Source organism: Pseudomonas sp. CCNWLW23, assembly GCF_037095675.1.
Taxonomy (GTDB): Bacteria; Pseudomonadota; Gammaproteobacteria; order Pseudomonadales; family Pseudomonadaceae; genus Aquipseudomonas; species Aquipseudomonas atacamensis.
In genome coordinates this window covers 1-212382 of the sequence record NZ_JBAWKM010000009.1, presented here as the reverse complement: position 1 = coordinate 212382, position 212382 = coordinate 1, and the positions used below count along the sequence as shown (strand labels likewise).

204 protein-coding genes and 2 tRNA genes are annotated in these 212382 nt (G+C 60.2%); 80 read left to right on the top strand and 126 right to left on the bottom strand.

What is annotated here, in order from left to right; all coding sequences use genetic code 11:
- Positions 1-209: 209 nt before the first annotated feature.
- The 3 genes from ccoM to V8J63_RS14295 form a co-directional block, all read right to left on the bottom strand.
- Positions 210-323 carry a cytochrome c oxidase subunit CcoM gene (gene ccoM, locus V8J63_RS14305; RefSeq protein WP_016771346.1) on the bottom strand — a complete coding sequence of 38 codons (114 nt, stop codon included), beginning with the start codon at positions 321-323 and terminating at the stop codon, positions 210-212.
- Between the two features lie 159 nt (positions 324-482).
- Positions 483-644 carry a hypothetical protein gene (locus tag V8J63_RS14300; protein WP_016771347.1) on the bottom strand — a complete coding sequence of 54 codons (162 nt, stop codon included), beginning with the start codon at positions 642-644 and terminating at the stop codon, positions 483-485.
- Positions 645-738: 94 nt separating this feature from the next.
- The gene (locus V8J63_RS14295; RefSeq protein WP_024011931.1) at positions 739-1080 is read right to left on the bottom strand and encodes a hypothetical protein; all 342 of its coding nucleotides are present in this window, start codon (positions 1078-1080) and stop codon (positions 739-741) included.
- A gap of 252 nt (positions 1081-1332) precedes the next feature.
- Here V8J63_RS14295 and rapA point away from each other — a divergent pair, with 252 nt between their 5' ends.
- Entirely contained in the window at positions 1333-4179 is a 2847-nt protein-coding gene (gene rapA / locus V8J63_RS14290; protein WP_122751984.1) for an RNA polymerase-associated protein RapA, read from the top strand.
- 186 nt (positions 4180-4365) lie between these two features.
- Here the strand turns inward: rapA and V8J63_RS14285 are convergent, their stop codons facing one another.
- Entirely contained in the window at positions 4366-5715 is a 1350-nt protein-coding gene (locus tag V8J63_RS14285) for a spinster family MFS transporter (protein WP_073475856.1), read from the bottom strand.
- A gap of 301 nt (positions 5716-6016) precedes the next feature.
- Between V8J63_RS14285 and V8J63_RS14280 the strand changes: the two genes are divergently transcribed.
- Both V8J63_RS14280 and V8J63_RS14275 read left to right on the top strand, forming a co-directional pair.
- On the top strand, positions 6017-6385 hold the full coding sequence (locus V8J63_RS14280) for a YkgJ family cysteine cluster protein (RefSeq protein WP_110600010.1): 369 nt from the start codon (positions 6017-6019) through the stop codon (positions 6383-6385).
- Between the two features lie 150 nt (positions 6386-6535).
- Positions 6536-8818, top strand: coding sequence for a putative bifunctional diguanylate cyclase/phosphodiesterase (locus V8J63_RS14275; protein ID WP_313869962.1), 2283 nt, complete (start codon positions 6536-6538; stop codon positions 8816-8818).
- Here V8J63_RS14275 and V8J63_RS14270 read toward each other — a convergent pair.
- Positions 8709-9605, bottom strand: a complete 897-nt coding sequence (locus tag V8J63_RS14270; RefSeq protein ID WP_336464217.1) for an NAD(P)-dependent oxidoreductase — start codon at positions 9603-9605, stop codon at positions 8709-8711. The two genes, V8J63_RS14275 and V8J63_RS14270, sit on opposite strands and share 110 nt — an antisense overlap.
- A 196-nt stretch (positions 9606-9801) precedes the next feature.
- On the opposite strand from V8J63_RS14270, the gene V8J63_RS14265 reads away from it, so the two are divergent.
- On the top strand, positions 9802-12000 hold the full coding sequence (locus V8J63_RS14265; protein ID WP_076566290.1) for a hypothetical protein: 2199 nt from the start codon (positions 9802-9804) through the stop codon (positions 11998-12000).
- Between the two features lie 282 nt (positions 12001-12282).
- Here the strand turns inward: V8J63_RS14265 and V8J63_RS14260 are convergent, their stop codons facing one another.
- Positions 12283-12588: a DUF2288 domain-containing protein gene (locus V8J63_RS14260; RefSeq protein WP_016771353.1), complete on the bottom strand. Its 306-nt coding sequence runs from the start codon at positions 12586-12588 to the stop codon at positions 12283-12285.
- Positions 12589-12939: 351 nt separating this feature from the next.
- Between V8J63_RS14260 and V8J63_RS14255 the strand changes: the two genes are divergently transcribed.
- From V8J63_RS14255 to V8J63_RS14215, 9 genes are all read left to right on the top strand, one after another.
- Complete coding sequence (locus V8J63_RS14255; protein WP_016771354.1) at positions 12940-14067, top strand: branched-chain amino acid ABC transporter substrate-binding protein; 1128 nt, start codon at positions 12940-12942, stop codon at positions 14065-14067.
- A 229-nt stretch (positions 14068-14296) separates the two neighbouring features.
- The gene (livH, locus tag V8J63_RS14250) at positions 14297-15220 is read left to right on the top strand and encodes a high-affinity branched-chain amino acid ABC transporter permease LivH (RefSeq protein WP_016771355.1); all 924 of its coding nucleotides are present in this window, start codon (positions 14297-14299) and stop codon (positions 15218-15220) included.
- Complete coding sequence (locus V8J63_RS14245) at positions 15217-16473, top strand: high-affinity branched-chain amino acid ABC transporter permease LivM (RefSeq protein WP_016771356.1); 1257 nt, start codon at positions 15217-15219, stop codon at positions 16471-16473. Before livH ends, V8J63_RS14245 begins: the two co-directional genes overlap by 4 nt.
- Complete coding sequence (livG, locus tag V8J63_RS14240; RefSeq protein ID WP_016771357.1) at positions 16470-17237, top strand: high-affinity branched-chain amino acid ABC transporter ATP-binding protein LivG; 768 nt, start codon at positions 16470-16472, stop codon at positions 17235-17237. The genes V8J63_RS14245 and livG overlap by 4 nt, the downstream gene beginning before the upstream one ends.
- Positions 17238-17939: an ABC transporter ATP-binding protein gene (locus V8J63_RS14235; RefSeq protein WP_003222380.1), complete on the top strand. Its 702-nt coding sequence runs from the start codon at positions 17238-17240 to the stop codon at positions 17937-17939.
- Positions 17940-18231: 292 nt separating this feature from the next.
- Complete coding sequence (locus V8J63_RS14230) at positions 18232-18537, top strand: BufA1 family periplasmic bufferin-type metallophore (RefSeq protein WP_016771358.1); 306 nt, start codon at positions 18232-18234, stop codon at positions 18535-18537.
- A gap of 25 nt (positions 18538-18562) precedes the next feature.
- Positions 18563-19450 carry an MNIO family bufferin maturase gene (gene bufB, locus V8J63_RS14225; protein WP_336464216.1) on the top strand — a complete coding sequence of 296 codons (888 nt, stop codon included), beginning with the start codon at positions 18563-18565 and terminating at the stop codon, positions 19448-19450.
- Entirely contained in the window at positions 19447-20205 is a 759-nt protein-coding gene (locus V8J63_RS14220) for an HvfC/BufC N-terminal domain-containing protein (protein ID WP_130902000.1), read from the top strand. The genes bufB and V8J63_RS14220 overlap by 4 nt, the downstream gene beginning before the upstream one ends.
- Complete coding sequence (locus V8J63_RS14215) at positions 20202-20678, top strand: DoxX family protein (protein ID WP_336464215.1); 477 nt, start codon at positions 20202-20204, stop codon at positions 20676-20678. Before V8J63_RS14220 ends, V8J63_RS14215 begins: the two co-directional genes overlap by 4 nt.
- A 110-nt stretch (positions 20679-20788) precedes the next feature.
- On the opposite strand, the gene V8J63_RS14210 is transcribed toward V8J63_RS14215, so the two are convergent.
- A complete protein-coding gene (locus tag V8J63_RS14210; RefSeq protein ID WP_336464214.1) occupies positions 20789-21703 on the bottom strand; it encodes a LysR family transcriptional regulator in 915 nt (304 codons plus the stop codon).
- A 104-nt stretch (positions 21704-21807) separates the two neighbouring features.
- Here V8J63_RS14210 and V8J63_RS14205 point away from each other — a divergent pair, with 104 nt between their 5' ends.
- From V8J63_RS14205 to V8J63_RS14195, 3 genes are all read left to right on the top strand, one after another.
- Entirely contained in the window at positions 21808-22407 is a 600-nt protein-coding gene (locus V8J63_RS14205) for a short chain dehydrogenase (protein ID WP_336464213.1), read from the top strand.
- A 60-nt stretch (positions 22408-22467) separates the two neighbouring features.
- A complete protein-coding gene (locus tag V8J63_RS14200) occupies positions 22468-23121 on the top strand; it encodes a COG3650 family protein (protein WP_130887081.1) in 654 nt (217 codons plus the stop codon).
- A 96-nt stretch (positions 23122-23217) separates the two neighbouring features.
- Positions 23218-24831 (top strand): NAD(P)/FAD-dependent oxidoreductase, encoded by a 1614-nt coding sequence (locus tag V8J63_RS14195; protein WP_130902005.1) that lies wholly within the window; start codon positions 23218-23220, stop codon positions 24829-24831.
- Positions 24832-24966: 135 nt separating this feature from the next.
- Here V8J63_RS14195 and V8J63_RS14190 read toward each other — a convergent pair whose 3' ends face one another.
- A complete protein-coding gene (locus V8J63_RS14190; protein ID WP_073475880.1) occupies positions 24967-26061 on the bottom strand; it encodes a PLP-dependent cysteine synthase family protein in 1095 nt (364 codons plus the stop codon).
- A gap of 251 nt (positions 26062-26312) precedes the next feature.
- On the opposite strand from V8J63_RS14190, the gene nhaA reads away from it, so the two are divergent.
- Genes nhaA through V8J63_RS14165 form a run of 5 tightly spaced genes read left to right on the top strand, consistent with a single transcriptional unit; the run spans position 26313 to position 28768 of the window.
- Complete coding sequence (gene nhaA / locus V8J63_RS14185; RefSeq protein ID WP_041478038.1) at positions 26313-27497, top strand: Na+/H+ antiporter NhaA; 1185 nt, start codon at positions 26313-26315, stop codon at positions 27495-27497.
- Positions 27498-27515: 18 nt separating this feature from the next.
- A complete protein-coding gene (locus V8J63_RS14180) occupies positions 27516-27989 on the top strand; it encodes a colicin E3/pyocin S6 family cytotoxin (protein WP_232245396.1) in 474 nt (157 codons plus the stop codon).
- Between the two features lie 7 nt (positions 27990-27996).
- Positions 27997-28248, top strand: a complete 252-nt coding sequence (locus tag V8J63_RS14175) for a colicin E3-like toxin immunity protein (RefSeq protein WP_125925248.1) — start codon at positions 27997-27999, stop codon at positions 28246-28248.
- A complete protein-coding gene (locus V8J63_RS14170; protein ID WP_130887083.1) occupies positions 28249-28494 on the top strand; it encodes a colicin E3-like toxin immunity protein in 246 nt (81 codons plus the stop codon). It abuts the gene before it with no gap.
- Between the two features lie 22 nt (positions 28495-28516).
- Entirely contained in the window at positions 28517-28768 is a 252-nt protein-coding gene (locus V8J63_RS14165; RefSeq protein ID WP_336464212.1) for a pyocin S6 family toxin immunity protein, read from the top strand.
- Between the two features lie 72 nt (positions 28769-28840).
- Here the strand turns inward: V8J63_RS14165 and V8J63_RS14160 are convergent, their stop codons facing one another.
- The 6 genes from V8J63_RS14160 to dinG form a co-directional block, all read right to left on the bottom strand.
- Positions 28841-29305: a glycine zipper 2TM domain-containing protein gene (locus V8J63_RS14160; protein ID WP_016771369.1), complete on the bottom strand. Its 465-nt coding sequence runs from the start codon at positions 29303-29305 to the stop codon at positions 28841-28843.
- A gap of 180 nt (positions 29306-29485) precedes the next feature.
- Positions 29486-30133 carry a pyridoxamine 5'-phosphate oxidase gene (gene pdxH, locus V8J63_RS14155; protein WP_073475891.1) on the bottom strand — a complete coding sequence of 216 codons (648 nt, stop codon included), beginning with the start codon at positions 30131-30133 and terminating at the stop codon, positions 29486-29488.
- Positions 30134-30157: 24 nt separating this feature from the next.
- Positions 30158-31261: an OmpA family protein gene (locus V8J63_RS14150; RefSeq protein ID WP_130887084.1), complete on the bottom strand. Its 1104-nt coding sequence runs from the start codon at positions 31259-31261 to the stop codon at positions 30158-30160.
- A gap of 113 nt (positions 31262-31374) precedes the next feature.
- Positions 31375-32520 (bottom strand): serine hydrolase domain-containing protein, encoded by a 1146-nt coding sequence (locus V8J63_RS14145; protein ID WP_130887085.1) that lies wholly within the window; start codon positions 32518-32520, stop codon positions 31375-31377.
- Between the two features lie 210 nt (positions 32521-32730).
- A complete protein-coding gene (locus V8J63_RS14140) occupies positions 32731-35199 on the bottom strand; it encodes a beta-galactosidase (RefSeq protein WP_130887086.1) in 2469 nt (822 codons plus the stop codon).
- Positions 35200-35294: 95 nt separating this feature from the next.
- Positions 35295-37439, bottom strand: a complete 2145-nt coding sequence (gene dinG, locus V8J63_RS14135; RefSeq protein WP_336464211.1) for an ATP-dependent DNA helicase DinG — start codon at positions 37437-37439, stop codon at positions 35295-35297.
- A gap of 97 nt (positions 37440-37536) precedes the next feature.
- On the opposite strand from dinG, the gene V8J63_RS14130 reads away from it, so the two are divergent.
- Entirely contained in the window at positions 37537-38001 is a 465-nt protein-coding gene (locus V8J63_RS14130; protein ID WP_125925241.1) for a CopD family protein, read from the top strand.
- 200 nt (positions 38002-38201) lie between these two features.
- Here the strand turns inward: V8J63_RS14130 and V8J63_RS14125 are convergent, their stop codons facing one another.
- The 4 genes from V8J63_RS14125 to V8J63_RS14110 form a co-directional block, all read right to left on the bottom strand.
- Positions 38202-38960 carry a collagen-like triple helix repeat-containing protein gene (locus V8J63_RS14125; protein WP_016771374.1) on the bottom strand — a complete coding sequence of 253 codons (759 nt, stop codon included), beginning with the start codon at positions 38958-38960 and terminating at the stop codon, positions 38202-38204.
- Positions 38953-39234: a DUF1145 domain-containing protein gene (locus V8J63_RS14120; protein ID WP_016771375.1), complete on the bottom strand. Its 282-nt coding sequence runs from the start codon at positions 39232-39234 to the stop codon at positions 38953-38955. The genes V8J63_RS14125 and V8J63_RS14120 overlap by 8 nt, the downstream gene beginning before the upstream one ends.
- 160 nt (positions 39235-39394) lie before the next feature.
- Positions 39395-40117, bottom strand: a complete 723-nt coding sequence (locus V8J63_RS14115; RefSeq protein WP_123442987.1) for an OmpA family protein — start codon at positions 40115-40117, stop codon at positions 39395-39397.
- Positions 40118-40207: 90 nt separating this feature from the next.
- A complete protein-coding gene (locus V8J63_RS14110) occupies positions 40208-40903 on the bottom strand; it encodes an OmpA family protein (protein WP_016770616.1) in 696 nt (231 codons plus the stop codon).
- 199 nt (positions 40904-41102) lie between these two features.
- On the opposite strand from V8J63_RS14110, the gene V8J63_RS14105 reads away from it, so the two are divergent.
- The 4 genes from V8J63_RS14105 (at position 41103) to V8J63_RS14090 (ending at position 42892) form a co-directional block, all read left to right on the top strand.
- Positions 41103-41600, top strand: coding sequence for a DUF6231 family protein (locus V8J63_RS14105; RefSeq protein ID WP_125925238.1), 498 nt, complete (start codon positions 41103-41105; stop codon positions 41598-41600).
- A 4-nt stretch (positions 41601-41604) separates the two neighbouring features.
- A complete protein-coding gene (locus V8J63_RS14100; protein WP_125925237.1) occupies positions 41605-42081 on the top strand; it encodes a YchJ family protein in 477 nt (158 codons plus the stop codon).
- A 116-nt stretch (positions 42082-42197) separates the two neighbouring features.
- Positions 42198-42683 (top strand): LEA type 2 family protein, encoded by a 486-nt coding sequence (locus tag V8J63_RS14095; RefSeq protein ID WP_125925236.1) that lies wholly within the window; start codon positions 42198-42200, stop codon positions 42681-42683.
- A 5-nt stretch (positions 42684-42688) separates the two neighbouring features.
- Positions 42689-42892, top strand: coding sequence for an SEC-C metal-binding domain-containing protein (locus tag V8J63_RS14090; protein WP_003198420.1), 204 nt, complete (start codon positions 42689-42691; stop codon positions 42890-42892).
- A 145-nt stretch (positions 42893-43037) separates the two neighbouring features.
- On the opposite strand, the gene V8J63_RS14085 is transcribed toward V8J63_RS14090, so the two are convergent.
- Positions 43038-43595, bottom strand: coding sequence for a cysteine hydrolase family protein (locus tag V8J63_RS14085; protein ID WP_125925235.1), 558 nt, complete (start codon positions 43593-43595; stop codon positions 43038-43040).
- A gap of 201 nt (positions 43596-43796) precedes the next feature.
- Here V8J63_RS14085 and V8J63_RS14080 point away from each other — a divergent pair, with 201 nt between their 5' ends.
- From V8J63_RS14080 to pdeM, 10 genes are all read left to right on the top strand, one after another.
- Positions 43797-46247 carry a penicillin acylase family protein gene (locus tag V8J63_RS14080; protein ID WP_336464210.1) on the top strand — a complete coding sequence of 817 codons (2451 nt, stop codon included), beginning with the start codon at positions 43797-43799 and terminating at the stop codon, positions 46245-46247.
- A 413-nt stretch (positions 46248-46660) separates the two neighbouring features.
- Positions 46661-47695 carry a ligase-associated DNA damage response exonuclease gene (locus V8J63_RS14075; RefSeq protein ID WP_130887089.1) on the top strand — a complete coding sequence of 345 codons (1035 nt, stop codon included), beginning with the start codon at positions 46661-46663 and terminating at the stop codon, positions 47693-47695.
- Positions 47692-49380, top strand: coding sequence for an ATP-dependent DNA ligase (locus V8J63_RS14070; protein WP_336464209.1), 1689 nt, complete (start codon positions 47692-47694; stop codon positions 49378-49380). The genes V8J63_RS14075 and V8J63_RS14070 overlap by 4 nt, the downstream gene beginning before the upstream one ends.
- A gap of 371 nt (positions 49381-49751) precedes the next feature.
- Entirely contained in the window at positions 49752-50534 is a 783-nt protein-coding gene (locus tag V8J63_RS14065) for a transporter substrate-binding domain-containing protein (protein ID WP_024011901.1), read from the top strand.
- A gap of 56 nt (positions 50535-50590) precedes the next feature.
- A complete protein-coding gene (locus tag V8J63_RS14060; protein WP_016771383.1) occupies positions 50591-51319 on the top strand; it encodes an ABC transporter permease in 729 nt (242 codons plus the stop codon).
- Positions 51316-52026, top strand: coding sequence for an ABC transporter permease (locus V8J63_RS14055; protein ID WP_125925231.1), 711 nt, complete (start codon positions 51316-51318; stop codon positions 52024-52026). The genes V8J63_RS14060 and V8J63_RS14055 overlap by 4 nt, the downstream gene beginning before the upstream one ends.
- Positions 52027-52053: 27 nt before the next feature.
- The gene (locus tag V8J63_RS14050; protein ID WP_125925230.1) at positions 52054-53172 is read left to right on the top strand and encodes a succinylglutamate desuccinylase/aspartoacylase family protein; all 1119 of its coding nucleotides are present in this window, start codon (positions 52054-52056) and stop codon (positions 53170-53172) included.
- 12 nt (positions 53173-53184) lie between these two features.
- Positions 53185-53949 carry an ABC transporter ATP-binding protein gene (locus tag V8J63_RS14045; RefSeq protein ID WP_041478066.1) on the top strand — a complete coding sequence of 255 codons (765 nt, stop codon included), beginning with the start codon at positions 53185-53187 and terminating at the stop codon, positions 53947-53949.
- A gap of 193 nt (positions 53950-54142) precedes the next feature.
- Positions 54143-56632, top strand: coding sequence for a ligase-associated DNA damage response DEXH box helicase (locus V8J63_RS14040; RefSeq protein WP_336464208.1), 2490 nt, complete (start codon positions 54143-54145; stop codon positions 56630-56632).
- On the top strand, positions 56629-57282 hold the full coding sequence (gene pdeM / locus V8J63_RS14035; protein ID WP_374190753.1) for a ligase-associated DNA damage response endonuclease PdeM: 654 nt from the start codon (positions 56629-56631) through the stop codon (positions 57280-57282). The genes V8J63_RS14040 and pdeM overlap by 4 nt, the downstream gene beginning before the upstream one ends.
- 44 nt (positions 57283-57326) lie before the next feature.
- Here the strand turns inward: pdeM and V8J63_RS14030 are convergent, their stop codons facing one another.
- Positions 57327-57536, bottom strand: coding sequence for a hypothetical protein (locus V8J63_RS14030; RefSeq protein WP_016771389.1), 210 nt, complete (start codon positions 57534-57536; stop codon positions 57327-57329).
- Positions 57537-57643: 107 nt separating this feature from the next.
- Positions 57644-58210 carry a dCTP deaminase gene (gene dcd / locus V8J63_RS14025; protein WP_007940589.1) on the bottom strand — a complete coding sequence of 189 codons (567 nt, stop codon included), beginning with the start codon at positions 58208-58210 and terminating at the stop codon, positions 57644-57646.
- A 355-nt stretch (positions 58211-58565) separates the two neighbouring features.
- Between dcd and V8J63_RS14020 the strand changes: the two genes are divergently transcribed.
- Together V8J63_RS14020 and V8J63_RS14015 are read left to right on the top strand one after the other, a co-directional pair.
- Entirely contained in the window at positions 58566-58775 is a 210-nt protein-coding gene (locus V8J63_RS14020) for a cold-shock protein (protein ID WP_002554837.1), read from the top strand.
- Positions 58776-58905: 130 nt separating this feature from the next.
- Positions 58906-60360: a toxin-antitoxin system YwqK family antitoxin gene (locus V8J63_RS14015; protein WP_225927669.1), complete on the top strand. Its 1455-nt coding sequence runs from the start codon at positions 58906-58908 to the stop codon at positions 60358-60360.
- A 50-nt stretch (positions 60361-60410) separates the two neighbouring features.
- Here the strand turns inward: V8J63_RS14015 and V8J63_RS14010 are convergent, their stop codons facing one another.
- On the bottom strand, positions 60411-61418 hold the full coding sequence (locus V8J63_RS14010; RefSeq protein WP_024011896.1) for a DUF481 domain-containing protein: 1008 nt from the start codon (positions 61416-61418) through the stop codon (positions 60411-60413).
- A gap of 165 nt (positions 61419-61583) precedes the next feature.
- Between V8J63_RS14010 and V8J63_RS14005 the strand changes: the two genes are divergently transcribed.
- The 4 genes from V8J63_RS14005 to V8J63_RS13990 all read left to right on the top strand — a co-directional run bounded on the left by V8J63_RS14005 (position 61584) and on the right by V8J63_RS13990 (position 66356).
- A complete protein-coding gene (locus V8J63_RS14005) occupies positions 61584-61937 on the top strand; it encodes an MGMT family protein (RefSeq protein WP_016771391.1) in 354 nt (117 codons plus the stop codon).
- 43 nt (positions 61938-61980) lie between these two features.
- Positions 61981-63540 carry an AmpG family muropeptide MFS transporter gene (locus tag V8J63_RS14000; protein WP_024011895.1) on the top strand — a complete coding sequence of 520 codons (1560 nt, stop codon included), beginning with the start codon at positions 61981-61983 and terminating at the stop codon, positions 63538-63540.
- Positions 63541-63669: 129 nt separating this feature from the next.
- Positions 63670-65385 (top strand): proline--tRNA ligase, encoded by a 1716-nt coding sequence (locus V8J63_RS13995; protein WP_125925228.1) that lies wholly within the window; start codon positions 63670-63672, stop codon positions 65383-65385.
- 17 nt (positions 65386-65402) lie between these two features.
- Positions 65403-66356, top strand: a complete 954-nt coding sequence (locus tag V8J63_RS13990) for a hypothetical protein (protein WP_073475925.1) — start codon at positions 65403-65405, stop codon at positions 66354-66356.
- Between the two features lie 100 nt (positions 66357-66456).
- Here the strand turns inward: V8J63_RS13990 and dinB are convergent, their stop codons facing one another.
- The gene (gene dinB / locus V8J63_RS13985; RefSeq protein WP_336464206.1) at positions 66457-67518 is read right to left on the bottom strand and encodes a DNA polymerase IV; all 1062 of its coding nucleotides are present in this window, start codon (positions 67516-67518) and stop codon (positions 66457-66459) included.
- A gap of 279 nt (positions 67519-67797) precedes the next feature.
- Between dinB and V8J63_RS13980 the strand changes: the two genes are divergently transcribed.
- The 4 genes from V8J63_RS13980 (at position 67798) to V8J63_RS13965 (ending at position 72382) form a co-directional block, all read left to right on the top strand.
- Positions 67798-67874, top strand: a tRNA-Met gene (locus V8J63_RS13980).
- A 217-nt stretch (positions 67875-68091) separates the two neighbouring features.
- A tRNA-Met gene (locus tag V8J63_RS13975) sits at positions 68092-68168 on the top strand.
- A 279-nt stretch (positions 68169-68447) separates the two neighbouring features.
- Positions 68448-71087 (top strand): bifunctional lysylphosphatidylglycerol flippase/synthetase MprF, encoded by a 2640-nt coding sequence (mprF, locus tag V8J63_RS13970; protein WP_125918034.1) that lies wholly within the window; start codon positions 68448-68450, stop codon positions 71085-71087.
- Positions 71087-72382: a virulence factor family protein gene (locus V8J63_RS13965; protein WP_125925227.1), complete on the top strand. Its 1296-nt coding sequence runs from the start codon at positions 71087-71089 to the stop codon at positions 72380-72382. Before mprF ends, V8J63_RS13965 begins: the two co-directional genes overlap by 1 nt.
- A gap of 186 nt (positions 72383-72568) precedes the next feature.
- Here the strand turns inward: V8J63_RS13965 and V8J63_RS13960 are convergent, their stop codons facing one another.
- From V8J63_RS13960 to V8J63_RS13950, 3 genes are read right to left on the bottom strand one after another with little or no spacing between them, the layout of a single operon-like run.
- Complete coding sequence (locus tag V8J63_RS13960) at positions 72569-73252, bottom strand: serine/threonine protein phosphatase (protein WP_125925226.1); 684 nt, start codon at positions 73250-73252, stop codon at positions 72569-72571.
- On the bottom strand, positions 73249-73947 hold the full coding sequence (locus V8J63_RS13955) for a hypothetical protein (protein WP_123442998.1): 699 nt from the start codon (positions 73945-73947) through the stop codon (positions 73249-73251). The genes V8J63_RS13960 and V8J63_RS13955 overlap by 4 nt, the downstream gene beginning before the upstream one ends.
- A gap of 1 nt (position 73948) precedes the next feature.
- Complete coding sequence (locus V8J63_RS13950; protein ID WP_123442999.1) at positions 73949-74716, bottom strand: MarR family transcriptional regulator; 768 nt, start codon at positions 74714-74716, stop codon at positions 73949-73951.
- Between the two features lie 474 nt (positions 74717-75190).
- On the opposite strand from V8J63_RS13950, the gene V8J63_RS13945 reads away from it, so the two are divergent.
- On the top strand, positions 75191-75517 hold the full coding sequence (locus V8J63_RS13945; protein WP_024011889.1) for a DUF3077 domain-containing protein: 327 nt from the start codon (positions 75191-75193) through the stop codon (positions 75515-75517).
- Between the two features lie 195 nt (positions 75518-75712).
- Here V8J63_RS13945 and V8J63_RS13940 read toward each other — a convergent pair whose 3' ends face one another.
- A complete protein-coding gene (locus tag V8J63_RS13940) occupies positions 75713-77554 on the bottom strand; it encodes a potassium transporter Kup (protein WP_371699263.1) in 1842 nt (613 codons plus the stop codon).
- Positions 77555-77903: 349 nt separating this feature from the next.
- Between V8J63_RS13940 and rimO the strand changes: the two genes are divergently transcribed.
- The 6 genes from rimO (at position 77904) to tsaA (ending at position 83182) form a co-directional block, all read left to right on the top strand.
- A complete protein-coding gene (rimO, locus tag V8J63_RS13935; RefSeq protein ID WP_024011887.1) occupies positions 77904-79241 on the top strand; it encodes a 30S ribosomal protein S12 methylthiotransferase RimO in 1338 nt (445 codons plus the stop codon).
- Between the two features lie 218 nt (positions 79242-79459).
- Positions 79460-79933 carry a GNAT family N-acetyltransferase gene (locus V8J63_RS13930; RefSeq protein WP_110645929.1) on the top strand — a complete coding sequence of 158 codons (474 nt, stop codon included), beginning with the start codon at positions 79460-79462 and terminating at the stop codon, positions 79931-79933.
- Between the two features lie 191 nt (positions 79934-80124).
- A complete protein-coding gene (locus V8J63_RS13925) occupies positions 80125-80835 on the top strand; it encodes an rRNA pseudouridine synthase (RefSeq protein WP_024011885.1) in 711 nt (236 codons plus the stop codon).
- A 70-nt stretch (positions 80836-80905) separates the two neighbouring features.
- Positions 80906-81373 (top strand): DUF1456 family protein, encoded by a 468-nt coding sequence (locus V8J63_RS13920; protein WP_016771408.1) that lies wholly within the window; start codon positions 80906-80908, stop codon positions 81371-81373.
- Positions 81374-81546: 173 nt separating this feature from the next.
- Positions 81547-82317, top strand: coding sequence for an SDR family oxidoreductase (locus tag V8J63_RS13915; RefSeq protein ID WP_336464205.1), 771 nt, complete (start codon positions 81547-81549; stop codon positions 82315-82317).
- A gap of 166 nt (positions 82318-82483) precedes the next feature.
- Positions 82484-83182 carry a tRNA (N6-threonylcarbamoyladenosine(37)-N6)-methyltransferase TrmO gene (tsaA, locus tag V8J63_RS13910; RefSeq protein WP_130902019.1) on the top strand — a complete coding sequence of 233 codons (699 nt, stop codon included), beginning with the start codon at positions 82484-82486 and terminating at the stop codon, positions 83180-83182.
- 173 nt (positions 83183-83355) lie between these two features.
- Here tsaA and fpr read toward each other — a convergent pair whose 3' ends face one another.
- Positions 83356-84135: a ferredoxin-NADP reductase gene (gene fpr / locus V8J63_RS13905; RefSeq protein WP_007908723.1), complete on the bottom strand. Its 780-nt coding sequence runs from the start codon at positions 84133-84135 to the stop codon at positions 83356-83358.
- A 132-nt stretch (positions 84136-84267) separates the two neighbouring features.
- Here fpr and V8J63_RS13900 point away from each other — a divergent pair, with 132 nt between their 5' ends.
- Positions 84268-85194, top strand: a complete 927-nt coding sequence (locus V8J63_RS13900) for a LysR family transcriptional regulator (RefSeq protein WP_024011881.1) — start codon at positions 84268-84270, stop codon at positions 85192-85194.
- Here the strand turns inward: V8J63_RS13900 and V8J63_RS13895 are convergent.
- From V8J63_RS13895 to V8J63_RS13885, 3 genes are all read right to left on the bottom strand, one after another.
- Positions 85191-85553, bottom strand: a complete 363-nt coding sequence (locus V8J63_RS13895; protein WP_016771411.1) for a diacylglycerol kinase — start codon at positions 85551-85553, stop codon at positions 85191-85193. The two genes, V8J63_RS13900 and V8J63_RS13895, sit on opposite strands and share 4 nt — an antisense overlap.
- A 73-nt stretch (positions 85554-85626) precedes the next feature.
- Complete coding sequence (gene erdR, locus V8J63_RS13890) at positions 85627-86277, bottom strand: response regulator transcription factor ErdR (protein WP_016771412.1); 651 nt, start codon at positions 86275-86277, stop codon at positions 85627-85629.
- Between the two features lie 223 nt (positions 86278-86500).
- Complete coding sequence (locus V8J63_RS13885; protein ID WP_125925221.1) at positions 86501-87247, bottom strand: tRNA-uridine aminocarboxypropyltransferase; 747 nt, start codon at positions 87245-87247, stop codon at positions 86501-86503.
- A gap of 189 nt (positions 87248-87436) precedes the next feature.
- On the opposite strand from V8J63_RS13885, the gene V8J63_RS13880 reads away from it, so the two are divergent.
- On the top strand, positions 87437-87862 hold the full coding sequence (locus V8J63_RS13880; protein WP_007908738.1) for a PA3611 family quorum-sensing-regulated virulence factor: 426 nt from the start codon (positions 87437-87439) through the stop codon (positions 87860-87862).
- Here the strand turns inward: V8J63_RS13880 and V8J63_RS13875 are convergent, their stop codons facing one another.
- The gene (locus V8J63_RS13875; RefSeq protein WP_016770569.1) at positions 87863-88060 is read right to left on the bottom strand and encodes a hypothetical protein; all 198 of its coding nucleotides are present in this window, start codon (positions 88058-88060) and stop codon (positions 87863-87865) included.
- Between the two features lie 341 nt (positions 88061-88401).
- Between V8J63_RS13875 and V8J63_RS13870 the strand changes: the two genes are divergently transcribed.
- On the top strand, positions 88402-89517 hold the full coding sequence (locus V8J63_RS13870; protein ID WP_125925220.1) for a TIGR00730 family Rossman fold protein: 1116 nt from the start codon (positions 88402-88404) through the stop codon (positions 89515-89517).
- A 58-nt stretch (positions 89518-89575) separates the two neighbouring features.
- Here V8J63_RS13870 and recX read toward each other — a convergent pair whose 3' ends face one another.
- From recX to V8J63_RS13685, 37 genes are all read right to left on the bottom strand, one after another.
- A complete protein-coding gene (gene recX / locus V8J63_RS13865; RefSeq protein ID WP_024011877.1) occupies positions 89576-90046 on the bottom strand; it encodes a recombination regulator RecX in 471 nt (156 codons plus the stop codon).
- 8 nt (positions 90047-90054) lie between these two features.
- A complete protein-coding gene (gene recA / locus V8J63_RS13860; RefSeq protein WP_024011876.1) occupies positions 90055-91113 on the bottom strand; it encodes a recombinase RecA in 1059 nt (352 codons plus the stop codon).
- Positions 91114-91196: 83 nt separating this feature from the next.
- Positions 91197-91697: a CinA family protein gene (locus V8J63_RS13855; RefSeq protein WP_038861108.1), complete on the bottom strand. Its 501-nt coding sequence runs from the start codon at positions 91695-91697 to the stop codon at positions 91197-91199.
- Between the two features lie 67 nt (positions 91698-91764).
- Positions 91765-92283, bottom strand: a complete 519-nt coding sequence (locus V8J63_RS13850) for a lysis system i-spanin subunit Rz (protein WP_336464204.1) — start codon at positions 92281-92283, stop codon at positions 91765-91767.
- Complete coding sequence (locus tag V8J63_RS13845) at positions 92262-92828, bottom strand: glycoside hydrolase family 19 protein (protein WP_336464203.1); 567 nt, start codon at positions 92826-92828, stop codon at positions 92262-92264. The genes V8J63_RS13850 and V8J63_RS13845 overlap by 22 nt, the downstream gene beginning before the upstream one ends.
- Before the next feature lie 137 nt (positions 92829-92965).
- Positions 92966-94126 carry a tail fiber protein gene (locus tag V8J63_RS13840; protein ID WP_130887810.1) on the bottom strand — a complete coding sequence of 387 codons (1161 nt, stop codon included), beginning with the start codon at positions 94124-94126 and terminating at the stop codon, positions 92966-92968.
- 11 nt (positions 94127-94137) lie between these two features.
- Positions 94138-94737: a YmfQ family protein gene (locus tag V8J63_RS13835; protein WP_130887809.1), complete on the bottom strand. Its 600-nt coding sequence runs from the start codon at positions 94735-94737 to the stop codon at positions 94138-94140.
- Positions 94725-95768 carry a baseplate J/gp47 family protein gene (locus V8J63_RS13830; protein ID WP_336464202.1) on the bottom strand — a complete coding sequence of 348 codons (1044 nt, stop codon included), beginning with the start codon at positions 95766-95768 and terminating at the stop codon, positions 94725-94727. Before V8J63_RS13830 ends, V8J63_RS13835 begins: the two co-directional genes overlap by 13 nt.
- Entirely contained in the window at positions 95758-96156 is a 399-nt protein-coding gene (locus V8J63_RS13825; RefSeq protein ID WP_016771422.1) for a phage GP46 family protein, read from the bottom strand. Before V8J63_RS13825 ends, V8J63_RS13830 begins: the two co-directional genes overlap by 11 nt.
- On the bottom strand, positions 96156-96665 hold the full coding sequence (locus V8J63_RS13820; protein WP_197891661.1) for a phage baseplate assembly protein V: 510 nt from the start codon (positions 96663-96665) through the stop codon (positions 96156-96158). Before V8J63_RS13820 ends, V8J63_RS13825 begins: the two co-directional genes overlap by 1 nt.
- A 151-nt stretch (positions 96666-96816) precedes the next feature.
- On the bottom strand, positions 96817-97866 hold the full coding sequence (locus V8J63_RS13815; protein WP_336464201.1) for a phage baseplate assembly protein: 1050 nt from the start codon (positions 97864-97866) through the stop codon (positions 96817-96819).
- A 4-nt stretch (positions 97867-97870) separates the two neighbouring features.
- Entirely contained in the window at positions 97871-99106 is a 1236-nt protein-coding gene (locus V8J63_RS13810) for a DNA circularization protein (RefSeq protein ID WP_336464200.1), read from the bottom strand.
- Positions 99103-100869 carry a phage tail protein gene (locus V8J63_RS13805; RefSeq protein ID WP_130902028.1) on the bottom strand — a complete coding sequence of 589 codons (1767 nt, stop codon included), beginning with the start codon at positions 100867-100869 and terminating at the stop codon, positions 99103-99105. The genes V8J63_RS13810 and V8J63_RS13805 overlap by 4 nt, the downstream gene beginning before the upstream one ends.
- 130 nt (positions 100870-100999) lie before the next feature.
- The gene (locus V8J63_RS13800) at positions 101000-101296 is read right to left on the bottom strand and encodes a phage tail assembly protein (protein ID WP_122691730.1); all 297 of its coding nucleotides are present in this window, start codon (positions 101294-101296) and stop codon (positions 101000-101002) included.
- Positions 101293-101640, bottom strand: coding sequence for a phage tail tube protein (locus tag V8J63_RS13795; RefSeq protein ID WP_007908779.1), 348 nt, complete (start codon positions 101638-101640; stop codon positions 101293-101295). Before V8J63_RS13795 ends, V8J63_RS13800 begins: the two co-directional genes overlap by 4 nt.
- Before the next feature lie 67 nt (positions 101641-101707).
- Positions 101708-103204 carry a phage tail sheath subtilisin-like domain-containing protein gene (locus V8J63_RS13790; protein WP_336464199.1) on the bottom strand — a complete coding sequence of 499 codons (1497 nt, stop codon included), beginning with the start codon at positions 103202-103204 and terminating at the stop codon, positions 101708-101710.
- Positions 103204-103386 carry a DUF2635 domain-containing protein gene (locus tag V8J63_RS13785; RefSeq protein WP_016771429.1) on the bottom strand — a complete coding sequence of 61 codons (183 nt, stop codon included), beginning with the start codon at positions 103384-103386 and terminating at the stop codon, positions 103204-103206. Before V8J63_RS13785 ends, V8J63_RS13790 begins: the two co-directional genes overlap by 1 nt.
- Positions 103383-103967 (bottom strand): phage tail terminator protein, encoded by a 585-nt coding sequence (locus tag V8J63_RS13780; protein ID WP_336464198.1) that lies wholly within the window; start codon positions 103965-103967, stop codon positions 103383-103385. The genes V8J63_RS13785 and V8J63_RS13780 overlap by 4 nt, the downstream gene beginning before the upstream one ends.
- Before the next feature lie 157 nt (positions 103968-104124).
- Positions 104125-105147, bottom strand: a complete 1023-nt coding sequence (locus V8J63_RS13775) for a phage late control D family protein (RefSeq protein ID WP_130887801.1) — start codon at positions 105145-105147, stop codon at positions 104125-104127.
- 9 nt (positions 105148-105156) lie between these two features.
- Positions 105157-105369 carry a tail protein X gene (locus tag V8J63_RS13770; protein ID WP_016771432.1) on the bottom strand — a complete coding sequence of 71 codons (213 nt, stop codon included), beginning with the start codon at positions 105367-105369 and terminating at the stop codon, positions 105157-105159.
- The gene (locus tag V8J63_RS13765; protein ID WP_130887800.1) at positions 105362-105745 is read right to left on the bottom strand and encodes a phage tail protein; all 384 of its coding nucleotides are present in this window, start codon (positions 105743-105745) and stop codon (positions 105362-105364) included. The genes V8J63_RS13770 and V8J63_RS13765 overlap by 8 nt, the downstream gene beginning before the upstream one ends.
- The gene (locus V8J63_RS13760) at positions 105745-108006 is read right to left on the bottom strand and encodes a phage tail tape measure protein (protein WP_130926906.1); all 2262 of its coding nucleotides are present in this window, start codon (positions 108004-108006) and stop codon (positions 105745-105747) included. The genes V8J63_RS13765 and V8J63_RS13760 overlap by 1 nt, the downstream gene beginning before the upstream one ends.
- A 128-nt stretch (positions 108007-108134) precedes the next feature.
- Positions 108135-108716, bottom strand: coding sequence for a phage tail assembly protein (locus V8J63_RS13755; RefSeq protein WP_024011850.1), 582 nt, complete (start codon positions 108714-108716; stop codon positions 108135-108137).
- Positions 108717-108868: 152 nt separating this feature from the next.
- A complete protein-coding gene (locus tag V8J63_RS13750) occupies positions 108869-109375 on the bottom strand; it encodes a phage major tail tube protein (protein WP_039762530.1) in 507 nt (168 codons plus the stop codon).
- Positions 109375-110541, bottom strand: coding sequence for a phage tail protein (locus V8J63_RS13745; RefSeq protein ID WP_336464197.1), 1167 nt, complete (start codon positions 110539-110541; stop codon positions 109375-109377). The genes V8J63_RS13750 and V8J63_RS13745 overlap by 1 nt, the downstream gene beginning before the upstream one ends.
- A gap of 2 nt (positions 110542-110543) precedes the next feature.
- Entirely contained in the window at positions 110544-110729 is a 186-nt protein-coding gene (locus V8J63_RS13740) for a hypothetical protein (RefSeq protein ID WP_039762525.1), read from the bottom strand.
- A gap of 100 nt (positions 110730-110829) precedes the next feature.
- A complete protein-coding gene (locus V8J63_RS13735) occupies positions 110830-111372 on the bottom strand; it encodes a DUF4376 domain-containing protein (protein ID WP_336464196.1) in 543 nt (180 codons plus the stop codon).
- A gap of 9 nt (positions 111373-111381) precedes the next feature.
- On the bottom strand, positions 111382-113259 hold the full coding sequence (locus V8J63_RS13730) for a phage tail-collar fiber domain-containing protein (RefSeq protein ID WP_336464195.1): 1878 nt from the start codon (positions 113257-113259) through the stop codon (positions 111382-111384).
- Positions 113260-113895: a phage tail protein I gene (locus V8J63_RS13725; RefSeq protein ID WP_130926907.1), complete on the bottom strand. Its 636-nt coding sequence runs from the start codon at positions 113893-113895 to the stop codon at positions 113260-113262.
- Positions 113892-114887 (bottom strand): baseplate J/gp47 family protein, encoded by a 996-nt coding sequence (locus V8J63_RS13720; protein ID WP_130926908.1) that lies wholly within the window; start codon positions 114885-114887, stop codon positions 113892-113894. Before V8J63_RS13720 ends, V8J63_RS13725 begins: the two co-directional genes overlap by 4 nt.
- Positions 114884-115216, bottom strand: coding sequence for a phage baseplate protein (locus V8J63_RS13715; protein WP_130926909.1), 333 nt, complete (start codon positions 115214-115216; stop codon positions 114884-114886). Before V8J63_RS13715 ends, V8J63_RS13720 begins: the two co-directional genes overlap by 4 nt.
- Before the next feature lie 14 nt (positions 115217-115230).
- Complete coding sequence (locus tag V8J63_RS13710; RefSeq protein ID WP_336464194.1) at positions 115231-115839, bottom strand: phage baseplate assembly protein V; 609 nt, start codon at positions 115837-115839, stop codon at positions 115231-115233.
- Positions 115840-115842: 3 nt separating this feature from the next.
- On the bottom strand, positions 115843-116364 hold the full coding sequence (locus V8J63_RS13705) for a hypothetical protein (protein ID WP_110600120.1): 522 nt from the start codon (positions 116362-116364) through the stop codon (positions 115843-115845).
- 71 nt (positions 116365-116435) lie between these two features.
- Positions 116436-116774: a phage holin family protein gene (locus tag V8J63_RS13700; protein WP_016771446.1), complete on the bottom strand. Its 339-nt coding sequence runs from the start codon at positions 116772-116774 to the stop codon at positions 116436-116438.
- Between the two features lie 139 nt (positions 116775-116913).
- Positions 116914-117186, bottom strand: a complete 273-nt coding sequence (locus V8J63_RS13695; protein WP_232245514.1) for a tail fiber assembly protein — start codon at positions 117184-117186, stop codon at positions 116914-116916.
- Between the two features lie 263 nt (positions 117187-117449).
- Positions 117450-117866 carry a tail fiber assembly protein gene (locus V8J63_RS13690; RefSeq protein WP_016771447.1) on the bottom strand — a complete coding sequence of 139 codons (417 nt, stop codon included), beginning with the start codon at positions 117864-117866 and terminating at the stop codon, positions 117450-117452.
- A 518-nt stretch (positions 117867-118384) separates the two neighbouring features.
- The gene (locus V8J63_RS13685; RefSeq protein ID WP_110600122.1) at positions 118385-119128 is read right to left on the bottom strand and encodes a LexA family transcriptional regulator; all 744 of its coding nucleotides are present in this window, start codon (positions 119126-119128) and stop codon (positions 118385-118387) included.
- Between the two features lie 202 nt (positions 119129-119330).
- Between V8J63_RS13685 and mutS the strand changes: the two genes are divergently transcribed.
- Both mutS and fdxA read left to right on the top strand, forming a co-directional pair.
- The gene (mutS, locus tag V8J63_RS13680) at positions 119331-121913 is read left to right on the top strand and encodes a DNA mismatch repair protein MutS (RefSeq protein ID WP_056783236.1); all 2583 of its coding nucleotides are present in this window, start codon (positions 119331-119333) and stop codon (positions 121911-121913) included.
- Positions 121914-122076: 163 nt separating this feature from the next.
- Positions 122077-122400, top strand: coding sequence for a ferredoxin FdxA (gene fdxA / locus V8J63_RS13675; RefSeq protein ID WP_016771449.1), 324 nt, complete (start codon positions 122077-122079; stop codon positions 122398-122400).
- A 533-nt stretch (positions 122401-122933) separates the two neighbouring features.
- Here fdxA and rpoS read toward each other — a convergent pair.
- From rpoS to V8J63_RS13635, 8 genes are all read right to left on the bottom strand, one after another.
- The gene (rpoS, locus tag V8J63_RS13670) at positions 122934-123941 is read right to left on the bottom strand and encodes an RNA polymerase sigma factor RpoS (protein ID WP_016771451.1); all 1008 of its coding nucleotides are present in this window, start codon (positions 123939-123941) and stop codon (positions 122934-122936) included.
- A gap of 106 nt (positions 123942-124047) precedes the next feature.
- Complete coding sequence (locus V8J63_RS13665; protein ID WP_016771452.1) at positions 124048-124917, bottom strand: peptidoglycan DD-metalloendopeptidase family protein; 870 nt, start codon at positions 124915-124917, stop codon at positions 124048-124050.
- A gap of 211 nt (positions 124918-125128) precedes the next feature.
- Entirely contained in the window at positions 125129-125764 is a 636-nt protein-coding gene (locus V8J63_RS13660) for a protein-L-isoaspartate(D-aspartate) O-methyltransferase (RefSeq protein WP_160768345.1), read from the bottom strand.
- Between the two features lie 38 nt (positions 125765-125802).
- Complete coding sequence (surE, locus tag V8J63_RS13655; RefSeq protein WP_024011837.1) at positions 125803-126552, bottom strand: 5'/3'-nucleotidase SurE; 750 nt, start codon at positions 126550-126552, stop codon at positions 125803-125805.
- The gene (gene truD, locus V8J63_RS13650; RefSeq protein ID WP_125925198.1) at positions 126540-127598 is read right to left on the bottom strand and encodes a tRNA pseudouridine(13) synthase TruD; all 1059 of its coding nucleotides are present in this window, start codon (positions 127596-127598) and stop codon (positions 126540-126542) included. The genes surE and truD overlap by 13 nt, the downstream gene beginning before the upstream one ends.
- Complete coding sequence (gene ispF / locus V8J63_RS13645; RefSeq protein ID WP_016771456.1) at positions 127595-128068, bottom strand: 2-C-methyl-D-erythritol 2,4-cyclodiphosphate synthase; 474 nt, start codon at positions 128066-128068, stop codon at positions 127595-127597. The genes truD and ispF overlap by 4 nt, the downstream gene beginning before the upstream one ends.
- Before the next feature lie 43 nt (positions 128069-128111).
- Entirely contained in the window at positions 128112-128957 is an 846-nt protein-coding gene (fghA, locus tag V8J63_RS13640; protein ID WP_336464193.1) for an S-formylglutathione hydrolase, read from the bottom strand.
- A gap of 96 nt (positions 128958-129053) precedes the next feature.
- Positions 129054-130166, bottom strand: a complete 1113-nt coding sequence (locus tag V8J63_RS13635; RefSeq protein ID WP_123443045.1) for an S-(hydroxymethyl)glutathione dehydrogenase/class III alcohol dehydrogenase — start codon at positions 130164-130166, stop codon at positions 129054-129056.
- A 116-nt stretch (positions 130167-130282) separates the two neighbouring features.
- Between V8J63_RS13635 and V8J63_RS13630 the strand changes: the two genes are divergently transcribed.
- Positions 130283-131179: a LysR substrate-binding domain-containing protein gene (locus tag V8J63_RS13630; RefSeq protein WP_056783227.1), complete on the top strand. Its 897-nt coding sequence runs from the start codon at positions 130283-130285 to the stop codon at positions 131177-131179.
- Between the two features lie 132 nt (positions 131180-131311).
- Here V8J63_RS13630 and ispD read toward each other — a convergent pair whose 3' ends face one another.
- The 23 genes from ispD to rpsB form a co-directional block, all read right to left on the bottom strand.
- Positions 131312-132019, bottom strand: coding sequence for a 2-C-methyl-D-erythritol 4-phosphate cytidylyltransferase (ispD, locus tag V8J63_RS13625; protein WP_336464192.1), 708 nt, complete (start codon positions 132017-132019; stop codon positions 131312-131314).
- Positions 132016-132294, bottom strand: coding sequence for a cell division protein FtsB (ftsB, locus tag V8J63_RS13620; RefSeq protein ID WP_016771460.1), 279 nt, complete (start codon positions 132292-132294; stop codon positions 132016-132018). Before ftsB ends, ispD begins: the two co-directional genes overlap by 4 nt.
- 169 nt (positions 132295-132463) lie before the next feature.
- Positions 132464-133753 carry a phosphopyruvate hydratase gene (gene eno, locus V8J63_RS13615; protein ID WP_041478121.1) on the bottom strand — a complete coding sequence of 430 codons (1290 nt, stop codon included), beginning with the start codon at positions 133751-133753 and terminating at the stop codon, positions 132464-132466.
- 155 nt (positions 133754-133908) lie between these two features.
- Positions 133909-134754 (bottom strand): 3-deoxy-8-phosphooctulonate synthase, encoded by an 846-nt coding sequence (gene kdsA / locus V8J63_RS13610; protein ID WP_016985082.1) that lies wholly within the window; start codon positions 134752-134754, stop codon positions 133909-133911.
- A gap of 4 nt (positions 134755-134758) precedes the next feature.
- Complete coding sequence (locus tag V8J63_RS13605) at positions 134759-136390, bottom strand: CTP synthase (protein ID WP_016771462.1); 1632 nt, start codon at positions 136388-136390, stop codon at positions 134759-134761.
- A gap of 274 nt (positions 136391-136664) precedes the next feature.
- Entirely contained in the window at positions 136665-137993 is a 1329-nt protein-coding gene (gene tilS, locus V8J63_RS13600; RefSeq protein WP_336464191.1) for a tRNA lysidine(34) synthetase TilS, read from the bottom strand.
- 132 nt (positions 137994-138125) lie between these two features.
- Entirely contained in the window at positions 138126-139073 is a 948-nt protein-coding gene (locus V8J63_RS13595) for an acetyl-CoA carboxylase carboxyltransferase subunit alpha (RefSeq protein ID WP_016771465.1), read from the bottom strand.
- A gap of 139 nt (positions 139074-139212) precedes the next feature.
- Positions 139213-142734, bottom strand: a complete 3522-nt coding sequence (dnaE, locus tag V8J63_RS13590; RefSeq protein WP_336464190.1) for a DNA polymerase III subunit alpha — start codon at positions 142732-142734, stop codon at positions 139213-139215.
- A gap of 76 nt (positions 142735-142810) precedes the next feature.
- The gene (rnhB, locus tag V8J63_RS13585) at positions 142811-143437 is read right to left on the bottom strand and encodes a ribonuclease HII (protein WP_016771466.1); all 627 of its coding nucleotides are present in this window, start codon (positions 143435-143437) and stop codon (positions 142811-142813) included.
- An 11-nt stretch (positions 143438-143448) separates the two neighbouring features.
- Positions 143449-144579 carry a lipid-A-disaccharide synthase gene (lpxB, locus tag V8J63_RS13580; protein ID WP_076566127.1) on the bottom strand — a complete coding sequence of 377 codons (1131 nt, stop codon included), beginning with the start codon at positions 144577-144579 and terminating at the stop codon, positions 143449-143451.
- A 2-nt stretch (positions 144580-144581) separates the two neighbouring features.
- Positions 144582-145358 (bottom strand): acyl-ACP--UDP-N-acetylglucosamine O-acyltransferase, encoded by a 777-nt coding sequence (lpxA, locus tag V8J63_RS13575; protein ID WP_016771468.1) that lies wholly within the window; start codon positions 145356-145358, stop codon positions 144582-144584.
- Positions 145355-145795 carry a 3-hydroxyacyl-ACP dehydratase FabZ gene (fabZ, locus tag V8J63_RS13570; protein ID WP_016771469.1) on the bottom strand — a complete coding sequence of 147 codons (441 nt, stop codon included), beginning with the start codon at positions 145793-145795 and terminating at the stop codon, positions 145355-145357. The genes lpxA and fabZ overlap by 4 nt, the downstream gene beginning before the upstream one ends.
- 106 nt (positions 145796-145901) lie before the next feature.
- The gene (lpxD, locus tag V8J63_RS13565) at positions 145902-146957 is read right to left on the bottom strand and encodes a UDP-3-O-(3-hydroxymyristoyl)glucosamine N-acyltransferase (RefSeq protein ID WP_016771470.1); all 1056 of its coding nucleotides are present in this window, start codon (positions 146955-146957) and stop codon (positions 145902-145904) included.
- Between the two features lie 3 nt (positions 146958-146960).
- The gene (locus V8J63_RS13560; RefSeq protein ID WP_003222140.1) at positions 146961-147464 is read right to left on the bottom strand and encodes an OmpH family outer membrane protein; all 504 of its coding nucleotides are present in this window, start codon (positions 147462-147464) and stop codon (positions 146961-146963) included.
- A 45-nt stretch (positions 147465-147509) separates the two neighbouring features.
- A complete protein-coding gene (gene bamA / locus V8J63_RS13555) occupies positions 147510-149885 on the bottom strand; it encodes an outer membrane protein assembly factor BamA (RefSeq protein WP_130887786.1) in 2376 nt (791 codons plus the stop codon).
- A gap of 74 nt (positions 149886-149959) precedes the next feature.
- Positions 149960-151312, bottom strand: coding sequence for a sigma E protease regulator RseP (gene rseP, locus V8J63_RS13550; RefSeq protein ID WP_110600137.1), 1353 nt, complete (start codon positions 151310-151312; stop codon positions 149960-149962).
- A 55-nt stretch (positions 151313-151367) separates the two neighbouring features.
- On the bottom strand, positions 151368-152558 hold the full coding sequence (gene ispC, locus V8J63_RS13545; protein ID WP_130902040.1) for a 1-deoxy-D-xylulose-5-phosphate reductoisomerase: 1191 nt from the start codon (positions 152556-152558) through the stop codon (positions 151368-151370).
- Entirely contained in the window at positions 152555-153361 is an 807-nt protein-coding gene (locus tag V8J63_RS13540) for a phosphatidate cytidylyltransferase (RefSeq protein ID WP_016771474.1), read from the bottom strand. Before V8J63_RS13540 ends, ispC begins: the two co-directional genes overlap by 4 nt.
- Positions 153361-154116, bottom strand: a complete 756-nt coding sequence (gene uppS, locus V8J63_RS13535; protein ID WP_016771475.1) for a polyprenyl diphosphate synthase — start codon at positions 154114-154116, stop codon at positions 153361-153363. The genes V8J63_RS13540 and uppS overlap by 1 nt, the downstream gene beginning before the upstream one ends.
- A gap of 14 nt (positions 154117-154130) precedes the next feature.
- Complete coding sequence (gene frr / locus V8J63_RS13530; protein ID WP_007954771.1) at positions 154131-154688, bottom strand: ribosome recycling factor; 558 nt, start codon at positions 154686-154688, stop codon at positions 154131-154133.
- Positions 154685-155428, bottom strand: a complete 744-nt coding sequence (gene pyrH, locus V8J63_RS13525) for a UMP kinase (protein WP_003222124.1) — start codon at positions 155426-155428, stop codon at positions 154685-154687. Before pyrH ends, frr begins: the two co-directional genes overlap by 4 nt.
- A gap of 208 nt (positions 155429-155636) precedes the next feature.
- The gene (gene tsf, locus V8J63_RS13520) at positions 155637-156500 is read right to left on the bottom strand and encodes a translation elongation factor Ts (protein ID WP_016771476.1); all 864 of its coding nucleotides are present in this window, start codon (positions 156498-156500) and stop codon (positions 155637-155639) included.
- A gap of 191 nt (positions 156501-156691) precedes the next feature.
- Positions 156692-157429 (bottom strand): 30S ribosomal protein S2, encoded by a 738-nt coding sequence (gene rpsB, locus V8J63_RS13515; RefSeq protein ID WP_003222119.1) that lies wholly within the window; start codon positions 157427-157429, stop codon positions 156692-156694.
- A gap of 373 nt (positions 157430-157802) precedes the next feature.
- Between rpsB and map the strand changes: the two genes are divergently transcribed.
- The 4 genes from map (at position 157803) to V8J63_RS13495 (ending at position 163694) form a co-directional block, all read left to right on the top strand.
- Positions 157803-158585 (top strand): type I methionyl aminopeptidase, encoded by a 783-nt coding sequence (map, locus tag V8J63_RS13510; RefSeq protein WP_024011828.1) that lies wholly within the window; start codon positions 157803-157805, stop codon positions 158583-158585.
- A gap of 40 nt (positions 158586-158625) precedes the next feature.
- The gene (locus V8J63_RS13505) at positions 158626-161328 is read left to right on the top strand and encodes a [protein-PII] uridylyltransferase (RefSeq protein WP_016771478.1); all 2703 of its coding nucleotides are present in this window, start codon (positions 158626-158628) and stop codon (positions 161326-161328) included.
- A gap of 222 nt (positions 161329-161550) precedes the next feature.
- Positions 161551-162750, top strand: coding sequence for a succinyldiaminopimelate transaminase (gene dapC / locus V8J63_RS13500; protein WP_125925188.1), 1200 nt, complete (start codon positions 161551-161553; stop codon positions 162748-162750).
- Positions 162751-162938: 188 nt separating this feature from the next.
- A complete protein-coding gene (locus V8J63_RS13495) occupies positions 162939-163694 on the top strand; it encodes a M12 family metallopeptidase (RefSeq protein WP_125917998.1) in 756 nt (251 codons plus the stop codon).
- Positions 163695-163718: 24 nt separating this feature from the next.
- On the opposite strand, the gene V8J63_RS13490 is transcribed toward V8J63_RS13495, so the two are convergent.
- Entirely contained in the window at positions 163719-165353 is a 1635-nt protein-coding gene (locus tag V8J63_RS13490) for a Na+/H+ antiporter (RefSeq protein WP_130927475.1), read from the bottom strand.
- Positions 165354-165644: 291 nt separating this feature from the next.
- Here V8J63_RS13490 and V8J63_RS13480 point away from each other — a divergent pair, with 291 nt between their 5' ends.
- From V8J63_RS13480 to V8J63_RS13465, 4 genes are all read left to right on the top strand, one after another.
- Entirely contained in the window at positions 165645-166007 is a 363-nt protein-coding gene (locus tag V8J63_RS13480; protein WP_038860603.1) for an ArsC family reductase, read from the top strand.
- 31 nt (positions 166008-166038) lie between these two features.
- Positions 166039-167073, top strand: coding sequence for a 2,3,4,5-tetrahydropyridine-2,6-dicarboxylate N-succinyltransferase (gene dapD / locus V8J63_RS13475; RefSeq protein WP_041478134.1), 1035 nt, complete (start codon positions 166039-166041; stop codon positions 167071-167073).
- 126 nt (positions 167074-167199) lie between these two features.
- A complete protein-coding gene (locus V8J63_RS13470; protein ID WP_123443056.1) occupies positions 167200-168405 on the top strand; it encodes an aminotransferase class V-fold PLP-dependent enzyme in 1206 nt (401 codons plus the stop codon).
- Complete coding sequence (locus V8J63_RS13465) at positions 168402-168806, top strand: SufE family protein (protein WP_207808997.1); 405 nt, start codon at positions 168402-168404, stop codon at positions 168804-168806. The genes V8J63_RS13470 and V8J63_RS13465 overlap by 4 nt, the downstream gene beginning before the upstream one ends.
- Before the next feature lie 89 nt (positions 168807-168895).
- On the opposite strand, the gene tcdA is transcribed toward V8J63_RS13465, so the two are convergent.
- A complete protein-coding gene (tcdA, locus tag V8J63_RS13460) occupies positions 168896-169714 on the bottom strand; it encodes a tRNA cyclic N6-threonylcarbamoyladenosine(37) synthase TcdA (RefSeq protein WP_264364595.1) in 819 nt (272 codons plus the stop codon).
- A 214-nt stretch (positions 169715-169928) separates the two neighbouring features.
- On the opposite strand from tcdA, the gene V8J63_RS13455 reads away from it, so the two are divergent.
- The 4 genes from V8J63_RS13455 (at position 169929) to V8J63_RS13440 (ending at position 175144) form a co-directional block, all read left to right on the top strand.
- Positions 169929-172520, top strand: a complete 2592-nt coding sequence (locus V8J63_RS13455) for a glycosyltransferase (protein ID WP_056783195.1) — start codon at positions 169929-169931, stop codon at positions 172518-172520.
- 210 nt (positions 172521-172730) lie between these two features.
- The gene (gene dapE, locus V8J63_RS13450) at positions 172731-173882 is read left to right on the top strand and encodes a succinyl-diaminopimelate desuccinylase (protein ID WP_016771486.1); all 1152 of its coding nucleotides are present in this window, start codon (positions 172731-172733) and stop codon (positions 173880-173882) included.
- Positions 173882-174691, top strand: a complete 810-nt coding sequence (locus tag V8J63_RS13445; RefSeq protein ID WP_016771487.1) for a putative RNA methyltransferase — start codon at positions 173882-173884, stop codon at positions 174689-174691. The genes dapE and V8J63_RS13445 overlap by 1 nt, the downstream gene beginning before the upstream one ends.
- A 75-nt stretch (positions 174692-174766) precedes the next feature.
- Positions 174767-175144 carry a hypothetical protein gene (locus V8J63_RS13440; RefSeq protein WP_016771488.1) on the top strand — a complete coding sequence of 126 codons (378 nt, stop codon included), beginning with the start codon at positions 174767-174769 and terminating at the stop codon, positions 175142-175144.
- A 138-nt stretch (positions 175145-175282) separates the two neighbouring features.
- Here the strand turns inward: V8J63_RS13440 and V8J63_RS13435 are convergent, their stop codons facing one another.
- Positions 175283-175492, bottom strand: a complete 210-nt coding sequence (locus tag V8J63_RS13435; RefSeq protein ID WP_016771489.1) for a cold-shock protein — start codon at positions 175490-175492, stop codon at positions 175283-175285.
- A gap of 236 nt (positions 175493-175728) precedes the next feature.
- On the opposite strand from V8J63_RS13435, the gene plsB reads away from it, so the two are divergent.
- From plsB to V8J63_RS13420, 3 genes are all read left to right on the top strand, one after another.
- Positions 175729-178230 (top strand): glycerol-3-phosphate 1-O-acyltransferase PlsB, encoded by a 2502-nt coding sequence (gene plsB / locus V8J63_RS13430; protein WP_110600147.1) that lies wholly within the window; start codon positions 175729-175731, stop codon positions 178228-178230.
- A 119-nt stretch (positions 178231-178349) separates the two neighbouring features.
- Complete coding sequence (locus V8J63_RS13425) at positions 178350-178748, top strand: YbaY family lipoprotein (protein ID WP_336464189.1); 399 nt, start codon at positions 178350-178352, stop codon at positions 178746-178748.
- Between the two features lie 27 nt (positions 178749-178775).
- Positions 178776-179465, top strand: a complete 690-nt coding sequence (locus V8J63_RS13420; RefSeq protein WP_336464188.1) for a DUF4197 domain-containing protein — start codon at positions 178776-178778, stop codon at positions 179463-179465.
- A 791-nt stretch (positions 179466-180256) separates the two neighbouring features.
- Here V8J63_RS13420 and V8J63_RS13415 read toward each other — a convergent pair.
- Complete coding sequence (locus V8J63_RS13415; RefSeq protein WP_336464187.1) at positions 180257-183325, bottom strand: efflux RND transporter permease subunit; 3069 nt, start codon at positions 183323-183325, stop codon at positions 180257-180259.
- A gap of 6 nt (positions 183326-183331) precedes the next feature.
- Complete coding sequence (locus V8J63_RS13410; RefSeq protein ID WP_130887772.1) at positions 183332-184432, bottom strand: efflux RND transporter periplasmic adaptor subunit; 1101 nt, start codon at positions 184430-184432, stop codon at positions 183332-183334.
- Between the two features lie 94 nt (positions 184433-184526).
- Between V8J63_RS13410 and V8J63_RS13405 the strand changes: the two genes are divergently transcribed.
- A complete protein-coding gene (locus V8J63_RS13405; protein ID WP_024011757.1) occupies positions 184527-185162 on the top strand; it encodes a TetR/AcrR family transcriptional regulator in 636 nt (211 codons plus the stop codon).
- 107 nt (positions 185163-185269) lie between these two features.
- On the opposite strand, the gene V8J63_RS13400 is transcribed toward V8J63_RS13405, so the two are convergent.
- Positions 185270-186052 (bottom strand): class I SAM-dependent methyltransferase, encoded by a 783-nt coding sequence (locus V8J63_RS13400; protein ID WP_123443106.1) that lies wholly within the window; start codon positions 186050-186052, stop codon positions 185270-185272.
- 92 nt (positions 186053-186144) lie between these two features.
- Between V8J63_RS13400 and V8J63_RS13395 the strand changes: the two genes are divergently transcribed.
- A complete protein-coding gene (locus V8J63_RS13395; protein ID WP_016770666.1) occupies positions 186145-186765 on the top strand; it encodes a hypothetical protein in 621 nt (206 codons plus the stop codon).
- 3 nt (positions 186766-186768) lie between these two features.
- On the opposite strand, the gene V8J63_RS13390 is transcribed toward V8J63_RS13395, so the two are convergent.
- From V8J63_RS13390 to ppc, 7 genes are all read right to left on the bottom strand, one after another.
- Entirely contained in the window at positions 186769-187461 is a 693-nt protein-coding gene (locus V8J63_RS13390) for an extensin-like domain-containing protein (RefSeq protein WP_336464186.1), read from the bottom strand.
- A 2-nt stretch (positions 187462-187463) separates the two neighbouring features.
- Complete coding sequence (locus V8J63_RS13385; protein ID WP_130887769.1) at positions 187464-188300, bottom strand: isocitrate lyase/PEP mutase family protein; 837 nt, start codon at positions 188298-188300, stop codon at positions 187464-187466.
- A 29-nt stretch (positions 188301-188329) separates the two neighbouring features.
- Positions 188330-189190 carry a DUF72 domain-containing protein gene (locus tag V8J63_RS13380; protein WP_039762423.1) on the bottom strand — a complete coding sequence of 287 codons (861 nt, stop codon included), beginning with the start codon at positions 189188-189190 and terminating at the stop codon, positions 188330-188332.
- On the bottom strand, positions 189190-189498 hold the full coding sequence (locus V8J63_RS13375; protein ID WP_042606956.1) for a hypothetical protein: 309 nt from the start codon (positions 189496-189498) through the stop codon (positions 189190-189192). Before V8J63_RS13375 ends, V8J63_RS13380 begins: the two co-directional genes overlap by 1 nt.
- A 258-nt stretch (positions 189499-189756) precedes the next feature.
- Positions 189757-190431 (bottom strand): tRNA (adenosine(37)-N6)-threonylcarbamoyltransferase complex dimerization subunit type 1 TsaB, encoded by a 675-nt coding sequence (gene tsaB, locus V8J63_RS13370; RefSeq protein WP_125918686.1) that lies wholly within the window; start codon positions 190429-190431, stop codon positions 189757-189759.
- Between the two features lie 95 nt (positions 190432-190526).
- Complete coding sequence (adk, locus tag V8J63_RS13365; protein ID WP_024011750.1) at positions 190527-191177, bottom strand: adenylate kinase; 651 nt, start codon at positions 191175-191177, stop codon at positions 190527-190529.
- Between the two features lie 300 nt (positions 191178-191477).
- The gene (ppc, locus tag V8J63_RS13360; RefSeq protein WP_336464185.1) at positions 191478-194108 is read right to left on the bottom strand and encodes a phosphoenolpyruvate carboxylase; all 2631 of its coding nucleotides are present in this window, start codon (positions 194106-194108) and stop codon (positions 191478-191480) included.
- A gap of 213 nt (positions 194109-194321) precedes the next feature.
- On the opposite strand from ppc, the gene V8J63_RS13355 reads away from it, so the two are divergent.
- The 3 genes from V8J63_RS13355 (at position 194322) to V8J63_RS13345 (ending at position 196282) form a co-directional block, all read left to right on the top strand.
- A complete protein-coding gene (locus tag V8J63_RS13355; RefSeq protein WP_016771500.1) occupies positions 194322-194666 on the top strand; it encodes a hypothetical protein in 345 nt (114 codons plus the stop codon).
- A gap of 367 nt (positions 194667-195033) precedes the next feature.
- Positions 195034-195438: a DUF4398 domain-containing protein gene (locus V8J63_RS13350; RefSeq protein WP_024011747.1), complete on the top strand. Its 405-nt coding sequence runs from the start codon at positions 195034-195036 to the stop codon at positions 195436-195438.
- 55 nt (positions 195439-195493) lie between these two features.
- Positions 195494-196282 (top strand): OmpA family protein, encoded by a 789-nt coding sequence (locus V8J63_RS13345; RefSeq protein WP_024011746.1) that lies wholly within the window; start codon positions 195494-195496, stop codon positions 196280-196282.
- Positions 196283-196518: 236 nt separating this feature from the next.
- Here the strand turns inward: V8J63_RS13345 and V8J63_RS13340 are convergent, their stop codons facing one another.
- The 13 genes from V8J63_RS13340 to V8J63_RS13280 form a co-directional block, all read right to left on the bottom strand.
- On the bottom strand, positions 196519-196848 hold the full coding sequence (locus V8J63_RS13340; RefSeq protein ID WP_125927847.1) for a hypothetical protein: 330 nt from the start codon (positions 196846-196848) through the stop codon (positions 196519-196521).
- Positions 196845-197750 carry an alpha/beta hydrolase gene (locus tag V8J63_RS13335; protein ID WP_336464184.1) on the bottom strand — a complete coding sequence of 302 codons (906 nt, stop codon included), beginning with the start codon at positions 197748-197750 and terminating at the stop codon, positions 196845-196847. The genes V8J63_RS13340 and V8J63_RS13335 overlap by 4 nt, the downstream gene beginning before the upstream one ends.
- Before the next feature lie 152 nt (positions 197751-197902).
- Entirely contained in the window at positions 197903-199153 is a 1251-nt protein-coding gene (locus V8J63_RS13330) for a flavohemoglobin expression-modulating QEGLA motif protein (protein WP_166554750.1), read from the bottom strand.
- A gap of 221 nt (positions 199154-199374) precedes the next feature.
- Entirely contained in the window at positions 199375-200088 is a 714-nt protein-coding gene (locus V8J63_RS13325) for a TetR/AcrR family transcriptional regulator (RefSeq protein WP_016771505.1), read from the bottom strand.
- Between the two features lie 105 nt (positions 200089-200193).
- Positions 200194-201696 carry a lysine--tRNA ligase gene (gene lysS, locus V8J63_RS13320; RefSeq protein WP_024011743.1) on the bottom strand — a complete coding sequence of 501 codons (1503 nt, stop codon included), beginning with the start codon at positions 201694-201696 and terminating at the stop codon, positions 200194-200196.
- Positions 201697-201775: 79 nt separating this feature from the next.
- Positions 201776-202871 (bottom strand): peptide chain release factor 2 gene (gene prfB, locus V8J63_RS13315; protein ID WP_099758102.1). Its coding sequence is split into 2 segments (ribosomal slippage): positions 201776-202798 and positions 202800-202871, totalling 1095 coding nucleotides; the frame shifts between segments, so codons are not numbered across the junction.
- A gap of 307 nt (positions 202872-203178) precedes the next feature.
- The gene (locus tag V8J63_RS13310) at positions 203179-204180 is read right to left on the bottom strand and encodes a response regulator (protein ID WP_016771507.1); all 1002 of its coding nucleotides are present in this window, start codon (positions 204178-204180) and stop codon (positions 203179-203181) included.
- Positions 204181-204228: 48 nt separating this feature from the next.
- On the bottom strand, positions 204229-205239 hold the full coding sequence (locus V8J63_RS13305) for a chemotaxis response regulator protein-glutamate methylesterase (protein ID WP_122505651.1): 1011 nt from the start codon (positions 205237-205239) through the stop codon (positions 204229-204231).
- On the bottom strand, positions 205236-207506 hold the full coding sequence (locus V8J63_RS13300) for a hybrid sensor histidine kinase/response regulator (RefSeq protein WP_336464183.1): 2271 nt from the start codon (positions 207504-207506) through the stop codon (positions 205236-205238). Before V8J63_RS13300 ends, V8J63_RS13305 begins: the two co-directional genes overlap by 4 nt.
- Positions 207503-208186, bottom strand: coding sequence for a chemotaxis protein CheW (locus tag V8J63_RS13295; RefSeq protein ID WP_336464182.1), 684 nt, complete (start codon positions 208184-208186; stop codon positions 207503-207505). The genes V8J63_RS13300 and V8J63_RS13295 overlap by 4 nt, the downstream gene beginning before the upstream one ends.
- A complete protein-coding gene (locus V8J63_RS13290) occupies positions 208183-209454 on the bottom strand; it encodes a CheR family methyltransferase (RefSeq protein ID WP_336464181.1) in 1272 nt (423 codons plus the stop codon). Before V8J63_RS13290 ends, V8J63_RS13295 begins: the two co-directional genes overlap by 4 nt.
- A complete protein-coding gene (locus tag V8J63_RS13285) occupies positions 209451-209987 on the bottom strand; it encodes a chemotaxis protein CheW (protein ID WP_016771511.1) in 537 nt (178 codons plus the stop codon). The genes V8J63_RS13290 and V8J63_RS13285 overlap by 4 nt, the downstream gene beginning before the upstream one ends.
- Positions 209987-211609 carry a methyl-accepting chemotaxis protein gene (locus V8J63_RS13280; RefSeq protein ID WP_133334930.1) on the bottom strand — a complete coding sequence of 541 codons (1623 nt, stop codon included), beginning with the start codon at positions 211607-211609 and terminating at the stop codon, positions 209987-209989. The genes V8J63_RS13285 and V8J63_RS13280 overlap by 1 nt, the downstream gene beginning before the upstream one ends.
- A 438-nt stretch (positions 211610-212047) precedes the next feature.
- On the opposite strand from V8J63_RS13280, the gene V8J63_RS13275 reads away from it, so the two are divergent.
- On the top strand, positions 212048-212382 hold a 335-nt coding region (locus V8J63_RS13275), incomplete at its 3' end, for an Hcp family type VI secretion system effector (RefSeq protein WP_336464180.1).

Below are 212382 nucleotides of genomic sequence, written 5' to 3'. Positions count from 1 at the left end.
AACGCAGGAGCTAGCGTTTTGGTTACTTTTTGGCGTCTGAAAAAGTGACTCGCCGTAAGGGCGAAACCGCCAGCCGCCACACCCGAAGCAACGGATATTCACCCAAAACCCCAACAGCCTGGTCGGCCAAAAGGCCGCCAAGGCACAAAAAAAAGGGGCAACCGAAGTCGCCCCAAAATGCCTTGCGTGCCCATCAAATCCAGAAGAACTCACTTGCGCCGCTTATGCGCATCCTTCCAGATAAAAAATCCAAACCCTGCAAAAAACAGCACCATGAGCCCCACCGTGAGAACCCCGGCAAACACCACGTTATCGAAAAACATGACTGACCTCCCGGCCCTGCTTTGCTTTGCTTTGCTTTGTTGCGATGGACTCAAATTAACAAACACACAGGCGCACATATTGACCAGGATCAATATCCGCAACGTTGGGAAATAAAGGAGGGGAAATAACTGATCTGCATCAACCAATGCAGCGGGAGATCAACGCTTTTTCGGCTTGTTCTTCGACTTTTTCTTGGCTTTTCCCAACGGCATCGCCTGCTCGAAAGCCTGGCGCACTTCGTTCAGGCGCTTTTCGTTGAGGTCATGCACACGCTTGGCGCGTTCAGTGCTGAGGTCGATCAGTTTGTCGTCTTGGCTCATGGCGTCCGGCACATCGCAGAAGAGATCACAGCTGCCGTCACCGGCAGGATTGCGCCAATCATGCCGCTTGGCGCAGGCGCTGACCAGTCACTGCTCAAATCTCGATATCGACCCACAAGCCCTGACGCGGCTGATCGTCTATCAACGGCACCACCGGCACGGTGTTGTCGGCGTTCAACTCGGTACCCGGCACGGCCAGATGCTCTTCAGGATCCTCATCCGCCTCACGGCGTCGGCGGTCACGTTCCTGCTGACGACGCTGTTCTTCGCGCGCCAGCAGACGATCCTCTTCCGGATCACGCTTCTGCAGATCGATCGTGCTTTCGTTGGAGCTTTCCTGCACCGGCACCACTGGCGGGATGTCCGGCCGCTGGCGGATCGGATCCTGCTGGGAAGTGATCGGCACGGCGCTCAAGGGGAGCATCGGTGGCAACATATAAAGGTCTCCTGTCTGCAGGCTATCGGCTGGGGTGCAGGCGCCTTGAGCCGCCTGTCGCAAACTTGTGATGCGCTTGGCACCTGTTGGAGCTGCCGAAGGCTGCGATCTCTTATGGGACAACGCAAAATCGAAGTGTTCCCACAGATCAAAAGATCGCAGCCTGCGGCAGCTCCTACCCCAGTATTTCTTTGGCCTCAGGGTCGCATTCCGTTAAGATAGCCCGCTTTTTCAAGGTGGGAGTCAGGCAGCATGGCGCAGCAGTATCAACCGGGGCAACGCTGGATCAGTGACAGCGAAGCAGAGCTTGGTTTAGGCACCGTTCTGGCACAGGACGGCCGCTTGCTGACCGTGCTTTACCCGGCCACTGGCGAAACCCGCCAGTACGCGCTACGGAATGCGCCCCTGACCCGCGTGCGGTTCTCGCCGGGCGACTCCATCACCCATTTCGAAGGCTGGAAGATGACCGTGCAGCAGGTCGACGACGTCGACGGGCTGATGGTCTACCACGGTCTCAACGGGCAGAACGAGGTCGTCACGCTGCCGGAAACCCAGCTGTCGAACTTCATTCAGTTCCGTCTGGCCAGCGACCGCCTGTTCGCCGGACAGATCGACCCGCTGCCGTGGTTCTCCCTGCGCTACAACACCCTTGAACACACCAGCCGCCAGTTGCAGTCCTCGCTGTGGGGCCTGGGTGGCGTGCGCGCGCAACCGATCGCGCACCAGCTGCACATCGCCCGCGAAGTCGCCGACCGTATCGCCCCGCGCGTATTGCTGGCGGACGAAGTAGGTCTGGGTAAAACCATCGAAGCCGGTCTGGTCATCCATCGCCAACTGCTCTCGGGCCGCGCCAACCGCGTGCTGATCCTGGTCCCGGAAAACCTCCAGCATCAGTGGCTGGTGGAGATGCGCCGCCGCTTCAATCTGCAGGTCGCGCTGTTCGACGAAGAACGCTTTATCGAAAGCGATGCCACCAACCCGTTCGAAGACACGCAACTGGCGCTGGTCGCGCTGGAGTGGCTGGTCGACGACGAGAAGGCGCAGGACGCCTTGTTCGCTGCCGGTTGGGACTTGATGGTGGTCGACGAAGCGCACCACCTGGTCTGGCACGAAGACAAGGCCAGCGCGGAATACTCGCTGGTCGAGCAACTGGCCGAAGTGATTCCCGGCGTGCTGCTGCTCACCGCCACCCCGGAACAACTCGGTCAGGACAGCCACTTCGCCCGTCTGCGCCTGCTCGACCCGAACCGTTTCCACGACCTGGCCGCGTTCCGCGCCGAGAGCGATAACTATCGCCCGGTCGCCGAAGCGGTGCAGGAACTGCTCGACAAGGGCCGTCTCTCCGCCGAAGCGCACAAGACCATTCACGGTTTCCTCGGCAACGAAGGCGAAGCCCTGCTCACCGCCGTCAACGATGGCGATACTGAAGCCAGCGCCCGCCTCGTGCGTGAACTGCTCGATCGCCACGGCACCGGCCGCGTGCTGTTCCGCAACACCCGCGCCGCTGTGCAGGGTTTCCCGGAGCGCAAACTGCATCCGTATCCACTGCCGTGCCCCGACGAATACCTCGAACTGCCGCTGGGCGAACACGCCGAGCTGTACCCGGAAGTCAGCTTCCAGGCGCAGCCGGAAGCCAGTGAAGAAGAGCGCTGGTGGAAATTCGATCCGCGCGTCGAGTGGCTGATCGATCAGCTGAAAATGCTCAAGCGCACCAAAGTGCTGGTGATCTGCGCCCACGCCGAAACCGCGATGGACCTGGAAGACGCGTTGCGCGTGCGTTCCGGCATCCCGGCCACGGTGTTCCACGAAGGCATGAACATCCTCGAGCGTGATCGCGCCGCCGCCTACTTCGCTGATGAAGAGTTCGGCGCGCAAGTGCTGATCTGCTCGGAAATCGGCAGTGAAGGTCGCAACTTCCAGTTCGCTCACCACCTGGTGCTGTTCGATCTGCCGTCGCACCCGGACCTGCTCGAGCAGCGCATCGGCCGTCTCGACCGGATCGGCCAGAAGCACATCATCGAACTGCACGTGCCGTACCTGGAAACCAGCCCGCAAGAGCGCCTGTTCCAGTGGTACCACGAAGCGCTCAACGCCTTCCTCAATACCTGCCCGACCGGCAACGCCTTGCAGCATCAGTTCGGCCCGCGCCTACTGCCGCTGCTCGAAGAAGCCGATGACGGCGAGTGGCAAGCGCTGATCGACGAAGCACGGGCCGAGCGTGAGCGTCTCGAAGCCGAGCTGCACACCGGCCGCGACCGTTTGCTGGAATTGAATTCCGGCGGCGCTGGCGAAGGTGAAGCGCTGGTAGAAGCGATCCTCGAGCAGGACGACCAGTTCGCCCTGCCGATCTACATGGAAACCCTGTTCGACGCCTTCGGCATCGACAGCGAAGACCATTCGGAAAACGCTCTGATCCTCAAGCCGAGCGAGAAGATGCTCGACGCCAGTTTCCCGCTGGGCGACGACGAAGGCGTGACCATCACCTACGACCGCAATCAGGCGCTGTCGCGCGAAGACATGCAGTTCATCACCTGGGAACACCCTATGGTGCAGGGCGGCATGGATCTGGTGCTGTCCGGCTCGATGGGCAACACCGCCGTCGCGCTGATCAAGAACAAGGCGTTGAAGCCGGGCACCGTGTTGCTCGAATTGCTGTACGTCAGCGAAGTGGTCGCACCGCGCTCGCTGCAACTGGGTCGCTACCTGCCACCGGCGGCGCTGCGTTGCCTGCTCGATGCCAACGGCAACGACCTGTCGCCACGGGTGTCGTTCGAAACCCTCAACGATCAGCTGGAAAGCGTGCCACGGGCCAGCGCCAACAAGTTCATCCAGGCCCAGCGCGATCAGCTGACGCCACGGATCAACGCCGGCGAAGAAAAGATCACCCCGCGTCACGCCGAGCGTGTGGCCGAAGCGCGCCGTCGTCTGGCCGCCGACACCGACGAAGAACTGGCGCGCCTGACCGCGTTGCAAGCGGTCAACCCGACCGTGCGCGACAGCGAATTGGAGGCGTTGCGCACTCAGCGTGAGCAGGGTCTGGCGATGCTCGACAAAGCGGCGCTGCGCCTGGAAGCGATTCGGGTGCTGGTAGCGGGCTAACCGCCCCGCTCCACCGCTGAAAACCAAGAGGCCCGCAGTGATGCGGGCCTTGTTGTTTGTCTGATGTTTATCCGGTGATGCTGATGGCCCCTTCGCTGGCAAGCCAGCTCCCACAGGTTCCGGGTTGTTTTACAGATTATGTGTACGACTCGGTCACTGTGGGAGCTGGCTTGCCAGCGATTGCGGTCAGGCAGTCGCCGCAGAAATTTCTGGCTCAACCACCGCCACCAACCCCTCCTTCATCCGCTGCGCATCGCGAACAAAACACCGCGATGCCAGAAACAGAAAGACCATCGTCAGGAACAGCGCCACCGGGATCAGGTACATCGCGTCATGCAGGCCGACAGCCTTGAACGCTTCGGTCATCTGCTCAGCCCCCGCCGCCAGCATCGCCGTATGCGCGAAGTGATCCGACAGACCACCCACGACCACTGGCCCCAACCCGCCGCCGAGCAGATACAGACCGGCGAAGAACAACGCCATCGCCGTCGCCCGCAGGCGCGGTTCGACGACGTCCTGAATCGCCGTGTACACGCAGGTATAGAAGTTGTAGGCGAATAGCCAGCCGACACTGAACACCGCGACGAACACACCGATCTCGATGCGCCCGGCATGCAGCGCCCAGGCTGTGCACAACGTCGAAATGATCAGACTGAACGCGGCAAACAGCAGCCGCCCACTGGCGAAGCGCTGGTGGATCTTGTCGGCGATCCAGCCGCCAAGGGTCAGCCCGACCAGTCCGGTGACGCCGACGATCACGCCGGTGGCCACCGCCGCCTCCTGCAACGGCATGAGGAAATAGCGCTGCAGCATCGGCACCAGAAACGAGTTGCAGGCATAGGTCGCGAAGTTGAAGCACAGCCCGGCCATCACCAGCCACAGGAAGGTCGGCACGGCGAGGACGCGGCGGATCGGTTTGTCGACTTTCTCTTGCGAGACCTGCACGGTTTCCGCTGCGCCGCGTTTCGGCTCTTTGATGAAGAACATGAACACCGCGAGGATCAGCCCCGGCACGGCGGCGATGAAGAACGGCGCACGCCAGCTGTCGAACGCCTTGACCATCGCGCCGATGGTGAAGAACGCCAGCAGCAGCCCCAGCGGCAGGCCAAGCATGAAAATACCCATCGCCCGCGCCCGACGGTGCGCCGGAAACAGATCGCCGATCAGCGAGTTGGCCGCTGGTGCGTAACTGGCTTCGCCGATGCCGATGCCCATGCGCACGATGAGGAAACTCCAGAAACTGCCGACCATGCCGTTGACCGCAGTCAGCGCACTCCAGGTCGCCAGGCCCCAGCCCATCAGTTTGCTGCGTGAACCGGTGTCGGCCATGCGCCCGAGTGGCAGGCCGGCAATCGCGTAAACGATGGTGAACGCAGTGCCGATGATGCCCAGCTGAAAGTCGCTGAGGTGCCACTCCATGCGGATCGGTTCGATGATGATCGCCGGGATGGTGCGGTCGAAGAAATTGAACAGGTTGGCGAGGAACAGCAGGAACAGAATGCGCCAGGCATTCGCCGCTTGGGTCGAGTTCTGCATGGGTCCGTCTCTTTATTGTTATGAGGGCTTCACTGCCAGCGCGTCGAGCCCGGAACCTGCAATCTAGTCAGCCGCGCGGGGGCTGTCTGTCATCATTCGTCAGCCTGATATCGACCCATCGCACTGTAACGAAACGTAAGCCCTTGATAAGTCTGGAATCCCCCGCCGTACGGGGCTTTCGCGGCAAAATCCGGCGACAAAAAAATAGTTTCGCGCCCCCCTTCCCAACGGCATGGCAAAGTCTAGAATGGCCGCCGGATCCGTCCGGATCTTCCGATCAACCCCTTTGATACCCCCGCCCATGTCCGAAGCCAGTCCGTGTCTGAATTGCGGTGCCTGCTGTTCCCATTTTCGCGTGTCTTTTTTCTGGGGTGAGTGCGCATCCTCTGGCGGGACGGTGCCCGATGAACTGGTCGCGCAGATCACCCCGAGCCGGGTGGCAATGATCGGCACCGATCGCAAACCGGCGCGTTGCATGTCGCTGGCGGGTGAGGTCGGCAGCGCTGTGGCCTGCACGATCTATGACAAGCGCTCGAGCACCTGCCGCGAGTTCGAGGCGTCGTGGGAGAACGGAGAGCACAATCCCGACTGCGACAAGGCCCGCGCCGCCCACGGCCTGCCACCCTTGCCGCCACACTGGAACGACCTGCCGCTGGAGCGCATTGCCTGAGCCTTAGCGCGAATCGCTATGAGGCTAATGGCAAAATCATTACCACCAATGTGCCACTACGGCTTGCAGCCGGAAAACCGCCTCTATACTGCTTTCATTCGCCTGCGTTGATTGACGCACGGGCCAGATGAATCCGAGACGGGGCATGCTATGGAGTGGCTTGGTTTGCAGTTTGTTGCCGAGCTGCCGGCGAGCGGGCAGATTCTCCTTGATTGCAGTCACAACCCTCTGCTGGTGATGGTGGCCTATCTGGTCGCCTGCGCGGCGAGCTTCGCCACCCTGGACATGGCAGAGCGTCTGGTGCATGCCGAAGACCCTGGGTCGCGGCGAATCTGGCGCTGGATCGGCGCGACCTGCCTGGCCGGCGGCATCTGGGCCATGCACTTCATCGGCATGCTGGCCTTCCAGACCCCCATCGATATTCAGTACGACCTCGGCATTACCCTCTTGTCGTTGCTGATCGCCCTGCTCGCCTCTTGGCTGGCCATGCATACCCTCAGTGAGGTGCAGCCGAGCGCGTTGCATTGCCTCAAGACCGCATGTGTCATCGGTTTGGGCATCGCCGGCATGCATTACGTCGGCATGGCCGCGATGAAGTCGAGCGCCACCGCCTACTATCAGCCAGGGCTGTTCGCGCTGTCGGTGCTGATTGCCATCGGCGCCAGTTTCGCCGCGCTGTGGGTGGCGCGCTATCTCAGCGAAGGCAGCGGCGTCGCGCATCAATTGCTCAAGTACAGCGCGGCGCTGATTCTCGGCGCCGGCATCATCAGCATGCACTTCACCGGCATGGCTGCGCTGGATCTGGTGCTTCCCGAAGGCGCTCTGGCAGCCAGCGGCGGCGACACCGGCCATCTGCAACTGGGCCTGACCGTAGCGCTGATCATCCTGTTGATCCTCGGCAGTGCGATCAGCGCCGCCCTCGCCGACAAAAAGCTGCAGAACAAGGAAAACGACCTGCGCCGGCTCAACGCCCTGCTCAGCCAACTCGATCAGGCGCGCATGTCTTTGCAGCAAGCGGCCAATTACGACGCGCTGACCAATCTGATCAACCGCCGTGGTTTCAATCAGATGTTCGCCGAAAAACTCAGCCAGAAAACCAGCGAGGGCGGCATGCTCGCGGTGATGTTTCTCGACATCGACCACTTCAAGCGCATCAACGACAGCCTCGGCCATGACGCCGGTGACGCGCTGCTCAAAGTCATCGCCCAGCACATCAAGAGCTCGGTGCGCAGCCATGAAGACGTGGTCGCGCGATTCGGCGGCGACGAGTTTTGCATCCTCATCAGCCTGCGTGACCGCGAAGAGGCGCGTGGTATGGCGCAGCGCATCATGCACAAGATGAAAGAGCCGATCGAACTGGCCGGCCGGCGCATGGTGATGACCACCAGCATCGGCATCAGCCTGTTCCCCGAAGACGGCACCACTTGCGAAGAGCTGCTCAAGCACGCCGACCTGGCCTTGTACCAATCCAAGGGCGCCGGGCGCAACGGTCTGCACTTCTTCAATTCCAGCCTGAAGACCCGCGCCAGTTTCGAGCTGCAACTGGAAGAGGAACTGCGCAGTGCGCTACGGCAAGACCACGCGCTGATGCTCTACTACCAGCCGATATTCGAAGTGAAAACCGGACGCGTAACCAAGCTCGAAGCGCTGATTCGCTGGCAGCATCCGGTTCACGGTTTGCTTACACCGGATCGCTTCATCGGTATCGCCGAGAACAACGGTTTGATTGCCGAACTGGACAACTGGGTGCTGCGCCGCGCCTGCAAGGATCTCGGCGAGCTGTCGCGGCATGGTTGTGCCGAATTGAAAATCGCCTGGAACTGCTCGCCGCTGAATCTGGCGCGCGAAGAGCTGGCCGAGGAGATCGAACACGCCTTGCACACAGCAGGTGTGGCCCCGGAACGCCTGGAACTGGAGGTCACCGAAAACGCCTTGATGGGCAATATCGCCGACACTTTGGTGCTGCTGCGGCAGATCCGCGCCCTCGGTGTGTCGCTGTCGATCGATGATTTCGGCACCGGCTATTCGTCGCTGGCCTACCTCAAGCGTCTGCCGCTGAACACCCTGAAGATCGACCGCTCGTTCATCCTCGACATCCCCACCGCCACGGCGGACATGGAGATCGTCCAGGCGATCATCGTCATGGCTCACACCCTGCATCTGCAGGTGGTCACCGAGGGCGTCGAGAGCCTGGAGCAATACGAGTTTCTCGAGCGTTCGGGCTGCGATTTCATTCAGGGTTATCTGCTCAGCCGCCCGGTGCCGCTGGACGAATTACGCGCGGTGCTCGATGAAATCAACCAGCGCAAACCCGTCCTCGGGGTCAATCCGTTGAGTCTGGCGCGCGATACATTTGCACCAGCGTCGCTGGATCCTTCGCTAAAAAGCCTTGCGCCCCATGCAGGCGCATCAATTGTGCGGCCAATCCGCTGATTGGCGTCGCCGAGCCCTGCTCGCGGGAAAATTTCACCGCCGTGTCGAGATCCTTGAGCAGCGTGCGCACGTGCCACTTGATCGGTTCGAAACGGCTCTCGGCCATTTGCGGGGCAAGGATTTGCAAGGGCTTGGAATCGGCAAAGCCACCGGCCAGCGCCTCGGCGATCAGACTGGCATCGACCCCCGCCTGCTCGGCCAGCGCCACCACTTCGGCAATCACCAGTGCATTGCACGCGACGATCATCTGGTTACAGGCCTTGGTCACCTGGCCGGCACCGACGCCGCCCATATGCGTGACGCGCTGACCGAGGCTGAGCAGCACCGGGCGCACGCGCTCAAGATCTGCCGCTGCACCACCGACCATGATCGCCAGACTGCCAGCCTCGGCGCCGACCACACCGCCGGACACCGGGGAGTCAAGCCAGCCCATGCCGCTTTCCTCGGCCAGCGCTGCGGCCATCTCGCGAGTCGCGGTCGGTTCAAGACTGGAGAAATCCACCAATAGCTGGCCGTTTTTCGCACCTTCGGCAACACCGCCAGCGCCAAACACCACTTCACGCACCACGGCAGTGTCGGCCAGACACAGCATGACGATGTCGGCGTGTGCGCACAGTTCGGCAGGGCTCGATACCTGGCGGGCGCCGGCCGCAACCAGCGGTGCACACTTGTCCGGGTTGCGGTTCCACACCGTCAGCGGATAACCCGCGGCCAGCAGACGCCGGCACATGGGCAGGCCCATCAGGCCGATTCCGGCAAACCCCAACGAAGGTAGCGTTGACATCATTTCGCCTCTTTTCAATTAAAGATCACCGAATCATGGCCGATTCATCAACGATCAGGAAAGGATTCCGCCCGGCGATCAGACGAGCCAGCACTACGACGCCCGGGCCGTATTCGCGCACACAAGACGCGAGATCTTATTCCGTGAGGTTCGCCGGCACTGTTCGGCGGGCCAACCCAGTCCAGGTAAATGGCGCACCATGACCTCTAAAAACAACCCCGCCAGTGCAACAGCCGATCTGACCCTGAGCCCCGCCGCGAACAGCGCGTCATTATCCAGACCGACGCCGCCTTCGCGTCCGCTGTCGACGCAGCAATATCTGTACTTCACCGAAACCAACACTGACCGCATCCTCGATAACCTCGACGGCCTGCGCGATTCGGTGTTCCCGCGCCCGGCGCATCAGGAAGGCGACAACGAGCAGCACAACGATCAGGAATTTCCCTCGGTGTGCCTGATCGGCCTCGGTCGCTGCGGCTCCAACATCGCCCTCGACGTGGCGGAGCTGGTGTACAACGCGCGCAAGTTCTACCTCAACGAATTCAACAACGAAGACCGCCCGACCGACCGGCGTCTGGCCGACAAGGGCTACAGCCCGGCGCAGTGGATCAAGAACAACCTGCGCATCGGCACCAGCAAATCGACCAAACCGGTGTTTCTGGTCGAACCGCTGGTGATGCTTGGCGACCTCGACAAGGACATCGCCGGGCGCATCCGTTTCTCGCGTAAGGGCGAGAAAAGCGGCTTCCTGCGCGACTACAGCAAAATGAAGATCATGGACTTGTCCGAAGTCCACGCCGGTGGCGCCGGTAATGCGCCGATCCTCGGCCAGTACCTAGCGAAGATCATCCTCAACAAAGACACCCAGCGCTTCTCCAGCCCCGACTGGAAAATGATCCACTCGTACCTGATCGACAGCTGCGGGATCAAGGCCAACCAGTCGCGCCTGTATTTCTCGATCTTCAGTGCCGGCGGCGGTACCGGTTCGGGCATGGCCTCGGAGTTCGGTCTGGCCCAGCAGCACTCGTACATGAACAAGACCTTCGACACCAAGCCGATGGACGAGCATGACGGCAAGAGCGGTCATTCGTTTGTGTTCGAGCCGATCTTCACCAGCGGCATCTGCGTGCTGCCGAACATTTCCGACCACCGCAGCGAAATGTCCGAGGCGCTGCACATCAACGCCGGGCGCCTGCTGTGCAAATACCTGTCGGAGGAATGGGATTTCTCCTACAACTTCGCCAACGAAGACAGCAGCGAAGCCAGCGTGATGGGGCGTATCCGCCCGTGGAATGCGATGATGCTGATCTCCAACGACATCATGCGTTACGCCGAAGAAAGCGATGACGGCAATATCCAGAACATTGATGTCAATGCCATGGAGAAGCACGCCAACCAGTACATCTCGCAGCAGATCTTCAATATTCTGACGGCGCAGGCAGTCACCACCGACTACGACCAGAACTACTTCCGCCGTGCCGGCATCGACATCGGCGAAACCATCCGCCTGGACGCCAACGACCTGTTCATGAGTCTGGCCGGGCCGGTGGCGATTGCCTACGCCGAATCGGTAGTCCCGGAAACCCCGCCGCCGAGCAGCGACAAGTTCAAGGTCTTCGACAAAGAGCCGCAGCGCCTGAACATCGACGACCTGTTCTTCCGTTCGATCGACCTGCCGCACTTCAACAAGGTCACTCAGGCCATCGAAGGCATCAGCCTGCTGCCGATCGAATCCAAGCGTTATCGCGCTTCGCTGGAGCAGTACAAGAATTCCGGCTACGACGCCGCCGCGCTGCACGATTTGCACTTCTTCAAGAATTGCTCGTCGGTGGTGTCGATCGTCTCGCTGCCGAAAGACTACAAACTGTCGTACATGGACCTGAACCGGTTGAAGACCCACCTCAACAGCCTGTTCCCCAACACCACCCTCAAGCGCTATGCGCTGGTAATCGGCGCTTCGGCCAACCTGTCGCTGACCACCCTGATCGCCAAGAGCCCATGCCTGTCGGACGATTTCCTGACCTTGATCGTGGCGTTCATCAAGCGCTGCTTCGCGAAGAACCCGTACCGTTTCGACGAGACGCTGGATAACTCGATTCTCGACTTCATCATTCAGGAAGACTTCGACGAAGAGCGGATCGACGACCTGCTCAACGAATTCGAAAACCCGGCGAAGATCCTCGATACCAACTGGTACGCGATCAAACCGATGTACGAAAAGAAATACCGTGAGTTGATCAACGACAAGGACAAGTTCGTCTCGATCAATGACATTCGCCTGTCGCGTGATTGCGTGAAGAAGTCGATCAAGTACCTGCGCGAGATCTACCGCCACCGGATTGGCAAGACCAAGGTGATTTCGCTGAATAACCATACCGGGAAGACTTACTCGGTCTGATCCAGCACCGAGTCGCGCCATTCGCGAGCAGGCTCGCTCCCACAGGAAAGTGCACTCCAATGTGGGAGCGAGCCTGCTCGCGAAGGCGCCCTCAACCTCACCGACAAATTCAGCTTACGAACATCCAGAAACAATTAAGCGACCCTCAGGCCGCTCCATAAACTGTTCCCGTTACGTTTACGTCACCGTGAGGCGTGGCATTTCTCCACGGCAAGGTGCCATCACGCTACTCCGCTACACACTTGCGGTGCGGCAATCGAGGCACCAAAAGAGTGCGGGCAATTACACGGCCGCCCTTTCCTGGATCAGAATCCACGGCGAAACCACCACGGCCCACAGCTGCGGATCACGTTCGAAAATATCCAGTGCCCGCGTTTCAGACAGCTTGGCGACCTTGTCGTCGGCCAGCCAGGCCGCGACTTTCTCGCCTTCATCCGAGGCCACGGCCTCGGCGGCGGCGATCAAATCCAGGTCAGGGTCGACCCACAATAGGGCACCCTTGGCGAAGAACGGCTCCAGCTCTTTCCAGGTAATAGATGCCGTTTCACCAAGCAGCTTGGCATAGAGGGTGCTAGGTTCTTGATTCATGGGAGCTGTCCGGAAAAGAAATCGACGCGAATGATAACGTCGGTGGTCCGGCAGAAAAACCCGGTTGCAAATCGCTGCACCGAACGAAAAGAGCAGGAACGCCAGGGAATGCTGCCTTTTGGGATATATGCCCCCGATTGCCCCGCCGCAATTCTGTCTCTTTCATTCAAAAATGCGACACCCCCAAGTTTTGCCCCGTGGCGCCCGCTTCCCAGTTGATCAAGCGGCGCTCTACACTGTACCGGTACAGTTGCCGGGGCATTTTCCGGAGGGTATCGCAAAGATATCTGACCCGGTTCTGCTGCTACGGCGCCAGAACTCTAAAAAATACAACAGTAAGAGTGGAGCACTATGACTAAGGCTACTAAGCAGATTTCCAAACTGTTTGCCGCTATGGTTCTGGCCGGGGTTGCCAGCCATTCGTTCGCAGCTGACACCATCAAAATCGGTATCGCCGGTCCTAAAACCGGTCCAGTAGCCCAGTACGGCGACATGCAGTTCAGTGGCGCGAAAATGGCCATCGAGCAGATCAACGCCAAGGGCGGCGTCGACGGCAAGAAACTCGAAGCCGTTGAATACGACGATGCCTGCGATCCGAAACAAGCGGTAGCGGTAGCGAACAAGGTCGTCAACGACGGCGTCAAGTTCGTGGTCGGTCACCTGTGCTCCAGCTCCACTCAGCCAGCTTCGGACATCTACGAAGACGAAGGCGTGATCATGATCACCCCGGCTGCCACCAGCCCGGACATCACCGCCCGTGGCTACAAAATGATCTTCCGCACCATCGGTCTCGACAGCGCCCAGGGCCCTGCCGCCGGCAACTACATCGCCGATCACGTGAAACCGAAAGTGGTTGGCGTGCTGCACGACAAACAGCAGTACGGTGAAGGCATCGCCACCGCGGTGAAATCGACCCTCGAGAAGAAAGGCACCAAGGTTGCCGTCTTCGAAGGCGTCAACGCTGGCGACAAGGACTTCTCCGCCATCATCGCCAAGCTCAAGCAAGCCGGCGTCGACTTCGTCTACTACGGCGGCTACCACCCGGAGCTGGGCCTGATCCTGCGTCAGGCTCAGGAAAAAGGCCTGAAAGCCCGCTTCATGGGTCCGGAAGGCGTGGGTAACGACTCGATCACCCAGATCGCCAAGGACGCGTCCGAAGGCCTGCTGGTGACCCTGCCGAAATCCTTCGATCAGGATCCGGCCAACGTTGCCCTGGCTGACGCGTTCAAAGCCAAGAAGGAAGATCCGAGCGGTCCGTTCGTGTTCCCGTCCTACTCGGCGGTGACCGTGATTGCCGAAGGCATCAAGGCGGCCAAGTCCGAAGACGCTACCAAAGTGGCTGAAGCCATCCACGCCGGTTCGTTCAAGACCCCGACCGGCGACCTGAGCTTCGACGACAAGGGCGACCTGAAGGACTTCAAATTTGTCGTGTACGAGTGGCACAACGGCAAACCTAAAACCGAAGTTTCGCCTCAGTAAGGCCTTGCCCGACTGACTGCCAATAAAGCCCACGGCGTGCCGTGGGCTTTGTTTTGCGAATGTATGGGCCGCGCTGGCGTGATCCGCCAGTCGGCCCACCTGAAAATCTCAAAACCGTCATCAGCGGTTCGCTGGCAAAACCCGGATTCGAAGTGGATAGAGATCCACGGGGCCGGGCGGGAAAATGACTCCACCAGTGAAATGCGTACAGGTTTTTAGGAGCGCTGTAATGCCTGACCTCTATCACTTCTTCCAACAGCTGGTTAACGGCCTCAACGTTGGCAGCATGTATGCCCTGATCGCCATCGGCTACACGATGGTCTACGGCATCATTGGAATGATCAACTTCGCCCACGGCGAGGTGTACATGATCGGTTCCTACGTGGCCTTCATCGCCATCGCCGGGCTGACCATGATGGGACTCGACAGTGTCCCGCTGTTGATGACCGCGGCGTTCATCGCCAGCATCGTCGTCACCAGTTCCTACGGTTACAGCATCGAACGGATCGCCTACCGCCCCCTGCGCGGCAGCAACCGTCTGATCCCGCTGATTTCTGCCATCGGTATGTCGATCTTCCTGCAGAACACCGTTCTGCTGGCGCAAGACTCCAAGGACAAAGCTATCCCCAACCTGATCCCGGGCAACTTCGCCTTCGGTCCGGGTGGCGCACAAGAAGTGCTGATTTCCTACATGCAGATCGTGGTGTTTGTGGTGACCCTGATCGCCATGCTCGGCCTGACCCTGTTCATCTCCCGTTCCCGTCTGGGCCGCGCCTGCCGCGCCTGTGCCGAGGACATCAAGATGGCCAACCTGCTCGGCATCAATACCAACAACATCATCGCCCTGACCTTCGTCATCGGTGCTGCGCTGGCCGCCGTTGCCGCAGTGCTGCTGAGCATGCAATACGGCGTGATCAACCCCAACGCTGGTTTCCTCGTCGGCCTCAAGGCCTTCACCGCTGCGGTACTGGGCGGCATCGGCAGCATCCCCGGGGCAATGCTCGGCGGCCTGGTGCTCGGTGTAGCGGAAGCGTTCGGTGCCGATATCTTCGGCGACCAGTACAAGGACGTCGTTGCGTTCGGCCTGCTGGTTCTGGTGCTGTTGTTCCGTCCGACCGGCATTCTGGGCCGTCCGGAGGTTGAGAAAGTATGACTAGGAATCTTAAACAGGCACTGTTCAGTGCCTTGCTGGTGTGGGCGGTGGCCTACCCGGTACTGGGTCTGAAACTGACCATCGTCGGCATCAATCTGGAAGTGCACAACACCAGCCCTGCGGTACTCGCGACCATCGCGATCTGCTCGGTGCTGATGTTCCTGCGCGTGCTGTTCAACCAGCAGATCAGCAAGGCCTGGCGCTCCTCGCCGGGCATGCCGTTGATCCCGGCCAAGGCCAGCAACTTCCTGACCCTGCCAACCACCCAGCGCTATTTCATCATTGCGCTGATTCTGATCGCCCTGGTCTGGCCGTTCTTCGGCTCCCGTGGCGCGGTGGATATCGCAACGCTGATCCTGATCTACGTGATGCTCGGCCTGGGCCTGAACATCGTCGTCGGTCTGGCCGGTCTGCTTGACCTGGGTTACGTCGGTTTCTACGCCGTCGGCGCCTACAGCTACGCGCTGCTGTCGCATTACTACGGCTTGAGCTTCTGGATCTGCCTGCCGATTGCCGGCCTGATGGCGGCGACGTTCGGCTTCCTGCTGGGCTTCCCGGTGTTGCGTCTGCGTGGCGACTATCTGGCGATCGTGACCTTGGGTTTCGGCGAAATCATCCGTCTGTTCCTGCGTAACCTGACCGACATCACCGGTGGCCCGAACGGCATCAGCAACATCGAAAAACCGACGTTCTTCGGCCTGACCTTCGAGCGTAAAGCCGCCGAAGGCCTGCAGACGTTCCACGAGTATTTCGGCCTGCAATACAACTCGATCAACAAGGTGATTTTCCTTTACCTGGTTGCGCTGTTGCTCGCACTGGCCGCGCTGTTCGTGATCAACCGTCTGCTGCGCATGCCGATCGGTCGCGCATGGGAAGCACTGCGTGAAGACGAAATCGCCTGCCGCGCGCTGGGCCTGAACCCGACCGTGATCAAGCTCTCCGCGTTCACCCTGGGCGCTGCGTTCGCCGGTTTCGCCGGCAGCTTCTTCGCTGCGCGTCAGGGTCTGGTGACGCCGGAGTCGTTCACCTTCATCGAGTCGGCGATCATCCTCGCCATCGTCGTGTTGGGCGGCATGGGCTCGCAATTGGGTGTGATTCTGGCGGCGATCGTGATGATCCTGTTGCCGGAAATGATGCGTGAGTTCAGCGAGTACCGCATGTTGATGTTCGGTGCGCTGATGGTGCTGATGATGATCTGGCGTCCACAAGGTCTGCTGCCGATGCAACGCCCACACATGGAGTTGCGCAAATGAGCCGCGAGATCCTTAAAGTCGAAAATCTGAGCATGCGCTTCGGCGGCTTGCTCGCGGTCAACGGCGTGGCGCTGACCGTCAAGGAAAAGCAGGTGGTTGCACTGATCGGCCCGAACGGCGCCGGCAAGACCACCGTGTTCAACTGCCTGACCGGCTTCTATCAGCCTACCGGCGGCAGCATCCTGCTCGACGGCGAGCCGATCCAGGGCCTGCCGGGCCACAAGATCGCCCTCAAAGGCGTGGTGCGGACCTTCCAGAACGTGCGTTTGTTCAAGGACATGACTGCGGTCGAGAACCTGTTGATCGCCCAGCACCGTCACTTGAACACCAACTTCCTGTCCGGCCTGTTCAAGACCCCGGCGTTCCGCAAAAGCGAGCGCGAGGCGATGGAATTTGCCGAGTACTGGCTGGAAAAGGTCAACCTCAAAGAGTTCGCCAACCGCACCGCCGGCACCCTCGCCTACGGCCAGCAACGGCGTCTGGAAATCGCCCGCTGCATGATGACCCGCCCGCGGATTCTCATGCTCGACGAACCGGCCGCCGGCCTGAACCCGAAGGAAACCGAAGACCTCAAGGCGTTGATCGGTGTGTTGCGCGAAGAGCACAACGTCACCGTGCTGCTGATCGAACACGACATGAAACTGGTCATGAGCATTTCCGATCACATCGTCGTGATCAATCAGGGCACGCCGCTGGCCGACGGCACGCCGGAACAGATCCGCGACAATCCTGAAGTGATCAAAGCCTACCTGGGGGAAGCGTAAATGCTGCAGTTCGAAAACGTTTCCACCTTCTACGGCAAGATCCAGGCCCTGCACAGCGTCAACGTCGAAGTCCGTCAGGGCGAGATCGTGACGCTGATCGGCGCCAACGGTGCCGGCAAATCCACGCTGCTGATGACGCTGTGCGGTTCGCCGCAGGCGCACAGCGGCAGCATCCGTTACATGGGTGAGGAACTGGTCGGACAGGACTCGTCGCAGATCATGCGCAAGAGCATCGCCGTGGTCCCGGAAGGGCGTCGGGTGTTCGCCCGTCTGACCGTGGAAGAAAACCTGTCGATGGGCGGATTTTTCACCGACAAGGGCGACTATCAGGAACAGATGGACAAGGTTCTCGGACTTTTCCCACGCCTGAAAGAACGCTTCAACCAGCGCGGCGGCACCATGTCCGGCGGCGAACAGCAAATGCTCGCCATCGGCCGTGCGCTGATGAGCAAGCCCAAGCTGCTGCTGCTCGACGAGCCATCGCTGGGTCTGGCGCCGATCATCATCCAGCAGATCTTCGACATCATCGAACAGCTGCGCAAGGACGGTGTGACGGTGTTCCTGGTCGAGCAGAACGCCAACCAGGCGCTGAAAATCGCTGACCGCGCCTACGTTCTGGAGAACGGCCGCGTGGTCATGCAAGGCACCGGTGAAGCGCTGCTGACCGATCCGAAGGTACGCGAGGCGTACCTCGGCGGTTGAGTGTTATCGCTGCACAAAAAAACGGCCTTCGGGCCGTTTTTTGTTTCCTGAGCACCACCAAGGTAACCCTGTGGGAGCGAGCCTGCTCGCGAAAGCGCTCTGTCATTCAACATTATGGGTGCCTGACACACCGCCTTCGCGAGCAGGCTCGCTCCCACAGGGATACAGCTGAATCCGAAATTTTTCATAAATTTCTCGCCCCGCCTGTAACGCATCCCCCCACCCGTTCTCTAGAGGGACAAGCAAGCGCAAACCGCTTGCAGAAACCCTGATAAAAAACTGGAGAAACATCATGACTGCGACTACCCGTACCCTGTCCGCTACCGCCCTGGTTCTGGCCCTCGGTTCCGCTCTGAGCATCGCCACTGTCTCCACCGCCCAGGCCGCCGATGCCAACATGGAAAAATGCTTCGGCGTGGCCATGAAGGGTAAGAACGATTGCGCCGCAGGTGCCGGGACTACCTGCGCCGGCACGGCGAAAATGGACTATCAGGCCAACGCCTGGAAGCTCGTTCCGAAAGGCACCTGCGCCACCACTGAAAGCAAAACCTCGCCGACCGGTTTCGGTCAGCTCGAAGCCTTCAAAGCCAAGTCCTGATCCACGGCCTGCCTGAGTGACGCCCATGTTCAGTCATCACGAACCGTCCCTGCCGCGCACTCAGGCAGCTCGCACCGAGCTCCCTGCCCGCGCCGGGCTGGGGCTCAAGACCGGGCACTTCCTCGAAGTGCTCGGCTCCGTACCGGACCTCGGTTTCTTCGAGGTCCACGCCGAAAACTACATGGTAGCCGGCGGCCCTTTTCATCATTTTCTCGGTCTGATTCGCCAACAGTACCCGCTGTCATTGCACGGCGTGGGCCTGTCGATCGGTGGCGAAGGCCCGCTGGACGGCCAGCACCTCAAACGCCTCGCCGAGCTGATCGAGCGCTATCAACCGCAAGCCTTTTCCGAACATCTGGCGTGGTCGAGCCACGGCCCGGTGTTCCTCAATGACCTGCTGCCACTGGCTTACGACACGCCGACACTGAACCGCGTCTGTGCGCACATCGACCAGGTGCAGAACACGCTGAAACGACCGATGCTGCTGGAGAACCCGGCGACCTATCTGGGATTTGAGCACTCGACGATCGACGAGGCCGAGTTCATCGGCGAAGTGATCCGCCGCAGCGGCTGCGGCTTGTTGCTCGACGTCAACAATGTCTACGTGTCGTGCATCAACCATCAGCGCGATCCTCTGGCCTACCTCGATGCGTTACCGCTGCACGCGGTCGGCGAGATTCATCTGGCCGGCTTCGCTGAAGATTGCGACAACCTCGGCGACCGCTTGCTGATCGACGATCACGGCGCGCCGATTGATCAGGCCGTCTGGGATCTGTACCGGCAAGTGCTGCAACGTATCGGCCCGGTGGCGACGCTGATCGAACGTGATAATCAGGTGCCGGCCTTCGACGTTTTGCTCGCCGAAGCGCAGCAAGCCGAGACGCTGTTGCGGCGCGCGGAGTGTGCGGCATGAGCACGCAAGCGGACTTCGCCGCCGCCCTGCTCAATGCGCAACTGCCGTATCCCAAGGGCCTGTGCAGCCGCAACGGCGCCGATCCGTCGCGACGTTTTGCGGTCTATCGCAACAACGTGCAGAGCTCGTTGATCAATGCCCTGGCCGACAGCTATCCGGTGGTGCTGCAATTGGTCGGCGAGGAGTTCTTCCGCGCCATGGCGGCGATTTTCGTCCAGAGTCAGCCGCCACAAAGTCCGTTGATGAGCCGCTATGGCGAAGACTTCGCCGACTTCATCGCAGAGTTTGAACCCATCGCCGGCGTGCCTTATGTGGCTGATGTTGCGCGGCTTGAGCATCTGCGCACTGTCGCCTACCACGCCGCTGATGCGCAGCCGATCCGGCCTGAACAAGTCAGTGCCGCGCTGGCCGATCCGCAGTCGCTGAGTGAACTGTGTTTCGAACTGCATCCCTCGCTGCACCTGCTCGACTCTGCTTTCGCGGTGGTGGCGATCTGGGCCGCGCATCAGCAGGAGCCAAGTCTGGCGGGCATTGGCCTCAATCAAGGCCAGCATGCCCTGGTGCTGCGCAATGGTCTCGACGTTGAGGTGTTCGCTCTTGAACCGGGTGCGAGCGTGTTCATTGGTCATCTGCTCCAGGGCTCGCCACTGCTCGCGGCGGCAGAAAACAGCCCGCCGTTCGATCTCGCCCAAACCCTCGCCTTACTGATTGCGCATAACGCGATCACCCAGCTGAATTACAAGGAGTTGCCATGAACGCTTTGGTCTTGCGCGTCATCGCGCTGTTGGAAAAAATCCCGCACAGCCTGATTGCCCTCATCGGGCGTTTTTCCATCGCTGCGGTGTTCTGGAAATCCGGGCAAACCAAGGTCGAAGGACTGGCCGTCGATTTGATTGACGGCACTTTTGAACTGGGCTGGCCACGTTTGGCCGATTCCACGATTCCGCTGTTTCAGAGCGAGTACAACCTGCCGCTGCTCTCGCCGGAAATTGCCGCGCATCTGGCGGCGTTTGCCGAGCATGTGTTTCCGCTGTTGATCCTGCTCGGCTTCGCCACACGGTTTTCGGCGCTGGCATTGCTCGGCATGACGTTGACTATCCAACTGTTTGTCTACCCGGATGCTTACCCGACCCACGGCACCTGGGCGGCAGTGTTGCTGTACCTGATGGCGACCGGGCCGGGCAGGTTGTCGATCGATCAGATGATCGCGCGCCGTTTCGCAAAATAAGATCCTCCCTGTGGGAGCGAGCCTGCTCGCGAAAGCGGTGTGTCATTCAACATCGGTATCGACTGAACTGACGCATTCGCGAGCAGGCTCGCTCCCACAGGGAAATCACATCAGCGCTGCAGTCGATCCAGCGCTTCGCCACTGCGCTTGAACCAGCCCATCAGATAATCCGCGAGCACCTGCGTGCGTTTCGGCAATCCACCCTGATACGGGTGCACCAGATACATCGGCATGCGTCGGGTCTGGTAATCGCGCAGCAACCAGCGCAAGCGGCCGTCCGCCAGTTCCGCTTGCAGCAGATACGACGGCAAACGGGCGATGCCGGCGCCGGACAGCGCTGCTTTCTTCAACAGGCTGTAGTGATTGCTGGCAAACGGACCCGAGACCCGTACCCGCAACAACTCGTGCTGCTGGTGATACAGCCATTCTTCGCGGCCGCTGTAATGGCTGTTGAGCAGACAACGATGCTCGGCCAAAGCATGCGGCGTCGCCGGCTCGCTGAAGCGCTCAAGGTAGGCCGGGCTGGCGCAGGTCATTTCGTGCCACGCCAACAGCGGCTTGGCCACCAGCCGATCGTCATTGGCCACTTCGGCACGAATCGCCAGATCAAAGCCATCGCGGGCCAGATCGCGATAGCTGTTGTTCAACTCCAGCTCGATCTGCACCTCCGGGTACTGCCCGGAAAACTCCAGCAGCAAGCCATCGAAGAAAGTCTCGCCGAGCGACACCGGAACCGTCATCCGCACCGGGCCGGCCATGTCGTCCTTCAACCGCGCCAACGCCTGCCGCGCGCGTTCGACCTGAACCACCAGCGCCTGAGCCTGCGGCAGCAGCGCCGCCCCCGCCGCCGTCAGGCTCAAGCGCCGGGTCGTGCGTTGCAGCAGCACCACACTGAATTGCGCTTCGAGCTGGCTGATGCGCTTGGAGAGTTGCCCCTTGCTGCAGCCCAACTGCTGCGCGGCGAGGGTAAAACTGCCGGCTTCGATCAGTACGGCGAAAGCAGCAAGGTCATCCATTTCGCTCATGGATTGTTTCCATTTGAAAACCAAAGGTTGCCTATTAGTGCGCTTATCCGCAGAAAAAACCACTCTAGACTGAAACCTCATTCACACACATGAGGTACAGCTCGATGAAAATTCTGTTGATAGGCGCAGGCGGCACCATCGGTTCGGCGGTGAACAAAGAGTTGTCGCAACGCCACGAGGTCATTCGTATCGGTCGCAACAGCGGTGACTTGCAGGTGGATATCAGCGACAGCGCGTCGATCCGCAAGCTGTTCGAACAGACCGGCAAGTTCGATGCGTTGATCTGCGCGGCGGGCAACGTGACGTTTGCAGCGCTCGACGAGATGACTGAGGACAGCTTCGTCCTCGGCCTGAAAGACAAGTTGATGGGCCAGGTCAATCTGCTGCTGATCGGCCGCGAGTTCGCCAATGACGGCGCCTCGTTCACCTTCACCACCGGCGTGCTCAGCCACGACCCGATTCGCAGCGGCGCCTCGGCAGCTCTGGTCAACGGCGCCCTCGACAGCTTCGTCCGCGCCGCCGCCATCGAACTGCCGCGTGGCCTGCGGGTAAACTCGGTGAGCCCGACCGTGCTGACCGAAGCCCTGGGCAAATACGCGCCCTACTTCCGTGGCTTCAAGCCGGTTCCTGCAGCGGAAGTGGCATTGGCCTACGCGAAAAGTGTCGAAGGACTGCAAACAGGGCAGACGTTTCACGTGGGTTAAGGCCCTTGTGATGAACGGTCAGGCTGCGTAACGTGGCAGCACCTGTCTGGAGAGCCAAAGATGCGTGTTGCCCGTTTGATCGTCCTCGTTACCCTGCTGCCGATGTTTGCCGCCTGCCAGTTGTTCGACGGCCAGCGTGAAAGTGTGTCCCATGCCGGGCAGACGCGAATGCAGGGGCAACTGACCGCCGCCGACGGCAAACTGGTGTTCCAGCCGTGCCAGGAGCAGCGGCAACTGGTGGTCAACGACATCGGCGGCACCAGCGTCCTGCAAGAGGCCGCTACACTCGCCGACGAACAGGGCAAGCTGTTTGCCGATGTGCGCGGCAAGGTCTCCGGCGACCGTCTCGACCTCGGCCAGTTGTATCGCGTCGAGCGCTCGGGCACGGCCTGCGACGATCCGAATTTCAAACTGCTGATCCTGCGCGCCGCCGGCCATGGCCCGGAATGGAACGTCAAAGTCAGCGGCAAAGGCATGGTCATCGAGCGCGACGGCCAGGCTCCACTGGCGGTGCCGTATGTGGAAGAGCAACTGGGCGACGGCCGCTTCAATCTCAGCAGCGAAGCCAACAACCAGCGCATCGAACTGTGGGTCGCGCCACAGCGCTGCGTCGACAGCAGCACCGGCAGCGTGCAGCACATGAGCGCCGAGTTGCGCATCGACGGTCAGGTGCAGCGCGGCTGCGGCTATTTCGGCGGCGCACGCAACGACTGATCGTTTTTCCCCCACGGATCCGCTCGCGGCGGCTTATAATCGCCGCCTTTAAACGCCCTGGCGCAGTTGTGCGCCCCGCGAATCCGGATCCCCGCCATGTTACGAATCACTGAACTCAAGCTGCCAATCGACCATCCCGAAGAAGACCTGCGCACCGCCATCGTGCAACGCCTGGGCATCGCCAGTGATGATCTGCTCGATTTCACCTTGTTCAAGCGCAGCTATGACGCGCGCAAAAAGTCCTCCGAACTGTGCTTCATCTACACCATCGACCTCAACGTACGCGACGAGGCCAGAGTGTTGAGCAAGTTCGCCGACGACCGTAACGTCAACGTGGCGCCGGATGTCAGCTACAAATTCGTCGGCCAGGCACCGAGCGATCTCGGCCAGCGGCCGATCGTCGTCGGTTTCGGCCCGTGCGGCATCTTCGCCGGCCTGCTGCTGGCGCAGATGGGCTTCAAACCGATCATTCTCGAACGCGGCACCGAAGTCCGCCAGCGCACCAAGGACACCTGGGGCCTGTGGCGCAAAAGCGTGCTCAATCCCGAGTCCAACGTACAGTTTGGCGAAGGCGGCGCGGGCACGTTCTCCGACGGCAAGCTGTACAGCCAGATCAAGGACCCGAAATTCCTCGGCCGCAAAGTCCTGCACGAGTTCGTCAAGGCCGGTGCGCCGGAAGAAATCCTCTACGTCAGCAAGCCGCACATCGGTACGTTCCGCCTGACCGGTATGGTCGAAAACATGCGCGAGCAGATCCGCGAACTGGGCGGTGAAGTGCGCTTCCAGGAGCGCGTCAGCGACGTGCTGATCGAAGATGGCCAACTGGTCGGCGTGCAACTGGCCAGCGGCGAAACCCTGCATTCGAAGCATGTGGTTCTGGCCCTCGGCCACAGTGCCCGCGACACCTTCCGCATGCTCCACAGCCGTGGCGTGTTCATGGAAGCCAAGCCATTCTCGGTGGGTTTCCGCATCGAACATCCGCAGTCGCTGATCGACCGCGCGCGCCTGGGCAAATACGCTGGCCACCCGAAACTTGGCGCTGCCGATTACAAACTGGTGCACCACGCCAAGAACGGGCGTTCGGTCTACAGCTTCTGCATGTGCCCGGGCGGCACCGTGGTCGCGGCCACCTCCGAGCCCAATCGCGTGGTCACCAACGGCATGAGCCAGTACTCGCGTAACGAGCGTAATGCCAACTCCGGCATCGTCGTCGGCATCACCCCGGAAGTCGATTATCCGGGCGGCCCGCTCGCCGGTATCGAGTTGCAGGAGCGCCTGGAATCCCACGCGTTCATCCTTGGCGGCAGCGACTACAAGGCCCCGGCGCAACTGGTTGGCGACTTCATCAACGGCAAGCCGTCGACCGAACTGGGCGAGGTCGAGCCATCGTACAAGCCGGGCGTGGCGCTGGGCGATCTGGCGCTGGCGCTGCCGGACTTTGCCATTGAGGCGATCCGCGAAGCCTTGCCGGCGTTCGAGAAGCAGATTCGCGGTTATTCGCTGCACGACGCCGTGCTGACCGGGATCGAGACGCGCACTTCATCGCCGCTGCGCATCACCCGCAACGAGTCGCTGCAGAGCATGAACGTCAAAGGCCTGTTCCCGGCCGGTGAAGGCGCGGGCTATGCCGGCGGGATTCTCTCGGCGGGTGTCGACGGGATTCGCATTGCCGAGGCAGTGGCTCGCGATATCCTCGGCCTGGAAGCCTGATCCGCATAAGCTGACACAACACAAACCCTGTGGGAGCGAGCTTGCTCGCGAAGTCGCTATTTCAGTCAATGATGATGTTGAATGAGATGACGCCTTCGCGAGCAGGCTCGCTCCCACATTGGTTTTTGCGTTTCTTCAGATGTTGGCGCGCAGCACCGAGGTCGGCAGCGCCTCCCCGCGCTCGGCACTCGCCGCCACTGCTGCAATCAACTCACCCAGTTCGTAACCCTGCGCTTTCAACCATTCCTGGTCGTAATAAGTGTCGGCATAACGCTCGCCGCCATCGCACAGGATCGCCACGATCGACCCAGACTGCCCCGCCGCTTTCATCTGCTGCGCTGCCATCAGCGCACCGATCAGATTGGTCCCGCTCGACCCGCCGACATGCCGCCCCAAACGCTGCGCCAGATAATGCATGGCCGCCAGCGACAAGGCGTCCGGCACCTTGACCATCGCATCGATCACCTTGGGCAGGAACGACGCTTCCACCCGAGGCCGGCCAATGCCTTCTATGCGCGAGCCGCAGTCCAGGCGCAGGCTGGCATCTCCGGTCTGGTAAAAATCGAAGAACACCGAACGCTCGGCATCGGCACACAACACGCGGGTGCAGTGCTGGCGATAGCGCACGTAACGGCCGAGGGTCGCGGTGGTGCCGCCGGTGCCGGGGCTGGAAATCAGCCAGGTCGGCTCAGGGTGTTTTTCGTAGCGCATCTGCTGGAAGATCGACTCGGCGATGTTGTTGTTCGCTCGCCAGTCGGTGGCACGTTCGGCGTAGGTGAACTGATCGATGAAGTGACCGCCATGCTCGCGGGCCAGGCGCTCGGATTCGGCGTAGATCTGCGTCGGATCCTGCACCAGATGGCTCTGCCCGCCGTAAAAGGCAATCTGGGCGATCTTCTCTTTCGAGGTGGTCGCGGGCATCACCGCGATAAACGGCAAACCGAGCATGCGCGCGAAATACGCTTCGGAAATCGCCGTCGAGCCGCTGGATGCTTCGATCACCGGCGCGCCGGGCTTGAGCCAGCCGTTACACAGCGCGTAAAGGAACAGCGAGCGGGCCAGGCGGTGCTTGAGGCTGCCGGTCGGGTGGCTGGATTCGTCCTTGAAATACAACTCGATGCCGGCAAAACCGGGCAGCGGCAAAGGGATCAGGTGGGTGTCGGCGCTGCGCTGGAAGTCCGCCTCGATGATGCGGATGGCTTCGCGGGCCCACTGTCGGTTGTCGCTCATGGTTTCGGTTCTCGTTGAATCAGGCAGAAGATCGGTCTTCTGAAAAAGGTCTGCCGCAAGCTTAGGAAAAATCCCGCAGGCGGCAAAGATACAGCTGAGTCTCAATGTGTCAGGCAACTGCTAGGCTCAGTGCTGCCCGAGCGAGACAGTCTGTAACGCCATATAACAAAAAAGAATATAACTTTTGTTTTAACAACTAACGGTACGGGTTAGGGTGTTTCACCTTTTTCTTGATTCGATGGAGAGCGACCTTGCCTCTGCGTAGCACTTTCACGCGTTTCTTTCAGTTGGAAGCCGCCAGCGGTCTGCTATTGATCGCCGCAGCCGTTCTCGCGCTGATCATCAACAATTCACCGCTGTCGTGGCTGTACACCGGCCTGCTCGACACCCCGGTGGTGGCGCAGATCGGCGCGTTGAAAATCGCCAAACCCCTGCTGCTGTGGATCAACGACGGCCTGATGGCGATGTTCTTCCTGCTGATCGGTCTGGAAGTCAAACGCGAAGTGCTCGACGGCCAATTGTCCAAGCCTTCGCAGATCGTCCTCCCTGGCGCAGCGGCGATCGGCGGCATGCTGGTGCCGGCGCTGATCTACTGGTTCCTCAATCGCGACAACCCCGCGGCCCTGAGTGGCTGGGCCATTCCGACCGCCACCGATATCGCCTTCGCCCTCGGCGTATTGGCCCTGCTCGGCAAACGCGTGCCGGTGTCGCTGAAACTGTTCCTGATGACCCTGGCGATCATTGATGACCTGGGCGCCATCGTGATCATCGCAATCTTCTATTCCGGCGAACTCTCTACCCTGTCCCTTGGCCTGGCGGCTGCTTGCATTGCCGCGCTGGTGGCGATGAACCGGCTCGGCGTGGTCAAGCTCGGACCGTACATGATCATCGGCCTGATCCTCTGGGTCTGCGTGCTCAAGAGCGGTGTCCACGCGACACTGGCCGGCGTGACCCTGGCTTTCTGCATTCCCCTGCGCACGAAAAACGCCGAGTCGTCGCCGCTGCTGACCCTCGAACACGCGCTGCACCCGTGGGTCGCCTACGGCATCCTGCCGCTGTTCGCCTTCGCCAACGCCGGCCTGTCACTGAGCGGCGTCACCGTCGAAAGCTTCACCCACGACGTACCGATGGGCATTGCTATCGGCCTGCTGTTGGGCAAGACCATCGGCGTGTTCGGCCTGACCTGGCTTGCGGTCAAGATCGGCATCGCCGCCCTGCCCCAAGGCGCCAACTGGGGCCAGGTCCTCGGCGTCGCGATCCTCTGCGGCATAGGCTTCACCATGAGCCTGTTCGTCGGCTCGCTGGCCTTCGAACCGGGCGTGAGTGATTACGCCGGTATGGATCGCATGGGCATCCTCACCGGCTCGATCCTCGCGGCGGTGATTGGTTATGCGGTGACTGCGGCGGCGAGTCGCAAGAATTCACAACTGCAATAACCCCTGTGGCGAGGGAGCTTGGCCCTCGCCACAGATTTCTCGCCTTACAGTTACGCAGCGAACAATCCCCACGTCATTAGCGACCCGTCCTACAGCCACACTTTCCCCGCTTCGATAACGTCGTGCGGCCCCTTCTCAGGGGCTGTCGATGGTGAAGGAAGGGACGATCAGTGGCGCGGAACAAGGACATTCCCCGGGTGCAAAACCCACCGCAGGGCGACGGACAATACCTATCACCCCGCTCCCGAAACGTCGGATATCACAGCCTTTCCCGATTTAAGAAGAGCAAAAAAGAAAACGCCGTTCAACGGTGGGCTCCGGGATCGCTGGATCAATGCAAAAGGCCGAATAATTTATGAATGGGATTATTTACTCGGCGAGCTTGAAGCCTACCGCGCAAGCGATGGTAGCCATTTAGGCTCTTACGACCACAGAACTGGTGAACAGATAGATCCACCCAAAAAAAACCGTAGTATTAAAAAATATTTATGAGGATTACATGGGACTCAAAGCCAGACTCGAATGGTACGAACAACAAACCGAACTGGATGAGGGGGAGGAACTGTCGAAAGATTTTGGCGAGGACGGCTCATTAATGGAAGCATTAGGCCTACCGTCGAAAAGCTTCAATAACGGCGGATTTGATGTAAAAGCCGATTGGCTCAAGACTCTCCAGCCCCACTTCCAGCATTCCATTCAATTTTCTTCTTACGACTATCAGGTATCGTTCGTTTACCGTGATCAATGGTAGATGGGACTGGAACTGAGATTGGAATGGTACGACACAGCAACCTTGGAGTTTCAGGGGGAAGAGTCGTCAAAAGATTTGGGTGATGACGGGTCAGTGTTAAACGCCTTGGGAATCTCCGCCGACAACAACATCAATAATGGCAGCTTCAACGTCGTTCAAAACTGGCTGCCAACAATTCAGCCGTATTTTCAACATCAAATCGATGTGCGAGTCCACGACTATCAAATTTCGTTTGACTACGGCTAACAGCCCCGAAAGTATTAGCTCCATGCACTTTCTTTTAATTGCCGTTTTTTTCCCTGACGAAGTCCAAGATGACTCCTTGCAATTCGAGCTGGATATCACCGGCAGCGAGATGAATGAAAAAGTGGCTCAGCTCATTGAATCAAAGCCCTTGGATGAGGTGGAACCCGGCGAGCTGTTGTTGACTCAGGATCAGGTAACCGCATTGGAAAACTTTCTCAACGTCAGCTTTCCAGAAGGCCTCGAATACTTCATGGGCACCTGCGCCACATACTGAATGAACAATTCACAAGCAAAGAAAACCCCGACCAGTCACCTGATCGGGGTTTTCTTTTACCCAGCTTCCCGCTTAGTGCGAAACGCGGCTGGTTCCGCCAACGGTGGAGATCCGTACCCGCTCGCCAACGCGGAATACTTCATTCTCCTGAACCTGCTGCACATAGGCGCGCATGCTGCCGTCGTCTTCGCGGACGGTGATTTCTACGCCCTGGGTGCGGGTCAGGCCTTCTTCGGTGGCCGAGCCAAGCAGGCCGCCGGCCACTGCGCCGATGACCGCAGCAACGATGCTGCCCTTGCCGCCGCCGATGGCGCTACCGCCGACGCCGCCGACCACTGCGCCTGCTGCGCCGCCGATCGGGGTCTTGGTGCCTTCGATTTTTACCGGGCGCAGGGATTCGATGGTGCCCATGCGAATCGTCTGTACACGACGCGCTTCGTCACGGGAGTAGGAGTCGCCGGTGAGGCTCGATTGGCAGCCGGTCAGCAACATCGCCATCGTCGAAAAAGAAGCAACCAGCAGAACAGACTTACGCATAGCATCAACTCCAAAAGAACATGTGTTCATTAAACCCCGTGGCCTGGCGCCTGTCACGACACCATCCGGATAAAATTGGCTTCCATTCAGGCCTGGTACAGATGCCCGCGAGCGTCCACTCAAGGTAGCGTCAAATCAGCGATCCTGCGCCATCCGCGTTTATGTCGCTCGGTAGACTGCTCAGGGTGCCAGTCGTTCCAGAATCCACTCGGCGCCCTGGAGGCGGTAGTTGAGGCGATCGTGCAGGCGGCTCGGCCTGCCCTGCCAGAACTCGATGCGCTCGGGCAACAAGCGGTAACCACCCCAATGTTCCGGGCAGTGCGGCTGGCCGTCGCTGAAGCGTTGCTCGGTGGCCTTGAGCAAATCTTCCAGTTCGCCACGACCGTTGATGACTCGGCTCTGCGGCGAGGCCCAGGCGCCGAGGCGGCTGCCCAGCGGTCGCACTTGATAATAAGCATCAGACTCTTGCGCCGTGACCTTGACCACCCGCCCCTCGATGCGCACCTGGCGCTCCAGGGTTGGCCAGAAGAAGGTCATGGCGGCAAACGGGTTGGCCGCCAGATGCTGGCCCTTGGCGCTGTCGTAGTTGGTGAAGAAGGTGAAGCCCTGCTCGTCCAGGCCCTTGAGCAACAAAATGCGGCAATGCGGACGACCGTCGGCATCAACCGTGGCCAGGGTCATGGCATTGGCTTCTACCGGCGCCTGCTCGGTTTTCACCGCATCGGCGAACCACTGGTGAAACAGCGCAAACGGCTCGGCCGGGGCTTGCGCCTCGGTCAAACCGTCACGGGTGTAGTCGCGACGCATATCGGCCAGAGCCTGGGTCATGGCGGATTCCTTTTCGTTAGCGGATCACTTCTTGGCGGCGTCGGCTGCGGCGACTTTCTTGTCGGTCGCGGCGGCTTTGGCTGGTGCAGTTTTTTTCGCTGGAGCCTTGGCCGGTGCCTTCTTCGCAGGAGCCTTGGCGGCGGTTTTCTTGGCTGGCGCCTTTTTCGCCGCCGGCACAGCGGCTTTTTTCGCCGCAGGCGCCGGGGTAACCGGTTTGGCAACTGGCTTGACGTCTTGCGCAGCGACCATCGTTACAGGCTTCGGTGCTGGCATGTTGTATTTGCTCAGCAGCGCAACCATGGTGTTCTGCGGAGTCACCAGCAGTTCGACGCGACGGTTCAAGGCACGGCCTTCAACGCTGTCGTTGGCCGCACGCGGCGCTTCGGAACCCATGCCGCGTAGCATCAGGCGATCACGTTGCAAGCCGCTGAGGCGGAAGATCGCCGCCACCGATTGCGCACGCTCCTGGCTCAGTTTGACGTTGGCCGGCGCAGCACCGCTGGTATCGCTGTGACCGAGCACCAGCACTGCGGTTTTCGGGTCGGCTTCAAGGATTTTCGCTACGCGAGTGAACGGGCCAAGGGTGACCGGCAGCAGCATCGCCGGGCGGTCTGGATTGAACGAGCCTTCGACCGGCGCCGTCACCACCAGTACGTTGTCGCGACGCTCGAGTTGCAGATTGCTGTCTTTCACCGCTTCACGCAGACGCGGTTCGTAGTCATCCAGCCAGGCCTGAGTCACCTTCGGATCCGGCATCGGCACGGCTTTGACGGTTGGCTGATCCTTGCCGCCGAACGGCCACCACCATTTGCCATTGGACTGCGCCTCGGCTTTGGCCACCTCGACCGGTTTGGCTTCAGGTTTGACCTCGGCTTTCAGATCAGCCTTGACCGCTTCGTCGCTGGAACCGAACGGCCAGTACCACGGGTTGCTGCTCTCAGCCTTGGCCACTGGCGCAGTCGCCGCAGGTTTCAGCGGAGCCGGGGCCGGAGCCGGATCTTTAGACGCAACTTTGTCGGAAGAACCGAACGGCCACCAACTGCCGCCATCTGCATCGTTTTTCGGAGTCTGTGCGCAACCGGTGATCGCTACACACAGGGCCAGGGCGAGGGTCTTTTTAGATGACATTGAAAATCCACAAAATGAAGTAATGAAAAATCAGAGCACTTTCGCCCGGATAAACAGCCGTTTTGAAACGAAAATCCCTTCGAGGTTCCGACCCTGGAACCTCTGTTGAAGCTTTACAGACAAGTGGCAAGCACCCGCGCCAGCTTTTGCGCGCGCGGATCCATCAAAACGTAAGGCCCCAGGGTATTTGTCACGAAACCGAAAGCCACATCGTGCTCAGGATCAGCAAAACCGATCGAGCCGCCCGCTCCCGGATGGCCGAACGCGCGTGGGCCGAGGCCGTAGGTGGCGTTGGGCACGTCCGGTTGATCGAGCATGCAGCCGAGGCCGAAACGGGTGCGAGTGAGCAAAGTCTTGTCATCGCCAAGGCTGTGCTCGCGGGTCAGCTCTTCGAGCATCTCGCTCTCGAGCAGGCTGCCGTCGAGCAGGCCGGCATAAAACCCGGCGAGACTGCGCGCGTTGCCGTGGCCGTTAGCCGCCGGTTGCTGCATGCGTCGCCATTCCGGCTTGTTGGTGCTGGTCAGCACTGACGGCGGATTGGTGAAGGCGCGAGTAGTCATGGCAGTCGGTTCGCGCATGGTCACTTGCAGCAGGCGCTGCGCCGCAGCGTCGCCGGCGTTGCCCTTGCCACGGGCGATGTGCGCAACGCGCTGAAACTCTTCGTCGGCCAGGCCCACGTGGAAATCCAGGCCCAACGGTTTGGCGATCCGAGCGACGATCGACTCGCCCGGCCCACGACCGTCGGCGCGGCGCAGCAATTCGCCGACCAGCCAGCCGTAGGTGATCGCGGCATAACCGTGACCGGTGCCCGGAGTCCACCATGGCGCTTCGGCCGCGAGGGCGTCGACCATCGTTTGCCAGTCGTAAAGGGCTTCAGGGGCGAGCAGTTCGCGCAGCGCCGGCAAGCCGGCCTGATGGCAGAGCAATTGGCGCAGGGTGACGGATTCTTTGCCGGCGGCGGCGAATTCCGGCCAGTAGCGGGCAACCGGGGCGTCGAGTTGCAACTTGCCTTCAGCGACCAGTTGCAGCGCGGTGACGGCGGTGAATGTCTTGGTGCAGGAGAACAGGTTGGCAATGGTGTCGCTGTGCCAGGCTTCGGCGCCGTCCTTGTCGGCAGTACCGGACCAGAGGTCGAGGACGGTTTCTCCACCGACCTTGATGCACAGGGCTGCGCCGCGTTCCTGGGGATCGTCGAACAGTGCGGCGAAAGCCTCGCGCACCGCTTCGAATTGAAGCTCGTAATGTCCCTGAATCTGCACCCGCAACTCCCCCGCGAAAACGCTCTACAAAGTGGCCCGCATTGTTCCAGCCCTTGAGGGATTTGGGAACAGGCGCGGGCCAGACGGTTGATCGGCAATTTGTGTTGATCCCTTCGCGAGCAGGCTCGCTCCCACACTGGATCTCAACAGCAGCGCAGATCCCCTGTGGGAGCGAGCCTGCTCGCGAAGAACGATAACGCGGTCTGAAACCTAGTGACCATTCCCCGAATGCCCACCCGCCTGCGCGGCCCCCGGCGCTTTGCCAGCCTCGGCCTTGCGCCCGCCTTCCACTTCCGCCGCCGGGGTTTTCTGCGCCTCCTTGCCCAACTGCTCCAGCGCCTGCAGATTGCTTTTACGCACCGCCTCGACAAAGCCCTGATACGGCAGGTCAGTGACCCCGACCAGACCGAAATGGCCGTTCTCGCCGTCGAGCAAGCGCCCGGTCACCGGTTGGTCGAGATACTGGAACCAGTGCACGCCGACAATCGATGGCTCGCTCAGTGCCTGATTGAGGAAGTTGGCATAGGCCGGGCCGCGATCTTCCTCCTTGGCCAACTGCGTCACGCCGCCCCAGAACGGCCCTCGGTCGGCCGAGCCGAAGTTGAATTCGGTGATCAGCACCGGCTTGTCCAACCCCGCCAACGCGGCGAAGTCGTAACCGTCCTGCGGCTTGAGCGTGTACATGTTGAAGCTCAACACATCGCAGTACTGCGCGCAGGAGGCCACGGCTTCAGGCGTACTGGTGGCGAAACGACCGCCCAGGAGCATCTGGTTCGGCGCGTGCCACTTCAGCGAATCGGAAATGGTCTTGAAATAGGTATCGGCGAAGACCTTCTGGAAGTATTTGAAATCCGCTTCGATCTCCGGATGCTCAGGGTTCGGCAATGGCGGCACGAAGCCCGGATCTTCCATCAACTCCCACGCCGGTAGCTCGATACCCCAGGCCTTGGACAGTCCGGCCTGATTGCGGTACTTGTCGCGCAATTGCTTGAGAAAGGCGCGTTTGGCCGGCACGTCGGTGGTCATTTTCAACGTGCCGTAGGCCAGCGCGAAGCGAGCCTTCGGATCGTCGCCAGGGCCAGCCCAGGCCAGTTCGTTGTCGGCGTAATAACCGATCAGCCACGGATCGTCACGGTGATCGCGGGCGGCAATGGCCACGGCGCGCTCGGTGGCCATGGCGAAACGCGGATCGAACGGATCCGGCATGCCGCCCCACCAATCGCTGCCGGTGCTGATGCTGGTGTAATCGCCGACGATCGACAGCGGCAAGGTGTACGGCACGCGCTCAGCGTCAGCCAGCGACGGCGCGCTCCAGTTGCCCACCGTGTTGAAGCCCCAGGCTTGCAGCCGATCGAGGGTATGGCGGGTCCAGCGTTCTTCATCAATTCTGGCTTTGCACGGAGCGGTTTCCTCGCTGGACGCTTGCACCGCATCGGTCTGCGCCGCTTCGGCAATACCGGATTTTGGCTCAGCAGGCACCGCTGCGGTTTCAGCAGCCTGCACCGAGCCGGCCTCAGCCGCGCCCGCCTTTGCCGCTTCGGCAATCCCGGCCTTGTTGTCGCTGGCGGCCTTGCACGGTTCGCCGTACAGGCGTTGCAGATTGGCGCCATAGAAGTCGTACCAGCGGCCGTTGCCGTAGCCACGGCCCTGATCGGCACCGTTGCCGCCACGGTTGTCGCCCTCGCCGAAATGCGCGGCCAGCGGGTCGTCGTTCTTCGGCAACGATTCGAACATGTACTCACGACCAGCCACGTAGGTCTGGTTGACCTGCGGGCTGACGGTGTTGACGCCCAGCGAATAGAACGGGTGGCCTGCAGGCGTCACCAGATACCAGCGGCCATCGCGTTTTTCCGTGCGAAAGAAACCGCTGGCCTTGAACGCCGGGCCCTTGTTCCAGCCGCCGAACTTGTCCAGCGAAGCCTTTTCACGCTCGGCCAGCCATGTATTCAGCTGTTGCTGCTCTTTGCTGGCGGCGCTTTTCAGTTGCTCGTCGCTGCTGACTTTTTCCGGCCATTTACTGCGGGTTGACTGACCGTATGCGTCGACCAGATTACCGTACACCGCGCGCGTCACCGACTCGCCGTCCTGCACGCCGAAACGCTCGAGCAACAGGCTCTGCGCAACTTTCGGCTGATCCATCGACAGACTCACCGAAACCACTTGGCTGCGGTCGATCTCGCCGGTGCTGCTGGCCAGCAAGATGCGTTGGCCATCAACGGTCATCGGCATCGGCGGCCCGGCTTTCATGCCCTGGCTCAGCGGCGTCGACGCCACCAGCGGCACCAGCAAGGTTTGCGCGGGGCCGGCGGACAGATCGACGCGGCTGACCAGTGTGCGGCCATCGTTGCTCTGGATCTGCACATAAACCGTCACCGCCCAGTTCATCGCACTCTGCAAACGCAAGGTCATCATGCCGGACTGCGACCAGTCCCAAGCGCCGGTCTGCGGAGTCAGGCGCAAGGTCGGGCGGGCGACCGGGTTGAACGTCACCCGGCGCAGCACTTCGCCTTCCGCGGTCTGTTCGGCATTGGCCTGCGGCAGATCGGCGTTTTCCGTGGCGACCTTGACCACGTCGGCCGGGCGCACGAAGTTGAACAGCGTCTGCTGACCGGCGGGCGCGGCCAGCAACGGCGCGGCAAAGAACATGGCGAAAACAGCGGGCAACGAACGGCGGATCATAAGAACGGAGTTCTCCCTAACGACCAGTCAAGGCCAATGGAAAAGCGGTGGCAGAGAGATAGACAACGCGGCGGGCCAATCGGCCCACCCGCGTCTCAGGATATTTCACGTCGGAAAGGAGGCAACGCATTGAGGATCGCCTTGCCGTAGCGCTGGGTGACCAGACGCCGGTCGAGCAAGGTGATGGTGCCGCGGTCTTCTTCGGTGCGCAGCAGACGCCCGCAGGCCTGAACCAGTTTCAGCGAGGCATCGGGCACTGAGATTTCCATGAACGGATTGCCGCCGCGCGCCTCGATCCACTCCGACAACGCGGCCTCAACCGGATCATCGGGCACCGAGAACGGAATCTTGGCGATCACCACGTGCTCGCAGTAGGCACCCGGCAAATCGACACCCTCGGCAAAACTGGCCAGCCCGAACAGCACACTGGAATCACCGCCATCGACTCGCGCCTTGTGCTTGTTGAGGGTTTCCTGTTTCGACAGGTTGCCCTGAATGAACACTTGCTTGCGCCAGTCGCGGTCGAGACCGTCGAACACGTCCTGCATTTGCTTGCGCGAGGAGAACAACACCAGCGTGCCGCGCGACCCTTCGACCAGATCCGGCAGTTCGCGAATGATCGCCGCCGTGTGGGCGGCGGCATCGCGCGGGTCGGCCTTCAGATCCGGCACGCGCAGCACGCCGGCATCGGCATGATGGAACGGGCTCGGCACCACCGCCGTGACAGCTTTTTTCGGCAGGCCGGCGCGCATGCGGAAACGGTCGAAAGTGCCCAGCGCCGTCAGCGTCGCCGAGGTCACCAGGCAGCCGTAAGCGACATTCCACAAACTGCGACGCAAGGTTTCCGCCGCCAGAATCGGGCTGGCGTTGACCTCGATGTCGAACAGCGAACCGCTTTCGGCCAGGGTCAGCCAGCGCGCCATGGGCGGACTGTCTTCCGGGTCTTCGGCGGTGAACGCGGTCCACAATTCCCAGTTGCCGGAAGCGCGGGACAACAGGCTGCCGAACAGCGGATACCACTCTTCGGCCTGATTGCTGGCGATGCCGATATTGACCTCACCGTCCATGCCTTCCTTGAGCAGGTCGGTCAGGCGCTGGAACAGATCGTTAAGGCGCGAATAGCCTTTTTTCAGCTCAATGCCCATTTCGCGCATGTCCTCGGGAATCACCCCGCCGACAAAGCGATGACGCGGGCGCTCGCGGCCTTCGACGTCTTCGCCGGGCTTGAAATCGGCGATCTGCTCGCAGGCAGTGAACATGAACTGCTGTTGGGTCTTGATCTCCCGCGCCAGCTCGGGCACCTGCTCGATCAGCTTGCCGAGATCGCCTGGCAACGGATGCTGGGCCAGTAGCTTGGTGAGGTTCTTGGCGGTGGTTTCCAGCCAGTCGGCGGTGGAGCGCAGGCGCGTGTAATGAGCGAAGTGGCCGATGGCCTTGTCCGGCAAATGGTGACCTTCGTCGAACACGTAAATGGTGTCGCGCGGATCGGGCAACACGGCGCCGCCGCCCAGTGCCAGATCCGCCAGGACCATGTCGTGGTTGGTGACGATCACGTCAACCTTGCCCATGCCTTCGCGGGCCTTGTAGAAGGCGCACTGGCCGAAGTTCGGGCAATGACGGTTGGTGCACTGGCTGTGGTCGGTGGTCAGGCGCGCCCAGTCGGCGTCTTCCAGCTCGTTAGGCCAACTGTCGCGGTCGCCGTCCCATTTATTGCCGGCGAGCTTTTCGATCATGCTGGTGAACAGCTTCTGACTGGCCTCGTCGACTTCGATCTTGAAGCCTTCTTCCTCGAACAACTGCGCGGTGGCGGTTTGCGCGTGGCCTTCCTGCAAGAGCATGTCGAGCTTGGACAGACACATGTAGCGGCCACGGCCCTTGGCCAGGGCGAAACTGAAATTCAGCCCGCTGTTGCGCATCAGGTCAGGCAAGTCCTTGTAGACGATCTGCTCTTGCAGGGCGACGGTCGCGGTGGCAATGACCAGACGCTTGCCGGCCAGTTTCGCCGTAGGGATCGCCGCCAGGCTGTAGGCCACCGTCTTGCCGGTACCGGTGCCGGCTTCCACCGCGACAATCGCGGGGTCGCCACTGCGCCGGCCTTCATCGTCGGTGTCGATATCCCCGAGGACCTTGGCGATTTCGGCGATCATCAGGCGCTGGCCGTAACGCGGCTTGAGGCTCTTGGCCTCTAGAAAACGCGAATAGGCGCCCTGGATCGTGGTTTTGAGTTCAGTGCTGATCATTGAGTGTCGGGCGCAAAACGCTGGATAAATTTTCAGTGGTTTGATTCGGCGGCTATCATACCCCGCTAATTGATCCCGCGCAGAACGGAGTGACCCAATGACACCTTTTAGCCTCGTTTACCCCCTGCATGTCCTTGCTGCATTGATGTGGGTTGGCGGCATGTTTTTCGCCTGGATGGTCTTGCGCCCTGCGGCTGTGAAGGTTCTGGACGGCCCCGCTCGCCTGACCCTGTGGGTGGAAGTGTTTCAAGGTTTTTTCCGTTGGGTCTGGGTCGCGGTGATCCTGTTGCCGATCAGCGGCGTGGGCATGCTGCATCTGCAGCAGGTCGGCTTCGAGACCGCGCCGAAGTATGTGCAGGTGATGATCGGTTTGTATGTGGTGATGACGGCGCTGTTCATCCGCATTCAGGGGTTGATGCTGCCGGAATTGCGCAAGGCGGTTGAGGCGAAGGATTGGCCGGCGGGTGCGGCAGTGCTGGGGCGGATTCGGCGGGTGGTGGGGCTCAATCTGCTGGTCGGGTTGGTGCTGGTGGCTGTGGCGGCGGCGAGACCGATGCTCTGAATCGCACTCTTGTTCTACTGTGAACACAGTTGTGGCGAGGGGATTTATCCCCGCTGGGCTGCGTAGCAGTCCCGCTTTTGATTTTTAGAGCGGGGCCGCTTCGCGACCCAGCGGGGATAAATCCCCTCGCCACATAATTTCACTCACCAAAGATCTTCACTCACCAAAGCATTTTATTGATCAGAGAGTGGGTCGCAGTTTTAGAGCCGTTGCACGGTAACCGAACCCGCCGCTCCCTCCGACCCAGGCTGGCCATCCGCGCCGGCCTTGCCGTTCTTGCCGCCGTCAGCGCGGTAGACCAGGCAGCCCTTGGATTTGCCGCCCTTCCCTGCTTTACCACCGACACCCGCCGGGCCACCGGCACCGCCAGCCACGTTGACCTTGATCAGCTCGGCAGGGAAATCCCGTGGTACGGCGAGTCGCACCAGCGCACCCGGCGCGCCTGGCTGGCCATCGCTGCCGTCACTGCCATCGGCGCCGTGGCCGGCCGATCCATAGGTGCAGCCCGGGTCTTCACCGTTGCCGCCGTCGAGGCCGACGAAACCCGGCGCGCCCCTGCCGCCACGGGCATCGACCGTCAGTTGCGGCGCGCTCAGGGCCTGGAATTGCAGATTCAGATTGCGCCCGGCCCGGGCCGCTTTTTCATAAGTGCCGGGGGCGCCGCGCGCGGTGATCTGGCTGCCCTCGCTCAATTCAGCGCGCTTGACCTTCACTTCCAGCGCTTGTTCAGCCGGAACGATAGCAATACGTGCTTCGTGGCCAAGACGCAGCTCATCGATGTTCAATTCGGTCACATTCGACGGGATCAGCAAGGTGCCGTAATCGGCGACTTCCAGTTTCTCCAGTTGCAGCGTGCTGGTGGTGTTGGGCAAGCGCATCAAAGAATTGCTTTGCACGTTGACCACCTGCGCGCAGGCCAGTGGACTGATGAATGCAGCGAGCAGGCAGAGTTTACGCATGGGAAGAAGCCTCCGGAGCGGCCGGGGCCGGGATGGTTTGCAGGTGGAAAACGCCGAACAACAGGATGCGGCCACGATCACGCCAAGGGTGCGGACGGCCCTTGAGGCTGCGGTTGCACAGCAGCACTTCGAGTAGATGAATCAGCAACAACAGAGCGCCGGCCAGATTGACCAGCAGATGCAGCGGATGAACAAACGGCACCAGTTGATTGGCCAGTACCACGCAGCAGAACAGCAGGGTCAGCAAACGCCCCAGCCCCCAGAACACCTTCATACGCTCCCCCGTGTTGCGAATTATTCTTTGCACGCACAGTACCGGCTTCTGCGGGGGATAAGCCAGAGGGAAAAATGAAATTTCTACAAACGCCGGGTAAATGGCTGCCGGGCCGATGATTTCGACCCGGCAGCTCTAGCCGGCGGACTACAGACCTTTCCTAACGATTGATATGCAGCTCGACCCGGCGATTTTCCGCGCGACCTTCATCGCTGGCGTTATCGGCGACCGGCTCACTTTCGCCTCGGCCCTCGCTGGTGAGCTTGTTCGGCGCCAGGCCCTGACTGAGCAAGTACGCTGCAACACTGCTCGCGCGCCGCTCGGACAAAGCCTGGTTATAGGCGTCGGAGCCTTTGCTGTCGGTGTGCCCGATGACCTTGATACTGACCACATCGGCATTACGCAGTTTGTCCATCAAGGTGTCGAGCTGGGCTTTGGCCGCCGGGGTCAGATCGGACTTGTCGAAATCGAACAGCACGTTGCCGGCATCGCTCAAGGTGATCACTTCGGTTTGCGGCGCCGGTTCGACCGGTTTGACTGCCGCCGGATATTGCGGCAACGGGCAGCCACGGTGATCGACTTCGGTATTTTCCGGTGTGTCGGGGCAGCGGTCGCGCCGGTCGAATACGCCGTCGCTGTCCTCGTCGCCATCCTGGGCGTAACAGATCAGCCCGCCGGTGACGATACCCAATGCCGCGCCGCCACCGGCCCAGCCGGCGCTTTCAATGGCGCCAAGACCGCCGCCGACCAGGCCGCCAAGCAGGCTGCAGATCGGCCACGTACGTTGATTGAGGGGGGCGGTGCCATCGCTGTGAGTGGCACAACCGGTGAGCAAGCTGCCTAGCAGCAGCACCGGCAAGACGGACCTTGAGAAAAGACGCATTTGTGAACGCTCCTGTGTACCGGCCCATACCGGTTACACAGGAGTAAAGACCCGCATCCGCGACTGCACAAGCCGCGGATGCGAGAGGGGCTAGCGGACGATTTTGATTTCGGTGCGACGGTTCTGCGCACGACCATCAGCCGACTTGTTGTCAGCCACAGGCTGGCTTTCACCAAGGCCCGACACCGAAACGAAGCTGGCACGTGGCACGCCCTGCTGGATCAGGTATTCCACCACCGAATGCGCACGACGATCCGACAGTTTCTTGTTGTAGGCATCGCTGCCGACACTGTCGGTGTGACCGGTCACGGTCAGTTGCGCGGTAGAGGATTCCTGTTTCAGGCGATCGGCGACCTTGTCCAGCACTTGCTTGTCAGGGCCGGTCAGCGTGGCTTTGTCGAACTCGAAATGCACATCACGAATGACGATGGTTTCTTCCTTGACCACAACCGCTTCTTCGACCACTGGCGCAGGCGTCGGTGGCGGGCAACCGTCAGCATCGACCTGCACCCCTTTAGGCGTACCCGGGCACTTGTCGCGACTGTCCGGCACACCATCGCCGTCTTCATCACCATCACCATGCACCCAGCAATAGGCCGCTGCCGTACCACCGACAATCAGTGCACCATAACCGGCCCACGAAGCGCTTTCCGTCGCGCCGAGACCGGCACCGACCACACCACCGACCGCCGCACAGGTCGGCCAGTCGGTTTTCTGCAAACCTGCACAACCAGTCAACACACTGGTTAGCAGAACCAAGGGTAATGCTGTCCGAACTATGCTCATCTAGTTTTCTCCTGAGGGATCGGCTTAAAACCGATTCAGGGAGTAAAGACCGGAGTTTTAATCTCCGCCAGCAATAGGCCACCGCTGTTTGCGACCGTGTTCACAGGGGTTTGCCTCTTTGGGCGAAAACCGCCGCCACCGGGCGCTTTGCCGACGCGGTCTGGCAGGCTAGTCTTGGCGGTCTGACTGAGGAGCTTCGATGAACGCCGCCATTTCTTCGCGCACGCCACAACAGGCGTTGGCCGCTTTGCTGGATCGCTACGCCCCGGCCCGTCTGCTGCTGATCGGCGCCAGCGAGTTTCCCGCCTTGAGCGCATTCAAGGACGCGCACCCCGACACCGTGGTCGCCCATGCCGCGCCCGGCGCACTACCCGCTGAGCTGGCCGCGCAACGCTTCGATCTGGCGCTGATAGTCGATTGCCTGGAACATTTGCCCAAACGCGATGGCCTGAACCTGTTGGGCGGCATTCGCAATCTCAACGCCAGTCGCATCGCGGTGCTGGCGGATCTGGCGGCCAGTGGCTGGCAGGAAACCGATTTCTATTCGCTGGCCCTGCAGGCCAGCGAGCGTTTTCAGCGCGACGCGCAGGTGCTGACCCTGTTCACCTACGATCTGCTTGACTACAAACAAGTCCCCGACTGGCTCAATTCACGCTTCTGGGCCAATCCGGAAAACTTCGGGAAATACTGGTGGTAATGCAATGAGTACAGCCATTTGCCCATGCGGCAGCGGCAATCTGCTGGATGCCTGCTGCGGTCCTTATCACGACGGCCACCCGGCGCCTTGCGCCGAAGCCCTGATGCGCTCGCGCTACAGCGCTTATGTGCTGGGGCTGGTCGATTATCTGGTAGCGACTACCCTGCCCGCGCAGCAGGCGGGACTGAACCGACAATCGATCAGCGACTGGAGTGCGCAAAGCACCTGGCTTGGTCTTGAGGTGGAAAGCTCGGAAGTGCTCGGCGGCCAGCCGGAACACGCTTTTGTGACCTTCACCGCGCGCTGGCATGACAGCCAGGGCGAGCACAGCCATCGCGAGCGCTCATCCTTTGTTCAGAACGGCGGGCGCTGGTACTTCATCGATCCTACGGTGCAGATGAAGCTGGGGCGCAATGACGGCTGCCCGTGTGGCAGCGGGCAGAAGTTCAAGAAGTGTTGTTCGGGTTATTTCGGCGCTTGAGCTGAAGATCAAAAGATCGTCCGATCGCGGCCCGAGCCTTCGGCCGCTCCTACACGGGATTAGCCGAAGGCTGAAATCTTTTAAGGTCTAGACTGGGCACAAAGGGAGTCAATTTCATGCTCGGTCGTCGGCGCGCACTACATTTTCTGCTGTTGATGCTGATCGTAAACCTCGGCGGCTGTGCCTCGTGGTTCAGCGACGACAGCGTCGAGCCCGCCGTGCATCTGGTGAAAGTCGAGGTGGTGCGGGCCAAACTGCTCGAACAGAAATTCATCCTGCACTTTCGCGTCGACAATCCCAACGACAGCGACCTGACCGTGCGTGGCCTCGAATACCGGATTCACCTGGCCGACATGCTGCTCACCGAAGGCGAGCATGAGCACTGGTTTACCGTCGGGCCAAAGCGCAGCGCTTACTTCAAAGTGCCGATCCGCACCAACCTGTGGCCGAAGGTCAAACACGTGGTGAAACTGCTGAAAAATCCGAACCAGCAGATTCCCTATCGATTGCAGGGGGAAATGGAAACCGGTTTATTCATCGCCCACTACGTGCACCTTGAGCGCAATGGCGTGATAATCCCCGCCGATCTAACTCCGGAGTGACCTCGATGACCCAGCAACCCCATGTCCATGGCCCTGACTGCAACCACGATCATGACCACCATCATGATCACGACCATGGCCATGTCCACGGCCCGAACTGCGGCCACGCCCACCAGGAACCGGTGCGCAACGCCCTGAAAGACGTCGGCCGCAACGACCCTTGCCCATGCGGCAACGGCAAGAAATTCAAGAAGTGCCACGGCGCTTGATGTCACTGGCGAAGGTCTTCTTCGCCTGACACACCGCTTTCGCGAGCAGGCTCGCTCCCACAGGGATCGCGTTTCATCTGAAGAAATATGGTCACTGTGGGAGCGAGCCTGCTCGCGAAGGCGGCGGCGCATACACTACAAAACTTCAGCCCGCCGCCAGAATCTGTGAAGAGCCGACCACCGTCGCATACTCCCCATGCAAATTGCCCAGCGACATCCCGTGCACCTCTTCAGCGGTACGCGGTGTGCCGAAATAATCGGCCTTGTCGAAGGTAAAACATGCATCCTCTGCCACCCATGTGTCGAACCCCAGGTTGCCCGCAGTGCGCGCCGTCGACTCAACCGAGTTATTGGTCGCCACACCAACGATGATCAATTGCCCGATCCCAGCCTCACGCAACTGCGCCTCCAGCCCATTGACACAAAACGCATCCGGCACCTGTTTCTGCACCAGCCATTCCCCGTCCCGAGGAACAAATCGCTCTTGAAACTCCACTCCGTCCTGCTCGGGCCAGAACACCGAATCAGGTGAGCGCGACAAGTGCTGCACGTGAATCACCGGGCGCCCGCGCAGGCGCCACAGCGCCAATAACTCAAGCATTCGCTCTTCGGCCTGAGGATTATTCCGCCGTCCCAGCCGCGGATGCAGAATGCCTTTCTGCTGGTCGATGATGATCAGCGCAGCGTTGCTCTGAAGCTCCATAGCGATCTTTCTCCTGACAGGGCACGGGACTTGTTCCGTAGTTCAACATCAGCGCTTTCCCACAAGCAACTGTCACGCCTCTGACCGATCAGCCGACAACTGCATAAATAACCACTCGCCCTGCTTGCGCGGCCCTCGCGCCGTCACTAACGTAGCGGCTTTATTGCGCCCCCAGCCTTATACCCCCGCAGGAGCTTCGCCATGGCCTCGCCAGCCCTTACACATTTTCTTCCCCGGTTCGGCGTTGCCGCAGCAGTGGCCGGTGTTCTCGGCCTGTCCGGTTGCCAGACCTGGAACGCCCAGGACAGCCTGCCGCCGACCTCCGGCGTGCAACCGCTCAAGGGCCTGGCGCAGAACGTTTCGGTGCGGCGCAATGCAATGGGCATGCCGCTGATCGAAAGCAACAGCTTCCATGACGCGCTGTTCAGCCTCGGTTACGTCCACGCCAGCGACCGCATCAATCAGATGGTCACCCTGCGCCTGTTGGCTCAGGGCCGGTTGGCGGAAATGTCCGGCGCGTCGATGCTGGATGCCGACCGTTACATGCGCGCGGTCAATCTGAAGAAAAGCGCCGGCGAGCTGTACAAGGCCTCGTCGCCACGGCTCAAGCGCTTCTTCGAGGTGTATGCACGGGGCGTCAACGCCTACCTGTTCCGCTACGCCGACAAGTTGCCGGGCGATCTCGCCGCCAGCGGTTACAAGCCGGAATACTGGAAACCGGAAGATTCGGCGCTGATTTTTGCCCTGCTGAATTTCAGCCAGTCGGCCAACCTGCCGGAGGAAATCCAGTCGCTGGTGCTCGCGCAAACCGTGACCACTGACAAACTCGCCTGGCTGAGCCCGTCGGCGCCTGATGAAAACCTGCCAGTGGCTGAAGCCGACAAACTGCAAGGCCTCAAGCTCAACGGGCAGATTCCTGGGCTGACGGAACTGAGCAGCGCCAGCCAGCAACTGTCGGCGCTGAACCTGCTCGCCACGCCGACTGCGAACAATTGGGCGATTGCCCCGCAACGCAGCCGCAGCGGCAAGAGCCTGCTGGCCAGCGATGCGCACGGGCCGCTGGCCGCGCCGTCGCTGTGGAGTTTCGTGCAGATCCGCGCGCCGAAATATCAGGCCGCCGGCGTCACGGTTGCCGGTCTGCCGATGGTGCTCGGTGGGTTCAACGGCAAAGTGGCGTGGAGCATGACCAGCGTGCTCGGCGATAACCAGGACCTGTTCCTCGAGAAAATCCGCCGTCAGGGCAACAGCCTCACTTATGAAGTCAACGGCAAATGGCAGCCGTTGGGCGTGCGCAACGAAACCTATTTCGTCAAAGGCCAGCGGCCGATTCGCGAGGCCGTTTACGAAACCCGCCACGGCGCGTTGCTCAACAGTGCCCAGGCAGCGGCGCAGGGCAGCGGTTTCGGTCTCGCTTTACAGACGCCAAGCTTCACCGACGACAAAACGCTGGATGCCTTCTTCGACCTGACCCGCGCGCAGAACGTCGAGCGCGCCTCGGACGCCAGCCGCGAAATCCGCGCCATCACCCTCAATCTGGTCTTTGCCGATGCAAGCAATATCGGCTGGCAAGTCACCGGGCGCTTCCCCAACCGTCGCGAAGGCGAAGGTCTGCTGCCCTCGCCGGGCTGGGACGGTCGCTACGACTGGGACGGTTACGCCGACCCGATGCTGCACCCCTACGATCAGGACCCGGCACAAGGCTGGCTCGGCACGGCCAACCAGCGTGTGATTCCCGACGGCTACGGCATGCAGTTGTCGAAATCCTGGGCGGCACCGGAGCGTGGCGAACGCTTGGCGGAAATGGCTGGCAGCGGCAAGCAGGACAGCCGCAGCGTGATCGCCATGCAGTACGACCAGACCACCACTTTCGCCGCCAAGCTGAAAAAAGTCTTCGAAGCACCGGGGATGAAGCAACCGCTGAAACAGGCGATCGACGCCCTGCCGGACGCCGAACGCAGCAAGGCGCGCGAAGCCTTCACCCGATTGATGGCGTTCGACGGCAAGCTCAGCCCGACCTCGGCGGATGCGGCGATCTACGAACTGTTTCTGCAGGAAAGCATGAAGCAGATCTTCCTCGATGAACTGGGTCCTGAGTCGAGCCCGGCGTGGAAGGCCTTTGTCGCCAATGGCGATCTGTCCTACGCGGCGCAGGCCGATCATCTCTTGGGACGTGAGGATAGTCCGTTCTGGGATGATCTGCGCACGCCGCAGAAGGAAGACAAATCCGTGATTCTCGCCCGCAGCCTCGCGGCGGCGATTACAGCGGGCGACAGCCAGTTGGGCGGCGATCATCGCGCCTGGCAGTGGGGCAAATTGCACAGCTATGCGTGGAAGAACAGCAACGGTCAGACTGTGCGCGGGCCGCTGGCGGCTGGAGGCGATCACACCACGCTGAACAGCTCGGCGTTTGCCTGGGGCCAGGACTTCGCCACCACGCGCGCGCCGTCGATGCGTTTTATCGTCGACTTCGGCCAGAGCGAGCCGCTGATGGCGCAGAACGGTACGGGGCAGTCGGGCAATCCACTCAGTCCGAACTACCTGAACGGGATCGATGCGTGGCTGAAAGGTCAGTACATCGGCCTGCCGATGCAGCCGCAAAACTTTGATCGGGTGTATGGCAAGACCCGCTTGACCCTGACGCCCGGGAAATAGAGCAAAGATCAACAGCCCCTCACCCTAGCCCTCTCCCGGAGGGAGAGGGGACTGATTGGGGGATGCTTGGGTCTTGCGCCGACCTGAAAGAGAGACGGTGAATCCAACATTGGATCAGGCTCAAGGCTGTGCCAGATCCATATCCACCCCGGCCCCTCAGGTCGATGTACTTCACCAGACACCTCGGTCAGCCCCTCTACAAAGCGAGGTGAATCCAACATTGGATCAGGCTCAAGGCTGTGCCGGATCCATATTCAACTCGGTGCCCCAGGTCGATGTACCTCACCAGATACCTCGGTCGGCCCCCTCTCCCTCTGGGAGAGGGCTGGGGTGAGGGTAGCGCTTTAAAGCCGATCGAACTTCCAGCCTCACGCCCGCCTCATAGCTAACAAGCCCCCCATTCCGGTCACGACATGGATCTTGTTATTGCCCGACCTGAAGGTCTCTACTGCCCCGCCGGGGATTTCTATATCGATCCGTGGCGGCCGGTCGAGCGTTCGGTGATTACCCATGCCCATGGCGATCACGCGCGCACCGGAAATCAGCACTACTTGTCGAGCAGCGCCAGCGCCGGGATTCTGCGCGCGCGTCTGGGTCAGGACATTCAGTTGCAAACCCTCGACTACGGCCAGCGCCTGACCCACCACGGCGTGACCCTGAGCTTTCACCCCGCCGGGCATGTCCTCGGTTCAGCGCAAGTGCGCCTGGAATACGGCGGCGAAGTCTGGGTCGCATCGGGCGATTACAAGGTCGAGCCGGATGGCACCTGCACCCCATTCGAACCGGTGCGCTGCCACACGTTCATCACCGAATCGACCTTCGGCCTGCCGATCTATCGCTGGCAGCCGCAGGCGCAGATCTTCGCCGAGATCAATCAGTGGTGGGCGGCCAATATTGCCGCCGGCAAGGCCAGCGTGCTGTTCTGCTATTCCTTCGGCAAGGCACAGCGGATTCTCCACGGCATCGACGAAACCCTCGGGCCGATCCTCAGCCATGGCGCGGTCGAACCGCTGAACCGCGTCTACCGCGATGCCGGCGTGTACCTGCCGCCGACGATCTATGCGGGCGACGTAAAAAAAAGCGACCCGATCATGCGCCAGGCGCTGGTCATTGCTCCGCCGTCAGCAGGCGGCAGTACCTGGATGCGTCGTTTTGGCGACTTCAGCGATGCCTTCGCCAGCGGCTGGATGCGCTTGCGCGGGACCCGGCGGCGGCGCGGCGTCGATCGCGGTTTCATCCTTTCCGATCACGCCGACTGGCCCGGCCTGCTGTGGGCGATCAACCAGACCGGCGCGGAACGGGTGATGGTCACCCACGGCTCGATCGGCGTGCTCGTGCGCCATTTGCGCGAACAGGGCCTCGATGCACAAGGCTTCACCACCGAATACGGCGATGACGAAGACGACAACATCGCCAGCGAACCCACCGTTGCCGAGACATCGCCATGAAAGCCTTCGCCGAGTTATATGCCGAACTCGACGCCACCACGTCGAGCAACGCCAAGCTGGCGGCGATGCAGGCTTACTTCGCGCAGGCCGCGCCGGAAGATGCCGCATGGGCGGTGTATTTCCTCTCCGGTGGCAGGCCGCGACAACTGGTACCGGTGCGCATCCTACGTGAGCTGGCGGTCGCAGTTTCGGGACTGGAGCCATGGCTGTTCGAAGAAAGCTATCAGGCCGTCGGCGATCTGGCCGAGACCATTTCTCTGGTACTGCCGGAAAATTCCCACAGCTCCGAGGCCGGTCTTGCCGAATGGATCGAAGGCAAGCTGTTGCCACTTCGCGGTGAAACCCCGGAATATCTGGCGCGCCAGTTGCCAATGTTGTGGGCGCAACTGGACCGGCCGAGCCTGATGCTGTGCATCAAGCTGATCACCGGCAGTTTCCGCGTTGGCGTGTCGAAGTTGCTGGTCACCCGCGCCCTCGCCTCAATGGCCGGGCTCGACAGCAAGCGCGTGGCACAGCGCCTGGTCGGTTACACCGATCTGTCGAACCGGCCCAACGCCGCCAGTTATCTGAAACTCATCGCCCCGGAGTCCGCCGACGAACATGCCCAGCGCGGCGGCCAGCCCTACCCGTTCTTTCTTGCCCACGCCTTGGCGCAACCGGTCGAGGAATTCGAAGCTCTGCTCGGCCCGGCCAGCGACTGGCAGGTGGAATGGAAGTGGGATGGTATTCGCGCGCAAGTGGTCAAGCGCGACGGCAAGCTGTGGGTGTGGTCGCGCGGCGAGGAACTGGTGACCGAGCGCTTCCCCGAGTTCGATGTGCTCGTGCACGGCTTGCCCGACGGCACGGTGATCGACGGCGAAATCGTCGTGTGGAAGAGCACCCATCCGACTACTGAAGATGCCTTCGATCCGCATTCCGATGAGCCGCCGGCCGTGCAACCGTTCGCCCTGCTGCAACAACGCATCGGTCGCAAGACGCTCGACAAGAAGATTCTCGAAGAAGTGCCGGTGGTGGTGCTGGCTTACGATCTGCTGGAATGGCAGGGCGAAGACTGGCGCAACCAGCCACAGGTCAAGCGCCGTGCGCAACTCGAAGAGGTGATCGCGCGCTGCAACAGCCCGGTACTGCTGCCCTCCCCGGTATTGACCGGCGAGGACTGGTTCGACCTTGGCCGCCAGCGCGAAGCGTCGCGCAAACTCGGCGTCGAAGGCATGATGCTCAAGGCGCGCGATTCGCTGTATGGCGTCGGCCGGACCAAGGACATGGGCGTGTGGTGGAAGTGGAAGGTCGATCCGTTCAGCGTCGATGCCGTGTTGATTTATGCCCAGCGCGGGCATGGCCGCCGCGCCAGTCTGTACAGCGATTACACCTTCGCCGTGTGGGACGGCCCGCCGGAATCCAGCCAGCGCTCGCTGGTACCGTTCGCCAAGGCGTATTCGGGGCTGACCGATGAAGAGATGCGTCAGGTCGACAGCATCGTGCGCAAAACCACGGTGGAAAAATTCGGCCCGGTGAGCAGCGTGAAACCGAGCCTGGTGTTCGAGCTCGGCTTCGAAGGCATCGCCCTGTCGCGCCGGCACAAGAGCGGCATCGCCGTGCGTTTCCCGCGCATGCTGCGCTGGCGCAAGGACAAGACCGTCGAAGAAGCCGACAGCCTCGCTACCCTGCAAGACTTGTTGGCCTGATTCATTCTCGACACATCGCAGAATCCTGTGGCGAGGGGATTTATCCCCGCTGGGCTGCGCAGCGGCCCCCAGCAATTTCCCCCTGAAATCGTGCACTCAGGTTTTTGCGCCTGCTGCGCAGCCGATCGGGGATAAATCCCCTCGCCACAGTTTTTCCCTGCTCTGAGCTACCCGTGTGATCCGAAACAGTGCATGCAAACAGCAATGCCCGTTTCCGGGCATTCAACTACCCTTACCTCTCTGCACTCGACCTTTTAAAACACCTGTTCGGCACTCTGGTTCGGAAATTGCTACTTTCTATAGGTCGTAAGCGTTGCAGTAACAATAATTCTGCGCCACAAGCGCTCATATTGGTTCTTAGGGATTGAATAATGAAAAAAGCATTGCTGACCCTTTCTGCACTGGCGTTGTGCATGGCCGCCGGCTCCGCGCTGGCCAAGGAATACAAAGAGCTGCGCTTTGGCGTTGACCCTTCGTACGCACCGTTCGAGTCGAAAGCGGCCGATGGCAGCCTGGTCGGGTTCGATATCGATCTGGGTAACGCCATCTGCGCCGAACTGAAGGTCAAGTGCAAATGGGTCGAAAGCGATTTCGACGGCATGATTCCGGGCCTCAAAGCCAACAAGTTCGACGGTGTGATCTCGTCGATGACCGTGACCCCGGCGCGCGAGAAGGTCATCGACTTCTCCAGCGAACTGTTTTCCGGCCCGACCGCTTACGTGTTCAAGAAAGGCTCCGGCCTCAGCGCAGACGTCGCGTCGCTCAAGGGCAAGACCGTTGGCTATGAGCAAGGCACGATTCAGGAAGCCTACGCCAAAGCCGTGCTGGACAAGGCCGGTGTGAAAACCCAGGCCTATCAGAACCAGGATCAGGTGTATTCCGACCTGACCTCCGGCCGCCTCGACGCAGCCATCCAGGACATGCTGCAAGCCGAACTGGGCTTCCTCAAGTCGCCGAAAGGCGAAGGTTACGAAGTCAGCCAGCCGGTCGACAGCGAATTGCTGCCGTCGAAAACCGCTATCGGTATCAAGAAAGGTAACACTGAGCTGAAAGCACTTTTGGATAAAGGTATCAAAGCGTTACACGACGACGGCAAATACGCCGAGATTCAAAAGAAACACTTTGGCGACCTGAATCTGTACAGCGGCAAATAATGCCCCGGCGCCCATCCTCGATGGGCGCCTTTTCCATCCGCTCAGGTTGCTGATTTATGTTTGAAACCCTCCTGCAAAATCTGGGGCTGGCCTCGTTCAGTCTGCAGGGCTTCGGCCCGTTGCTGCTGCAAGGCACCTGGATGACCATCAAATTATCGGCGATGTCGCTGCTGGTGGCCGTGTTGCTCGGCCTGCTCGGCGCCAGTGCCAAACTGTCGAAAGTCAAATTGGTGCGCCTGCCCGCGCAGCTCTACACCACGCTGATTCGCGGCGTGCCGGATCTGGTGCTGATGCTGTTGATCTTCTACAGCCTGCAAACCTGGCTGACGTCACTGACCGACTACATGGAATGGGAATACATCGAAATCGACCCGTTCAGCGCCGGCGTGCTGACGCTGGGCTTCATTTATGGCGCGTATTTCACCGAGACCTTCCGTGGCGCGATCCTCGCGGTGCCGCGTGGTCAGGTCGAAGCCGCCACCGCGTACGGCCTCAAACGTGGCCAGCGTTTTCGCTTTGTGGTGTTTCCGCAAATGATGCGCTTCGCCCTGCCGGGCATCGGCAACAACTGGATGGTCATGCTCAAGGCCACCGCGCTGGTGTCGATCATTGGCCTCGCCGATCTGGTCAAGGCAGCGCAGGACGCCGGTAAAAGTACCTATCAACTGTTCTACTTTCTGGTCCTCGCCGCCTTGATTTATCTGCTGATCACCAGTGCTTCGAACTTCATCCTGCGCTGGCTCGAACGCCGCTACGCCGCCGGTGCCCGGGAGGCCGTACGATGATCGAACTTCTCCAGGAATATTGGCGCGCCTTCCTTTATACCGACGGCCAGAACATCACCGGGCTGGCGATGACGATGTGGCTGCTGACCGCCTCGATCTGCATCGGCTTCATCGTCTCGATCCCATTGTCGATCGCCCGCGTCTCGCCGCACTTCTACATTCGCTGGCCGGTGCAGTTCTACACCTACCTGTTCCGTGGCACGCCGCTGTATATCCAGTTGCTGATCTGCTACACCGGCATCTACAGCCTCGCCGCCGTGCGCGAACAGCCGATCCTCGACAGTTTCTTTCGCGACGCGATGAACTGCACGATCCTCGCTTTCGCGCTCAATACCTGCGCGTACACCACGGAGATTTTTGCCGGGGCGATTCGCAGCATGAACCATGGCGAAGTCGAAGCGGCCAAGGCTTATGGCCTGACCGGCTGGAAGCTGTACGCCTATGTGATCATGCCGTCGGCACTGCGCCGTTCGTTGCCTTACTACAGCAACGAAGTGATCCTGATGCTGCACTCGACCACCGTGGCGTTCACCGCGACCATTCCCGATATCCTGAAAGTCGCGCGGGATGCCAACTCGGCGACCTTCCTGACCTTCCAGTCGTTCGGCATCGCCGCGCTGATCTACCTGACCATTACTTTTGCGCTGGTCGGTCTGTTCCGCCTTGCCGAACGCCGCTGGCTGGCCTTCCTCGGGCCGACTCACTAGCACCGGTTTGACAATAAAGAGATAACAATGCGCCACCAGATTCATGACTTGCTGGCCCCGCTGCCGGGGACCGCACGGCAGATTCACAGTTTCCACTTCGGCCCACAGCAGGCCAAGGGCAAGGTGTACATTCAGGCCTCGCTGCATGCCGACGAACTGCCGGGCATGCTGGTCGCCTGGCACCTGAAGCAGCGTCTGGCCGAGCTGGAAGCTGCCGGCCGCCTGCGCAGCGAAATCGTCCTCGTGCCGGTGGCCAACCCGGTCGGCCTCGAACAAGTGCTGATGGACGTGCCGCTGGGCCGTTACGACCTGGAGAGCGGGCAGAACTTCAATCGCTGGTTCGTCGACCTCAGCGAAGAAATCGGCAACGCCATCGAAGGCCAACTCAACGACGACGCGCAGCACAACCTCGAACTGATCCGCACCAGCCTGCGCAACGCCCTCGCCCGCCAGACGCCGACCACACAACTGCAATCCCAGCGTCTGACCCTGCAACGCCTGGCCTGCGATGCCGACATGGTGCTGGACTTGCACTGCGACTTCGAATCGGTGGTGCACCTGTACACCACGCCGGAGGCCTGGCCACAGGTCGAGCCACTGGCGCGTTATATCGAAGCGCAGGCCAGTCTGCTCGCTACCGATTCCGGCGGGCAGTCGTTCGACGAATGCTTCACCCTGCTCTGGTGGCAACTGCGCGAGCGCTTCGGCGAGCAGTTCGAGATTCCGCTGGGCAGCTTCTCGGTGACCGTCGAATTGCGCGGCCAGGGTGACGTCAACCACCCGCTGGCCAGCCGCGATTGTCAGGCGCTGATCGACTATCTGATCCAGTTCGATGCCATCGTCGGCGAGACCAAGCCGCAACCGCCACTGCCGTACCCTCCCACGCCGCTGGCCGGGGTCGAACCGGTGACCACGCCAGTCGGCGGCCTGCTGGTGTACTGCGCCACACCCGGCCAATACCTGGAAGCCGGCCAGCAGATCGCCGAAATCATCGACCCGGTCCACGACAAGGTCACCCCCATTCATTGCACCGCCGCCGGTCTGCTGTATGCGCGCTCGCTGCGGCGCATGGCCACTGCCGGCATGGTCATCGCCCACGTCGCGGGCGCCGAAGCCTATCGCAGCGGCTACCTACTTTCGCCTTGAGGATGCTCGTCCATGTACAAACTGACCGTTGAAGGCCTGCACAAAAGCTATGGCGATCATCAGGTGCTCAAAGGCGTTTCGCTCAAGGCCAAAACCGGCGACGTGATCAGCCTGATCGGCGCCAGCGGCTCGGGCAAAAGCACCTTTTTGCGCTGCATCAATTTCCTCGAGCAACCGAATGACGGCGCCATGAGCCTTGATGGCCAGGCGATCCGCATGGTCACCGACCGCCACGGCATGCACGTCGCCGACGCCGATGAACTGCAACGCCTGCGCACGCGGCTGGCGATGGTGTTCCAGCATTTCAACCTGTGGAGCCACATGACCGTGCTGGAAAACATCACCATGGCCCCGCGCCGGGTGCTCGGTTGCAGCAAACAGGAAGCCGAGGATCGCGCCCGACGTTATCTGGACAAAGTCGGCTTGCCGGCGCGGGTCGCCGATCAATACCCGGCGTTTCTCTCCGGCGGCCAGCAACAGCGCGTGGCGATCGCCCGGGCACTGGCGATGGAACCGGAAGTGATGCTGTTCGACGAACCGACCTCGGCACTCGACCCGGAACTGGTCGGCGAAGTGCTGAAAGTAATTCAGGGCCTGGCCGAGGAAGGCCGGACGATGATCATGGTCACCCATGAAATGAGTTTTGCGCGCAAGGTGTCGAATCAGGTGCTGTTTCTGCATCAGGGTCTGGTGGAAGAAGAAGGTGCGCCGGAAGACGTGCTGGGCAATCCCAAAAGCGAACGGCTGAAGCAGTTCCTCAGCGGCAACCTTAAATAAGGTTGGCACCCAACCCTGTGTGGGAGCGAGCCTGCTCGCGAAAGCGGTTTATCAGTCGACATCAATGTTGAATGTGACATCGCATTCGCGAGCAGGCTCGCTCCCACGGGGGAATCCCTCGACCGACAAAGTTAAACTTGTCCCCCCGCTTCGCTGTCTCTGAAACAACACCTCCAGAGCGCACGCAGCCGGCATGGCGAAATCCCCCGACTTTGCAAAAACCTGGTTCAGCGCCCGCGACTGGAAGCCGTTCGCCTTTCAGAAACAGGTGTGGGCGGCGGTGAAAAACGGCGAGTCCGGATTGCTCCACGCCAGCACCGGCGCCGGCAAAACTTATGCGGTATGGTTTGCTGCGCTCAACCGCTTCGCCCGCCTGCAACCGCCCGCGGCTACACCGCGCAAACGCAAACCGCCGGCCGAACCGCTGACGGTGCTGTGGATCACGCCGATGCGCGCCCTCGCCGCCGATACCGCCCGCGCTTTACAAAGCCCGGTCGATGAATTGCAGATTCCGTGGAGCATCGGCCTGCGCACCGGCGACACCAGCAGCAGCGAACGCGCTCGTCAGGGCCGGCGCTTGCCGACGACGCTGATTACCACCCCGGAAAGCCTGACTCTGTTGCTCGCCCGCTCCGATGCGCGCACGGCGTTGTCGACCCTGCGCATGATCGTCGTCGATGAATGGCACGAGTTGCTCGGCAACAAACGCGGCGTGCAACTGCAACTGGCCCTCGCTCGCCTGCGGCATTGGCAGCCGGAACTGATCGTTTGGGGCGTGTCCGCCACCCTCGGTAATCAATCCCACGCCGAGCAAGTGCTGATCCCACAGGGCGGCGGCGTCAGTGTTCAGGGCAAAAGCGAAAAAACCCTGCAAGTCGACACCCTGCTGCCACCGGCCATCGAGCGTTTTCCCTGGGCCGGCCACATTGGTCTGAAGATGCTGCCGCAGGTGGTGGCCGAACTCGACGTCTGCGCCAGCAGCCTGGTGTTCACCAACACCCGCGCACAATCGGAGATCTGGTATCAGGCGCTGCTGGAAGCGCGGCCGGACTGGGCCGGGTTGATCGCGCTGCATCACAGCTCACTGTCGCGCGATACCCGCGACTGGGTCGAGCAGGCATTGAAGAATGGCCAATTGAAAGCGGTGGTCTGCACCTCAAGCCTGGACTTGGGAGTGGATTTCCTCCCGGTCGAGCGCGTACTGCAAATCGGCTCGGCGAAAGGCGTCGCACGTTTGATGCAACGTGCCGGGCGTTCCGGTCACGCACCGGGGCGCACCTCGCGGGTGACGCTGGTGCCGACCCACAGTCTTGAACTGATCGAAGCGGTCGCCGCACGGGATGCCGTCGAGCAACGACGCATCGAGCCGCGTCTGTCACCGCACAAGCCGCTGGATGTGCTGGTCCAGCATTTGGTCAGCATGGCCCTTGGCGGTGGCTTTATTCCTGAAGACTTGTACGAAGAAGTCCGTGGTGCCTGGGCTTATCGTGACCTGACAGCGGCAGACTGGGCCTGGGCGCTGGCGTTCGTACGCCATGGCGGGATGTCTCTTACAGCGTATCCGGATTACCGCCGGGTCGAGCCGGACGAACACGGCGTCTGGCGTGTGCCGGATGCGCGTCTGGCGCGGCGCCATCGCATGAGCATCGGCACCATCGTCAGCGACGCGAGCATCAACCTGAAATTCTGGAGCAAGGGCGGCGGCGGGAAACAGCTGGGCAGCGTCGAGGAAGGCTTTATCGCCCGGCTGAAACCCGGCGATGGTTTCCTCTTCGCCGGGCGCTTGCTGGAGCTGGTGCGGGTGGAAAACATGACCGCCTACGTCAAACGCAGCACCGCAAAAAAAGCCGCCGTGCCGCGCTGGAATGGCGGGCGCATGCCGTTATCCAACGAACTGGCCGAAGCGGTGGTCACGCGCTTCAGCGCCGCTGCTCAAGGTCAATTCAAAGGCCCGGAAATGCACGCGTTGCGGCCGCTGCTGGAGACGCAGATACGCTGGTCCGGCTTGCCCACCACGGAAAATCTGCTGGCCGAGGTATTGAAATCCCGCGAGGGCTGGCACCTTTTCCTCTATCCGTTCGCCGGGCGCCAAGTGCATCTGGGACTGGCGAGCCTGCTGGCATGGCGCGTCAGTCAGCGGCAACCGGTGACCTTCTCAATTGCCGTGAACGATTACGGCCTGGAACTGCTCAGCGCCACGCCGGTGGATTGGGCTACGCATCTCGATGCGCGACTGTTCAATGCCGATGACCTGTTGCTGGACGTGCTGGCCAGCCTCAATGCCGGTGAACTGGCGTTGCGCCGCTTCCGCGAAATCGCGCGGATCGCCGGGCTGGTGTTCGCCGGGTATCCGGGCGCACCAAAGAGTACCCGCCAGGTGCAGGCGTCGAGTGGCTTGTTTTTCCAGGTGTTCAAACAATACGACGCCGACAATCTGCTGCTGGCCCAGGCCGGGGAAGAAGTCCTGCGCGAGGAACTGGATATTCGTCGTTTGGAGCAGACACTGGAGCGGATCAATCGGATGAAACTCGACTTGCATCAGGTTAAACGTCCTACACCGTTGGGCTTTCCGCTGCTGGTGGAGCGGATGCGCGAGAGCATGAGTTCGGAAAAACTGGCTGACAGGATTAGAAGAATGGTCGGTGACCTGGAAAAAACCGCTGATAACGGAAAATCGTCGTGAGTGCGTACCCGGTGCGTTTGGCCGGTGAGGAGTTATGGCTGCTGCCGGAGAAAGCCCTGTACTGGCCAGCGCAGGAAGCATTGCTGATCGCAGACGTGCATTTCGGTAAAGCAGCGGCCTATCGCAGCCTCGGCCAGCCGGTGCCGCATGGCACGACGGCGAGCAACATCGAGGTAATCGACACGTTGCTGGCGCGGCTGCCGTGTCGCCAGTTGATTTTTCTCGGGGATTTCCTGCATGGGCCTGGCTCACATGTCCCGACCACACTGAATGCGCTGGCAGAGTGGCGAGCGCGGCACGCTGACCTGCCGATGACGCTGATTCGCGGCAACCATGACAAACGCGCAGGCGACCCGCCGGCCTCGCTGAATATCCGCGTGGTGCCAGAACCGCTGTTACTCGGGCCGTTTGCCTTGCAGCATGAGCCCGATGCGCATCCGGAACGGCACGTGCTCGCCGGCCACGTTCACCCGGTCTATCGGCTGCATGGCAAAGGTCGGCAGAGTCTGCGCCTGGCTTGTTTCAGACTCGGTGAGCGCATCAGCCTGATGCCGGCATTCGGTGCGTTTACCGGCGGCTATCAGGTCGAGCGGGACGACAGTTGCAAGGTCTTCGTGATCGGCGACAACGAAATATGGCCCGTCAGCTAGATCGCAAATCGATCAGGCTGACGGGCCATATTCATGACAGTGGGTCAGGCGACAGGCGCCGGAGGCGGTTCGTCCGGCAGGGTCGGTTCGCCTGGTTCGGTCGGTTGTTCGTTGGGAGTATCGGGATCGGGCTGGCCGGGCACGCCGCCGGACAGGCTCAAAGACGGATTCGCCAGTAACGACCAGGCCAGAACGCCTATCTGATTGGGCTCAAGCCTTGCCAGTTCAGCGCTGATTCGCGGGTCGATCTTCATAGGGCACTCCTCAGTGAAGGCCCGAATTTGTGTGTAACAAAAACGGGCAGTACACCCCATAGAGTGTCTGCCCGCCAAAGAATTCCCGACATCCGTCGGATGGTCGATCAGGTACGCGGCAAGGTTACGCCACGCTGGCCCTGATATTTGCCGCCACGATCCTTGTAGGAAACTTCACATTCTTCATCGGATTCGAGGAAGAGCATCTGCGCCACACCTTCGTTGGCGTAGATTTTCGCCGGCAGGTTGGTGGTGTTGGAAAATTCCAGGGTCACATGACCTTCCCACTCAGGCTCGAGCGGAGTGACGTTGACGATGATGCCGCAGCGCGCGTAGGTGCTTTTACCCAGGCAGATGGTCAGCACGTTGCGCGGAATGCGGAAGTACTCGACGGTGCTGGCCAGGGCGAAGGAGTTCGGCGGAATGATGCAGACGTCGCTGTGGATGTCGACGAAGCTGCCGGCGTCGAAGTTCTTCGGGTCGACAATGGCCGAGTTGATGTTGGTGAACACCTTGAAGTGGTTGGTGCAACGCACATCGTAGCCGTAGCTCGACACGCCGTAGGAAATCACCCGGCTGTCGTCGCTGCCGCGCATCTGGCGCTCGACGAACGGTTCGATCATGCCGTGTTCCTGCGCCATGCGGCGAATCCACTTGTCCGATTTGATGCTCATGGCGGGTTTGTCCTGAATAGCGAGGTGGAAAAATTCTGTCCGGCATCTTACCGGGCGCGTCGCCGCGATCAAAGTGCGCAACGCAATTCTCGGCGAACACCCCGTATTTACGCGCTGTGGCGACGAACCGTCGCACCGCCGATCCCTAAAACACAGAATCCTTTGCAAGAAACATTGGCACGTTCCGGAAAAAGGGTTAAGGTGGCGTCACTGTGTTGCTTGTGTCACTGAGAATCTCTACACGATATGTTGAATTTCGATCCAACCATCTACAAGAATTTTTCCTGCTCTTTGCACTCAGTCTCGGCCAGGGTTCTTCCTGAGTCGCAGTTATCTTTGTTCAAGGAGTTACACCATGTCTAATCGCCAAACCGGTACCGTTAAGTGGTTCAACGATGAAAAAGGCTTCGGCTTCATCACTCCACAATCCGGTGACGACCTGTTCGTTCACTTCAAAGCTATCCAATCCGACGGCTTCAAAAGCCTGAAAGAAGGCCAACAGGTTTCTTTCATCGCTACCCGCGGTCAGAAAGGCATGCAAGCTGAAGAAGTACAAGTTATCTAACTTGTAGCTTCTTTAGAAAAGAGCCCCGCCCTTAAAAGCGGGGCTTTTTTGTGTCTGTATATTTTGTTTGCCCCTCTTTTTGCCTCCGCTCTATATGATCCGCGCCCTGGAATCACATGGAAGAAGCAGGATGCAATTCATCTCTTGGAACACATTCAACGCGTTGCTGTTGGCGTTCGCCCCCCCTCTGAATGCAGAGACCAAATCTGATCATCCGACGGTGATTCTCGGCATGAACCCTCGTGCGACATATCTGGCGAAAGGACCAGAAGTCAATGGCCACTCTTCGATGCAACTCAGAGGCGCAGCGCTCCTGACGCTCTCGACTCCTCACGCCTGCGGGAGCAACGAGGTCTATTTGACGCCAGAATCATTGGGCATTCCGAACGAATCATTTCGACGAGCGCTCGGCGAAGTCCAAGACTTGATCGACCAAAAAATCCCCCTGATTCTGACGCTCTCCGCTTGCGAGCGAAAACGCGCCTTCTTCGAAAAGGTACGCCCCTGCACTCCTGAGGAGTGCGCAGACCTGACGAACCCTCTGGCAGACGACAAGCTTTATCTGGACGAGCACCTCAAGCCGATCGGCGAAGGCCTGGCGTTGTACTACCTGAAAATGCCAATGTCCTATGACGAAGAAAAACAGGCGTGGCAAGCACAAATTTTTTACCGGGACACGCGAAGTCTACGCAGCGAGCATTACGTCGACAGAGAAGACTTCGCTTCAGCGAAACCCGTTCTGACATACAAAGCTTACTATCGAAACGGAAAACCCCGCCGGACCTACCAGAATGATGCTAACGGCCTGCGTCAGGGCGAGGCGCTGACATATTCCGAACAAGGGGTCGTCATCAAGCGTGAAAACTACCTCAACAACCATCTCGAGGGTTGGCAATTTATCTATCACGAAAATGGCAAAATCGCTGAGTCCTACAATTGGCATCTGGGCAAGCATGTAGATGGCGAGTATTTGGAATATGACGAGGACGGGACGCTGATCGGGCGCAGCAGTTATCGAAATGACGTTCTCCACGGCCCTGCCCTTGGATACCACTCGAATGGACAGATCAGGTACGAAACCGTTTTCATCAACGGCAAATCCCAAGGGCCAAATAATCATTATTTTGATAATGGAGCCGTTGAGACCTCCCGCACCAATGTCGACGGCAAGCCAGATGGCTGGCTAACCACTTACTTCATCGACGGGACAGTCAAAGAGAAACAGTTTTACAGGGACGGTGTGCAACGAAGCTATGAGCAATGGAATGAGCAAGGCAGGCAAACCTTGCAGTGGCAGTGGGATGAAAAACATCGCCAACAGGGCGACTTCAAACAGTGGTACGCGACCGGCCAGCTTAAAGAACATCGAAAATACAAAGACGGCAACCTTCACGGATCATCCACGACATGGCACGAAAACGGTGAGATGGCTTCATTTACCGATTATATCGATGGCGCCGAGCATGGACCGATGCGCTTCTTCAGGAAAGACGGCAGCCTGAGCTACCAATGCCAATACCAGATGGGCGTCAGGCAGGGAGAATGTGTTTCGATTCCCGTCAGCAAGACCAAAGCAGAAAGCTGACAATGAAAAGCCCCGCAATCACGGGGCTTTCTCCTTTCTAGCGCAGGTGCTTACCAGGCCACACCAAACCCTGCGGTATAACGGGTCTTGTTCAGATCCGCATCGTTGGTGCCGCTGATGATGTCGCGCTCGGCCTTGAGGTTGAGCGAGGCCCAGTCGGTGACCTTGTAGCGCAGGCCCAGTTCGGCATCCAGCGCGTAATCGGCAACGCCCGACAGCGGCTTGCCGACTTCGCCATTGGTGAAGAACTCGACCTTCTTGCCGATCAGGTAGCGGTTGTAGTCCCACTTCATCGCGACGGAATAGAAGTTGTCCTTGCTGCCATCGCGATACTCGTAATCGGTGCGGTTGAGCAACGAGCCCAGGGAGAACGCGCCGAGTTCGTCGTCCCAGAACTGGTAGCCCGGACCGGTACCGACCACGCGCTGACGCGCCAGCTCTTCGATGTGATCACGCTTGTAGTTGATGCGCCCCTGCCAGAACCACTGATCGGTGAGGAAACGGTCGAGGGAATATTCGGCGCGCCAGTTGTTGGTGGTGGTTTCCGCATCCTGGACTTCGCGGTTGTACTCACCCTCGCCGGTATGCCGCCAGCGACCATGGCGAGCCGAAGTCTTGAAGGCAACGTCGTAATCGTCGGTGTCCTTTTCGGCGCGCTGATAGTCCAGCGCCAGATCGACGTTGCCCTTCCACACCAGGTCGGTGACGATCGGCTTGGGCTTGAGGATCTGCTGAATGCTCGCCAGCTCGACCGTTTTCGGCGCCTCGCCGTTGGCCAGGGTGACTTTGCCATCGTCGGCCGCCGTCAGCGACTTCGACACTTCACCGGCATAGGCGTCCTGCTTCACCAGCAGGTGCTGATCGCTGTCGAGGGTCTTGACCTCTTTCCAGTCAATCGCCACTGCGCCGGCGTATTTGGTCTGGATCAACAGCTTGCCGCCGTCGAATACCGTGATAGTGCCACTCAGCTTGTCGCCGTTTTTCAACCAGACGGTGTCGGCAAGCAGGGGCGTGGACGCGCTGAAAACAGCAAGGCACAACAGGGTTCTGGGGAACATAAGCAGATCGGGGGCTCAGAGTTGGCGAAAAGGGTCGGCATTATCCGTAGGATTTTGCCCATGACAAGGACTGACCGGACTATTTCAATTGAGTTCATTTCTCAACTGGGCCACGAGCGATTACCCTTGTCGCCATCGTCACGCCAATGCTCAGGAGCCGCGTACTTGAAAGACCCGCTCGACAGCGTCGAAAACGATGCGCAAATCCGACGCACGGCACTCTACTCGACGCTCGCGCAAGTGCCCGAAGGCAAAGTCGTCAGTTATGGCCAGTTGGCCGAACTCGCCGGGCTGGGCCGCGCCGCGCGCTGGGTCGGGCGGACTTTGAGCCAGTTGCCCGGCGACACCAAGCTGCCCTGGCACCGCGTACTCGGCGCCGGCGGGCGCATCAGTCTGCCGGTCGGCAGCCCTTCCGGTGATGAACAACGTGCGCGATTGCGCATGGAAGGCATCACCGTCCAGAACAATCGTGTGGATATTCGGCGCCATGGCTGGCGTCCGGTAGAGCACAGCGGTTAGAGTGCGCGCTTTGTTTTCGCAATTTTGAGGCAGACTTCAGCCCATGCCCCGTAAAACCTGGCGCGCCGCGCTCGCCGCCTATGCCAGTCCTTCGACGCTCGTGCTGTTGTTGCTCGGTTTTGCCGCCGGCCTGCCGTACATGCTGGTGTTCTCGACGCTCTCCGTATGGCTGCGTGAAGCAGGCGTGGCCCGTGAAACCATTGGCTATGCAAGCCTGATCGGCCTGGCGTACGCGTTCAAATGGGTCTGGTCGCCCCTGCTCGACCAATGGCGCCTGCCCTTGCTGGGCAAGCTCGGCCGCCGCCGTTCCTGGCTGGTGCTCTCCCAGGCACTGGTGATTCTCGGGCTGATCGGCATGGGCTTCTGTGATCCGCAGAAGCATTTGTCCTGGCTGATCGCCATTGCCGTCGTAGTCGCCTTCGCCTCGGCCACGCAGGATATCGCGGTCGACGCCTATCGCCTGGAAATCGCCGATGACAGCCGCCAGGCCGCCCTCGCCGCCAGCTACATGTCCGGTTATCGTGTTGCTGCCCTGCTCGCCACCGCCGGCGCGCTGTTCTTCGCCGAAGGTTTCGGCTCAACCGGCTTCAACTATAAGCACGCGGCGTGGACCGGCACCTATGTACTGTTTGGCGCATTGATGGTGCCCGCACTGCTGACCACGCTGTTCATGCGCGAACCACCGGTGCCGCTGCGCACGCAGTTGCAGGCCGGGCGCTACACGTTCATGCATCAACTGATGTCGGTGTTCGTGCTGATCGTTTTGCTGGTTTCCGTGCCGGCGATGTTCACCCAGCTGTACAACACCGATTTCGCCGGCGTGCTGTTCGGTGACATGAGCCCGCTCGACCTACTTCTCGAAGACCGCGCCTTTCTGCGCGCCATCCTCTATATATTGCTCACCGGCATGTGCCTGTCGGCCATGGGCCGGCGCGGACTGGCGCCGGTACTCACGCCGATCAATGACTTCATCCTGCGTTATCGCTGGCAGGCGCTGTTGCTGCTGGGCCTGATCGCCACTTACCGGATGTCCGACACGGTAATGGGCGTCATGGCCAACGTGTTTTACATCGACCAGGGTTTCACCAAGGATCAGATCGCCAGTGTCAGCAAGATTTTCGGCCTGATCATGACCCTCGTCGGCGCCGGCATGGGTGGCCTGTTGATCGTGCGCTTCGGCATTCTGCCGATCCTGTTTATCGGTGGTGTGTCTTCGGCAGCGACCAACCTGCTGTTCGTCATGCTCGCGGACATGGGCCCGAACCTGCAGATGCTGGTGGTGACCATTTCCCTCGACAACTTCAGTTCGGGCCTGGCGACGTCGGCGTTCGTCGCTTACCTGTCGAGCCTGACCAACCTGAAGTTTTCCGCAACGCAATATGCCCTGCTCAGCTCGATCATGTTGCTGCTGCCGCGCCTGATGGGCGGCTATTCCGGCGTGCTGGTCGAGAAGTTCGGCTATCACAGCTTCTTCCTCATCACTGCCCTGCTCGGCGTACCAACGCTGCTACTGATCGCGCTGCACTGGTTCCAGGAACGCCGCCGCGAAGGGCAGACACCGACGCCCGAGCCTGCACCGACGCCCGTCACCGAAGAATCGTAGGACGCTTCGCCAATGGCGGGAGGAATCCCGCCGCTGGCGCCTTCCGCCGGCCACACTTCTGTACGTCAGCAAAACTCGCCGGTACACTGCTCCGTCATTTCCAGTCATAGCAACCGACAACGGCCAACCATGCGCACCAGTCAATTTTTGCTCGCCACACAGAAAGAAACGCCTTCCGACGCGGTCGTGATCAGCCACCAGCTGATGCTGCGCGCCGGCATGATCCGCAAGCTTGCCTCGGGCCTGTACACCTGGCTGCCGATGGGCCTGCGAGTCATGCGCAAGGTCGAAGCCATCGTTCGCGAAGAAATGAACGCTGCCGGTTCTCTGGAAGTGTTGATGCCGAGCACCCAACCGGCCGAGCTGTGGCAGGAATCGGGGCGCTGGGAAGAATACGGCCCTGAGCTGCTGCGCATCAAAGACCGCCACGGTCGTGATTTCTGCGCGGGCCCGACCCACGAAGAAGTGATCACCGATCTGATGCGCAACGAGTTGAGCAGCTACAAACAGCTGCCAATCAACCTGTACCAGATCCAGACCAAATTCCGCGATGAAATCCGCCCACGCTTCGGTTTGATGCGCGGCCGCGAATTCATCATGAAGGACGCCTACTCCTTCCACGCTGATCAGGCGTCGCTGCAGATCACTTATGACCGCATGCATGAAGCCTACTGCAACATCTTCACGCGTCTGGGTCTGAAATTCCGTCCGGTAGAAGCCGACAACGGCTCGATCGGCGGCGCCGGCTCCCACGAATTCCACGTGCTGGCCGAGTCCGGCGAAGACGATATCGTCTTCAGCAACGGTTCCGACTACGCGGCGAACATCGAAAAAGCCGAAGCGGTGCCTCGGGAAACCTCGCGCCCTGCGCCAACCGAAGAACTGCGCTTGGTCGATACGCCTGACACCAAGACCATCGCGGCGCTGGTGGAAAAATTCAATCTGCCGATTGAAAAGACCATCAAGACCCTGATCGTCCACGCCGAAGAAGAAGGCAAGCTGATCGCGCTGGTGATTCGTGGCGACCACGAACTGAACGAAATCAAGGCTGCCAACCAGCCTGGCGTGGCCAGCCCGCTGGTGATGGCCTCCGATGCCGAACTGCGTGACGCGATTGGCGCCGGCGCCGGTTCGCTCGGCCCGCTGAACCTGCCGTTGCCGATCATCATCGACCGCTCGGTCGCGATGATGAGCGACTTCGGCATTGGCGCGAACATCGACGACAAGCACTACTTCGGCGTGAACTGGGAGCGTGATCTGCCGGTTCCGACCGTTGCCGACCTGCGCAACGTCGTCGCCGGCGACCCAAGCCCGGACGGCAAAGGCACGCTGGAAATCAAGCGCGGCATCGAAGTCGGCCACATCTTCCAGCTGGGCAACAAGTACAGCAAGGCGATGAAGTGCGAAGTGCTGGGCGAAAACGGCAAGCCGGTGACCCTGGAAATGGGCTGCTACGGGATTGGCGTTTCCCGCGTGGTCGCCGCTGCCATCGAGCAGAACAACGACGCCAACGGCATCATCTGGAGCGACACCCTGGCGCCGTTCCAGATCGCGCTGGTACCGCTGCGCTATGAAACCGAGCAGGTGCGCGAAGCCACCGACAAGCTGTACGCCGAACTGACGGCGGCCGGCTTCGAAGTGCTGCTGGACGATCGCGACAAGAAAACCAGCCCGGGCATCAAGTTTGCGGACATGGAGCTGATCGGCATTCCACACCGGATCGTGGTCAGCGACCGCGGCCTCGCCGAAGGCAACCTGGAATACAAGAGTCGTTCCGAAGCAGAGGCGCAAGCACTGCCGGTGGCCGATCTTGTGTCCTTCCTTCAGGCCCGTATCCGCCGCTGAAACCAGATAGAGACGTCATGTTCAAGCGAAACACCTTAGGCCTCGGTGGCGCCGCCCTGTGCGGCGCCCTGCTGGTCAGCGGCTGCGCCAATCACATGTCGCAACGCAGCGAGCACGAAGAGCGGGTCGAGCGAAAACTGCTCGATCACAGCCTGCAGATCGATGTCGGCGAGCCCAAGGTGCTCGAGCTGCCGCAGCGACGCGTGAAGATCAACGAGCAGAAGACTTTCGAAGTCACCGAGTTCGAGGTCACCCGCCGTTACGACCGCTACACGCCTTATCAACCCTGGCGCGAAGTCTACGAGATTCCGCTGGGGGCGGTGGCCGTGGTCGGTGGTGTCGGTGCCAACGTGGTCAACGTGTTTGCCCTCGGTAACCTGCCGGACAGCGTCACCAAGGATTGGCTGAGCTACGGTTTTGCCGGGCTCAACCCGTTCATGAACGTGCAGTCCAATGGTCGCGCGCAGCAGAACCTCGCGGGCATCGACGAAGTCCAGCGCGACAAGCGCACGGAGTATTCGAGCCTGCCGTGGAGCGAACGACCGGTGCAGGTCAAGGCCGGCAAGCAGACGTTCGACATGACCACTGATCGCAACGGCGTGCTGCGCTTGAACCTGCTCGACAGTCCGTTCGCCGAACATGACCTCAACCATGTTGGCCGCTTGCAGATCAGTGTCGAAGACGCCAAGGACGACGTGCATACCGACTCGACCCTGATGCTCAGCGGCCACCTGCGCGGCAAGTTGATCGAGGCGCACGGGCTGATTTATGACGACCTGGAAGATGATGAGGTGAGCCAGTGGGTACACCGGGTCAAACGCCTGTCGGAGCTGGGCCTGGAAGAAGAAGCCAGCGAATTGGAACAAAGCCTGATCGAACTGACCCGCAATGATCCTGAGTTGCAGACTGAGTTTCTCAAGTCCCTGGCCAAGGATGCCGGGCGCTTAGTGGCTGATCCGGGACCGAATTAAAGCTTAAAAGCTTCGCGAGCAGGCTCGCTCCCCCAGAGGAATGCATTCTAACTGTGGGAGCGAGCCTGCTCGCGAAGAGGCCCTGCCAGGCACCGCGAATCTACCGTTCAAACAACTCCATCTGCTCAAACCCGCCGCGCAGATCCTTCAGCCTCACCCCCACCCCCAACAACCGCACCGGTTTGCCGCCGCGATTGAACGCCTGCGTCAGCATCAACTGATAACTGCCCAGGTCACGCCCTGCCCCGGCCTGTTCCAGCGTGGTCTGGGTGAAATCATGAAATTTGACTTTGACGAACGGCTTGCCCGGTCGATAACTGCTGTCGATTCGGGCCATGCGGGTTTTCAGGGTATCGAGCAACTCGGGCAATTTTTCCAGGCAGCTGCGCAAGTCCGGCAGATCAACGTCGTAGGTGTTTTCCACGCTGATCGACTGACGGCGGCTGTCGTTGTGCACCAGCCGGTCATCGATTCCACGGGCGAGATTCCACAAGCGCTCGCCGAAACTGCCGAATTCGCGCACCAGCGCCAGCCTGCCCCACTCGCGCAGATGCTGGCAGTCAACGATGCCGAGCTTGCCGAGCTTGTCGGCGGTGACCTTGCCGACGCCGTGCAGCTTGCTTACCGGCAGACCACTGACGAACTCTTCGACCTGATCCGGGGTGATCACGAACAAACCGTTGGGTTTTTTCCAGTCGCTGGCGATCTTCGCCAGAAACTTGTTTGGCGCAACGCCTGCGGAAACGGTGATGTGCAATTGGTTGGAGACCCGGCGGCGAATGTCCTGGGCGATGCGCGTGGCGCTGCCGCCGAAATGCGCGCTGTCCGACACATCCAGGTAGGCCTCGTCCAGCGAAAGCGGCTCGATCAGGTCGGTGTAGTCGGCAAAGATCGTATGAATTTCTTTCGAAGCTTCGCGATAAGCCTCCATACGCGGCTTGACGATGGTCAGGTCCGGGCACAGCTTTAATGCATGCCCGGAAGCCATTGCCGAGCGCACACCATAGGCGCGCGCTTCGTAATTGCAGGTGGCGATCACCCCGCGTCGATCCGCCGAACCACCCACCGCCAACGGCTTGCCGGCCAGACGCGGATCATCGCGCATCTCGATGGCGGCGTAGAAACAGTCACAGTCGATGTGGATGATTTTTCGCTGGGTCATGTCGGAAAAAGACAACGTGGTAAGCCGGAGCGGCAGTATCTCATTGGCACCTGTATATAGCACCAGTGGTTGAATGTTCTTTTCCGACCGTAGGAGATTTCCGCTGAATTTATTTTTTCAATCACAGATCAAGGTGCAATAGAGCTGAAAGCCTTGCGCTACCTGCCCTGCGCGCCGGCCAACCGCCGCGAAAATACGCTAAGCGCTTGAACCTCAACAGATTTATCCAGATCGACGGTTGACACACTCGCGAACCTCTGTAGAATGCCGCCACACAGACGCGGGATGGAGCAGTCTGGTAGCTCGTCGGGCTCATAACCCGAAGGTCGTCGGTTCAAATCCGGCTCCCGCAACCAAACATCAGAAAAGGCTACTCGAAAGAGTGGCCTTTTTTGTGCGCGTCTGTTTTGCAAACGGGCGCCCTGCTCAATCGCTAGCGAAACGGCAATTCGTTGCATTTCCGAAACTTACGCATCACCTGCGACCGTTTGCCGCGATTTCGCAGTTATTTGGCCCATTCCGGGATTAGCGGTTGACACCTCGTCGTTCGCCTGTAGAATGCCGCCACACAGACGCGGGATGGAGCAGTCTGGTAGCTCGTCGGGCTCATAACCCGAAGGTCGTCGGTTCAAATCCGGCTCCCGCAACCAAACATCAAAAAAGGCTACTCGAAAGAGTGGCCTTTTTTGTATCTGTTGAAAAAGTCCTTTCGCAACAATGATCTGTCACTGTGCAGTGAACCGCTGGGGATCATCAGAACCACTGACTTGCGACTATGCTTGAGTCGCAGACAGGGTTTCTGCAATCCAGGAACTGCCCTCGCCGATGCCCGACGAGAGGCGTAGTATTTTGTGATTATTTTTTTCTACAGGGATTGGTAACTTGGCTGGATACCTCCATCCTGTCGCGCTCAATCCAAGAGGTGATTGATGCGCGCCAACTCGTCTGATCCACAAGACACCGTTACAGCAGAACAACCGATCAAACCCGAGCGTTTGCGCTGGCTGGATCGATTAAGCAAATACCGTCAGCCGATCGGTCTGGCCGTCACGTTGCTGCTGTTTGCCATTGCCCTGATTGCCTGCCGCCATCTGCTCGCCGAGCTTGATCTCGACGCATTGCATGACTCGATTCTTGACGTGCCGAAGCCCGCCCTGCTTGGCGCCATTGGCGCGACCGTGGTCGGTTTCATCATTCTGCTCGGCTATGAATGGTCGGCCAGCCGCTACGCTGGCGTGAAACTGCCGCCGCGCACCCTCGCGCTCGGCGGCTTCACTGCATTTGCGATTGGCAATGCCATTGGTCTGTCGCTGCTGTCCGGCGGCTCGGTTCGTTATCGTTTATATGCGCGACTGGGCGTCGGTGCGTCGGAAGTTGCGCACATGACGCTATTTGCCAGCCTCTCGCTGGGCTGCGCCTTGCCGCCACTGGCAGCGCTGGCCACCCTGAGCAACCTGCCCGCCGCCTCGCAAGCGCTGGGACTGTCCGAAGTCTTGCTCGGCTCGGTCGCCGCTGCCGTACTGATCCTCGGTGCAGTGCTGGCGATCGGCATCTATCGCCGTCGTCTGCCGGAACAACCCTACCCCGACAATCTGCTGGTCCGTGCCGGGCGGCGCACCCTGCGTCTGCCGGGTCGGCGCCTGACCTTTCTTCAACTCGTAATCACCGCCCTCGACGTCGCGGCTGCCGCCACCGTTCTGTATTTGTTGCTGCCGGAAGCGCCGCCGTTTGCGCCGTTCCTGCTGGTGTACCTGCTGGCCCTCGCCGCCGGTGTCCTCAGTCATGTACCTGGCGGCGTCGGTGTGTTCGAGGCGATTCTGCTCGCCGCGTTTGCCGACAAGCTTGGCGCCGCACCGCTGGCCGCTGCCCTACTGCTGTATCGCCTGATCTACGTGGTGCTGCCGCTGCTGGTCGCTTGCGTATTGCTGCTGATCAACGAAGGCCAGCGCCTGTTCCAATCCCAGACCATGCGCGCCGCGTCCGGTCTGGCCGCGCCGGTTCTGGCGGTGCTGGTGTTTCTGTCTGGCGTGGTGCTGCTGTTTTCCGGCGCCACACCGGAAATCGACACGCGTCTGGAACACATCGGTTTTCTGATCCCGCATCGCCTGGTCGACGCGTCGCACTTCGGCGCCAGCCTGATTGGCGTTTTGTGTCTGTTGCTCGCCCAAGGTCTGCGCCGACGCCTGTCGGCGGCGTGGATGCTGACCGTCATTCTGCTGCTGGTCGGCGCCCTGCTCTCGCTACTCAAAGGCTTCGACTGGGAAGAAGCCACGCTGATGACGTTTACGGCCGCGCTGCTCGGCGTGTTCCGCCGCTCCTTCTATCGCCCGAGCCGTTTGACCGAACTGCCGTTTTCTCCGCTGTATCTGGTCGCCAGTCTCTGCGTGCTGGGCGCTTCGGCCTGGTTGCTGCTGTTCGCCTATCAGGACGTGCCTTACAGCCATCAATTGTGGTGGCAGTTCACCCTCGATGCTGACGCGCCGCGTGGCCTGCGCTCGCTGCTCGGCGCGGCGGTGTTGCTGGTGATCATCTCCCTGACCTGGTTGCTGCGCACCGCGCGCCCGGTGATTCATTTGCCGACGCCGGACGAACTGGATCGCGCGGCAAAAATCCTCATGGCCTCGTCACAACCCGACGGCGGCCTCGCGCTGACCGGTGACAAGGCGTTGCTGTTTCATCCCAACGATGAGGCGTTCCTGATGTACGCCCGTCGTGGCCGCAGTCTGGTGGCGCTGTACGACCCGATCGGGCCGAGCCAGCAACGTGCGGAAATGATCTGGCAGTTCCGCGACCTTTGCGACATCCACCATACGCGCCCGGTTTTCTATCAGGTACGTGCGGAGAACCTGCCGTACTACATGGACATCGGCCTGACGGCGATCAAGCTCGGCGAAGAAGCCCGGGTCGATCTGCTGCGCTTCGATCTGGAAGCCAAGGGCAAGGAGATGAAGGACCTGCGCTACACCTGGAACCGTGGCACCCGCGATGGTCTGTCGCTGGAAATCCATGAGCCGGGCCAGGCGCCAATGGACGAGCTGAAGGTGATTTCCGATGCCTGGCTGACCGGCAAGAACGTGCGTGAGAAAGGCTTCTCCCTCGGCCGTTTCAGCGACGATTACCTGAAGCATTTCCGCATTGCGGTGATTCGCTTCGAAGGCCGCCCGGTGGCGTTCGCCAATCTGCTCGAGACCTATAGCCACGACCTGGCCAGTCTCGACCTGATGCGCGCGCACCCGGAAGCGCCCAAGCTGACCATGGAATTCATGATGGTCGGCCTGATTCAACACTATAAGAGTCACGGATACGCGCGCTTCAGCCTGGGCATGGTGCCACTGTCGGGGCTGCAACCTCGGCGCGGCGCACCGCTTACCCAGCGCCTGGGCTCGATGGTTTTCCGCCGTGGTGAGCAGCTGTACAACTTCCAAGGCTTGCGCCGCTTCAAAGACAAGTTCCAGCCCGACTGGGAACCCCGTTATATGGCCGTGCCCGCCGGACTCGATCCGCTCGTGGCACTGGCCGACACTGCTGCCCTGATCGCGGGCGGCTTGACTGGATTGGTGAAACGCTGATGATTCAACGCTCCCTGAAGTACATCCTGGCCGCCCTGCTGGTGCTGGCCGTGATTGCCGGCGGCGGTTACTGGTACCTCAAACGTCCGGCACCGGAACCGACCGTCGAACAACTGAAACCCGCCGATGGCACAGCCATGACCCGCGTGATCCCCGGCAACAAGCCGAAGGCTCAGGTGCTGGTGGCCGTCACCGACGAACAGAAGCTTTCCGAGAAACAACTGACCACCCTCAGCCGCAGCGCCTCGGCGCAGATCGTTCAGGTGATCCTGCCCAAGGACTGCCTGCTGCAAAGCCGCGCCCTGCAATCGGGCCTGCGCGAACTGAATGGCCCGGCCACCCTGGTCAGCGGCATCGGCCCAGGCGCTGTGCTGGCATGGCGCTGGCTGGCGGAACAGAAAGACGACAAGGCCCAGGCCATCTCCGTCGACTTGGCTCTGGAAAAGCCCGGCTGCACCCACCTGCTGCCGAAATCCGCCGCCCACGGCCACTGGCTGGTGGCGTGGAACGATAACCCGGACGACGCCAGCGCAGGTTTCGTACGCGATCAACCAAACGCCGAAACCAGCATCAGCGACTACGACATCAATCTGCCGCAAGTGCTGAACAACGAACTGCGCAAAATCCTCGTCGGCGGCGACAAGGCCAACGGCGGTCTGGCGATTCCGGTCGTGGAAGTGCCGGCCGGTCAGGCCAACGACACCGTGACCCTGTTCCTCTCCGGCGACGGCGGCTGGCGCGACCTCGACCGCGACGTGGCCGGGGAAATGGCCAAGATCGGCTACCCGGTGGTCGGCATCGACACCCTGCGCTACTACTGGCAGCACAAGAGCCCGGAGCAAAGCGCACTCGACCTCACCGAACTGATGCAGCACTACCGGCAGAAATGGGGCACCAAGCGCTTCATCCTCACCGGCTACTCGTTCGGTGCCGACGTTCTGCCAGCGATCTACAACCGTCTGCCAGAGAACGAACAGCAACGCGTCGACGCGATCATCCTGCTCGCCTTCGCCCGCACCGGCAGCTTCGAAATCGAAGTCGAAGGCTGGTTGGGTAACGCCGGCAAAGAAGCTGCGACCGGCCCGGAAATGGCCAAACTGCCAGCCGGCAAGGTTGTGTGCATCTACGGTGAAGAAGAGACCGATGAAAGTGGCTGCACGGACAAGACTGCTGTCGGCGAAGCGGTGAAACTGCCCGGCGGGCATCACTTTGATGAAAACTACCCGGCGCTGGCCAAGCGTTTGGTGGACTTGATCGAGAAGCGTCAGAGCAAGAACTCGGTCGCCGAAGAGTGATCTGAGCTACGCCCATAAAAAGCCCCCGCAACTTCACAGTTGCGGGGGCTTTTTACATTCCAGCCGCCACCACAATCCCTGTGGGAGCGAGCTTGCTCGCGAAGCGGTGGGTCAGTTTACAGATTCGTCGACTGACACTACGTCTTCGCGCTCCCACAGGGTATTGTGCCGGACTCAGACAACTCGTCAGTCCCGCCGGCCAAGCTGAACATCTATCCACGTGACATCATCGTCGCCAACGCTAAAGTCGCTATCCGGCGCCGCCAACAAACTGCTTTGCTGGACTTGCGTCAAGTCCGCCCAAAAGCCATCAGTGACAAATACCAAGCGCTCAACAGCCTCCAGTTCACACCAAACAAAGTCAGGGTTCGGAACCCGATTGATCTTCAAGCATCGCGTTACTGAATTTCGAGCTGGATCTTGCGCCAACTCACAGTGCGAACGGTCGCGCCGCCAATTGGCCTTGCAGTGAGGAGGCGTAATCCACTCGATGGCTCCCAACAGCGTCACAATCCCGCATGAACAGTCACCTTCGTATGCAACGGTGAGTCGGCCATGAGCGACCAAGCCAATCAGGTAACAGATGGCTCCCGTCTGATCAGCAGGCAACGACGCATGAAAATCCGACAGTATTGAACCCAATAGACGCTCGATAGCTCCGGGTTCTGCAGGATAGCCCCCCTGCTCCAACTGTGTGGAATGAGCCGCCAACATGCCGCTTACGAAGCATTCAGCCAGCTGTCCACTGCCGCGCCTTGAAGTGCCATCCGCGACAACAAAAAAACCACGGTCACCCTCACAGGTAGCTCCGGCATAGTCATTATTTGCTCTGCTGGCTTGCCCAGTGATTGATCGGGAGAGGTATCTCATGCGCTGGCCAGCGCTTTCATACGCCTGTGAATAATCTGCCCTCTGCCTGGATTCGCCTGCACCGAGCCTGAACTTTCGATCACGTAGCCAACCCCATCGAGCGCCATCAGCTTCTGGACTCCCTCTGTAATGAATGCCTTGAGGTCCTTGTCAGCCTGGACCACCTCCTCCAACAGCTCAGGCCGACCATCGATCAAGATGATCATATCCTCGACATCCTTGTGATAAGGATCGCCATTTCCCCGACCGGCGAAAGCTTCCAGTTTCGTCGCGAGAAAATACGCGGGCTGGAATATCTGGATGGCAGTGCCGCTGGGCAGGGTGAATTTATCCGCCCTCGCCAGCCCCTCGACGAACCAGCGGTTGGCATAGCCGAGCACTGCAGGGTCGGAAGGCATGACATCCACGACAACGTCATTGAAGCGAAAACGACAATTCACCTCGTCCTCACCCGTGATCTTGAATCCCTTGGCCGCCAGCCGTTCGGTGAGTTGGTTCCAGGCGCTGATACCGGCCAACTCGATCACTAGATCAACGTCATCAGTGAAACGAATGTCGTCCAGCACGGCTGTATCTGTAACCAGCATGGCGGTTGTGCAACCGCCAACAAAAGCAACTTCGGCGAGAAACGCCTCGCCCAAGCCTCCAGCCACGAACTCAATGAGTTCGTAGTTGTGATCCGCGTTTGACGACATGTTATTTCAGCCCCATCCCTGCCTTCAGAATACTGATTGCCACACCACACTCACGCGGACCACCCAGACGGATTGCATCAGCGAGCGCCAGATAGTGGTAAAGAATCCGGTCTTTTTTCACCGCTTCCGGCACTGTTTTGTAAAGCGGCTCGATCGCTTGGCCTCGCTCGGTTCCCTGCGCATCCGGCCAGACCGGAATCAAACCACCCGCACTCTTGATGCTTTTGGACAGCGCAGGCGCTGCAAAACCTGTGGGTATGCCACGAACCATCGCGCCAGGCTTGACCGGGAAGAAGTACTTCAGCGCGTGCTCGGTAATTTTCAGCAGTTCCCGGCGGTGCACTTTGGCAAGCCCGGTGTCGTAATCATGAATGAGCAATCCAGATTCCCGGCACCGGGCGAGAGCATTTGAGACTTCGCTTTTGCTCAGTCCGAGAGAGGCAGACAGCGCACGTAAGGAGTACCGATCACTCCAACTTGTCAGCGGTGGATCAGATGCCGGTTCCGCCCATCCCTCCCAACCTGGCCCATCAGCGAAAGGCGAGTCGAATTCGCGGCGCAGGAAGAGAGTGTCTTCCCCATCAGTGGAATAGGTGACCAATGGCTTCCCCACACTTTGCCCTGCGGTCATTCGGCTGACGACATAAGGCCTGAGCAGCTCTTCGACCCTGTCCGAATTCGATTCGGCCTCCATCTCCCCCATGAGGTTCTCTTCCTGAGCGTGGAGACTGGCCATTTTGAACAATAGTAAAATGTCTTGACTCTTCATTTAGATCAAAACCTCAAGTGTCCACATTCCATAAAACGTGGACACTTGTCTCACTACCGAGGCCGGGTCGTCAAGCCCTTGGGTAAATCACTAATCGCTGCATACCTTGCCCGCATATCGTCATGGCTGTGTTCGTGTCAGACGTTTAGTATCGTTTACTTCCAGTTTCGCAATATCAGATGACGCCCACAGACCTTGTAGGCAAACTCCGAAACTCGTGTTCGGGCGCTTTGCCGCTCTATTGCGCTGTTTTTCGACGGGATACTCTCCGGACGTCGCTGACCCATTCAGCGATCGGGTGTGGTAACCCGGAGAAACCATCGCAACAGCGCGCTCCTCAAGTTATGGCGGCTGTGCGTGGGACGCTTTCGGGCGTGCCGGTTTCCTTGGTTCCCGGTTTACCACCCTGCGTACAGTTGCCTCCCTTTCGCGTGGTAACGAAAGTCGCGGCACTTCGAACCAAGGAGTAACACGATGACCGAAACTGATCTGCACGGACTTGCAAACGCTAAAACCATCGGCTTCACCCCTTTCCTCTACAACTCGGATCGAGCGTTCTTCAACGTCCGCGCCGGCATCCCGATCATCGATGCCTTGTCCCAATCCTCCGACCTGCTGTCCCTCGCCAAATCCTTCGCCGAGGACGCTGCCTTCATAAGAGACACCGACCGCCATGCCTGGGCGGCGCATTATCTGACGGTGATGGGCAAAGCCTTGATTGATGATGTGATTCAAGCGCTGATGCCGCGACCTGCTCGCACAAAGACCGAATCTGAAGAAGAATTGCCTGAAAGCCACTAACACCACAGAACCCTTGTGGGAGCGAGCTTGCTCGCGAATGCGGAGGGTCAGTTAACAGATTGTCGACTGACACTACGCCTTCGCGAGCAAGCTCGCTCCCACAGGGGATTTGCGTGGGTTCGAGGTTTATGTGCGAGCACAAAAAAGCCCCCGCCAGCCTTGAAGCTGACGGGGGCTTTTCAGTTGAAGCGAGGCTTACATTTCCACCTGCGTCCCCAACTCGATCACTCGGTTCAACGGCAGATTGAAGAACCGCAAATTGCCATTGGCATTCTTCAACATGAACGCAAACAGCGCCTCACGCCAACGCGCCATGCCTTCCAGTTTCGAGGCAATCACCGTTTCGCGGCTGAGGAAGTAGGTTGTGCGCATCGGGCTGAAGTCCAGATCATCCAGATGACACAGCTTCAGCGCTTGCGGCACGTCCGGCTCGTCGGTGAAACCAAAGTGCAGGATCACCCGGAAGAAACCCTCACCGTGCGCTTCGACTTCGAAGCGCCGCGATGGCGGTACGCGCGGGATGTCTTCGTAGACCACCGTCAGCAACACCACTTGCTCATGCAGCACCTGGTTATGCAGCAGGTTGTGCAACAAGGCATGGGGCACGGCGTCGGAGCGGGCGGTGAGGAACACGGCGGTGCCCTGTACGCGATGCGGCGGTTGCACGCGGATGCTGCTGATGAAGATCGGCAGCGGCAGCGCGCCTTCGTCGAGGCGTTCGACCAGCAGTTGTTTGCCGCGCTTCCAGGTGGTCATCAGCACGAACAGGGCGATACCGGCGATCACCGGGAACGCGCCGCCCTGAACGATCTTCGGCACATTGGCGGCGAAGTACAGACCGTCCACCAACAGGAAGCCAAGCAACACCGGCACCGCGAGGATTGGTGGCCATTTCCACAGCAGCAGCATGACCGCCGACACCAGAATGGTAGTCATCAGCATGGTGCCGGTCACTGCCACGCCGTAGGCCGAGGCCAGTGCACCGGAAGATTCGAAGCCCAGCACCAACAGGACCACGCCGACCATCAGCGCCCAGTTCACCGCACCGATGTAGATCTGGCCCTGCTCGTCGCTGGAGGTGTGCTGGATGTACATGCGCGGGATGTAACCGAGCTGGATCGCCTGACGGGTCAGGGAGAACGCGCCGGAAATCACCGCTTGCGAGGCGATCACCGTGGCCAGGGTCGACAGGCCGACCAGCGGAATCAGCGCCCAGCTCGGTGCCAGCAGGTAGAACGGGTTACGCGCTGCGTCAGGGTTTTCCAGCAGCAATGCGCCCTGGCCGAAGTAGTTGAGCACCAGCGCCGGCAGCACCAGCAGGAACCAGGCGCGAGCGATCGGCTTGCGGCCGAAGTGGCCCATGTCGGCGTACAGCGCTTCGGCGCCGGTCAGCGCCAGCACTACCGCGCCGAGGATCGCTACGCCCATGCCCGGGTGCACAACGAAAAAATTCACCGCCCACATCGGGTTCAGCGCGTGCAGCACTTCCGGGGTGTGGCTGATGCCGTACACACCAAGGGCGCCGAGGACGAGGAACCAGGTGACCATGATCGGCCCGAACAGAATGCCGATCCGCGCGGTACCGTGGCGCTGGATCAGAAACAGCGCGACCAGCACGACCAGCGACAGCGGCACCACCCAGTGATCGATGCCTTCAAACGCCAGGCCGAGTCCTTCAATCGCCGACAGCACCGAAATGGCCGGGGTGATCATGCTGTCGCCATAGAACAGCGCCGCGCCGATCAGTCCGCACACCACCAACAGCGTGCGCAGGCGCTTGCGCCCCGCCGCTGCCCGCCGTGCCAGTGCCGTCAGGGCCATGATGCCGCCCTCGCCCTGGTTGTCGGCGCGCAGGACGAACATCATGTATTTGATCGAGACCACCCAGATCAGCGACCAGAAGATCAACGACAGAATGCCGAGCACACCGTCGTGATTGACCGGCACACCATAACCGCCGGAAAACACTTCCTTGAGGGTGTACAACGGGCTCGTGCCAATGTCGCCATAAACCACCCCGACCGCCGCGACCAGCATGCTCAGCGGTCTGCTTGCCGAACCCTCGGCGCCCGCCGCATGACTACTTGCCTGACCCATCCAACACTCCTGATCTCAATACCGGCTTCTTTGAAGGAAGCACTATGCTTTGAGTTGCAGCATGCGCTGTTTTACCTGTTGTTACAGACCAATGATTGACTGCACGAAATCGGTAAAGCTCAACGGCGCGAAGCATAGCGCAGCACTCGTCGTATTTCCCCGTATAAAGCTGGTCAAGTGCGTTGCCCGCCGCTAGAATTGCGCACTTTTTGATCAGAGGCGCATCTCAAGCGCCCATCCGTCGGCTTGCGCATCAAGCAAGCGACGTCACAAAACACCGAGGTTAGACATGTCCACCACTCCTGCGCCGGCCAATCCAAAGGTTGGCTTTGTATCTCTGGGTTGCCCGAAAGCACTGGTCGACTCCGAGCGCATCCTGACCCAGCTGCGCATGGAAGGTTATGACGTGGTGTCCACCTATCAGGACGCCGACGTTGTAGTCGTCAACACCTGCGGCTTCATCGATTCGGCCAAGGCTGAATCTTTGGAAGTGATCGGTGAAGCGATCAAGGAAAACGGCAAGGTCATCGTCACCGGTTGCATGGGCGTGGAAGAAGGCAACATCCGCGACGTACACCCGAGCGTGCTCGCCGTGACCGGTCCGCAGCAGTACGAGCAAGTGGTCAACGCCGTGCACGAAGTGGTGCCGCCGCGTCAGGATCACAACCCGCTGATCGACCTGGTGCCGCCGCAAGGCATCAAACTGACCCCACGCCACTACGCCTACCTGAAGATTTCCGAAGGCTGCAACCACAGCTGCTCGTTCTGCATCATCCCGTCGATGCGCGGCAAACTGGTCAGCCGTCCGGTCGGTGATGTGCTCGACGAAGCTCAGCGCCTGGTGAAATCCGGCGTCAAAGAGCTGCTGGTGATCTCGCAAGACACCAGCGCTTACGGCGTTGATGTGAAATATCGCACCGGCTTCTGGAACGGCGCGCCGGTGAAAACCCGCATGACCGAGCTTTGCGAGGCGCTGAGCACGCTGGGCGTCTGGGTCCGCCTGCACTACGTTTATCCGTACCCGCACGTCGACGAGCTGATTCCACTGATGGCCGCCGGCAAGATCCTGCCGTACCTGGATATCCCGTTCCAGCACGCCAGCCCGAAAGTCCTGAAATCGATGAAACGCCCGGCGTTCGAAGACAAGACCCTGGCGCGCATCAAGAACTGGCGCGAAATCTGCCCGGACCTGATCATCCGTTCGACCTTCATCGTCGGCTTCCCGGGCGAAACCGAAGAAGACTTCCAGTACTTGCTCAACTGGCTGACCGAAGCCCAGCTCGACCGTGTCGGCTGCTTCCAGTACTCGCCGGTTGACGGCGCACCAGCGAATGATCTGGATCTGGAAGTGGTACCGGACGACGTCAAGCAGGATCGTTGGGAGCGCTTCATGGCGCACCAGCAGGCGATCAGCTCGGCACGCCTGCAAATGCGCATCGGTCGTGAGATTGAAGTGCTGGTGGACGAGGTTGACGAGCAAGGTGCGGTCGGCCGTTGCTTCTTCGACGCCCCGGAAATCGATGGCAACGTGTTTATCGACAATGGCAGCAACCTGAAGCCGGGCGACAAGGTCTGGTGCAAGGTGACTGATGCCGACGAATATGATTTGTGGGCTGAGCAGATCTAAGCACCGCAAAATACCTGTGGGAGCGAGCCTGCTCGCGAATGCGCTGGGTCAGTCGCTGTAAATATTGCCTGACACAATGCCTTCGCGAGCAGGCTCGCTCCCACAGGGGGATAGCGCTGTATCCAGAAGCCCCGCTCTTTTCCGAGATACGGGGCTTTTTTGCGGCTATCGTTTAGCGGGGGACGGACTTCCTTGAACCGCACAAGAGGCAAACGCACATGCGTCAGCATTCGGTCATCCACACGCCGAAAATCAGCGATTACGAAGAACTGACCCGGGTCTGGGAGGCCTCGGTCCGTGCGACTCACCAGTTCCTGCCGGACAGCTATATCGAGCTGCTGCGCAATCTGGTGCTCACCCGCTATCTCGACGCGGTCATGCTGATCTGCACCAAGGACCGCCAGCAGCGCATCACCGGGTTTGCCGGTGTGGCGGCGGGCAAGATTGAAATGTTGTTCATCGATCCTGATCATCGTGGTCAAGGCTTGGGCAAGCAGTTGCTGCGCTATGCGATCGAACGGCTCAACGCCGATGAACTCGACGTCAATGAGCAGAACCCGCAAGCCTTGGGTTTTTATGAAAAGCAGGGATTTGAAGTGATCGGCCGCTCCGAGGTCGATGGCATGGGCCAGCCGTATCCGCTGCTGCATATGCGCTTGCGACAGTCCCAACAGCGCTCAGGCAACGGCTGACACACCATGGAACCCCTGTGGGAGCGAGCCTGCTCACGAATGCGGTGTACCAGTCACTGCACACATAGACTGGCAGGACGCCTTCGCGAGCAGGCTCGCTCCCACATTGAATACAGCGCCTGCAAATGGAACCGGGCTTAACCGCTTCCACACAGGTACAATGCCCACCCCTTTTTTGTTACGGCCCTGTCATGACTGACCCGATTCGCCTCTCCAAACGCCTCATCGAACTGGTCGGTTGCTCCCGCCGGGAGGCCGAGCTGTTCATCGAGGGCGGCTGGGTCACCGTGGACGGCGAAGTCATCGATGAGCCGCAATTCAAGGTCGGCGAGCAAAAGGTCGAGCTCGACAAGGACGCCAAGGCCACTGCGCCGGAGCCGGTGACCATCCTGCTCAACGCGCCCGCCGGCATGGATGTCGACAGCGCCATGCAAACGCTCAGCGCCGAAACTCTCAGCGAAGAGCATCGCTACGGCAAGCGTCCGTTGCGCGGGCATTTCCTGCGCCTGACCGCCAGCGCCGACCTGCAGCCCAAGGCCAGCGGCCTGCTGGTGTTCACCCAGGACTGGAAAATCCTGCGCAAGCTCACCGCCGACGCAGCGAAGATCGAGCAGGAATACATCGTCGAAGTCGAAGGTGAGATGGCTGCCCACGGCCTCAACCGTTTGCAGCATGGCCTGACCCACAAGGGCAAAGAGCTGCCGCCGGTCAAGGCCAGTTGGCAGAACGAAAACCGCCTGCGCTTCGCCATGAAAAACCCGCAGCCGGGAATCATCGCGCAGTTCTGCGAAGCGGTCGGCCTGAAGGTCATCGGCATCCGTCGCATCCGCATCGGCGGCGTGTCGATCGGCAAGGTCCCGGTTGGCCAATGGCGCTACCTGTCCGGCAAAGAGAAGTTCTAGAACTTCCACTGCCGCCCCACATTCCGGCAGCGCTTACGAGCGCTGCCCACAACGCATCAGGAATACCGACATGGTTCATAACGACGTACTGCGCAGCGTGCGCTACATGCTCGACATCAGCGACAAGAAAGTTGTCGAGATCATCAAACTGGGCGGCATGGACGTCACGCTCGCCGATGTCATCACCTGGCTCGACAAGAAAGAAGAAGACGAAGAAGGCTTCGTACGCTGCCCGGACGAAGTCATCGCGCACTTCCTCGACGGTCTGGTGATCTTCAAGCGCGGCAAGGACGAAAGCCGTCCGCCGCAACCGATCGAAGTGCCGGTGACCAACAACATCATTCTGAAAAAACTGCGCGTGGCCTTCGAACTGAAAGAAGACGACATGCACGCGATCCTCAAGGCCGCCGAGTTTCCGGTATCCAAGCCTGAACTGAGCGCGCTGTTCCGCAAGGTCGGCCACACCAACTATCGCCCGTGTGGCGACCAGTTGCTGCGTAACTTCCTCAAAGGGCTCACGCTGCGCGTGAGAGCGTAAAGCAGCTACAAGCTGCAAGCTGCAAGCTGCAAGTTAGCCCCTGCTTTAACTTGCCGCTTGTGGCTTGCAACTCGAAGCTGGCCGCATGGCACCTCATTCCCTGCAAAAATAATGGCTCCGCTTTTCGCAGCTGACGACTAGGGTGTACTGATCCCTAATCTTCAGGACTCGCCATGCATCCCTACTTTTCCCTGCAAGGCCGCACCGCTCTGGTGACCGGCGGCACCCGTGGTATCGGCAAGATGATCGCCAAGGCGTTCGTCGAGGCCGGCGCCCATGTCTACGTGTGCTCGCGCGACGTCGAAGCCTGCCATCAAACCGCCGAAGAACTTGGCGCGCTGGGCAGTTACCACGGCGTGGCGGCGAATCTGGCGACCGAAGAAGGCGTGCGGGAACTGGCCGCGCGCCTGAGCGAGCAGATCACTCATCTGGACATTCTGGTGAACAACGCCGGCACCACGTGGGGCGCGCCGCTGGAGAGTTATCCGGTCAAGGGCTGGGAAAAGGTCATGCAGCTCAACGTGACGTCGGTGTTCAGTTGCATCCAGCAGTTTCTGCCGTTGCTGCGCAGGGCTGGCTCGGCGGCGAATCCGGCGCGGATCATCAATATCGGTTCGGTGGCGGGGATTTCTTCGTTTGGCGAGCAGGCGTATGCCTACGGGCCGAGCAAGGCCGCCCTGCATCAGTTGTCGCGCATTCTGGCGCGAGAACTGGTGAGCCAGCACATCAACGTCAACGTGATTGCGCCGGGTCGCTTTCCGAGCAAGATGACCCAGCATATTGGTAATGATGAACAGGCGTTGGCTGAGGATACGGCGCTGATTCCGATGAAGCGCTGGGGGCGTGAGGAAGAGATGGCGGCGCTGGCGATCAGCCTGGCGAGTACGGCGGGGGCTTATATGACCGGGAACATCATTCCGCTGGATGGAGGGTTCAGTCTGTAGGTCGGCGGTGCGGCATTCGCGAGCAGGCTCGCTCCCACAGGGATTTCATACACGACGCAGCTACATTGTGGGAGCGAGCCTGCTCGCGAAGAGGCCAGCCCTGTCACCACCAGACTTGAAGCGAGCCGGGTTATCATGCCCGCCCTACCCGCTTCGATCCCAGACCATGACTTACAGCGTCTCCCCCATCGGCTTCGTGCGCTCCTGCTTCAAGGAGAAGTTCGCCATCCCCCGCCAGCCACAACTGGCCCCGGCCGCCCGTGGCGTGCTGGAACTGGTCGCGCCGTTCGACCAGGGTGACGCCGTGCAGGGACTGGAACAGGTCAGCCATGTGTGGCTGTTGTTTCTGTTCCATCAGGCCCTCGAGGACAAGCCACGCCTGAAAGTGCGCCCGCCTCGCCTGGGCGGTAACAAGTCGATGGGCGTGTTTGCCACACGCGCCACGCACCGGCCGAACGGCATTGGCCAGTCGGTGGTGAAGCTGGACAAAATCGAAGGCAATCGCCTGTTTATTTCCGGCATCGATCTGCTCGACGGCACGCCGGTGCTGGATATCAAACCCTATGTGCCGTATGCCGACATCATCCCTGGGGCGACCAATGACATCGCCAGCGCCGCGCCGCACTTGATCGACGTGCAGTGGGCGGATTCGGCTTTGAAACAGGCGCACGCCCACGCTCAGCGCCTCGACGAGCCGCTGGTTGAGCTGATCGAGCAGTGCCTGGCGCAGGATCCGCGCCCGGCGTATCAGACACCGGCACCAGAACGTGAATATGGCGCGCAGTTCTGGGATCTGGACGTGCGCTGGCATTACCCGACGCCCGAACAGATCCGCGTGCTGGAAGTCATCCCGGCCGAGGCATAAAGCCCGCAAACGAAAAAGCCCGCGCTGCCTTCTCAGGCAACGCGGGCTTTTACTCTCACACCGAAAAACCAACTGTGGGAGCGAGCCTGCTCGCGAAGGCGTCGTGTCATGCAACATCAACGTTGATGACAGACCGCATTCGCGAGCGGGCTCGCTCCCACAGGTATCACAGGTTATTTTTCGACGAACGCACGCTCGATCAGGTAATCACCCGGCTCGCGCATCCGCGCCGAGATCTTCAGGCCGAAGCTGTCGAGCACTTCGCTGGTCTCGTCGAGCATGCTCGGGCTGCCGCAGATCATCGCGCGGTCGTCCTGCGGGTTGATCGGTGGCAGGCCGATGTCGCTGAACAGCTTGCCGCTGCGCATCAGGTCAGTCAGGCGGCCCTGATTCTCGAACGGCTCGCGGGTCACGGTCGGGTAGTAGATCAACTTGTCACGCAGCGCTTCGCCGAAGAACTCGTTCTGCGGCAGGTGCTCGGTGATGAATTCGCGGTAAGCGACTTCGTTGACGTAACGCACACCGTGAACCAGGATCACTTTTTCGAAGCGCTCGTAGGTTTCCGGGTCCTGAATGACGCTCATGAACGGCGCCAGACCGGTGCCGGTGCTCAGCAGGTACAAGTGCTTGCCCGGGTTCAGGTCATCGAGAACCAGGGTGCCGGTAGGCTTCTTCGAGATGATGATCTCGTCGCCTTCCTTCAAGTGCTGCAATTGGGAGGTCAGCGGACCGTCCTGCACTTTGATGCTGAAGAACTCGAGATGCTCTTCCCAGTTCGGGCTGGCGATCGAGTAAGCGCGCATAAGCGGGCGGCCGTTGGGCTGTTGCAGGCCGATCATCACGAACTGACCGTTCTCGAAGCGCAGACCCGGATCGCGGGTGCACTTGAAGCTGAACAGAGTGTCGTTCCAGTGATGAACACTGAGGACACGCTCGTGGTTCATGTTGCTCATGTACGTTTGACTCCTGGAGATTGGTCTGCGCGGCTCAATGAGGCTCAACGTGCGCAATTGCATCGCATTCTAATAGCGACGACAATATCTGTTAACTGGATTATTAAGATAAGGGTTATCGGTTATATCGATATGCGATTTACTCTCCGTCAACTGCAAGTCTTCGTCGCCGTCGCCCAGCAGGAAAGCGTATCCCGTGCTGCGGGTCTGCTCAACCTCTCGCAATCGGCGGCCAGTACTTCGATCACCGAGCTTGAGCGCCAGTCCAGCTGCCAGCTGTTCGACCGCGCCGGCAAACGCCTGAGCCTCAACGCCCTGGGCAAACAACTGTTGCCGCAAGCGGTGGCCCTGCTCGACCAGGCCAAGGAAATCGAAGACCTGCTCAACGGCAAATCCGGTTTCGGCTCTTTATCAGTGGGGGCGACGCTGACCATTGGCAACTATCTGGCCACCCTGCTGATCGGCAGTTTCATGCAGCGCCACCCCGAAAGTCAGGTCAAGCTGCACGTGCAGAACACTGCCAATATCGTGCAGCAGGTCGCGCACTACGAAATTGATCTGGGTCTAATCGAAGGTGATTGCAGCCACCCTGACATCGAAGTGCAGAGTTGGGTCGAGGATGAGCTGGTGGTGTTCTGCGCGCCGCAGCATCCGTTGGCCAAACGCGGCAGTGCGACAATGGAAGAGCTGACCCATGAGGCATGGATTCTGCGGGAACAGGGTTCCGGCACGCGGCTGACCTTCGACCAGGCCATGCGTCACCATCGCAGCGCGCTGAACATTCGTCTCGAGCTGGAACACACCGAAGCGATCAAGCGCGCAGTGGAATCAGGCTTGGGGATTGGCTGCATTTCGCGGCTGGCGCTGCGCGATGCCTTCCGGCGCGGCAGTCTGGTGCCGGTGGAGACGCCGGATCTGGACCTGGCCCGGCAGTTCTATTTCATCTGGCACAAACAGAAATACCAGACCTCGGCCATGCGCGAGTTTCTCGAGCTGTGTCGCGCGTTCACCGCCGGGGTGCAGCGCAGCGACGAGATCGTGTTGCCGACCATCGCTTAAAGCAGAATCACCGCCCACACCAGTCCGATCATGCTCAGCGCCACGAACTGCGCGGCGCTGCCCATGTCCTTGGCGTTCTTCGACAGCGGATGCAATTCCAGCGAGATGCGGTCAATGGCCGCTTCCACCGCTGAGTTGAGCAGCTCGACAATCAGCGCCAGCAAGCAAACCGCGATCAACACCGCCTGCTCGACCCGGCTGACATTGAGGAAGAATGTCAGCGGAATCAGCACCACGTTGAGCAGCACCAATTGACGGAACGCCGCTTCGCCGGTGAAGGCGGCGCGCAGGCCGTCGAGCGAATAGCCGGACGCGTTGAGGATGCGTTTCAGGCCGGTCTGGCCCTTGAAAGGTGACATAAGGAAAAACCAGCCAAAAAGGAGTGGGGAAGCTAGATCAACGAAAGTCAAAAAAACGTGAAACCGCCAGCCATCACTGGCTCGGAATTGACTCAAGTTGTTGCAGCAGTAAAGCCGCTTGCGTGCGAGTGCGCACGTTCAATTTGCGAAAGATCGCGGTGACGTGGGCCTTGATGGTCGCTTCCGACACGCTCAGCTCATAAGCGATCTGCTTGTTCAGCAAACCTTCGCAGACCATGGTCAGCACCCGGAACTGTTGCGGCGTCAGGCTGGCGAGGCCATCGCTGGCAGCTTTCGCCTCATCCGACACGCTTACCGCTTCGAACGCTTGCGGCGGCCAGAACACGTCGCCATCGAGCACCTTGCGCACCGCTTCCTGAATCACGCTCAGATCGCTGGATTTGGGAATGAAGCCACTGGCGCCGAACTCGCGGGACTTGACCATCACCGAAGCTTCTTCCTGGGCCGAGACCATCACCACCGGAATCTGCGGATACTGCCCGCGCAGCAGCACCAGCCCGGAAAAACCATAGGCGCCGGGCATGTTCAGATCCAGCAGGACCAGATCCCAGTCAGCCTTTTCGGTCAGGCGCGCTTCCAGTTCGGCGATGCTCGCCACTTCCACCAGTCGCACGTCCGGGCCAAGGCCCAGCGTCACCGCTTGGTGCAGGGCGCTGCGAAACAGGGGGTGATCATCGGCAATCAGGATGTCGTATGTGGCCATTTTTCAAATGATCCTGTTTTTGATGGCAGACGCGGTAGATTCCGGTCTGGCCAAAGCAACTCGAGGCAGCGGTTGGAAGCGATATCCACAGGGGCACGTTCGACGCCAATCAACAGCAAACACGGCGTCTCAAACCTTGGCCGCACCCTAATCGGCGCCAAGCATGCCCAGCGCAGCCGGGGTGGTCAAGCAAGATGGCCAGCGCTGTGGACAGTATGGGCCACTATCGGGCCAACTCCGGCTGCGGCTTTCGTATATAGGGCAGCAGCTCGGTGTGAGCGGGGGTTGATTCATTCATGTCCAGTTGCTGCTTGGCACCGAGGTAATGCTGGCTGAACACATCGAAATAGGCGTCCAGCGCCGAGGCGGCATCGCTGTCACCGGCCAATTCCAGGCACAACGCCGCGACTTCGGCGGTGCACAGGTGCTCGCTGCGGGTCGAACGGCGCAGGCGATAGCGCGAGAGTTTGTCGGGCAGCAGGCTGAGGATCGGCAAGCGGTCGAAATACGGACTCTTGCGAAAGATCTTGCGCGCCTCGGTCCAGGTCGCATCCAGCAGTATGAACAGCGGGCGCTTGCTGCTATTGACTGTCACCGTGTTGGTCACCCGCGACGGTTCGACATACTCACCCGGAAACACCAGATACGGCTGCCACTGCGGATCGTTGAGCAGTGCAAGCATCTGCGGGTCGGGCTCGGTGCGTGACCAGATGAACGCATGGTTGTCGCGCACCACATCGGCAATCAGCCAACCGGTGTTGCTTGGCTTGAACACTTCCTTGCCGGTCATGATCAGGCACACGCCAGAACGGGTGTCGACGCTTGGCCGCCACGCGCACAGGCAATGACTGATAATGACCCGGCAATCGCGGCAACGCTCGGAGCGAAAGCCGCGCGCCTGAATCGGCTTGATACCTTCGTCCTCGCGCTGATCGCGCAGGCGGGCCACGGCGTTGGGGGCATGGTTCATCGCAGGCAACACCGGCAGACAGGGAAACTCGACACGAATGACACTCGGCAGGGCAATAAAGGCCGGCAGTTTACCAGAGCGACGGCCACAAGCCTGTACCGTCCAGACCGGCTCACCTATAATTCGCCGCCACTGAACGCACCGCCCCGTGACGGGTCGAACCACCAGTCACCGAATCAGGAGAGTTTCATGCTGCGCCTTATCGTTCCCACCGCTGCCATTCTGCTGGCGTCGTCCTTTACCGCTCAGGCTGCGTCCCTGAGTGAGCAGAATCTGAACCGAGAGCTGCGCAACGTCGCCGCCCAAAGCAGCGTCGGCACGCCACGGGCGATCAATGAAGACATTCTTGATCAAGGCTACACCGTCGAAGGCACACAGCTGATCAACCATCTGAGCGTGCAAAAGAGCCACGCCGACAAGATGCGCGCCGATCCCAAGGCTGTGTATTTCCAGTTGGGCGCGTCGGTGTGCAACAACCCGTCGTACCGCAAGCTGATGGCCAAGGGCGCGATCATGCGTTACGACTTCACCGAAGTGAAAACCAACAAAGCGATCGGCTCGGCCAGCTATCAGGAATCCGATTGCCCGAAAGCCGCGCCAGCGAAAAAGAAGTAATCAGCGCGAAGCCTTGGCGCGCCGCTGTTCATCCTCGGCGCGCAGTTCCGCCACTAGCGCCTGCAGATAGCGCGAGCGGCGTTCGCCGCCGGCCAATCGTCGGCAGCACTCTTCTTCGAGACTCAATTGATGCGTCTCGGCCGACTCCTGCAACATTCGATACAGCTGAGTATCGATCTCCAGAACCACTCTGACCATGCATCCCGCCTCCTTGCCACCCACGAATCCTTGAATTGCCTGGCCTTGCGCAAACGCAAGGTTGTCTTGCGACGTCTGTATTTGAGTAAATCAGAGTGATGGCCCTTTGCGATACGTTCAGACGAGCGGCGGGGCTTTGGCGCAAATCAGTAAGCGGTTGCCAGGCAAAACGTTACAGCGCACTGTTCAAGTCAGCGCGAATGCGTGCGAGGGTCTAGATTGAGAGTATTCCCGATCATTCGTTAACGGCAGAAATGGAACTGCCGGCCCTGTGTGTTTTTGCAGTGCGACCCGGACGCTGGTTGTCCGGGCTAACCGCTCTGTACAGAAGGAGACGTTGAATGCCTTATCAACCGAATGACCTCTTGAGCCGTCATTTTCAAGAAAGCGGCGACCTCATCAGCCAGGTCGAAGCCCAACTCAACCGTGTTTCCACCGACAGCCCGAACATCCCCATCTACCGCGACATGATCCTGACCGTGCTGCGCATGGCTCAGGAAGACCACAACCGCTGGAACGCCAAGATCACCCTGCAAGCCCTGCGTGAACTGGAGCAGGCGTTCCGCGTGCTCGAACAATTCAAGGGCCGGCGCAAAGTCACCGTGTTCGGCTCGGCACGTACGCCAGTGGAACATCCGCTATACGCGATGGCCCGCGAACTCGGCGCAGCGCTGACGCGTGCGGACATGATGGTGATCACCGGCGCCGGCGGCGGCATCATGGCCGCCGCCCACGAAGGAGCCGGACGTGACCACAGCCTGGGTTTCAATATCACCCTGCCCTTCGAGCAACATGCCAACCCCACCGTCGACGGCACCGACAATCTGTTGCCTTTCCACTTTTTCTTTACCCGCAAACTGTTTTTCGTCAAAGAGGCTGACGCGCTGGTGCTGTGCCCGGGCGGGTTTGGCACCCTTGATGAAGCGCTGGAAGTGCTGACGCTGATTCAGACCGGCAAAAGCCCTTTGGTGCCGGTGGTGTTGCTGGATGTTCCGGGCGGTACCTTCTGGCAAGGTGCGCTGGACTTCATCCGCAATCAGCTGGAAGAAAACCGCTATATCCTGCCGACCGATATGAAGTTGATGCGATTGGTTTACAGCGTTGAAGAAGCGGTGGACGAGATCAATCAGTTCTATAGCAACTTCCACTCCAGCCGCTGGCTCAAGCGGCAATTTGTGATTCGCATGAACCACAAGCTCAGCGACCAGGCACTGGCGCGGATGCAGGAGGAGTTTGCTGATCTGTGCCTGAGCGACCAGTTCCACCAACATGCCTACAGCGGCGAAGAACACGACGATGCGCAGTTCAGCCACCTGACGCGGCTGGCGTTTGCCTTCAATGGCCGTACCCATGGTCGTCTGAGGGAGTTGGTGGACTTTATCAACCTGCCGGAAAACTGGGCCGATTCAAAACCGCCCACTGCACAACGCTCACGCGAGCCTTTCAACGTAATTTGAAGGCAAAAAAAGGCCCGCTATTTTCTAAAAAATAGCGGGCCTTTATTGTTAAATCGGTCTAATCGTCCATCCCTCGACCGCTGAACAAGCGGTTGATCATCTCCATCGAGAACCCCCGATACGCCAGAAACCGGCCTTGCTTGGCCCGTTCTTTCGCATCGATCGGTAAATGTCCGGAGAACTTGCGTTGCCACGTATCCTGAAGCTGCGCCTGCCAGTTGATACCGCTTTCGCGCAGGGCGATTTCGATATCGGTACGTTGCAAACCCCGCTGGCTGAGCTCCTCGCGAATTCGCAGGGGGCCATAGCCAGAACGGGCACGGTAGGAGACAAAACTTTCAAGGTAACGGGCTTCGGAAAGCAGCCCCTCTTCCGTCAAACGGTCGAGGGCTGTTTCGATCAGCTCCGCCTCGGCGCCGCGCTGACGCAGCTTACGCGTCAACTCGACTCGACCATGCTCGCGACGTGCGAGCAGGTCCATGGCGGTTCGCCGCACCGCGACGAGGGTATCCAGTACGGCGGTGGTCATCGCTGGTATCAGAGGTCAGCGTCGGCCAGGTCGTCTTCGGTCTCTTTGACCGCCGAGGCCTTGGAGTCCGCGATCACCGCTGGCGACAGCAGCTTGTCACGCAGCTGCTTCTCGAGCTTCGCGGCAATTTCCGGGTTGTCCGCCAGGAACTTGGCCGAGTTGGCCTTGCCCTGACCGATCTTGGTGCCTTCGTAGGCGTACCAGGCGCCGGACTTCTCGACGAAACCGTGCAGCACACCCAGGTCGATCATCTCGCCGTTGAGGTAGATGCCTTTGCCGTAAAGAATCTGGAACTCGGCCTGACGGAACGGCGAAGCCACCTTGTTCTTCACAACCTTGACGCGGGTTTCGCTGCCGACCACTTCGTCGCCTTCCTTCACCGCGCCAGTACGGCGGATGTCGAGACGAACCGAGGCGTAGAACTTCAGCGCGTTACCACCGGTGGTGGTTTCCGGGCTGCCGAACATCACGCCGATCTTCATACGGATCTGGTTGATGAAGATGACCAGGCAGTTGGCGTTCTTGATGTTACCGGTGATTTTACGCAGCGCCTGAGACATCAGACGTGCTTGCAGGCCGACGTGCATGTCGCCCATTTCACCTTCGATTTCAGCCTTGGGTACCAGTGCCGCCACGGAGTCGACGATGATCACGTCAACGGCGTTGGAGCGCACCAGCATGTCGGTGATTTCCAGGGCCTGTTCGCCGGTGTCCGGCTGGGAAACCAGCAGGTCGTCAACATTGACGCCCAGCTTGCCGGCGTACTCTGGATCGAGCGCGTGTTCGGCGTCGACGAATGCGCAGGTCGCGCCGGCTTTTTGCGCCTGGGCGATCACGGACAAGGTCAGCGTGGTTTTACCGGAGGATTCAGGACCGTAGATTTCAACAATACGGCCTTTTGGCAGACCGCCGATGCCGAGTGCAATGTCCAGACCCAGAGAGCCAGTAGAGATGGCCGGGATCGCCTGACGGTCCTGATCGCCCATACGCATTACGGCACCCTTGCCGAATTGACGTTCGATCTGACCCAGGGCCGCAGCCAAGGCTTTCTTCTTGTTGTCGTCCATTAAAGTCCTCACGTAATCAATAAGGCCTGACGGCCAACACCTGTATAAGTAGCCAGTATTATTCCACAGCGTTCGAAGATCGCCTACCCCTGATTTTCGATTTCTCGTGCCGCTAGTCGCACAAGCCCCTCTAGCGCGGCCTTCACCGTTTGTCGGCGGACTTCATCACGGTTGCCGGGGAAGTGCTGAACCTCACTGTAAACCTCGTCGCCAACACCCCAGGCCAGCCATACCGTGCCGACTGGCTTGTTCGGTGTGCCACCGTCGGGGCCGGCGACACCGCTGACCGCCACGGCAAAATGCGCCAGGCTGTGCTGCTGCGCACCGCGCACCATGGCCTCGACCACTTCGCGACTGACCGCCCCTACCGTTTCGAACAAGTCGCCCGGCACATCCAGCTGCCGGGTCTTCTGCCGATTGGAATACGTCACGTACCCCGCTTCAAACCAGGCCGAACTGCCCGGAATCCGCGTAATCGCTTCGGCGATACCGCCACCGGTACAGGACTCGGCGGTGGTGACATGGGCATTGAGCACTTGCAGACGCCGGCCCAGTTCTGCAGCCAGTTGGGTGGTCTCTTTCACGGCGAGCTCCGGATCGTGTGGAATGCCTTCACCGTACACGAGCCGGCCATGCTTTCAATACACAGAATCATTCAAGATGTTCGGGCGCCAGCGCTCTGACATAGGCCTGACAGGCCTGCAACGCAATCAATCCACGGTCGCCGGTGTCGGTGATGGCGATAATTCGTTGAGCATGCGCCGGGTCAAGTCGGGCGCGTACGGCTGCAGAATCCACGCCGCCGGTGCCGGCGGTGGCTGGCACCGCACAGCCGTGGGCAACGTCGCCGGCGTCGAGAAGGACTGACAGCCGCACATCGGCAGTAGCAAGGCGATCGCGCAGGCGATCCTGATCACGTTGGGCATCGCTTAGCGCTCGGTAATGGGTTTGTTCACTCGCCGCGAGCCGTTGCTCCAGCGCCAGGCGTTTATCCTGCTCGGCCTGTTGCGCGGTGGCGGCGGTCTGCGTTAGTTGATTGAGGGATTCGGCGTTTAACCGCGCCTGCTCGGCCAATTGCCGTCCGTAGCGCCAGTCCTGAAACTGCCAGGCCGCTGCAAACGCCCCGGCCACCAGCAGCATCAGACCCATCACGCGCCAGGAGCCGGACATAGCAACGCCCTCGCCCGCGCCCAAATCTCGAGGCGATCCTGCAAACCGTTCAACCCGCCGTTGATCCGCCGGGTGATGGCGTTGAACTGGTCCGCGTCGGCCAGTTCATTCAAGCCCTTCTGCGCCCAGAACCACGCCGCCGATTCGGCCGCCCACTGCGGTTGCTCGAGCAATTCGGGCAACGACAACAGACGCTCATCACCAAACAAGCCGAGACTGCACTGACGATAATTTGCCCGGCCGGTGATCTGAATCAGTCCACGCCCGCGATACTTTTGCCCGTCGCCGTCGGCTTCCGGAGTATTGCCCAGACGCAGCGCCAGCGTGCCGGTGTCGTATTTGCTCAGGTACTGGTTGTTGCCCAGTTCGCGCACGTAACGCAACTGTCCCGACTCGTGGCCGACCTGTGCGAGGAAGGCCGCTATACGTTTCGGCGTATCGATGCGATGTCTGGCCATCGCGGTGTTGAGGGCCGAAACGAAAACGCCCGCTTGGGAGCGGGCGGTGGGCATGATGTCGACAAGGTGTTTTTCAGTTAATTGCATGATGCTTGATCCTCCCTGGATGTTGTCCCGATTGAATCATGGTTGGCGGCTGATGCTTGCCAGCCATTTCTTTCTGGAGTTTTCAGGGTTCTATCGCAACGCTCGGCCCATCTGATGAGGGTTCCGGAGAGCGGTTGTCAAAACTTGATGACGTACAACAGCGCGGTGTTCATCGGCCGAGCCTCGTTGCCGCCCGCGGCCGCCATCGAGATCGTATGCGTGTGTTGCCCGGCGGCATCCACACCGACGTTGTGCGCATGGTTGCCGTCCGCCACGATGCCGTGGGTGTGAGCGGGGGCGTTGGTTGTAAAGTTGCGATTGATGAAAGGCGCCGAGCTCGATCCCATGATGGAACCTGCGGTATTGCCGCCGTTGATTGTCCCCTGCCCGCCCATGACCGTGTCGATGTTGAATGCGCCTCCGCCGGTAACAGCGCCGCCATGCGCGTGTACTCCGGCAGCATCAGTGCGCGCCGTGTGAGCATGGTTACCTGCAGCAGCGGCTGACACATCGTGAACGTGGGAAGCATTTTGCCCGGCCTGCTTGCTACCCAGAACTCGCCCCGGATCGACACCACGGCCCTCGTCCAGACCCCGGACAAATTCACCACGCAAATCCGGCACGTTGAATGTATTTGCACCGTCACCTGCACCGAACCGGGTGCCGATTGCTGCGAAAAGATTGGCATATTGGGTACGCAACACAGGCTGTCCGTTGCACTTGAGCCAGCCACTGGGTGCGTCTACGGTAGCGACGGCTTTCACATCGCCCACGTCGGCCCCCAACTGTCTGGCCACGCCGGTACTGGCGATCAGAATCCAGGCGCCGCTGCCCAGCGAGCTGTTCCATTGCACCCAGACATCTCCCGTCGCAACGATTTCACCGGAGCGAAGCGGAGTATGGTCAAGACCAACCAGCGGTTTGGCGACCGAACCGGCTACGGAAAATGTACTGGCGCCGGTATTGGTATTCAAAGCCTTGAAGCGCAACACCATGCCGTCTACCAGTGTCGCAGGTGCCGGCAAATAGTTGGCTGCATAAGCATTGGCCGTACCGGTATCGAGCGCGAAATCGAGGAGCCCGGCCTGATTGATCTTGCGCACGGCTGTCAGCAATTGTCCGACATCGGCTTCATCGGGCTTGAGCGCACCGCCCTTGATCACACCGAGTATTTCTTCGGTTACCGCATTGCCCCATGATGCCGGAATCAACGATCCCGGCGTGCCTGCCACCGGGTTCTCATCAACAAACTTGCCATCGACCAGCCCGACGCTGGGTACGCTTTTTGGATAATCCATTTATTCAGTCCTTAGTCATAATTGATGTACACCCGGGTATGCGCCGGTGCACTGCGGTGAATGAGGCATTCCAGAGCCGAGCCTGGGTACATGCCGAAACGTTCGCCCCAATAACTGGCGCCGAAACGCCGCCCGATAGCCAAGCGGCCGCCGGTGTTGAGGAACCACATGAATTGCCCTTTCCAGGTGCCGAAATGCGCGCCGCCGAACCGCGAACGCCCCATTCGCGGCACCCGTAATTCGGTCACCGTGGCCTCTGGATAGCCTTGGGTGCGTGCGACCTCAATGAAATACGCGGCGGACTGGTTGCCCACCGCCAGCAACCGCCGACGGACAGCCAGGCGGCGATCGTCATAGAGCGGAGTGGCACCAAGACAAGGGTCGGGCAGGTTCATCACTGCCTCCCAGTCGGGTACAAGTTCGCTGACGCCAGCCGGATCCATCTCGTTGAGCAGATCCGCTGCTCGGGCATCGAGGCGAGCCAGTTCCTGAGCGACGCCTTCAAGAACCTGCTCGAGTTCCGGCACTCGTTCCGGGTCCCAGGCCGGACCGCTGGGCAGCAGGCTGCGCAACTGCTGCCGGTATTGTCTGGCACTTCTCAGGACAGCCATTCGCACCCCCCGAATGTCAGCAATTGATTGCTTTGGGCGCTAACGTTGGCCGAGGGGCTGATGAGACTGTGATCGCTCTCACCGGTGGCGCTGCTGATGGCTTCGGTGATGTGGCTGAGCAACAACGTATCGCCCAGCCCCGCCTCGCGGTTGTGCAGATCTCGCAATTGGGTTTCAACCGCCGCGCGCACTGCACTGGTGTTCGGAGTAACGCGCAACTTGTACTTGACCAGCACTTGTACCGGCGCCATCACCCTCACGTCCGCGGTCACCGGTCGCAGCGGTTCGATGTAGGCTTCGACTTCCGCCAACTGCTCTTCGTTGGGAATCGGTTGCGGATCATCGTCACGCATGACGAACACGCCGACGGTGCCAGGGCCGAGGAAGTTGCCACGACACCATGCACGGGTAATACCGGGGCACTCCAGCGCCCAGGTTTCGTAGTCTTGCGCCGAGCCGCCGTGAGGAATCAATCGATAAGAGCGAATGACTCTGGCGCGCAGCGATTCAAGGCTTTCGGTGCCGACGCCGCCTGTGAGGCCAGGTGGCTGAACGATGAAGCTATTACCGATAACACCAGCAATCGGTTGCACCGGATTCAACGTCAGACCGGCGTCGGCATTACCCACGCTACCGGCATCGAGCGCAGCGATCGTGGTGCTGTTAGTGCCGCTGACGGCGATGCGCGCGGCCGTGACTTTGTAGGTGCGTCCATCATCGGACTGCAGCAAGGTGTCGACATCCAGCACAGCGCCGGTGCTGGCGCTGAAACTGACGCTGCCGGTAGCCACTTGCGCGGCTTTGCGCGGTTGGTTCAGGCGCAGCGCGGCGATGCGTTCCAGGGTTGACTCATCGGCTTTGTCGGGCAGGATCTGCTCGGCAATCCAGTCGAGATAACCGTACAGACCATAAGCGGCGCCGCCGAGGGTGCGGGCGAGCACTTGCGCATCGGACTGGCGCAGCGAATCGCCGGCCAGGTCGCTTTGGGTGCGCTTGATCAGCACCGGCAGCGAAGGGGTTTCAAACGGCATAGATCACCTGCCAACTGTTATCGGGGTTGATGTCCAGACGCTCACCGTCGGCCAGGGTCAGGACCGTGCGAAGGTTCAAGCGCTGGGCGTCGAGGCGTTCGCTGATGATGTCGATGGCGCTGCAGTGGCCGTCGTCGAGCAGCCATTGCAGGGCTTCGCGGGCATAGAACTCGGCGTCCATTTGCGTCTGCCGGGTCAGCTTGACCCGGCGCAGCAGCCACAGCCGCGAGCCGATGCGATCGTCGGCAACCGTGGGAAAACTGTCGCCCCACCAGCCGAAGCGCTCCTCGTCATCGAGGGCGTCGTCATCGGCGGCGCGACGCCAGGTGAACAGGCTGATCAGCACCGCGCGGGTCAGTGCGGCATGGAGGTTCTGGCTGATGAACATCACTGACCTCCTGCCGGCGCGCCGGTCTGACCGTTGCCGGCCTGCACGCCAACATGCACGTGTTTGATCTGGCTGATGCCGCCGGCCAGTTGATCACCGGTGGAGACGATCTTGCCGGTCTGGTTGATCACCGGTGTGTCGAAGTTCACCGCGCTGCTGGCGCGGATGTTCAGCGTGGCGGTTTCGATGTCGATGATCCGCCCGCGCTTGAAGTGAATCCTGTCGCCCTCGTCGGTGTAGATCGCCACTTCACCGGCAGCGAGTGCTTGCAGGCGATAGCGGCGGTCGGCGATGACCAGGGCGATGGCATGGGAACGGTCGCCGCCGATGAAGGTGACGACCCCTTCGGCTCCCGCCAGCGGATGGCTGGTGAAACCGTAGGGTTCGAAGTGTTCGAGGTCGTCGTTGATTTCACCGGCGGTGAGGCGCATTTGCAGCGATTGCAGCTTGGTTGCCGAATTGGCGAGCACGACAGTGCCGCGCGCCAGCAGGCGTGTCAGTAGGCTCATGGGTTTCCTTAGACTTTGTCGACACAAACCCTGTGGGAGCGGGCTTGCCCGCGATGGCGGTGTGTCAGGGAAAAAATGTATTTGTTGTCACGACCGCTATCGCGGGCAAGCCCGCTCCCACAGGGGCCATTGTCGCCAGCAGGATCCTGCGTCAGGCCTGGGTTTGCTTCGGGGGAGTCGGATCAGGATCAAAGGTATGCGGCGGCGCCACTTGCAAGGTGGTCACCGATCCCTGCGCCGACAGCGAATAAGTGACCTTGGAAATCAGCATGTCACCATCGAAATCCAGCACCGGATCCTTGACCTTGACCAGCGTGTTATGGCGCCACAAATCGCCATTGCTCTGCCGCCATCCCTGCACCTGATAGGTGGTGGTCTGCGCGCGGCCCATGCGGGTCGCGCTTTCCCATAGAGCACGCTGCTGCGCCAACTCAAAGGTCAGTTGCGTGCCTTCATTGATCACCGTGGTGCGCCGCCGTTTGAAACTCAGATCGGCCGCGGTCGACTCGACTTCGCTGACCGCCGCGCCGCTTTTCGCATCCGAGCCTTTTTGCTGGCCGATCACCCGGTACTCGGAGAACACCTGGCTGAAATCCATCGGCGCACTGGCCGACAGGATGTTCTTGCCCAGCTCCAGCGCATCGCTGGCGCGGCCGCCGCTGCCGGGTTTGGCCAGCACCAACTGGCCCAGCTCGTTGTCGGTGGAAAACACCCGCAGCAGCGAGAGCAATCGGTCGATCGACTGGAATGCCGTTTCACCCGGCACGATGGTGTGTTTGGCCAGGCGTGTGGTTTCGCTGATCTCGTTGACCACTGACAGCCCATATTCGCTCGCCAGATCGCGGACGATAGTCAGCAAGGGTTGTTGCTGCCATTGGCTGGGCAGGTTGCGAGCGGCGCAATCGACCAGATCCTGGGTCTTGGAACTGCCTTCGATGGTCAGGCTGATCTGCCGCCCGTCATAGCGGATCGGTGCTTTGAACACGTAACCGGTGAGCACCAGGTCCTTGCCGATTTTTACCTCGCAGGGGTCGCCGGGTTTGATCCTTTGGTCTACGGCCTGCCCCGGCCATTGCCAGGTAATGTCGAGCTTGAAGGTGCGGAACTGACGCTCCAGATCAGCAGTGATTTCGACGCTTTTCCAGCCGCCGTATTCCATATTGTTGACCGTCAGCGTGACGTGATTGTCCATCTCGTTCATGGCGTCACTCCCGCGAGACTTTCACATCGTTGGGCGAGAAACCGGGATGGGTAATCGCGTTACGCTGAGTCACTTCTTCGACCCGCGTGGCGTCGCCAAACTGTTTGTAGGCCACGACCACTGCCGGAAAGCTTTCCTGAAACGATTTGCTGACTTGACGCACGCCGGAGGACGCCACCGCTTTGAGATGAGCCACGAGCGCTTCCTTTACATCGTTGATGGCCTGGAAGTGCGCAGGTCCGGCTTTCGTCAGCATCGGGTCGATCGCTGCAGTCACCGCTGTGCGCAGCGCTTGCATGTCATCGCTGACGGGAACTTCCTGACGACTCACCGGCGACGTCGACTGTTGAGCCACCGACGGTGTCGACGCCAGCTTCACCGGCGTGGTCGCCACCGGCATCGACGCCACCCACTGCGCCACTTTGACCAGCATCGTGTCCTGCACCAGATCCGCCATCGCCTGCGCTGCGGCATTGGTGTCTCTGCCCGTGGTGATCTTTGGCGCATCAGCCTTGCGAATCGCTTCGAGTTGCTGCGACACGTCGGCTATCACGCCACGGTAGCCTTCCTTGGCGAACGCTTTCAGCTCCTTGATATCGCCGAGCAAACCCTTGAATTCCGCCGCCACTTCCTTGGGCAGCTCCTTCACGGCCTTGACCAGCTCAGTGATCTGGCGGTACTGCTCGATCAAAGGTTTCAGTTGCTCCTTGATCACCTCGTAAACCCCGGTGAGGCTGTTGCGCAGGTTGGTGATGCCGATCCGCGCAGCCTTGATCAAAGTCATCGCCTGTTCGAAACGCGCCACCGCTGAACCCAGCAGACCGTCGGCTTTGGCCAGCAGCACTTTCTGCGTGCTGACCGTGGCTGTCGGAAACGGCAGGGGTTGGTCGGGATAGAACTTCAAGGCGAACGTCACCAACCCACCGTCCTGGCGGGTGTGGGTCATGTTGCATTCGCCGACCTTGACTTGCAGGCGTCCGAGCCACGGATGCACCAGTTCGCCACGGCCCTGCTCCAGCGCCTTGAGCAACTTGTCGCGCTGCTCGAGGCAATCGGGGCCGATGATGAACGCGGTCAGATCGTGGGTCTTGGCCTGCTGGCCGAGGTCCTCGAAAAACGGCAGGTCGCGTTGCGGGTATTCATGCAACTGCCCTTTGCGCCCGACCGGGGTTTTCGCCTGGTCGATCCAGAAACCGACACCGCGAAAGGATGCCGGCAATAAACGATCACGCCAGTTCATTGGGAATCTCCCATCGACAGTGAGCGATAGCCGATGCGTGAAGACACGGCCAGGCCAGGTTGATTGGTTTGCGGTTGTTCGGTGCGCAGGCCGGCCGGCGCATTTTCGAAGCGCACCGTCAGCCCGCCTTCGAGCTGCGTGCGGTTGTTGGCGGCGCTTTGCTGGATCAGCGCGCTGGAGGTTTGTGGCAACGAACCGCTTTGCAGTGTGCCGTTGCCAGCAGGCGCCGGACTGGCAGCGAAGAACGCCGGCGCCAGTTCGCCTTTGCCTTCGGCATTGGTCTGGCGTTGTGCTTCAGTGAAAGTTTCAACCTTGCCGGTGACCTTGGCGATCAGTCCGGCAAAGCCGCCGTCGAACAGCTCTTTGATCGGCGCAATAACGGTTTGCAGCTTTTGCCACAACTCGCCGAACCACTCGGTGATCGGCCCCCAACTCTCGATGATCTGATCCAGCGGTTTCCATTCGAACAGACTGTGCAGAAAGTCCACGACCGGCGCGGACAGCGCCAACACAACGCCCCAGAGCGCCGAAAAGACCTCACCGATCGGCTGCCAATACTGGGCAATCTGCTCCAGCGGTGACCACTCGAACAGGCTGGTGAAAAAGCCCCTGACTCGCTGCACAGACGTTTGCAGCGCCATCCAGATCGGTTCGAAGAACCCGACAACTCCACCCCAGGCGCTGGTGAGCATTTCCATCGGGAAAAAATCGAACAGCGTGCGCAGGATATCCCGGGTGCTTTGTACGGCCGATTGCAGCGTGGTGAACATCGGTTCGAAGAACGTCACGACACCACCCCACGCATCGGTAATCATCTGCATCGGCGAGAAATCGAACAGGTTTCTGAGAAACGCCATCACCGGCACACTCAAGGCCTCGAGCAATTCCCAGATCGCCGAGAACAAACCGGTCAGCGGCCCCCAGTTTTCGATGATCATCCCCGCAGGCGACCACGCGAAAACCGACTTGAAGAAGTCGATCACTGGCGCCGTCACGACCGTGACCTTGTCCCAGATAGCCGAGAAAAATCCGGTGACCGGTTCCCACAGCGCAGCCAGTGCCGCCAGCGGCCGCCAGTCAAGTACCGAGCGCAACGTCGCCATTGCACTCGCACCGATGTTTTTCACGCCTTCCCACATCCCTGTGAAAAACGCGCTGATCGGTGTCCAGTTGGCCACGATCAAACCGGCCGCCACGGCAATGCCCATGGCGATCAGCATGATCGGGTTGGTCTTGAGCACCATGCTCATGACGTCCATCACCTGCGTCATACCGGTGACCGCGGTTTGCATGGCGGAGAAGGCAATCGCCCCCGCCGCCAGGCCCTCGACCAGTTTCGGATTGTCGGCGAGCAAGCTGCCGACCTGCGTCAGCATCGGCTCCAGTCCGACCACCAAAGCCCCCACCGCCGGCACCAGGGCAGCGTCCACCGCCGCCGAAACCTTCTGCATCGACGCACTGAACACGTTCATGTTCTGCGTGGCAGCAGTCGGCGCGGCGGGCAGATCGACGGTTTTCGCCGTGTCGCTGACTTCGCTCAATTTGCCCTGGAACGCTGCGGCCGATTTGATGCCGTCTACAAACGGCGTGATCACGCTGCCGCCGTTGAACAGACCACTGATGTCCAGTTTGCCGAGGCCGGTCTGCTCGAGATTGTTTTTAAAACTCTCAACCTTCATGCGCAGGGCGCCCAGTTTGGGCGAGAGTTCATCGATGCCGGTGATCAGCACCGGTTTCGGGGTTTTCTTCTCTTCGTCTGCCATCACTGCACCTGCTGCATCGCATTGATCCGTTGCGCGTGCTCCAGCGATTCGCGAAGCACATCCAGTGGCCTGGCCATCATCTGTTCGGGGTCAACCTTCCAGAACCAGGCCAGGTCATAGGCGACGGCGATCAGGTCGGTGATGGCGCCGACGCCGCACTCATGAAAAAACTCGCAACGGCCCAGCTCAGCGCATTGAGGTCAGCCAGATCGAGCTGGTTGACCGACGACGGCGGGATGCCGGCGCACACGGCGATGTATTTGGCCGCCACGTCCATGTCGAGGCTGACTTCTTCGCTCTTGTCGATCCTGTACGGCAGCGCCTTGATCGCTCGCACTTCCTGCACCGTCGGACGGCGCAGAACGAGTTCGGTCAGAGGCTCGCCGTGGGCTTCGATTGCTACTTGAAGCTTCACGGCGCCGCTCATTGCCAGGTCCCCTTGATGCCTTCGAATTTCAGTTCGATGGTGGCGTCGTCGCCCTTGGAGACTGGCTCCTCGACCAGATAGGCGCCGGCCAGCACGTAGACTTTGCCGTTGCTGAACTCGCAGGTGACCGTGATATCGGTGCCTTCGATCAGCTTCTTCAGCGGGAAGTCGGCGGTGTGCAGCGCGGTCACTTTGAACGACGGTGCGATGTCGGTTTCCTTGTAGAAACCGGGCACGACGGTTTCACGTTTGACGGCCATCAGCGGGGCTTCGCAGCCGCCATTGATGGTCAGTTGTGCGCCGTCGACCTTGACGTAGCAGGTGCCTGCAATCAGTTGACCCATGGTGTTTCTCCCTTCAAATAAAAAGCCCACGCGAGGTGGGCTGCATGCTTAGCGCCGACTGCGCCGATCAGGCCGCGTCGTCGTACTGCAGACGGAACTGGTTGAGCAGTGCGAACACGCGCAGGCCGTTGATGTAATCCGGCGGGAACAGCACGTTCACCCGGCTCGGATCCTGCACGTCGCGCTCGACGATCAGGTGCTCGGCGAACAGCTCGGCGTTCTCCACATGACCTTCCAGCTCCAGCTTGGCGTACTGCGCGATCAGCTCGCCGCGAATGGTCGCTGGCGTGACGATAGGCTGGCCGGCGCCGAAACGGGTGCCGTCGGAGGCCAGTTTGTGGCGGCCGTATTTGCTGGTGATCACGTTTTGCAGACGACGCACGATGAACGCCGACTGGTGCATGGTTTCACTGTCCAGATAGGAGTTGTCGGCCTGGCCGTAGGCGTTCTTCTGGTAGGTGGTGATCGAACGCTGGATGCGCACGTAACCGCCCTCGTAGTAGGCGGTGGCGATGCCGTAGTTGAGCAGCGACTGACGCTCGGTCAGGGTGAAGCGCTCGCTGGCCGGCGCCGGGTCAACACCCGGCAGGCTGCCACTTTGCGTCGGACGGCTGGCATCGGCGGAGATGAACACCGCCGTGCGCGCAGCCAGCGCGGCGGCCTGAACCCAGAACGGTTGCGGTACGCCCGGCTCCAGCGCCTGGATGGTCATGTGCTGATCGTTGCGCGCCTGGCCTGCGGCGACCAGAGTGCCAACGGTGCCGCGCTTGGCGCTGTAGACGTGACCGAACAGTTGCTTGGCCCACGACCAGCGCCCGGTGCTGTCATCCATGACCGCTTGCCAAGTGTTGAGGGTGGCCAGATCGGACCACGGCAAGGCGATGAATTCGAATGGCTCATCGCCTAGAGCCGCGACGGCGGCGATCTGATCCGGCACACCGGCGCCGCCGGTCATGGCGGTGATTGCGCTGGTCAGACCGGCCGGAGTTTCTTCGCCGTTGCTCTTGCCCAAGCGATTGAATTGCAGGCTGATGTCGTTACCGCTGTCGCCGGTCCATTTGGCGTTCAGGGTGACCACACCTTCAGCAGCCGCAGCGCTGACCGGCAGGTCGGCAGTGGCGTTGATTTTCTGCGCCAGTGCGGTGGCCGCTTGAGCGGCGGTGGCGCCGTTGACCACGGTGGCCTGCACGCGCACGCCGCCGACATACAGGTTGAGCATGCCCGCCTGAGTCGCAGTGCCGGTCAGGGTCAGCACACCCTTGGCGATTGCGCCTTCAGTGTTGTGCAGCGGCAGGCACCAGATCTCGCCGATCGGGTCGGCCTTGCGGAAGGTCTCGTACATCGAGGCGAGCATCGAGCCCTGGCCGCCGATGCTTTTCGCCAGCGCCACGCTGGAAACCAGCACCAGTTTGCCGACTTCACTCGGGGCAATATTGTCGTTGACCTGGGCGACGATCAAACGGCGCATGGCCGAAGTCGCGCTGTTGGCGGCCGAGTTGTCCATTTCGGCATAGAACAGCGGCACACGAATGTCCGCCGGGATGTTGCTGAATCCGATCGCCATCATTTGGCTCCCTGTGGTTTAGCCGCTTTTGCGGTTTTGAGTGTGATATCGCCGTCGGCCAGACGCCGGCGCCACCAGGCGCTGTCCAGCACGTCACGGCCTGCAGCCGGCAACAGGTCGCCCGCCTCCGGGTCAGGTACGACACGGCCAGCGGCCGGCACTACGGTGATGCGGTTGCTCATGGGGTTACGTCTCCAGAGAAAGTCATTTCCACCCGGCCATCCGGACCCGGGCGGTGCAGATTGGGATCGGCCGGATCGATCGCATCGACCCGCACCGTCATCCCGGTAAAGGACGACAAAGCGTCCAGTTCGCGCTCGTGCCAACTCTCCGCAGGCTGACTTGGCAGATTGCGGCCGAGCTGGAACTCGGCATAAAAACGCAGCCGATAGAAGGCACGGCTGCTGTTGATCGAGACCATCTCGCCGCCGTCGTAGGCGATGGCGCTGTAGTCGGCATCGGGCTTGAACCCCACCAGCGCGCGCCACAGTTCAGCGCGCAGGTCGTGCAACCCATCCAGCGCTTTTGTCGCGTCGGTAGCGTCAAGGGCCAGGACGATTTCAAAGCGGTCGCGGATTGGTTGGGTGGTGAGGTTTTGGGTGGTGCTGTTGCTGGCCAGATCGGCGATTGGCAGCACGTGGGCCGAAGGTGTTGGCAGATCGGTGTTGCTTTGCAGCAACGCCAGATCGACACCCACCGAAATATGATTGGCAAGCCCAGGGCATTGCCCACGCAATTGCGTGAGGATCGGGGTGATCTTCATGGGGGTGTTCCGAAGTAAGAGAAATTACAGTGAACGCCGCAGTCCCTGTGGGAGCGAGCCTGCTCGCGAAAGCGGTCGATCAGTCACATCGATGCTGAAGCTGACGCCCCTTTCGCGAGCAGGCTCGCTCCCACAGGAATAAGCACTCGGTTCAGGATTACTGTTCCGCCTTCGGATCCAGGCACGACGCATCAATCAGGCAGCGATAGCTGTTCTCGCGACTGCCGCTGGCGGTGACCTTGTCGATCGACCAGCGTCCGCGCATGAAGTCCGGCCAGCTCTCATCGAGCAACAGCAGACCTTCGGCCGCCAGGCGTGGATCGCCCGGGCAGGTGATTTTCACTTTGTACTTGTGGCGCAACATCTTTCGTACTTCGCCCTCGCCTACTGCGATGGCATCCGCTTCGCTGGGCTGCTTCTGGCGCAGCGTCTTGAACGGCGCTACGCCCGTCTCGACCCAACGCAACACCCCGGCCGCCGCATCCCAGAAACAGGTCTTGCAGCCCTTGGCCTGCTCGCGGGCCGATTCTTCCAGCGTGGCGCTGATGAATGCGTGATCACCGGGGCGATTGTTGTGGGTAACCGACAGCGTCACGTCCGGCAGAATCTGCCCCGACAAAGACTTGGTCTGCCCGGGCCGCGCCAGCACATAGACATCGCCATACGGCTTGGCGACGACGTTGTATTTTTTCGCCAGCCGCGTGACGAAACCCATATCAGTTTCGTTGGACTGGTCGATGTGCTCGATGCGGATCAACGAAATCTCCGGCGCAACCCGTGGCGAAAAACCGTGCGACTCCACCAGCTTGCGAAATAATCCACCCAGCGTCGTTGGCCCATGACTGGCGGTGCGGCGCTGCTTGAAGCCGGTTTCATCATCCTTGCTGAATGGCGCCGCAGTGGCCACCAGGGTGAGGCGAAACGGAAACAGCGTCGGCGTCAGACGCGTCACTTTGAACTGGCCTTTATCGACCATTGCGTTTTCTCGATAACCGACTTGCAGGCCAATTTTTCCACCCAGACTCGGCAGCCCTTCAAGGCCCTCGAGATCGATGGTCAGCGTCAGTTGATCGGACTCGAATCCAGCGGCATCGATGTGCTCCCAACTGATCAGGCGTTGATTGAGCAAGGCCGCGTTGGCCCCGTAGATATTTACCGCGGGCGTAAATCCCAGTGCCATGTCACCTCCTTAATCCCAGGCCGTTACTGCTTTGACCACGGCGGGTTTCACATCCAGTTCCGGCAGCACGATCCACACGCCAGCGGGCAGAATCGGCCCGTGTTCGGCCAGGGTCGGGTTGAGCTTCCACAGCGCTTCTTCGGCAGCGTCATCACTGCGCCCGGTTTCGCGGTAGAGCAGCAGATTCACCGAATCACCGGCCACGCTTCGTGCTTTACGCATTGTTGAACTCCGCCAGTTCGATGACCCAATCGACTACCATCGCCGTGCCGTCATCGATGATCTGCCCCTGTGTTTCCTGAACCGAATTGATCCGCCACAACCCCCAGTTGCGACCGACGCCATCAATCAACGGCAGCGGGGTACGCAGCGCCTGTAGCGCACGCAACTCATCGAGTCGATCCATGGCCACGGCGTACATCGACTTGCCGGTAATGGTCAGGGTTTCCGGTTTCTGTCCGGTCTGGCTGGACTTGGGTTTGCTGGTGAGGATCTGTATCTCGGTCCAGCCGCCGTCAGACTTGCGCAGCAACTGGTGGTACGCAAAGTTGCGCGACAGGCCGAAGATGAAATTGCCCAGTGCCATTTGTTGTTTCATCAGGCGACTCCATCGGTCAGGGCTGCGTCGCGGCGGGTGGCGAGGGGGTTGGTACTCATTGTCGACATGAACTGAGTACTGAAATGGTTTTGCATCACTTGAGAGATCACCGCGCCGACTTTTTCCGAGCTGGCGATTTCGCTGCCGCTGATCTGAATCGACGGCGCATAGGTGATCTGCTGGTTTTGCGTCTGAGCGTTGCTCAGGTCCTTGGCCACTTGCGCGGGAGGCGCGAGTTTGTCCTCGGCAGGCTTGCCCCATTGTTCACCGACGTAAGAACCGAGTATTCCGCCCAGAGTCCCACCGAGGAATGTCCCAATACCGGGCGCAATGAAAGTACCGATCGTGGCGCCAATGGCAGTGCCGGCCAGCTCGCCGGCGGCACCTTTGACCGCTTGGTCATCGCCTTCGCGCCAACCTTTCAGTCCGGTATAGGCCGCGTGCGCAATGGCCAGCGGCGCTCCCAGTTTTACCGCCGGCAGCGCTTGGGCGATTTTTGGCATGACCTTGGCGCCAACGCTTTCGACCAAGGGCATAAGCTTGGCAACGGCGCCTTTGAGTCGCGATACCATCTCGCTGTTGCCCAAGCCATCGGTGAACAGTTTGAAGCCCATTTTGATGTCATCAAACAGAGGCGCGACCTTGGCCGTGAGCCCCCCCAAACGACTGCTCCCACTGGCGCGTGGAACTGTCGTGCGCGTCGATGTTCTGGCCGGCGTGCGTCGACCCGGTCGACGACCCGCTCGTTTGTTTTTCCGCCCGCCATCAGAGACATCGTCACCGACGATGGCATCAGCAATATCGGGGGGCAATCGCGTCGTCGCCAGACGCAACAGCTTCGCGGAAACGGTGTCGATGACTGACGCAACGCCGGTTTTCAGCGCCCCTCCAACAAAAGGAAGAGCAGCGGCACCAAGCAGAACCAATCCTGCAGTAAGGGCCGGGAAAGCCTGCGCCGCAGTACTCACGCCATTGGCCAGCGCGGTGAGCACCACTGCGGCACCATCGGCCAACGGCGCCAATGCCGTGCCGAATGCGGTGGTCATCCGGGTCAGACTCGCATCGAGCGCATTCCAGCGCCCTTGCGACGTATTGCCAAATACTTCGGCGGATTTCGCGGCTGCCCCCGAATCGGCGCCCAGTTCCGATGTCGCGTATTGGCGCTTGTCGGCCACTTGGGAGAATGCGTTTTTTACATCCTCTGGTTTCTTCAGCAGTTCAAGAACTCTGACGTCGTTTTCGCCAAACAGCGTCTTCGTCAGTGTTGCCCGTTCTTGCAGCGGTTGTTTATTGAGTGCAGCAAGCACCGAGTTGATGGCAGCGGGAGCGTCCTTGCGCATCTCTCCTGCCAACGATTCGGGATTCAACCCTAACTGGCTCAGAGCCGTACGTTGCTCGGTCGATACATCTGCGCCCTTCGCCAGCAGCGAAGTAACACCCTTCAACGCGGCGCTGGCGCCCTCCTTGTCTGCGCCACTGTTGAGCAGTGCCGCCGCAAACGCGGCCGCTTGTTCCGGAGTCATACCGGCAGTAATTGCAGCCTCGCCGGAACGTTGCACGACCGAACCGATGTCGGCGGCCTTGGCATCCAGGCCACTGTTGCCGAGATAGCTCGTTGCATCGGCCAGATCCTGGCTCTGATAGCGATCCAGCTTCAGCGATGAACGCCAGGCCGCCAACATCTCACCAGCCGTTTTGACGTCCATCCTGAACGCCGCTGCGTTGATCGCGGCATCACGGGAGAACCACTTCAGCTCGTTCGCCCGTTGCTCACCCTTGGCGCCATCGGCAATACCGGATCGTGCTGCGGCGACTTGAACTTGCAACAGGTCAGCGTTGGTGGCACCACTGGCCGCCACCTGTTTCTCGCTGGCGAGTTCCAGAGTGCTTTGTGAATGCGTTTGCAGCTGGTCGTTGCTCATCTTGAGCAACTGATTGAGTTCAACCAGCGCAGTCTCGTTGGCCATCGCCGGCTGCATCAGCTTCGGCGGCGGACGCTGCTCGATCCCGGCGTTGAGTTTTGACTTTGGTTCGCTCGTCGCGACCGGTGCAGCGCCGGCCTTGAATAGCGATTGCTGGCTTGCCAACAACTCGCGAAGCCTGATCTGTTCCTGGGTCAGCAAACGAATATCCACGCTTGCCAACGCGAGCGTCACATTCAAATCCTGCAGCGGTTTGCCGAGGTTGTCGGGCAACGAAAATCCGTCCGTTGCATTGCCGCTCTCACCGGCGTACGTGAGCGCATATTTGCTCTCTGCCATGCCGCTCTACTCCTGTTTCACGCCAAGGCGAGTGATCGCTATGTCGTAGCGGCGCAACGCCTTTTCGGCGTCCCATTCCAGAATCTCCGCTTCACTTACCGGGTAAATGAGCGGGACGATATCGAGGATTACTTCGATGTCGCGTTCCGAAAGTAGGCCGCCGGCTGGTTTAAAAAATCGTCGATGCGCACCTGCAATTGCGTCCAGTCGGGGACGGTCAGCTGGGCCAGATCGGGGATCATCAGGCCCGTGCAGTGGGCAGTGATGAATTCGGCGCGTTCCTTGGCCGTTTTCAGTTTCTTCATCACTTTGGTTGCGCGCAGCACGGGCATTTCCAGGCTCAGCGAGTCGACGGTGCGGCCGGTTACGGCGAGCGGCTGCAGCAATTGCACCTGGTCGGGATCGTTGGATTTCTCCGCGTCCTCGATCTGGTCGAGAAAGTACGAACTCGGCCGGGTCGACATCTCATGGACGTACTGGGCGATGCTCACGTAGTCCGGGCGCTTGAGCTGATCGAGTTCCTTGACCGACAGGCCGGTGGCGAGCAGCGCCAGCTCGAAGAACTGATCGTCTTCGTCATCGCCGGCGCGTTCCAGCGCTTCTTTCTGTGCGGCGTAGAGCAGCGGTTTGAGCTGGATCGATTCGATCTGCGAGCCATCGTCGCCGGTGATCGGTGACAGCAGTTCGTGTTGGGGTGGCATCCACGGCATGTATGAATTCCTTGGTGATTCGTTTAGATCCACTGTGGGAGCGAGCCTGCTCGCGAAGGCTTTGGCACATTCGACATTGATGTACCTGAACGACCGCTTTCGCGAGCAGGCTCGCTCCCACAGGGTTTTGTGATTTGCCGGTAAAGCGGGGTTTACGGCATCAACACCGCGCGCCGTGCATCACCAAGGATGTCGACGCCGTTGAGCACGAACTTCTGCGTGCGCACGTCGATGTCGATCACCGGCACGCCGTTTTCCAGGCGGTTGTAGGTGCGGCAGGACAGTTCCAGATTGGTCTTGGGCTTCTCGCCCATTTTCACTGCGGTTTCCTCAAGGGATTTCAACTGGCCGCCGACGGTGTGGTAGGTGAACCAGGTATTGCCGTCCTGATCCTGACCAGCTTCACGCACGTTCAGCAGGATGTCGTCGCCGAGCTTCACGCCCAGCGCCAGCAGCACCTCGGCGCCGAGGCCTTGCAGGGTCAGCTTGGCGCCGAGCGCTTTGCCGCCCTTGGCCATTTCTTCGACGATGAAGCGCCCGCCGCGCATCTCTTCCATGTCGAATTCGATTTTCGGCGGGGTGAATTCCTCAACGGTCGCCGACAACGGCAGGCCTTGCAGGGTGGCCGCGATGGCCTGTCTTACGCGGTTGGTAAACATTAGAGAACGTCCTCCAGGAACTGCTCGATGATTTCATCGCGGGCGTTGAGTTGATAAACCATGTGTTCGTTCGGCGCGTAGCGGCCGTAGTCGATGACCACGTACCAAGTGCCGTTCTTGTACTTCTCGACGCTGTTGAGTTCCGGGTGCAGATACACGCTGCCGCCGGGAATGGTTTCGTCGGCGACCAGGGTCTGCAGCCAGTCGTTGATGCGCTTGACCTCTTGATCCATGAAGGATTTGGTGAGGTTCTTGGCCATGGCTTTCTGGCCGGCCTTGACCAGCTTGCGGCTGATCGCATCTTCGAGGCCGACGTAGCTGATGAACTTGCCGGTGATCGAGCGGTTACCCAGCAGCGAGAAGCCGCCGAGCACGGTGCGGGCGTAGTAGCTGACGCCGTAACGGTTGAGCAGATCGCCTTCGGTGGACGTGTCGAGGATGTTGTACTCGACGACCCGCGAAACGTCTTCGGCGAAGGTCACTTGGTTGCCCGGGCTCTCCCATTGCTTGACCTTGGCCAGCGCGGCAATCGCCAGACTGGAGGGGGACAGGAAGACGTTTTTCTTCGCTGCTTTCGAATACACGGCAGGCATGTTGTGCACCACCAGGCAACGGTCGAAACCGAGTTCGGCGCCGCCGAGTTCCTGGCTGTACAGGACCTGATCGGCCACCGACACATCCTTGCCGTCCAGCACCACCCGGGCCTTGATGCGCTTGCCGAACGCGGCGAACTCACCGGCCACCGCTTTGCTGCCGGTGAAGCCCGGCGCGCCGATGATGGTCAGGTCTTCCGGGGCACTGCCCAGTGCCGCCAGACCCAGCTTGCGACCAGTCGACGGCTCGACACCGCCGATCACATTGTTGACCGTGTCGGCCGGAGTTGCGCCGGCCTCGACGATGACCACGTATACCGGCACCTTGACCACTTTGAGGATCTGGTAAACCGCGTGATACAGCGTGCCCTCTTCCGACCCAGTCGGATCGAGCAGCGCATGGGTGGTGAAGCTGTTGATGCGAAACGGCGCGTTTCGCGGAATCAGCGGATCGGCTTTCGGCGCGGTGCCGACCAGACCGATGACGTTGTCACCCAGGCCACCCATGGCCTCGGGGGATTCAGTGGCATTGACGGTAATGCCGTTGTGCTCGAAGTTCAGAACCTCAGCCATGTTCAGTCAGCCTTCTTGGCAGCGGCCTTTTTGGCCTGGGTGATAGGGGTTTTCGGCTCAAGTCGACCGGCAAAGTGCAAGGCACTGGCCTCGACGTCGAGCAGATCGAGTTCTTGACCAACGCTCGACCAATGCCCACCTCCGGTGGGGAATGGGACGAGCACGGTGTAGGTTTGGCGGGTTGCCATTTTTCGTTTCTCCATAAACGGGAAAGCCCCTCATGGGGAGGGGCTTGGCGGGTGTTGACTTGTTTTATGTATGCAAAAAAACCGGCAATGCGGGGCGTTGTTATTGAGTCGCTTTTTGCAGAGGGCCCGAATTCGGCCAACCTTGCAGGATCATGTCCTCAGAACACTCACCAGACTCGACTGCTGACAACAAAGCTCGTTCACGATCAAAACAATCCTGAACGTAGGTTCGAATCGAGGTTGCCAATGCGATTATTTGGGCAGCCTGCAACTCGACGAAACCTTCAGCAAACTTCCATGCACATTTGTAAGTCGGATCAAGCATCGCCGCTACCGCAGCGCCGGCGATCAATGCCTGGCCGTCTCGAGTGGTATCAGCGACGAAGCCTTCAAATACGACACCAGATGTTTCGCGGCGAAAACGCTCTGCAGCAATTAACTTCGCGAAGTCTGGTTTGATTTCAAAAGGAACCTTGGTCAGCGTTCCGTCGATTAGGCACCAATGTCCTGTCAGGTCTGTTGCAGATTGCAGCCAAAGTTCTTCGCTGATGCATATCGCGCCCTCAGGAATGTCGCAAACCCCCTGAATCAGGCGGTCTTTAATGGAGCCTGACTCATCGAACGTCATATATTTTTTAGTCATGTTTTTCCCTTAGCAACCGACTGCGAGCCATCGCGTTGAAGTTCCGGAAGACGAGCGAACCGTAAAGCCGTTCTTGTTCAACGCCCCCATCGCGACGAATCCGACCGACCCGGAACCAGGGGTATAGTCACTGAGCGCGACGGCTGACAACGCGGCATTAGGAAACGTGAGAGGAAAGCTAATTGTTTGATCAGTCGTACTGGAGACAATGCTGAACACGCCCCACTGAATAGTGAAGCCACCCAGCCAGGACGGGAAAACACAGTAGCCGATACCACTTTTCTGAAACTGAAAGCCCCACGTCAATTTTTTCGGCGTGACGATAACGCTGTCATCGGCGCCGGTATTGGTCTGCGCTTGGGTCGCTACTTTCGCTGTACCTTGATTGATTTCCGAGGCTTGCTGTGCGAGAACGGCCAACGCGGCGATATCGATGTTGCCCTGATTGATCGGGGCGTTCCAGGCTTTGATGCACCACATGACTGCAAGATTTCGGGGACGGGTTTCCGTAGAAGTACGCGCCACTTTTGAAGCATCAAAGTACACGCCATGGTAGGCGTTTTTCTGGTTGAGCGGAGTTGAAGAGATGCTCATGTTACTTAACGAGAACGCACCACCTGCTGTGGTGATATCAAGATAGCCATCGAAGGCTCCAGTGATGTTCTGCAATGTATCTACCTGAGAACTCCCAATTGTCCTCCCCACATCAACACCGCGCCCATGATCCCAGCCACGCAAGAACTCACCGCGCCCATCTGGCAAACGGAAATTGCCCGCCCCTTCATCGCCTTTGTTGTACTTGCCGGCCAGGTAAGCATTCAGGTCAGGATAAAGAGCAGCACTCTTGACACTGTTATCGAGTTCGAGAAAACCCACCGGCGGTGTAGCGCCCGGGAACGCAACAATCGTGCCTACTGGTAGCATCGAGGCGTTTGCAATCATTCCCTCGATTTCAGTTTTGGTGTAGGAGTCCTTGATCCCGAACCCGGCCAGCGTCTGAGGATTTGCTCCCCCCGTTGCCCGGCCATATTCGTCGACGGTCAGACTCTTGTAAGTCCCGGCCGCAATTCCGGTGCGGCCCGCGAGCATCTTGAATGTCAGCGCAGTCGTACCGAGTATGATTGGCGCATTGGTGGTCAAGTGCCACAGCGAATCTCCATTCGCTATGCCTTCCTCCACCATGACCGTCAGGCCCGGCGTAACCTTGGCGCTGCTATTGGCATCGGTGGCCCGCACCCATTCGCCATTGGCAACGATCCACAGGCCGTTGTCCTTGGCCAGCGTCTGATTCGCAACAAGCACGCGGTCGCCAGCAATCACTGCGACCCCGTCAATTTGCTGCGCACCGTTCAACACGATGTTGGTGGTAGCCGCAACGCGCACCGACTGCTTGCCATCGAGCTTGCCGAGTTCTTCGGCCAGATAACTCATGACCCAGGCACGAGTAGCCTTGACCACGGTGTCATCAATCAACAAGGTCACCAGCGAGGCATTGCTGGTCTCGAAAATCGAGCGAATGTAGAACTCTTTACCCGAGCCCGACGTCGCCAGCACCGGTTTGAACGACTCCGGATATTTGACGATGGCATAGAGAACACCAGTGTCAGTCCATAGCCCCGCTTCCCGTACATACCAGCCGCCAACATCCGGAGGAATGGTCACTTCGGCGAGCAGCCAGCTCGGGTTTTTCTCATCCTGGAACAGTGCGTTGAGCGGTCCGCGCCAGACTTCGCGTTTCAGAGCGGTCGCGGTGGCAGCCGGGTTGTAGACCGCGCCGCCGCCGTCGCCGACCGAAATCTGCGTCAGCTTGATCGGCGTACCGGCGGCCTTGCACGCCGTTTCGTATGCAATCCCTGCGTTGGTGAGCAGGGTGTAATAGTCAGCCATTCAGGCCCCCTGAGGATAAATAGTGGATGTTTCGACGGTGTACAACGCAGCGGCCATGAACGCCTCGCCAGAGGTTTCAAGGCCTTCGACGAACACCGGATAAACCGTGGTCAGTTCGCCGCAGAACGTAGCGGCGCCGATGACGTGATTGCCGAACGCGCTCAAGCCCACCGACACCGAAAGAATGTCCCGCTCGCTTTTGGCATCGGCCAGACGGCGGTCGAGACGTGCATCGATTTCTTCGCTATAGGGTTGTTCGCTGAAGGCACGCACGGAAAAGCTGTACGGCGAGCCGGGCGGTGTCTGTTCGTACCAAGCGCGGATTTCCGGGCGCAGTTGCAAACCCTTGGCGGCGTTTTCGAGTGCCTTGCGAGTGCCGGCCTGGCGCGCGGTGGGCCAGGCCAGTTCGACGGTGAGGCGCTTCTCCGCCACCGGCGCATCAGTGCTCCATTCGGCGACGCCACGATCGGCAGCCAGATAAGGCAGGAAGGCCATCGGCGTTTCGCTGGGATTCATCAGTTCCGGGAACGGCGGTGCGATGCGATCGAGCAAGGCGCCGAAGCCCAGATCCAGTCCGCGCTCAAGTGCCGAGCTGTTGGCTGGCAGTAAGGTCGGGCGCTGAGTTTTTTCACTCATAGCGTCAGCACCTCGACTTCGACCGCGGTGCAATAAGGCGCCTGAAAAGCGGTGGTGACGATCGGCGCCAGCGGTTCGAGAATCTGCAGTTGTACGGCGCCGGCGCTGTGCAACGTGTAGTCGATCCAGCTCGGATCGACCCGACCTTCGAGGCGATGGCAACTGTCGGCGTAGGCCTGCAATTGCGCTTGCGCGGCGACCTTGGTCAGGCCCGAATCGGGACCGGAATTGATCTTGGCGACGACGCGGATTTTGTAGCGCTGGATCTCGGCAGCCTTGACGGTGACGAGGTCGGTTTCCGGGCGCACATCCGGTCGGGCGAAATGCTGACGGACGCCGTCGAGCAATGCTTCGGAAGGTGTGCCATCGCCTTCTCGCGAAAGCACGGTGACCTGCACTTCGCCCGGCGCAGTGCGCCGCCCATTGCCATCCTTGACCTGCGCGGCGAGGCCGTCCGGGTTGAAGGTGTAAGTGACATTTACCACACCCGCCTCGGTGGATTCGACTTGCACCGTCGGACGCTCGCCGAGCGTAAAGACTTCGCGGCGATACTGCATCCGCGAACCCGCCGACGGTGCATGGGGCGCGAGGTAATAACGCAGCCGAGCATCGTCATCACTTTCGTAAATCGCCGGTACCGGCGGGAATGCCGCCGGGTCGCCGGGATCGAGCAACTGCCGCTCCAAGCCCATGTCCGCCAGCCGCGCATCGAGATTGCTGCCGGTCGCCCACCACGCCAGCATCTGCTTGATGCGTGCATTGTATTTACGCTCATGGGTTTGCAGACGCACGCAGAACGCTTCCAGCGCCAGGGTCAGCAATTCGCTTTCGTTTTCCAGACTCGCCTTGAGTTTCACGGCGCTGGCCGGCGAGCGAGCCCCCACGTATTCGATGACGAAAGTCTTGAACTCGGCGAGCAAGTCTTCGAACGCTTCGACCGTGATCAGCGCGGGTTCGGCCAGCTGATTCTGGCCAGGGATCAGCATGCTCATGTCAGCACCTCGAAGGTTTGTTGGCGGTTTTTCCAGGTGCCGGCGAAGCGCAGCAGCAGGCCGTCGCCGTGACGACTGGCGACAATCACTTGCGGCTGAAAATCGTCGATGCCGTTTTGCGAGTTGTAGAACGCTTGGGCGGCGTGGCTCTGTGCCAGAAGCAGAATGTCGTCACCGAGGTTCTGTCCCAACAGCGAGGGGATCAGCGATCCGTACAATGGCCGTTTTTGCCGGGTGCCAAGCGGTGTGGTCAGGGCTCGGGTCGCGCGCTGCACGAATTGCAGCCAGTCGTCGACCGTAGCCCCGCTGTCTCTATCGATTCCGATCATGGGAGGCTCTTGAATCAGGGGCTGATGACGCGGCCCTGGTGATCGACCAAGGGGCCGCTGAAGTGCACGCCTGAGGCGTCGATGCCCAAGCCGACGGCGCCCAGTTGCAGGGTGATCAATTGTGGCGTCATGGCCAGACGTGCAGGTCCGATGCTCAGTTCGAGCGACTCGCGAGACCCGTTGAATTGCGCGGGTCCGTTGAGCCAGTGCAAGGCGTGGCTGGCGTCGTCGTAACCGCTTTCGCTGCCGTCCTGATGTACCCGACGGGTCAGCGTCGGCACAGTCGAGGCCGGGGGGAAACGGTCACTGTTCAAGCCGAACAACGCCACAGTCTGCGCACCGCTTTCACCGCTGCCATAGTTGAACAGCAGGCACTGCTCGCCCACCGTTGGGATGCGCGATTCGCTTTGCGCCCCGGCGCTAGGATTGAAGAACTTGATCGCTGGGGTGAGCAATCCACCATGGCTGACCTGGCAGGTATTGCTCGCCGCATCAACTGACTGACAGATGCCAATGCGACAGAAACTCTCGGCGCGGCGGTGCAAGTCTTCGATTTCCGCTTCCATTTCCGCCAGACGCTCAATGATCGGGCCAAGCTGCATGCGCAGTAATGAATCGAACATCGGTCAGCCCTCCAGCGCGGTGTACTGGTCTGGATCGTCGATGTTGCTGACTTCCCAGGTGCGAGCGAATTTCGGCATGCCCAGTGGATCGTCGAGCAAGGTCGAGCCGAGGTAGAGCGTCTGCTCGAAGGTCAGGGTCCAGGCTTTGTATTGTTGATCAGCACTGATAAGCAACGACGGCAAGCCATCGATATTCAGGGGCAGATCGCATTGATCGCCGGGCAATCCCCAGCGGTTGTCGGTGATCAGGTTTTTCAGCACGGCGATCAGATCGCACGCTGCAAAAGCGGTCGCAGAAAGCGCCGGGATGACTTGCAGTGACAACGTCATGACATGAGCGATACGCCCATCAGCGGCGCGCATGCCGGACGCATTTCGGTCAAAGTCAATCAGTACCCAAGCCTGTTCGCCCGCTGCTGTGAAGTCAGCGTCACTGCCGACATTGAGGTTGAGACCGGCGGTGTTGCGCAGTGTCGTCGCGATGGCTGTGAACAGTTGCGACGGCTGCTGGATCGGTGTGGGCATACATGACCTCCTTTTCAATCGTCCACGTGCAGCCCTGCCGCCGACATGGCGGCACGGAAAAATATTCAGGGTTAAGGCTGGTCGCGCGGCGGCACGTCACAGACGCCGATGCGCTTGGCCGCCCAGCGTTCGTAAAGGCCGATGGCGACGTCGGCGCCGGCCATGGCGGTCAGGCAGCCAAACGCACCAGCGGCCCAGATCGACATGCCGGCGGCATACAGCAGCATGATTGCCGACACGCCGCAGATCATGCAGGCGCCGGAACGCAGAGCCAGACGCCGCACCAGCGACCAGCCGCGGGCGCCCTCCTTGTCGGCGCGCCACATTTCGCCGGACACCCCGCCGACGACAGCGAGGAGGATGACCAGCCAGATCGGCATGTCCGCCAACGCTTGTTGCTCGTTTGTCATGTCACGCCTCCGTGGGCAGTGGGTGATAGATGGGAATTGAGTTCAAATAATGTCTCTTCAGGCAGGCATTCCAAAAAGCCCGGCCTTGCGCCAGGCTTTTCAGCAATGCGGTCCCGCCGATCGATTACTCGAGTTGGAATCAGTAAGGTGCGACTGGCCACTCGATGTTCGCCGGATAACCCGACTGCTGATCGATGTCGCTGAGGGCGATGCAGTATTGCTTTTGGGCCAACAGCCGAGCCTGGTCTTCGCTGGTGGCGACGCCGACGTCGACTTTGAACTGCAGCGAGTTCATCAGTAACCAGTTGGCGGCCCCATTCAGCAATTGCCACTTCTGCTGTTCGGCTTTGTTTCGCAGTTCTTCTTCGTCGGTGCAGAGAAGGTCCAGACCCCATTGAAGGTAGCGCTCCAACCCACCCGAATATCCGTACTGCCGGTTACATCAACCCAAACCGAGGTTGGCGAAGCGAGTGGTTCAAGAATCACTTCACTTTCTTTCAACTGAACAACTCGGTTGTATTCAACCAGTGCGTAAAGACTCATTGGGTCTTCCTCATTTACTCTTTGGCAGGAATGTCGCCGTGCAACTGGCAGGTATTTAAAAGCCCGGCAACAAGGCCAGGCTCTTCAGTAATGCACTGCGCATTTCAATATTGCGGATGCGTCAAATGTCGCTTATGGCACTTCAGGCCAAATGACGCTCAGTGGATAGCCCGGCTGTTTGTTGACTTGGCTCATCGCGATGAAGAACTGCTTGTAGGCCAGCAGTGCGGCCTCTTCAGCAGGTGTAGCCAGCCCCAGCTCGACTTTTTGTACCAGCGCGGACGATGTCAGGGTGAAGTTGACTTTATCGAAACGAGTCACTCTTTCGTTACGCATTTGAATAGCCAACATGGACGGTTGCCCCCACATATCGCTATCAGTAAATGTCCAGACGCCGTCGGTGTTCACCGCGTTCCAGGAATAATCGATCTTGGGCAATGCGCTGACATCCACCCAGACTTGGTCCGCCGGAAACTCATCGGTGATCGGGTTCGCGGTTTCAAAAATGTTGTCGACTTTGCCAGCGACGACACGTGCGTATTTCTTCATGTTCATCATCCTTATTGAGTGCCGGCATCCCGGCGTTTCAGTTCCTGCCCGGTAGGCATTCCAAAAAGCCCGGCGCTTGTACACCGGGCTTTTCAGTAATGCGCTCCTTCGCCTTCCTTCCAATCCTGTGTTCGAGAAGGAAGCTGACTTTTCGGCGCTACTGGCGCGGTACGAGTCCATTCAGATTGTTTTTCCGACCGCGGTCCCTGCCCGCCGGATAACTGCTTCTGGTGCTTTACGCTGCACACCCGGGTCAGTTGCCAACCCTCTGAACCGTTAAGGCCGGTTCATCGCTGCCTGTTCTTGTTGAACTAAAGAGCTTGTCTTGCCAGCCGCTTTGTCGAGCGGCTTGGTGGCAAGAATATGCATGGATGCATATACAGTCAATGCGTAAATGCATTTATTTATGCATTAAATTTGCGCATATGCATGAAACCCAGGCGGGCCAAGGGGTGGGGAGATTTCTGCAGGCGAAAAAAAACCTGCCGAGGGGCAGGTTTCAGTTGGATCGAAAGGGGCTAGCGGGCGTACATGCCCCACCAGAAGACGTGACCGAGGATGACGATCTGCTCTTCCTGGATTTCCTGGAAGCTGTAGTCCTCGTCCGGATGCTCGTCGCGATTGAAGCTGCGCAGACGGATGCCGGTGGGCAGGCGATAGAGTTGTTTCACGCGCAGCTGGCCGTTGTGATTGATCGCATAGAGATCGCCATCAATGATGTCGCCGATGCCGCACTTGCCGGCGTTGACGCCGACGGTGGCGCCATCGCGCAGAACCGGCAACATGCTGTTGCCGCGCACCGTCACGCATTTGGCCTGGTCGAACTGCACGCCGTTGTGGCGCAGGCTGCGCTTGCCGAAGCGCAGGCTAGAGCGCTCGCTCTCTTCGATGACGAATCTTCCTGATCCAGCAGCCAATTCAACCTCACGTAGAAAGGGCACCGACACCTCGTCGTCATCGACGGGGGTGTCGTCGTCCCACAGGCTTATGTCCTTGAGTTCCGCATGCACGTCAGCGCGAGTGCCGCCGGTCGTTGGCGCGACGTCCGCGCGCCCGCGCAACTGATCTGTGCTGACGTTGAAATACTCGGCGATCTTCGAAATGTGTTTATCCGAAGGATCGACAATCTTCCCGCTGAGAATCCGCGAGAGCGTTGATTGAGGCACGCCGGTGCGACGGTGGAGCTCCGTGGGGGAGATCCCGTGCTGGTCGAGCAGTGCTCTTAAGACGGAGGAAACGTTGCGTTTTTGCATAACGCGCATAGTGCTTGAAGTTTTTCGCGAAGACAAATGCTGATTTGCATAAATCGTGCATAGATCAACTTTTCTGTGCAAGTAAACGCTCACCCGACCGCAGTGCCTGCGTCGGGCTGACTGCCCATGGTAACCTTGCGCCCATCGCGGAAAAGCCCGGCCACTGCCCGCGCTTTGCCCTACATCTTTTAACGAGTTGCCCGACAATCCGATGAATAAAGCCGTCTCCGACCTGTCCTCCCACACTCCGATGATGCAGCAATACTGGCGCCTGAAGAATCAGCACCCGGACCAGCTGATGTTCTATCGCATGGGCGATTTCTACGAAATCTTCTACGAAGATGCGAAGAAAGCCGCCAAGTTGCTGGACATCACCCTGACCGCGCGCGGGCAGTCGGCGGGTCAGGCGATTCCGATGTGTGGGATTCCTTACCACGCCGCGGAAGGTTACCTGGCGAAACTGGTCAAGCTCGGCGAGTCGGTGGTGATTTGCGAGCAAGTCGGCGACCCGGCCACCAGCAAAGGCCCGGTGGAGCGCCAGGTCGTACGGATCATCACGCCGGGGACAGTCAGCGACGAAGCGTTACTCGATGAACGCCGCGATAACCTGATTGCAGCGGTATTGGGCGATGAGCGCCTGTTCGGTCTGGCAGTACTGGATATCACCAGCGGCAACTTCACCGTGCTTGAGATCAAAGGCTGGGAAAACCTGCTGGCGGAACTGGAGCGGGTCAACCCGGTGGAACTGTTGATTCCAGATGACTGGCCAAAGGACCTGCCGGCGGAGAAACGCCGTGGCGTACGTCGTCGTGCGCCGTGGGACTTTGAGCGTGACTCGGCGTTGAAAAGTCTCTGCCAGCAGTTTTCCACTCAAGACCTGAAAGGCTTCGGCTGCGAAAACCTGACCCTGGCCATCGGCGCTGCCGGCTGCCTGCTGGCCTACGCCAAAGAGACCCAGCGCACCGCCCTGCCCCACTTGCGCAGCCTGCGTCACGAACGTCTCGATGACACCGTGGTGCTCGACGGCGCCAGCCGGCGCAATCTGGAACTCGACACCAATCTGGCCGGTGGCCGCGACAACACGCTGCAATCGGTGGTCGATCGTTGCCAGACCGCCATGGGCAGCCGTTTGCTGACTCGTTGGCTGAACCGGCCGTTGCGCGACCTCACCGTGTTGCTGGCACGCCAGACGTCGATTCGCTGCCTGCTCGACGGCTACCGTTTTGAAAAGCTGCAACCGCAGCTCAAGGAAATCGGCGACATCGAGCGGATTCTGGCGCGTATCGGTCTGCGCAATGCTCGACCACGTGACCTTGCGCGTCTGCGTGACGCTCTCGGCGCACTGCCCGAACTGCAAGTGGCGATGACCGATCTGGAAGCGCCGCACCTGCAGCATCTGGCGGCCACCACCAGCACCTATCCGGAACTGGCCGCATTGCTGGAAAAAGCCATCATCGACAATCCGCCAGCGGTGATCCGTGACGGCGGCGTGCTGAAAACCGGTTACGACAGCGAACTCGATGAACTGCAATCGCTGAGCGAAAACGCCGGCCAGTTCCTCATCGATCTGGAAGCCCGGGAGAAGGCCCGTACTGGTCTGGCCAATCTAAAAGTTGGCTACAACCGCATCCACGGCTACTTCATCGAATTGCCGAGCAAGCAGGCTGAATCGGCGCCCGCTGACTACATCCGCCGGCAGACGCTCAAAGGCGCCGAGCGTTTCATCACGCCCGAGCTGAAAGAATTCGAAGACAAGGCGCTGTCGGCCAAGAGTCGCGCGCTGGCTCGGGAAAAGATGCTTTATGAAGCGCTGCTCGAAGACTTGATCAGCCAGTTGCCGCCGTTGCAGGACACCGCCGGCGCCTTGGCCGAGCTGGATGTGCTGAGCAACCTTGCCGAGCGTGCGCTGAATCTTGACCTGAACTGCCCGCGTTTCGTCAGCGAGCCATGCATGCGCATCACTCAGGGTCGTCACCCAGTGGTCGAGCAAGTGCTAACCACGCCGTTCGTGGCCAACGATCTGAGCCTGGACGACAATACGCGCATGCTGGTCATCACCGGCCCGAACATGGGTGGTAAATCCACTTACATGCGGCAAACCGCGTTGATCGTGTTGCTCGCGCATATCGGCAGTTTCGTGCCGGCCGCCAGTTGCGAGTTGTCGCTGGTCGACCGCATCTTCACCCGTATCGGTTCGAGCGATGATCTGGCCGGCGGTCGCTCGACCTTCATGGTCGAGATGAGCGAAACCGCCAACATCCTGCATAACGCCACCGAGCGCAGTCTGGTCCTGATGGACGAAGTCGGGCGCGGTACCAGCACCTTTGACGGTCTGTCGCTGGCGTGGGCGGCGGCCGAGCGCTTGGCTCATCTGCGTGCCTATACGCTGTTCGCTACGCACTACTTCGAACTGACCGTGTTGCCGGAAGCCGAGCCGTTGGTGGCCAACGTCCACCTCAACGCGACCGAGCACAACGAACGCATCGTGTTCCTGCACCATGTTCTGCCTGGGCCGGCCAGCCAGAGCTACGGCTTGGCAGTCGCGCAACTGGCTGGTGTGCCGAGCGAAGTGATCCTGCGCGCGCGTGAGCATCTGAGTCGTCTGGAAGACACAGCCCTGCCCCACGAGGCGCCGAAACCGGCAGCCAAGGGCAAGCCGTCGACACCGCAGCAAAGCGACATGTTCGCCTCGCTGCCGCATCCGGTGCTGGATGAATTGGCGAAGGTGGATCTCGACGACATGACACCACGGCGTGCGCTGGAAATGCTCTATGCACTGAAGAACCGGATATAAGCACTGAAGAAGCGGATATAACGCAAATCGCTTCAAGCTGTTAGAATCTCGCGCGGTTCGGGATGCTGCTGGCTCATAGCCTGGTCAGCAGGTATCGCTCCCGAACCTGGCGACCCCAACCGTGAAGGGGCAACGCTGCCGCCGCCTGAGGAGAAAATTAGAAATGACCTTCGTCGTCACCGACAACTGCATCAAGTGCAAGTACACCGACTGCGTAGAAGTCTGTCCGGTGGACTGCTTTTACGAAGGCCCGAACTTCCTGGTGATTCACCCGGACGAGTGCATCGACTGTGCGCTGTGTGAACCAGAATGCCCGGCTGTGGCGATCTTCTCGGAAGACGAGATCCCAAGCGGCATGGAAAACTTCATCGAGCTCAATGCCGAGCTGGCGGATATCTGGCCGAACATCACCGAGCGCAAGGATCCGCTTCCGGATTCTGCTGATTGGGATGGCAAGCCGAACAAGATCGAACAACTCGAACGCTGATCTACCCCGCGCTCGACTGAAAGGCCCCTTGTGGGCCTTTTTGCTTTTGCAGGTTTTACTTTTCTGCAGACGAAAAAAGGGGCGGTATGACCCGCCCACATTTTTTCCCTATTCCCTGTAGTCCTTTTCATCGTCCTGATGAATCGCCTCCTGCGATGTCCGTTCCCCTCTTCCGTAAAGGGCGTGTCTGTCCGTCGACACAGCCCTGATATTAGAGAGTTTCCGCAGCGGAGCAATCAGGCTCAGGCGCAGGTCTACGCTGACATAAAGACATAATAATTGAAAAATATTTATTTAAATCAGCAAGTTACCGCTTAGCATTGATCGCAATCGCCTTCTGCCGAAGTGTAAAAATAACGAACACTTACGACACAGTAAGCAAAGGCTTACAGCGCGAGACTACAAACTCAGAAAATGCTGACCGCTCGTCTGGCACCTCGCCCGACAAACGCGATGCACGAGACAGGCATAAACAACAAGCCCCGACTGATTGAATCAGCCGGGGCTTTTTTTGCGCGCGGTGGATCAGGCGCTTATTGGAACAGCGACTCGCTCGACAGGCCATTCTTCTCCAGGATCTCGCGAAGGCGCTTGAGGCCTTCCACCTGGATCTGCCGTACCCGCTCGCGGGTCAGGCCGATCTCCAGGCCGACATCTTCCAGCGTGCTGCTTTCGTGACCGCGCAGGCCGAAGCGGCGAATCACCACCTCGCGCTGCTTGTCGGTCAGTTCCGACAGCCATTGATCGATGCTCTGCGACAGGTCATCGTCCTGCAGCAGTTCGCACGGATCGGTGGGACGATCGTCAGTGAGGGTGTCCAGCAGGGTTTTATCCGAATCCGGACCCAGCGAGACGTCGACCGAAGAAACCCGTTCGTTGAGGCCCAGCATGCGCTTGACCTCGCCCACCGGTTTCTCCAGCAGGTTGGCGATTTCTTCGGGTGAAGGTTCGTGGTCGAGTTTTTGCGTCAGCTCCCGTGCGGCCCGCAGGTACACGTTGAGCTCCTTGACCACGTGAATCGGCAACCGGATGGTCCGGGTCTGATTCATGATCGCGCGTTCGATGGTCTGACGGATCCACCACGTGGCGTAGGTCGAGAAGCGGAAGCCGCGCTCGGGATCGAACTTTTCCACCGCGCGGATCAGGCCGAGGTTGCCCTCTTCGATCAGATCCAGCAGCGACAGCCCCCGATTGACGTAACGCCGGGCGATCTTGACGACCAGCCGCAGGTTACTTTCGATCATGCGCTTGCGCCCGGCCGGATCGCCACTTTGCGACAAGCGCGCAAAATGAACTTCTTCTTCCGGGGAGAGCAGAGGGGAAAAGCCGATTTCGTTGAGATACAGCTGCGTGGCATCAAGTGCCCGAGTGTAGTCGATGTATTTATGTTGTTTGAGTGTGGCGGAGTGTCTGGATTTGGAACGAACGGAAGGTGGAGCAGCCCCTTCATCATTCAACATCGAATCCGAATCGATGCCGGTCTCCATAAGGAGAACCTCATCGTCGATGTCAAACTCCGGCACTTCTTTACTGAGAGCCATTGTTATAGTCCTTTGGTGAGTTCGACCCCAAGCTCAAGCGACGCCTTTATCCTTGGCAACGCTGGAGCCTGTCCCCTCTACGCGACGGAACAGGCTGGCCTACAAATCAACGTCTTGGCAGGAACTGCAGCGGATCCACAGGTTTACCTTGGCGGCGAATCTCAAAATGCAGTTTCACCCGGTCTGTACCCGTTGACCCCATTTCGGCAATTGTCTGTCCGACCTTGACCTGCTGCCCCTCCCGAACCAACAGCCTGCGGTTATGTCCGTAAGCACTGACGTAGGTTTCGCTGTGTTTGATGATGACCAATTCGCCGTAGCCCCTTAAGCCACTCCCGGCGTATACGACCGTCCCATCAGACGCAGCTAAAACAGGCTGTCCCAAATCTCCGGCGATATCAATTCCTTTATTCAAACTACCGTTTGAAGAGAATTTTCCAATCAGAACGCCATTAGATGGCCATCCCCAGCCGGTCGGGGCCGGGCCTGCCGGAGGCAGTGGAGCGGGTGCAGGTTTGCTCGCGACGGACGGTACAACCCCTTTGGAACCGGTGGTTGTAGTGGTTGTGGTGCCATTCGCCTGGCGCCGGATTACCGTGGTTTTACTCGACGAAGAAGGTGAAGAACTGGAGTTGCTCACCACCGCTGTCGGCGTTGAACCGCTGCGCCCGTCGAAGCGAATTGTCTGACCCGGATGGATCGTATACGGCGTAGGAATATTGTTCCGGGCGGCGAGGGTTTTGTAGTCCCAGCCGTAACGAAAGGCGATCGAAAACAAAGTATCGCCGGGGCGGACTACATATTGCCCGGTAGTAACGGTCGGACGTTGTGCGACCGAATTATTGCGATCGACAACCCGTACGTTGCTCGATTTGGTGCTGGAGCAACCCACCAGCAAGGTGCTCAAGACAAGGCCAGTCACCAGGCGCTGAAAGCTCGTGTTACCCATACGCTGCGCAATGACTGTGAGACTCACCCGCCGCTCCCTTTGTGGTGGCTGAAAATTCTGAATGCCGCACTGCGGCATGAAGTGTCGCAAGTATAACGGGCCGAAACGGCTTTACCTTTAATGAAGCGAAATCACCGGACGCACACGTTTGCCAGGGGCAAGTACGCTGCGTTTAAACTCTGGCTGCCGGTGTAAGACCGGCGCCGTTGAAAGGAATTCAGCGCCTGCTCGCAAATGCTCAGGCCAGTGGCCCGTTGAGCAAAGGCACGAAACGCACAGCGCCCAAAACGTGTCGAGAAAAGCCATGTTCTTCGCGCACGATCAGCATCAGTTGTTGCACTTCACCGGAGCCGACCGGAATCACCATGCGCCCACCGGGGGCCAGTTGATCCAGCAAAGCTTGCGGTACATCGGTGGCGACGGCGGTGACGATGATGCCGTTGTAGGGCGCCAGCGCCGGCCAGCCTTCCCAGCCATCGCCCCAGCGAAACACCACGTTGCGCAGGTTCAACTCGACCAGACGCTCCTTGGCGCGGTCCTGCAGCACCTTGATGCGTTCGACCGAAAACACCCGTTCGACCAGTTGCGACAACACCGCCGTCTGGTAGCCGGAACCGGTGCCGATCTCCAACACTTTATCCAGCGGGCCGGCCTCCAGCAGCAGCTCGCTCATGCGCGCCACCATGTAAGGCTGGGAGATGGTCTGGTTGTTGCCGATCGGCAGCGCGGTGTCTTCATAAGCGCGATGCGCCAGCGCTTCGTCGACAAACAGATGACGCGGTGTGCGGCGGATCACTTCCAGGACTTTGGCGTTCGACACGCCTTCTTCATACAGCCGCTGGATCAGTCGCTCGCGCGTACGCTGGGACGTCATGCCAATGCCGCTGCGCAGGCGGTCGTCATGTTCACGCATCAGCTCAGCCCCCCCAGCCAGCCATCAAGACTTCTGAAGGCATCATTGAAAGTGCGATCGAGCTGCAACGGTGTGATGGACACATAACCCTGCATCACGGCATGAAAATCGGTGCCCGGGCCGCCATCTTCGGCGTCGCCGGCAGCAGCAATCCAGTAACCGGCCTTGCCGCGCGGATCGACCACTTTCATCGGCGCCGCCGCGCGGGCGCGATGGCCGAGACGGGTCAACTGAATGCCACGGATGTGATCGATAGGCAGATTGGGGATGTTCACATTAAGTACCGTGCGCGGTGGCAGATCGAGCCCAGCGTGGGCCTCGACCAGCTTGCGCGCGAAGTACGCCGCGGTCGGCAGGTTGTCCACCTGGCGCGAAACCAGTGAGAACGCGAACGACGGACGCTCAAGAAATCGTCCTTCAAGCGCCGCTGCCACTGTCCCGGAATACAGCACATCGTCACCGAGGTTGGCGCCCAGGTTGATGCCGGAAACCACCATGTCCGCCTCGCGCTCAAGCAAGCCGTTGAGGCCCAGGTGAATGCAATCGGTCGGTGTGCCGTTGAGGCTGATGAAGCCGTTGGCCAGGTATTGCGGGTGCAGCGGACGGTCGAGCGTCAGCGAACTGCTGGCGCCGCTTTTGTCCTGCTCCGGGGCGATAACCACGCATTCGGTGTAATCCGCCAGCGCAGCATAAAGCGCGGCGAGACCGGGCGCGGTTACCCCATCGTCGTTAGAAATCAGAATACGCATGGGCTGTCCGTCTGCCCCACCGGCACCAGATCAACGAGCTCGCGCACCAATACGGTGGCAAAGCATCCGGCCGGGAGGACGAATTCCAGTTGCAGAATGTCAGGTTGGGGATAATGCCACGTCAACCCGCCAATGGGCAGCCGCAGGATGCGACGTTCATGGCTCATGCCGGCGTGGATCAACCAGTCGCGCAGATCCGCTTCGCGGGCGGCGATCGCCTGCTCCAGTTCATGGACTGCGCCAGCCGCGGGCGAGTCACCTTCGCCCCACTGCGGACCGGTCGGGTGCAGGTCGAGAATTGCCAGACGCGGGTCGCTGCATTCGGCTTCACCGGCCGGGAAAAAACTGCGGCTGTCGGTGAAGGCCAGCAGATCGCCAACCAGCGCGGTGTTCCAGGTGCCATCGGCGACGCGCGCCGCCAGCACCTGGTTGAACAGAAAGCTGCGCGCCGTCGACAGCAACCGCGAACGCACATTTCGCTGTTCCGGCAAAGCCTTGCGCGCCGCCCACGCCCGGGCATCGACAACGTTACCGCCGTCATGGCCAAAGCGCTGGGCGCCGAAATAATTGGGAATGCCTTGTTTGGCGATCAGTTGCAGACGCTGTTCAAGCGCGTCTTTGTCGCCATCGAATTGCGTCAGGCGCAACGTGAAACCGTTGGCCGAATGCGCACCGCGTTGCAGCTTGCGCTTGTGGCGGGTGGTCTTGAGGATCTTCAGCGTGTCGTTTTCCGCCGCCGACAGATCCGGATCGGCCTTGCCCGGCAATTGCACGCTGAACCACTGTCGGGTCAGGGCCTGACGGTCCTTGAGGCCGGCATAGCTGACGGTACGCAACGGCACGCCGGCTGCCTTGGCGATACGCCGCGCCGCTTCTTCGGTATTGAGGCCGCGCTTTTCCACCCAGATCCACAGGTGTTCGCCGTCGCCGCTGAACGGGATATCCAGCACTTCATCGACCTGGAAATCTTCGGCGATGGCTTTCAGTACCGCTGTGCCGAGGGGTTCGCCATAGGCCCGTGGGCCGAGCAATTGCAGTTCATTCATGCGCGCAGCAACAAGGCAACGGAGTGCACGGCGATGCCTTCTTCGCGACCGACAAAGCCAAGCTTTTCGGTGGTGGTAGCTTTGACGTTCACTTGATCCAACTCAACTTGAAGATCCGCCGCGATCAGCGCGCGCATCGATTCGATATGCGGCGCCATTTTTGGCGCCTGGGCAACGATGGTGTTGTCGACGTTGCCGACCTTCCAGCCCTTGGCGTGGATCAGACTGACCACATGACGCAACAGCACACGGCTGTCGGCGCCCTTGAATTGCGGATCGGTGTCCGGGAAGTGTTTGCCGATATCACCCAGCGCCGCCGCGCCGAGCAAGGCATCGCTCAAGGCGTGCAGCAGGACGTCACCGTCGGAATGAGCGAGCAGCCCGAAGCTGTGTGCAATCTGCACGCCGCCCAGAGTAATGAAATCGCCTTCAGCGAAACGGTGCACATCGTAGCCGTGGCCAATACGCATAAAAAAACGCCCCGATTTTTGTCAGGGCGTGATTCTACCTGCATTAACCGCGCAGAGCGCGTGCGTGATGCTGCAAGTGGTCGTCAATGAAGCTTGAGATGAAGAAATAGCTGTGGTCGTAGCCCGGTTGCAGGCGCAGCTCCAGCGGATGCCCCGCTTGTTTTGCCGCGTATTGCAGAGCTTCGGGTTTCAGCTGGGTGGCGAGGAAATCGTCACGATCACCTTGATCGACCAGCAACGGCAATTTCTCCGTCGCATCGGCGATCAGCACACAGGCGTCCCACTCCTTCCACTTCGAACGGTCTTCGCCCAAATAGTTGGAAAAGGCCTTCTGACCCCACGGGCAATCGATCGGATGGGTGATCGGCGAAAAGGCCGAAACCGATTTATACCGCCCAGGATTGCGCAAGGCACAGACCAAAGCACCGTGGCCGCCCATCGAGTGGCCGCTGATGCTGCGCTTGTCTGAAGCGGGGAAATGCGCTTCGACCAGAGCAGGCAATTCCTGCACGACATAGTCATGCATCTGATAGTGCCGCGCCCATGGCTCCTGGGTGGCGTTCAGATAAAACCCGGCGCCGAGACCGAAATCCCAAGCCTTGTCTGCATCGTCCGGAACATCCGGACCGCGTGGGCTGGTGTCCGGGGCAACGATAATCAAACCAAGCTCGGCAGCCATGCGCATCGCGCCGGCCTTCTGCATGAAATTCTCATCGGTGCAGGTCAGCCCCGACAACCAGTACAGCACTGGCAGCTTGCCGCCCTGCTCCGCTTGCGGCGGCAGGTACACGGCGAAGACCATGTCGCAATCAAGCACTTCGGAGCGATGGCGATAGCGCTTGTGCCAGCCACCGAAACTCTTCTGACAGGAAATGTTTTCCAGATTCAAGGGATTCTCCCTAGCTGTAAGCTGCAAGCCGCAAGCTTCAAGAAAAAGCACGAACGCCTTTACTTGCAGCTTGAAGCTTGCAGCTCGGGGCTGCTGTTAGAAATGAATGACGGTGCGGATGCTCTTGCCTTCGTGCATCAGGTCGAACGCCTTGTTGATATCTTCCAGGCCCATGGTGTGGGTGATGAAGGTATCCAGCGGGATCTCGCCGCTCTGGGCCATGTCGACGTAGCTCGGCAATTCAGTACGGCCACGCACGCCGCCGAACGCCGAACCGCGCCAGACGCGACCGGTAACCAACTGGAACGGACGGGTAGCGATTTCCTGACCGGCACCGGCGACACCGATGATGACCGACTCGCCCCAGCCTTTGTGGCAGCACTCAAGCGCGGCGCGCATCAGTTGCACATTGCCGATGCACTCGAAGGAGAAGTCGACGCCACCATCGGTCATGTCCACGATCACTTCCTGGATCGGACGATCAAAGTCTTTCGGATTCACGCAATCGGTAGCACCGAGTTGTTTGGCGATTTCGAACTTGGCCGGGTTGATGTCGATGGCGATGATCCGCGCAGCCTTGGCTTTCACCGCGCCGATCACGGCCGACAAGCCGATACCGCCGAGACCGAAGATGGCCACGGTGTCACCCGGTTTGACCTTGGCGGTATTGAGCACGGCGCCGATACCGGTGGTCACGCCGCAACCGAGCAGGCAGACCTTTTCCAGCGGCGCGTCTTTGGAGATCTTGGCCACGGAGATTTCCGGGAGCACGGTGTATTCCGAAAACGTCGACGTCCCCATGTAGTGGAAAATCGTTTCGCCCTTGTAGGAAAAGCGCGAAGTGCCGTCCGGCATCAGGCCCTTGCCTTGGGTGGCGCGAATCGCCTGGCAGAGGTTGGTCTTGCCCGACTTGCAGAATTTGCACTGGCCGCATTCCGGGGTGTACAGCGGAATGACGTGGTCGCCGACGGCAACCGAGGTCACGCCCTCGCCGATCGCTTCAACGATGGCGCCACCTTCGTGGCCGAGGATCGACGGGAAGATGCCTTCCGGGTCTGCGCCGGACAAGGTGTAGGCATCGGTGTGGCACACCCCGGAAGCGACAACGCGCAGCAACACTTCACCAGCCTCGGGCATGGCGACATCGACTTCTACGATTTCCAGCGGCTTCTTGGCCTCGAAGGCAACGGCGGCGCGCGACTTGATCATGCTGACTCTCCAATGAATCCAGTAAATAAAAAAGCAGACAGACAGTGTAGTTCAACGCGTCCTGAGGAATAATCCGGACGAAAGCAAAACATTATTGCCATACAGGGACAATCCAAGTGTCGGAAAACCGCTGGGAAGGCATCGATGAGTTCGTTGCCGTCGCCGAATGCAACCAATTCACCGCCGCTGCCGAGCGTCTTGGGGTTTCTTCCTCGCACATCAGTCGACAAATCGTACGGCTCGAAGAGCGTTTGCAGACGCGCCTGCTCTACCGCAGCACCCGGCGAGTTACGTTGACCGAAGCCGGGCAGACTTTCCTGCAACATTGTCAGCGCCTGCAGGACGGTCGCGAAGAAGCCTTGCGCGCGGTAGGCGATCTGACCAGCGAACCGAAAGGCATGCTGCGCATGACCTGCGCGGTGGCCTATGGCGAACGCTTTATCGTGCCGCTGGTGACTCGCTTCATGGGGCTGTACCCGCAGCTACGCATCGATATAGAGCTGAGCAATCGCCAACTGGATCTGGTGCATGAAGGGCTGGACCTGGCGATCCGCCTGGGTCGGTTACAGGATTCGCGCTTGGTCGCGACACGCCTGGCACCACGGAGAATGTACCTGTGCGCGTCGCCTTCCTACCTGGAACGGTATGGGCGCCCACACAGTTTGTCGGAATTGAGTCGACACAATTGCCTGATCGGCAGTTCGGATATCTGGCAACTGGAACAGAACGGGCGGGAATTTTCCCAGCGGGTGCAGGGCAACTGGCGTTGCAACAGTGGGCAGGCGGTGCTGGATGCGGCGCTTCAGGGTGTCGGATTGTGTCAGTTGCCGGACTATTACGTGCTCGAGCACCTGCACAGCGGCGCGCTGATTTCCTTGCTCGAGGCGCATCAGCCGCCGAATACGGCGGTGTGGGCGCTGTATCCGCAGCAGCGGCATCTGTCGCCGAAGGTGCGCAAGTTGGTGGATTATTTGAAGGTGGGACTGGCTGAAAGGCCGGAGTACAAACTTTGAGTTATTGATTGCCTGTGCGACCGCTTTCGCGAGCAGGCTCGCTCCCACAATTGACCGGGTTCGACAGCTGAATGCATTCCCTCTGTGGGAGCGAGCCTGCTCGCGAAGGCAATGCCACAGCGACCCCAAACCTCAGCGGCGATTCGCCCATCGCTGGCGCAACCACTCCAGATCTTCCGGCCGGGTCACCTTGAGGTTATCCGCCCGCCCTTCGATCAGACGCGGTGCCAGACCGGCCCATTCCATCGCCGAAGCTTCATCGGTAATCATGGCATCCGCAACCAGGCTGTCGGCCAACGCCCGATGCAACGCCCCGAGGCGAAACATCTGCGGCGTATACGCCTGCCAGATCACGCTGCGATCCACCGTTTCAACCACACGCCCGATCTTATCGACGCGTTTGAGCGTGTCGCGAGCGGGCACCGCCAACAGACCACCGACCGGGTCATCCGCGAGTTCGGCAAGCAACTTGTCGAGATCGTCGCGACTCAGATTCGGCCGGGCCGCATCGTGCACCAGCACCCAATCGTCATCGTCGGCACCTTGCGCATGCAGGTGCAGCAAGGCATTGAGCACCGACGCGGAACGCTCCGCGCCGCCATCAACCCGCTGAATGCGCGGATCGTTGACGCATGCCAGATTCGGCCAATAGGGATCATCGACAGCAAGACTGACCACCAGGCCCTTGAGGCTCGGGTGATCAAGGAAACAGCCGAGGCTGTGTTCGAGAATTGTGCGCCCGCCCAGTTGCAGATATTGCTTGGGACGGTCCGCGGCCATTCGGGCACCGACGCCCGCGGCAGGAATCACGGCCCAGAAGGCCGGCAGGGAATCGATCATTGGGCCAACTGGTAAAGGGTTTCGCCGTCCTTGACCATGCCCAGTTCGTGACGAGCCCGCTCTTCGACGGTCTCCATGCCTTTCTTCAGCTCGCTGACTTCAGCGTCCATCACCCGGTTGCGCTCCAGCAGGCCTTCGTTCTCGGCATGTTGCTCGGCGATCTGCTGTTTCAGCTCGGCGACCTGCGCCAGACTGCCATTGCCCACCCACAGGCGGTACTGCAGACCGGCCAGGAGCAAGAGCAAAACAAGAAACAACCAGTAAGGACTGCGCATCGAATATCAGGTATCCAGTGAAAAAAGACAGCCACGCATAATGTTGCAGCATCTGATAGCACGAAGCCTGGAAAGATCCAGGCTTGTGCTTAAGGCATCAGATTAGTGGCAAATCCATCGCTGTCACGACTTTTCCGACACAATCCGGTGTCCTTTGATCAGGTTGCGCTTAACCGCGGAACTCGGCACGGCCGTTGTACTTGGCCTTGCCGTTCAACTGCTCTTCGATACGCAGCAGTTGGTTGTACTTGGAAACGCGGTCGGAGCGGCACAGCGAACCGGTCTTGATCTGGCCAGCCGAGGTGCCCACAGCCAGGTCGGCAATGGTCGAATCTTCGGTTTCGCCGGAACGGTGCGAGATCACTGCGGTATAGCCGGCAGCCTTGGCCATCTGGATGGCTTCCAGGGTTTCGGTCAGGGTGCCGATCTGGTTGAACTTGATCAGGATCGAGTTGGCGATCTTTTTATCGATGCCTTCTTTGAGGATCTTGGTATTGGTCACGAACAGGTCGTCGCCCACCAGCTGGGTCTTCTCGCCGATCTTGTCGGTGAGGATTTTCCAGCCAGCCCAGTCGGATTCGTCCAGACCGTCTTCGATGGAGATGATCGGGTAACGCTCGGTCAGACCTTTGAGGTAGTCGGCGAAACCTTCAGCAGTGAACACCTGGCCTTCGCCGGACAGATTGTACTTGCCGTCTTCGTAGAACTCGCTCGCGGCGCAGTCCAGCGCCAGGGTCACGTCGGTGCCCAGCTTGTAACCGGCGTTGGCCACGGCTTCGGAGATCACTTTCAGCGCGTCTTCGTTGGAAGCCAGGTTCGGCGCGAAACCGCCTTCGTCGCCAACGGCAGTGCTCAGACCACGAGCCTTCAGCACAGCTTTCAGGTGATGGAAAATCTCGGTGCCCATGCGCAGACCTTCCGAGAAAGACTTGGCGCCAACTGGCTGGACCATGAATTCCTGGATGTCGACGTTGTTATCGGCGTGCTCGCCACCGTTGATGATGTTCATCATCGGGACCGGCATCGAGTACACACCCGGGGTGCCGTTGAGGTTGGCGATGTGTGCGTACAGCGGCAGATCCTGATCCTGCGCAGCTGCCTTGGCCGCAGCCAGGGACACGGCGAGGATGGCGTTGGCGCCCAGGGTCGCCTTGTTTTCGGTACCGTCGAGCTTGATCATCGCCTGATCCAGCGCTTTCTGGTCGCTCGGGTCGGTGCCCAGCAGCAGATCGCGGATCGGACCGTTGATGTTGGCTACCGCCTTGAGCACGCCCTTGCCCAGGTAACGGCTCTTGTCGCCATCACGCAGCTCGAGCGCTTCACGCGAGCCAGTGGATGCACCGGACGGCGCGCAGGCGCTACCGATGATGCCGTTGTCGAGAAGCACGTCCGCTTCCACGGTGGGATTGCCACGGGAGTCGAGAACTTCACGACCTTTGATGTCGACGATTTTTGCCATTGTTGTAAACACTCCAAAGTTGACGAAAACGACGCAGCTAGAGGAAATCTTTATCGTCGGCAAGCGAAGTACAGCGGGCAGACTTGCAGACGACAGCGCTCACGCCCGAGGGCATGAGCGACAAATCGTGCGGTACTTTACCGGAGAATCGAGCGTTACGCGGTTTCTACCGTCGGAAAACTCTTCACCAGTTCGTCCAGAGCTTTGAGCTGGGCCAGGAATGGCTCCAGTTTGTCCAGACGCAAGGCGCAAGGGCCGTCGCATTTGGCGTTGTCCGGATCCGGATGCGCTTCGAGGAACAGACCCGCCAGCGACTGGCTCATGCCGGCCTTGGCCAGATCCAGAACCTGGGCACGGCGACCGCCGGCGGAGTCGGCACGACCGCCAGGCATTTGCAGCGCGTGGGTCACGTCGAAGAATACCGGGTATTCGAACTGCTTCATGATGCCGAAGCCGAGCATGTCGACCACGAGGTTGTTGTAGCCGAAGCTCGAACCACGCTCGCAAAGGATCAACTGATCGTTACCCGCTTCCACGCACTTGTTCAGGATGTGTTTCATTTCCTGAGGCGCGAGGAACTGGGCTTTTTTGATGTTGATCACGGCATTGGTCTTGGCCATCGCGACAACCAGATCGGTCTGGCGCGACAGGAAGGCCGGCAGCTGAATGATGTCGCAGACTTCAGCGACGACCGCAGCCTGATCCGGCTCGTGGACGTCGGTGATGATCGGCACGCCGAACGCTTGCTTGATGTCCTGGAAGATGCGCATGCCCTCTTCCAGGCCAGGACCGCGATACGAAGTCACAGAAGACCGGTTGGCCTTGTCGAAGCTGGCCTTGAATACGTAAGGGATACCGAGTTTCTCGGTGACCTTCACGTACTCTTCGCAAACCTGCATGGCCATGTCACGGCTTTCCAGCACGTTCATGCCGCCGAACAGCACCATGGGTTTGTCGTTGGCAATCTCGATGTCGCCGACGCGGATGATCTTCTGTGCCATCGGGTTAAGCCTTCTTTTGATGTTGAGCCAACGCGGCTTTGACGAAACCGCTGAACAGCGGATGTCCGTCGCGTGGCGTCGAGGTGAACTCAGGGTGGAACTGGCAGGCGACGAACCATGGGTGATCCGGCGCTTCAACCACTTCGACCAGCGCAGCATCGGCGGAACGACCGGAGATTTTCAGGCCGGCTTCGATAATCTGCGGCAGCAGGTTGTTGTTCACTTCGTAACGGTGACGGTGACGCTCAACGATCACGTCCTTGCCGTAGCAATCATGGACTTTGGAGCCCGGCTCAAGCAGGCAATCCTGTGCGCCGAGACGCATGGTGCCGCCCAGATCGGACGCTTCGGTACGCACTTCGACAGCGCCGGTGGCGTCTTCCCACTCGGTGATCAGGCCGACAACCGGATGGCCGCTGGCACGATCGAACTCGGTGGAGTTGGCGTCTTTCCAGCCCAGCACGTTACGGGCGAACTCGATGACCGCCACTTGCATGCCCAGGCAGATACCGAGGTACGGAACCTTGTTTTCGCGAGCGTACTGAACGGCAGTGATCTTGCCTTCCACGCCACGCAGACCGAAGCCGCCCGGCACCAGAATCGCGTCGACACCTTCGAGCAGCGCAGTGCCCTGGTTCTCGATGTCTTCGGAATCGATGTAGCGCAGGTTGACCTTGGTGCGGTTGCTGATGCCGGCATGGCTCATCGCTTCGATCAGCGACTTGTAGGCGTCGAGCAGTTCCATGTACTTGCCGACCATGGCGATGGTCACTTCGTGTTCCGGGTTCAGCTTGGCATCGACCACTGCGTCCCACTCGGACAGATCGGCGCTGCCGCACTGCAGACCGAAACGCTCAACGACGAAATCGTCCAGACCCTGCGAATGCAGGATGCCCGGGATCTTGTAGATGGTATCGGCGTCTTCCAGAGCAATGACCGCACGTTCTTCAACGTTGGTGAACTGGGCGATCTTGCGACGCGAGGACACGTCGATCGGGTGATCGGAGCGGCACACCAGCACGTCTGGCTGCAGACCGATCGAACGCAGTTCCTTGACGGAGTGCTGGGTCGGTTTGGTCTTGGTTTCGCCAGCGGTGGCGATGTACGGTACCAGCGTCAGATGCATCAGCATCGCGCGCTTGGCGCCGACTTCGAAACGCAACTGGCGGATGGCTTCGAGGAACGGTTGCGACTCGATGTCACCGACGGTTCCACCGATCTCGACCATCGCCACGTCTGCGTCACCGGCACCCTTGATGATGCGGCGCTTGATTTCGTCGGTGATGTGCGGGATTACCTGGATGGTTGCACCCAGGTAGTCGCCACGGCGTTCTTTGCGCAGCACGTGCTCGTAGACACGGCCGGTGGTGAAGTTGTTGTTCTGGGTCATGGTCGTGCGGATGAACCGCTCGTAGTGCCCCAGATCCAGGTCGGTCTCGGCGCCGTCATGGGTGACGAACACTTCACCGTGCTGGAACGGACTCATGGTGCCTGGATCGACGTTGATGTACGGATCCAGCTTCAGCATGGTGACCTTAAGCCCCCGCGCCTCCAGGATAGCCGCCAATGAAGCCGAGGCAATGCCTTTCCCCAATGAAGAAACAACACCGCCCGTGACGAATATGTAGCGCGTCATGAAAAACCCTAGAAGTCTGCGTTAAAGCGGAACGAGCCGCCGGGGAAAGCGAAGGAAGGCCGAAGCCCCCGATCACCTGCATTAATCACAGTGCACCTTTCGAAAAAACCGCCGCGTTGTGACAGACCGGCAGATGAAACACCGGTACGTTGCTCGCTACACATTTTTTGGAATCGCCCAGCAAAGACTGCTTGGTAATCGGCAACTCCTGCAATTCAGGCGAATCCACAGAAGTTGTATCAAGAAGGGAGCGTAGTCTACCGGAATGCTCCTTTCAGCTCAAACCTTGATCTTCGTCTGTTGGCTGCCAGTGCAATGTCCAGCCTTCGTCCATCTGACCAGCAAGACCCGGCAGGTTCGCCACGGCGAGCAATTCTTCGCCACGAAACAGCAGCGGCAATCTGCCACGCACGAAGGCCGGCACCGCGCGCTCGTTGAGCAGACGCTTGAGATCACGACTGCCGCGCTCGGCCATTCGCATGACCTCACCGCCCTGCCGATAGGCAATACGCAAAGGCCCGGATGGAGCTTGCCCGTGGAGCATGACGCGTCCGTTATCCGGCAAGCGTAGCGCTGAAGTCGGGGTCTGCCAGTCGGCGCCGATCACTGGCGTACCCAACCAACTGCCGCTCAGCCACCAGACGCGACCGGCGCTGCGGTGCAGCTCTCCGTCGGCCAGACGCCAGGTCGGTGAAGCGTCGGCGCCGGCATTGCACAGCGTTGTCCAACCCGACCAATGGTCAGCATCCGGCAGCCGGGTCAACGGTTCGAGCCAGTGGCTGAGGGCATTTCGCTGGCGCGCGTCAGACAACGCCGTCAATGGTGTCAGCTCCAGCGATGGCACACCCAGCCAAGCGAATTCATGGGGCGTTTCGGCTTGTGCGAGATCAATCTGCGCCAGCTCATCGAGCAAGCCCTGCGCCTCACGCAGATGCGCAGCCGTGCGCGCCATGCTCGCCTGCGCTTGCGGCCAGCGTTCGGTGAGGACCGGCATGACTTGATGGCGCAGATAGTTGCGCGAAAACTGCCGGTCCTGGTTCGACGGGTCTTCGATCCAGCGCAACTGATGCGCTTGTGCATAACCTTCCAGCTCAGCACGGCTGACATCCAGCAACGGACGAACCAGCATGCCCTGCCCCACTGGGCGCTGCTGCGGCATGGCCCCGAGCCCGCGTACACCGGCACCGCGCAACAGCCGAAACAGCAGCGTTTCCGCTTGGTCATCGCGGTGCTGGCCAGTCAACAGCACGTCATTGCTCTGCGTTAGCGAACTGAACACCGCGTAACGCGCGTCCCGCGCCGCCCGCTCCAGGCTCGCCCCGCCCTTCACGGTGACCCGCTCCACTTGCAACGGCACGCCCAGCGCATCGCAAACGGCCTGGCAGTGTTGCGGCCACGCATCGGCCGCAGCCTGAAGGCCGTGGTGGATGTGGATGGCGCTTAACGCAGGGAGGGATTCGGTGTTCGCCAGAGTGGCGAGCAGATGCAGGAGGACGGTGGAATCGAGGCCGCCGGAGAAGGCGATGCGCCAGTGAGCGACGTGGCGCCAGGGCTCAAGGTTCAGCAGAAGACGGGATGGCAAATCAATCGGGGACTGGCCCATAACTTTCTCTTTGCCCCAAACAAATGTGGGAGCGAGCCTGCTCGCGAAGGCGGTTTAACATTCAACACATTCGTCGAGTGCTATACCGCTTTCGCGAGCAGGCTCGCTCCCACATGGGTATCGCGCTTCGACTTAGAGACCGTAGCTCATCAAGCGATCGTAACGGCGCTTGAGCAGCGCTTCGTTATCGAACTGCTTGAGCATCGCCAGTTGTGAGCTCAGCTCGGCGCGGATCGAAGCGGCGGCAGCAGCCGGGTCACGATGGGCGCCGCCCAGTGGCTCGCTGATCACTTTGTCGACGATACCCAGGCCTTTCAGACGCTCAGCGGTGATGCCCATCGCTTCAGCGGCATCCGGCGCTTTCTCGGCGGTTTTCCACAGGATCGACGCGCAACCTTCCGGCGAGATCACCGCGTAGGTCGAATATTGCAGCATGTTCAGTTGATCGCAAACGCCGATGGCCAGTGCGCCGCCGGAACCACCCTCACCAATTACAGTGGCGATGATCGGAGTCTTCAGACGCGCCATCACACGCAGGTTCCAGGCAATCGCTTCGCTCTGGTTGCGCTCTTCAGCGTCGATGCCAGGGTAGGCACCCGGGGTGTCGATGAACGTCAGGATCGGCATCTTGAAGCGCTCGGCCATCTCCATCAGACGGCAGGCCTTGCGGTAGCCTTCCGGACGCGGCATGCCGAAGTTGCGGCGAACTTTCTCACGCACTTCACGGCCCTTCTGGTGGCCGATGATCATCACCGGCTGGTCTTCCAGACGGGCGATACCGCCAACAATGGCAGCGTCATCGGAGAAGTGACGGTCGCCGTGCAGTTCGTCGAACTCGGTGAAGATGTGCTCGATGTAATCGAGGGTGTAAGGGCGTTTCGGGTGACGCGCCAGGCGTGCGATCTGCCAGCTGGTCAGCTTGCCGAAGATGTCTTCGGTCAGCGTCTTGCTCTTGTCCTGCAGGCGGGAGATCTCATCGCCGATATTCAGCGAATTGTCATTACCGACCAAGCGCAACTCTTCGATCTTGGCTTGCAGGTCGGCGATCGGCTGTTCGAAATCTAGAAAATTCGGGTTCATAGGCGTCCGTCTTGGGTCGTGTCCCAAGTGAGCTTGGGCCGGCCGGTTGTCTATTCGCGCCCTACCTTAAGGGAGAGGCGCGCTGAGGTCGAGATTAAAAATTCAGGTTGCGGGCAAGCGCCATGATGGCACTTGCCGGTCAACGGTATTGGAGGAAGACGTTGTCTCGCCCGAACTGGTCACGCAGGGCTTGAATCAAGGTATCCGCCGGGTCGATCCGCCAGCTCTCGCCGAACTGCAGCAAGGTCTTCGCATCCGGGCTGGTGTACTCCATGGTCACCGGGCACGCGCCGCGATGACGCTTGAGCAGTTCGCCCAACCAGCGTAGCTGATCGCCTTTCAGATCCTGGGTGTGCAGCTTCAGGCGCAGGCTCTCGGCCAGATTGGTTCGCGCATCTTCCATGCTCATCACCCGCTTGACCCGCAGGCGCAGGCCGCCGGAGAAGTCGTCATTGCTGACCTCGCCTTCGACCACCACCATCGCGTCGGTCTGCAACAGTGATTGCGCCGAATGGAACGCATCGGCAAACAGCGACGCTTCGATCCGCCCGGAGCGGTCGTCGAGGGTGATGAAGCCCATCTTGTCGCCCTTCTTGTTCTTCATCACCCGCAGGGCAATGATCATCCCCGCTACGGTTTGCGTGTCACGCGCCGGCTTCAGGTCGATGATGCGCTGGCGGGCGAAACGGCGGATCTCGCCTTCGTACTCGTCGATCGGGTGACCGGTCAGGTACAGACCCAGAGTGTCTTTTTCACCCTTGAGGCGTTCCTTGAGGGTCAGTTCCTTGGCCTTGCGATGGGACGCGTAGACGTCGGCATCTTCCTCGACGAACAAGCCGCCAAACAGGTCGGCGTGGCCAGAGTCGTGAGTCCGCGCAGTCTGCTCGGCCGCCTTGATCGCCTCTTCCATCGCCGCCAGCAGTACCGCGCGGTTACGGTCGATGTTGGCTTGATAGGCCTTTTGTTCGTCGTGGAAGTACGGGCCGAGGCGATCCAGCGCGCCGCTGCGAATCAAGCCATCAAGAGTTCGTTTGTTGATGCGCTTGAGGTCGACCCGCGCGCAGAAATCGAACAGATCCTTGAACGGACCGGCCTGACGCGCTTCGGTGATCGCTTCCACCGGACCTTCACCGACGCCTTTGATCGCGCCCAGGCCGTAAACGATGCGGCCGTCGTCGTTCACCGTGAACTTGAACTCCGAAGTGTTCACGTCCGGCGCGTCGAGGCGCAGCTTCATCGTCCGCACTTCTTCGATCAAGGTCACGACCTTGTCGGTGTTGTGCATATCCGCCGAGAGTACCGCGGCCATGAACGGCGCCGGGTAATGGGCTTTCAGCCAGGCAGTCTGGTACGACACCAGGCCGTAAGCGGCGGAGTGGGATTTGTTGAAGCCGTAACCGGCGAACTTTTCCACCAGGTCGAAAATGTTACCGGCAAGATCCGCGTCGATGCCGTTGGTCGCGCAACCCTCAATGAAACCGCCGCGCTGCTTGGCCATTTCTTCGGGCTTTTTCTTACCCATCGCTCGACGCAGCATGTCCGCACCGCCGAGGGTGTAACCGGCCATGACCTGGGCAATCTGCATCACCTGTTCCTGATACAGGATAATGCCGTAAGTCGGCGCCAGTACCGGCTTAAGCCCGTCGTACTGGTAGTCGGAGTGCGGATAGGCCAGTTCGGCGCGTCCGTGCTTACGGTTGATGAAGTCGTCCACCATGCCCGATTGCAGCGGGCCCGGACGGAACAGTGCCACCAGTGCGATCAAGTCTTCCAGGCAGTCGGGTTTGAGCTTTTTGATCAGCTCTTTCATGCCCCGGGATTCAAGCTGGAACACCGCCGTGGTTTCGGCTTTTTGCAGCAACTGGTAGGTCGGCTTGTCGTCCAGCGGAATAAAAGCGATATCCAGCGGCGGCTCGTTGACCTTGGCGCGATCGCGGTTGATGGTTTTCAGCGCCCAGTCGATGATCGTCAGGGTCCGCAGGCCGAGGAAGTCGAACTTCACCAGACCGGCGGCCTCAACGTCGTCCTTGTCGAACTGGGTTACCAGACCGTCGCCGGCCTCGTCGCAATAGATCGGCGAGAAGTCGGTCAATTTGGTCGGCGCGATCACCACACCACCGGCGTGTTTGCCGACGTTACGCACCACGCCCTCGAGCTTGCGCGCCATCTCCCAGATTTCCGCCGCTTCTTCATCGACCTTGATGAAGTCGCGCAGGATCTCTTCCTGCTCGTAGGCTTTTTCCAGGGTCATGCCGACTTCGAACGGAATCATCTTCGACAGACGATCCGCCAGGCCATAGGACTTGCCCTGCACCCGCGCCACGTCACGGACCACAGCCTTGGCGGCCATGGAACCGAAGGTGATGATCTGGCTCACCGCGTTGCGGCCGTATTTCTCGGCCACGTAATCGATCACCCGGTCACGGCCGTCCATGCAGAAGTCGACGTCGAAGTCGGGCATGGAAACCCGTTCCGGGTTGAGGAAACGCTCGAACAGCAGGTCATATTCCAGCGGGTCGAGGTCGGTGATCTTCTGTACGTAAGCCACCAGCGATCCGGCACCCGACCCACGGCCCGGACCTACCGGTACGCCGTTGTTCTTGGCCCACTGGATAAAGTCCATCACGATCAGGAAGTAACCGGGGAAGCCCATCTGGATGATGATATCCAGCTCGAAATTCAAACGGTCGACGTAGACCTGACGCTTGGCTTCGTAGTCTTCGGTGGTGTCCTTGGGCAGCAGCACCGCCAGGCGTTCTTCGAGCCCTTCGAAGGAGACCTTGCGGAAATATTCGTCGATGGTCATGCCATCGGGGATCGGGAAGTTGGGCAGGAAGTGTGTGCCCAGCTTCACATCAATGTTGCAGCGCTTGGCGATCTCGACGGTGTTTTCGATGGCGTCGGGAATATCGCTGAACAGCTCGAGCATTTCCTCGGCGCTTTTCAGGTATTGCTGATCGCTGTAATTCTTCGAACGACGCGGGTCATCGAGGGCGCGGCCTTCACCGATGCACACACGGGTTTCGTGGGCGGCGAAGTCTTCCTGCTTGATGAAGCGCACATCGTTGGTCGCCACCAGCGGCGCGCCAAGCTTGTCGGCCAGCGCCACGGCGCCGTGCAGTTGCTCTTCATCGTTGGGGCGGTTGGTGCGCTGGATTTCCAGATAGAAACGATCCGGGAACACCGCCATCCACTCGCGTGCCAGCGCTTCGGCTTCCGCCGGGTTGCCGCCGATCATGGCCATGCCGATCTCGCCTTCTTTGGCGGCGGACAGCATGATCAAACCTTCGTTGGCCTCGGCCACCCACTCGCGCTCGACGATGACCATGCCGTTGCGCTGGCCTTCGATGAAGCCACGCGAGATCAGTTCGGTGAGATTGCGATAACCCTGAGCGTTCATCACCAGCAGGCTGAGGCGGCTCAGCGGTGCATCCGGGTCCTTGTTCGCCAGCCACAGGTCGGCGCCGCAGATCGGCTTGATGCCAGCGCCCATGGCGTTTTTATAGAACTTGACCAGGGAACACATGTTGTTCTGGTCGGTGACCGCGACCGCCGGCATGTTCATGGCGGTCAGCGCTTTGACCAGCGGCTTGATCCGCACCAGCCCGTCGACCAGGGAGTATTCAGTGTGCAGGCGTAGATGAACGAATGAAGCCGGCATAGTGATCCTGTCCAGTTACATAGAGACAACGAGGCCCGGATTGTACCGGGCCTCGAATAAAACATCAGCCTTGCGCCTAAACCTGCGTCAGGCTTTCCCGCGCCTCGTAAGCCAGGCGTACCGGGGCGAACGAGCGGCGGTGAATCGGCGTCGGGCCGAGCCGCGCCAGTGCTTCCAGATGAACGGGCGTCGGGTAGCCTTTATGGCCGCCGATGCCGTAGCCCGGGTAGATCAATTCGAACGCCGCCATTTCGCGATCACGACTGACCTTGGCCAGAATCGACGCCGCCGCGATGGCCGGTACCTTGCCGTCGCCCTGGATCACCGCCTCGGCACGCATCGGCAAATGCGGGCAGCGGTTACCGTCGATCATCGCCAGTTTCGGCTGAATGTGCAGACCGGCGACCGCGCGCTGCATGGCCAGCATGGTCGCGTGGAGGATATTCAGATCGTCGATTTCTTCGACTTCGGCGCGGGCAATACACCAGCTCAGGGCTTTCTCGCAGATCTCGTCGTAGAGCTTTTCGCGCTTGGCTTCGGTGAGCTTTTTCGAATCGTCGAGGCCGAGGATCGGCCGGTTCGGATCGAGAATCACTGCTGCCGTTACCACCGCACCGCACAACGGGCCACGACCGACTTCATCAACACCGGCGACCAGTTCTTCGACTTCGGCCACCAGAGTGAAATCCAGGCCCATTTGCATGCTTGTCTTGCTCATTGTGGTTTGCCGATCAGGTCAAGGACGGCTTGCGCCGCCTGATTGGAAGCATCGCGCCGCAGCGTGCGGTGGATCTCGTCGAAGCCGCGGGTCTGTTCCTCGCCGCCATCGATCAAGGGCGACAGCGTCTGCGCCAAGGCTTCGACAGTCGCATCATCCTGCAACAACTCCGGCACCAGCAAGCGCTGGGCGAGCAAGTTGGGCAGCGACACGTACGGGCTCTTGACCATGCGCTTGAGAATCCAGAACGTCAGCGGCGCCAACCGATAGGCCACCACCATCGGCCGCTTGTACAGCAGCGCTTCAAGGGTAGCAGTGCCAGAGGCGATCAACACGGCGTTGCACGCGGCGAGCGCCAAGTGGGATTTACCGTCGAGCAAGGTTACCGGCAAATCCCGGCCAGCAAGCAAGGCCTCAAGTTGCACCCGGCGTTCCGGGTTTGCACAAGGCATGACAAAGCGCACGCCCGGACGCATGGCGCGCAGACGTTCGGCAGTGTCGAGGAACAGCGCACCGAGGCGACTGACTTCACCGCCACGGCTGCCGGGCATCAACGCCACCAGCGGGCCGTCGGGCAAACCCAGCTCGGCGCGTGCAGCGGCTCGGTCGGCTTGCAGCGGAATGGTATCGGCCAAGGTGTGACCGACGAAACGCACCGGCACGCCTTTCTCTTCGTAGAATTTCGCTTCGAACGGCAACAGGGTCAGCATCAGATCGCAGCCTTCGCGGATCTTCAGCACCCGTTTCTGCCGCCATGCCCACACCGACGGGCTGACGTAATGCACGGTCTTGATCCCTGCCTGACGCAGCTTGAGTTCGATATTGAGGTTGAAATCCGGCGCATCAATACCGATGAACACATCGGGCTTTGCGGCAATCAGTGTGGCAATCAGCTCTTTGCGGCGCTTGAGCAATTCACGCAGCCGACCGAGGACCTCCACCAGCCCCATGACCGACAAGCGCTCCATGGGAAAGTACGAGGTCAGGCCTTCGGCCTGCATCAACGGACCGCCGACGCCGATGAACTCGACTGCCGGGTGCTGTGCCTTGAGCGCGCGCATGAGGCCGGCGCCGAGAATGTCACCGGAAGCCTCACCCGCCACCAGCGCAATACGCAGACTGGCCATGATCAGCGGGTGATGCCGCGAGTCGATGCCTGGATCGAATCGCGGAACACGGCGACTTCAGGGAACTGCGCAGACGGCTCTGCCAGCTCGGCCAGCGCCTGCTCGACCGTCAGGCCCTGCCGATAGACCGTCTTGTAAGCACGACGCAAGGCGTGGATCGCGTCTTCGCTGAAACCGCGACGGCGCATGCCTTCGAAGTTCATGCTGCGCGCTTCGGCCGGGTTGCCGAATACGGTGACGAACGCCGGAACATCCTTGCCGATCGCCGTGCCCATGCCGGAAAAGCTGTGGGCGCCGATGTGGCAGTACTGATGCACCAGGGTGAAACCGGAGAGGATCGCCCAGTCGTCAACGTGTACATGCCCGGCCAACGCAGTGTTGTTGACCAGAATGCAGTGATTGCCGATGACGCTGTCATGGCCGATGTGGGCATAGGCCATGATCAGGTTGTGATCACCCAGGGTGGTTTCCGAACGGTCCTGCACGGTGCCACGGTGAATGGTCACGCCTTCGCGGATGACGTTGTGGTCGCCGATCACCAGGCGGGTTTCCTCGCCTTTGTACTTCAGATCCGGGGTGTCTTCGCCTACCGAAGAAAACTGGTAGATGCGATTGTGCTTACCAATGCGGGTCGGCCCCTTGAGGATCACATGCGGCCCGATCACGGTACCCTCGCCGATTTCCACACCTGCGCCGATGATCGACCACGGGCCGACCTCGACGCCGTCAGCCAGAACGGCGGACGGATCGATGATTGCGCGAGGGTCAATCAAACTCATACTTTCTGTTCCGCGCAGATGATTTCTGCCGAGCAGACCGGCTTGCCGTCCACCGAAGCCTGGCACTCGAACTTCCAGATCTTGCGCTTGCAGCTGATGAAGGTCGCTTCAAGGATCAACTGATCGCCCGGCTTGACTGGCTGGCGGAAGCGCAGCTTGTCGGAACCGACGAAGTAATACAGGGTGCCGTCGGCCGGTTTGACGTCGAGCATCTTGAAACCGAGGATCCCGGCAGCCTGAGCCATCGCTTCGATGATCAGCACGCCCGGCATGATTGGATGCGCAGGGAAGTGACCATTGAAGAACGGTTCATTGATGCTGACATTCTTGTAGGCGCGAATTCGCTTGCCTTCAGTGTCCAGTTCCACCACCCGGTCCACCAGCAGGAACGGGTAACGGTGAGGCAGGTATTCGCGAATCTCGTTGATGTCCATCATTTCAGGGGAAAGCCTATGTAAAGATTGGGAGCGCGACTGACGCGCACTCCTCTAGCAAATCAAGGAGGCAGTCCAGAGGCTGTGCACACTTGATATGGAAATGGTATCAGCCATCAGATGAAGCATTGCCGTCAGGGGTCACTTCCCCAACGCGCTTTTCCAGCTGTTTCAACCGTCGCGCGATGTCATCGAGCTGACGGATGCGGGCCGCGCTTTTGCGCCATTCGGCCGCCGGTTGCATGGCTGTGCCGGAAGAATAGGCGCCCGGCTCGGTAATCGAGTGAGTCACCATGGTCATCCCGGTCAGGAAAACGTTGTCGCAAATATCAATATGGCCGACCAGACCAACACCGCCGGCGAGCATGCAGTGCTTGCCGATCTTGGTGCTGCCGGAAATGCCGACGCACGCGGCCATGGCGGTGTGATCACCGACCTGGACGTTGTGCGCGATCTGGATCTGGTTGTCGAGCTTCACACCGTTGCCGATCACAGTATCGGCCAGAGCGCCGCGGTCGATGGCGGTGTTCACGCCGATCTCGACATCGTCGCCGATGGTCACGCCACCGATCTGGGCGATTTTCTGCCAGACGCCTTTTTCGTTGGCGAAGCCGAAGCCCTCACCGCCGATCACTGCGCCGGACTGAATAACCACACGCTTGCCGATGCGCACATCGTGATACAGCGTAACGCGCGGAGCGAGCCAGCCGCCTTCACCGATTTCGCTGCGCGCGCCGACTACGCAATGCGCGCCCAGCGTGACCTGTGCAGCGATGCGTGCACCGGCTTCGATCACCACGAACGGACCGATGCTGGCACTCGGGTCAACCACAGCGTCCGCCGCGATCACCGCTGTCGGATGAATCCCGCCAGCCGCTTTTGGCTTCGGATCGAACAGATGCGAAATACGTGCATAGGCCAGGTAAGGATCAGGCACCACCAGGGCATTACCGGCAAAACCCTCAGCGTCGGCTTCCTTGAGCAGCAGTGCAGCTGCCTGAGAACCGGCCAGGTATTTGCGGTATTGGGGATTTGCCAGAAAGCTCAACTGAGCTGGGCCAGCCTCTTGCAAAGTGGCTAGCCCAGTAATTTGCCTCTCGGGGTCGCCACGCAGGGTGGCGCCGAGGTGCTCGGCCAACTGGCCGAGCCTGATAGTCACGGTCATGGGTTACTTCAGCTGATTCATGCGCTCGATAACCTGGCGCGTGATGTCGTACTGAGGTTTGACATCAATGACTGCGCCACGCTCGAACACCAGGTCAAAACCACCCTTCTTGATGACTTCTTCCACAGCGCTGTCCAGTTTCGGCTTCAGTTGCTTGAGCATTTCACGGTCGGCAACGGCTTTGGCTTCGTTCAGCTCCTTGGACTGGAACTGGAAGTCGCGGGCCTTTTGCTTGAATTCCAGCTCCAGACGCTCACGCTCGCCCTGCTGCATTTTGTCGCCACCGGCCATCAGACGGTCCTGAATGCCTTTGGCGCTGCTTTCCAGGGTTTTCAGCTTGGTCAGTTGCGGACCGAACTTCTTCTCGGCATCCACGGCGTACTTCTTCGCCGCGTCGGATTCCAGCAGAGCCATCTGATAGTTCAGCACGGCAATTTTCATGTCGGCGAACGCCGGGCCTGCCACCAGTACGGAGGCCAGGAGAACCAATTGAGTCAACTTACGCACGATGCACTCCTACAAAATCCATTGTCGTTATCTTGGGTCAGACGCTTAGAACGTCTGGCCGAGGGAGAATTGGAACACTTGAGTTTCAGCGTCATCCGGTTTCTTCACCGGCATCGCCAGCGCGAAGCTCAACGGTCCCAGTGCGGTGACCCAGGTCACGCCCACACCTACGGAGCTGGCCATGTTGCTCAGGCTGATGTCGTTGCACTTGGTGTTGGACGACGAACCATTGGCGTTCGTAGTGTCCTTGCACTGCGAGTCAAAGACGTTACCGACATCCCAGAAGACCGAAGTACGCAGGGAACGCTGATCCTTGACGAATGGCAACGGGAACAGGACTTCCACGCCACCCTGGATCAGGACGTTACCACCGAACGGCAGTGGATCCTGGTCCGGGTCTGCAATAGTGCCCGGGTTGTTACCACGGCTCGGCGTACTGCGCGGGCCCAGGGTGCTGTCCTTGAAGCCACGAACCGAGTTGAAACCACCTGCATAGTAGTTTTCATAGAACGGCAGACCATCGGTCGAACCGTAACCATCGCCATAACCGAGTTCGGAGTGCAGGCGCAGGGTGTAGTTTTCAGTGATCGGCTGGAACAACTGACCACGGTAGTCGAGTTTGAAGAACGACAGGTCGCTGCCAGGAATGGTGGTTTCCAGGGTCAGGCTCTGGGAACGACCACGGGTCGGCAACACGCCTTTGTTCAGGGTCGACTCGGACCAACCGGCCGAGGCCTTGAAGTTCAGGTAGTTGTCGCCTTCCTTCTCGACGAAATCGAAAATCTCGTCAACGGTATAGCGACCGGTGTTGATCTTGTCCTGCTGGGCAGACAGACCGAACGTCAGACGCGAAGTCTCACTGATCGGGTAGCCGACGTTCACGCCCGCACCGAGGCTGTCTACCGCATAGCTGGAAATATCGGCATCGAGCTCATCGTAGTCAGTGGTGCGATAGAACGCGTTGTAACCCAGGCTCACGCCATCAGCGGTCCAGTACGGGTCCACATAGCCAAAGTTGTAGCGGCTCTGGTATTCGCTGCGGGTCAGACCGATGCTGACGCGGTTACCGGTACCGAGGAAGTTGTTCTGGGTGATCGAGCCACCGAGGATCAGACCGGCGCTCTGGGCGAAACCGACGCTGGCGGTGATCGAACCGGAAGCCTGTTCTTCAACGGCGTAGTTCACATCAACCTGGTCGTCGACACCTGGCACGGCCGGGGTTTCAACGTTGACTTCCTTGAAGAAGCCCAGACGCTCCAGACGGGTCTTGGACTGGTCGATCAGGTAGGTCGAAGCCCAGCCACCTTCCATCTGACGCATTTCACGACGCAGCACTTCGTCTTCGGACTTGGTGTTGCCACGGAAGTTGATGCGGTTGACGTAGGCACGCTTGCCCGGATCGACAGCGAAGAGGATGTCTACAGTGTGGTCATCATCGTGCGGCTGAGGCACGCCGTTGACGTTGGCGAAGGTGTAACCCTCGTTACCCAGACGACGGGTGATCAGCTCGGAGGTGGTGGTCATCAGCTTGCGCGAGAACACCTGGCCCTTTTGCACAAGCAACAGCGACTTGATCTGCTCTTCAGGGACTTTCAGGTCGCCACTGAGCTTGACGTCACGAACGGTGTACTTCTCGCCTTCGGTGACGTTGACGGTGATGTACACGTGCTTCTTGTCCGGGGTAATCGATACCTGGGTCGAAGCGATGTCCATGTTGATATAGCCGCGGTCCAGGTAGTAGGAACGCAGACGCTCCAGGTCACCGGAGAGTTTTTCACGGGCATATTTGTCATCGTTCTTGAAGAACGACAGCCAGTTGGTGGTTTTCAGTTCGAACAGGTCAGTCAGGTCTTCCTCAGGGAAAACCGTATTGCCTACCACGTTGATGTGCTGGATGGCGGCAACGGTACCTTCGTTGATCTTCACCTTCAGACCCACGCGGTTACGCGGCTGCGAAACCACTTCGGTGTCGACGGTAGCGGAGTAACGACCCTGGGCAACGTACTGACGCTGCAGTTCGTTACGCACACCCTCGAGGGTGGCGCGCTGGAAGATTTCGCCTTCGGCCAGACCGGATTGCTTAAGGCCCTTCATCAGGTCTTCAGTGGAAATCGCCTTGTTGCCTTCGATTTCGATACTGGCGACCGAAGGACGCTCGACGACGGTGATGACCAGAACGTTGCCTTCGCGGCCCAGCTGGATATCTTGAAAGAAACCGGTTTTGAACAACGCACGAGTGGATTCCACCAGGCGACGATCATCCGCCTGCTCGCCGACGTTCAACGGCAAGGCACCAAAGACGCTACCCGCGGAGACCCGCTGGAGGCCATTGACGCGAATATCAGAGATAGTGAAGGACTCGGCGTGAACTTCGGCGATCATCAATACGGTGAGAACCGCAGTTAGCAGCAGACGTTTCATGAAGTCCTTTCTTATTCCAACTGGCAATAAACAAACTGCCGCAAAATGCGGCAGATTCGCAATTCAGCGAAGCGTTACAGTCGACCCAGATCGTTGACCAGAGCAAGCAACATCACCCCGACCACCAAACTGATACCGATCTGTATCCCCCAACCTTGCACCCGATCCGACAAGGGGCGACCACGCACCCACTCGATCAGATAAAACAACAAATGCCCCCCATCCAGTACAGGAATGGGCAGCAAATTCAGAACGCCCAGGCTAATACTCAGATAAGCAAGGAAATTCAGGAAATCAGCGACGCCCGACTGGGCAGAAGCGCCCGCCACTTTAGCAATGGTTATCGGTCCACTCAAGTTTTTTACCGAGAGCTCGCCGAACAGCATTTTCTTCAGTGAATCCAGCGTCAGAATGCTCATGGTCCAAGTGCGACGGGCACCCTCGCCAATCGCGGCCAGCGGGCCATAACTGACCTCGCGGATCATTTCCGGCGGCCAGTCGATGGCTTTGACGCCCGCGCCCAGATAACCGCTTGGCGCTTTGCTTTCACCGCGCGCCGCCAGGGTCACAGGGACGTCGATTTGAGCATTGTCGCGCTCGATGCGCAGCATGATTTTGGTATCAGGACGCGTACGAACGGTATCGACCACTTGCTGCCAGTCATCGAGCGGCTGGCCATCAAGCGCCAGCAATCGATCGCCGGTTTTCAGCCCCGCCGCCTGAGCCGGACCTTTCGGGTCCAGCTCGGCAAGCACCGGCGGCAAGGCCGGACGCCAAGGACGAATGCCCAGCGAGCGGATCGGATCCGGCTCGTCGGCACCTTTCAGCCAGTTATCCAGTGCCAGCGTACGGGGCGACTCAGCGGTCGAGCCCTGCTCGCGCACCAGCAATTGAATGGCACCGCTTTCACCGAGACGGCGCACCAGTTGCAGATTGACCGCAGCCCAACCTGACGTTGGCTCGCCATCGATCGAAACGATCTCCTGACCGGCATTCAGACCAGCCTTGGCGGCAATGCTGCCAGACTCGACCGCGCCAATGACCGGACGCACTTGCTCGCTGCCGAGCATCGCCAAGACCCAAAAGAAGACTAACGCCAGCAGGAAGTTAGCAATCGGGCCAGCGGCAACAATGGCGATACGCTGACGTACCGATTTGCGATTGAACGACTGATCGAGTTGATCGACCGGCACTTCGCCTTCGCGCTCGTCGAGCATCTTGACATAGCCGCCCAAGGGAATCGCGGCGACCACGAATTCAGTGCCTTGCTTGTCATGCCAGCGCAGCAACGGCATGCCAAAGCCCACGGAAAACCGCAGAACTTTGACGCCACAGCGACGCGCGACCCAGAAGTGGCCGAATTCGTGGAAGGTGACCAGCACACCCAAGGCGATCAGGGTGCCGGCAATCATATAGAGCGCGCTCATCTACTTTCTCCGCAATCCTGTTCAGTGTCGCGTGTCGCCGTTGCGTTACAAAAAACTATCGGCCGTGCCGACTCAACCATTGCTCGGCCAGCAGTCGCGCTTTCGCGTCCGCCGCAAATACGGCGTCGAGGTCGTGCAGCGCCACCACCGGCTCCAGATTCAAGACTTCCTCGATGATACTCGCGATTTCCAGGTAGCGAACCCGTCCGTCGAGAAACGCTGCCACGGCCACTTCATTGGCCGCGTTGAGCATCGCCGGCGCGCTGTTGCCAGCTTCGGCGGCCTGACGGGCCAAACGCAGACAGGGGAAGCGGCTTTCATCGGGCGCCTCAAAATCCAGTCGTGCAATGGCGAACAGATCCAGTGGCGGTACGCCGGAATCGATACGCTCCGGCCAGGCCAATGCGTTAGCGATCGGTGTGCGCATGTCGGGGTTGCCCAATTGCGCCAGGACCGAGCCATCGACGTAATCGACCAGAGAATGGATCACGCTTTGCGGATGAATCACAACTTCGACCTGAGACGGTTTGGCATCGAACAACCAGCAGGCTTCGATCAATTCCAGACCCTTGTTCATCATGCTTGCCGAATCCACGGAGATCTTGCGCCCCATGGACCAGTTCGGATGCGCACACGCTTGCTCCGGCGAAACATGCGCCAGCTCGGACATCGGCGTCTGCCGGAAAGGCCCGCCAGAGGCGGTCAGCAAGATCCGCCGCACCCCCACCGAGCTCAAGCCGCGCGCGAAATCCGCAGGCATGCACTGAAAAATCGCGTTGTGTTCACTGTCGATCGGCAGCAGCACCGAGCCACTTTTGCGCACGGCCTGCATGAACAGCGCGCCGGACATCACCAGCGCTTCCTTGTTGGCGAGCAGAATCTTCTTGCCCGCCTCGACCGCCGCCAGTGTCGGACGCAAACCCGCCGCACCGACAATGGCCGCCATGACCGCGTCGACTTCAGGCGCGGAGGCAACCTGACACAGGCCCTCCTCGCCTACCAGCACACGAGTCGGCAAACCGGCTGCACGCAAGTCATCCTGCAACCCACGCGCCGCAGCACCTTCAGGCACCACGGCAAATTGCGGTACATGACGAACGCACAGCGCGAGCAATTCGCTAAGACGGGTGAAACCACTCAATGCAAAAACCTGATAACGCTCAGGATGACGCGCAATCACATCCAGGGTGCTCAGACCGATCGAACCGGTCGCACCCAACACCGTAATCTGCTGGGGACGACTCACGGTGCGGCCATCCAGAGCAGTACGGCGAATACCGGAATGGCTGCGGTCAGGCTGTCGATGCGATCCAGCACGCCACCATGCCCGGGCAGCAGATTACTGCTGTCCTTGATGCCGGACTGGCGCTTGAACATGCTTTCGGTAAGGTCACCGACCACGGAAATGAAGACGATCACTGCCGCGCCGATCAGGCCTTTGAGCAGTTCGGCCACGGTCCAGTCGCGCACCAGCCCGACGATCGCGGTAATCACCAGACTCAGCGCCAGACCACCGTAAACACCCTCCCAGCTCTTGCCCGGACTGACCTGCGGCGCCAGCTTGCGCTTGCCGAACTTGCGTCCGGAGAAATAAGCGCCGATGTCCGCGCCCCAGACCAACACCATCACCGCCATGATCAACCAGTTACCCAGCGGGTACTGCTTGATCTGCACCAGACCCTGCCACGCAGGCAGCAGGATAAGCAGGCCGATCAGCAGCTTGGTTGCCGCCGTGGACCAGTGCGCGCTGGAGCGTGGATACGTCAGCACCAGATAAGTCGCAATCGCCCACCAGATCACCGATGCACCGAGCACCCAAGGCGCAAGGCCTGGCAGCACATACATGACAAACAGCATCAAGGCGACCACAGCGGCAAAGCCGACGCGGAACGACTGTGCGGTGAAGCCGGCCAGACGCGCCCATTCCCAGGCACCGAGGCTCACCACCAGGCCAATGAACAGCGCGAAGCCGGCACCTTTGAGCAGGAAAAACCCGCACAAGGCAATCGGCAGCAGGATCAGTGCAGTGATGATTCGTTGTTTAAGCATTAAACCCGGGCTCCAGCTTCGACCTGTTCGCTCGTTTTACCGAAGCGACGCTGGCGTGAAGCGAAATCGGCCAGCGCGGTGCGCATGGCGTCGTGTTTGAAGTCCGGCCAGAACAGGTCGGAGAAGTACAGCTCGGCGTAGGCCAGCTGCCACAGCAGGAAGTTGCTGATGCGATGCTCGCCACCGGTGCGAATGCACAGGTCAGGCAACGGCAGATCGCCGGTCGCCAGACACGTTTGCAGCAGATCCGGGGTGATGTCCTCCGGACGCAAATGCCCGGCCTGAACCTCACGCGCCAGACGTTGCGCAGCCTGAGCGATATCCCACTGACCGCCATAGTTGGCGGCGATCTGCAGGACAAAGCGGTTGGCACCGACGGTCATGGCCTCGGCCTCGCGCATCGCCGCCTGAAGCTCAGGGTGGAAGCGCGAGCGATCGCCAATGATGCGCAGGCTGATGTTGTTGTCGTTGAGACGCTTGGCCTCACGACGCAGCGCCTTGAAGAACAAATCCATCAAGGCACTGACCTCATCGGCCGGGCGCTGCCAGTTTTCACTGGAGAAGGCGAACAGGGTCAGGACTTCGACCTTGGCCTCGGCGCACACCTCGATCACCGCCCGCACAGCATCCACGCCCGCTTTATGCCCGGCGACACCCGGCATAAAGCGTTTTTTCGCCCAGCGATTATTGCCATCCATGATGATCGCGACATGGCGCGGCACCGCGGACGGCGCAGTCTGCTTGGTCTTGTCCATTTAAAGCTCGACCCTTATACGGCCATCAGGTCTTTTTCTTTCTCGTCCGTGGCCTTGGTGATCTGGGCCTCGGATTCTTTGGTCAGCTTATCGATATCGGCGATGGCACGACGCTCTTCGTCTTCGCTGATTTCCTTGTCCTTGACCAGTTTTTTCAGCTCGCCCAAGGCATCGCGACGGATGTTGCGCACGGCTACGCGCGCGTCTTCGGCTGCACTGCGGGCCTGCTTGGTGAAGCCTTTGCGCGTTTCTTCGGTAAGGGCAGGCATCGGGATCAACAGCAACTCGCCCAGATTGGTCGGGTTGAGGTTCAGACCGGCGCTCTGGATTGCCTTGTCGACGGCAGCGAGCATGTTGCGCTCGAAGGCCACGACCTGCAGGGTGCGCGAATCTTTCACGGTGACGTTGGCAACGCCGCTCAGCGGAGTGTCAGTGCCGTAGTAAGGCACCATGACGCTGCCAAGGATGCTCGGGTGAGCCTTGCCGGTACGAATCTGGCCGAACGCGTGGTTCAGAGATTCCAGGGATTTCTGCATACGCGCTTGGGCGTCTTTCTTGATTTCGTTGATCATTGTTGGCCTTCCTCGATCAAAGTCCCTTCAGCGCCGCCGTGCACGATGTTCAGCAGGGCGCCGGGCTTGTTCATGTTGAATACGCGCAGCGGCATCTTGTGATCGCGGCACAGGCAGATAGCAGTCAGATCCATTACGCCCAGCTTGCGATCCAGTACTTCATCATAAGTCAGATGATCGAACTTCTCGGCATGCGGGTCTTTGAACGGGTCTGCGGTGTACACGCCATCAACCTTGGTGGCCTTGAGCACAACGTCGGCGTCGATTTCGATTGCACGCAGGCAGGCTGCCGAATCCGTGGTGAAGAACGGATTGCCGGTACCGGCCGCGAAGATCACGACGTCCTTGGAGTTCAGGTGGCGCATGGCTTTGCGACGATCGTAGTGATCGGTCACACCGACCATGGAAATGGCCGACATGACGATGGCCGAGATATTGGCACGTTCCAGCGCATCGCGCATGGCCAGGGCGTTCATCACAGTGGCCAGCATGCCCATGTGGTCGCCCGTGACCCGATCCATACCGGCTTTGCTCAGGGCTTCGCCACGGAACAGGTTGCCACCGCCGATCACCAGACCGACCTGCACGCCGATGCCGACCAGCTGGCCGACTTCCAGCGCCATGCGATCCAGTACCTTCGGATCGATCCCGAACTCTTCCGAGCCCATCAGGGCCTCGCCGCTAAGCTTGAGTAGAATGCGTTTATAGCGAGCCTGATAACCACTGCCCTGCTGAGCCATTGCGAATCTCTCCTGCGGCGTATTTAAAATTCTTTGCGAGCTGTTTACAGCTGGCGTTCACTCTAGCTTGGCGCTGCTGCAGCGCCATCGGAACATGGCTTTGTAAGTCAGTTCCGGGTGGAAACCAAATAAAAAATTGGTACCCCATCTGAAAAGAGGCTGCGCGCGTTAGCGGGCAGCCTCTTTCGGGCGACAGTTGAAAACCGTCTTATTGCTTGGCGGCAGCCAGCTGGGCAGCAACTTCTTCAGCGAAGTTGTCGACCGGCTTCTCGATGCCTTCGCCTACTTTGAAGTAGGTGAAGGAAACGATTTCAGCACCGGCTTTCTTGGCCAGTTCGCCAACCTTGACTTCAGGGTTCTTGACGAACGCCTGCTCGACCAGGCTCGCTTCTGCCAGGAACTTGCTGATACGGCCCTTGACCATGTTCTCAACAATGTTTTCTGGCTTGCCTTTGATCTTTTCTTCGTTCAGCTGCAGGAACACAGCTTTCTCACGCTCGATCGCTTCGTCGGAGACTTGCGAAGGCAGGAGGAACTCAGGGTTGCTTGCAGCAACGTGCATAGCGATGTCTTTGGCCAGTTCGACGTCACCGCCTTTCAGGACAACAGCAACACCGATCTTGTTACCGTGCAGGTAAGTGCCGACAACGTCACCTTCTACGCGTACCAGACGACGGATGTTGACGTTCTCGCCGACTTTGGCAACCAGAGCTTCACGAGCCGATTCCTGAGCGGCGATCAGCGGAGCTGCGTCGGTCAGTTTTTCGTCGAAAGCTTTTTCTACGCTGGCAGCAACGAAGTTCTTGAAGTCGTCTTGCAGGGCCAGGAAGTCGGTCTGCGAGTTGACTTCCAGCAGCACGGCTGCCTTGTCATTCGATTTGATGGCGATTGCGCCTTCAGCGGCAACGTTGCCAGCTTTTTTCGCAGCCTTGATCGCGCCCGAAGCACGCATGTCATCAATGGCTTTTTCGATGTCGCCGTCAGCCTTTTCCAGGGCTTTCTTGCAATCCATCATGCCTTCGCCGGTACGCTCGCGCAGTTCTTTGACCAACGCTGCAGTAATTGCTGCCATTTTCAAATTCCTCTTGGATAGGTTTTCAACCATTCCACCCGATCGAACGGGCGTTCAATTCTTCCCGAACCACCCATGTTGGCTGCCGCACATGACAAATACAGACGTGGGCGCCGACAAATGGTTTTCGAGGTGGCAAAAAGGGGGCCAAGCCCCCTTTTTGCTTACTGAGTCAACGCCAGGGGCGTCGATTACTCAGCTGCAGCCTGAGTTTCTTCAGCTGCGAATTCTACAGTACCGCCAGCAACGTTGTTGCGGCCGCGGATAACTGCGTCAGCCATCGAACCCATGTACAGCTGGATAGCGCGGATGGCGTCATCGTTGCCTGGGATGATGTAGTCAACGCCTTCCGGGCTGCTGTTGGTATCGACAACGCCGATGACCGGGATGCCCAGCTTGTTGGCTTCGGTGATCGCGATGCGCTCGTGGTCAACGTCGATCACGAACAGTGCGTCTGGCAGACCGCCCATGTCCTTGATGCCGCCCAGCGAACGATCCAGCTTCTCAAGATCACGGGAGCGCATCAGCGCTTCTTTCTTGGTCAGCTTGGCGAAAGTACCGTCTTCGGCTTGAACTTCAAGGTCACGCAGACGCTTGATGGAAGCACGAATGGTCTTGAAGTTGGTCAGCATGCCGCCCAACCAGCGGTGATCGACGTACGGCGAGCCGCAACGTGCTGCTTCTTCAGCAACGATCTTGCCAGCGGAACGCTTGGTGCCGACGAACAGAATCTTGTTTTTGCCCTGGGCCAGACGCTCTACGAAAGTCAGAGCTTCGTTGAACATTGGCAGGGTTTTTTCAAGGTTGATGATGTGAATCTTGTTACGCGCGCCGAAAATGTACTTGCCCATTTTCGGATTCCAGTAACGGGTTTGGTGACCGAAGTGCACACCGGCCTTCAGCATATCGCGCATGTTGACTTGGGACATGATAGTTCCTTGATAAGTCGGGTTTGGCCTCCACGTATCCCAATGACCAACCAGAGGCATAAAGCCCAAGGCACCCAGGTCATCGTGTCGACACGTGTGTGGATTTAAGCTTTTCGGGGCATCCCCGGAAAGCGGCGCATTTTATACCACAGGGTGCGCAGAAACGGAACCCGGAATCTGTATTCGCACCAGGGACACGGGCGCAGCCCCCTTGGAATCGGCTCGATGGGCACCATTGTATAGATAGAAGCTGGACATGCAGGCGCGGATTTGCGCCTCCCGTCTGGTAGAATCGCGTTTTTCAGGGTCGCAAAATGTACGCTTGCCACCCAATTCGTATCCGTAAGCGCCGCCGAGCGCAGAGAGAGCCTGTATGACCGTCAACCTCAAAACCCCCGAGGACATCGCTGGCATGCGTGTCGCCGGCAAACTGGCCGCCGATGTGCTGGAAATGATTGCCGAACATGTCAAACCGGGCGTGACCACCGATCAGCTCAACCAGATCTGCCACGACTACATCGTCAATGTGCAGCAGGCCATCCCTGCCCCGCTCAACTACAAGGGCTACCCGAAGTCGATCTGCACTTCGATCAACCATGTGGTCTGCCACGGCATCCCTAACGACAAGCCGCTGAAAAACGGCGACACCCTGAACATCGACGTCACGGTGATCAAAGACGGCTACCACGGTGATACCAGCCGCATGTTCCACGTCGGCGAAGTGCCGGTCTGGGCCGAGCGTCTGTCGCAGGTCACCCAGGAATGCATGTACAAGGCGATCGAGATCGTCAAACCCGGCTGCCGCCTCGGCGACATCGGCGAAGTTATCCAGAAGCACGCGGAAAAGAACGGTTTCTCGGTGGTGCGCGAGTTCTGCGGTCACGGCATCGGCAAGGTCTTCCACGAAGAACCGCAGATCCTGCACTACGGTCGCGCCGGTACCGGTATGGAACTGAAGGCCGGCATGACCTTCACCATCGAGCCGATGATCAACCAGGGCAAGGCCGACACCAAGGTTCTGGGCGACGGCTGGACCGCGATCACCAAGGACCGCAAGCTCTCGGCCCAGTGGGAACACACCCTGCTGGTCACCGACACCGGCTACGAGATTTTCACTTTGCGCAGCGATGACACCATCCCGCGTATCTCGGCCTGACACCCAGAACGCTCCCAGCCTATAGAAGGAAAGCCAATCGATGCCGCAGGTGGATCCCGAACTCTTCGACCGCGGCCAGTTCCAGGCTGAACTGGCCCTCAAAGCGAGTCCTATCGCGGCGTTCAAGAAGGCGATCCGCCAGGCCCGCGAGGTCCTCGACACGCGTTTTCGCAATGGCCGCGACATCCGCCGGCTGATTGAGGACCGCGCCTGGTTTGTCGACAATATCCTGCAAAAGGCCTGGGAGCAGTTCAACTGGAGCGAAGACGCCGACATCGCTCTGGTGGCGGTGGGCGGCTACGGTCGCGGCGAACTGCACCCCTACTCCGATATCGATCTGCTGATTCTGCTCGACAGTGCCGACCACGAAGTTTTCCGCGATTCCATCGAGCGTTTTCTGACGCTGCTTTGGGACATCGGTCTGGAGGTCGGCCAGAGCGTGCGCTCGGTCGACGAATGCGCAGAAGAGGCCCGCGCCGACCTGACTGTGGTCACCAATCTGATGGAAAGCCGCACCATCTGCGGCCCCGAGCGCCTGCGCCAGCGCATGCTCGACGTCACCAGCACCGCGCACATGTGGCCGGCCAAGGAGTTCTTCCTGGCCAAGCGTGCCGAGCAGAAGGCTCGCCACCACAAATACAACGACACCGAGTACAACCTCGAACCGAACGTTAAAGGCTCGCCCGGTGGCCTGCGCGATATTCAGACGATCCTTTGGGTCGCCCGCCGTCAGTACGGCACCCTGAACCTGCGCGCCCTCGCTGGCGAAGGCTTTCTGGTCGAAAGCGAAAACGCCCTGCTCGCCTCCTCCCAGGAATTCCTCTGGAAAGTGCGCTACGCGCTGCACATGCTCGCCGGCCGTTCCGAAGACCGCTTGCTGTTCGATCATCAGCGCACCATTGCCGGCCTGCTCGGATTTGAAGGAGACGACGCCAAACAGGCGGTCGAAAACTTCATGCAGCAGTATTTCCGCACCGTGATGAGCATCGCCCAACTGAGCGATCTGATCATCCAGCACTTCGAGGAAGTCATCCTCGCTCCGGAAGACGAAGCACCGCCGCAACCGATCAATTCGCGCTTCCAGTTGCATGACGGTTACATCGAAGCGCGCAATGACAACGTGTTCCGCCGCACGCCGTTCGCCATGCTGGAAATTTTCGTGCTGATGGCCCAACAGCCGGAAATCAAAGGCGTGCGCGCCGACACCATTCGTCTGCTGCGAGAACATCGTCATCTGATCGATGACAACTTCCGTAACGATATCCGCAACACCAGCCTGTTCATCGAGCTGTTCAAGTGCAAGATCGGCATCCATCGCAATCTGCGGCGGATGAACCGTTACGGCATTCTCGGGCGCTACCTGCCCGAGTTCGGTTTTATCGTCGGGCAGATGCAGCACGACCTGTTCCACATTTATACGGTCGATGCGCACACGCTGAATCTGATCAAGCACCTGCGCAAACTGCAGTACACCCAGGTCTCGGAGAAATTTCCGCTGGCGGCCAAGCTCATGGCCAAGCTGCCCAAGCCTGAGCTGATCTACATGGCCGGTCTGTATCACGATATCGGCAAGGGCCGGCATGGTGATCACTCGGAGATCGGCGCGGTCGATGCCGAGGCGTTCTGCCAGCGTCACCAGTTGCCGGTGTGGGACAGCCGCCTGATCGTCTGGCTGGTGCAGAACCATTTGGTGATGTCCACCACTGCGCAGCGCAAGGATCTGTCCGACCCGCAGGTGATCCACGATTTCGCCCAGGCGGTCGGCGACGAAACCCGCCTCGACTACCTCTACGTGCTGACCGTGGCCGATATCAACGCGACCAACCCGACGCTGTGGAACTCATGGCGCGCCAGCCTGCTGCGCCAGCTTTATACCGAGACCAAGCGCGCCCTGCGCCGGGGTCTGGAAAACCCGGTGGATCGCGAAGAACAGATCCGCCAGACGCAAAGCGCGGCGCTGGACATTCTGGTGCGCGGCGGCACCGATCCGGACGACGTCGAGCAGCTGTGGGCGCAATTGGGCGATGACTATTTCCTGCGTCACACCGCCGGCGATGTAGCCTGGCACAGCGACGCGATCCTGCAGCAACCGGTGGATGGCGGGCCGCTGGTGCTGATCAAGGAAACCACCCAGCGCGAGTTCGAGGGCGGCACGCAGATCTTCATTTATGCACCGGACCAGCATGACTTCTTCGCCGTGACCGTGGCGGCGATGGACCAGCTCAACCTGAACATTCACGATGCCCGGGTCATCACCTCGAGCAGCCAGTTCACCCTCGACACCTACATCGTGCTCGACAACGAAGGCGAATCGATCGGCGACAATCCGGCGCGGATCAAGCAGATCCGCGAAGGCCTGACCGAAGCGCTGCGCAACCCGGACGACTACCCGACGATCATCCAGCGCCGGGTGCCGCGTCAGCTCAAACACTTCGCCTTCGCTCCGCAGGTCACCATTCACAACGACGCCCAGCGTCCAGTGACCGTGCTGGAGCTGACCGCGCCCGACCGGCCGGGCCTGCTGGCGCGGGTCGGGGGGATTTTCCTCGAGTTCGACCTGTCGCTGCAGAACGCCAAGATTGCGACCCTGGGCGAGCGCGTGGAAGACGTGTTCTTCATCACCGACGCGCACAACCAGCCGCTGTCCGATCCGCTGCTGTGCAGCCGTCTGCAGGATGCGATCGTCGAACAGTTGAGCGTCAATCAGGAACCGGATATCAAACTTTCGCGGATCAGTATCTGAATCACCCGTTTATCCGTGTGAATGCAGCCCATGCCTTCCTCCGGTACATACAATCCCCTGTGGCAAGGGGATTTATCCCCGTTCGGCTGCGAAGCAGTCGTAAAACCTGTGTATGCGGACATTCAGTTGAACCGCAGTGAATGGTTTTGGGGCCGCTGCGCAGCCCAACGGGGATAAATCCCCTCGCCACAGAAAGCTCTTGAGCATTTAAAAGAGGCCCCCATGAACAACGCTCTGAACCAGCTCCAGCCGTACCCGTTCGAAAAGCTCCGCGCCCTGCTCGGCAGCGTTACGCCGAACCCGGACAAACGCCCGATCGCCCTGTCGATCGGCGAGCCGAAACACCGTTCGCCGAGCTTTGTCGCCGAAGCGCTGGCGAACAGTCTGGATCAGATGGCGGTGTACCCGACCACCCTCGGCATCCCGGCCCTGCGCGAAGCCATCGCCGGCTGGTGCGAGCGTCGTTTTGGCGTGCCGAACGGCTGGATCGATCCGGCGCGCAATGTGCTACCGGTCAACGGCACCCGTGAAGCGCTGTTCGCCTTCACCCAGACCGTGGTCAACCGTGGCGACGATGCGCTGGTGGTCAGCCCGAACCCGTTCTATCAGATCTACGAAGGCGCCGCGTTCCTCGCCGGGGCCAAGCCGCATTACCTGCCATGCCTGGATGAAAACGGCTTCAACCCGGACTTCGACGCAGTAGCGCCGGAGATCTGGCAGCGCTGCCAGATTCTGTTCCTGTGCTCGCCGGGCAATCCGACCGGCGCGCTGATTCCGGTCGAGACTCTGAAGAAGTTGATCGCCCTGGCTGATCAGTACGACTTCGTCATTGCCGCCGACGAGTGCTACAGCGAACTGTACTTCGACGAGCAAACTCCACCGCCGGGCCTGCTCAGCGCCTGCGTCGAACTGGGCCGCAATGACTTCAAGCGCTGCGTGGTCTTCCACAGCCTGTCCAAGCGCTCCAACCTTCCGGGCTTGCGCTCAGGCTTTGTTGCCGGCGATGCCGACATCCTCAAGGGCTTCCTGCTCTATCGCACGTACCACGGCTGCGCGATGCCGGTACAGACTCAACTGGCCAGCGTTGCCGCGTGGAATGACGAAGTGCATGTGCGCGCCAACCGTGCGCTGTATCGCGAGAAGTTCGATGCGGTGCTGAACATCCTCAGCCCGGTCATGGACGTACAGCGCCCGGACGGCAGCTTCTATCTGTGGCCGAATGTGCAGGGCGATGATGCGGCGTTCTGCCGTGATTTGTTCGAGCAGGAGCATGTGACCGTGGTGCCGGGCTCGTACCTGTCTCGCGATGTCGATGGCGTCAATCCGGGGGCGGGCCGCGTGCGCATGGCGCTGGTTGCGCCGCTGGCGGAATGTGTCGAGGCCGCCGAAAGAATACGCGCATTCGTTACTCGCCAACAGTAACTTTCAAGTGTCCGCATCAGGCCACCTGATGCGGACTAAAAAAAAGAAACGCTACCTTACAACCCCCTCCTTTACTCCTCAATACACTAACTAATAACCTACCCCCCGCAACAACCAACTTACAAACTACAAGTTTTTAACCACTAACTTGCAGTCAACCCTGGATAAAAACCTCAAAGGAATTGACCATGTACAAAACCAGACCCTGTCTGAATCTTGAAATAGAAGATCCAGTTGCCAGCTTTCGAGCGGCCATCAATGAAAACTCGAAAAATATTTCGTACACCAACAACTCAGGCCTGACCTCCCGGACCATGGCACTCAATGCAAAGTGTTGGCACCCGAGCCGCCATCTGACCATTTCGTTTATGGACAACCCACCCGCCTCGCTGAAAGAAGCGATAAAGAGCCATATATGGGAATGGGCGGACTATGTCAGCCTCACCTTTAGCTTCATCGATAGTAAAGACGGCGTAATCCGAATTACAACCGACACTACTCAAAACGCTTCGCAAATTGGCACCGACGCACTAACAGTCGCGGCAGGAAAACCCACGATGTTCATATACGCGCGACCGGGAGATGCGGATTTTCGCACGGTAGTAATACATGAGTTCGGTCATGCGCTCGGTTTTCATCATGAGCATCTGCACCCTGATGCTAACATTCCCTGGAACAGACCGAAGGTCTATCAGGAATATGCGGAAAAATGGGGAATGGATAAGCAAAGCGTGGACCTGAACATTTTTACACCGATAGACGAGGCGATCACCGTCACCCCATACGATCCGACTTCAATCATGCATTATCCTGTCGAGAAGGAACTAACCGATGGGAAGTTTGAGATACCGATGAACACGGAAATAAGTTGGCAGGACAAACGCATCTGCGCACATTTTTATCCGATCGAAATTCCTGACGGCGGCTCTTGCGAATCCCCTTGAATCGCCATCAGGAATCATCTCGTGCTACGACTTGACCTGGCCCAGATTGGCCTCGCTCAAATCCAGTTCCCCGAGCACTTCTCGCAACACGTCATCACCGATCTGGTGCTGACGACTGAGGCTGTAGAGTTCCAGACGCTGCGCGCGCAGCGCTTTCAAGCGCAAACGCCGTTCAAGCAGATCCATCTGGAATGCCAGCGCCTGAGCCTCGGCGGAATCATTGAACACATCAAGTTGATGGCGATATTCGGACATGATCCGCGCCTTGAGCTCCGCTGCCAGCGCCGCTTGAGCGGCATCCTGCGGGACCACTTCTTCGCTTTCCAGCGAGTGAATCGCCGCTTCGGCTGTCTTGCGCCAAGCGTCGCGCACTTCCTGACGACGCTTGTCGTCAGGACTTTTGTCGATGCCGCGCAGCAGCAAGGGCAGCGCGATACAGGCCGAGACCAGCGACAGCAGAATCACCCCGGCAGCAATGAAGATCAGCAAGTCGCGCTCAGGAAAAGCCTCGGCGCCGATCAGCATCGGCACCGACATCACGCCTGCCAGCGTCACTGCCCCGCGCACACCGCCCACCGTCAGCAACCAGCATGAACGCGCCGTCGGCACTTGGGTCAGCTCGCCCTTGCCGCGCACTCGGCGCAGCAACACCGACAAGCGCCAGATGCTCTGCACCCAGATGAACCGCAGCAGCACCAGCGCGACGAAAATCGCCAGCACATCGAGGCAGCGATAGAACAGCGTTGGCCACAGCGTCGGCTCATGGCTGACCACCGCCTTGATGATGTCTGGCAATTGCAGGCCAAGCAGCAGGAAGATCAAGCCATTGAACGCAAATTCGAGCAGCGCCCAGACGCTGCGATTAAGCAATCGCGTGCTGGTCTGGCGCGGCAGCAGGTCGAGCCAGCTTTGCATCATCCCCGCCGCCACCGCCGAAAGAATGCCCGAAGCGCCCAGACGTTCAGCCAGTACGTAAGCGGCGAACGGCAGCAGCAACATGAACACCACGTGAGTGGCCGGATCGTCCCAGCCACGGGCGATCATCCACGCGCGCAGGCGCCCGACCAGCCAGCTCAACGCTACACCGACCGCCAGACCACCGAGCGCGACCGCGACGAAGGTCAGACTGGCGTTGGTCAACGAAAACACGCCCGTGACCGCTGCAGCGAGGGCGAACTTGAAGGTCACCAGGCCTGAGGCATCGTTCATCAGGGCCTCGCCCTGGAGGATATGCATCAGCGGCGTGGGGAGACGGTTCTGCGAAATCGCTGAAACCGCCACGGCGTCCGTCGGTGACAAAACCGCTGCAAGGGCGAAGGCCACCGGCAGCGGAATCGTCGGCAACAGCCAATGAATGAAATAACCGGCACCGACTACGGTGAACAGAACAAGGCCGACGGCCAGGGTCAGGATCGGTCCACGCAATTGCCAGAAGGCGCGTTTGGGCATGCGCCAGCCATCGGAAAACAGCAGCGGCGGCAGGAACAGAAACAGGAACAATTCGGGATCGAGGGCGACGTGCAGGCCAAGCGTCGGCCAGGCGAGCAAGGCACCGGCAGCAATTTGCACCAGCGGCAACGGCAGCGGGATGACCCGCCCGACCAGTCGCGAGACGCTGACCAGCATCAGTAGGATGAGGACGGTGTAAGCAGTTTGCATAAAACCAGAATCTCAGGCGATCGACAGCGTTGAACTGCCATATTAGCGCCTTAGGCTGTGGCTGACCGTTGCACCTATGTCGCAGGGCCGCAAGCGACACCCTTGTGGGAGCGAGCCTGCTCGCGAATGCGGTGTGTCATTCAGCACAGAAATTGACTGACAGGCCCCCTTCGCGAGCAAGCTCGCTCCCACAGGTTTCACAGCGTTACGACAACCGTGGCCGACGAAACCGTCCGGTCATGGCATAATCCGTCACCATTTTTTTCCAGCACCTGTAAAGGGGGCGATTCCTTGGCCGTTTCAAGTAAAACGTTGCACCTTTTCGGCATCAAAGCCTGCGACACCATGAAAAAGGCGCGCACCTGGCTCGATGAACACGCTGTCAGCTATGACTTTCACGATTACAAGACCGCCGGCATTGACCGTGAGCACCTGACCCAATGGTGCGACGAGCACGGCTGGCAAACCGTGTTGAACCGCGCCGGCACGACCTTTCGCAAACTCGACGACGAACGCAAAGCCGATCTCGACCAAGCGAAAGCCATCGAACTGATGCTCGCACAACCCTCGATGATCAAGCGCCCGGTGCTCGATCTCGGTGACCGAACCCTGATTGGCTTCAAGCCAGATATCTACGCGGCCGCTCTGAAGTAAGCAGCCCGTCACTCTTTGTAGAGGTATTCACATGTCCAATTCCCTGTTCAGCATCGCCTTTGGTGTCGGCACCCAGAACCGTCAAGGCGCATGGCTGGAAGTGTTCTACGCCCAGCCACTGCTCAACCCTTCGGCCGAACTGGTCGCGGCTGTTGCGCCGATCCTCGGTTACACCGAAGGCAACCAGGCCATCACCTTCACCACCGCCCAGGCTGCGCAACTGGCTGAAGCCGTGAAAGGCATCGACGCCGTGCAAGGCAAGCTGCTGACCCGCCTGGCCGAAAGCCACAAGCCGCTGGTCGCCACGCTGCTGGCCGAAGACGCGCAACTGACCTCCACGCCTGAGGCCTACCTCAAGCTGCATCTGCTCTCGCACCGTCTGGTCAAGCCGCACGGCGTGAGCCTGGCCGGTATCTTCCCGCTGCTGCCGAACGTGGCGTGGACCAGCCAGGGCGCGATCGACCTGAGCGAACTGGCGGAAATGCAACTCGAAGCACGCCTGCGCGGCGAGCTGCTGGAAGTGTTCTCGGTGGACAAGTTCCCGAAAATGACCGACTACGTGGTACCGGCCGGCGTGCGTATCGCTGATGCTGCACGTCTGCGTCTGGGCGCCTATGTCGGCGAAGGCACCACCGTGATGCACGAAGGTTTCATCAACTTCAACGCTGGCACCGAAGGCCCGGGCATGATCGAAGGCCGCGTTTCCGCTGGCGTCTTCGTCGGCAAGGGTTCGGACCTGGGCGGCGGTTGCTCGACCATGGGCACCCTGTCGGGCGGTGGCAACATCGTGATCAAGGTCGGCGAAGGCTGCCTGATCGGCGCCAACGCCGGTATCGGTATTCCGTTGGGCGACCGCAACACTGTGGAATCGGGCCTGTACGTGACCGCTGGCACCAAGGTTGCGCTGCTCGACGAAAACAACAATCTGGTCAAGGTTGTGAAAGCACGTGAGCTGGCCGGTCAGACTGATCTGCTGTTCCGTCGCAATTCGGAAACCGGTGCTGTGGAATGCAAGACCCACAAATCGGCGATCGAACTGAACGAAGCGCTGCACGCTCACAACTAAGCGCTGTAGGCCTGTGGGAGCGAGTCTGCTCGCGAAGCTTTTGGCGTCCTCAAGGACGCTTTCGCGTGCAGGTTCGCTCCCACAAGGTTTGGCGTACACCCCGCCCAATTTCACAGGGCTGAACCCATGATGATCCCCTCCCCCTGGCGCGCCGATTTCCCGGCCATCGCCGCGCTGCAACGGCAAGACCAGACCTATCTGGACAGCGCCGCCACCACGCAAAAACCCCAGGCCCTGCTCGACGCACTGACGCATTACTACGCCAACGGCGCGGCCAATGTGCATCGTGCGCAACACCTGCCCGGTGCCCACGCGACGCAAGCGTTCGAAGACAGTCGGCGCAAGGTTGGCCAATGGCTGAATGCCGGTGACAGCGGGCAAATCATCTTCACCCACGGCGCCACCAGCGCGCTGAATCTGCTGGCTTATGGTCTGGAGCCTCTGTTTCAGCCGGGCGATGAGATTGTCATCAGCGCCCTGGAGCATCACGCCAACCTGCTGCCGTGGCAGCAACTGGCGCAACGTCGCAACCTGAAACTGGTGATCCTGCCGCTGGATGCCGACGGCCTGATCGACCTCGGCGCTGCCGTACACCTGATCGGCCCGCGCACGCGTTTGTTGGCGGTCAGCCAGTTGTCCAATGTGCTCGGCGCCTGGCAGCCACTGACCGCTTTGCTGGGCATGGCCAAGGCGCAGAACGCGCTGACCGTGGTCGATGGTGCGCAAGGTGTGGTGCACGGTCGGCATGATGTACAGGCGCTGGGTTGCGACTTCTATGTATTTTCCAGCCACAAACTCTACGGCCCCGATGGCCTCGGCGTGCTGTTCGGGCGCAACGCTGCGCTGGAGCAATTGCAGCATTGGCAGTTCGGCGGCGAGATGGTGCTCGACGCCAACTACCAGGATTCGCGCTTCCGCCCGGCGCCGTTGGGGTTCGAGGCAGGCACACCGCCGATCGCCAGTGTCATCGGCCTCGGAGCGACCCTCGACTACTTGGCCGGTTTGGATCAGGACGCCGTATCTGCCCATGAAGCGGCACTGCACGACTATCTGCTGCGCGGCCTCGCCGCACGCAACGGCATTCGCCTGCTCGGCAAGCCGCAACTGGCGCTGGCCAGTTTTGTCGTCGAAGGCGTGCACAACGCTGATCTGGCGCACCTGCTCACCGAACAAGGCATTGCCGTGCGCGCGGGGCATCACTGCGCCATGCCATTGATGAAAAGCTTCGAACTGGCCGGCGCGATTCGCGTGTCGCTGGCGCTGTATAACGACTCGGAAGATCTGGAGCGCTTTTTCGAGGCGCTGGATCAGGCGCTGGAGATGTTGCGATGAGCCTGCCGGTTGAAGCGGCTGAGGCGCTGCAGATCTTTCAGAATGCGGCTGGCTGGGAACAGCGGGCGCGGTTGCTGATGCAGTTCGGCGATCGCTTGCCGGCGCTGGATGACGCGCAAAAGTGCGAGGCCAACCGGGTGCATGGCTGTGAGAGTCAGGTGTGGCTGGTCGGGGATTTGCGCGACGGACACTGGCAGTTCAAGGCAAGCAGCGATGCGCGGATGATTCGCGGGTTGGTGGCGTTGCTGCTGTTGCGGGTCAACGGCTTGTCGGCAGTGGAGCTGCAGCAGGTGGATTTGCCGGAGTGGTTCAATCAGCTGGGGTTGTCGCGGCAGTTGTCGCCTTCGCGCAGTAATGGCTTGAATGCGGTGCTCCAGCGGATGAATGAGTTGGCGCGCTAATCGCCTTCGCGAGCAGGCTCGCTCCCACAATTGGAGTACGTTTCCCTGTGGGAGCGAGCCTGCTCGCGAAGAAGCCAGCAGCCCCAACATCAAGCCTGAGGTTTTACTCGGTCTGAAGGGCGCCGCACCCCCGCCACAATCTTGTCCACAGCCTTGGTCGCCGCGACCATGCCAAATGTCGCGGTAACCATCATCACCGCGCCAAACCCGCCGGCGCAGTCGAGCTTCACGCCATCGCCGACAAAACTCTTCTGCAGACAAATGCTGCCATCCGGTTTCGGGTAGCGCAGCTGTTCGGTGGAAAATACGCACGGCACGCTGTAGTGGCGGGTCACGGTGCGGGAGAAGCCGTAGTCACGACGCAAGGTCGAGCGCACTTTCGAAGCCAGCGGATCGTTGAAGGTGCGGTTCAGATCGCAGACCTGAATCAACGTCGGATCGATCTGCCCGCCCGCCCCGCCGGTGGTGATGATTTGGATCTTGCGGCGTTTGCACCAGGCGATCAGCGCCGCTTTGGCGTTCACCGCATCGATGCAGTCGATCACGCAGTCGATGTCCGGCGTAATGTATTCAGCCATTGTGTCGCGGGTGACGAAATCGGCCACGGCGTGCACCGTGCAATCAGGATTGATCCCGCGCAGACGCTCGGCCATCACCTCGACCTTGGGTTTGCCGACGGTGCTGTCCAGCGCATGCAACTGGCGGTTGGCATTGCTGACGCAGACGTCGTCGAGGTCGAACAGCGATATCTCGCCAACCCCGCAACGGGCCATGGCTTCCGCCGCCCAGGAACCGACGCCACCAACGCCGACGATCGCCACATGGGCGGCGCGCAAGCGTTCCAGGCCCTCGATGCCATACAAACGGGCGATACCTGCAAACCGCGGATCTTCTGTACTCATGACCATTACCCCAAAAACCGGCGCGCATTATAGGGCTACGCAGCGACAAGTTTTAAGCTGCAAGCGACAAGTGTAAGAACTTAAGTCAGAGACGGCTGCCCAACGTCAGGCATTTTCCCGTCAGTTGTACGGCTGGTTAACCGCCGGTGTAGGATGCGCGCCCCTCGGGCGTCTATCCGACCGATCCTTCGTTCCACAGCCTTTGGAACCCGAAACAGCTATGTCATCGCGTAAATTTGGACTCAACCTGGTGGTGGTGCTGGCCATCGCTGCCTTGTTCACCGGTTTCTGGGCGCTGGTCAATCGCCCGGTCACGGCACCGAACTGGCCGCAGCAAATCTCCGGCTTCTCGTATTCGCCATTCCAGCAGGGGCAATTCCCACAGAAGGATCAGTATCCCTCTGACGACGAAATGCGCCGTGACCTGGAAATCATGAGCAAGCTGACCGACAACATCCGTATCTATTCGGTTGACGGCTCGCTTGGAGACATCCCGAAACTGGCTGAAGAATTCGGCCTGCGTGTCACCCTCGGCATTTGGATCAGCCCGGACCAGGAACGCAACGAACGGGAAATCACCAAAGCCATCGAGCTGGCCAACACCTCGCGCAGCGTCGTGCGCGTGGTGGTCGGCAACGAGGCGCTGTTTCGCGAGGAAATCACCCCGGAAGCGCTGATCGTTCTGCTGGATCGGGTGCGCGCTGCGGTAAAAGTACCGGTGACCACTTCCGAGCAATGGCACATCTGGGAGAAATACCCGCAACTGGCCAAGCACGTTGACCTGATCGCCGCCCACGTCTTGCCCTACTGGGAATTCATTCCGGTGGACAAGGCCGGCCAGTTCGTCTTCGACCGTGCCCGCGATCTGAAAAAACTCTTTCCGAAAAAACCGCTGCTGCTCTCCGAGGTCGGCTGGCCGAGCAATGGTCGCATGCGCGGTGGCGCCGATGCCTCGCCGGCAGATCAGGCGATTTACCTGCGCACACTGGTCAACAAGCTCAATCGCCAAGGCTTCAACTACTTCGTGATCGAAGCGTTCGATCAGCCGTGGAAGGCCAGCGATGAAGGTTCGGTCGGCGCCTACTGGGGCGTGTTCAACGCCGCGCGCCAGCAGAAATTCAATTTCGAAGGCCCGGTGGTGGCGATTCCGCAATGGCGCGTGCTGGCCATCGGCTCGGTGGTGCTGGCGTTGCTGTCGCTGACCCTGCTGATGATCGACGGCTCGGCCCTGCGCCAGCGTGGTCGCACGTTCCTGACGTTTATCGCGTTCCTCTGCGGTTCGGTGCTGGTGTACATCGGTTACGACTACAGCCAGCAATACAGCACGTGGTTCAGCCTCACGGTCGGATTCCTCTTGGCGCTCGGTGCGCTCGGGGTATTCATCGTCCTGCTCACAGAGGCCCATGAACTGGCCGAAGCGGTGTGGATTCACAAGCGCCGGCGGGAATTCCTGCCGGTGCTGGGCGATTCTGATTACCGGCCGAAAGTGTCGATCCACGTGCCGTGCTACAACGAGCCGCCAGAGATGGTCAAACAGACCCTCGACGCACTGGCCGCGCTCGATTATCCAGACTTCGAAGTCCTGATCATCGACAACAACACCAAGGACCCGGCGGTGTGGGAACCGGTGCGCGATTACTGCGCAACCCTCGGCCCGCGCTTCAAGTTCTTCCACGTTTCGCCGCTGGCCGGTTTCAAGGGCGGCGCGCTGAATTACCTGATTCCGCATACCGCCAAGGACGCCGAAGTCATTGCCGTGATCGACTCCGATTACTGCGTGCACCCGAACTGGCTCAAGCACATGGTGCCGCACTTCGCCGACCCGAAAATCGCCGTGGTGCAGTCGCCGCAGGATTATCGCGACCAGAACGAAAGCACCTTCAAGAAGCTGTGCTACGCCGAATACAAAGGCTTCTTCCACATCGGCATGGTCACTCGCAACGACCGTGACGCGATCATTCAGCACGGCACCATGACCATGACCCGCCGTTCCGTGCTGGAAGAATTGGGCTGGGCTGACTGGTGCATCTGTGAAGACGCCGAACTCGGCCTGCGCGTATTCGAGAAAGGCCTGTCGGCGGCGTATTACCACGACAGTTACGGCAAGGGCCTGATGCCGGATACCTTCATCGACTTCAAGAAACAGCGTTTCCGCTGGGCCTATGGCGCGATCCAGATCATCAAGCGCCACACCCGCAGCCTGCTGCGCGGCAAGGACACCGAACTGACTCGCGGTCAGCGTTATCACTTCCTCGCTGGCTGGCTGCCGTGGGTCGCCGATGGCATGAACATCTTCTTCACCGTCGGCGCCCTGCTATGGTCGGCGGCGATGATCATCGTGCCGCAACGGGTCGATCCGCCGTTGCTGATTTTCGCCATCCCGCCACTGGCGCTGTTCGTGTTCAAGGTCGGCAAGATCATCTTCCTTTATCGCCGCGCCGTCGGTGTGAATCTGAAAGATGCGTTCTGCGCGGCACTGGCGGGGCTGGCGTTGTCGCACACCATCGCCAAAGCGGTGCTGTACGGTTTCTTCACCAGCAGCATTCCGTTCTTCCGCACGCCGAAAAACGCTGACAACCACGGCTTCTGGGTGGCGATCAGCGAGGCTCGCGAAGAGTTGTTCATCATGCTGTTGCTGTGGGGCGCGGCGCTGGGGATCTTCCTGGTGCAGGGCATTCCGAGCAATGACATGCGCTTCTGGGTGACCATGCTGCTGGTGCAGTCGCTGCCGTATCTGGCTGCGCTGATCATGGCGTTCCTGTCGTCGCTGCCCAAACCTGTGGCCAAGGCTGAGCCGGCACCGGTCGTCTAAATCCGCAACGCAGCACTAAACGGCGGCCAATGGTCGCCGTTTTGCTTTAAGATAACCGCCATTTTGCGGGCGCTCTCCTATCCCTGTGGGAGCGAGCTTGCTCGCGAAGGCTTTGTAACATTCAACCCTTATGTTGCCTGATACACCGCTTTCGCGAGCAAGCTCGCTCCCACATTGGCCCTCGCTCAAATTCATGATCCGGAGTTTTCCATGACGGCCCACGCCGACCTATCGCCGACCCTTCAACTGGCCATCGACCTGATCCGCCGTCCTTCCGTGACCCCGGTCGATGCCGACTGCCAGAAGCAGATGATGCAGCGCCTGGGCGATGCCGGTTTCACCCTGGAGCCGATGCGCATCGAAGATGTGGATAACTTCTGGGCCACTCACGGCAACAACGACGGCCCGGTGCTGTGCTTCGCCGGCCACACCGACGTAGTGCCGACCGGTCCGGTTACCGCATGGCAGATCGATCCGTTCAATGCCGTGATCGACGAACACGGCATGCTCTGCGGCCGTGGCGCGGCAGACATGAAAGGCAGCCTGGCGTCGATGACCGTCGCCGCTGAACGTTTCGTCGCCGACTATCCGAACCATAAAGGCAAGGTCGCTTTCCTGATCACCAGCGATGAAGAAGGCCCGGCGCATCACGGCACCAAGGCAGTGGTCGAGCGTCTGGTCGCGCGCAACGAGCGTCTGGACTGGTGCATCGTTGGCGAGCCGTCGAGCACCACGCTGGTCGGCGATGTGGTGAAAAACGGCCGTCGCGGCTCCCTCGGCGCCAAGCTCACGGTCAAAGGCGTGCAGGGCCACGTGGCCTACCCGCATCTGGCGAAGAACCCGATCCACCTCGCCGCTCCGGCGCTGGCAGAGCTGGCCGCCGAGCACTGGGACCACGGCAACGATTTCTTCCCGCCGACCAGTTTCCAGATTTCCAACCTCAATTCCGGCACCGGCGCGACCAACGTGATTCCCGGTGATCTGGTGGCGGTGTTCAACTTCCGCTTCTCCACCGAATCGACCGTCGAAGGCCTGCAGAAACGCGTTGCCGATATTCTCGACAAGCATGGCCTGGACTGGCACATCGACTGGGCGCTGTCCGGCCTGCCATTCCTCACCGAACCGGGCGCGCTGCTCGATGCGGTGTCGTCGAGCATCAAGGACATCACCGGTCGCGAGACCAAGGCGTCGACCAGCGGCGGCACCTCCGATGGCCGCTTCATCGCGACCATGGGCACGCAAGTGGTTGAACTGGGCCCGGTCAACGCGACCATCCACCAGGTCAACGAGCGCGTGCTGGCAGCCGATCTCGACGTGCTGACGGAAATCTATTACCAGACCCTGATCAAGTTGCTCGCCTGATGCTCGCGTGCCCGATCTGCAGTGAGCCGCTCAATGCGGTAGAGAACGGCGTGGTCTGCCCCGCCGGGCATCGGTTTGACCGTGCGCGTCAGGGTTATCTGAACCTGTTGCCGGTGCAGCACAAGAACAGCCGCGACCCGGGCGACAATCAAGCGATGGTCGAGGCGCGGCGTGATTTCCTCAACGCCGGGCACTACGCGCCAGTCGCCAGGCGTCTGGCTGAATTGGCGGCGAGTTATGCGCCGGAGCGCTGGGTCGACATCGGTTGTGGCGAGGGTTACTACACCGCGCAAATCGCCGAAGCTTTGCCCAATGCTGACGGCTACGCGCTGGACATTTCCCGCGAAGCCGTCAAACGCGCCTGCAAGCGCAACCCGGCGATTACCTGGTTGATCGCCAGCATGGCCCGCGTACCATTGGCTTCAGGCAGTTGCCAGTTTCTCGCCAGCGTCTTCAGTCCGCTGGATTGGGAGGAAGCCAAGCGTCTGCTCAGCGTCGGCGGTGGGCTGATGAAAGTCGGCCCGACCCGTGGCCATCTGATGGAATTGCGCGAACGCCTGTACGACGAAGTGCGCGAGTACACCGACGACAAGCACCTGGCCCTGGTGCCGGCAGGCATGGCCCTGGCGCACAGCGAAACCCTGGAATTCAAGCTGACCCTGGACAAGCCCGAGGACCGCGCCAACCTGTTGGCGATGACGCCTCACGGCTGGCGTGCCAGTGCCGAGCGTCGTGCGGCGGTGATCGAGCAGGCCGAGCCGTTCGAGACCACCGTGTCGATGCGCTACGATTATTTCGTTCTTCAATAACTTTTGGTCTCGGGCACAGGCCCGGGGCCGGCTAAATCCGCGAATGGATTTTTCAGACCCGCAGTGAGGACATCCATGCGCCAACCGGACATCGAGATTTACCTGAAAGACGCCGACGTCGACCACAAGGCCATCGCCGCCTGGCTCGGCCAAGCGCTGGGCCCGTGCAGCGACTGGGTGCAGAAAGGCCAGACGTACAAGTGCAAGGCCGGCAACGTGCCGGTGACCTGGCTGCCGAAAGCCGTGGGCAAGTGGAACAGCCTGTTCCTGGAAAGCGACCAGACCCCCTGGGACGACGACATCGCCTGCGCCCGCGCAGCCTTTGCCGCGCTGAACGTGGAAGTGCGTTGTGCACCGGGGACGTGGGTCGAAGAAGAAGGTGAAGAAACCGCTGATCGCTGGATTCGCATCAGCGAAGACGGGGAAGAAGAAATCACCTGGAAGACCGCGTAACCAGGGCAACGTAGAGCCCACGTGGGAGCGAGCCTGCTCGCGAATGCGCAGTGTCAGTCGATATGAATGGTGACTGATACACCGCATTCGCGAGCAGGCTCGCTCCCACAGTGGTTTTTGGCGTTCTGGAGGTTTGTGTTACAGACCTACAACATCCTCAGCCTGCAACCCCTTCTCGCCGGTGATCACCGCATACTCAACCTGTTGACCTTCGGTCAGCGAGCGGTGCCCTTCGCCGCGTATCGCGCGGTAGTGCACAAACACGTCCACGCCGTCGTCGCGCTGGATAAAGCCGTAGCCTTTGGCGTCGTTGAACCACTTCACGTTGCCGGTTTCGCGTGTTGCCATCTGTTCATACTCCTTTTTTATTATTGAACGGGCTTTTCGCAGGAAAGCCTTCGAGGAACGTCAGCCTGCGTCCGACGTCCATGACAGGGCACCGGCAACAGAGCGCCGAGTATATGACAGGTGCGGAAACTCTCAACAGGAGATTACTTCGGCGCTTTTTTGCCGATTTTCGCCTAATACGGCAAACTGTCCGCCCCGAGCGCCTGCTCGGTTTTATTCACTCACGCAGAAGCCGTATGACCCGTTCCCCGTTCCGCCGTCTTGTGTTTGGCACCCTGCGCCGCCTGTTGTATCTCTGGGTTCGCTCCGAGACCATCAATCAGTCGTCGTTCACTCTTAACCTCGACCGCAGTCGTCCGGTGTTCTACGTCCTGCAAAACCCATCACTGACCGATCTGGCAGTGGTTGACACCGAGTGCACCAAGGCCGGTTTGCCACGCCCGGTGCTGGCGGTGTCGGTGGGTTCACTCATCGAACCAGCGGCGTTTTTCTATTTGACGCCGGACCCGGACTGGCTCGGTCGTCAGGACAAACGCGGCGCGCCGCCGACTCTCACCCGTCTGGTCAGCGCGCTGACTCAGAATGCTGCCGAAGACGCGCAGATCATTCCGGTCAGCGTGTTCTGGGGCCAGTCCCCGGACAGCGAAAACAGTCCGTGGAAACTGTTGTTCGCCGACAGCTGGGCAGTCACCGGACGCCTGCGCCGGCTGCTGAGCATCATCGTCCTCGGGCGTAAAACCCGCGTGCAATTTTCCGCGCCGATCCACCTGCGCGAACTGATCGATCACAACAAGGGCCACGAGCGCACCGTGCGCATGGCCCAGCGCATCCTGCGCGTGCACTTCCGCAACCTGAAAGCTGCGGTGATCGGCCCGGACATTTCCCACCGACGCAATCTGGTCAAAGGCCTGCTCAATCAGCCGTTGGTCAAACAGGCGATCCTCGACGAAGCCGAGCGCGAAAAAATCTCCCCGGAAAAAGCCAAGGCCCAGGCCCTGCGCTACGGCAACGAGATCGCCTCGGACTACACCTACACCGCGATCCGCTTTCTCGAAGTGGTGCTGAGCTGGTTCTGGAACAAGATCTACGACGGCATCAAGGTCAACCACATCGAGGGCGTGCAGAACGTCGCGCAAGGTCACGAAGTGATCTACGTGCCGTGCCACCGCAGCCACATCGATTACTTGCTGCTCTCGTATCTGCTGTTCCGCAACGGCCTGACCCCACCGCACATTGCCGCCGGGATCAACCTCAACATGCCGGTGATCGGCAGCCTGCTGCGTCGCGGCGGTGCGTTCTTCATGCGCCGCACCTTCAAGGGCAATCCGTTGTACACCTCGGTGTTCAACGAATACCTGCACACGCTGTTCACAAAAGGTTTCCCGGTCGAGTATTTCGTCGAGGGCGGTCGCTCGCGCACCGGGCGCATGCTGCAACCGAAAACCGGCATGCTTGCGATCACTCTGCGCAGTTTCCTGCGTTCATCGCGGATGCCGATAGTCTTCGTGCCGGTGTACATTGGTTACGAGCGCGTGCTCGAAGGCCGCACCTACCTCGGCGAACTGCGTGGGGCGAGCAAGAAAAAAGAATCGATCTTCGATATTTTCAAAGTGATCGGCGCGCTCAAGCAGCGCTTCGGTCAGGTCGCGGTCAACTTCGGCGAGCCAATCAAACTGGCGGAATTTCTCGACGCCGAGCAACCGGACTGGCGCCAGCAGGAGCTCGGCCCGCAGTTCAAACCGGCGTGGCTCAACGAAACCACCAACCGCCTCGGCGAGAAAGTCGCCCGGCATCTGAACGAAGCGGCGGCGATCAATCCGGTGAATCTGGTGGCGTTGGCTCTGCTGTCGACCACGCGTCTGGCCCTGGATGATCGCGCCATGGCGCGGGTGCTGGACCTGTATCTGGCGCTGCTGCGCAAGGTCCCGTATTCGCCACACACCACCTTGCCGGAAGGCGATGGCCGGGCGCTGATCGAGCATGTGAAAGACATGGATCTGCTCGCCGAGCAGAACGATGCGCTGGGCAAGATTCTGTATCTGGACGAGCAGAACGCGGTCCTGATGACTTACTACCGCAACAACGTCCTGCACATTTTCGCTCTACCGTCGTTGCTGGCGAGTTTCTTCCAGAGCACCTCGCGCATGAGCCGCGAGCAGATCCTGCGCTACACCCGCGCGCTGTATCCGTACCTGCAATCGGAGCTGTTCATCCGCTGGAGCCTGGACGAACTCGACGCGGTGATCGATCAGTGGCTGGAAGCGTTCGTCGAGCAGGGCCTGCTGCGTTTCGAGAAAGACCTGTACCTGCGTCCGGCGCCGAGTTCGCGGCATTTCGTGCTGCTGACGCTGCTGTCGAAAAGCATCGCGCAGACCTTGCAGCGTTTCTACATGACCGTGTCCCTGCTGCTCAACAGCGGCCAGAACAGCATCAGCGCCGAAGAGCTGGAAGACCTCTGCACGGTCATGGCCCAGCGTCTGTCGATCCTCCATGGCCTGAACGCCCCAGAGTTTTTCGACAAGAGTCTGTTCCGCCACTTCATCCAGACCCTGCTCGACCTCGACGTCCTGCGCCGCGACGAAGCCGGCAAGCTCAGCTACCACGAACTGCTCGGCGAGCTGGCCGAAGGCGCGGCCAAGCGCGTGCTGCCGGCGGAGATTCGCCTGTCGATCCGCCAGGTCGCGCTGCACCGCAGTGAAGATGCGGCGGATCAGATCACGCCACAGCCTGAGGCTTGAAGCCTCAGACCTGTGGGAGCGAGCCTGCTCGCGAAGACGGAATGTCAGTCGACATTTAGTTTGACTGACCCAGCGCTTTCGCGAGCAGGCTCGCTCCCACATTGAAAGGAGTTCCACCCATGAAAAAACTGCTGACCTTCGCTGCCGCCACCCTGCTCAGCGCCTGCCAATCAACCACACCCGCCGGCAAGGCCAGCCTCGACGGCGAAGTCTTCTACCTGCAACGCATCGCCCTGCCCCCGAGCGCGACCCTGAGCGTGAGCCTGCAAGATGTGTCGCTGGCCGATGCACCGGCCATCGTCCTCGCCGAACAGAACAGCCCGATCAAAGGCCAAGTGCCGCTGCCATTCCATTTGAGCTACGATCCGGCGCAGGTCAAATCCGGCCACCGTTACTCGGTCAGCGCGCGCATTGAAGTCAGCGGCGAGCTGATGTTCATCACCACCGAAAACCACGCCGTGCAACTCGACGGCAACGACCCGCAGCCGCTGAAAATCCGCGTCGACGCCGTTCGTTAATCCATTTTTCGCCACAAGGAAGCCGCCATGCGCCGCCCTACCCTTCGCTTCGCCGCCGCCTGCGCCGGTCTGCTGATCTCCGCCAACGCCTTGGCCTTGTCGCTCAACGACCTGTCGCAACAAGACGCCACCGGCGGCCTCAAGGACGCCCTGACCCAAGGCGCACAGATCGCCGTGAAACAACTCGGCACCCCGGGTGGCTTCAGCAATAACCCCGAAGTGAAAATCGAACTGCCGGGCAAACTCGGCAAAGCCGCGAGCAAGATGAAAGCCTTCGGCATGGGCGCCCAGGTCGAAGAACTGGAAACCGCGATGAACAAAGCCGCCGAATCCGCCGTGACCCAGGCCCAGCCAATCCTCGTCGATGCAGTGAAGAAAATGAGCGTGGCCGACGCCAAAGGCATCCTCAGCGGCGGCAACGATTCGGCGACCCAATACCTGAACAAATCCAGCCGCGAACAGATCCGCTCGAAATTCCTGCCCATCGTCAAGCAAGCCACCGACAAGGTCGGCGTCGCGCAGAAGTACAACGCCTTTGCAGGTCAAGCTGCGGCTTTCGGTGTCGTCGACGCCAAGAGCGCCAACGTTGAAAGCTACGTCACCGAACAGGCACTCAATGGTTTGTTCGAGATGATCGGCAAGCAGGAAGAAACAATTCGTCAGAACCCGGCCGCTGCGGCGACGAGTCTGGCGAAGAAGGTGTTTGGTACGTTGTAATTTCCGAACCACAAAAAAAAGCCCGCCGACCGTCATAGGTTCAGCGGGCTTTTTTGCGCATCCGCTTTGTGAATCGACCTGACCGAGGACACGATTCACCGCAGCTCAGCAAGGGAAATCCTCTGCCGATGCGCAGTCATAGCGGGAAGTCGAGCTGATTACCAGAGCAACGTCGGCTTGAGATACCGAGTCAGTATCCGCAAAAGAAACAGATCAAAAGCCCCTCACCCTAGCCCTCTCCCGGAGGGAGAGGGGACTGACCGAGGTGTTCAGGCGAAATACGCCGACTTGCGATACCGAGTCGAATGCAGATTTTGGAACGCCCAAAATCGGCTCCCTCTCCCTCGGGAGAGGGCTGGGGTGAGGGGCAGCAACAACACAAATCAAAAGCCGAACACCCACGCTTTTCACCACTCAATAGGCCGAGTGTCAGCTCGCCTGCTCTTGATCTTGATCCACCGGCGACGTCGGAAGGCTGAGTGGAGGGATTGATCTGGGCGTGGGAGCGCAGCGACCGTCTGGCGCAGCCAGCCACAGCGCAAGGAGGTACAGCGAAGCAAACCGTAGCCGCTGCGCCCGGATCGATCCCGCAGCGAAGGAACCCGAGCCTGCGAGGGCCGAACGTAGGAGCAAGCGTTTTGGGTTACCTTTTTGCTGGGCCGGCACTCCGGCGTTTGAAAAAGGTGACCCGCCGTAAGGGCGGAACCGTAATCAGCAACACCCACAGCAACGGATATACACCCAAAACCTCACGTCATGGTCGGCCCGAAGGCCGCCACGACACAAAAACCTCAAGCCTCCTTACGCACCCGAAACCAGGCCGCATACAACGCCGGCAAAAACAACAGCGTCAGCGCCGTAGCCACAATCAGCCCGCCCATGATCGCCACCGCCATCGGCCCGAAAAACACACTGCGCGACAGCGGAATCATCGCCAGCACAGCCGCCAGCGCCGTCAACACAATCGGCCTGAAGCGCCGAACCGTCGCCTCGATGATCGCCTGCCAAGGCTTAAGCCCGGACGCGATATCCTGCTCGATCTGATCGACTAGAATCACCGAATTGCGCATGATCATCCCGGACAACGCGATCGTCCCGAGCATCGCCACAAACCCGAACGGCTGGCGGAACACCATCAGAAACAACGTCACCCCGATCAGGCCCAGTGGCGCGGTGAGAAACACCATCGCCGTCCGCGAGAAACTGCGCAACTGCACCATCAGCAAGGTCAGCACCACGACAATGAACATCGGCACCCCGGCATTCACCGACTTCTGCCCGCGCTCGGAATCCTCCACCGTGCCGCCGACATCCAGCAGATAACCATCGGGCAACTCAGCGCGAATCGGGTCCAGCGTCGGCATGATCTGCTTCACCAGCGTCGCCGGTTGCTCCTTGCCATAAATGTCCGCGCGTACGGTCACGTTCGGCAGGCGGTTGCGGTGCCAGATGATGCCTTCCTCGAAGCCATATTCCAGCGTGGCAATCTGCGACAACGCCACACTGCGACCGTTATCGGTCGGCACCGCGAGACTCGGCAATAACGACAATTCAGTGCGCTCGTGCACGGTACCGCGCAGCAGAATCTCGATCAATTCGTTGTCTTCGCGGTACTGGCTAACGGTCGAGCCGACCAGCGAACTCTGCAGGAATTTCGCCAGATTGGCGGTGCTCACACCGAGGGCGCGGGCGCGATCCTGATCAATGTTCAGATAAACAACTTTGCTCGGTTCTTCCCAGTCCAGATGCACGTTGACCACATGCGGATTCTCGCGAACCTTTGCTGCCACCTTGCGCGCCAACGCACGGACTTCTTCGATGTGCTCGCCAGTGACGCGGAACTGCACCGGATAGCCAACCGGCGGGCCGTTTTCCAAACGGGTGACCCGCGAACGCAGGGCCGGGAACTGTTCGTTGAGGGTTTCGATCAACCAGCTGCGCAGCGCTTCACGCTCTTCGATGGTTTTTGCCAACACCACGAACTGGGCAAAACTCGCCGCCGGCAGTTGCTGATCCAGCGGCAGGTAGAAACGCGGCGAGCCGGTGCCGACGTAGGCCACATAATTGTCGATGCCGGCGTGCTCCTTGAGCAGCGCTTCGAGGCGTTTGACTTCACTGGTGGTATTGGCCAGCGAAACACCTTCGGCCAGTTTCAGATCGACCATCAACTCCAGCCGGTTCGAAGCCGGGAAGAACTGCTGCGGGACGAAACGGAACAGCATCACCGAGGCGATAAACAGGCCCACGGTGAGCACGATCACCGTCTTGCGATGGGCCACGCACCACTCCACCAGACGCCGGACGCGCTGATAGAACGGCGTCGCATACGGATCCGGTTGACCATCGCCAGTGCCGTGTTTTGCCGCGTGAATTTTCGCCAGATCCGGCAGGAGTTTTTCCCCCAGATACGGCACGAACATCACCGCCGCGACCCATGAGGCGAGCAAGGCAATGGTCACTACCTGGAAAATCGAACGGGTGTATTCGCCGGTGCCGGACTGGGCAGTGGCAATCGGCAGGAAGCCGGCGGCGGTGATCAGCGTGCCGGTGAGCATCGGGAATGCGGTGCTGGTCCAGGCATAACTCGCCGCGCGAATCCGGTCGAAGCCCTGTTCCATTTTGATCGCCATCATTTCCACAGCAATGATCGCGTCATCCACCAACAAGCCCAGCGCCAGCACCAGCGCACCGAGGGAAATCTTGTGCAGACCGATGCCGAGGTAATACATGCAGGCGAAGGTCATCGCCAGCACCAGCGGAATGGTCAGCGCGACGACCATGCCGGTGCGCACACCGAGGGAAAAGAAGCTCACCAGCAAGACGATCGCCAGTGCCTCGACCAGTACCTGAACGAACTCGCCGACGCCGGTTTTTACCGCTGCCGGCTGATCGGACACCTTGCGCAGCTGCATGCCGGCCGGGAGGTTTTTCTGGATCCGCGAGAACTCGCCCTCCAGCGCCTTGCCCAGGACGAGAATGTCGCCGCCGTCCTTCATCGCCACGGCCAGACCGATCGCGTCGTCGCCCATGAAACGCATGCGCGGCGCCGGTGGGTCGCTGAAACCGCGACGCACATCGGCGATATCGGAGATGCGGAACGTACGATCGGCGACGCGGATCGGAAAGTTCTTTATCTCATCGACTGTCTGAAAATTCCCCGAGACGCGTAGCTGCAAGCGCTCGCTGCCGGTTTCGAAGAACCCCGCCGTGGATACCGCGTTCTGTTCCTCCAGCGCCTGCTGCACCGCCGCCAGCGGCAAGCCGAGGGTGGCGAGCTTGACGTTGGACAGCTCGACCCAGATTTTCTCGTCCTGCAGGCCGAGCAGTTCGACCTTGCCGACGTCCTTGACCCGCTGCAGCTGAATCTGGATGCGGTCGGCGTAATCCTTGAGCACGGCGTAGTCAAAACCGTCGCCGGTCAACGCATAGATATTGCCGAAGGTAGTGCCGAACTCATCGTTGAAGAACGGCCCCTGAATTCCCGGCGGCAAAGTCTGGCGGATATCGCCGACCTTCTTGCGCAATTGGTACCAGAGGTCGGGAATGTCCTTGGAGTGCATCGAATCGCGAGCAATGAAAGTGACCTGGGATTCACCGGGGCGTGAGAACGACATGATGCGTTCGTACTCGCCGGTTTCCATCAGCTTCTTTTCGATACGTTCAGTGACTTGGCGCGAGACCTCCTGCGCGGTCGCACCGGGCCAGCGGGTCTGAATGACCATCGCCTTGAAGGTGAACGGCGGGTCTTCACTCTGGCCGAGTTTGGTGTAGGACAACGCGCCGACAACGGCGAGCAAAAGCATCAGGAACAGTACGATCTGGCGATTACGCAACGCCCATTCGGAGAGGTTGAAGCGCATCGGGGCTTACTCCTTGTTCGCCAGATTGACCACACGATTGGAGCGATCCACTGGTCGCACCTGCTGGCCGTCGAGCAATACGTGAACGCCGGCAGCCACCACCCAATCGCTGGCATTCAAGCCTTCGAGCACCGCTACGCTCTTCTCGCCGAACGGACCGACCCGTACCGGAGTTTTCTTCAACGTGTTGTTGCCGTTGACCACCCAGACGTAGGTCGCGCCGTTTTCAGCGGTCAGCGCGGAAAGCGGTATCGACAACGAGACACTGTCGGCCGCTTGCACAAACACCCGTGCGCTCTGCCCCAGTTGAGCCGGGACTTTGCCGCTGGTGAACGAGATACGCGCAGCAAAAGTGCGCGAACGCGGATCGGCGGACGGCGACAACTCGCGGATCTGCCCGGCGAAGCGTTGATTCTGCTGTGCCCACAATTCCACGGTAACCGGCTGACCGACCTTGAAGCGGCCGAAGCTTTGCTCCGGCAGGCTGATCAATACTTCGCGCTCACCATCGGTGGCGAGGGTGAACACGGTTTGCCCGGCAGCGACCACCTGACCGACTTCCACCGAACGCTTGGCCACCACACCATCCTGCGGCGCACGCAGCACCGCGTAACTGGCTTGGTTGGTCGAAACGTTGAATTCGGCTTTGATTTGTTTAAGGCGGGCTTCGCCGGAGCGATATAGATTTTCGGCGTTGTCGTAGGCCGAGCGGCTGACCATCTGCCGATCCATCAGGGTTTTATAGCGATCGCGCTCGGCGCGCACCAGATTCAGATTGGCCTCGGCGGCGGCGACCTGCGCGCGGGTGGCTTCCAGTTGCAGGCGCACATCCTGCGGATCGAGTTCGGCCAAGGGCTGATCGGCTTTGACGCGCTGGCCTTCGTCGACCAGTCGTCGGCTGACTTTGCCGCCAATGCGGAATGCCAGATCAGGCTCATAACGGGCACGCACTTCGCCCGGATAACTCTCCATCGCCTGCGCCGAAGGCTCGGGCTGTACCACCATGGCCGGGCGTACGGTGACCTTGGTCACCTCTTCCTGACCGCACGCCGATAACAGGAACGCCAGACTGACTGGCACGGCAAAGGACAACGCATGGCGGAACATGGTGACGGACCTTTCGCGAATGAGGCTTGGAATATTTATACTGGCGGGTATGGTATTAATAGCAAACTCACCAGTCCAGTATTAAAAGCGAAGAATGTCGAACAATCTTTCAGCTCCAAACGGCCCGGGCCGCCCCAAGGATCTGGCCAAGCGCCAGGCGATCCTCGATGCGGCGAAAACCCTGTTTCTCTGCCATGGCTACGCCAACACCAGCATGGACGCGGTTGCCAGCGAGGCCGGCGTGTCGAAGCTGACGGTCTACAGCCATTTCAACGACAAGGAGACGCTGTTCTCTGCCGCCGTCGTCGCGAAATGCGAAGAACAATTGCCACCGCTGTTCTTCGAATTGCCGGACGGCATCGCGGTGGAAAATGTATTGCTGAACATTGCCCGGGGCTTCCACCAACTGATCAATAGCGATGAATCGGTAAACCTGCATCGTTTGATCATGGCGCTGGGCAGTCAGGACCCGAAGCTGTCGCTGATCTTCTTCGAGGCCGGCCCAGAGCGCGTGGTCAACGGCATGGAAGGTCTCCTGGCGAAAATCCATGCAACCGGCGCGCTGAGCATCGATCAGCCACGCAACGCCGCCGAGCACTTCTTCTGCCTGATCAAAGGGGCGGGAAATTTTCGTTTGTTGTACGGTTGCGGCGAGCCGCTGACTGGAGAAGCAGCGGAACGGCATGTGCGGGAGGTGGTGGGGTTGTTTATGAGGGCGTACAAACCCTGACAGTTTTGCGGTGCTTGTGCAGACCGCTTCGCGAGCAGGCTCGCTCCCACACTGGAATGCATTTCAATTGTGGGAGCGAGCCTGCTCGCGAATGGGGCGACGCGCTCTCAGGGTTTGAGCGCTTTCTTCGGATAAATGTCATACCGGCTCGATTTGCCATCCAGCGCATGGCTCGGTTTCGGCCCTTCGATGCACGGTGCCTTGCGCGGGCGCTTCACCACCACCCGGTGCGTGGCCAGTGCCAGTGCGGCTTCAAGCAGGGCCGGGGCATCCGGGTCATCGCCCACCAGCGGGCGGAACAGGCGCATCTCTTTTTTCACCAGCGCGGTTTTCTCGCGATGCGGGAACATCGGGTCGAGATAGATCACCTGCGGCGCTTCCCCTTCCCAACTGCGCATCACTTCGATGGAGTTGCCCTTGAGCAATTTCATCCGCGCCACGATCGGCGCTACATCGAAATCTTCTGCCGCCCGGGCCAAGCCGTCCTCAAGCAGTGCGCCGATCAGCGGCTGGCGCTCGATCAGGCTCATTTCACAACCGAGACTGGCCAACACAAACGCGTCCTTGCCCAGCCCCGCCGTGGCATCGAGGACGCGCGGGCGCACGCCTTGGGCGATGCCGACAGCCTTGGCAATCATCTGCCCGCTGCCGCCGCCATACAAACGACGATGCGCCGCGCCGCCTTCGACGAAATCGACCCGCACCGGTCCAGGCGCATCCGGGCCGAGCTGCTGCAACTGCAAACCCTGCTCGCCGACCTGCAAGGCGAACTCACCGTCGGCCTCGCCGAGCGGCAGGCCGAGACGTTCGGCCCAGTGTGCGGCTTGCGTTTGAAACGCTGGGGCGAGGGCCTGGACATGGATGCGGCAGGCCGCGGGTGACTCGATCATGAAAAAACGCTCAAAAAAGTTAAGGATCGACAAAAACCGCCGATAAACCATTCAACGCGCATTTTGCCAGAGCTGAGCGTCAACCGAAAAAAATGTCAGGCATTCTTCCCACATCGATTGGCTACGTTTCGCCCCATGGCGACTTCAGCCGTCATAACACTCAAGCACTGAGCGGCGTCAGTCACCTGTGGCAGGATTTCTTTGCCCAAGCCCTGGCCGAACAGACGAGTGAAGTGGTGCCTGCCTGTGGCACGTTTCCACCGGTTGACCTGAACAGCCCGGAAGAACCAACCGTTGGCAGCGAGCTGCACGCGCACATCGTCAGCCAGCGTGAGTGCGATGTGGTCGAAACCCAGGTTCGCCCGCCAGAGCCACTGTTCCTGCCGATCGCCGAGTTCGAAATGGAGCTGCTGGACAAGCCGTTCCCACCGTTCCCGCCAGAAGAACTCAAAGCCCAGCAAGAGCAACAGGATTTCGACAGCAGTTGGGTACGCCCGATTGTGATCAACAATGGCCAGCCACTGCCGGAGCCAGGCCCTGCTCCGCAGAAACGTCCGCTGTACCTGCCGATTGCCGAGTTCGACCTGGACTTGCTGCAGAAGCCTTACCCGCCGTTCCCGCCGGAAGAAATCGTCGAGCAACAGAAAGCCCTGGACTTCGATAATGGCTGGGCGCGCCCGATCGTTCTGCAGAACCTGCGCCTCGCCGCCTGATTCTCAGCGACACACGCTCCAGCGCCCGACATCGACATGAAAGTGATTGCGATGAGCGGCGTTATAGTCCGGACTCAACACCACACTGAATGACTCACAGGCGCCGTCACGCAGTTGGCGCAGAAACTCTGCGTCCTGATTCTGCTTGGGCCAATCCCTGAGCACGCTGATCGTGCGCCCGTCAGCCAGGCGGAAACCGGCGATGTCCAGCGCGTCGGCACTCGCATGTCGGCTGAGAGCGCCGTTCTCACGGTTGTAGACATTGCGGCAGGCGAAGCTGCCGAGGTGATCGACCCGCGCGATTTTCTGGCCGTAAACCGATTGCGCCGCCGGTTGCAGGGTGTGGTGTTCAAACATTGCGTAGGCCACCGCCAGCGGGCAACTGGCGATGAAACTGCTGCTCAGCGCCACTTCACCGCCCTGCACCCGCAGAGCACCGATCAGCGGACACTTGGCGCCCGGGCTGTCGGCCTGGGGGCTGACGCGCAGATCCGAGCTGCTCAATGCCTGTGCGCAAAGCTCGGGATCACTGCGCAGGCGCATGAGTTTGTAACCGGTCAGCCAGTTGGGCGCGGCTTTTATGTCCAATGGCGCCCACGGGTTCCACTGCGGCGGCACCTCCAGCCAGCCGCGCCAGACACTCACCGCTGCGCCACCCATCGCGAGCAACACCCCCCAGAACAGCCAACGTCCCATGCTCAGTCCTTGAAGAATTGATTGGCCTTGGCGTACGGCATCGACTGTGACGTGAAACCAAAGGTGCCGGATTGCTGGATTTCTTCAGCAGCGCGGAAGAGCTCGCCGAACGCCGCCAGCGCCAGTGCCGAGCCGGTGCTGATGCGGCGTACGCCCAGTTCCTCGAGCTGTTGCACGGTCAGTTTCAAACCGCCAGACATCAAAACGTTGATCGGCTTCGGCGCCACGGCTCGCACCACTGCCAGCACTTCTTCGGCGCTGCGCAAACCCGGCGCATAGAGCACGTTGGCACCCGCCGCGGCAAATGCCTGCAAACGGCGAATGGTGTCGTCGAGATCGGGATTACCGTGCAGGTAATTTTCCGCGCGAGCCGTGAGAATGAAGGGAAACGGCAGGGTGCGCACCGCCGCGACGGCGGCTTCAATCCGCGCCACGGCGTGTTCGAAGCAATAGATCGGCGCGTCCGGACGGCCCGTAGCGTCCTCGATCGACCCGCCCACCGCGCCCGCCTCGGCGGCACGCAGAAGGCTCTGCGCAGACTCCAGCGGATCATCGGCAAAGCCGTTTTCCAGGTCCACCGCCACCGGCAGATCCGTCGCCGCGACAATCGCGCGGACATTGGCCAGGGTCTCGTCGAGACTCAACGCGCCATCAACCTTGCCTTGGGAAAACGCGTAACCGGCGCTGGTAGTGGCCAAGGCCTGATAGCCGAGACTGGCGAGCATCTTCGCCGAGCCGGCATCCCACGGATTGGGGATGACGAAGATCCCCTGGCGATCATGCAGGGCCTTGAAGGCTTGGGCTTTGAGGAGTTGCTGTTGACTGACTTGGACGTTCATCGACGGGCTCCCGGGCAGAAAAACCCGCCTCAGAGCAAGCCAAGCTGCTCGGCGGCGGGTTCTCTGTATAGCTCAGGCAGCGCGGGCAAGCCAGGCAAACGTTGCATCAGTTGTGCGTGAAAACGTTGCGCCAGTTTCGCTGCCAATAGGTTATCGGCGGTATGCAGAAAGACGTAGGGCGTGCGGCCCTCTTCGATCCATTCAGCGACTTTCGCCAACCACGGCACAAGAAACGCATCGTTGGCCTCAAGCTCGGGATGGCCGATGAAGCGCACCTGCGGAAACTGCGTGAACGCCGCCGGACGGGTCGGTACACGCGGCTTTTTCGACTGCGCGTGGATCACCGAGGACTCGGTCGACAAGCAACTGAACAGCGCGCGCGGGTCGAGACAGATGCGCTCGACACCGCGATCCAGCAACAGACGATTGAGCAGACGTTCGCTCTCGCCCTTGGCGAAGAACTGTTCATTGCGCACCTCGACCGCGAGCGGGCAATCCAGCGCATCGATAAACGCCGCGAGCTCCGGCAGACGCTGCGGCGTGAAGCTTTTCGACAGTTGCAGCCACAGCGGCGAAACACGTTCGCCTAACGGCTTGAGTAATTGCAGGAAGGTTTCGGCAGCGGTCAGTTGCTCACGCAAGTCGCCGCTGTGGCTGATGTCGCCGGGGAATTTGGCAGTGAAGCGAAAGTGTGCCGGCATGATCTCGGCCCAGCGCTGGACGGTAGCCGGCGATGGACTGGCGTAGAAGGTGGTGTTGCCTTCGACGGCGTTGAACACCTGGCAGTAGAGAGCGAGAAAGTCGGAGGTTTTTGCGTCTACCGGATACAGATACTCGCGCCAGGCATTTTCGCTCCAGGACGGGCAACCGAGGTAGTAAGGCAGATCCATCAGATATACAGATCGAGGCCCAGCACGTCTGCGTCCCAATCGACAAAACCGGCGGTGCTCAGGTAGCTGGCCAGAGCCATGGCAACGCTTTTCTTCATCGCGCGGTGGTAAATCATGTCCTGTTGACGGGCAGGCAGGTTGCTGAGGCGTTGCGCGGTGGCTTGAGCGGCACGAGCGGCCATCTGCTCTTCGCTCGGGAATTCCAGCTCGCCGTCGATGATGTCGACGGATTCATCCAGCGCCGCATTGCCTTTACGCGGCTTGCGCTTGATGGGGTAGGACTGAGTGGAAACGCCGTCTATACGCATAATGTCATGCTCGGTATCAATGATGGCAATTTAGCGGCACTTGACCGACTTAGCAAACCGCCGAGTGATAACTAGAACACATAAAGCGCAAAAGGTTTTAAGCGAGGGGGCAGAAACTGACGATTGGCGACATTTGTATGTGACCAGCGAACCTGTGGGAGCGCGCCTGCTCGCGAAGGGTCCAGCACATTCAACACATGCATTGACTGACCAGAAGCCTTCGCGAGCAGGCTCGCTCCCACAGGAGAAAGTGTCGAATCAGCGGGCTTTCGGGGTGGCAACTTTATCGCGCAGGTAGACCGGCTGGGCGTCATCTGCCGGGATCGCTTCACCGCGCTCCCAGGCGAAACGCGCCAAGGTCAACAGGTCTTCGGCGTGGGGGAGCATGCCGGCGTCAGAGCCGCTCAGATTGACCGCGATGCGCTCACCATAACTCCAACCGGTACCGGCACCGAACCAATCGCCATTGGCGTCAGCCGGCAGCGCGGCGACTTCCGGTGGTAGAACGGCTTCGGCACCAACCAGACGCATCTCCCCCGCCGTCTCGCGGTAGCAGCCCCAATACACCTCATCCATCCGCGCATCGATGGCGGCTGCCACTTGGCTTACGCCATGTTCACGAAAGGCACGCTGGGCGAGCACGGCAAGGTTGGATACCGGCAATACCGGACGATCCAGAGCAAAGGCCAAACCCTGCACCACACCGATGGCAATGCGCACACCCGTGAACGCGCCCGGGCCACGGCCGAAGGCAATCGCGTCGACCGCTTGCAACGTGGTGCCCGCATCGGCAAGCAATTGCTGGATCATCGGCAGCAGCTTCTGCGCGTGCAGGCGCGGGATCACCTCGTAATGGCTCGTGACCTTGCCGTCATGCAGCAAGGCAACGGAGCAAGCTTCAGTCGCGGTGTCCAGGGCCAGCAAGGTGCTCATCGATGTTTCCAAAACAGGGGTGGGGAAAAAAGTGCGTCAGTATAAACAACTACGGCCCGCAAGCGGGCCGTGGATGATGCAGCCGATCAGACTTTTCAGCTCAGCGCGGCCAACACCTTGGCGGTGATTGCATCGACCGAACCCACGCCTTCGATGTGGCTGTACTTTGGCTTGCCGCCGTTGTTGGCGGAAAGGTTCTTATAGAAATCCACCAGCGGTTTGGTCTGCGAATGGTAGACCGACAGGCGATGACGCACGGTTTCTTCGGTGTCGTCCTTGCGCTGCACCAGCTCTTCGCCGGTGATGTCGTCCTTGCCAGCCAGTTTCGGCGGGTTGTAGACGATGTGGTAAACGCGGCCGCTGGCTTCGTGAACACGGCGACCGGCGATGCGCTGGACGATTTCTTCGTCTTCTACAGCGATCTCGACCACGGCATCCAGCTCGACGCCGGCAGTGACCAGCGCTTCAGCCTGCGGAATGGTGCGCGGGAAGCCGTCGAACAGGAAACCGTTCGCGCAATCAGGTTGAGCGATGCGGTCCTTGACCAGCGCGATGATCAGGTCATCCGACACCAGGCCGCCGGCATCCATGATGCTCTTGGCTTGCACGCCCAGTGGAGTGCCAGCCTTGACCGCAGCACGCAGCATGTCGCCGGTGGAGATTTGCGGAATGCCGAATTTCTCGGTGATGAACTTTGCCTGAGTACCTTTACCGGCCCCGGGAGCTCCCAGCAGAATGACGCGCATCGATGTGCTCCTCAATTTTTTATATAAAAGCTTTACAAAACAAAGGATTCGCTCGTAACCGGCGGATCCTGAAAATACGGGTCGTGGCCGCACAAACGGCCAAAGGCTGATCAAGATACACAGCAGGCTGCGCCCACACAAGACGCCAAAAGTCGGAGAAACCGACGCCCGCCGTGACCTCGCGACGCGGTAACCCAAGTCGCAACCCCATCAATAACTGTCGCTTCGCGGCACTTTCCTACGCCAGGAGAAGCGGCATCCGACCCTTGTCGCGAATGCCGCCTGAGGTGATCAGCAACCTTAGCCGGTATTGCGCAATCCGGCGGCAATCCCCGCTACAGACACCAGCAGCGCCTGTTCCACCGGGCTGCCCTGCTCGACATCCTGCTGCCGCGAACGCGCCAACAGCTCGGCCTGCAATAGATGCAGCGGGTCGAGGTAGGTGTTGCGCAAGCGGATGAATTCAAGGGTGTCCGGGCTGTGCGCCAGCAGTTGGGACTGCCCGGTCAGACCGAGCACGACGGTGCATGCCTGCGACAATAGGTCGCGTAACTGCGCGCCCAACGGCAGCAGATCGGCTTCGACCAAACGTTCGTCATAGGACTGCGCGATATCCGCGTCGGCCTTGGCCAAGACCATTTCCAGCATGTCAATACGAGTGCGGAAGAACGGCCACTGTTCGCGCATCTGCCCGAGCAACTCGCCCTCGCCGCGCTCCAGCGCCTTGCTCAGCGCCGTCTCCCAGCCCAGCCAGGCCGGCAGCATCAATCGGGTTTGGGTCCAGCCGAAAATCCACGGGATCGCCCGCAGGCTTTCGATACCGCCCGCACGGCGTTTGGCCGGGCGACTGCCGAGCGGCAAACGTCCGAGTTCCTGCTCCGGGGTCGACTGACGGAAGTACTCAACGAATTGCGGATTTTCCCGCACCACCTGGCGGTAAGCGCTGACACCGTCCGCCGCCAATTCGTCCATCAGATGGCGCCATTCAGGCGTCGGCGGCGGCGGTGGCAGCAAGGTCGCTTCGAGCACGGCGGCTAGATACAGATTGAGGTTTTGCTCGGCGATGTCCGGCAGGCCGAATTTGAAACGAATCATTTCGCCCTGTTCGGTCGTACGGAAACGCCCGGCCACCGAACCCGGTGGTTGCGACAGAATCGCCGCGTGCGCCGGACCGCCGCCACGGCCAACGGTGCCGCCGCGACCGTGGAACAGCAGCAGTTCGACTTGCTGCCCACGGCAGATTTCCACCAGTCGTTCCTGCGCGCGATATTGCGCCCACGCCGCAGCGGTGGTGCCGGCGTCCTTGGCCGAGTCGGAATAGCCGATCATCACTTCCTGCGGGCCATGCAAACGCGCGCGATAGCCCGGCAACAGCAGCAGACGCTCCATCACCGGCCCGGCGTTGTCGAGGTCGGCGAGGGTTTCGAACAGCGGCACCACGCGCATGGGCCGCAGAACGCCGGATTCCTTGAGCAGCAGTTGCACCGCGAGCACGTCGGAAGCGGCGCCGGCCATGGAGATCACGTAGGAGCCCAGCGACGCAGCGGGCGCGGCGGCGATTTCCTTGCAGGTGTTGAGCACTTCGGCGGTATCCGCCGATGGTTTGAAATTCGCGGGCAGCAACGGTCGACGGTTGCTCAGCTCCTCGGTGAGGAAGTTGATGCGCTGTTCTTCATCCCAATCTTCGTAGCGGCCGAGGCCGAGGTAATCGGTGATTTCGGTCATTGCCGAGCTGTGCCGCGTCGAATCCTGACGCACATCGAGGCGCACCAGGAACAGGCCGAACGTCACCGCCCGACGCAGGCAGTCGAGCAACGGCCCGTCGGCGATGACGCCCATGCCGCACTCGTGCAGCGAGTTGAAACACAACTGCAAAGGCTCGAGCAGGTCGCGATTGTCGTGCAGCACATCGGCGGTGGCCGGGGTCGGCGCGGTCAATGCAGCGTGCGCCCAGTTGCGTGTGGCGCGCAGGCGTTCGCGCAATTGTTTGAGCACTGCGCGATAAGGTTCGGCGCTGTCGCCGGCCTTGGCCTTCAGCGCATTGCTGGCCTGCTGCATCGACAGTTCGGCAGCCAGATGATCGACGTCGCGCAGGTACAAGTCAGCGGCCATCCAGCGCGCCAGCAGCAAGACTTCACGAGTGACGGCGGCGGTGACATTGGGATTGCCGTCACGGTCGCCGCCCATCCATGAGGCGAAGCGGATCGGCGCGGCTTCCAGCGGCAAGCGCAGGCCCGTGGCGGCGAACAGCGCCTGATCCGCCTTGCGCATATGGTTGGGGATCGCCTGCCACAACGAATGCTCGATCACCGCAAAGCCCCATTTGGCTTCATCGACCGGCGTCGGGCGGGTGCGGCGGATTTCTTCGGTGTGCCAGGCTTCGGCGATCAGCCGCTGCAGTTTGCTCTGGATCTGCTCGCGCTCGGCGCTGGTCAGGTCGCGATGGTCCTGCGCGGCGAGTTGCGCGGCGATGGCGTCGTACTTCTGGATCAACGTGCGTCGCGCCACTTCGGTCGGGTGCGCGGTCAGCACCAGTTCGATTTCCAGCCGCGCCAGTTGCCGGGCCAGAGATTCGGCGCTGTGCCCTTCGCTGCGCAGGCGCGCGAGCAGTTCCGGCAACACCCGCGACTCGAACGGCGCCGGTTGCGACTCCTCGCGGCGATGGATCAGCTGATACTGCTCGGCAATGTTGGCCAGGTTGAGAAACTGATTGAACGCCCGCGCGACCGGGAGCAATTCGTCTTCGCTCAATTGATTGAGGCTGGCGCTCAGTTCAGCGTCCATCGAGCCGCGCCGGTCGGCTTTGGCGCCTTTGCGAATCTGCTCGATCTTGTCGAGGAACGCCTCGCCGTACTGGTCTCGAATGGTGTCGCCCAACAGTTCTCCGAGCAGGTGAACATCTTCGCGCAAGCGTGCATCAATATCGGTCATCAGCAGTTCTCCAGCGGTAATCGGGGACAGCGCAGAAACGAATGCTTTGCCAGAGAGTGCCGCTCTGCGCCGCTTCTTACAAGCAGGCGACGAATTGACTTTAAACCTTGCCGGCGAAAGCTAGTCTCAACAGTAAGCCGTACGACGGCCCGCCGCCGGCGCTGCCGGACACTCACCCAGGCCTGCCATCAGCAGGCGCTAAATGAGGTCATCATGAAAATTCGTGAACTCGCCCAGCATTGGGAAGAAAACGCCAAAGGTCGCCTGACCGACACCGGCTACACGATTCATCTGGACGTCGAGGCCGCCGCGCGCCTGGCGGCAATTGCCGAGATGTATCCCAAACGTCATCCCGAGGAACTGCTCGGCGAACTGATCGGCGCCGCGCTTGAGGAGTTCGAAGCGAGCCTGCCGTATGTGAAGGGTTCGACGGTGGTGGCGACTGATGAGGAAGGTGATCCGTTGTATGAGGATGTCGGCCCGACGCCGCGTTTTCTGGCGTTGTCGCGGCGGCATCTGCATGATTTGTCCTCGGCTGAGAACAAGCAAAAGCACTGATTCCTGACACCGAGAAAAATGTGGGAGCGGGCTTGCCCGCGATGGCGGCAGTTCAGTCAAAAATGTGCTGAGCATGATGGCCTCATCGCTGGCAAGCCAGCTCCCACAGGGTAATGATCACCCCCTGATATCACCTTAAAACTCACCCGCGCGTACCGCTCCAAAGGCCCAAAGTTCCCGTCCCAGAGCCTTGTCCAAACGGTCAATTTAATTTTTGGCGATAGGCCATCTTTTCTGAACTTTTCAAAAATGCCGCCGGTCGGAACAGGTAACCACGCCTGGAACGAGCGTTTCAATTCGCGTCTACAAGCGATGCTTTCGCCTCCTCTGCCAGGATGGATTCAGTTGTATTTTCAGGAGATGCCTAATGGAGTTGAAGACCATGAAAACCCAAACCTCGTTTTCCCACCTGCGCGGTCTGAAACTGGCCGCTCTGGCCATCGGCACCAGCTTCGTATTGGCCGGTTGCGCCGGTAATCCTCCGACCGAGCAGTACGCCGTGACCCAATCGGCCGTCAACAGCGCCGTCAGCGCTGGCGGTACCGAGTTCGCTGCGGTGGAAATGAAGCAGGCTCAGGACAAGCTGAAACAAGCTGAAATCGCCATGCACGACAAGAAGTATGACGAGGCCCGTCGCCTGTCCGAACAGGCTGAATGGGACGCTCGCGTCGCTGAACGCAAGGCTCAGGCCGCCAAGGCCGAACAGGCTGTGAAGGATTCCCAGAAAGGTGTTCAGGAACTGCGTCAGGAAAGCCAGCGCACTGTGCAGTAAGCGCGCATCCCGACCGCAAAGCTGAAACTCTTACCGATAGAAAGGACGACAAATTATGCGTAAGCAACTGATGATTCCCGCTCTTCTGGCCGCAAGCGTTGCACTGGCTGCCTGCTCCACCCCGCCTAACCCGAACCTGGAACAGGCGCGCACCAACTACGCCGGCCTGCAGGCCAACCCACAGGCGAGCAAAGTCGCGGCACTGGAAACCAAAGACGCCAGCGATTACCTGGACAAGGCCGACAAGGCTTATCTGGACAAGGAAGACGCCGCCAAGGTTGACCAACTGGCTTACCTGACCAACCAGCGCGTCGAAGTGGCCAAGCAGACAATCGCTCTGCGCACCGCTGAAAACAACCTGAAAAACGCCGCAGCCCAACGTGCCCAGGCCCGTCTGGATGCCCGTGACCAGCAGATCAAACAGCTGCAGGACAGCCTCAACGCCAAGCAGACCGATCGCGGCACGCTGGTGACTTTCGGTGACGTGCTGTTCGCCACCAACAAGGCTGATCTGAAATCCAGCGGCCTGGTGAACATCAACAAACTGGCGCAATTCCTTCAGGAAAACCCGGATCGCAAAGTGATCGTCGAGGGTTACACCGACAGCACCGGCACCGCGAGCTACAACCAGTCGCTGTCCGAGCGCCGCGCAACTTCCGTGCAGATGGCTCTGATCAAGATGGGCGTCGATCCTTCGCGCATCGTCGCTCAGGGTTATGGCAAGGAGTACCCGGTAGCGGATAACGGCAGCGTCTCGGGCCGTGCGATGAACCGTCGTGTGGAAGTGACCATTTCCAACGACAACCAGCCAGTAGCACCGCGTTCTTCGGTGAGCTCGAACTAAGCTTCACCCGGTAACGCAAAAGCCCCGCCTGACTTGATCAGGCGGGGCTTTTTTTGTGGGATCAGACATCGTAGCCCCTCACCCCAGCCCTCTCCCGAGGGAGAGGGAGCCGATTTGTGCCGCTTTCAAAACTTGTGTTCGGCGCAATGGATCAGGTCGACGTAGCTTAAACAAACACCTCGGTCAGTCCCCTCTCCCTCTGGGAGAGGGTTAGGGTGAGGGCTGAACCTGCAGAATCACTTCTCGAGTTTCTGCGGAGTATCTTCGCCCATACACCGCACAGCTTTTTTCTGCGCGTTGATCAACACCCCGGTCAGGCCTTTCTGTTCGGTATCGAACAGCACCAGCACGCCATCAATGCACTGCGCCACTTGCGGCGCAGGTGTCAGCGAGACTTTGTAGTCCTCGCCCGGCACGGTCTTGAGCATGGTGAATTCGCTGAGCAGCAACGCATCCTCCGGCTTGGCGAAGTGCAGGTAGCCGTAGTACCACAGCGCCCCGACGGTGCCGAGGATGCTGCAGATACCGGTGATGATCAGCGGGATGGCATTACGTTCTTCACTCATTGCGGGGTCTCATCTTCGGAATTCGGGGGCGGCGGATAATTGGGGATTTCGCCGAGGCGGCGCAGGCCGTCGAAGTGTTCGGGGTCGTCGAGATAGCGCAGCATGACCTGACGCCACACCGGGTCGCCGAAGGTCTGCACATGACCACCACGGGTCAGTTGCAACACACGCGGCGGCGGCGCTGCCTGATACAGGCGAATGCCGTTGGCCATCGGCACCAGCGGATCGTCGATGCTATGGAAGATCAGCTTCGGCACGCCGGTCAGCTGCGCCATCGAGTTGATTGCGCTGTCGCCGTCCGGCACCAGCCACGACAGCGGCACTTGCAATGGCCAGGTCAGCCACGAAGTGCTGAGGGCGAATTGGCCGACGCTGCGATAACTGGCCGGCACGCCATCCAGCACCAGGGCCTTGAGTTGTTTTTGCCGCTCCGGGTGCTGCGCCAGCCAATGCACCGACATCGCGCCGCCCAGACTCTGCCCGAGCAGCACCAGCGGTTTGCCTTTGACCTCGGGCGCGTTGTCGAGCCAGGCGAACGCGGCGTCGATGTCCTGGTAGATCGCCGGCAGGCTCGGCTTGCCTTCGGACAAACCGTAGCCGCGATAGTCGACCAACAAGACCTGATAGCCGTTCTTCGGCAACCACCAGCTGCCGCCCAGATGCATCGGCAGATTGCCGCCGTTGCCGTGCAGATGCAGGACCGTGCCTTTGACCTCGACGCCAGGTTTGGCCGGCAGCCACCAGGCGTTGAGTTTCAAGCCATCAGCGGTGAGCAGGGTGACGGTGCGGTATTCGAGTTTGGCTTTGTCCGGGGTGAAGATCTGGCCCGGTTCCGGGTAGAACAGTAGCGAACTGCAACCACCGAGGGTCAAGAGCAGGCAAAGGATGCCGAGGATTCTCATCCGGTGAAACCTCGCAAAGAAGAGAACTGAACACAAATCAAACCTGTGGGAGCGAGCCTGCTCGCGAAAGCGGTGTATCAGCCGACATCAATGTTGAAGGTGAAATCGCATTCGCGAGCAGGCTCGCTCCCACAAGGGGTTCGGTGCTGGGTCTAGAGGATATTGGAGTAATCCGCCTCAATCCGGTCCAGGCTCAAATGGTTGAGGAAGTTGGAGAAACACATCCACGCCGACAACGCATTCAAGTCACGGAACTGATCCGGCAGATACTTCGGCGGCACCACCAGGCCTTCATCCACCAGTTGGCGCAAGGTCCGCATGTCTTCCAGTGTGGTCTTGCCACAGAACAACAACGGAATCTGCTCGAGCTTGCCCTTGCGCACGGCCAACTGAATGTAGTTGTAAACCATGATGAAGCCCTTGAGGTAGGACAAGTCTTTGGTGAATGGCAGACCGGTCGGCGTCGAGCCACGGAAAACCCGGCTGGCGTTGCCGTAGCTTTCGGCCATCTCGAAACCCTGCTCGCGGAAGAATTCGTAGATCTGCAAAAAGTCGGCGCCCTCTTCCACCATATGAATCGCACGGGTGCGGTTGGTCAGTTTGCGCAGGCGACTCGGGTAAGAGGCGAAGGTGATGATTTCCATCAGGATCGCCAGGCCTTCCTGGGTCACCGTCGACGAGGGCGGGCCTTTCGACAGGAACGTGCAGATCGGCTGATTCAAGCCATTGAGTGTGGTGCCGACGTGCACCAGGCCTTCGTGGACTTCCAATGCACGGACGTCGCGGTCGTTGAACAGCGCGTCGGTGCGGATCTTGATGTAGTCAGCGCCTGCGGCGGCGTCGGCGACGATGCCGTCGGACTCGAACACGCGAATGGTTTCTTCGGCCTCACCGAATACCTTGTTCAGTCGGGTCTGCAGCAGGTGCACTGCGTCTTTGGCGGTGAGGATTTTCGGCTCGTCCTTCAGATCGCCGCGTCCGTCGATGTTGTTCAGGTAGTCGGACATCATCAGGCCGAGGTCGGCCAATGTCGGGTCACCGGCGTGGAAGGCATCGGACGCCGCGCCGTACAGCTCCTGCGAGATCAGGCCGAAGTCCTCGGTGCCGCGCGCTTCGAGCATGCGCACCACCATGCGGTATTCCTTGCACATGCGCCGCATGATCTGCCCGACCGGGTTGAACTGGCCGAGCTGGCGGGTGATGTCGCGCTCGATGTTCTGGAATTCCAGTTTGACCTGGCTCGAATCGAACGACAGCGGGCGGTTGAGGTAGTAGTCGCGATCCACCGCCGGCATTTCCTTGCCCTTGGCCTTGAGGAAGCCCTTGCGCACGTTGTCGTCCCACTTGACCGCATCGAGCACGCGGATCGGCGTCTGCGCCAGCACAATGCGATCGGACAACATGCGTATCGTCTGCTGGTAATCGTCCACCCGAAACTCCTGTAGAAAACGTGACGTGCTGAAACTCAGACTTTTGATCGTTCCCACGCTCTGCGTGGGAATGTCGCCCGGGACGCGCCGCGTCCCTTTTTGCTGCGTGACGCAGAGCGTCACAGGATGCATTCCCACGCGGAGCGAGGGAACGATCATCAACGGCTCGTTCCCACAGGGTGTAGCGTGAAACGCTAGACCGACGCCAGCACCAGGTGCATATACCGCGTCAGAATCCCGAGCATGTCCTCTTCGGCCAGAGGCTCGGCGTCGTTGAGCAGGCCCTGATATTCCATCCGGCCGATAATCGCCGTCAACACCTTGGCATCCTGCTGCGGTTCGCGCGAGCCCAGTACCTGGAACAACTGGCAGGTGCCCTGCAGCAGAATCTGCTGATGCGAGCGCACCAGAATGGCCAGACGCGGGTTGAGCAGCGCTTCCTGGCGGAACGCCTGCTCGGCCATCAGATGCTCGCGCCGATTGATCAATTGCCGGTGCACGTAATCGGCCATCAGCCGCGCGATGTCATCGGCCAGTTGCGAGCGCGACTCCGGGCTGCCGTCGGCGCTGACCACCATTTCGCGCAACAGACCCTCGTTATTGATCCACAACTTGGCCATGTACGCCGCGCTGCGTTCAACGTATTGGGCGAAGGTATCGGTGAGCAGGTCATCGATGTCCTTGAAGTAATACGTGGTCGCCGACAGCGGCACGCCGGCCTCCGCCGCGACCGCACGATGGCGCACGGCACGCACGCCGTCGCGCACGACAATGCGCATCGCGGCGTCGAGAATGTCCTGGCGACGCTGCTCACTGCCCTGTCGGCTGGCCTTGCGGCCCTGGTACTGAACACTTTCAGCGACCGCAGTGGCGATACCCGCTGCACCTTCTTGAGCTAATGCACCCATCACGACAGCACTTCCTCTACTAATGCCAAATTAACCAATTGATACATTTGTACCAGACAGGCAATAAAAAGCCGCCTGTTTTAGGCGGCTTTTTAACTGAAACGTTTACGCTTGCGGTCGCATGTGCGGGAACAGGATCACATCGCGGATCGACGGCGAGTTGGTCAGCAACATCACCAGACGATCGATGCCGATACCTTCGCCGGCGGTTGGCGGCATGCCGTACTCCAGCGCACGGACGAAGTCGGCGTCGTAGTGCATGGCTTCATCGTCGCCGGCGTCCTTGTCGGCCACCTGCGCCATGAAGCGCTCGGCCTGGTCTTCGGCGTCGTTCAACTCGGAGTAGGCGTTGGCGATTTCACGACCACCAATGAACAGCTCGAAGCGGTCGGTGACGTTCGGGTTCTCGTCGTTACGACGGGCCAGCGGCGACACTTCGAACGGGTACTGAGTGATGAAGTGCGGCTGCTCCAGCTTGTGCTCGACCAGTTCTTCGAAAATCATCACCTGCAATTTGCCCAGACCTTCGAAGCCCAGCACCTTGGCGCCGGCCTTCTTGGCGATGGCGCGAGCCTTGTCGATGTCGTTCAGATCATCGGCAGTCAGCTCAGGGTTGTACTTGAGGATCGAGTCGAACACCGACAGACGCACGAACGGCTCGCCGAAGTGGAACACTTTGTCGCCGTACGGCACGTCGGTGCTGCCCAGCACCAGCTGCGCCAGCTCGCGGAACAGTTCTTCGGTCAGGTCCATGTTGTCTTCGTAATCGGCGTACGCCTGATAGAACTCCAACATGGTGAATTCAGGATTGTGACGAGTCGAAACGCCTTCGTTACGGAAGTTGCGGTTGATCTCGAAGACTTTCTCGAAACCACCGACCACCAGACGCTTCAGATACAGCTCAGGGGCGATACGCAGGAACATTTCCATGTCCAGCGCGTTGTGGTGGGTTTCGAACGGCTTGGCTGCAGCGCCGCCGGGAATGGTCTGCAGCATCGGCGTTTCGACTTCGAGGAAGTCGCGCTTCATCAGGAAGCTGCGGATGTGCGCGATCACTTGCGAACGCACGCGGAAGGTCTGGCGCACGTCTTCGTTGACGATCAGGTCGACGTAGCGCTGGCGGTAGCGCTGTTCGGTGTCGGTCAGGCCGTGGTGCTTGTCCGGCAGCGGGCGCAGCGACTTGGTCAGCAGGCGCACGTTGGTCATTTCAACGTACAGGTCGCCTTTGCCGGAACGCGCCAGGGTGCCTTCGGCGGCAATGATGTCGCCCATGTCCCAGGTTTTCACCGCGGCCAGGGTTTCTTCGGACAGTGTCTTGCGGTTGACGTAGACCTGAATGCGCCCGGTCATGTCCTGGATCACCATGAACGAGCCACGGTTGAGCATGATGCGACCGGCAACCTTGACCGGGATTGCAGCCTCTGCCAGCTCTTCCTTGGTCTTGTCCGCGTACTGTTTCTGCAAGGCATCGCAGTAGTTGTCGCGGCGGAAGTCGTTCGGGAAGGCATTGCCCTTGGCGCGCTCGGCAGCAAGCTTTTCCTTGCGCAGGGCGATCAGGGAGTTTTCTTCCTGTTGCAGGGCTTGCGGGTCGAGTTGTAGGTCGCTCATGTCTTTAAGTATTCCATCAGGTTCGTTGCCCCCAGCCTTCGGCTGGGGATCGCGGGCGAGCCCGCTCCCACAGAGGGTGTTACAGGCCGGATTTCAGGCTGGCTTCCAGGTACTCGTCGATGTCGCCGTCGAGCACCTTGTCGCAATCGCTGCGTTCGATGTTGGTCCGCAGATCCTTGATCCGCGAGGCATCGAGCACGTAAGAGCGGATCTGGTGACCCCAGCCGATATCGGACTTGGTGTCTTCCAGCGCCTGCGAGGCCGCATTGCGCTTCTGCATTTCCTGCTCGTACAACTTGGCCCGCAGCATTTTCATGGCGGTGTCCTTGTTGGCGTGCTGGGAACGTTCGTTCTGGCAGCTGACCACGGTGTTGGTCGGTACGTGGGTGATACGTACGGCCGAGTCGGTGGTGTTTACGTGCTGACCACCGGCACCGGAGGAACGATAGGTGTCGATCCGCAGGTCTGCCGGGTTGATTTCGATTTCCACCTTGTCATCGATCTCTGGCGAGACGAAAACCGCGGAGAACGAGGTATGGCGACGGTTGCCGGAGTCGAACGGGCTCTTGCGCACCAGACGGTGCACGCCGATCTCGGTACGCAGCCAGCCAAAGGCGTATTCGCCCTTGATGTGCACGGTCGCGCCCTTGATCCCGGCGACTTCACCGGCGGACAGTTCCATGATGGTCGCATCGAAACCGCGTTTGTCGGCCCAGCGCAGGTACATGCGCAGCAGGATGTTGGCCCAGTCCTGCGCTTCGGTACCGCCGGAACCGGCCTGGATGTCCAGGTAGGCGTTGTTCGGGTCCATTTCATGGCTGAACATGCGGCGGAATTCCAGCTTGGCCAGATTTTCCTCGAGACGGGCCAGCTCGGCGACGACATCGCCCACTGCGCCTTCGTCATTCTCTTCGACGGCCATGTCCAGCAGGTCGCGGCAATCGGCCAGACCGCCGTTCAGTTCGTCGAGGGTGTCGACGATCTGCGCCAGCGCAGCACGCTCGCGGCCCAGCTCCTGGGCGTATTCAGGTTTGTTCCAGACACTCGGATCTTCAAGCTCGCGGTTGACCTCGGTCAGACGCTCATGCTTTTGATCGTAGTCAAAGATACCCCCGAATAGTTTCGGAGCGCTCGGACAGGTCCTTGATGGTGTTCAGGATCGGGTTGATTTCCATGACGGGCAGCACTCGTTGGCGAACTTTTGAAAGCCGGCGAGTATAACGTAAACAGGCTGTCGCGGCAGCCCGTCTGGCGGTGAATGGGCCGAGATTGCTGCCCTCACCCTAGCCCTCTCCCGGAGGGAGAGGGGACCGATCGGGGGATATTTGAAACATACGCAGAATAGAATGGCTTCACCGAATCCGTGATCGCCAAGCCTGAAGATCCACAATCGCTGCGATCTCTCAGGTCGATGTCTGGCCCGAGACACCTCGGTCGGCCCCCTCTCCCTCCGGGAGAGGGCTGGGGTGAGGGCATCGGCCGTTACTCGATCCCGACCTGATTGCGCCCATTGTTCTTGGCCAGATACAACCCGCGATCCGCCGCCGAGATCAGCAGCCGGCAATCACTCCCCGCCTGGGGCACCATGGTCGCCAGACCGATGCTGATGGTCAGACTGGAACCCTCGGCCGGCGTGTTGTGCGGAATTTTCAGCGCCGCCACAGTCTGGCGCAGTTTTTCGGCCAACAGCCGCGCGCCGCCCGGCGAAGTGTTTGGCAGGACCAGCACAAACTCCTCGCCGCCATAACGCGCCGGCAGGTCCGATGGCCGCGAGCTGGCGTCACGGATGGCTGTGGCGACCTTGCGCAACGCTTCGTCGCCTTCAACGTGGCCGAAACTGTCGTTGTACGACTTGAAGTAATCGACGTCGATCATCAGCAGTGAAAGCTGCGTCTGATCGCGCAACGAACGGCGCCACTCCAGTTCCAGGTACTCGTCAAAGTGACGACGGTTGGACAGCCCGGTCAGGCCATCGGAGTTCATCAGCCGTTGCAGCACCAGATTGGTGTCGAGCAACTGCTGCTGGCTGACCCGCAACGCACGGTACGCGGCGTCGCGTTGCAGCAATGTCATGTAGGAACGCGAGTGGTAGCGGATCCGCGCGACCAGTTCGATGGTGTCCGGCAGTTTCACCAGATAATCGTTGGCGCCAGCGGAAAACGCCGCGCTCTTGATCAGCGGGTCTTCCTTGGTCGAGAGGACGATGATCGGGATGTCCTTGGTCGCCGGATGATTGCGGTATTCGCGCACCAGGCTCAGGCCATCAAGGCCGGGCATCACCAGATCCTGGAGGATCACCGTCGGTTTGATCCGCACCGCCTGGGCGATGGCCTGCTGCGGGTCGGAGCAGAAGTGGAAGTCGATGTTTTCCTGATTCGACAGCCCACGGCGCACCGCTTCGCCGATCATCGCCTGATCATCCACCAACAACACCATGGCGGCGTTCTCGTCGGTTTTAATGTCGTCGATCTGTAAATCATTCATGAGCGGTCACCTGAGTACTGCGGGGGCCTGGATTGCGGAACAACCTGTTCATTTGGGGAAAATCTCCAGCAATCGTGGCGCTATCTTTTCCAGCGGGCGGATTTCCACCGCGGCATCGATCGCCGCGGCAGCCTTGGGCATGCCGTACACCGCACTGCTGTGCTGATCCTGCGCAATGGTCAAATAACCCTGCTGGCGCATGAGCTTAAGCCCTTGCGCGCCATCGCGCCCCATCCCGGTCAATAAAACCCCGACGGCGTCACCGTTCCAGTAACTGGCGACGCTCTCGAAAAACACGTCGATCGAGGGCCGATAGATCTCGTTGACCGGTTCGGCGGTGTAGGCCAGCGTGCCGTTTTTCAACAGGCGAATATGGTGATTGGTCCCGGCGAGCAGCACCGCACCACTTTGCGGCGGCTCGCCTTCGCGGGCCAGACGCACATCGAGGCCGCTGGCACTGGCCAGCCATTCGGCCATGCCGGCGGCGAACACCTGATCGACATGCTGCACCAGCACGATCGCGGCGGAAAAATCCTTCGGCAGGCCTTTGAGCAGCACTTCCAGCGCCGCCGGCCCACCGGCAGACGAACCGATCGCCACCAGCCGCTGACGTGACGGCGAACTGCGCGGCGAACTCGGCGCCGGGCGCGCGCGTGGCGCCTTGTCGCCGATCAGCCAGCCGATGTTGAGGATCTTGCGCAACAACGGCGCCGCCGCTTCCTGGGCATTGCCGGCGCCGATCGCCGGGGTGTCGACCACATCCAGCGCGCCGTGGCCCATGGCCTCGAACACGCGGTGCACGTTCTGTTGACGATCCACGGTGACGATGACAATCGCGCACGGCGTTTCGGCCATGATCCGCCGCGTGGCCTCGACGCCGTCCATGATCGGCATGATCAGATCCATCAAAATCAGGTCTGGCGTGCACTCGGCGCAGCGTTGCACCGCCTCGGCGCCGTTGCTGGCGACCCAGATCACCTGATGCGCCGGCTCGAAGGCCAGCGCCCGGCGCAGAGCCTCCACCGCCAAGGGCATGTCGTTGACGATTGCGATCCTCATGTCCGCGCTCCTCCGATGAGCTCGACCACTGCATCGAGCAGGGCGTCGTCATGAAAACTGGCTTTGGCTAGATAATAGTCGGCGCCGGCATCCAGTCCACGGCGGCGGTCTTCTTCGCGATCCTTGTACGACACGACCATCACCGGCAGCGATTGCAGGCGGTTGTCGCGGCGCAGCAGCGTGACCAGCTCGATGCCGTCCATGCGCGGCATGTCGATGTCGGTGATCAGCAGATCGAAGTTCTCCGAACGCAGCGCGTTCCAGCCATCCATGCCGTCCACCGCCACCGCGACGTCGTAGCCACGATTGAGCAGCAGTTTGCGTTGCAGCTCGCGCACGGTCAGCGAATCGTCGACCACCAAGACTCGTTTGCGCGCCGCTTCGGCAGCTTGATTGCCGTGGCGGGCAATGCGCTCCAGGCGCCCGGTGTTGAGCAGTTTGTCCACCGAACGCAGCATGTCTTCGACATCGACGATCAGCACCACCGAGCCATCATCGAGCAAGGCCCCGGCGGAGATGTCCTGAACCTTGCCCAGACGCTCGTCCAGCGGCAACACCACGAGCGTGCGCTCACCCACGAAGCGCTCGACCGCCACCCCATAAATCGCCTCGCGCTCGCGGATCACCACGACTTTCAGGGTAGCGCCATCGTTCTGACTGGCCGGGCGATTGAGCAACTGGCTGGCCGCAACCAGCCCGACATGCTGGCCTTCGTGCCAGAAATGCTGACGTCCTTCGACCTGCACGATGTCTTCCGGGGCCAGATCGCACATGCGTTCGATGTGCGCCAGCGGGAACGCGTAAGCCTCTTCACCGACTTCCACCACCAGACTGCGCACCACCGAAAGCGTCAACGGCACCTCCAAATGGAAACGACTGCCCTCGCCCGCCGTCTGCTCCAGCACCACGGCCCCACGCAACTGGCGAACCATGTGCTGAACAGCGTCGAGACCGACGCCGCGCCCGGACACTTCGGTAACCTTGTCGCGCAGGCTGAAGCCCGGCAGAAACAGGAAGGTCAGCAGTTCCTCTTCGCTCAATTGCGCTGCGGTTTCGGCTGGGGATAACTGCCGTTCGACGATGCTGCGGCGGACTTTTTCCAGATCGACGCCACCGCCGTCGTCGCTCAATTCCAGCACCAGCAAACCGGCCTGATGGGAAGCGCGCAGGCGAATCAGGCCCTCTTCCGGCTTGCCCTTGAGCAGGCGTTGCTCCGGGGTTTCGATGCCGTGATCGACAGCGTTGCGCAGCAAGTGAGTCAGCGGCGCTTCGAGCTTTTCCAGCACATCGCGATCGACCTGGGTTTTCTCGCCTTCGATCTCCAGGCGCACCTGCTTGCCGAGGCTGCGACCGAGGTCGCGAACCATGCGCGCCTGCCCGCTCAACACGTCGGCGAACGGGCGCATGCGACAGGCCAGCGCGGTGTCATAGAGCACTTGCGCGCGCTGACTGGCCTGCCAGGCGAATTCGTCGAGTTCGGCGTTTTTCTCGCTGAGCAGTTGCTGCGACTCGGCGAGCAAACGTCGCGCATCTTCCAGCGACTCGAGCGCTTCCAGGCTCAGTGCATGCTCCTTCAGGTGCACATTGAGATTTTCCAGCGCGCGCAGGCCGTTGTTCTGCATGCGTTTGAGGCGCTGCATGGTCGCCAGATGCGGCTTGAGACGCTGGGTTTCCACCAGCGATTTGCTCGACAGATCGAGCAGGCTGTTCAGGCGCTCGGCGGTGACGCGCAAGACGCGCTCGCCGCCCTCGGTGGTGCGTTTGTTTTTACGCGGGGTCGGCTCGGCGGGCTCGTCCATGATCGGCGCTGTCGCTGTTGGCGCGGGCTCGACCTGCAACTCGGCCATCGTCGGCGTGGCAACCACAGCGGCTGGCGCCGACGGATCGAGCAAATGCCCCATCAGCGCCACGTAGGCTTCAATGTCCGCAGGTTGCGGCGCATTGGCCGGCGTGGCGATGCGCATCAGCAGGTCGGTGCCCTGCAACAACGCGTCGATGTGTTCGGGACGCAGCAACAAACGCCCTTCCTGGGCGCTGACCAGGCAATCTTCCATGACGTGGGCGACGCTGACGCCGCTGTCGATACCAACAATCCGCGCTGCGCCTTTGAGGGAGTGCGCCGCGCGCATGCACGACTCCAACTGATCGGCCTGGGTCGGATTGCGCTCCAGCGCCAGCAGCCCGGCGCTGAGCACTTGGGTCTGGGCCTCGGCTTCGAGGCTGAACAGCTCGAGCAGGGAGGCGTCGCGCATTTGCTCGGGGGTCATGTCAGGCTCCGGGTCACGGCGGTCAACAGCTGTTCTTCATCCAGCCAGCGCAGGCTGCGACCGCGATATTGCAGAACGCCACGGGTGTACTTGGCACTGGCCTGCGCACCGGACTGTGACGCAGCATCGAGGATGCGTTCGTCGATGGCATGAATGCCGTCGACCTCGTCCACCGGCACCACCACCGGCCCGCCATGGGCAGCGATGATCAGCATGCGCGGCATGACTCGCCCGCCGCTGGCCGGCGCAACGCTGCCGTCGAGGTCGAGCAATTCCACCAGCGACAGGCACGCGACCAAGGCGCCACGGACATTGGCCACGCCGAGCAAGGCCCGCGAGCGCTGGTGCGGCAGCGAATGTATCGCCTGCAACGGCGCGACTTCGACAAGCGTGCACGTGGCCAGTCCGAGCCATTCCTCGCCGAGGCGAAACATCAGCAGCGAGCGGGTCTTGACGTCGATTTCGACTTTGCTGACCACTGCTTCGCGCTGGTCCTGCTGCAACGAATAACGGTCGAGCAGGCGTGTGGCGGCGGCGGAATACACCGAGCAGTTGCGGCAATGAATGTGCTCTTCCAGCAACGGGCAGGACTTGTCGCCATGAATGCCGATGCGGTTCCAGCAATCGTCGATGGCGCGGGCGTCTTCGTGGGTAACGTTCAAGTTGTCGGACGCGCTCATCGTTTACGCTCACTGTCGGCGGTGCGCCCGCTGCGGGCGGCGCGCTCCTGCAATCGTCGGGCACCCGCCGTGTCGCCCTGAGCCTGTAGCAACGCGGCCAGGTGCATCAACGCTTCGGGATGTTGCGGTTCAAGGTACAAGGCCTTGCGGTAATAACCCTGGGCTTCGAGGCTCGAGCCGGCAACATCGCTGAGCAGCCCGAGCCAGTAGAACACCTGCGCCACCGGCTCATGGCTGCGCAGATAGTGTTCGCACGCGGCACGGGCCTCGGCGCTTTTGCCTTCGTTGGCCAGTGCAGCGATTTGCGCCAGCAGCGTCGCGGCGTCGGGGTTGGCAGTTTTTTTCGTCACCGGCAAAGCCGTCACGGCAGCGAACGGCCGATTGCGCACTGGCGCTGGCGGCGCGCTGCGCAATGGCTGGCTGACCGGCACGGCGACCGCTTTCGGCGTCGGCAGCGGTTCGGGGTGCGGCTCGCTGTGACGGCTGAAAGCGAACGACTGCGGGATGCCGATCGAGCGCATGCCCAAGCGCCCGAGCAGACTGCCCTCCGCCGGGCCGATAAACAGCACGCCGTCAACATGGGTCAGGCGCTTGAGCACTTCGAACACCTGCTTTTGCGTCGGCTGGTCGAAGTAGATCAGTAGGTTGCGGCAGAACACGAAATCGAAGGCTGGCTCGCTCGCCAACAGTGTCGGATCGAGGACATTGCCGACTTGCCAGCGCACCTGTTCGCGAACGTATTCGTTGACCCGGTGGCCGTCCTGCTCAGGCATGAAATGCCGATCGCGAAATTGCAGATCCTGCCCGCGAAACGAGTTCTTGCCGTAAACAGCACGGCGCGCCTTGTCCACCGACAACGGGCTGATGTCCATGCCATCGACCTTGAACTGATGCGGCTTGAGCCCGGCATCAAGCAGGGCCATGGCGATCGAATAGGGTTCTTCGCCGGTCGAGCACGGCAGGCTGAGGATGCGCAACGCGCGCATGTTGTTCAGCTCGGCGAGACGCTGACGGGCCAGTTTGCCCAAGGTGGCGAAGGATTCCGGGTAACGGAAAAACCATGTTTCCGGAACGATCACCGCTTCGATCAGTGCCTGCTGTTCATCCCGCGAGCCTTGCAACAGCTGCCAGTATTCGTCGGCGTGGGCGGCCTGGGACAGCGTGGTGCGCTGGCGCACGGCACGCTCGATGATCGCCGCGCCCACCGAAGCGACATCGAGGCCGATGCGTTCCTTGAGGAAATCGAAAAAGCGCTGATCACCACTCATGGCTGCGCCTCTAACTGCGCCGGATCACGCGGCGGATCGGGGAACAGCAAACCGCGCACGGCGTCATCGAGCAAGTCATTGACCCGCACCCATTGCAGCAATCCCTGCGCATCTTCGCGCACCGGGCCGAGGTATGGCGCCTCGCGGTTATCGAGGCCGTAGGGCTGGAAATCTTGCGGATGACAGCGCAGCGTGTCGGTGGCCTGCTCGAGAATCAGCCCGAGCCATTGCGCTGCTTGCGCTTGATCCGGCTGATAATTGACCAGCACCAGCCGCGTGCTGGTGCGCGCCTCGGCGGGCCGGCCAAAAGTCAGCGCACTGAGGTCGATCACCGGCACCACCGCCCCGCGATAGGCGAACACCCCGGCCACCCAGTGCGGCGCCCGGGCAATCGGCTTCAACGGCAGGCGCGGCAGCACTTCGGCCACTTCGGTGGCGCGCAGGGCGTAGCGTTCGCTGCCGATGCGAAACAGCAGAAACAGCGCCTGCTTCGCCACTGGCGCACTGCCCCGTTTGGCGATGATTTCGCTCATCAGACTTTGAATCGCGAAACGCCGCTGCGCAGGCCGACGGCCACCTGGCTCAGTTCGTCGATGGCGAAACTGGCCTGACGCAGCGATTCGACGGTCTGGCTGCTGGCATCGCCCAACTGCACCAGCGCATGGTTGATCTGTTCGGCGCCAGTGGCCTGGGCCTGCATGCCTTCGTTGACCATCAGCACGCGCGGCGCCAGTGCCTGCACCTGATGGATGATCTGCGACAGCTGCTCGCCGACCTGCTGCACTTCCGACATGCCGCGGCGCACTTCTTCGGAAAACTTGTCCATGCCCATCACCCCGGCCGACACCGCCGACTGGATCTCGCGAACCATCTGTTCGATGTCGTAGGTGGCCACGGCGGTCTGATCGGCCAGACGCCGGACTTCGGTGGCGACTACGGCAAACCCGCGACCGTACTCGCCGGCCTTCTCGGCTTCGATCGCTGCGTTGAGCGACAGCAGGTTGGTTTGGTCAGCCACTTTGACGATGGTCACCACCACCTGATTGATGTTGCCGGCCTTCTCGTTGAGGATCGCCAGTTTGGCGTTGACCAGATCCGCCGCGCCCATGACCGAGTGCATGGTGTCTTCCATGCGCGCCAGGCCTTGCTGGCCGGAGCCGGCGAGCACCGAGGCCTGATCGGCAGCGGTGGACACTTCGGTCATGGTGCGCACCAGATCCCGCGAGGTCGCGGCGATCTCACGGGAGGTTGCGCCGATTTCGGTGGTAGTCGCTGCGGTTTCGGTGGCGGTGGCTTGTTGCTGCTTGGACGTGGCAGCGATTTCGGTCACCGAGGTGGTCACCTGCACCGAGGAGCGCTGGGCTTGGGATACCAGCGACGTCAGCTCGGTCATCATGTCGTTGAAGCCGGTTTCGACTGCGCCGAACTCGTCCTTGCGATCAAGGTTCAGGCGCGAACTCAGATCACCGGTGCGCATGATGTCGAGGATGGTCACGATGCGGTTCATCGGCGCCATGATCGCGCGCATCAGCAGCAGACCACATAGGCCGGCGGCCAGCACCGCGACCAGCAGGGAAATGACCATGCTGACTTTGGCCGTTGCCACCGCGTCGTCGATGTTGGCCATGGCGGTATCGGCAACAACTTTGTTCTCGCCAATGATGTCGTTGAGCTTCATGCGTCCGGTGTACCACGCCGGGGTCAGCTTCTCGTTGAACAGCTTGATGGCATCGGCTTCCAGATTGCGCTTGTGCAGGTCCAGCACGGCATCCTGAATCTGCATGTAGGTATCGTGGTACTTCTCGAACAGGGCGAATTCGGAACGGTCTTCATCGGTGGCCATGGTCTTGCGATAGCTGGCCATATGTTCTTGCAGACGCGCCTCGAACGCCTTGTAGTCGGCAGCGTCTTCACTGGAAACGCCCTGGCCTTCCTTGAGGCCGAGCAGTTTTTGGGTCTGCAAATAACTGTCGACCCAAGCGCCGCGAATCATCGAGCTGTAATAGACGCCGGGGATGGCATCGTCGCGCACGCTGTTTTCACTGGCCTCGATCTTCAGCAACCGCGAGTAGGACAGCACCACCATCAACAGCATGATGGCGATAATCACCGCAAAGCTCGCCAAAATGCGTTGGCGCAACGTCCAGTTCTTCACAGTGAATCCTCGTGCCTGATCGAAATGCGGGGAGTATAGCCGAGGGCGGTGTTTCATTTATAAGACGCTTTCGCTGGCAGTACTGTCCTTGTGGGAGCGAGCCTGCTCGCGAAGGCAACACCGCGGTCCCGGCAAATCGCCAACTGCGCAAGAAGTTGCGCAGTTGCCCGTAATATTTCAGGGCCTGAATCCCCTGCAGCCCAAGCATTTCAAGGCCTGCAGCCAAGTGCGCAAGAAGTTGCGCAGTACTGCGCAACTTCTTGCGCACTTTCTCCCGACTTTCCCGCTGAAAATCGCCCCGAATGATGACCAACCAGCGTGGCGTCCCCGCCATCCGGGCACCGCGCAAAACCTGGCACGCTCCTTGATAACCCTCAGCCACCCACCGGGCGATTTCGCCTCCGGGCACCCTAACTTTATCCGCAAGGAGAGCACCCCATGGCAACACCAGCGTACATGTCGGTTACCGGCGAAAAACAAGGCCTGATCACTGCCGGCGCTTTCACCGCCGACTCCGTTGGCAACACCTACCAGGAAGGCCACGAAGACCAGGTTATGGTTCAGGCTTTCACCCACGACGTGATCATCCCGCGTGACCCGCAATCCGGTCAGCCAACCGGTCAGCGCGTACACAAGCCAGTTGTGATCACCAAGGTCTACGACAAGGCTTCGCCACTGCTGCAAGCAGCTCTGACTTCCGGCGAGCGCATGAGCGAAATCGTTATCCAGTGGTACCGCACTTCGGCTCAAGGCACCCAAGAGCACTACTACAC

Coding starts and splice junctions, on each gene's coding strand:
- ccoM (WP_016771346.1), bottom strand. CDS start 323: ATGTTTTTCGATAACGTGGTGTTTGCCGGGGTTCTCACGGTGGGGCTC.
- V8J63_RS14300 (WP_016771347.1), bottom strand. CDS start 644: ATGAGCCAAGACGACAAACTGATCGACCTCAGCACTGAACGCGCCAAG.
- V8J63_RS14295 (WP_024011931.1), bottom strand. CDS start 1,080: ATGTTGCCACCGATGCTCCCCTTGAGCGCCGTGCCGATCACTTCCCAG.
- rapA (WP_122751984.1), top strand. CDS start 1,333: ATGGCGCAGCAGTATCAACCGGGGCAACGCTGGATCAGTGACAGCGAA.
- V8J63_RS14285 (WP_073475856.1), bottom strand. CDS start 5,715: ATGCAGAACTCGACCCAAGCGGCGAATGCCTGGCGCATTCTGTTCCTG.
- V8J63_RS14280 (WP_110600010.1), top strand. CDS start 6,017: ATGTCCGAAGCCAGTCCGTGTCTGAATTGCGGTGCCTGCTGTTCCCAT.
- V8J63_RS14275 (WP_313869962.1), top strand. CDS start 6,536: ATGGAGTGGCTTGGTTTGCAGTTTGTTGCCGAGCTGCCGGCGAGCGGG.
- V8J63_RS14270 (WP_336464217.1), bottom strand. CDS start 9,605: ATGATGTCAACGCTACCTTCGTTGGGGTTTGCCGGAATCGGCCTGATG.
- V8J63_RS14265 (WP_076566290.1), top strand. CDS start 9,802: ATGACCTCTAAAAACAACCCCGCCAGTGCAACAGCCGATCTGACCCTG.
- V8J63_RS14260 (WP_016771353.1), bottom strand. CDS start 12,588: ATGAATCAAGAACCTAGCACCCTCTATGCCAAGCTGCTTGGTGAAACG.
- V8J63_RS14255 (WP_016771354.1), top strand. CDS start 12,940: ATGACTAAGGCTACTAAGCAGATTTCCAAACTGTTTGCCGCTATGGTT.
- livH (WP_016771355.1), top strand. CDS start 14,297: ATGCCTGACCTCTATCACTTCTTCCAACAGCTGGTTAACGGCCTCAAC.
- V8J63_RS14245 (WP_016771356.1), top strand. CDS start 15,217: ATGACTAGGAATCTTAAACAGGCACTGTTCAGTGCCTTGCTGGTGTGG.
- livG (WP_016771357.1), top strand. CDS start 16,470: ATGAGCCGCGAGATCCTTAAAGTCGAAAATCTGAGCATGCGCTTCGGC.
- V8J63_RS14235 (WP_003222380.1), top strand. CDS start 17,238: ATGCTGCAGTTCGAAAACGTTTCCACCTTCTACGGCAAGATCCAGGCC.
- V8J63_RS14230 (WP_016771358.1), top strand. CDS start 18,232: ATGACTGCGACTACCCGTACCCTGTCCGCTACCGCCCTGGTTCTGGCC.
- bufB (WP_336464216.1), top strand. CDS start 18,563: ATGTTCAGTCATCACGAACCGTCCCTGCCGCGCACTCAGGCAGCTCGC.
- V8J63_RS14220 (WP_130902000.1), top strand. CDS start 19,447: ATGAGCACGCAAGCGGACTTCGCCGCCGCCCTGCTCAATGCGCAACTG.
- V8J63_RS14215 (WP_336464215.1), top strand. CDS start 20,202: ATGAACGCTTTGGTCTTGCGCGTCATCGCGCTGTTGGAAAAAATCCCG.
- V8J63_RS14210 (WP_336464214.1), bottom strand. CDS start 21,703: ATGAGCGAAATGGATGACCTTGCTGCTTTCGCCGTACTGATCGAAGCC.
- V8J63_RS14205 (WP_336464213.1), top strand. CDS start 21,808: ATGAAAATTCTGTTGATAGGCGCAGGCGGCACCATCGGTTCGGCGGTG.
- V8J63_RS14200 (WP_130887081.1), top strand. CDS start 22,468: ATGCGTGTTGCCCGTTTGATCGTCCTCGTTACCCTGCTGCCGATGTTT.
- V8J63_RS14195 (WP_130902005.1), top strand. CDS start 23,218: ATGTTACGAATCACTGAACTCAAGCTGCCAATCGACCATCCCGAAGAA.
- V8J63_RS14190 (WP_073475880.1), bottom strand. CDS start 26,061: ATGAGCGACAACCGACAGTGGGCCCGCGAAGCCATCCGCATCATCGAG.
- V8J63_RS14175 (WP_125925248.1), top strand. CDS start 27,997: ATGGGACTCAAAGCCAGACTCGAATGGTACGAACAACAAACCGAACTG.
- V8J63_RS14170 (WP_130887083.1), top strand. CDS start 28,249: ATGGGACTGGAACTGAGATTGGAATGGTACGACACAGCAACCTTGGAG.
- V8J63_RS14165 (WP_336464212.1), top strand. CDS start 28,517: ATGCACTTTCTTTTAATTGCCGTTTTTTTCCCTGACGAAGTCCAAGAT.
- V8J63_RS14160 (WP_016771369.1), bottom strand. CDS start 29,305: ATGCGTAAGTCTGTTCTGCTGGTTGCTTCTTTTTCGACGATGGCGATG.
- pdxH (WP_073475891.1), bottom strand. CDS start 30,133: ATGACCCAGGCTCTGGCCGATATGCGTCGCGACTACACCCGTGACGGT.
- V8J63_RS14150 (WP_130887084.1), bottom strand. CDS start 31,261: ATGTCATCTAAAAAGACCCTCGCCCTGGCCCTGTGTGTAGCGATCACC.
- V8J63_RS14140 (WP_130887086.1), bottom strand. CDS start 35,199: ATGATCCGCCGTTCGTTGCCCGCTGTTTTCGCCATGTTCTTTGCCGCG.
- dinG (WP_336464211.1), bottom strand. CDS start 37,439: ATGATCAGCACTGAACTCAAAACCACGATCCAGGGCGCCTATTCGCGT.
- V8J63_RS14130 (WP_125925241.1), top strand. CDS start 37,537: ATGACACCTTTTAGCCTCGTTTACCCCCTGCATGTCCTTGCTGCATTG.
- V8J63_RS14125 (WP_016771374.1), bottom strand. CDS start 38,960: ATGCGTAAACTCTGCCTGCTCGCTGCATTCATCAGTCCACTGGCCTGC.
- V8J63_RS14120 (WP_016771375.1), bottom strand. CDS start 39,234: ATGAAGGTGTTCTGGGGGCTGGGGCGTTTGCTGACCCTGCTGTTCTGC.
- V8J63_RS14115 (WP_123442987.1), bottom strand. CDS start 40,117: ATGCGTCTTTTCTCAAGGTCCGTCTTGCCGGTGCTGCTGCTAGGCAGC.
- V8J63_RS14110 (WP_016770616.1), bottom strand. CDS start 40,903: ATGAGCATAGTTCGGACAGCATTACCCTTGGTTCTGCTAACCAGTGTG.
- V8J63_RS14105 (WP_125925238.1), top strand. CDS start 41,103: ATGAACGCCGCCATTTCTTCGCGCACGCCACAACAGGCGTTGGCCGCT.
- V8J63_RS14100 (WP_125925237.1), top strand. CDS start 41,605: ATGAGTACAGCCATTTGCCCATGCGGCAGCGGCAATCTGCTGGATGCC.
- V8J63_RS14095 (WP_125925236.1), top strand. CDS start 42,198: ATGCTCGGTCGTCGGCGCGCACTACATTTTCTGCTGTTGATGCTGATC.
- V8J63_RS14090 (WP_003198420.1), top strand. CDS start 42,689: ATGACCCAGCAACCCCATGTCCATGGCCCTGACTGCAACCACGATCAT.
- V8J63_RS14085 (WP_125925235.1), bottom strand. CDS start 43,595: ATGGAGCTTCAGAGCAACGCTGCGCTGATCATCATCGACCAGCAGAAA.
- V8J63_RS14080 (WP_336464210.1), top strand. CDS start 43,797: ATGGCCTCGCCAGCCCTTACACATTTTCTTCCCCGGTTCGGCGTTGCC.
- V8J63_RS14075 (WP_130887089.1), top strand. CDS start 46,661: ATGGATCTTGTTATTGCCCGACCTGAAGGTCTCTACTGCCCCGCCGGG.
- V8J63_RS14070 (WP_336464209.1), top strand. CDS start 47,692: ATGAAAGCCTTCGCCGAGTTATATGCCGAACTCGACGCCACCACGTCG.
- V8J63_RS14065 (WP_024011901.1), top strand. CDS start 49,752: ATGAAAAAAGCATTGCTGACCCTTTCTGCACTGGCGTTGTGCATGGCC.
- V8J63_RS14060 (WP_016771383.1), top strand. CDS start 50,591: ATGTTTGAAACCCTCCTGCAAAATCTGGGGCTGGCCTCGTTCAGTCTG.
- V8J63_RS14055 (WP_125925231.1), top strand. CDS start 51,316: ATGATCGAACTTCTCCAGGAATATTGGCGCGCCTTCCTTTATACCGAC.
- V8J63_RS14050 (WP_125925230.1), top strand. CDS start 52,054: ATGCGCCACCAGATTCATGACTTGCTGGCCCCGCTGCCGGGGACCGCA.
- V8J63_RS14045 (WP_041478066.1), top strand. CDS start 53,185: ATGTACAAACTGACCGTTGAAGGCCTGCACAAAAGCTATGGCGATCAT.
- V8J63_RS14040 (WP_336464208.1), top strand. CDS start 54,143: ATGGCGAAATCCCCCGACTTTGCAAAAACCTGGTTCAGCGCCCGCGAC.
- V8J63_RS14030 (WP_016771389.1), bottom strand. CDS start 57,536: ATGAAGATCGACCCGCGAATCAGCGCTGAACTGGCAAGGCTTGAGCCC.
- dcd (WP_007940589.1), bottom strand. CDS start 58,210: ATGAGCATCAAATCGGACAAGTGGATTCGCCGCATGGCGCAGGAACAC.
- V8J63_RS14020 (WP_002554837.1), top strand. CDS start 58,566: ATGTCTAATCGCCAAACCGGTACCGTTAAGTGGTTCAACGATGAAAAA.
- V8J63_RS14015 (WP_225927669.1), top strand. CDS start 58,906: ATGCAATTCATCTCTTGGAACACATTCAACGCGTTGCTGTTGGCGTTC.
- V8J63_RS14010 (WP_024011896.1), bottom strand. CDS start 61,418: ATGTTCCCCAGAACCCTGTTGTGCCTTGCTGTTTTCAGCGCGTCCACG.
- V8J63_RS14000 (WP_024011895.1), top strand. CDS start 61,981: ATGCCCCGTAAAACCTGGCGCGCCGCGCTCGCCGCCTATGCCAGTCCT.
- V8J63_RS13995 (WP_125925228.1), top strand. CDS start 63,670: ATGCGCACCAGTCAATTTTTGCTCGCCACACAGAAAGAAACGCCTTCC.
- V8J63_RS13990 (WP_073475925.1), top strand. CDS start 65,403: ATGTTCAAGCGAAACACCTTAGGCCTCGGTGGCGCCGCCCTGTGCGGC.
- dinB (WP_336464206.1), bottom strand. CDS start 67,518: ATGACCCAGCGAAAAATCATCCACATCGACTGTGACTGTTTCTACGCC.
- mprF (WP_125918034.1), top strand. CDS start 68,448: ATGCGCGCCAACTCGTCTGATCCACAAGACACCGTTACAGCAGAACAA.
- V8J63_RS13965 (WP_125925227.1), top strand. CDS start 71,087: ATGATTCAACGCTCCCTGAAGTACATCCTGGCCGCCCTGCTGGTGCTG.
- V8J63_RS13960 (WP_125925226.1), bottom strand. CDS start 73,252: ATGAGATACCTCTCCCGATCAATCACTGGGCAAGCCAGCAGAGCAAAT.
- V8J63_RS13955 (WP_123442998.1), bottom strand. CDS start 73,947: ATGTCGTCAAACGCGGATCACAACTACGAACTCATTGAGTTCGTGGCT.
- V8J63_RS13950 (WP_123442999.1), bottom strand. CDS start 74,716: ATGAAGAGTCAAGACATTTTACTATTGTTCAAAATGGCCAGTCTCCAC.
- V8J63_RS13945 (WP_024011889.1), top strand. CDS start 75,191: ATGACCGAAACTGATCTGCACGGACTTGCAAACGCTAAAACCATCGGC.
- V8J63_RS13940 (WP_371699263.1), bottom strand. CDS start 77,554: ATGCTGGTCGCGGCGGTCGGGGTGGTTTATGGCGACATTGGCACGAGC.
- rimO (WP_024011887.1), top strand. CDS start 77,904: ATGTCCACCACTCCTGCGCCGGCCAATCCAAAGGTTGGCTTTGTATCT.
- V8J63_RS13930 (WP_110645929.1), top strand. CDS start 79,460: ATGCGTCAGCATTCGGTCATCCACACGCCGAAAATCAGCGATTACGAA.
- V8J63_RS13925 (WP_024011885.1), top strand. CDS start 80,125: ATGACTGACCCGATTCGCCTCTCCAAACGCCTCATCGAACTGGTCGGT.
- V8J63_RS13920 (WP_016771408.1), top strand. CDS start 80,906: ATGGTTCATAACGACGTACTGCGCAGCGTGCGCTACATGCTCGACATC.
- V8J63_RS13915 (WP_336464205.1), top strand. CDS start 81,547: ATGCATCCCTACTTTTCCCTGCAAGGCCGCACCGCTCTGGTGACCGGC.
- tsaA (WP_130902019.1), top strand. CDS start 82,484: ATGACTTACAGCGTCTCCCCCATCGGCTTCGTGCGCTCCTGCTTCAAG.
- fpr (WP_007908723.1), bottom strand. CDS start 84,135: ATGAGCAACATGAACCACGAGCGTGTCCTCAGTGTTCATCACTGGAAC.
- V8J63_RS13900 (WP_024011881.1), top strand. CDS start 84,268: ATGCGATTTACTCTCCGTCAACTGCAAGTCTTCGTCGCCGTCGCCCAG.
- V8J63_RS13895 (WP_016771411.1), bottom strand. CDS start 85,553: ATGTCACCTTTCAAGGGCCAGACCGGCCTGAAACGCATCCTCAACGCG.
- erdR (WP_016771412.1), bottom strand. CDS start 86,277: ATGGCCACATACGACATCCTGATTGCCGATGATCACCCCCTGTTTCGC.
- V8J63_RS13885 (WP_125925221.1), bottom strand. CDS start 87,247: ATGAACCATGCCCCCAACGCCGTGGCCCGCCTGCGCGATCAGCGCGAG.
- V8J63_RS13880 (WP_007908738.1), top strand. CDS start 87,437: ATGCTGCGCCTTATCGTTCCCACCGCTGCCATTCTGCTGGCGTCGTCC.
- V8J63_RS13875 (WP_016770569.1), bottom strand. CDS start 88,060: ATGGTCAGAGTGGTTCTGGAGATCGATACTCAGCTGTATCGAATGTTG.
- V8J63_RS13870 (WP_125925220.1), top strand. CDS start 88,402: ATGCCTTATCAACCGAATGACCTCTTGAGCCGTCATTTTCAAGAAAGC.
- recX (WP_024011877.1), bottom strand. CDS start 90,046: ATGACCACCGCCGTACTGGATACCCTCGTCGCGGTGCGGCGAACCGCC.
- recA (WP_024011876.1), bottom strand. CDS start 91,113: ATGGACGACAACAAGAAGAAAGCCTTGGCTGCGGCCCTGGGTCAGATC.
- V8J63_RS13850 (WP_336464204.1), bottom strand. CDS start 92,283: ATGTCCGGCTCCTGGCGCGTGATGGGTCTGATGCTGCTGGTGGCCGGG.
- V8J63_RS13845 (WP_336464203.1), bottom strand. CDS start 92,828: ATGCAATTAACTGAAAAACACCTTGTCGACATCATGCCCACCGCCCGC.
- V8J63_RS13840 (WP_130887810.1), bottom strand. CDS start 94,126: ATGGATTATCCAAAAAGCGTACCCAGCGTCGGGCTGGTCGATGGCAAG.
- V8J63_RS13835 (WP_130887809.1), bottom strand. CDS start 94,737: ATGGCTGTCCTGAGAAGTGCCAGACAATACCGGCAGCAGTTGCGCAGC.
- V8J63_RS13830 (WP_336464202.1), bottom strand. CDS start 95,768: ATGCCGTTTGAAACCCCTTCGCTGCCGGTGCTGATCAAGCGCACCCAA.
- V8J63_RS13825 (WP_016771422.1), bottom strand. CDS start 96,156: ATGTTCATCAGCCAGAACCTCCATGCCGCACTGACCCGCGCGGTGCTG.
- V8J63_RS13820 (WP_197891661.1), bottom strand. CDS start 96,665: ATGAGCCTACTGACACGCCTGCTGGCGCGCGGCACTGTCGTGCTCGCC.
- V8J63_RS13815 (WP_336464201.1), bottom strand. CDS start 97,866: ATGAACGAGATGGACAATCACGTCACGCTGACGGTCAACAATATGGAA.
- V8J63_RS13810 (WP_336464200.1), bottom strand. CDS start 99,106: ATGAACTGGCGTGATCGTTTATTGCCGGCATCCTTTCGCGGTGTCGGT.
- V8J63_RS13805 (WP_130902028.1), bottom strand. CDS start 100,869: ATGGCAGACGAAGAGAAGAAAACCCCGAAACCGGTGCTGATCACCGGC.
- V8J63_RS13800 (WP_122691730.1), bottom strand. CDS start 101,296: ATGAGCGGCGCCGTGAAGCTTCAAGTAGCAATCGAAGCCCACGGCGAG.
- V8J63_RS13795 (WP_007908779.1), bottom strand. CDS start 101,640: ATGGGTCAACTGATTGCAGGCACCTGCTACGTCAAGGTCGACGGCGCA.
- V8J63_RS13790 (WP_336464199.1), bottom strand. CDS start 103,204: ATGGCGATCGGATTCAGCAACATCCCGGCGGACATTCGTGTGCCGCTG.
- V8J63_RS13785 (WP_016771429.1), bottom strand. CDS start 103,386: ATGAGCAACCGCATCACCGTAGTGCCGGCCGCTGGCCGTGTCGTACCT.
- V8J63_RS13780 (WP_336464198.1), bottom strand. CDS start 103,967: ATGAAGATCACCCCGATCCTCACGCAATTGCGTGGGCAATGCCCTGGG.
- V8J63_RS13775 (WP_130887801.1), bottom strand. CDS start 105,147: ATGGCACTGGGATTTACGCCCGCGGTAAATATCTACGGGGCCAACGCG.
- V8J63_RS13770 (WP_016771432.1), bottom strand. CDS start 105,369: ATGCGTAAAGCACGAAGCGTGGCCGGTGATTCGGTGAATCTGCTGCTC.
- V8J63_RS13765 (WP_130887800.1), bottom strand. CDS start 105,745: ATGAAACAACAAATGGCACTGGGCAATTTCATCTTCGGCCTGTCGCGC.
- V8J63_RS13760 (WP_130926906.1), bottom strand. CDS start 108,006: ATGGCAGAGAGCAAATATGCGCTCACGTACGCCGGTGAGAGCGGCAAT.
- V8J63_RS13755 (WP_024011850.1), bottom strand. CDS start 108,716: ATGCCGTGGATGCCACCCCAACACGAACTGCTGTCACCGATCACCGGC.
- V8J63_RS13750 (WP_039762530.1), bottom strand. CDS start 109,375: ATGTTTACCAACCGCGTAAGACAGGCCATCGCGGCCACCCTGCAAGGC.
- V8J63_RS13745 (WP_336464197.1), bottom strand. CDS start 110,541: ATGGCTGAGGTTCTGAACTTCGAGCACAACGGCATTACCGTCAATGCC.
- V8J63_RS13740 (WP_039762525.1), bottom strand. CDS start 110,729: ATGGCAACCCGCCAAACCTACACCGTGCTCGTCCCATTCCCCACCGGA.
- V8J63_RS13735 (WP_336464196.1), bottom strand. CDS start 111,372: ATGACTAAAAAATATATGACGTTCGATGAGTCAGGCTCCATTAAAGAC.
- V8J63_RS13730 (WP_336464195.1), bottom strand. CDS start 113,259: ATGGCTGACTATTACACCCTGCTCACCAACGCAGGGATTGCATACGAA.
- V8J63_RS13725 (WP_130926907.1), bottom strand. CDS start 113,895: ATGAGTGAAAAAACTCAGCGCCCGACCTTACTGCCAGCCAACAGCTCG.
- V8J63_RS13720 (WP_130926908.1), bottom strand. CDS start 114,887: ATGAGCATGCTGATCCCTGGCCAGAATCAGCTGGCCGAACCCGCGCTG.
- V8J63_RS13715 (WP_130926909.1), bottom strand. CDS start 115,216: ATGATCGGAATCGATAGAGACAGCGGGGCTACGGTCGACGACTGGCTG.
- V8J63_RS13710 (WP_336464194.1), bottom strand. CDS start 115,839: ATGTTCGATTCATTACTGCGCATGCAGCTTGGCCCGATCATTGAGCGT.
- V8J63_RS13705 (WP_110600120.1), bottom strand. CDS start 116,364: ATGCCCACACCGATCCAGCAGCCGTCGCAACTGTTCACAGCCATCGCG.
- V8J63_RS13700 (WP_016771446.1), bottom strand. CDS start 116,774: ATGACAAACGAGCAACAAGCGTTGGCGGACATGCCGATCTGGCTGGTC.
- V8J63_RS13690 (WP_016771447.1), bottom strand. CDS start 117,866: ATGAAGAAATACGCACGTGTCGTCGCTGGCAAAGTCGACAACATTTTT.
- V8J63_RS13685 (WP_110600122.1), bottom strand. CDS start 119,128: ATGCGCGTTATGCAAAAACGCAACGTTTCCTCCGTCTTAAGAGCACTG.
- mutS (WP_056783236.1), top strand. CDS start 119,331: ATGAATAAAGCCGTCTCCGACCTGTCCTCCCACACTCCGATGATGCAG.
- fdxA (WP_016771449.1), top strand. CDS start 122,077: ATGACCTTCGTCGTCACCGACAACTGCATCAAGTGCAAGTACACCGAC.
- rpoS (WP_016771451.1), bottom strand. CDS start 123,941: ATGGCTCTCAGTAAAGAAGTGCCGGAGTTTGACATCGACGATGAGGTT.
- V8J63_RS13660 (WP_160768345.1), bottom strand. CDS start 125,764: ATGACGTCCCAGCGTACGCGCGAGCGACTGATCCAGCGGCTGTATGAA.
- surE (WP_024011837.1), bottom strand. CDS start 126,552: ATGCGTATTCTGATTTCTAACGACGATGGGGTAACCGCGCCCGGTCTC.
- truD (WP_125925198.1), bottom strand. CDS start 127,598: ATGAATGAACTGCAATTGCTCGGCCCACGGGCCTATGGCGAACCCCTC.
- ispF (WP_016771456.1), bottom strand. CDS start 128,068: ATGCGTATTGGCCACGGCTACGATGTGCACCGTTTCGCTGAAGGCGAT.
- V8J63_RS13635 (WP_123443045.1), bottom strand. CDS start 130,166: ATGATCAAGTCGCGCGCCGCCGTTGCCTTCGAGGCCAAGAAGCCGCTG.
- ispD (WP_336464192.1), bottom strand. CDS start 132,019: ATGATCGATTCCCTGCCGGCCTTCTGGGCCGTGATTCCTGCCGCGGGC.
- ftsB (WP_016771460.1), bottom strand. CDS start 132,294: ATGCGCAGTCCTTACTGGTTGTTTCTTGTTTTGCTCTTGCTCCTGGCC.
- eno (WP_041478121.1), bottom strand. CDS start 133,753: ATGGCAAAAATCGTCGACATCAAAGGTCGTGAAGTTCTCGACTCCCGT.
- kdsA (WP_016985082.1), bottom strand. CDS start 134,754: ATGGCACAGAAGATCATCCGCGTCGGCGACATCGAGATTGCCAACGAC.
- V8J63_RS13605 (WP_016771462.1), bottom strand. CDS start 136,390: ATGACGCGCTACATATTCGTCACGGGCGGTGTTGTTTCTTCATTGGGG.
- tilS (WP_336464191.1), bottom strand. CDS start 137,993: ATGGGCCAGTCCCCGATTGATTTGCCATCCCGTCTTCTGCTGAACCTT.
- V8J63_RS13595 (WP_016771465.1), bottom strand. CDS start 139,073: ATGAACCCGAATTTTCTAGATTTCGAACAGCCGATCGCCGACCTGCAA.
- dnaE (WP_336464190.1), bottom strand. CDS start 142,734: ATGCCGGCTTCATTCGTTCATCTACGCCTGCACACTGAATACTCCCTG.
- rnhB (WP_016771466.1), bottom strand. CDS start 143,437: ATGCAAATGGGCCTGGATTTCACTCTGGTGGCCGAAGTCGAAGAACTG.
- lpxB (WP_076566127.1), bottom strand. CDS start 144,579: ATGGCCAGTCTGCGTATTGCGCTGGTGGCGGGTGAGGCTTCCGGTGAC.
- lpxA (WP_016771468.1), bottom strand. CDS start 145,358: ATGAGTTTGATTGACCCTCGCGCAATCATCGATCCGTCCGCCGTTCTG.
- fabZ (WP_016771469.1), bottom strand. CDS start 145,795: ATGATGGACATCAACGAGATTCGCGAATACCTGCCTCACCGTTACCCG.
- lpxD (WP_016771470.1), bottom strand. CDS start 146,957: ATGACCGTGACTATCAGGCTCGGCCAGTTGGCCGAGCACCTCGGCGCC.
- bamA (WP_130887786.1), bottom strand. CDS start 149,885: ATGAAACGTCTGCTGCTAACTGCGGTTCTCACCGTATTGATGATCGCC.
- rseP (WP_110600137.1), bottom strand. CDS start 151,312: ATGAGCGCGCTCTATATGATTGCCGGCACCCTGATCGCCTTGGGTGTG.
- V8J63_RS13540 (WP_016771474.1), bottom strand. CDS start 153,361: ATGCTTAAACAACGAATCATCACTGCACTGATCCTGCTGCCGATTGCC.
- uppS (WP_016771475.1), bottom strand. CDS start 154,116: ATGGACAAGACCAAGCAGACTGCGCCGTCCGCGGTGCCGCGCCATGTC.
- frr (WP_007954771.1), bottom strand. CDS start 154,688: ATGATCAACGAAATCAAGAAAGACGCCCAAGCGCGTATGCAGAAATCC.
- pyrH (WP_003222124.1), bottom strand. CDS start 155,428: ATGGCTCAGCAGGGCAGTGGTTATCAGGCTCGCTATAAACGCATTCTA.
- tsf (WP_016771476.1), bottom strand. CDS start 156,500: ATGGCAGCAATTACTGCAGCGTTGGTCAAAGAACTGCGCGAGCGTACC.
- rpsB (WP_003222119.1), bottom strand. CDS start 157,429: ATGTCCCAAGTCAACATGCGCGATATGCTGAAGGCCGGTGTGCACTTC.
- map (WP_024011828.1), top strand. CDS start 157,803: ATGACCGTCAACCTCAAAACCCCCGAGGACATCGCTGGCATGCGTGTC.
- V8J63_RS13505 (WP_016771478.1), top strand. CDS start 158,626: ATGCCGCAGGTGGATCCCGAACTCTTCGACCGCGGCCAGTTCCAGGCT.
- dapC (WP_125925188.1), top strand. CDS start 161,551: ATGAACAACGCTCTGAACCAGCTCCAGCCGTACCCGTTCGAAAAGCTC.
- V8J63_RS13495 (WP_125917998.1), top strand. CDS start 162,939: ATGTACAAAACCAGACCCTGTCTGAATCTTGAAATAGAAGATCCAGTT.
- V8J63_RS13490 (WP_130927475.1), bottom strand. CDS start 165,353: ATGCAAACTGCTTACACCGTCCTCATCCTACTGATGCTGGTCAGCGTC.
- dapD (WP_041478134.1), top strand. CDS start 166,039: ATGTCCAATTCCCTGTTCAGCATCGCCTTTGGTGTCGGCACCCAGAAC.
- V8J63_RS13470 (WP_123443056.1), top strand. CDS start 167,200: ATGATGATCCCCTCCCCCTGGCGCGCCGATTTCCCGGCCATCGCCGCG.
- V8J63_RS13465 (WP_207808997.1), top strand. CDS start 168,402: ATGAGCCTGCCGGTTGAAGCGGCTGAGGCGCTGCAGATCTTTCAGAAT.
- tcdA (WP_264364595.1), bottom strand. CDS start 169,714: ATGGTCATGAGTACAGAAGATCCGCGGTTTGCAGGTATCGCCCGTTTG.
- V8J63_RS13455 (WP_056783195.1), top strand. CDS start 169,929: ATGTCATCGCGTAAATTTGGACTCAACCTGGTGGTGGTGCTGGCCATC.
- dapE (WP_016771486.1), top strand. CDS start 172,731: ATGACGGCCCACGCCGACCTATCGCCGACCCTTCAACTGGCCATCGAC.
- V8J63_RS13445 (WP_016771487.1), top strand. CDS start 173,882: ATGCTCGCGTGCCCGATCTGCAGTGAGCCGCTCAATGCGGTAGAGAAC.
- V8J63_RS13440 (WP_016771488.1), top strand. CDS start 174,767: ATGCGCCAACCGGACATCGAGATTTACCTGAAAGACGCCGACGTCGAC.
- V8J63_RS13435 (WP_016771489.1), bottom strand. CDS start 175,492: ATGGCAACACGCGAAACCGGCAACGTGAAGTGGTTCAACGACGCCAAA.
- plsB (WP_110600147.1), top strand. CDS start 175,729: ATGACCCGTTCCCCGTTCCGCCGTCTTGTGTTTGGCACCCTGCGCCGC.
- V8J63_RS13425 (WP_336464189.1), top strand. CDS start 178,350: ATGAAAAAACTGCTGACCTTCGCTGCCGCCACCCTGCTCAGCGCCTGC.
- V8J63_RS13420 (WP_336464188.1), top strand. CDS start 178,776: ATGCGCCGCCCTACCCTTCGCTTCGCCGCCGCCTGCGCCGGTCTGCTG.
- V8J63_RS13415 (WP_336464187.1), bottom strand. CDS start 183,325: ATGCGCTTCAACCTCTCCGAATGGGCGTTGCGTAATCGCCAGATCGTA.
- V8J63_RS13410 (WP_130887772.1), bottom strand. CDS start 184,432: ATGTTCCGCCATGCGTTGTCCTTTGCCGTGCCAGTCAGTCTGGCGTTC.
- V8J63_RS13405 (WP_024011757.1), top strand. CDS start 184,527: ATGTCGAACAATCTTTCAGCTCCAAACGGCCCGGGCCGCCCCAAGGAT.
- V8J63_RS13400 (WP_123443106.1), bottom strand. CDS start 186,052: ATGATCGAGTCACCCGCGGCCTGCCGCATCCATGTCCAGGCCCTCGCC.
- V8J63_RS13395 (WP_016770666.1), top strand. CDS start 186,145: ATGTCAGGCATTCTTCCCACATCGATTGGCTACGTTTCGCCCCATGGC.
- V8J63_RS13390 (WP_336464186.1), bottom strand. CDS start 187,461: ATGGGACGTTGGCTGTTCTGGGGGGTGTTGCTCGCGATGGGTGGCGCA.
- V8J63_RS13385 (WP_130887769.1), bottom strand. CDS start 188,300: ATGAACGTCCAAGTCAGTCAACAGCAACTCCTCAAAGCCCAAGCCTTC.
- V8J63_RS13380 (WP_039762423.1), bottom strand. CDS start 189,190: ATGGATCTGCCTTACTACCTCGGTTGCCCGTCCTGGAGCGAAAATGCC.
- V8J63_RS13375 (WP_042606956.1), bottom strand. CDS start 189,498: ATGCGTATAGACGGCGTTTCCACTCAGTCCTACCCCATCAAGCGCAAG.
- tsaB (WP_125918686.1), bottom strand. CDS start 190,431: ATGAGCACCTTGCTGGCCCTGGACACCGCGACTGAAGCTTGCTCCGTT.
- adk (WP_024011750.1), bottom strand. CDS start 191,177: ATGCGCGTCATTCTGCTGGGAGCTCCCGGGGCCGGTAAAGGTACTCAG.
- ppc (WP_336464185.1), bottom strand. CDS start 194,108: ATGACCGATATTGATGCACGCTTGCGCGAAGATGTTCACCTGCTCGGA.
- V8J63_RS13355 (WP_016771500.1), top strand. CDS start 194,322: ATGAAAATTCGTGAACTCGCCCAGCATTGGGAAGAAAACGCCAAAGGT.
- V8J63_RS13350 (WP_024011747.1), top strand. CDS start 195,034: ATGGAGTTGAAGACCATGAAAACCCAAACCTCGTTTTCCCACCTGCGC.
- V8J63_RS13345 (WP_024011746.1), top strand. CDS start 195,494: ATGCGTAAGCAACTGATGATTCCCGCTCTTCTGGCCGCAAGCGTTGCA.
- V8J63_RS13340 (WP_125927847.1), bottom strand. CDS start 196,848: ATGAGTGAAGAACGTAATGCCATCCCGCTGATCATCACCGGTATCTGC.
- V8J63_RS13335 (WP_336464184.1), bottom strand. CDS start 197,750: ATGAGAATCCTCGGCATCCTTTGCCTGCTCTTGACCCTCGGTGGTTGC.
- V8J63_RS13330 (WP_166554750.1), bottom strand. CDS start 199,153: ATGTTGTCCGATCGCATTGTGCTGGCGCAGACGCCGATCCGCGTGCTC.
- V8J63_RS13325 (WP_016771505.1), bottom strand. CDS start 200,088: ATGGGTGCATTAGCTCAAGAAGGTGCAGCGGGTATCGCCACTGCGGTC.
- lysS (WP_024011743.1), bottom strand. CDS start 201,696: ATGAGCGACCTACAACTCGACCCGCAAGCCCTGCAACAGGAAGAAAAC.
- V8J63_RS13310 (WP_016771507.1), bottom strand. CDS start 204,180: ATGAATGATTTACAGATCGACGACATTAAAACCGACGAGAACGCCGCC.
- V8J63_RS13305 (WP_122505651.1), bottom strand. CDS start 205,239: ATGAGGATCGCAATCGTCAACGACATGCCCTTGGCGGTGGAGGCTCTG.
- V8J63_RS13300 (WP_336464183.1), bottom strand. CDS start 207,506: ATGACCCCCGAGCAAATGCGCGACGCCTCCCTGCTCGAGCTGTTCAGC.
- V8J63_RS13295 (WP_336464182.1), bottom strand. CDS start 208,186: ATGAGCGCGTCCGACAACTTGAACGTTACCCACGAAGACGCCCGCGCC.
- V8J63_RS13290 (WP_336464181.1), bottom strand. CDS start 209,454: ATGAGTGGTGATCAGCGCTTTTTCGATTTCCTCAAGGAACGCATCGGC.
- V8J63_RS13285 (WP_016771511.1), bottom strand. CDS start 209,987: ATGAGCGAAATCATCGCCAAACGGGGCAGTGCGCCAGTGGCGAAGCAG.